Annotated in this window: 186 protein-coding genes and 2 pseudogenes (2 of these 188 only partly in view); 42 read left to right on the forward strand and 146 right to left on the reverse strand. The window is 44.9% G+C overall.

The window, feature by feature from the left end; genetic code table 11:
• From ACFQ0C_RS17230 to ACFQ0C_RS17255, 6 genes are all read right to left on the reverse strand, one after another.
• On the reverse strand, positions 1 to 2,065 hold the 5' portion of the coding sequence (locus ACFQ0C_RS17230; protein ID WP_379368300.1) for an ATP-binding protein. 1,049 nt of this gene lie to the left of the window's left edge; the window shows 2,065 of its 3,114 coding nt (coding positions 1–2,065); its start codon is at positions 2,063 to 2,065; the stop codon falls past the left edge of the window.
• Positions 2,066 to 2,315: 250 nt separating this feature from the next.
• Entirely contained in the window at positions 2,316 to 3,650 is a 1,335-nt protein-coding gene (locus ACFQ0C_RS17235; protein WP_379368301.1) for a sulfatase family protein, read from the reverse strand.
• Between the two features lie 15 nt (positions 3,651 to 3,665).
• Positions 3,666 to 5,048 carry a sulfatase family protein gene (locus tag ACFQ0C_RS17240; RefSeq protein ID WP_379368302.1) on the reverse strand — a complete coding sequence of 461 codons (1,383 nt, stop codon included), beginning with the start codon at positions 5,046 to 5,048 and terminating at the stop codon, positions 3,666 to 3,668.
• A 50-nt stretch (positions 5,049 to 5,098) separates the two neighbouring features.
• Positions 5,099 to 5,887: a carbohydrate ABC transporter permease gene (locus ACFQ0C_RS17245; RefSeq protein ID WP_379368303.1), complete on the reverse strand. Its 789-nt coding sequence runs from the start codon at positions 5,885 to 5,887 to the stop codon at positions 5,099 to 5,101.
• A 4-nt stretch (positions 5,888 to 5,891) separates the two neighbouring features.
• Entirely contained in the window at positions 5,892 to 6,800 is a 909-nt protein-coding gene (locus ACFQ0C_RS17250) for a carbohydrate ABC transporter permease (protein ID WP_379368304.1), read from the reverse strand.
• 143 nt (positions 6,801 to 6,943) lie between these two features.
• Entirely contained in the window at positions 6,944 to 8,287 is a 1,344-nt protein-coding gene (locus ACFQ0C_RS17255) for an ABC transporter substrate-binding protein (protein WP_379368305.1), read from the reverse strand.
• Positions 8,288 to 9,041: 754 nt separating this feature from the next.
• Here ACFQ0C_RS17255 and ACFQ0C_RS17260 point away from each other — a divergent pair.
• On the forward strand, positions 9,042 to 10,232 hold the full coding sequence (locus tag ACFQ0C_RS17260; protein ID WP_379368306.1) for an ROK family protein: 1,191 nt from the start codon (positions 9,042 to 9,044) through the stop codon (positions 10,230 to 10,232).
• A gap of 1,188 nt (positions 10,233 to 11,420) precedes the next feature.
• Here ACFQ0C_RS17260 and ACFQ0C_RS17265 read toward each other — a convergent pair.
• The 27 genes from ACFQ0C_RS17265 to ACFQ0C_RS17395 all read right to left on the reverse strand — a co-directional run bounded on the left by ACFQ0C_RS17265 (position 11,421) and on the right by ACFQ0C_RS17395 (position 45,206).
• Complete coding sequence (locus ACFQ0C_RS17265) at positions 11,421 to 11,579, reverse strand: hypothetical protein (protein ID WP_258217444.1); 159 nt, start codon at positions 11,577 to 11,579, stop codon at positions 11,421 to 11,423.
• Between the two features lie 244 nt (positions 11,580 to 11,823).
• Entirely contained in the window at positions 11,824 to 14,457 is a 2,634-nt protein-coding gene (locus tag ACFQ0C_RS17270; protein ID WP_379368307.1) for a discoidin domain-containing protein, read from the reverse strand.
• A 34-nt stretch (positions 14,458 to 14,491) separates the two neighbouring features.
• Entirely contained in the window at positions 14,492 to 15,952 is a 1,461-nt protein-coding gene (locus tag ACFQ0C_RS17275; RefSeq protein ID WP_379368308.1) for a glycosyl hydrolase, read from the reverse strand.
• 296 nt (positions 15,953 to 16,248) lie between these two features.
• Positions 16,249 to 17,619, reverse strand: coding sequence for a sugar phosphate nucleotidyltransferase (locus ACFQ0C_RS17280; protein WP_379368309.1), 1,371 nt, complete (start codon positions 17,617 to 17,619; stop codon positions 16,249 to 16,251).
• Between the two features lie 40 nt (positions 17,620 to 17,659).
• Positions 17,660 to 18,988 carry a UDP-glucose dehydrogenase family protein gene (locus ACFQ0C_RS17285; RefSeq protein ID WP_379368310.1) on the reverse strand — a complete coding sequence of 443 codons (1,329 nt, stop codon included), beginning with the start codon at positions 18,986 to 18,988 and terminating at the stop codon, positions 17,660 to 17,662.
• A 4-nt stretch (positions 18,989 to 18,992) separates the two neighbouring features.
• On the reverse strand, positions 18,993 to 20,093 hold the full coding sequence (locus tag ACFQ0C_RS17290) for a glycosyltransferase (protein ID WP_379368311.1): 1,101 nt from the start codon (positions 20,091 to 20,093) through the stop codon (positions 18,993 to 18,995).
• Between the two features lie 26 nt (positions 20,094 to 20,119).
• Complete coding sequence (locus ACFQ0C_RS17295; RefSeq protein ID WP_379368312.1) at positions 20,120 to 21,265, reverse strand: glycosyltransferase family 4 protein; 1,146 nt, start codon at positions 21,263 to 21,265, stop codon at positions 20,120 to 20,122.
• Positions 21,243 to 22,508 carry a glycosyltransferase family 4 protein gene (locus ACFQ0C_RS17300; protein ID WP_379368313.1) on the reverse strand — a complete coding sequence of 422 codons (1,266 nt, stop codon included), beginning with the start codon at positions 22,506 to 22,508 and terminating at the stop codon, positions 21,243 to 21,245. Before ACFQ0C_RS17300 ends, ACFQ0C_RS17295 begins: the two co-directional genes overlap by 23 nt.
• A complete protein-coding gene (locus ACFQ0C_RS17305; RefSeq protein ID WP_258217452.1) occupies positions 22,495 to 23,331 on the reverse strand; it encodes a glycosyltransferase family 2 protein in 837 nt (278 codons plus the stop codon). Before ACFQ0C_RS17305 ends, ACFQ0C_RS17300 begins: the two co-directional genes overlap by 14 nt.
• 16 nt (positions 23,332 to 23,347) lie before the next feature.
• Positions 23,348 to 24,736 (reverse strand): lipopolysaccharide biosynthesis protein, encoded by a 1,389-nt coding sequence (locus ACFQ0C_RS17310; RefSeq protein ID WP_379368314.1) that lies wholly within the window; start codon positions 24,734 to 24,736, stop codon positions 23,348 to 23,350.
• Positions 24,699 to 26,183 (reverse strand): O-antigen ligase family protein, encoded by a 1,485-nt coding sequence (locus ACFQ0C_RS17315; RefSeq protein ID WP_379368315.1) that lies wholly within the window; start codon positions 26,181 to 26,183, stop codon positions 24,699 to 24,701. The genes ACFQ0C_RS17310 and ACFQ0C_RS17315 overlap by 38 nt, the downstream gene beginning before the upstream one ends.
• A complete protein-coding gene (locus ACFQ0C_RS17320; RefSeq protein WP_379368316.1) occupies positions 26,180 to 26,728 on the reverse strand; it encodes a VanZ family protein in 549 nt (182 codons plus the stop codon). Before ACFQ0C_RS17320 ends, ACFQ0C_RS17315 begins: the two co-directional genes overlap by 4 nt.
• Positions 26,728 to 27,498 (reverse strand): WecB/TagA/CpsF family glycosyltransferase, encoded by a 771-nt coding sequence (locus tag ACFQ0C_RS17325; protein ID WP_258217456.1) that lies wholly within the window; start codon positions 27,496 to 27,498, stop codon positions 26,728 to 26,730. Before ACFQ0C_RS17325 ends, ACFQ0C_RS17320 begins: the two co-directional genes overlap by 1 nt.
• Positions 27,495 to 28,835, reverse strand: a complete 1,341-nt coding sequence (locus tag ACFQ0C_RS17330) for an O-antigen ligase family protein (RefSeq protein WP_379368317.1) — start codon at positions 28,833 to 28,835, stop codon at positions 27,495 to 27,497. The genes ACFQ0C_RS17325 and ACFQ0C_RS17330 overlap by 4 nt, the downstream gene beginning before the upstream one ends.
• Before the next feature lie 7 nt (positions 28,836 to 28,842).
• Complete coding sequence (locus ACFQ0C_RS17335) at positions 28,843 to 29,775, reverse strand: glycosyltransferase (protein WP_379368318.1); 933 nt, start codon at positions 29,773 to 29,775, stop codon at positions 28,843 to 28,845.
• A 26-nt stretch (positions 29,776 to 29,801) separates the two neighbouring features.
• Positions 29,802 to 30,503, reverse strand: coding sequence for a sugar transferase (locus tag ACFQ0C_RS17340; protein ID WP_379368319.1), 702 nt, complete (start codon positions 30,501 to 30,503; stop codon positions 29,802 to 29,804).
• Positions 30,472 to 31,410, reverse strand: a complete 939-nt coding sequence (galU, locus tag ACFQ0C_RS17345; protein WP_258217460.1) for a UTP--glucose-1-phosphate uridylyltransferase GalU — start codon at positions 31,408 to 31,410, stop codon at positions 30,472 to 30,474. Before galU ends, ACFQ0C_RS17340 begins: the two co-directional genes overlap by 32 nt.
• 37 nt (positions 31,411 to 31,447) lie before the next feature.
• Positions 31,448 to 32,098: a CpsD/CapB family tyrosine-protein kinase gene (locus ACFQ0C_RS17350; protein WP_379368320.1), complete on the reverse strand. Its 651-nt coding sequence runs from the start codon at positions 32,096 to 32,098 to the stop codon at positions 31,448 to 31,450.
• Positions 32,082 to 32,825: a YveK family protein gene (locus ACFQ0C_RS17355; RefSeq protein ID WP_258217462.1), complete on the reverse strand. Its 744-nt coding sequence runs from the start codon at positions 32,823 to 32,825 to the stop codon at positions 32,082 to 32,084. The genes ACFQ0C_RS17350 and ACFQ0C_RS17355 overlap by 17 nt, the downstream gene beginning before the upstream one ends.
• Before the next feature lie 1,083 nt (positions 32,826 to 33,908).
• Positions 33,909 to 34,562: a response regulator gene (locus tag ACFQ0C_RS17360; protein WP_379368321.1), complete on the reverse strand. Its 654-nt coding sequence runs from the start codon at positions 34,560 to 34,562 to the stop codon at positions 33,909 to 33,911.
• Between the two features lie 39 nt (positions 34,563 to 34,601).
• Positions 34,602 to 36,239: a sensor histidine kinase gene (locus ACFQ0C_RS17365; RefSeq protein WP_379368322.1), complete on the reverse strand. Its 1,638-nt coding sequence runs from the start codon at positions 36,237 to 36,239 to the stop codon at positions 34,602 to 34,604.
• A gap of 1,283 nt (positions 36,240 to 37,522) precedes the next feature.
• Positions 37,523 to 39,163, reverse strand: a complete 1,641-nt coding sequence (locus ACFQ0C_RS17370) for a sensor histidine kinase (RefSeq protein WP_379368323.1) — start codon at positions 39,161 to 39,163, stop codon at positions 37,523 to 37,525.
• On the reverse strand, positions 39,160 to 40,737 hold the full coding sequence (locus ACFQ0C_RS17375; RefSeq protein WP_379368324.1) for a response regulator: 1,578 nt from the start codon (positions 40,735 to 40,737) through the stop codon (positions 39,160 to 39,162). Before ACFQ0C_RS17375 ends, ACFQ0C_RS17370 begins: the two co-directional genes overlap by 4 nt.
• 130 nt (positions 40,738 to 40,867) lie before the next feature.
• On the reverse strand, positions 40,868 to 41,686 hold the full coding sequence (locus ACFQ0C_RS17380; RefSeq protein WP_379368325.1) for a carbohydrate ABC transporter permease: 819 nt from the start codon (positions 41,684 to 41,686) through the stop codon (positions 40,868 to 40,870).
• 43 nt (positions 41,687 to 41,729) lie between these two features.
• The gene (locus tag ACFQ0C_RS17385; protein ID WP_379368326.1) at positions 41,730 to 42,593 is read right to left on the reverse strand and encodes a carbohydrate ABC transporter permease; all 864 of its coding nucleotides are present in this window, start codon (positions 42,591 to 42,593) and stop codon (positions 41,730 to 41,732) included.
• 104 nt (positions 42,594 to 42,697) lie between these two features.
• Entirely contained in the window at positions 42,698 to 44,047 is a 1,350-nt protein-coding gene (locus tag ACFQ0C_RS17390) for an ABC transporter substrate-binding protein (RefSeq protein ID WP_379368327.1), read from the reverse strand.
• A gap of 211 nt (positions 44,048 to 44,258) precedes the next feature.
• Positions 44,259 to 45,206 carry an N-acetylneuraminate lyase gene (locus ACFQ0C_RS17395; protein WP_379368328.1) on the reverse strand — a complete coding sequence of 316 codons (948 nt, stop codon included), beginning with the start codon at positions 45,204 to 45,206 and terminating at the stop codon, positions 44,259 to 44,261.
• A 173-nt stretch (positions 45,207 to 45,379) separates the two neighbouring features.
• Here ACFQ0C_RS17395 and ACFQ0C_RS17400 point away from each other — a divergent pair, with 173 nt between their 5' ends.
• From ACFQ0C_RS17400 to ACFQ0C_RS17410, 3 genes are all read left to right on the forward strand, one after another.
• A complete protein-coding gene (locus ACFQ0C_RS17400) occupies positions 45,380 to 46,246 on the forward strand; it encodes a helix-turn-helix domain-containing protein (RefSeq protein ID WP_379368329.1) in 867 nt (288 codons plus the stop codon).
• A 211-nt stretch (positions 46,247 to 46,457) separates the two neighbouring features.
• Complete coding sequence (pdxR, locus tag ACFQ0C_RS17405) at positions 46,458 to 47,894, forward strand: MocR-like pyridoxine biosynthesis transcription factor PdxR (RefSeq protein ID WP_379368330.1); 1,437 nt, start codon at positions 46,458 to 46,460, stop codon at positions 47,892 to 47,894.
• A 130-nt stretch (positions 47,895 to 48,024) separates the two neighbouring features.
• Positions 48,025 to 48,462 (forward strand): GlcG/HbpS family heme-binding protein, encoded by a 438-nt coding sequence (locus ACFQ0C_RS17410; RefSeq protein ID WP_379368331.1) that lies wholly within the window; start codon positions 48,025 to 48,027, stop codon positions 48,460 to 48,462.
• 479 nt (positions 48,463 to 48,941) lie between these two features.
• Here ACFQ0C_RS17410 and ACFQ0C_RS17415 read toward each other — a convergent pair whose 3' ends face one another.
• The 5 genes from ACFQ0C_RS17415 to ACFQ0C_RS17435 all read right to left on the reverse strand — a co-directional run bounded on the left by ACFQ0C_RS17415 (position 48,942) and on the right by ACFQ0C_RS17435 (position 54,282).
• Complete coding sequence (locus ACFQ0C_RS17415; RefSeq protein ID WP_379368587.1) at positions 48,942 to 49,634, reverse strand: response regulator transcription factor; 693 nt, start codon at positions 49,632 to 49,634, stop codon at positions 48,942 to 48,944.
• Positions 49,635 to 49,650: 16 nt separating this feature from the next.
• Positions 49,651 to 51,084 (reverse strand): sensor histidine kinase, encoded by a 1,434-nt coding sequence (locus ACFQ0C_RS17420; RefSeq protein ID WP_379368332.1) that lies wholly within the window; start codon positions 51,082 to 51,084, stop codon positions 49,651 to 49,653.
• A gap of 12 nt (positions 51,085 to 51,096) precedes the next feature.
• A complete protein-coding gene (locus tag ACFQ0C_RS17425) occupies positions 51,097 to 51,849 on the reverse strand; it encodes an ABC transporter permease (protein ID WP_258217476.1) in 753 nt (250 codons plus the stop codon).
• Positions 51,836 to 52,564 carry an ABC transporter ATP-binding protein gene (locus ACFQ0C_RS17430; protein WP_379368333.1) on the reverse strand — a complete coding sequence of 243 codons (729 nt, stop codon included), beginning with the start codon at positions 52,562 to 52,564 and terminating at the stop codon, positions 51,836 to 51,838. Before ACFQ0C_RS17430 ends, ACFQ0C_RS17425 begins: the two co-directional genes overlap by 14 nt.
• A 449-nt stretch (positions 52,565 to 53,013) precedes the next feature.
• Entirely contained in the window at positions 53,014 to 54,282 is a 1,269-nt protein-coding gene (locus tag ACFQ0C_RS17435; protein WP_379368334.1) for a hypothetical protein, read from the reverse strand.
• 550 nt (positions 54,283 to 54,832) lie between these two features.
• Here ACFQ0C_RS17435 and ACFQ0C_RS17440 point away from each other — a divergent pair.
• From ACFQ0C_RS17440 to ACFQ0C_RS17460, 5 genes are all read left to right on the forward strand, one after another.
• Positions 54,833 to 54,976 (forward strand): hypothetical protein, encoded by a 144-nt coding sequence (locus tag ACFQ0C_RS17440; protein ID WP_379368335.1) that lies wholly within the window; start codon positions 54,833 to 54,835, stop codon positions 54,974 to 54,976.
• A gap of 17 nt (positions 54,977 to 54,993) precedes the next feature.
• Positions 54,994 to 55,434: an SRPBCC family protein gene (locus tag ACFQ0C_RS17445; protein WP_379368336.1), complete on the forward strand. Its 441-nt coding sequence runs from the start codon at positions 54,994 to 54,996 to the stop codon at positions 55,432 to 55,434.
• Positions 55,431 to 57,020 (forward strand): MFS transporter, encoded by a 1,590-nt coding sequence (locus ACFQ0C_RS17450; protein WP_379368337.1) that lies wholly within the window; start codon positions 55,431 to 55,433, stop codon positions 57,018 to 57,020. Before ACFQ0C_RS17445 ends, ACFQ0C_RS17450 begins: the two co-directional genes overlap by 4 nt.
• A 1,363-nt stretch (positions 57,021 to 58,383) precedes the next feature.
• Complete coding sequence (locus ACFQ0C_RS17455) at positions 58,384 to 58,722, forward strand: DUF4234 domain-containing protein (protein ID WP_379368338.1); 339 nt, start codon at positions 58,384 to 58,386, stop codon at positions 58,720 to 58,722.
• A complete protein-coding gene (locus ACFQ0C_RS17460) occupies positions 58,703 to 59,113 on the forward strand; it encodes a DUF2752 domain-containing protein (RefSeq protein WP_379368588.1) in 411 nt (136 codons plus the stop codon). Before ACFQ0C_RS17455 ends, ACFQ0C_RS17460 begins: the two co-directional genes overlap by 20 nt.
• Before the next feature lie 275 nt (positions 59,114 to 59,388).
• On the opposite strand, the gene ACFQ0C_RS17465 is transcribed toward ACFQ0C_RS17460, so the two are convergent.
• The gene (locus ACFQ0C_RS17465) at positions 59,389 to 59,751 is read right to left on the reverse strand and encodes a winged helix-turn-helix transcriptional regulator (protein WP_379368339.1); all 363 of its coding nucleotides are present in this window, start codon (positions 59,749 to 59,751) and stop codon (positions 59,389 to 59,391) included.
• Positions 59,752 to 59,885: 134 nt separating this feature from the next.
• Between ACFQ0C_RS17465 and ACFQ0C_RS17470 the strand changes: the two genes are divergently transcribed.
• The 4 genes from ACFQ0C_RS17470 (at position 59,886) to ACFQ0C_RS17485 (ending at position 63,802) form a co-directional block, all read left to right on the forward strand.
• Positions 59,886 to 60,776, forward strand: a complete 891-nt coding sequence (locus ACFQ0C_RS17470) for an alpha/beta fold hydrolase (RefSeq protein WP_379368340.1) — start codon at positions 59,886 to 59,888, stop codon at positions 60,774 to 60,776.
• A gap of 79 nt (positions 60,777 to 60,855) precedes the next feature.
• The gene (locus tag ACFQ0C_RS17475) at positions 60,856 to 61,365 is read left to right on the forward strand and encodes a dihydrofolate reductase family protein (RefSeq protein ID WP_379368341.1); all 510 of its coding nucleotides are present in this window, start codon (positions 60,856 to 60,858) and stop codon (positions 61,363 to 61,365) included.
• 391 nt (positions 61,366 to 61,756) lie between these two features.
• Complete coding sequence (locus tag ACFQ0C_RS17480; protein WP_379368342.1) at positions 61,757 to 63,097, forward strand: arsenic transporter; 1,341 nt, start codon at positions 61,757 to 61,759, stop codon at positions 63,095 to 63,097.
• 36 nt (positions 63,098 to 63,133) lie between these two features.
• The gene (locus ACFQ0C_RS17485) at positions 63,134 to 63,802 is read left to right on the forward strand and encodes a DUF2642 domain-containing protein (RefSeq protein WP_379368343.1); all 669 of its coding nucleotides are present in this window, start codon (positions 63,134 to 63,136) and stop codon (positions 63,800 to 63,802) included.
• 274 nt (positions 63,803 to 64,076) lie between these two features.
• Here the strand turns inward: ACFQ0C_RS17485 and ACFQ0C_RS17490 are convergent, their stop codons facing one another.
• The 7 genes from ACFQ0C_RS17490 to ACFQ0C_RS17520 form a co-directional block, all read right to left on the reverse strand.
• Complete coding sequence (locus ACFQ0C_RS17490; RefSeq protein ID WP_379368344.1) at positions 64,077 to 64,874, reverse strand: SDR family NAD(P)-dependent oxidoreductase; 798 nt, start codon at positions 64,872 to 64,874, stop codon at positions 64,077 to 64,079.
• 11 nt (positions 64,875 to 64,885) lie between these two features.
• Positions 64,886 to 66,343 (reverse strand): ABC transporter substrate-binding protein, encoded by a 1,458-nt coding sequence (locus ACFQ0C_RS17495; protein ID WP_379368345.1) that lies wholly within the window; start codon positions 66,341 to 66,343, stop codon positions 64,886 to 64,888.
• Between the two features lie 120 nt (positions 66,344 to 66,463).
• The gene (locus tag ACFQ0C_RS17500) at positions 66,464 to 67,285 is read right to left on the reverse strand and encodes a carbohydrate ABC transporter permease (protein WP_379368346.1); all 822 of its coding nucleotides are present in this window, start codon (positions 67,283 to 67,285) and stop codon (positions 66,464 to 66,466) included.
• Between the two features lie 10 nt (positions 67,286 to 67,295).
• The gene (locus ACFQ0C_RS17505; RefSeq protein WP_258215789.1) at positions 67,296 to 68,240 is read right to left on the reverse strand and encodes a carbohydrate ABC transporter permease; all 945 of its coding nucleotides are present in this window, start codon (positions 68,238 to 68,240) and stop codon (positions 67,296 to 67,298) included.
• Positions 68,241 to 68,368: 128 nt separating this feature from the next.
• On the reverse strand, positions 68,369 to 69,871 hold the full coding sequence (locus tag ACFQ0C_RS17510; RefSeq protein ID WP_379368347.1) for a sulfatase-like hydrolase/transferase: 1,503 nt from the start codon (positions 69,869 to 69,871) through the stop codon (positions 68,369 to 68,371).
• A gap of 16 nt (positions 69,872 to 69,887) precedes the next feature.
• Entirely contained in the window at positions 69,888 to 70,196 is a 309-nt protein-coding gene (locus ACFQ0C_RS17515) for an L-rhamnose mutarotase (protein ID WP_379368348.1), read from the reverse strand.
• Positions 70,197 to 70,327: 131 nt separating this feature from the next.
• Positions 70,328 to 71,380: a GntR family transcriptional regulator gene (locus ACFQ0C_RS17520; RefSeq protein WP_379368349.1), complete on the reverse strand. Its 1,053-nt coding sequence runs from the start codon at positions 71,378 to 71,380 to the stop codon at positions 70,328 to 70,330.
• Between the two features lie 1,232 nt (positions 71,381 to 72,612).
• On the opposite strand from ACFQ0C_RS17520, the gene ACFQ0C_RS17525 reads away from it, so the two are divergent.
• Positions 72,613 to 73,140, forward strand: coding sequence for a GNAT family N-acetyltransferase (locus ACFQ0C_RS17525; protein ID WP_379368350.1), 528 nt, complete (start codon positions 72,613 to 72,615; stop codon positions 73,138 to 73,140).
• 200 nt (positions 73,141 to 73,340) lie between these two features.
• Here the strand turns inward: ACFQ0C_RS17525 and ACFQ0C_RS17530 are convergent, their stop codons facing one another.
• Both ACFQ0C_RS17530 and ACFQ0C_RS17535 read right to left on the reverse strand, forming a co-directional pair.
• The gene (locus tag ACFQ0C_RS17530; RefSeq protein WP_379368351.1) at positions 73,341 to 74,090 is read right to left on the reverse strand and encodes a class I SAM-dependent methyltransferase; all 750 of its coding nucleotides are present in this window, start codon (positions 74,088 to 74,090) and stop codon (positions 73,341 to 73,343) included.
• 365 nt (positions 74,091 to 74,455) lie between these two features.
• Positions 74,456 to 75,208, reverse strand: coding sequence for a MerR family DNA-binding transcriptional regulator (locus tag ACFQ0C_RS17535; RefSeq protein ID WP_379368352.1), 753 nt, complete (start codon positions 75,206 to 75,208; stop codon positions 74,456 to 74,458).
• 155 nt (positions 75,209 to 75,363) lie between these two features.
• Here ACFQ0C_RS17535 and ACFQ0C_RS17540 point away from each other — a divergent pair, with 155 nt between their 5' ends.
• Positions 75,364 to 76,248, forward strand: coding sequence for an alpha/beta fold hydrolase (locus tag ACFQ0C_RS17540; protein WP_379368353.1), 885 nt, complete (start codon positions 75,364 to 75,366; stop codon positions 76,246 to 76,248).
• Between the two features lie 368 nt (positions 76,249 to 76,616).
• Positions 76,617 to 77,450 (forward strand): AraC family transcriptional regulator, encoded by an 834-nt coding sequence (locus ACFQ0C_RS17545; RefSeq protein ID WP_379368354.1) that lies wholly within the window; start codon positions 76,617 to 76,619, stop codon positions 77,448 to 77,450.
• Positions 77,451 to 77,731: 281 nt separating this feature from the next.
• Here the strand turns inward: ACFQ0C_RS17545 and ACFQ0C_RS17550 are convergent, their stop codons facing one another.
• The 11 genes from ACFQ0C_RS17550 to ACFQ0C_RS17600 all read right to left on the reverse strand — a co-directional run bounded on the left by ACFQ0C_RS17550 (position 77,732) and on the right by ACFQ0C_RS17600 (position 88,665).
• Entirely contained in the window at positions 77,732 to 78,841 is a 1,110-nt protein-coding gene (locus ACFQ0C_RS17550; RefSeq protein WP_379368355.1) for a Gfo/Idh/MocA family protein, read from the reverse strand.
• A gap of 67 nt (positions 78,842 to 78,908) precedes the next feature.
• Positions 78,909 to 79,283 carry a VOC family protein gene (locus ACFQ0C_RS17555; protein ID WP_379368356.1) on the reverse strand — a complete coding sequence of 125 codons (375 nt, stop codon included), beginning with the start codon at positions 79,281 to 79,283 and terminating at the stop codon, positions 78,909 to 78,911.
• A gap of 19 nt (positions 79,284 to 79,302) precedes the next feature.
• Positions 79,303 to 80,076 carry a sugar phosphate isomerase/epimerase family protein gene (locus ACFQ0C_RS17560; RefSeq protein WP_379368357.1) on the reverse strand — a complete coding sequence of 258 codons (774 nt, stop codon included), beginning with the start codon at positions 80,074 to 80,076 and terminating at the stop codon, positions 79,303 to 79,305.
• Positions 80,077 to 80,109: 33 nt separating this feature from the next.
• Positions 80,110 to 80,988, reverse strand: a complete 879-nt coding sequence (locus ACFQ0C_RS17565; RefSeq protein ID WP_379368358.1) for a carbohydrate ABC transporter permease — start codon at positions 80,986 to 80,988, stop codon at positions 80,110 to 80,112.
• Between the two features lie 14 nt (positions 80,989 to 81,002).
• The gene (locus ACFQ0C_RS17570) at positions 81,003 to 81,953 is read right to left on the reverse strand and encodes a carbohydrate ABC transporter permease (RefSeq protein WP_379368359.1); all 951 of its coding nucleotides are present in this window, start codon (positions 81,951 to 81,953) and stop codon (positions 81,003 to 81,005) included.
• A 92-nt stretch (positions 81,954 to 82,045) separates the two neighbouring features.
• Positions 82,046 to 83,419, reverse strand: coding sequence for an ABC transporter substrate-binding protein (locus tag ACFQ0C_RS17575; protein WP_379368360.1), 1,374 nt, complete (start codon positions 83,417 to 83,419; stop codon positions 82,046 to 82,048).
• Between the two features lie 17 nt (positions 83,420 to 83,436).
• Positions 83,437 to 84,171 (reverse strand): ThuA domain-containing protein, encoded by a 735-nt coding sequence (locus ACFQ0C_RS17580; RefSeq protein WP_379368361.1) that lies wholly within the window; start codon positions 84,169 to 84,171, stop codon positions 83,437 to 83,439.
• Between the two features lie 40 nt (positions 84,172 to 84,211).
• Positions 84,212 to 85,348 carry a Gfo/Idh/MocA family protein gene (locus ACFQ0C_RS17585; RefSeq protein WP_379368589.1) on the reverse strand — a complete coding sequence of 379 codons (1,137 nt, stop codon included), beginning with the start codon at positions 85,346 to 85,348 and terminating at the stop codon, positions 84,212 to 84,214.
• Between the two features lie 40 nt (positions 85,349 to 85,388).
• Positions 85,389 to 86,825: an NAD-dependent succinate-semialdehyde dehydrogenase gene (locus tag ACFQ0C_RS17590; RefSeq protein ID WP_379368362.1), complete on the reverse strand. Its 1,437-nt coding sequence runs from the start codon at positions 86,823 to 86,825 to the stop codon at positions 85,389 to 85,391.
• Positions 86,826 to 86,872: 47 nt separating this feature from the next.
• Complete coding sequence (locus ACFQ0C_RS17595) at positions 86,873 to 87,832, reverse strand: phosphoglycerate dehydrogenase (RefSeq protein ID WP_379368363.1); 960 nt, start codon at positions 87,830 to 87,832, stop codon at positions 86,873 to 86,875.
• A 23-nt stretch (positions 87,833 to 87,855) separates the two neighbouring features.
• Complete coding sequence (locus ACFQ0C_RS17600) at positions 87,856 to 88,665, reverse strand: HpcH/HpaI aldolase family protein (RefSeq protein ID WP_258215760.1); 810 nt, start codon at positions 88,663 to 88,665, stop codon at positions 87,856 to 87,858.
• Positions 88,666 to 89,054: 389 nt separating this feature from the next.
• On the opposite strand from ACFQ0C_RS17600, the gene ACFQ0C_RS17605 reads away from it, so the two are divergent.
• From ACFQ0C_RS17605 to ACFQ0C_RS17640, 8 genes are all read left to right on the forward strand, one after another.
• Positions 89,055 to 90,239: an ROK family protein gene (locus ACFQ0C_RS17605; protein ID WP_379368364.1), complete on the forward strand. Its 1,185-nt coding sequence runs from the start codon at positions 89,055 to 89,057 to the stop codon at positions 90,237 to 90,239.
• A gap of 51 nt (positions 90,240 to 90,290) precedes the next feature.
• Positions 90,291 to 91,346, forward strand: coding sequence for a zinc-dependent alcohol dehydrogenase (locus ACFQ0C_RS17610; protein WP_379368365.1), 1,056 nt, complete (start codon positions 90,291 to 90,293; stop codon positions 91,344 to 91,346).
• Positions 91,347 to 91,349: 3 nt separating this feature from the next.
• Positions 91,350 to 92,612, forward strand: coding sequence for a nickel pincer cofactor-dependent isomerase, group 22 (locus ACFQ0C_RS17615; RefSeq protein ID WP_379368366.1), 1,263 nt, complete (start codon positions 91,350 to 91,352; stop codon positions 92,610 to 92,612).
• Positions 92,613 to 92,623: 11 nt separating this feature from the next.
• Positions 92,624 to 92,938: a UxaA family hydrolase gene (locus ACFQ0C_RS17620; RefSeq protein ID WP_379368367.1), complete on the forward strand. Its 315-nt coding sequence runs from the start codon at positions 92,624 to 92,626 to the stop codon at positions 92,936 to 92,938.
• Positions 92,939 to 94,108 (forward strand): UxaA family hydrolase, encoded by a 1,170-nt coding sequence (locus ACFQ0C_RS17625; RefSeq protein WP_379368368.1) that lies wholly within the window; start codon positions 92,939 to 92,941, stop codon positions 94,106 to 94,108.
• A 50-nt stretch (positions 94,109 to 94,158) separates the two neighbouring features.
• On the forward strand, positions 94,159 to 95,853 hold the full coding sequence (locus tag ACFQ0C_RS17630) for an IlvD/Edd family dehydratase (protein ID WP_379368369.1): 1,695 nt from the start codon (positions 94,159 to 94,161) through the stop codon (positions 95,851 to 95,853).
• A gap of 133 nt (positions 95,854 to 95,986) precedes the next feature.
• Entirely contained in the window at positions 95,987 to 97,003 is a 1,017-nt protein-coding gene (locus ACFQ0C_RS17635; RefSeq protein WP_379368370.1) for a D-2-hydroxyacid dehydrogenase, read from the forward strand.
• A complete protein-coding gene (locus tag ACFQ0C_RS17640; protein ID WP_379368371.1) occupies positions 96,978 to 97,805 on the forward strand; it encodes an MBL fold metallo-hydrolase in 828 nt (275 codons plus the stop codon). The genes ACFQ0C_RS17635 and ACFQ0C_RS17640 overlap by 26 nt, the downstream gene beginning before the upstream one ends.
• 537 nt (positions 97,806 to 98,342) lie before the next feature.
• Here the strand turns inward: ACFQ0C_RS17640 and ACFQ0C_RS17645 are convergent.
• Together ACFQ0C_RS17645 and ACFQ0C_RS17650 are read right to left on the reverse strand one after the other, a co-directional pair.
• Positions 98,343 to 98,714 (reverse strand): Rieske (2Fe-2S) protein, encoded by a 372-nt coding sequence (locus ACFQ0C_RS17645; protein ID WP_379368372.1) that lies wholly within the window; start codon positions 98,712 to 98,714, stop codon positions 98,343 to 98,345.
• A gap of 2 nt (positions 98,715 to 98,716) precedes the next feature.
• Positions 98,717 to 99,841 (reverse strand): amidohydrolase family protein, encoded by a 1,125-nt coding sequence (locus ACFQ0C_RS17650; RefSeq protein WP_379368373.1) that lies wholly within the window; start codon positions 99,839 to 99,841, stop codon positions 98,717 to 98,719.
• A 182-nt stretch (positions 99,842 to 100,023) separates the two neighbouring features.
• On the opposite strand from ACFQ0C_RS17650, the gene ACFQ0C_RS17655 reads away from it, so the two are divergent.
• The gene (locus ACFQ0C_RS17655) at positions 100,024 to 100,881 is read left to right on the forward strand and encodes a helix-turn-helix transcriptional regulator (protein ID WP_379368374.1); all 858 of its coding nucleotides are present in this window, start codon (positions 100,024 to 100,026) and stop codon (positions 100,879 to 100,881) included.
• 220 nt (positions 100,882 to 101,101) lie between these two features.
• On the opposite strand, the gene ACFQ0C_RS17660 is transcribed toward ACFQ0C_RS17655, so the two are convergent.
• From ACFQ0C_RS17660 to ACFQ0C_RS17695, 8 genes and pseudogenes are all read right to left on the reverse strand, one after another.
• Positions 101,102 to 102,229 (reverse strand): glycoside hydrolase family 88 protein, encoded by a 1,128-nt coding sequence (locus ACFQ0C_RS17660; RefSeq protein WP_379368375.1) that lies wholly within the window; start codon positions 102,227 to 102,229, stop codon positions 101,102 to 101,104.
• A gap of 19 nt (positions 102,230 to 102,248) precedes the next feature.
• Positions 102,249 to 103,283 carry a zinc-dependent alcohol dehydrogenase gene (locus ACFQ0C_RS17665; protein WP_379368376.1) on the reverse strand — a complete coding sequence of 345 codons (1,035 nt, stop codon included), beginning with the start codon at positions 103,281 to 103,283 and terminating at the stop codon, positions 102,249 to 102,251.
• Between the two features lie 208 nt (positions 103,284 to 103,491).
• Positions 103,492 to 104,355 (reverse strand): AraC family transcriptional regulator, encoded by an 864-nt coding sequence (locus tag ACFQ0C_RS17670; protein WP_379368377.1) that lies wholly within the window; start codon positions 104,353 to 104,355, stop codon positions 103,492 to 103,494.
• A gap of 144 nt (positions 104,356 to 104,499) precedes the next feature.
• Complete coding sequence (locus ACFQ0C_RS17675) at positions 104,500 to 105,318, reverse strand: hypothetical protein (RefSeq protein WP_379368378.1); 819 nt, start codon at positions 105,316 to 105,318, stop codon at positions 104,500 to 104,502.
• A gap of 234 nt (positions 105,319 to 105,552) precedes the next feature.
• Positions 105,553 to 110,067 carry a chondroitinase-B domain-containing protein gene (locus ACFQ0C_RS17680; RefSeq protein ID WP_379368379.1) on the reverse strand — a complete coding sequence of 1,505 codons (4,515 nt, stop codon included), beginning with the start codon at positions 110,065 to 110,067 and terminating at the stop codon, positions 105,553 to 105,555.
• A gap of 341 nt (positions 110,068 to 110,408) precedes the next feature.
• Positions 110,409 to 110,705 carry a hypothetical protein gene (locus ACFQ0C_RS17685; protein ID WP_379368380.1) on the reverse strand — a complete coding sequence of 99 codons (297 nt, stop codon included), beginning with the start codon at positions 110,703 to 110,705 and terminating at the stop codon, positions 110,409 to 110,411.
• Between the two features lie 72 nt (positions 110,706 to 110,777).
• Positions 110,778 to 111,176: pseudogene (locus tag ACFQ0C_RS17690) on the reverse strand (sigma-70 family RNA polymerase sigma factor); the annotation flags it as partial.
• 132 nt (positions 111,177 to 111,308) lie between these two features.
• Positions 111,309 to 112,919, reverse strand: a complete 1,611-nt coding sequence (locus ACFQ0C_RS17695; protein WP_379368381.1) for a helix-turn-helix domain-containing protein — start codon at positions 112,917 to 112,919, stop codon at positions 111,309 to 111,311.
• Positions 112,920 to 113,143: 224 nt separating this feature from the next.
• On the opposite strand from ACFQ0C_RS17695, the gene nikA reads away from it, so the two are divergent.
• Genes nikA through cntE form a run of 6 tightly spaced genes read left to right on the forward strand, consistent with a single transcriptional unit; the run spans position 113,144 to position 119,419 of the window.
• Positions 113,144 to 114,760, forward strand: a complete 1,617-nt coding sequence (nikA, locus tag ACFQ0C_RS17700; protein ID WP_379368382.1) for a nickel ABC transporter substrate-binding protein — start codon at positions 113,144 to 113,146, stop codon at positions 114,758 to 114,760.
• Complete coding sequence (nikB, locus tag ACFQ0C_RS17705) at positions 114,753 to 115,697, forward strand: nickel ABC transporter permease subunit NikB (RefSeq protein ID WP_379368590.1); 945 nt, start codon at positions 114,753 to 114,755, stop codon at positions 115,695 to 115,697. Before nikA ends, nikB begins: the two co-directional genes overlap by 8 nt.
• Positions 115,694 to 116,527, forward strand: a complete 834-nt coding sequence (gene nikC, locus ACFQ0C_RS17710) for a nickel ABC transporter permease subunit NikC (RefSeq protein ID WP_379368383.1) — start codon at positions 115,694 to 115,696, stop codon at positions 116,525 to 116,527. Before nikB ends, nikC begins: the two co-directional genes overlap by 4 nt.
• Before the next feature lie 20 nt (positions 116,528 to 116,547).
• Positions 116,548 to 117,384, forward strand: coding sequence for an ABC transporter ATP-binding protein (locus tag ACFQ0C_RS17715; RefSeq protein WP_379368384.1), 837 nt, complete (start codon positions 116,548 to 116,550; stop codon positions 117,382 to 117,384).
• Between the two features lie 14 nt (positions 117,385 to 117,398).
• Positions 117,399 to 118,229 (forward strand): nickel import ATP-binding protein NikE, encoded by an 831-nt coding sequence (nikE, locus tag ACFQ0C_RS17720; RefSeq protein WP_379368385.1) that lies wholly within the window; start codon positions 117,399 to 117,401, stop codon positions 118,227 to 118,229.
• A complete protein-coding gene (cntE, locus tag ACFQ0C_RS17725; protein WP_379368386.1) occupies positions 118,226 to 119,419 on the forward strand; it encodes a staphylopine family metallophore export MFS transporter CntE in 1,194 nt (397 codons plus the stop codon). Before nikE ends, cntE begins: the two co-directional genes overlap by 4 nt.
• 66 nt (positions 119,420 to 119,485) lie before the next feature.
• Here the strand turns inward: cntE and ACFQ0C_RS39145 are convergent.
• The 15 genes and pseudogenes from ACFQ0C_RS39145 to ACFQ0C_RS17795 form a co-directional block, all read right to left on the reverse strand.
• Positions 119,486 to 119,675: pseudogene (locus ACFQ0C_RS39145) on the reverse strand (IS256 family transposase); the annotation flags it as partial.
• Positions 119,676 to 120,575: 900 nt separating this feature from the next.
• Positions 120,576 to 121,277: an RNA polymerase sporulation sigma factor SigK gene (gene sigK / locus ACFQ0C_RS17730; RefSeq protein ID WP_258215743.1), complete on the reverse strand. Its 702-nt coding sequence runs from the start codon at positions 121,275 to 121,277 to the stop codon at positions 120,576 to 120,578.
• A 487-nt stretch (positions 121,278 to 121,764) separates the two neighbouring features.
• Positions 121,765 to 122,352, reverse strand: a complete 588-nt coding sequence (locus ACFQ0C_RS17735; protein WP_379368387.1) for an ATPase — start codon at positions 122,350 to 122,352, stop codon at positions 121,765 to 121,767.
• A 3-nt stretch (positions 122,353 to 122,355) separates the two neighbouring features.
• Positions 122,356 to 122,520 carry a hypothetical protein gene (locus ACFQ0C_RS17740; protein WP_379368388.1) on the reverse strand — a complete coding sequence of 55 codons (165 nt, stop codon included), beginning with the start codon at positions 122,518 to 122,520 and terminating at the stop codon, positions 122,356 to 122,358.
• A 655-nt stretch (positions 122,521 to 123,175) separates the two neighbouring features.
• Positions 123,176 to 125,698 carry a fibronectin type III domain-containing protein gene (locus tag ACFQ0C_RS17745; RefSeq protein ID WP_379368389.1) on the reverse strand — a complete coding sequence of 841 codons (2,523 nt, stop codon included), beginning with the start codon at positions 125,696 to 125,698 and terminating at the stop codon, positions 123,176 to 123,178.
• Between the two features lie 355 nt (positions 125,699 to 126,053).
• Entirely contained in the window at positions 126,054 to 127,166 is a 1,113-nt protein-coding gene (locus ACFQ0C_RS17750; RefSeq protein ID WP_379368390.1) for a rhamnogalacturonan acetylesterase, read from the reverse strand.
• A gap of 91 nt (positions 127,167 to 127,257) precedes the next feature.
• Positions 127,258 to 128,283: a glycoside hydrolase family 88/105 protein gene (locus ACFQ0C_RS17755; RefSeq protein ID WP_379368391.1), complete on the reverse strand. Its 1,026-nt coding sequence runs from the start codon at positions 128,281 to 128,283 to the stop codon at positions 127,258 to 127,260.
• A 39-nt stretch (positions 128,284 to 128,322) separates the two neighbouring features.
• On the reverse strand, positions 128,323 to 129,168 hold the full coding sequence (locus ACFQ0C_RS17760) for a carbohydrate ABC transporter permease (RefSeq protein ID WP_258215739.1): 846 nt from the start codon (positions 129,166 to 129,168) through the stop codon (positions 128,323 to 128,325).
• A gap of 1 nt (position 129,169) precedes the next feature.
• Positions 129,170 to 130,069: a carbohydrate ABC transporter permease gene (locus ACFQ0C_RS17765; protein ID WP_258215738.1), complete on the reverse strand. Its 900-nt coding sequence runs from the start codon at positions 130,067 to 130,069 to the stop codon at positions 129,170 to 129,172.
• Positions 130,070 to 130,272: 203 nt separating this feature from the next.
• A complete protein-coding gene (locus ACFQ0C_RS17770; protein ID WP_379368392.1) occupies positions 130,273 to 131,604 on the reverse strand; it encodes an ABC transporter substrate-binding protein in 1,332 nt (443 codons plus the stop codon).
• 219 nt (positions 131,605 to 131,823) lie between these two features.
• Positions 131,824 to 133,137: an ABC transporter substrate-binding protein gene (locus tag ACFQ0C_RS17775; protein WP_258215736.1), complete on the reverse strand. Its 1,314-nt coding sequence runs from the start codon at positions 133,135 to 133,137 to the stop codon at positions 131,824 to 131,826.
• A 114-nt stretch (positions 133,138 to 133,251) separates the two neighbouring features.
• The gene (locus ACFQ0C_RS17780) at positions 133,252 to 134,802 is read right to left on the reverse strand and encodes a response regulator transcription factor (RefSeq protein ID WP_379368393.1); all 1,551 of its coding nucleotides are present in this window, start codon (positions 134,800 to 134,802) and stop codon (positions 133,252 to 133,254) included.
• A complete protein-coding gene (locus tag ACFQ0C_RS17785; protein ID WP_379368394.1) occupies positions 134,795 to 136,570 on the reverse strand; it encodes a sensor histidine kinase in 1,776 nt (591 codons plus the stop codon). Before ACFQ0C_RS17785 ends, ACFQ0C_RS17780 begins: the two co-directional genes overlap by 8 nt.
• A gap of 136 nt (positions 136,571 to 136,706) precedes the next feature.
• Positions 136,707 to 137,444, reverse strand: a complete 738-nt coding sequence (locus ACFQ0C_RS17790; protein ID WP_379368395.1) for a DUF429 domain-containing protein — start codon at positions 137,442 to 137,444, stop codon at positions 136,707 to 136,709.
• Positions 137,445 to 138,104: 660 nt separating this feature from the next.
• Positions 138,105 to 138,764, reverse strand: a complete 660-nt coding sequence (locus ACFQ0C_RS17795; RefSeq protein ID WP_379368396.1) for an HD domain-containing protein — start codon at positions 138,762 to 138,764, stop codon at positions 138,105 to 138,107.
• 225 nt (positions 138,765 to 138,989) lie between these two features.
• Here ACFQ0C_RS17795 and ACFQ0C_RS17800 point away from each other — a divergent pair, with 225 nt between their 5' ends.
• The gene (locus tag ACFQ0C_RS17800; RefSeq protein ID WP_379368397.1) at positions 138,990 to 139,841 is read left to right on the forward strand and encodes a hypothetical protein; all 852 of its coding nucleotides are present in this window, start codon (positions 138,990 to 138,992) and stop codon (positions 139,839 to 139,841) included.
• Between the two features lie 324 nt (positions 139,842 to 140,165).
• Positions 140,166 to 140,525, forward strand: a complete 360-nt coding sequence (locus ACFQ0C_RS17805) for an MmcQ/YjbR family DNA-binding protein (protein ID WP_379368398.1) — start codon at positions 140,166 to 140,168, stop codon at positions 140,523 to 140,525.
• A gap of 7 nt (positions 140,526 to 140,532) precedes the next feature.
• Here ACFQ0C_RS17805 and iolG read toward each other — a convergent pair whose 3' ends face one another.
• From iolG to ACFQ0C_RS17870, 13 genes are all read right to left on the reverse strand, one after another.
• A complete protein-coding gene (iolG, locus tag ACFQ0C_RS17810; protein WP_379368399.1) occupies positions 140,533 to 141,546 on the reverse strand; it encodes an inositol 2-dehydrogenase in 1,014 nt (337 codons plus the stop codon).
• 120 nt (positions 141,547 to 141,666) lie between these two features.
• Positions 141,667 to 142,311: a DUF2238 domain-containing protein gene (locus ACFQ0C_RS17815; protein WP_379368400.1), complete on the reverse strand. Its 645-nt coding sequence runs from the start codon at positions 142,309 to 142,311 to the stop codon at positions 141,667 to 141,669.
• Between the two features lie 177 nt (positions 142,312 to 142,488).
• Positions 142,489 to 143,208 (reverse strand): ThuA domain-containing protein, encoded by a 720-nt coding sequence (locus tag ACFQ0C_RS17820; RefSeq protein ID WP_379368401.1) that lies wholly within the window; start codon positions 143,206 to 143,208, stop codon positions 142,489 to 142,491.
• A gap of 41 nt (positions 143,209 to 143,249) precedes the next feature.
• Positions 143,250 to 144,311, reverse strand: a complete 1,062-nt coding sequence (locus ACFQ0C_RS17825) for a Gfo/Idh/MocA family protein (protein ID WP_379368402.1) — start codon at positions 144,309 to 144,311, stop codon at positions 143,250 to 143,252.
• Between the two features lie 56 nt (positions 144,312 to 144,367).
• Entirely contained in the window at positions 144,368 to 145,396 is a 1,029-nt protein-coding gene (locus tag ACFQ0C_RS17830) for a LacI family DNA-binding transcriptional regulator (protein ID WP_379368403.1), read from the reverse strand.
• 6 nt (positions 145,397 to 145,402) lie between these two features.
• Positions 145,403 to 145,972, reverse strand: a complete 570-nt coding sequence (locus ACFQ0C_RS17835; protein WP_379368404.1) for an HAD family hydrolase — start codon at positions 145,970 to 145,972, stop codon at positions 145,403 to 145,405.
• Positions 145,962 to 146,981 (reverse strand): ABC transporter ATP-binding protein, encoded by a 1,020-nt coding sequence (locus tag ACFQ0C_RS17840; RefSeq protein WP_379368405.1) that lies wholly within the window; start codon positions 146,979 to 146,981, stop codon positions 145,962 to 145,964. Before ACFQ0C_RS17840 ends, ACFQ0C_RS17835 begins: the two co-directional genes overlap by 11 nt.
• Positions 146,974 to 148,026 (reverse strand): ABC transporter ATP-binding protein, encoded by a 1,053-nt coding sequence (locus ACFQ0C_RS17845; protein ID WP_379368406.1) that lies wholly within the window; start codon positions 148,024 to 148,026, stop codon positions 146,974 to 146,976. The genes ACFQ0C_RS17840 and ACFQ0C_RS17845 overlap by 8 nt, the downstream gene beginning before the upstream one ends.
• A gap of 35 nt (positions 148,027 to 148,061) precedes the next feature.
• On the reverse strand, positions 148,062 to 149,207 hold the full coding sequence (locus tag ACFQ0C_RS17850; protein WP_258215719.1) for an ABC transporter permease: 1,146 nt from the start codon (positions 149,205 to 149,207) through the stop codon (positions 148,062 to 148,064).
• 3 nt (positions 149,208 to 149,210) lie between these two features.
• Positions 149,211 to 150,209, reverse strand: a complete 999-nt coding sequence (locus tag ACFQ0C_RS17855) for an ABC transporter permease (RefSeq protein WP_258215718.1) — start codon at positions 150,207 to 150,209, stop codon at positions 149,211 to 149,213.
• A gap of 90 nt (positions 150,210 to 150,299) precedes the next feature.
• Positions 150,300 to 152,255, reverse strand: coding sequence for an ABC transporter substrate-binding protein (locus ACFQ0C_RS17860; RefSeq protein ID WP_379368407.1), 1,956 nt, complete (start codon positions 152,253 to 152,255; stop codon positions 150,300 to 150,302).
• A 446-nt stretch (positions 152,256 to 152,701) separates the two neighbouring features.
• Positions 152,702 to 152,929, reverse strand: coding sequence for a DUF3951 domain-containing protein (locus tag ACFQ0C_RS17865; protein WP_379368408.1), 228 nt, complete (start codon positions 152,927 to 152,929; stop codon positions 152,702 to 152,704).
• Positions 152,930 to 153,148: 219 nt separating this feature from the next.
• A complete protein-coding gene (locus ACFQ0C_RS17870; protein ID WP_379368409.1) occupies positions 153,149 to 155,752 on the reverse strand; it encodes an S-layer homology domain-containing protein in 2,604 nt (867 codons plus the stop codon).
• A 237-nt stretch (positions 155,753 to 155,989) separates the two neighbouring features.
• Between ACFQ0C_RS17870 and trpB the strand changes: the two genes are divergently transcribed.
• Entirely contained in the window at positions 155,990 to 157,150 is a 1,161-nt protein-coding gene (gene trpB, locus ACFQ0C_RS17875; protein WP_379368410.1) for a tryptophan synthase subunit beta, read from the forward strand.
• An 87-nt stretch (positions 157,151 to 157,237) separates the two neighbouring features.
• Here the strand turns inward: trpB and ACFQ0C_RS17880 are convergent, their stop codons facing one another.
• On the reverse strand, positions 157,238 to 159,910 hold the full coding sequence (locus tag ACFQ0C_RS17880) for an S-layer homology domain-containing protein (protein ID WP_379368411.1): 2,673 nt from the start codon (positions 159,908 to 159,910) through the stop codon (positions 157,238 to 157,240).
• 140 nt (positions 159,911 to 160,050) lie between these two features.
• Here ACFQ0C_RS17880 and ACFQ0C_RS17885 point away from each other — a divergent pair, with 140 nt between their 5' ends.
• Entirely contained in the window at positions 160,051 to 160,194 is a 144-nt protein-coding gene (locus tag ACFQ0C_RS17885) for a hypothetical protein (protein WP_379368412.1), read from the forward strand.
• Between the two features lie 58 nt (positions 160,195 to 160,252).
• Here the strand turns inward: ACFQ0C_RS17885 and lpdA are convergent, their stop codons facing one another.
• The 4 genes from lpdA to pdhA form a co-directional block, all read right to left on the reverse strand.
• Entirely contained in the window at positions 160,253 to 161,671 is a 1,419-nt protein-coding gene (lpdA, locus tag ACFQ0C_RS17890) for a dihydrolipoyl dehydrogenase (RefSeq protein WP_379368413.1), read from the reverse strand.
• A gap of 3 nt (positions 161,672 to 161,674) precedes the next feature.
• Positions 161,675 to 163,030: a dihydrolipoamide acetyltransferase family protein gene (locus ACFQ0C_RS17895; protein ID WP_379368414.1), complete on the reverse strand. Its 1,356-nt coding sequence runs from the start codon at positions 163,028 to 163,030 to the stop codon at positions 161,675 to 161,677.
• Between the two features lie 551 nt (positions 163,031 to 163,581).
• On the reverse strand, positions 163,582 to 164,562 hold the full coding sequence (locus ACFQ0C_RS17900; RefSeq protein WP_379368415.1) for an alpha-ketoacid dehydrogenase subunit beta: 981 nt from the start codon (positions 164,560 to 164,562) through the stop codon (positions 163,582 to 163,584).
• A 17-nt stretch (positions 164,563 to 164,579) separates the two neighbouring features.
• Positions 164,580 to 165,653, reverse strand: a complete 1,074-nt coding sequence (gene pdhA / locus ACFQ0C_RS17905; RefSeq protein WP_258215708.1) for a pyruvate dehydrogenase (acetyl-transferring) E1 component subunit alpha — start codon at positions 165,651 to 165,653, stop codon at positions 164,580 to 164,582.
• Positions 165,654 to 165,862: 209 nt separating this feature from the next.
• On the opposite strand from pdhA, the gene ACFQ0C_RS17910 reads away from it, so the two are divergent.
• On the forward strand, positions 165,863 to 166,588 hold the full coding sequence (locus ACFQ0C_RS17910; protein WP_379368416.1) for an alpha/beta hydrolase: 726 nt from the start codon (positions 165,863 to 165,865) through the stop codon (positions 166,586 to 166,588).
• Between the two features lie 14 nt (positions 166,589 to 166,602).
• Here ACFQ0C_RS17910 and ACFQ0C_RS17915 read toward each other — a convergent pair whose 3' ends face one another.
• Positions 166,603 to 167,478 carry a LysR family transcriptional regulator gene (locus tag ACFQ0C_RS17915; protein ID WP_379368417.1) on the reverse strand — a complete coding sequence of 292 codons (876 nt, stop codon included), beginning with the start codon at positions 167,476 to 167,478 and terminating at the stop codon, positions 166,603 to 166,605.
• Between the two features lie 129 nt (positions 167,479 to 167,607).
• Between ACFQ0C_RS17915 and ACFQ0C_RS17920 the strand changes: the two genes are divergently transcribed.
• Both ACFQ0C_RS17920 and ACFQ0C_RS17925 read left to right on the forward strand, forming a co-directional pair.
• A complete protein-coding gene (locus ACFQ0C_RS17920; RefSeq protein WP_379368591.1) occupies positions 167,608 to 168,681 on the forward strand; it encodes a branched-chain amino acid aminotransferase in 1,074 nt (357 codons plus the stop codon).
• A 114-nt stretch (positions 168,682 to 168,795) separates the two neighbouring features.
• Positions 168,796 to 169,032 (forward strand): hypothetical protein, encoded by a 237-nt coding sequence (locus ACFQ0C_RS17925; RefSeq protein WP_379368418.1) that lies wholly within the window; start codon positions 168,796 to 168,798, stop codon positions 169,030 to 169,032.
• A gap of 92 nt (positions 169,033 to 169,124) precedes the next feature.
• Here the strand turns inward: ACFQ0C_RS17925 and ACFQ0C_RS17930 are convergent, their stop codons facing one another.
• From ACFQ0C_RS17930 to ACFQ0C_RS17990, 13 genes are all read right to left on the reverse strand, one after another.
• A complete protein-coding gene (locus ACFQ0C_RS17930; protein ID WP_379368419.1) occupies positions 169,125 to 169,949 on the reverse strand; it encodes a lipoate--protein ligase family protein in 825 nt (274 codons plus the stop codon).
• Between the two features lie 90 nt (positions 169,950 to 170,039).
• Positions 170,040 to 171,236, reverse strand: coding sequence for an MFS transporter (locus ACFQ0C_RS17935; protein WP_379368420.1), 1,197 nt, complete (start codon positions 171,234 to 171,236; stop codon positions 170,040 to 170,042).
• A gap of 510 nt (positions 171,237 to 171,746) precedes the next feature.
• Positions 171,747 to 172,274, reverse strand: a complete 528-nt coding sequence (locus ACFQ0C_RS17940; protein WP_258215702.1) for a GDYXXLXY domain-containing protein — start codon at positions 172,272 to 172,274, stop codon at positions 171,747 to 171,749.
• The gene (locus ACFQ0C_RS17945; protein WP_379368421.1) at positions 172,271 to 173,494 is read right to left on the reverse strand and encodes a DUF2157 domain-containing protein; all 1,224 of its coding nucleotides are present in this window, start codon (positions 173,492 to 173,494) and stop codon (positions 172,271 to 172,273) included. The genes ACFQ0C_RS17940 and ACFQ0C_RS17945 overlap by 4 nt, the downstream gene beginning before the upstream one ends.
• Positions 173,495 to 174,542: 1,048 nt before the next feature.
• On the reverse strand, positions 174,543 to 174,908 hold the full coding sequence (locus ACFQ0C_RS17950) for a response regulator (RefSeq protein WP_258215700.1): 366 nt from the start codon (positions 174,906 to 174,908) through the stop codon (positions 174,543 to 174,545).
• 24 nt (positions 174,909 to 174,932) lie between these two features.
• Complete coding sequence (locus tag ACFQ0C_RS17955; protein ID WP_379368422.1) at positions 174,933 to 175,433, reverse strand: chemotaxis protein CheX; 501 nt, start codon at positions 175,431 to 175,433, stop codon at positions 174,933 to 174,935.
• A gap of 7 nt (positions 175,434 to 175,440) precedes the next feature.
• Positions 175,441 to 178,038, reverse strand: coding sequence for an ATP-binding protein (locus ACFQ0C_RS17960; protein WP_379368423.1), 2,598 nt, complete (start codon positions 178,036 to 178,038; stop codon positions 175,441 to 175,443).
• A gap of 234 nt (positions 178,039 to 178,272) precedes the next feature.
• Positions 178,273 to 179,190, reverse strand: coding sequence for a dihydrodipicolinate synthase family protein (locus ACFQ0C_RS17965; protein WP_379368424.1), 918 nt, complete (start codon positions 179,188 to 179,190; stop codon positions 178,273 to 178,275).
• A 78-nt stretch (positions 179,191 to 179,268) separates the two neighbouring features.
• Positions 179,269 to 180,237 (reverse strand): ROK family protein, encoded by a 969-nt coding sequence (locus tag ACFQ0C_RS17970; protein ID WP_379368425.1) that lies wholly within the window; start codon positions 180,235 to 180,237, stop codon positions 179,269 to 179,271.
• Positions 180,234 to 180,869 (reverse strand): D-sedoheptulose-7-phosphate isomerase, encoded by a 636-nt coding sequence (locus tag ACFQ0C_RS17975; RefSeq protein ID WP_258215695.1) that lies wholly within the window; start codon positions 180,867 to 180,869, stop codon positions 180,234 to 180,236. The genes ACFQ0C_RS17970 and ACFQ0C_RS17975 overlap by 4 nt, the downstream gene beginning before the upstream one ends.
• A gap of 14 nt (positions 180,870 to 180,883) precedes the next feature.
• On the reverse strand, positions 180,884 to 183,355 hold the full coding sequence (locus tag ACFQ0C_RS17980) for an alpha-mannosidase (RefSeq protein WP_379368426.1): 2,472 nt from the start codon (positions 183,353 to 183,355) through the stop codon (positions 180,884 to 180,886).
• 49 nt (positions 183,356 to 183,404) lie between these two features.
• Positions 183,405 to 184,277, reverse strand: coding sequence for a carbohydrate ABC transporter permease (locus tag ACFQ0C_RS17985; protein ID WP_379368427.1), 873 nt, complete (start codon positions 184,275 to 184,277; stop codon positions 183,405 to 183,407).
• 101 nt (positions 184,278 to 184,378) lie between these two features.
• Positions 184,379 to 185,170, reverse strand: a complete 792-nt coding sequence (locus ACFQ0C_RS17990; protein ID WP_379368428.1) for an ABC transporter permease — start codon at positions 185,168 to 185,170, stop codon at positions 184,379 to 184,381.
• 31 nt (positions 185,171 to 185,201) lie between these two features.
• On the opposite strand from ACFQ0C_RS17990, the gene ACFQ0C_RS17995 reads away from it, so the two are divergent.
• Positions 185,202 to 185,354: a hypothetical protein gene (locus tag ACFQ0C_RS17995; protein ID WP_379368429.1), complete on the forward strand. Its 153-nt coding sequence runs from the start codon at positions 185,202 to 185,204 to the stop codon at positions 185,352 to 185,354.
• 58 nt (positions 185,355 to 185,412) lie between these two features.
• Here the strand turns inward: ACFQ0C_RS17995 and ACFQ0C_RS18000 are convergent, their stop codons facing one another.
• From ACFQ0C_RS18000 to ACFQ0C_RS18035, 8 genes are all read right to left on the reverse strand, one after another.
• Positions 185,413 to 187,032, reverse strand: a complete 1,620-nt coding sequence (locus ACFQ0C_RS18000; RefSeq protein WP_379368430.1) for an extracellular solute-binding protein — start codon at positions 187,030 to 187,032, stop codon at positions 185,413 to 185,415.
• A gap of 139 nt (positions 187,033 to 187,171) precedes the next feature.
• On the reverse strand, positions 187,172 to 189,526 hold the full coding sequence (locus ACFQ0C_RS18005) for a helix-turn-helix domain-containing protein (RefSeq protein WP_379368431.1): 2,355 nt from the start codon (positions 189,524 to 189,526) through the stop codon (positions 187,172 to 187,174).
• A gap of 142 nt (positions 189,527 to 189,668) precedes the next feature.
• Positions 189,669 to 190,736 carry a bifunctional heptose 7-phosphate kinase/heptose 1-phosphate adenyltransferase gene (locus ACFQ0C_RS18010; RefSeq protein WP_379368432.1) on the reverse strand — a complete coding sequence of 356 codons (1,068 nt, stop codon included), beginning with the start codon at positions 190,734 to 190,736 and terminating at the stop codon, positions 189,669 to 189,671.
• 37 nt (positions 190,737 to 190,773) lie between these two features.
• Positions 190,774 to 194,034 (reverse strand): alpha-mannosidase, encoded by a 3,261-nt coding sequence (locus tag ACFQ0C_RS18015; protein WP_379368433.1) that lies wholly within the window; start codon positions 194,032 to 194,034, stop codon positions 190,774 to 190,776.
• A 53-nt stretch (positions 194,035 to 194,087) separates the two neighbouring features.
• Positions 194,088 to 194,912 carry an HAD family hydrolase gene (locus ACFQ0C_RS18020; RefSeq protein WP_379368434.1) on the reverse strand — a complete coding sequence of 275 codons (825 nt, stop codon included), beginning with the start codon at positions 194,910 to 194,912 and terminating at the stop codon, positions 194,088 to 194,090.
• Positions 194,890 to 196,947 carry a GSU2086 family protein gene (locus tag ACFQ0C_RS18025; protein ID WP_379368435.1) on the reverse strand — a complete coding sequence of 686 codons (2,058 nt, stop codon included), beginning with the start codon at positions 196,945 to 196,947 and terminating at the stop codon, positions 194,890 to 194,892. Before ACFQ0C_RS18025 ends, ACFQ0C_RS18020 begins: the two co-directional genes overlap by 23 nt.
• The gene (locus ACFQ0C_RS18030; RefSeq protein WP_379368436.1) at positions 196,937 to 197,944 is read right to left on the reverse strand and encodes an aldose epimerase family protein; all 1,008 of its coding nucleotides are present in this window, start codon (positions 197,942 to 197,944) and stop codon (positions 196,937 to 196,939) included. Before ACFQ0C_RS18030 ends, ACFQ0C_RS18025 begins: the two co-directional genes overlap by 11 nt.
• A gap of 111 nt (positions 197,945 to 198,055) precedes the next feature.
• Positions 198,056 to 199,288 (reverse strand): ROK family protein, encoded by a 1,233-nt coding sequence (locus tag ACFQ0C_RS18035; protein ID WP_379368437.1) that lies wholly within the window; start codon positions 199,286 to 199,288, stop codon positions 198,056 to 198,058.
• Between the two features lie 187 nt (positions 199,289 to 199,475).
• Between ACFQ0C_RS18035 and ACFQ0C_RS18040 the strand changes: the two genes are divergently transcribed.
• Together ACFQ0C_RS18040 and ACFQ0C_RS18045 are read left to right on the forward strand one after the other, a co-directional pair.
• On the forward strand, positions 199,476 to 200,510 hold the full coding sequence (locus ACFQ0C_RS18040; RefSeq protein WP_379368438.1) for a metallophosphoesterase family protein: 1,035 nt from the start codon (positions 199,476 to 199,478) through the stop codon (positions 200,508 to 200,510).
• Positions 200,511 to 200,660: 150 nt separating this feature from the next.
• Positions 200,661 to 201,959 (forward strand): ATP-binding protein, encoded by a 1,299-nt coding sequence (locus tag ACFQ0C_RS18045; RefSeq protein WP_379368439.1) that lies wholly within the window; start codon positions 200,661 to 200,663, stop codon positions 201,957 to 201,959.
• Here ACFQ0C_RS18045 and ACFQ0C_RS18050 read toward each other — a convergent pair.
• From ACFQ0C_RS18050 to cymR, 16 genes are all read right to left on the reverse strand, one after another.
• The gene (locus tag ACFQ0C_RS18050; protein ID WP_379368440.1) at positions 201,953 to 203,752 is read right to left on the reverse strand and encodes a peptidoglycan D,D-transpeptidase FtsI family protein; all 1,800 of its coding nucleotides are present in this window, start codon (positions 203,750 to 203,752) and stop codon (positions 201,953 to 201,955) included. The two genes, ACFQ0C_RS18045 and ACFQ0C_RS18050, sit on opposite strands and share 7 nt — an antisense overlap.
• A gap of 149 nt (positions 203,753 to 203,901) precedes the next feature.
• Entirely contained in the window at positions 203,902 to 205,947 is a 2,046-nt protein-coding gene (locus ACFQ0C_RS18055) for a methyl-accepting chemotaxis protein (protein WP_445324358.1), read from the reverse strand.
• Between the two features lie 447 nt (positions 205,948 to 206,394).
• A complete protein-coding gene (locus tag ACFQ0C_RS18060) occupies positions 206,395 to 207,681 on the reverse strand; it encodes a peptidase U32 family protein (protein ID WP_379368441.1) in 1,287 nt (428 codons plus the stop codon).
• 20 nt (positions 207,682 to 207,701) lie between these two features.
• Positions 207,702 to 208,634: a peptidase U32 family protein gene (locus tag ACFQ0C_RS18065; RefSeq protein ID WP_379368442.1), complete on the reverse strand. Its 933-nt coding sequence runs from the start codon at positions 208,632 to 208,634 to the stop codon at positions 207,702 to 207,704.
• A gap of 18 nt (positions 208,635 to 208,652) precedes the next feature.
• Complete coding sequence (gene mltG / locus ACFQ0C_RS18070; protein WP_379368443.1) at positions 208,653 to 209,723, reverse strand: endolytic transglycosylase MltG; 1,071 nt, start codon at positions 209,721 to 209,723, stop codon at positions 208,653 to 208,655.
• 82 nt (positions 209,724 to 209,805) lie between these two features.
• Positions 209,806 to 210,111, reverse strand: coding sequence for a DUF1292 domain-containing protein (locus tag ACFQ0C_RS18075; RefSeq protein WP_171654302.1), 306 nt, complete (start codon positions 210,109 to 210,111; stop codon positions 209,806 to 209,808).
• A gap of 89 nt (positions 210,112 to 210,200) precedes the next feature.
• The gene (locus ACFQ0C_RS18080; protein ID WP_258215676.1) at positions 210,201 to 210,509 is read right to left on the reverse strand and encodes a DUF1292 domain-containing protein; all 309 of its coding nucleotides are present in this window, start codon (positions 210,507 to 210,509) and stop codon (positions 210,201 to 210,203) included.
• Between the two features lie 5 nt (positions 210,510 to 210,514).
• Positions 210,515 to 210,934: a Holliday junction resolvase RuvX gene (gene ruvX / locus ACFQ0C_RS18085; RefSeq protein ID WP_258215675.1), complete on the reverse strand. Its 420-nt coding sequence runs from the start codon at positions 210,932 to 210,934 to the stop codon at positions 210,515 to 210,517.
• 58 nt (positions 210,935 to 210,992) lie between these two features.
• Positions 210,993 to 211,256: an IreB family regulatory phosphoprotein gene (locus ACFQ0C_RS18090; protein ID WP_171654299.1), complete on the reverse strand. Its 264-nt coding sequence runs from the start codon at positions 211,254 to 211,256 to the stop codon at positions 210,993 to 210,995.
• Positions 211,257 to 211,356: 100 nt separating this feature from the next.
• Positions 211,357 to 213,990 carry an alanine--tRNA ligase gene (alaS, locus tag ACFQ0C_RS18095; RefSeq protein ID WP_379368444.1) on the reverse strand — a complete coding sequence of 878 codons (2,634 nt, stop codon included), beginning with the start codon at positions 213,988 to 213,990 and terminating at the stop codon, positions 211,357 to 211,359.
• A 683-nt stretch (positions 213,991 to 214,673) separates the two neighbouring features.
• Entirely contained in the window at positions 214,674 to 215,954 is a 1,281-nt protein-coding gene (locus ACFQ0C_RS18100; RefSeq protein ID WP_379368445.1) for an ArsB/NhaD family transporter, read from the reverse strand.
• A 204-nt stretch (positions 215,955 to 216,158) separates the two neighbouring features.
• A complete protein-coding gene (locus tag ACFQ0C_RS18105) occupies positions 216,159 to 217,229 on the reverse strand; it encodes an AI-2E family transporter (RefSeq protein WP_379368446.1) in 1,071 nt (356 codons plus the stop codon).
• 313 nt (positions 217,230 to 217,542) lie between these two features.
• Entirely contained in the window at positions 217,543 to 217,740 is a 198-nt protein-coding gene (locus ACFQ0C_RS18110) for a hypothetical protein (RefSeq protein WP_028549805.1), read from the reverse strand.
• Positions 217,741 to 217,750: 10 nt separating this feature from the next.
• The gene (locus tag ACFQ0C_RS18115) at positions 217,751 to 218,272 is read right to left on the reverse strand and encodes a PRC-barrel domain-containing protein (RefSeq protein WP_379368447.1); all 522 of its coding nucleotides are present in this window, start codon (positions 218,270 to 218,272) and stop codon (positions 217,751 to 217,753) included.
• Positions 218,273 to 218,319: 47 nt separating this feature from the next.
• Entirely contained in the window at positions 218,320 to 219,468 is a 1,149-nt protein-coding gene (locus ACFQ0C_RS18120; protein ID WP_379368448.1) for a cysteine desulfurase family protein, read from the reverse strand.
• A gap of 27 nt (positions 219,469 to 219,495) precedes the next feature.
• Positions 219,496 to 219,915, reverse strand: a complete 420-nt coding sequence (cymR, locus tag ACFQ0C_RS18125) for a cysteine metabolism transcriptional regulator CymR (RefSeq protein WP_258215669.1) — start codon at positions 219,913 to 219,915, stop codon at positions 219,496 to 219,498.
• A gap of 171 nt (positions 219,916 to 220,086) precedes the next feature.
• Between cymR and mnmA the strand changes: the two genes are divergently transcribed.
• Positions 220,087 to 221,175, forward strand: a complete 1,089-nt coding sequence (mnmA, locus tag ACFQ0C_RS18130) for a tRNA 2-thiouridine(34) synthase MnmA (RefSeq protein ID WP_258215668.1) — start codon at positions 220,087 to 220,089, stop codon at positions 221,173 to 221,175.
• 79 nt (positions 221,176 to 221,254) lie between these two features.
• Here mnmA and ACFQ0C_RS18135 read toward each other — a convergent pair whose 3' ends face one another.
• The 6 genes from ACFQ0C_RS18135 to ACFQ0C_RS18160 all read right to left on the reverse strand — a co-directional run.
• A complete protein-coding gene (locus ACFQ0C_RS18135; protein ID WP_258215667.1) occupies positions 221,255 to 222,598 on the reverse strand; it encodes a hemolysin family protein in 1,344 nt (447 codons plus the stop codon).
• A gap of 261 nt (positions 222,599 to 222,859) precedes the next feature.
• Positions 222,860 to 224,185 (reverse strand): replication-associated recombination protein A, encoded by a 1,326-nt coding sequence (locus tag ACFQ0C_RS18140; protein WP_379368449.1) that lies wholly within the window; start codon positions 224,183 to 224,185, stop codon positions 222,860 to 222,862.
• A 242-nt stretch (positions 224,186 to 224,427) separates the two neighbouring features.
• On the reverse strand, positions 224,428 to 225,177 hold the full coding sequence (locus ACFQ0C_RS18145) for a tRNA threonylcarbamoyladenosine dehydratase (protein ID WP_258215665.1): 750 nt from the start codon (positions 225,175 to 225,177) through the stop codon (positions 224,428 to 224,430).
• 75 nt (positions 225,178 to 225,252) lie between these two features.
• Complete coding sequence (aspS, locus tag ACFQ0C_RS18150; RefSeq protein ID WP_379368593.1) at positions 225,253 to 227,031, reverse strand: aspartate--tRNA ligase; 1,779 nt, start codon at positions 227,029 to 227,031, stop codon at positions 225,253 to 225,255.
• A gap of 43 nt (positions 227,032 to 227,074) precedes the next feature.
• Positions 227,075 to 228,331, reverse strand: coding sequence for a histidine--tRNA ligase (hisS, locus tag ACFQ0C_RS18155; protein WP_379368450.1), 1,257 nt, complete (start codon positions 228,329 to 228,331; stop codon positions 227,075 to 227,077).
• A gap of 460 nt (positions 228,332 to 228,791) precedes the next feature.
• A protein-coding gene (locus ACFQ0C_RS18160) for an FAD-dependent oxidoreductase (RefSeq protein WP_379368451.1) crosses the window boundary here: on the reverse strand, positions 228,792 to 230,686 show its 3' portion. The gene runs 52 nt beyond the window's last position; 1,895 of the gene's 1,947 nt are visible here — the last part of the coding sequence; its start codon lies beyond the right edge, outside the window — the gene reads right to left on this strand; it ends in the stop codon at positions 228,792 to 228,794.

Raw genomic sequence — 230,686 nt, forward strand, 5'->3', positions numbered from 1 at the left:
TATCCATGGGTTCAAGCTCCTCAGAAGCTCTTTCAGAATATAGATCGATCGAATAAAGATTATGTGGAACAGGCAATTGCTTGGCTATGTTCAGCAGTGTGAACGTCATGCGTGTCCCCTGTCCGACCTCCGTCCAATCGATCCCAATCTCGCCCCCCATACGTTCAACAAGCTTACGGCTTATATACAGACCGACACCCATTCCCGTATAACCGTCTTCCGGCAGCACTTCATCCAGCTGTTCAAAGTAATGAAATACTCTCGATTGCTTGTCTTCAGAAATCCCGGTTCCCGTATCAGCTACTGAGATATGAGCCATTCCATTGGAAACCTTTGAAGTTACTGTTATTTTTCCTTTTTCCGTATGCTTAATAGCATTGTGCACCAGATTGTACAAGATTTGCCGCAATCGGCTCTCATCCGCTTGTACCCAAATATCCACGGGAACCTGGTTATCCAGCTGTACCGTCTTACCCGCAAGTTCGAATTGCAAGACATCGAATACAATTTGAGTCACCGACCTCACCTCTACAACCGTCATCTGCAGTCTCAGCTCACCTTGCTTTAAGCGAGTAACATCAATCAAGTCCTGCATGAGCATAGAAAGCTTAACCGATGTATCCTTAACCAACCAAAGATTTTGCTTCTGTTTAGAGGTTAGATTATGTTCATCGTCATCCAGCAAATAAGAGGTTATATTCATAATTCCATGCAATGGGGTTTTAACCTCATGTGACGTATACATTAAAAACTGATCCTTAAGCTGATTGGTAACGGTAAGCTGATGCGTTAAAACTTCCGTTTTCTCATAGGCATTTGTAAAGCGGTAAGCAAGCATAACGTTCATAATGGTAATGAAACAGATAACGGCAACCTTGCCCCTTAAATTGGTTTGAACCACGTTCTCTGAATACAGTGACCCATCTACTAGATAGATTAGCAATGCTATAATAGCAACGATGAACAAGAAGAGCTCCTTACGTTCGGACGTTCCCCTGCCGCTAATGCTGAACAAGTATATCATTTTACCCAAAATATAAAGCGGAGCGATTGCCATGTATAAAAAGAACAAATACCTCACTTCATTATAAAGCGAATACGGCAGGATTATAATTGCAGCCAGATAACCTACAATAGGAGATAGCAGCCATATCCTATTTCTATATGATAAGAGACGGCTATCAATGGAACAGAAAAATAAAATGATAAATAATGAGCTAAGAAACTGACTTACATCCAATGCCTTGTAAACTATCTCAAAAGGAAAGTCCGGCTGCAGTCTCTGAAATATCTTTTCTCCGTACAATAGATGGATAGCAGATAAAGAGAATAAATACAGGCCGCTAAATAAATAAGTTTTCTCTCTGCTGCGCAGAAAGTAGAGATTAAGATGATAGGCGCCGAACATAACAAGAATCAGGATGATAGCTAGATCGCTGCCTAGCAATAAACCGTTCAGCATTGTGATATCCCCATTCCTGCCAAACTGGATTGAGTTCACAATACCCCCGGTAGCAAACATATAATTAGACACTTGTATAATGATATCAATTTCTTGGGCATTCGAATGAAAAAAAACACTGTACGGCGTATTCCCCGGCATATGTTCTTCCTTGACTGCTGCCGGGAATCCGCTGCTTCCCTCCAGCTTGCCATTGATATACAGCCGATGAGACATACGGATGCTGCTCAATTTCACTCCATATATGTCGTCAGCATCTTTAACAAGAACCTTGAGCCGATAAGTCCCGTAGCCTTTTCTGCTCATACCGACGTCTGCTTCATTTCCTCTCCAGGGGCCAGGAACAGATAGGTAAGAGACTTCGTTTCTTAAGCCTGCACGAAAATCTTTTGGCTCCAACAGCTCTCCCTTATAAAATTCCCATTGTCCATCCAGAGTCACCAGTCCTTGATTACTAAAATCCCAACCCCTTAAATCCAACACTCCTCGCTCCGCGGGTGGAATCTCCCGATTCGGGATCGTGAGCGAATAAATATGCTCAAACAATAGAGCAACTACAGTAAAGATCAGAACAATTCCAATGAGTTTGCCAAGGCTTTTCACCTGGACCCCCCTTCCCCACAAAATCACAAAAAAACTTTATAATCCATTCTATCATTTCAGACTCACAAAATACTCACAAACCTTTATTTATTTTATACGGCTGACACTATTACTAAATCTTCCAATAAAATTAATATTAACTACATAATTCCGATAGGCTCGCTTGCTTCATTTTCCTTATTCAATATAACTCAAATAGCCTGCCGCAAAGGGCAGGCTGTAATTATTCATCTCCAATGAACGCTCACGATTAATCCTGTTGCAGCGCTTCCTTAAGTCTGGCAACAATGTCCGGATGATCTTCTGCCCCATTTCTATTTTCCCATGGGTCGTTCTTCAGTTGGTACAGACGATCACATTCGTCTTTCTCAACGATAAGCTTCCATTCTCTGTCGGAAACCACTCTCCATTGGCTTGGATGCTGCGGACCTTCATCCAATCCCGAAATCTGTATATCGCGTAACTTGTAGGTTTCACCGTGCAGAACCGTTTTGAGGGATAACGAATCCTTTGCTTCCTCCATCGTTAAATCAGCCAAATCCACGATAGTGCTAGCCAGATCCTGCAGCTCTACAAGTGCATCGCTATATTGGTTCTGCAGGATGCCGGGGCCGCTAATGACTAACGGGATGTGCACAGATCCGCGTTCCGGTTTGCATTTACCGAATTTATCGAAATCTCCCAGCATATCTCCATGATCTGAAGAGTAAATGACCACCGTATTTTCCAGTTCTCCGCGTCTCTTTACTTCTTCAAGAAGAAGTCCTATATTGCGATCGATGTTCTCCAGCATAGCGGCGTAATTTTGCCTGATGCTATTCCATGTTTCTTCCGGCAGCGTGCAACGATTCGGCTTCGAAAGCTGGGCATTCTCCCACTCGGCCTTCATACGATGTGTAATATCCCATGGCTCATGCGGTCCCACAAAATTAACCATCAGAAACCAAGGCTGATCTTGAGGAAATTCCTTCAGCATTTGAATGCCATTGCGGGTCAGCCAATTGTCACAATACGCCTCATCCGGCAAATCCGTTGCATCCGTTCGTTGGTCCCGATCAGTCATATCCTGCAAATGGATGTCAGCCAATCCCTCATCGTATAAATATTTCATATAGGGATCACGCGGAGACTTTTTGCCGGAATGTATCGCATCAATCTTGCCAGCGTTATCGATTGCATCCGTGAATCCCAGCTGATTCAGATCGTCAATCCAGCCTTCCAGCCCCCACCAATGTGTAGGTTTATGAAGATCAAATTTACCCACACCACCGACACGGTAACCATTTTCCTTCAGTATGGAATAGAACGTTTTTCGAGACAATGAGTAATTCTCATGATTGCCGGCAACTTCCGCTTTGTTATATCGTAATCCGGAAGCAAGACAGGCTCTGGCCGGAGCACATAAAGGGGAGGGAGTGACCGCCCTTGTAAAGGTAACACCTTGCTTCATCAATGCTTCTATATTAGGCATGCGCAGCGGTAAAGCTTCCATACCTAAAGCGGATAAAATATCCGAATGGTACGGCATCCAATCTCCGCGATGTGTGTCCGGAAACAGGAACAAGAAGTTGGGACGACGTTTCATTTTCAGCTCACCTCTCTAAGAATGATGAAGAAGGGGATCGCGAACGCTCTGCTGCCACCGCAATAACTCCCCCTCCAAACGTTGGATATGGGTTTGCTGTAACGGGTCATCGGCCAAATTAGACATTTCCCATGGATCCGTATACAAATCAAACAATTGAATCCGATTAGAACCCTTATCCCCAGAACGATAGTAGCGAATGTATTTCCACCGCCCGTCGCTAATCATCCGCTGAACATTTTTATATGCTGAAAACACACTTTCTCTAAGCACTGTTTCCTGGCCGGATATTAGAGGCATCAGACTCCTGCCTTCCACCGTATCGGAAAGCCGCGTCCCCGTCAGCTCGCATAACGTCGGGAAAATATCGATTTGGCAGCCCAGCCCGCTGACTTCAACCCCTTGCGGTAAACCGGGTCCCTGCATAAGAAGCGGGATATGAATACTGTGCTCATACAAATTTTGTTTACCCAAAAGTCCATGCTGTCCCAAGGCAAGCCCATGGTCAGCTGTGTAGACGATAATCGTATCCTCAGCGTGCCCGCTTTGTTGCAGTGCTTGTATGATACGGCCAATTTGTACATCCAGATGAGTAATCATGCCGTAATAATCGGCCAGATGTTGACGAATTTCGCCTGGCTGCCGTGGAAGGGATGCCAATAGTTCGTCCCGCACATACAATTCACCATTATCGAAAGGATGCTCTGTCATATAATTATCAGGCAGCGGAATATTTTCTGCATGATATAAATCAGCATACTCTTGCGGCGGAGTCCTTGGATCATGGGGAGCTGTAAATGCCACATATAATAAGAAAGGATCGTCCTCTTGATGGCTGTGAATGAAATTGATAGCCTCATCTGCAAACAGCTCCGAAGAAAACGTATCGCTTAGGACTGCCGTCTCCTGCGGATAAATACCGTTCGGGTCAAAAGCATGCAGAGGCAGCCCGACATGATCCCCCATTCCCCCAAAGAAAATATTCGCTCCGCCTGCAAAACCTCTGGCAAAGCTCCCTTTTCCATTATGCCACTTACCGATACCGAAGGTTCGATATCCATCAGCCCGGAGCACCTCCGGCAAAGTGGCTAGTGCAGGATTCAGTGCCCACAGGTCCTGATTCTCCGTCTCTCCAAGCGTAACCTCTTTACAGGCAGCTGTTGTACTAAATACATTAGCCCCTGTTAAAAGACAAGCGCGACTAGGCACACAGAGCGCAGCTGTTTGTCCCCCCATCGTATACATGGATTTAAAAAGCACGCCATCAGCGGCCAATTGATCCAATACGGGTGTCTGTACAACCGGATTCCCATACGCTCCCAGGCCATCGAATCTATGATCATCTGCTATCAGAAACAGTATATTCGTTTTTTTTCTCACGGCTTGTTGTTCTCTCATCTTAACCTCCTAGCCAAATTCAATGATTGAACAAATTTTCGACCTGCCACTTATTTGATAGCTCCGCTTGTGAGGCCGCGCTGCATATACTTTTGACCGAAAATATATAAAATCACTATGGGAATTGTAATTAACACTAGCGCCGCAAATACTTTGTGATAGTCGGATGTATACTCTTTGATAAAAAAATTGGGTGCCATCGTCACCGTCAGCATCGTTTCCTTATTGATGAAAACAAGCGGGAATAAATACTGATTCCACGAGTTTAAAAACGCCAGGATGCCAATCGTCGTAAGCACAGGCACTGCCAAAGGCAATATAACATGAACAAATCTTCCCCATGCATTGGAACCGTCGATCTCCGCAGCCTCCAAAAGCTCATTGGGAATCTCATCAAACGAATTACGGGCGATTAACAGTGAAAAGGGAATACTCATAGCTACTTCCGGACCGATTAGCGACAAATAAGTATTCATCCAATGAAAAGCTTTGATCGTTTGAAACAAAGGTACGAGCATAGCGACAGGCGGAATCATAAGACCGATCAGGCAAATCGCAAATACCGAAGAATCTCCCGGGAACTTCAGCTTACTAAAGCCAAAAGCGGCCAATGAAACTGCCATGAGCAGTAGCAGCACAACCGAAGTTGACACAATAAAGCTGTTCAATAGAAAGCGTGGAAATAAATCAAGACTTAATACAGCTTCGTAATTCGCCCAATTGCCCCCTTCAAGCGAATACATAACAAGATAGACCATTGGAATTACCCAAATAGAAGCCATGATCAGGAGAAGGAGATTCATCGTAATCTTTTCAGCTAACTGCAGTCGAACGAACATACGCTTACCTCCTAATCTTGTTATAAACACGCAGCTGAAACGCCGTATAAATAAATGCGATGAGCAGTAGAACAACGGAAACCGCTGCGCTGTACCCCGTTTTATATTTCAGCAAGGATTCCCTGAACAAATAAGTGGAAATGAGCTCCGTCGCTCCTCCAGGCCCCCCCTCAGTCATAATCCAAACTAAGTCAAATACTTTAAGAGCAAATATAATGCCAAGAATCATAAGCGTAATATGCGTACCCATAAGCATTGGAAAAATAATATGGCGAAATTGCTTAACGACTCCAGCCCCATCTATTTTTGCCGCTTCGAATATTTCCTGATCCATATTTAACAGACTCGTATAGTAAATCAACATATAGAATCCGGTATTAGCGAATATGTAAACGGCCGCAATTGAATTTAAAGAAGTGGCCGGTTCGGACAACCAGGAATGAGTCCAGCTATTCCATCCCAAAAACTGAAGCATATGGTTCAGCAGCCCGAAGTTCGGCTCATATATGCCTGCAAAAGTGGTTCCAACGGTAACAACCGCAATAACATGTGGCAAAAAGAAAATCGATTTAAACAAACCGTCTGCAATCCAAACTCCATTTAATAACGTGGCAAGCAATAAGCCAAGGGCCATGGAGATAGGGATCGTAATGATCAGAAAATAGACCGTATTCCCCAGCGCCTGATAAAAGTTCGGATCGTAAAAAAGATTCACATAATTATCGAAACCAATAAAAGCTTTGCTGCCAATTCCCGACCATTCGAAAAAACCGATATAAATATTGTAGAAGATGCCGAAGAATGTAAACACAGACACAAAAATCAATAAGGGCAGAGCAAAGTATAAGCCGGTGAAGCGGCTTCGCTTCTTTTTTGCAGGAGACTTGTTCCATTTCATCAAAGCTGTTTCCACTTAGACCCTCCTCCTTGCATCTAAAGTAAAGAGTTGGACCTCCGCCAAAGACGCCAAAGCTTTTTCGATAGCCACAGCACCAGAAGACACTTTGAACAGAGGTCCATTCTGACAGAAAACTTCATCTTAATAATACGAGATGATTAGCGCTTCACTGCATCTGAAGCTTTTTGCACCTCAGCCATTGCTTGTTCAGGGGTAGCCGATCCTGCTGCAACCTTTTGCAAACCAGTAAACAGCGCTTGCTCGATAGTGGCATTGTCCAGGAAACGAATTCCGCCTACATCCTTCGTAAGAGCATTTAATATGACATCAACCGATTGCTTCTCAATATCTGTTTTTAAACCCGATTTATCCATCGACAGCCCCTCCTTGACAGGAAGGAATTGCAATGCCTTGCTCAATATCGTCTGGTATTCCCCAGTAGCCATGAACTCCACGAATTTCCAGGCAGCATCCTTATGCTTCGAATCCTTGCTGATCCCGAGCGGAACATCCCCGTTGATCAAAACACTTGCTTTGCCGCCAGCAATCGTCGGCATCGGTGCAAGACCAAAAGTGCGGTCGCCCATTTTCAATCCATCCTTATTCGCTACATCGTTCATAATCCAAGCGCCTACTAGGATCATCGGAAGCTGTCTCTTTTGCTCATACATATCTCTAAGATCCGGATCAAATTTAGTCGTCAGATTGCCATCCTGAAATAAATGATCTGTGTAAAATTGCTTGAAAGCATTAGTCGCTTGAATAAACGAAGGATCGGTAAATTTCACCTTCCCTGCATCCGCATCGTACAGCTTGCCTGGAGCAATTTGATTGACGAGGGTATAGAATACATCCGTAACGGTCGTGCTTTTACCTCCGGCAAAGCCCAGCCGCGGGATAATTCCGGGCAGCTTGGCATCTTCAAACTTTTTCACAACTTGCTTGAGTTCATCATAAGTCTTGGGCGGCTCCGCTCCAACCTTTTTGAATAAATCCACATCATAGGAAAGAAAGGGGGTGACTGCAACTCCCGTTGGGATGACCTTGTAGTCGTTCTTTTTGGCCGATTCCATTGGAGTAGCCTTGAACATCTTTTCCCAATCCTTGCCTAATGATTTCTCTGCCAAGGGAGCTAGTGGCTCGAGGACGGGGATATAATTTTTGATCATCGGTCCATTCGAAAAGGCCATGACGTCCGGAGCTTCTCCGCCTTGGATGGCGACCTGGATTTTCTTATCATAGTCAGCCGATGGAGTGCGAACATAATTCACTTTGATTTTCGGGTATTTGACGTTAAAGGCTTTGATCAATTCTTGCCACACGTTATCTTCCGGCGACCAGGACCAAAAAGAGATTTCTCCCGCTATCTCCTCCGGTTTTTGAGCAGTAGCTGCCTTCGTATCCTTAGCTGAGGTCGCGCTACCGTCTTTTATTTGCGATGAACATGCGGAAAGAAGCAGCAAGCTCGCAAGCAAAGCACTACCTATATTCCATTTTTTCATGAACAGAACACCCCTTAAACTAAAATGATAAAGCGTTTTCAGTCATTTATATTTAATATATAACTTATACTAATAAAATGAACCATATTTATTAATTAATAAAAAATACATGTATTTAAGCCGAAATTAACATTTATTTTGTATAATGAACATACTAAATAAACAAACTTACTCATACTCCCCCTTGTTTACCACCACCTTTTGCAAATTAAAAACCGGGAGGTGCATATGATACGATCCGAATCGAAATAATATGCAAAATTGCTTGACCTACTCCAGTCTCACTTGGAGTCTCCACCATTAAGAAAAGCTTCTGATCGAACCCTATTCGAGGAAGATACATTCGTGTCTTAGCGGTGGCTTTTCTTGCAATATCAGACTTCTGCAGCTCCGCTGAAAACTTATAAAGTCTGATATTATCAAAAATCCGAAGTGAAGCTTCGCCACTTTTGTACAGCTCAATTATGAGCCCTTATACAATTAACTGTTCCTTATTTAGTATATGTATTATACCAAGTAAGTTAATTGGATAACTAAATATTAATTTAATGATTTTTCTGTTATAAGTCAATAATTAGTTTTATAATCTAGGAAAATACTGAAAGTTAAAGGATGCAAACTTAAACAATGGTTGCGTGTTGAATACTAAATGCATCTGGAATTCTCAATTAGTTATCATTAATTTTTGACACATAACTTATTTTAATATATTATTTATACTTAATAACTGCGATAACCTAAGGTGGTGATAGCCATGCAACCTAAAGGTCTGATTGGTAATCATGATCTTGTCAAAAAAATAAATATGGAACATATAATCAATACGATTCTTCAATATCGTCCTGTATCCCGGGCCAAAATCGCTGCACTTATAGGCCTCAACAAGATGACCGTATCAAGCTGTATTGATTTATTCCTGCAAAAGGGAATTGTCGTGGAATTAGGTACAACGGGAACATCAAGAGGTCGCCCCCCCACACTGGTTGATATCAATGAATTAGCCGGAATTTGTGTGGGTATCGATATAGAAGTTAATCAATTTACCTTACTTATTACCGATCTATTGGGCAAAAAGCTGGAGAGTATGGTTTTCCCGATGAAAAGCAAAGATCCTATGTATTTCGTGGACTCGGTCTCGAGCATCTTGGCGGATTTAAAGAAAACCCACTCCCATCGTCAGCTAGGGGTTGTAGGCGTTGGACTTGTCATTCAAGGCTATTATAATATAAGCACCGATGTAGTGGATTACAGCGCCAACCTTCAAGAATGGAATGATTTCCCTCTGCGAAATGAGCTTGTTAAGCGAATTCCTGATCTTCCTATTTATATTAATCCTGCACCTTATGCGGGGGCTATAGGAGAAGTTCATTTCGGACATTCCAGGTCAGTTGATCATTTGGTCTACGTCACCAGTTCCTGGGGCTTATCTGTTGGCGTCTATAACAAGGGAGAGTTGTTTACTGGAACAACGGGTACTGCCGGAAGATTAGGACATTCCACAATCCACATGAACGGAAAAAAATGCTCATGCGGGAACAGAGGCTGCTGGGAGATGTATGCTTCGGTCAAGGCGCTATACGAATTGTTGGACACCACTCCCCAGCAGCTCCCCTTCGCAGAGATTGTTCGAAGCATGGATCAGGGAGATTCCAAAATAACTAGCGCAGTGCACCAGCTCGGCCATTATCAAGGGATCGGTCTGGCTAATGTCATCAACGCATATAACCCAAGGGTTATATGTATGGGGGGCCTTCTCGCTTTGCTTGGTCCTACGCTTATCAATTCCATATGGAATACACTCAATGAGATGATTCCCCGGCGATTCTTGCAGGATGTCAAAATTTATTGTTCGGATTTAGGAGAGCTGGGAGTCGCACATGGTGGGGCTTCGATGGTGATAAACCACCTGGCGAATACAATTATCCGCCACTCCCTGGAAGAGTAGAGAAGCAGAACCTGACTTCCAACACGTGTTAAAGATTAACCTAACACACTAGTAACCTCTCAGCCTGATAGCCACAAGTAAACTACTATATTCTTCGTAATGCGTCAAACTCCATTTCAACTTTTTATTAGAAGTAAGGCAGTCACCCTTAAAAGTAATATCTTTATTCATAAAATCTTGTAAAATCATAATTTCACATATATTTCCACTAACTTTTGAATTTCCTACAATCCAGTTTTATGTATGTATTCGCGAATTTCATGTTAATTCCTTTTTATGGATAAAGCTTATACTCCGTAATAGGTATTGGATCACGGGGCTGTCCCAAAAGTCTTTTTGGAGGAACATTTATGGCTTTGCATGGCAGCTTAGGGAGCCCTCTCAAATATCAGGAAAATGTCAGGTTAATTTCTCTGAAAAATAGGGCTCCTATCCCAATAACTGGAATTTCTCATGCTAATTCTAAGGATTTTGGCTGATTTCACCCATATCACCTATATTAGCGTGAGTTTTTCCAGTTATATTGGTTTCAAACGAAATCCTGGCTGGATTAACGGGAGGATTTCCATCTATTACCTTTCTTTCGGTAAGTAAGTATGGCCTCACCTGCACATGTCCCTAAACAGCCCGCCAGTACTAGAATCCACGGAAGTGAGCGGTAATGCGGAAGTAATTGTTCCTCTATCAGCTGGAAAGCTCAAAAAACAGAGGTATAACGGAAGTGCTAGTTTCCGTTATACCTCTATTTTCATGAACGAATGCCCAGTTCTTCAAACATAACGGAATTCCCACTTCCGCTATCTCCTTAGATTAGAACCGGCTGATGGAATAACTGAACTTTTAGTTCCGTACCAAATCCTCCAGGGCTCGTAGCAGCGCAGCTCTCCCTATGCATATAATAATTCCCATTGAATCATGGTGTGCGTTAAACACCTTAAGCTCTAATGTAACTCTACTCATTCTAATTAATGTAGAAAGATAGGTAGGCGGGTAGCAGATAGACAGGTAGAAGGTCCGCTCATTCTTCATTCCTTGAATAAGCTTCTGATTGAAGTCCTTTCACTGATGATACATTCGTATCATCAAGATAGTTTATATTACCAGATAACAAAGTTGAACCTTAGGAAACATACAAAGCCAGCTTTAGAGCTCAAGTACATCAAGTTCAATTATCCTGTCCAGCTTTCTTTACTTCGTAACCCCTCCGGCAACATTAGGCACTTCGCCAAGCGCCCAGCTAATCATAAAATAAATAAACGGCAAGAACGTAAGCAAACCACCTAGAAGAATAATAAGCCCAAGTCCACTAAATTGCTTTTTCGATTCGGTATTTTTTACTAGTTCCATAAAGCATACCCCCACTTTATAAGTTGATAACTTTAGTTGCTTATAGAAGTGATTATAGGTCGTTTAGTCAAAATAGTAAGTGATATAAATCACAAGTGTTAATGTTAAGAAAAGTAAAAAACTTGGATAGTCCCCCCAGAGAGCCTTCCAAGTTTATTGAGTCAATGATAAACCTTCATCTACCGTTCGCTGTCCAATCAGCCCCAGAATGACTTTTGATAAAAGCAGCGCTGGAACTCTCCATCTACTGCTCATTACCGTATATCTGCAGCTCATGAATAGACCAATAACTGCCGCTTTTGCCGGTCTGCACAATTTTCACATATTTAGCTTTTTGCGGGGCAAAATTAATTTCGGTAACCTTGCTTCCAAGACCTGATGCGATAGGTCCCGTCCAGGTCAAGCTATTGTTCGACACATAAACCTCATACTGGCGTGGGTAATCATTCGGCGAGCCTTCCGTCTGAAGCTCGATCCGATTGATCGTTAAGAGAGACTTCATATTAACTTCATAGTATTGCCCATACGTTTGGGCAGCATTTGTATCCCATCGACTATTGATATTATCATCAATCGCGTTTTGTGGCTTCCCTCCGGAGCTGCTGGAAGCTATCCAATCCTTACGGTCTAGAAGCACATAATCCGTAGCCACTGTCTCTACAGCTTCAGAAGGTTCGCTCGTCCCCGGCAGCCTTATTTGATACTTGTATGCCGATCCGGCTAACGTGCTGCTGTCAATATAATGAGTTTTCTGCACATTTGCAGCGATTAACTCATAATTTCCTCCCGAATTGGCACTGCGCCAAATATCATAACCCTTGGCCCCCTCCGATTCCAACCAGTTGAGCTCGATCGAATGATGGAGGAGAGGCTCTGCCTTTACCCAAGTCGGTGCTTTCGGCTTAACGTCTGCAGAGCGTGTCAGAATGTATTGAACCGCTTCGCCGGGACCAAGCGTTTCTATCAGCTCAAGATTAGGGGAAGCCTGTAATCCCGATATATAAGTTCGTGCCTCCTCATAGCTCTTTCCCGATCCGAATCTTTCCCCCTCATAGACCGCCTGCTCGGGCATGGTCACTTGGACAGCTATCTTTTGCACACTTTTCTCAAAATTTACGATGTTCAGCAATATTTTGTCAGAGGTTCCCTGAGATCCAGGCAAGGGTTTCAACGAAGAAGTGTCCACCCCGCGGAAATAAACCAGCTTGTCATATAAATCCTCTGCGTTCGTTATCCGGTATTCGAGCGGCTTGCCATGGGTTGCATAGGCCAGATTAAGCCGTCTCATTATCCCAGCGCGGGTATCTGTTTCCGACGGATTTCCGTATATTCTTGTTGTGGCGGGATTATGATTATTCAAATTAAAGCCTGTTTCAAACAATGAATAGTCAGGATAGAAGGCGGCGTGATGTGTGAACATGTCCGCATAACCGATATGGGCACGCATGATCCGGTCAAAAACCGCAGATTTCCGGTCTACAGCTCCGAATTGTTTGGCATCCATGTGGCTATCCGAAGTTCCATATTCGGTATTCAGCATCCGCTTCGGCAAGCCGTCTTCGACGCCTCCAAATGTTTTCAAATTTTCTACAAAGCTTCCACCCGGGCTATCTGCAAATGAGGACCCATATGAATGTCCATTGGTTAAGTCGGTCACATTCTCAAGCTCCTTGCGCTGGGCCGGATCGCTTTCCCACCCGTCAGGATCACCGCATTGGCGCTTTCCATTAGGCAGTTGGTTTTTGCAGGATTTCACCTCATAGGAAGGAGCATAAGCCCACCCTGGAGCCACCGTCTTCAAATGAGGGGCCAAAATAGGGATATTCTCATTTAACCATTTGGCGATAGCCAGATTAACTGCTTTGGAACGGTTAAATAATCCGGGTTCGTTATCGATCTCATAGTATTGAAAGAGCGAGCCATAATTTTTCACATAATTATACAACTTATCTTTGGCATCATTGGGAAGAGTCCCATCCATTTGCAGCTTGATATTGCCTGTGTGCAGATGAAACGATACGGCTTGTGTGTTGTAATCCCTCAATGTTTCGTAATAAGGCCCAATAGCCGAACAGGCATTTTTCACATCCGTAGCGCAGCCGGTCCGCATAACATTGCCGCTATAGGCGATGCCCATCCATTTCAAGACATAAGGGAGATGTCGGACGGCCCCTTCGTCATAATAGAAGGACATATTGTTGAGACTGGTGCCCGATGCGATATAGCTGCCTTGAATCGGTTCCTCCGCCGGTGCAGACAAAGCACTTAACCCGATATAATCCCACTTCCACCACAAATACTGATTCTCCGAAGACGAACAATAAATACAGCCTATAGCCCGCAGCTCCACGATATTGTCTCCTAGCTGCAACTGCTCCTTCGGAATATAAAGCTCGTATGTTTTCTTGAAGGGGTATCCACTTGTCGTTCCACCGACACCGGCGATTTGAACAATTCCTGATAACATGCGGTTAGTGAAAACGGCCATCTGAGGAATTGATTTATACGCATCAAGCACCTTAACCTGCAAGTTAACACCGTGTTCTGGAATAGCTTCCAACGTATAATGAATGCTGAACGATGGATTCACCGATCTATCAAGCCCACTGGGCAAGCTTTTCCAATCCATGCTTTTATAAGAATCAGAAGAGATGCTAAAGCTTTGGCTCTTGCTATCCGACCTGAATTCAAGAAAAGAGTCATCCGGTTTCCCTATCAGCCATATCCATCTGCCTTGTACCAGCTGCGCCGAAGCTTGCTTTATTTCAGGAGGCGCCAATTGATCCGCTGCCGTGTATTGGCAGCAGGACAATACAGATAAAATGAGCAACAGCATACCGACCGGCAAAACAAGCAACAAAACCACTTTTCTATTCATGATGTCTCTCCATTCCATTTTTTATAGGCATTCTTCATTTAGGAATGAATAACGCACTCTCCGGAATGATTTCTTTGGTATGAGAAGGGCTTGCCCACATAACTTTGGCTGCCGCCCCTGCAGTATCATTATAATATTCGACCTTAAATTCGACAGGCTTTCCAGCGGTAAGTGAAATCGTCCCGGTTCGTTCAACCCAGCTTTGGTTGAACCAGCTGTCTATAACCAGCTGCCCATCCACCCAAACCCTTATTCCATCATCGCTCAAGCTGGATATTGTATACGTCTCCGTGTAGCTGGGCCAAAGCCTGCCCGTCCACCTCACAGAGAATGCGCCTGCCTGGACAGCGGCCGTTGGAGCCGATTGACGCCAATTGAAGTCAATATTAGAATCTTCGCGTACTTCCTTGAGGTCTGTGAAGTCCTTGTTACCATAATATTCAGCTACCAAGCCATTTTTACCGGCAGCCTTGCCCGGCATTCGGAGAGTAAGAGGAACCGTCCCCCTCTTAATGGATCTTGGGCTTGTATAGAAAGAGTGGATCTTCTCCGCCGTGTTTTTTTCGTTCAGCATCTTGCCCCAGACCATCATATACGCCCATTTGGGCTGATTCTCAAGGACAGCCGCATCCGGGATTTCACCGTTTTCTCCAATAGCCACCGGTTTGCCATTGGCAAGCTCAACAATCTTGTCGTAATATTCCTGCCGGTAATCATTGCCATAGATGTCGACCGCAAGAACATCCACTTTGTCTGGGCTAGGGTAAGTTAATGTATAAGGATCGGCCCATTCCGTAGGCGCATTCGGACTCCATACCCACAGAAGATTATTCAGCTTATGAACCTCTACATACCGGTCGTACATGATATTCCAGAGAGCGGGGAAATTATTCTTCTTGCCCCACCAGAACCATCCGCCGTTCATCTCATGATACGGGCGCCATAATACGGGAACTCCAGCATCCTTGAGCTTGGTCAGGTACACGGCCACCTCATCCAGATCCGCAATCAATTTGTTATATTCCGCCGTTCCCGGCGTCACATATTTATCGAACTCCGATTGGCTCATCTCCTTTTGCACATTCGACCAGCACCGGCATTCGCCGGGAATACTTTCATGATAAGTGATCGTTACAAGGCCGCCTGCCTTATGCCACGCGATCGCGCTATTCACCACCTTCTGTCTTTGCGAGGCTACTTCCGAAGAGGATTGATTCATAATGGCGCCGAGCTCATAACCGTGAATTCCTGCGTGCTTCCCTGTCTGTTTCTTTAGCTTATTGTTCAGCTCATCCGGGCTTTCTAAATAATCATGCTGGCCGCTTATAATTTTTGTCCCCGATATCTCATACAGATTTTGCAAAACTGCTTTTGCTTCGGTTGATGCAACCGGGTTTACGGGAGCAGACGAAGCTGACGATATATTCGGAAACGCTGGAAAATGAGGGGCAACCAACGTAAATAACAGTAGAATAGAAATCACTTTACTAATCACACCTACCCTTCTGCTCTGCTGCAGCAACATCCTATAACCCCACTAGATTCAGTTTTTTTCAAACATTTACTTTCAAACTATGTTATAATTTCGACAAATCCTATGTTTTTTCGAGGAGGCACCAGAACATGAATAGAAATTCCAAGCTGTCCATGCCTAAAGGCTGTTTATGGGCTATTGTTATTACCGTCCCGATCTGGTTCATTATCTTATACCTGCTAATCAAATAAACAATCGCCTTCCATCCCCATAAAGAGAATAAAAGGCGGTTGCTCATTTATGAATCCCGCTCGCTTTCATATGAACTGATGAAGCGGTATGTCCTTCCATTCCATGCAAATTCGAACGATATCCTCCTCCACCAACTCTGAGCCGGTCTGCACCTCAATAAGCTCCATATCGGTTATAGCTAGGATGCTGTGCTTGGTCCCTTCTGGAATGCGGACGACATCCCCCGCCTTTACCTGGTACAAATTATCATTGATAACAATATCTGCAACTCCACTAATGATCGTCCATATTTCACTTCGTTTATAGTGAAGCTGGTAGCTTATATTTTTACCTGCACATACCAGGATGCGTTTGGTCAGAACTTCGTTACCTTCCTTATACTTAATGTAATCCACGACACGGTAACGCCCCCATCTCCGCTCCTCATACATCGGCCTTTGTTGAATATGATTCATCACTTCCTTGATTCTCGGACTTTCCGCTTTGGAAGTGACCAGTATACCGTCCGGGCTCGCAGCCACCACCACATCGTTCATGCCGATTACGGTTACCGGAATATCCAGCTCGTTGATCAGATGTGTATTGACGGAATCCTCCGTAATAATTCCCGTCCCGATTCTTGTGCAGCTCATCTCCTCCGTCAACGTATTCCAGGTACCCAGGTCCTTCCAGAATCCGTGATAGGGAAGTACTACCACATTATCTTCCTTCTCTACAACCTCGTAATCGAAGCTGATTTTGGGCAAATGTTTATACTGCTTGAGCATTTCCTCGTACTGGATCGGAAGTCCTTTCTCAACCAGCACATTAATCAAGTAATCGAGACGGAATCCGAATACCCCGCAATTCCATAGAGCATTGCGCTTGATTAGAGCTTCGGCTTGAACACGATCCGGCTTTTCTCTAAAATGGCTGACTCGAAGTAAATCAGAGTCCGCAGCATAAGGCTCAGAGGGAACGATATAGCCATATTTCTCGGAAGGGGCGCTCGGAACCACACCGATTAGCGCCAGATTCGCATCTGTTTCTTGAAGAACCTGTTCCAATTGCTGGATGGCTTCGAAGAAGGCTTCATCCACATATGGATCAACTGGCAGGATCGTGATAACGGTATTAAGCGGAACGCTCGACATCGAGTACAAATAAGTAGCCGTGAGTGCAATAGCTGCGAAAGTATCTCTTCTTTCGGGCTCGACAATAATGGGAACTTCATTCCCAAGCTGGCTAGTTATCATTTCCATCTGAGATCGGTTTGTAGCCACATAAGCGGAGCCTCCCAAACCAGCATTATTTAACTGCCTCCATACTCTTTGCACCATAGATTCCATTTCCTGGTTCGGATTTTGGAGTATTTTCAAAAATTGCTTGGATCTTGAATCGTTGGACAACGGCCACAGCCGCTTGCCTGAGCCTCCAGATAGTAGAACAAGCTTCATGAATATCACTCTCCCAATGGTTATGAATAGTTCATCCTTGTCAGACACTAACCTGCGAACGGAATGCCGCGATCGGTTCGGGTCTTCCCACCGAATAATAATGCAGCCCCGCTCCTTCGATCTGCTCTTTGGCATATACATTTCTACCATCTATAAGAATGGGCTGTGCCATCTGATAAATTAACTGTGACAATGAAATCTCCTTGAATTCCTGCCAATCGGTCAGCAAGCACACGGCATCAGCATTTATGGATGCATCCAGGGCATTAGCACACCATTGAATGGAAGGGTGATCGAAGCGCTCCCTGAACTTGCCCATGGCCACAGGATCGTATAGCTTCAGCTTCGCTCCCATGTTGATCAAGGCTTCAACAATTTCGAGCGAAGGGGCCTCGCGGATATCATCTGTGTTCGGTTTGAACGATAACCCCCATATCCCGATCACCGTGTTATGCAGCTGCCCAAGCGACTCCTTCAGCTTCTCAATTACTTTGTATCTTTGCGCCTTATTAACCTCCACAACCGACTTTAGAAGCTGGAACTCATAATTAACATTACCCGCAATCTGGATTAATGCTTTGGTGTCTTTAGGAAAACATGATCCCCCGTAACCGATTCCGGCATTCAAGAATGAGGGGCCGATTCTGGGGTCTTTCCCCATCCCTTGAGCGACCTCCGTCACATCAGCGCCTACTTTTTCGCAAATATTCGATATTTCATTAATAAACGATATTTTCGTTGCCAGGAATGCGTTGGAAGCATATTTAATCATTTCCGCACTGCGAATATCCGTAACGAAGATCTGGTCCGTGAAGCTGCTGTGCAGCTCGACCATGGCCGCTTCCAGCTCCCTGTTATCCAGCCCTATAACAATTCGGTCGGGATGAAGCGTGTCTTGAATGGCTGAGCCCTCCCGTAGAAACTCCGGAATGGAAACAATATCGAAAGGCACCTCCGTATGCTGCGCTATGATACGGCGTATTTTCTCGTTCGTTCCGACGGGAACGGTGCTTTTGGTGGCAACGATTTTTCGCCCGTTCATAGCTCTGCCTATTTCTGCTGCCGCTTGCTCAATATACTGCAAATCAGCTTCTCCACTTGGCAGAGAGGGCGTTCCGACCGCTATAATGATGAGCTCGGAATGCCGCACTGCCTGGATCAAGTCAGATGAGAATTCCAATCGTCCGGCTTGTACATTGCGCTCCATGAATGTTTCGATTCCTGGCTCATAGATGGGGGAAACCAGATTCTGTAAGGCGGCAATTTTATTTATATCCTGATCGACACAAATAACATGATTGCCCATTTCCGCAAAGCATATGCCCGAAACTAGACCGACATACCCGGTTCCGATTACAGCGATATCCATTCTGTCACCGTCCCTCTCTGAATTTTTCATAAGCTTTGCCAATATAATTTTTGAAATTTTCCATAAAAGCCTTCTCATCGAACTTTCGAGCATGGTTGACGATCTGCCGTACATCCCAATCGTGGATTTCGACTTCGTTGATAGCTGCATTCAGATCATGGATTTCCTGCCGTTTGAAGAAAATACCGTTCAGCCTCGGCCTGATCGTATCGAGTGCGCCTCCGGACTGATAAGCGATAACGGGTCTTCCGGCAGCGTTCGCTTCAAGCGGGGTAATGCCGAAATCCTCCTCACCGGGGAAAATCAACGCTCTGCATTGCGCCATCAGCTCTGTAACCGCTCTGTCCTCCAGCCTCCCGAGAAAGCTTACATTCGGTTTAGCCAGCTGCCGCAGCCGTTCAAGATCGGGCCCTTCTCCTACAATATATAGGGGAAGTCCATTGCGGCTGAATGCTTCCACAGCCAGATCAATCCGTTTATAGGATACGAGCCGGGAAACAATCAAGTAGTAGTTCCCAATCGTCGTGGAGCTATGAAACCGCGATGTATTGATTGGAGGAAAAATAACGTCGGAGTCTCGATGATAATAAGTTTGAATTCTGTTTTTCACAACGGATGAATTCGCCACGAATTGATTAACGTTCTTTGACGTCCTTTGATCCCAAGCTTTAAGCTGCCTCATATAAATCTTCAAAAGCTGCTTCAACACATTGGATTTGGACTGTCTTTGCATATAAGTGTCATAATCCCATGCAAATCGCATTGGCGTATGGCAATAGCAGAGATGGAATGTCTCCTTGGGCACTTGAATGCTCTTCATGAATGCGCTGCTGGAGCTAAGCACCATATCAAATTCACGGAAGTCAAAATCCCGAATCGCAAAGGGGTAAAGAGGAAGCATTCCCTTGAAGTTATTTATCCCCCCAGGCATTTTCTGAAGCCAGGATGCACGGATATCCGCATCCTTAAGTGCGTCAAGCAGCCGGTTGCTGCTAAAAACCGTGGTGAAAATAGGCGCCTGCGGAAACATATGATGAAAGACCTCAACGACTCTTTCGGCACCACCCATTTGAATCAAATAATCATGCGCTATTGCTATTTTCATTTGATCCATCCTTTTCTACCCAAGGTTTAGTTAATGTTGGAAATCAATCCTTCATAATAGCTTGTAATTTGTATTACGGTTCGCTCAATGACAAAGTGCTCCTGCACTCGTTTCATGCCATTCTCACTCATCCTGCGTCTCTCCCCGGGATTGGCCAGCAGCGTACGGATTGATCGGGCAAGCAGCGCCGGATCTCCAGGTGTAATAAGCAGCCCCGTTTCGCCATGTACGACTATTTCGGTTGGTCCGCCCTCATTCGAGGCAATTACCGGCAGTCCGGCTGCCATTCCTTCAACGATCACTTGCCCGAACGGCTCAGGTGTAATCGATGTATGGACGAGGAGATCCGCTTGCTGCATCAATTCCTGAATATTATCCACATGACCCAGCAAAGTTACATTCGTCAGCCCGTATACATCGATTTGCCGAAGCAGCTCCTCCTTATAAACATCCTCGCCAAAGAGTGCATCGCCAGCCAACCAGAACTGGACATGCTGGTCCGGCAAGAACGACTTGGCCGCTTCCAGCAAAATATGCTGGCCCTTCCATTCCGCAAGACGTCCGACCAACAAAACAGTGAACTTTTGCTTCAGTACCGTCACGTTGGATGCAGGGTTAATGGCGTTGGCGAAGGAAGAATATACGACCAATGTTTTCTTCGATTTCGGCAGCTTCAAGGCATTCAAGGTGGAATTGGAATTAGCAATGATTCCGTTAGGCAGTATGCGCGACATTAGTCTGATGGCCTTCGCTACAACCGGCTTCAAATAGGGTTCACCGATATAGTCCCTTATGTGCCAAATTAACGGAATTCTCGCTATTTTCGCGGCAACGGCACCGTAAATTGCTGACTTCAAAGAATTTGTATGAACGCAAACCACCTGCTCCTCCTTCAAAATCCGGGCAAGCCTTCTCCCGTAAGAAAGCAATTGAAAGGCTGCGGAGACAATCTGCATATTGACAACATTGCGGTTGCGGTTCCTGACTTTCTCATTCAATGTGATGACACGAACCTGGATTCCTTGTTCCCTCAGTCTGTCAGCCAGAACGCCTTCTTCCGCCAAAATGACCAGCGGGTCCACATTGCTGCCCAGATGAGTCAGAATATTATAAAGGGCAACCTCTCCACCGCTCCATCTTGCGGTATGATCAATGTACGCCACTCTTAACATCCGCATCATGCCTCCCTTTTCCTTGTGCTCGGTGACCATGGAATGTGATCCCGGCAGTGGATACTCCAATTTTTCGATACTTCTCAAGCACGGTTTCAAAAACAGCCTCCACCTGGTTTGTTGCAAGCTCCCAAGTGTAGTTTTCCAGAACGTGCCTCCTGCATTGTTCAGCGGTAGGCCACTGCTGCTTATGCTTCAGTAAATGGATGATCCCTGTTGCGATGTCACTGCTGCTCTTACTCTTGAACAGCAGATCCGGGCGAAACTTCTCTAATATTTCCCTGCTTCCCCCAACAGGTGTCGCAGACACGGGAAGTCCTGAGGCCATGGCTTCCACGGTGATCAATCCAAATCCCTCCAATGACTGGGTAGGAACTACGAACAAATCAGCAGCCTGATAATATCGGGGAAGATCGTCGTCAGAAACGTAGCCGAGTAATCTGACTTGGCCTTCAAGACCATACTCCGCAATCCGGCTTTCCAATTGTTCCTTTAGCGGTCCCCTCCCTCCTATCAAGAGTACGGCGTCAGGGGCCTGCTGAACGACCTCCTTCCACGCATCAAGCAGCTGCAGCAAGCCCATTCGGTTGACCAGCCTCCTTACCGTCAACACGGCAGTGCAATCTTCCGCTAATGACAGGCTTCTTCTTACTTCCATACGGTCTGCGGATGGTTGAAACCGCCGTATGTCAGCCGCACCTGCAATAATGTGAATCCTTTCCAGCGGAATTCCATATTGCTGATGCAAAACGTCGCGGAACGTTTCGCTTAAGACGATGAAAGCATCCGCATGCCTATAAGCTCTCATCTCCATCGATTTGGCGATCCATGCTTTTATGCGATGCGTAATCCTCCCCCCCTCCGCTCGAATTTCCTCGCTCCAGGGACCATGAAATGCTATGACTACCGGAATATTCCGCTTCCTGGCTTCCTCTGCTGCTCCCACTCCATAGGGAGCAAAATGCGAATAAACGATATCAACCTCTTGTTCCTCCATCAGCTTGGCCGCATAGTTGCGGAACATGTTTCGCCTCTTCCTCAACTTCATTCCGGGATCAGCGATGCTGGTAACGAGCATCCCCTCCTTAACCTCCGGTTGATCCACGCTGCATACGAGAGCTTCCAGAGTATTACGGTTAGAAAGGTTTTCACAGATGTTCTTAAAGTACGTATTCAGCCCACCAGCCTGGGAAGACGGCCAGCCCATCCCGGTAGACAGGATTCGCAGCTTATTGGATGGCATATTTCTTTCCCTCCTTTAACGGCTCTTCTTCATGACGATGTTTTACCTTGCTGTGAACAAGAACACTTTCATAGTGCTTCAAGCAAACCAGAAACTCGTACATCGCCCAGAAGACAGCAACGGCAAGACCAGGTATCCCTTTTCTGTACAAGCCCTGAATGATATATTTTTGCAAAAAACGTGCCGGGGGACGGTACAGCAATCGAATCCACCTGAACGGCTTGCCCGCTATAACCGCCTCCTCCGCTTCCAAATCGGTATATTTATTAAATCTGGCAACATGGTCGTTAATGCTACGGAAACCATAATGCCACAAGGTCCCTGTTAAATTCATAACCTGATTATTGGATACATCCGGTGTTTCATGAACCAGGCTATCTTTATATTGAACGTTATTTCGATTATATAAACGAACCAGCCGTTCTCCCTTCCCCATCCAGCGGCCTAGGAAATCTCCGATTCGAAAGACAGCGTACGCTTTCTTCCCATCCGATAAATCCTTCTTTCTCTCCAGTATGGACTTGGCTAAAAGCTCGCTCACCACCTCATCGGTATCGATGACGAATATCCAATCATGCGATGCCCGTTCGCTCCCGTAAATTCGCTGCTTGGCATAGCCGGGCCAAAGATTCTGATACACCTTGCAGCCTAATTGCTCGGAAACTCGGACCGTACCGTCTTTGCTCCCTCCGTCAACCACGACGATCTCATCGGCGAAAGCTTTGCAGGAAGCAATAGCGCCGGCAATCCTTGATTCATCATCCTGCGCAATAATGACCGCAGATATGAGATACTTCCCTGCAGAAGCACAATGATCGATCATCGGCCTTAATCCTCCTTTATTCCCTTGATTCAGCTGATTTGTTGGCTTTATATGAAGATAACGCCGATAATAACCAACGCACATCTTCCCTGGTAATGAGCAGCCTTGGAATCTTCATCTTCAAGGTGTATCGTACATTGATAAGTATGAACAGAAATCGGATAAGTACGGACGATAGCATCGCAATCCCTGCGCCGGTAAGACCAAGCTTGGGTACGAGCAGCAGCAGCATCGGAATGACTAGCAGCAATCCAAGACCCTGAAGAATCGTTACAACCTTCGGTTTACCAAGTGCCATGAAAGCCTGGGCCAGGACCATCGTTCCACCGGATATGGAAACCTCCAGCAGAAGGAGTCTGAACACGCCAAGCGCCTCCTTAAATTCGTTTCCGTACAGTAAGGTCAAGACAAAAGGCGCAATGACCATAATGGCTGCCGATACCATGATGGCAATGCAAGTACTGATTCGAAATACACGGAACGTCAGCATGACCACTTCATCCTTCGGCAAGCCCGAAGCTTTGGGGAACAGCACTGCAATTATCGAAGTCGAGAAGACGTTGACCACCCGCGAGAGACTGACAGCAACCGCGTAAAGTCCCAATTGTGCGGGGTTCAGTAACCCAACGATTACAATTTGGTCAATATAATAAGAGAGATTGCCCATCAAATCGTTACCATATGAGCCGATTCCGTAAGTGATTAACCGCTTGAAGGTTTGAAGAGCATCCTTCAAGATGATTTGATAAGCTTGAACCAAACGCATGGTCGTCCATATATAGAAAGGAACCGCCGGAGCCAAATAGGCGACTGCTGATGTGTAAGCATGCATCGTTCCCGACAAGATCAGAATACCTAGGCATGCCAGTGTGCTTAATGGAATCAGAAACCGCAGCCGGTTGTACAGCTTGTACTCCCCCCTCACCTGCATCATCGCATTGTTGATTTGCGATAATACGATTAAGGGAACAAAGAGCATTGACCATTGTGAGAACAACACCACATTAGGAGAGTAAGACTTGAGCCAATAGGGCAGAAACAGGATGCCCGCAGCCATCGCGACTGTCCCCGCAGCCAGTCCCATCCACAATGCAGTCGTATAAAGCTTGGCAGAATCCTGCATGTTCTTTTTGACGTTGTAAATTAATGCGGAAGGAATACCAAAAGTAAAGCTGAAGGCGAGAAACTGTGACCATAACACCATCGCCGTCTGCTCGCCTCGTCCAGAAGGTCCCAGAAAGCGTGCGGTTAATATGCCCGTAAGCATATTAACTCCCAATATTAAAATACTGAAAAGCATCGTTCTGATCGTATTAGCCATATTGCTCTTGCTGGATAATAAAGCTTTGACTAAACCAAATATCGGTCTAATCCGGACTAGCTTTAAGTTGATCGGCTGCTGCATCCGGGTTTCTCCTCCCTCCCTGTGTCATGGCTCTGTGCGCCACAATTCCTATACCCACCATTTTCCACAGCAGAAATCCCCTCAAGCCCGTATAGCCATTCTCGAACATCAAGCTCGCTATGCTGCCAATTATTGAAGCAACCGCCATACTTCTATAAGATAAGAATCCGGCAATTCCCTCTCTGTGTGAAATTAGAAATTTGACCAGAAGCGTCAGTGCCCGGAAGAATAAAAAACCTCCTATAATGCCAAATGTAAGAAAGACGGCGACGAACCCATTATCAAATATGCCAAATTCACCCAGCGCGCCCCCATTGTTCAATTTTGTGCCTACTCCTATACTTCCAAGCCCCAGTCCTTGCGGCTGGCTGAGCATCATAGGAAATACCGTATGAAAAAAGTCCAATCGCTCGTTGTAGGAATGGTCATCTTGGATGGCTGTCATGGTTTCCAGTCTAGCGATTAGAACCTGTGCACCCGGCAGCTTCGGGATGATCCAGTACATAGCTGTTGCAGCCACCCCAATTTGAGTCAGCAGCTTCCATTTATGCGTCCCCGATGAGAGCATCGTGTAGACCGCAATATCGATGAATAGCAGGAGCCATGCCGATCGAACAAGTGTAATGAGCAAACCTACAGCTACCAGCAGGATGCCTATCCATCCCAAGGGACCCCGCCATCTTTTCTCCAAAATCATCGGTGCAAGGGCAGTTCCGAGAAACATGCCGGCCGGCCCAGGTGAATTGAGCGTAGAAAACACACGTATTTCCAGCGGATAGGGCTTTCCTATCGAGCTCATTTCTACATGATTCATCCAAAAAGCATCCCAAGGCGGCACGATCATATATTGGACAATTCCATACACCGCAACCAAAATGGCTATATTGGAGAAAGTGATGAGCAGCCGATCCAGCTCTCTTCTCTCGAAGGGAGCTACGGCAAAATAAGGAATGAGCAGCATGGGAATTAGATAATTGACCAGATCATAAAAGGTACCCGTCCCATTCTTGGCCAGACCGATTATACAACCGTACACTAAAGCCATGAACAGAAAAAGGAGCACCTTACGAATCGTTGAATCGATCTTATGCACATTGGCGAGCACAGGAATAATAAGAACTGCACTTGTCAGCAGCGGCGCCAAACTGAGCATCGAGACGGAATGATACGAACCCCCAAGCCAATCCTCAATTCTTCTTATCTCAGGGCATATGGCCCAGACAAGCAATATATAAGGAACTATTCTGCGTGACTCCAGCAATGCCATGACGAAGGCAGGAAACAAAATCGCCGACAAGATAGCAATCTCTGTACTGATGTTATGGCTCATGTTCGCGCTGGAAAAGCCAATAATGATAGAAACAAGCAATGCAGCGCATACCCATAAGCCTGCGACTGCCGCATGATTCGTGAAGGGATATGAGTAAAGCCCTCTTATCGTTCTCATAAGCCCTCCGTCCTGTACGTATTGACAAGCCTTCGCTTCTTCCTTATTGCAACCAAGCCATATGCCAGGATTCCAATCAGCACACCTAACGAATCGATAACAATATCCTGCGGCCTTGACCCGCGGTCGATAGAGTACAGCTGGTGTAGTTCATCTGTTATAGCAAAGCTGACCGATATCAGGACCGTAATCATAATCGCATTGGAAAGACGAAGCTTTGTCGTGCACCGGATCCCCCTCAGCAAGGTGATGCTCAGCAGGAAATATTCGATGACATGGGCAAGCTTGCGCAGTATAAACTCAAGCACTCCACCCGGCCCATCTTTATAGCCGTCAATCGTTAGCGAGCCATAATGAATCTGGATGGAGGATAAATAATCGTTCAAAATAGTTCGATGCACAGCAAGCGTTAACTGCGTCTTGATCGACTGCTGCTCGTAGGATTGAGAGGAAAGGACGAATATGACAGCCATCACGATAAGGGTCGGAACCCAATGGGTGAGGGTCATCCTCCGGGTATTCCAGCCGAAATATCCATAGTTCATTACACTCTCCTCCGTTTCAGCTTGAATTGCTTTCTGAACTCCTTCCATACCATAACAATAAACATGGAATCATCGAGCAAATACCGTTTCCACAATCTTCTCGGCTCCTGTACAAGCCTCCAAAACCATTCAAAGCCAAACCTTTGCATAATATGCGGAGCTCTCTTGACAGACCCGGAAATGAAGTCGAAGGTAGCTCCAACGCCAATGGAAACCGGTACCCGGTAATTCAGGTAGTGCTGGTATATCCATTTCTCCTGCTTAGGTGCGCCGACGCCAACAAACACAATATCCGGTTTGGCATCAATCAGCATCTGCACAATATGCCGGTTCTCCTCCTCTTTATTCTCGAAGCCATACGAAGGCGAATAACAGCCGACTATATTCATGCCCGGAAATAAAGATTTGAGATTCCTCATCGCTTGTTCCGGAACTCCAGCTGCCGATCCCAGGAAAAACAAGCGGTATTGCCGGTCTTCAAATGCTTCTCCCAATTTATCGAACAGATCAGCGCCCGAAACTTTTTGTTTCAGCGGCTTCTTCAGCATCTTCGAGGCCCATATTATCGGCATTCCGTCTGCAACGATGGCCCCGGCGCTCGAATAAACCTTTTGAAATTCGGCATCCTTTCTAAGCTTGATCAAATGATCGACATTGCAGGTTAAAATGTAGGAATGTTTGTTTTGACGAATTACTTCATCAATGAATCCCAGCAGATCCATAAAATCATAATTGTCAAAATTGACATTGAACATATTCACTCTACTCATGGGATCACATCTTCTTCTTTTGATATTGTCCTGGATAATCGATACAAGCAATTTAAGTACCAGCAGAACGGAATAATGAATTGAACCGTAGACAAAGTATTATCCGAAAAGGAATATAAGAAGAAACCAAATATGAATGCCGCATAATAAACCTTGATGTGTGGCTCCAGAACTCTATAAATCAAAGCAAATACGATCAAGAGAGAAATAAAAAGCAGGCCGCATCCGATGTAACCCGCATCATAGTAAAAGCGGATATATTCGTTATGCGGAACGACAAAGCCTTTATATAAGCTTCCGTCATTCGCAACTGTCACGGAGCCAAGCCCTCTGCCTGTCATTGGAGAAGCTTCCGCTCCTTTCAAGAAGAATGCCCAAGCTTCGGTTCTGCCCGATAAGTCAATCCCCGTACCGGTTTGGCGTTCAAAGGAACGTTTCGTCATATTGTCCCACTGTACATAAACCGCTGCCGCAAGCAAGGCTACGGAACAAACGAGGGGAATGATCAGCATAACCTTGCCTTTGACATATTGCCTGACGATATCAAAGAAGTAATACGCTACCATAGCCAGCATAGCCAATATGGGGCCACGCGTTCCAGTTGCGATTAACACGGCAAAATTGGCGGCTAATGTTAAATAAAAGAACTTCGCCTTATCCGGATTACGTTTGGTCTCGATCAAAGCAATCGTAATCCCGAGAAATGCCAGCATCGCCAAGTGCGGTGCGATATTCGCTCCCTGTACGCGGACAGCCCCTGTGAATTCGATATCCAGAAAGGAGTAGAGGTGAGCGAGCTGGAGAAGAAGCCCTGCTGCAACACTAACCAGAGGAAGCAGACAGATGATCTGAATATGCCGCTGCGCCATCTCTTCTTTCCACTTGATCAACAGAAAAACGAACGGTAGAGCAAGTCCGATAAAAGCTTTCAGCGATAAGGATGCATTCAGTCTCGGGTGCCAATCCGAAAAGAAAAAGGTTAGAAACAGCATCGCCGCAAGCGCCAAAATCGGGTAGACAAGCGTCAGGCGTATACCATTTTTAAGCATGCAAGGGATAAGCAGCACCAAGATCCCAAGCTTATATAAGGAAATGATTTCAATGCCAAACACATCGGCATCGATGATATAGTTAACCGAAATTGCCGTGGACAGCAGCACCGGATAGCTGATTCTTGCCGGATTATGAACCGTAACGGCCAGCAGGAGCAGAACAGCTACTCCGATTACACTCAAGACCGGCTGGTAAACCGCTGCGATCCCGGTAATCCAGGCGGTGAATACATAGGCGGTAGAGAAATATACCGGCTTTTTCAGATGTGCATGCAGGTCCGTCATAGGCCCCTCACCTGGCCAGCGGCATATTTCCGCGTCTCCTTAGCATATCGAGCGAGCCCAGAATGCTTTCCAGCCTGCATTTGACCAGCAGCCTGCTGCCTTCACTACGGGCAAACAGGGATGCTATGATAACGTAGAGCAACTTGCCTGCAAGCATTCCGAGAAGACTGACCTTGCCTCTAATACCATTACCTATACATGCGTTTGAAATTCCCTGGTAATAGTACCGCTGTTGAATCCATTCCCAGGTCAATCGGCTGGCTGGGATAAAATGAACGACAGCCATTTCCGGATGATAAAGGATCGATTTGCCTTCCTTTCTCATCTTGTCGAATATCCATTGCTCCTCGCCTGACAGCAGCGAGCTTCCTTTTCTGCCAAGATTCGTTGGGAATGAATGGTTTTCAAAAAAAGAGCGTCGGATCGCCATATTGGCTCCACAAGGATGGAGCCTCGCCGGGTACTCCATTACTGTGCTGCCCATATCCACAATCGTATACGGGAGCTCAAACGATTTAATTAACCAGTCAGGGCGGCCACTTTCAAAATTAGGGCGGATAATGCCGCCCATCGCATATACATCCTGCCTGCTGTCGAAAGCAGCTGCAATCGTGCTGATCCATTCCGGGCAGGGGATGGCGTCATCATCCAGAAAGGCGATAATGGTTCCTTCAGCCGCCTGAATTCCCTTATTACGCGCTGTGGACAGCCCTTGACTTGGCTCGAAAAGATAGCGCGCCTTCACGCTCGTGTTGCGTCGGATATAAGCCTCCGCAACGCTGCGTGTATGGTCATTGGAATTATTGTCCACGATAATCACCTCGGCCTTGTCGATACTCGACAAGCCCTGCAGCGAGTCCAAGGTTGCCAGCAGCAAATCAGCCCGATTATATGTGCATATAACGATGGAGATATAAGGCTTTTGTATATTAGGCATCATTGAGTCGCTCCCCTGTCTTCTACAGATTAAAAGGCATTCTTAGAGCCAAATAATACAAATCCAGTTTTAATGATAATTTTCATATCGAAGCTAATGCTGCGGTTTTGGATATAGTTTAAATCGAGCTCGACCATTTGCTTGAAGCTTACGGTACTTCTTCCACTTATTTGCCAAAGTCCCGTGCAGCCCGGCGTTACAGCAAGCCTTTTTTTATCATAATTTGAATATTCCTTCACTTCACTCGGAAGAGCGGGGCGCGGTCCTACCAAGCTCATGTCGCCCTTTAGCACATTCCATAATTGAGGAAGCTCATCGATGCTCGTTTTGCGCAAAAACTTGCCTGCCCGTGTGACTCTCGGGTCGTTCCTCATCTTAAACATAGCACCGCTGACTTCATTCTGAGCCTTCAATTGCTCCTTCAATTGTTCAGCATTGGATACCATGGACCTGAATTTATACATCGGAAACTGTACCTCGTCCTTACCTACCCGGTTTTGCCTGAAGAAAACCTTCCCCTTCGGATCCTCTAATTTGATCCATGCTGCTACAAGGACAAATAAGGGGAGCAGAAACATAATTCCGAATAAGGACAAGCTTATATCAAGCACACGCTTCATAAACAGATAAGCATCGTAGCTCTTCTCCTTGTGGGCTACATTGCCATAGTATTTCTTATGCGGCACCGCATAATCATACTCATAGTCCTCCCGCAGTTCTCGCAAACTCATTATCCATACCTCCTTTAGGATCCAGGATAGACGAATACTTTTCCGAGATAAGCATAGAAGCCATAGCATCCAGCACCGGATGGCGCAGATCCTTGCTCTGAAGCGCAAAGCTTAATGTGGTGAGAATGTAACCAAGGCGTTCACCTACATCATAGCGAATACCGTCAAATTGATAAGCGAGCACCTGCTCGATTTGATTCAGCTTCTGAATAGCGTCTGTCAACTGAATTTCTCCGCCCGCCCCTTTCTCTTGAAGCTCCAAAAACTCAAATATTTTGGGAGAGAACACATAACGTCCCATAATCGCCAAATTAGAAGGAGCTGTTCCAGGTTCAGGCTTTTCCACAAAATCATTGACATGATACAACCGATTCTGTTGTACACCGGGGTCAATAATACCGTATCGATGCGTCATATTGGACGGCACCTTTTGAACGCCGATAACCGAATTTCCAGAACATTCGTATTGTTCAATAAGCTGTTTCAAGCATGGAACCTTGCTTGCGACAATATCATCGCCCAACAATACACCAAACGGCTCATTGCCTATGAATCTCCTGGCGCACCAGACGGCATGTCCCAACCCCTTAGGCTCCTTCTGCCGGATATAATGGATTTCTACTTTGGCGGAACGCTGTATTTCCCTTAGCATTTCCAGCTTGCCGGTTTCGAGCAGCTTGTTTTCCAATTCAAACGCGTTGTCGAAATGATCTTCAATTGCCCGCTTCCCTTTACCTGTTACGATAATAATATCTTCGATCCCGGCTTCGACTGCTTCTTCCACGATGTACTGGATAGTTGGCTTGTTGATGATCGGAAGCATTTCTTTGGGCATTGCCTTAGTTGCAGGCAAGAATCGAGTTCCTAAACCTGCGGCAGGAATAATCGCTTTCTTCACTTTTTTCATCTCTCTTATCCTCCTATCAATTTGTGGAAGCTCACTTCTATTTATTTATAATCATACCTAGCAGCCTGGCTCCTGATTGTTCTAGCCGTTCCTTCGCTTGCTTAGCCCACTCGCGTTTAGTTCTGCCATACTTGGCAACAAGGATGATGCCGTCACTGTATTCTGCCAGCAGCCCTGCATCCGTGAAATCCAATATGGAAGGCGAGTCTAGAAGAACCACATCGTACTGCTGCTTTAACTGATCCAGCAGCTCCGCCATCCTCGGAGAACCGAGCAGCTCCGAAGGGTTCGGAGGTTGGCCGCCTGCTGTTATCAAATGCAGATTGGGAAGAACGGCCTTGGATGTAATACCCTGAGAGGTAGAATCCGATTTCAGATACTGGGTCAGTCCGTCATGGGCAAGTCCGTCATCATTCGGCATACCGTATACGGCATGTAGAGTAGGCTGGCGCAAATTGCAGTCGATGACGATAACCTTCTGACCATCCTGGGAAAAGGTGACGGCCAGATTCGATACTGTAGTCGTCTTGCCTTCCTGAGCCTTAGGAGAGGCAATCATGAGGGCAATTCCTTTGCCCGGCTTCCCTAGCCGCTTATGTCTTATAGAGGTACGTAGGGATCGGTAGGATTCAGCAACAGCAGAGTTTGGATCGGTCTCGATGACAAGTACATTACTTAACTGTGACATAAGTTTGATCACTCACCTCTTCGTTCATATTTTTCGATCGTTTTCGTATGTTCGTTTTCTTAATCGTTCCAATCGTTGCAAGTACCGGCAAACCTACATAATGCTCGGCTTCTTTTTCAGAACGAAGGGTGTCATTTATATTTTCCAGGAAGAACACCACACCGAGAGCCGCCATCGCAGAAAGAATAAAACTGACAGCGAGATTCATCGCAATACTGGCATTTTCCGGAGCAGGCAGTTTACCCGGATTGGCGGGAGATAAAATTCTGACATTGTTCACATTCATTAAGCTTGGTATTTCGCTCATGAAGGTTTGCGCAATTTCATTGGCTATCAGAACAGCCTTGCCATAATTACTGTCTTCCACCTCAATTTTGATGAGGTTCGTTTTATCGACGGAGCTCACTTTCAATTTCTTGTCCAATTGCTCTCTTGTCAGCTTGAACTCGGGATGGTTGGCAACCACCGTTTCAGTAATTGTGTTGGACTTGATGATCTCCTTGTAGCTTTCGATCAAGTTCAGGTTCATGTTTACATCGTTGAGGTTGATCGATTCAGATTCCTTCAGGATACTGCTGACCAACAGCTGGTTAGTTGCGAGATACACTGGCTGGACGAACGTCTTACTGACGTAGTAAGTCATTACACAAGAGAGCAGAATAAACAGCGCAATCAGCCATAGTTTTTTTCGAACTATGATGAAGTAATCCAGTATCGTTTTCTCCATGTCGTCCTCCCAAGTCATAGCTAATAATTTTTTTCAAATTGCTCCACCTATGCCAATCATTCTCCTTGTACCTAAATCTTATAACGACTCTCTGATTTAGGATATTACCCAATGTTATGATTTTTGCAGTCTATTTCCAGCATAGTACTCCCCCTCCATTAACTAACTGAAGAGTATACTTTGGTACCAGAACACCTCTTATTGCATTCCCAAAAAACACAATCGCATTCACTCACTAGGTTTTATCCTTTTGAGACAGCCCTTCTTGGGTATTCCCAGCGATTAGCAGAGATGAGGTCGCTTTCCAACGCGTGCTAATCGCCGGGTTTGGAGTTCGCTTACAGCATAGCATCGCAGCATACAGAACCCCGTGCAATTATCAGGAAAAAGTCACGTTATTTTCTCCCAAACATAGCGTTCCAAGCACTATAACTGGAATTTCTCATGCTAATTCTAAGGATTTTGGCTGATCTCATCCCTATCACCTAGATTAGCAGGAGTTTTTCCAGTTAGCTTGCTTTCAAGCGATACCTAGGCTGGATTAACGGGAGAATTTCCATCTAACGTGTTTCTTTCGATAGCCGTAAGAGTATCCCCATCTCCTTTACAATGAAAGCAATCCTTTCTTTGCTGCTCCTAACCTATCGGTCAGGCGGCATTCATGGACGCGGGTAGATCGGATACTTTCTGGAGGCTCTTGGACCTCGTGCATTAGCCTTATCCACCTCGTCCTGTAAATGCGAATTGTAAGTTAGCGTATATTCTGCACTCAGCCAGATTGCATCGCAGGATTGAAAAACGGGAGCTATTTCCTTTCAAGTTCGAGAAAGTCCGGTTCCATCCATCGCTTCTCCGTCAGTCGCTATCTTTTTAAAATTTTATTGAGTTAGGTGTGTTCGGGTTACCCAAAAGTCAGGGTAATTGATTTGACATAGTACGCTTATATGTTAAGAAAAACTTCGGATCGAAGCCCTTTCGATGAAGATACATTCGTGTCTAAAAGGTACCTTTTCTTGAAACAAAAAAAACGAAAAAACCTCCCATCAGGCCTAAGCCCGCAGGAGGTAATCTATTGTTGCAGCTTTACTGGAGATTTGGATGCTTAAAACCTGGATTATCCATTGTGAAGTTGACCAGTCCTTTGGAATGCGCGAACAAGGCCGCCTGGGTCCGGTCGTTCAGGTTCAACTTACTTAGAATTTGGCTCACATGCTTTTTAATCGTAAACTCAGTAACTATCAGCTTATCCGCTATGCCTTGATTGGATAACCCTTCTCCGAGGCCAATGAGAACTTCCCGTTCTTTGGGAGTCAGCTTGCTCAAGTCATCGTCGTCATCCCTTTTGAACAAAATCTCCATCAAACCTGGATCATAGTATTTCTTCCCTTTAAAAATAAGCTTGATAGCCAATAACAATTCTTCAGGAAGCGCCTCTTTCAACACATACCCCTCCGCACCTGCAGCTTCAGCTCTTCTAACGTCCATTTCTTTCATCGATGAAGTCAGGATCATGCACCGGCAGGCGGAATTCTTCAGCTGCTCAACAACTTCAAAACCTGATCGGTCGCCAAGCTTAATATCCACAATAGCCAAATCAGGCTTCGTTTCCTCAATGAGCTCTATCGCTTCCTCGACCATTTCCGATTCTCCCATAATTTCAATGTCGTGTTCAAGTGTCAGTACGGCCGACAATCCTCTTCTAACTAACGGATGATCATCTACAATAACAACCTTCATACTCAAGCACCTTCTTTCATTTATTGGGAAATCTAACCTTCAATTTCTTTTTTCTTTATAATCGATAGGCATAACGGCCATAATTTGAGTGCCCGCTCCTTCGCTGCTGCAGATTTCAATAGTCCCGCCCAGCGACTCTACAAGAAACTTCATGTTACTGACACCAAGGCCGGTGTGATTAGGATCGGATAGTCGCGCATTCACATCAAAGCCAGCTCCGTTATCGAGCACAGCCAACTTAGCCTCGCCTGTCTCAAGATTCAACTCTATTTCAATGGAGCTGCTGCATCCGTGGCGAATTGCATTGCCGGCCGCTTCGGAAATAATTCGGAATAAGGCCTTCTGATGATTGACAGGCAGACGGTGGTCATCCCCTGTTACCTTCACATGGATGTCTACCGCATGCAGCTTGGACAAGCTATCCAGATGGGATGTGACCGTGCTGATCCAAAAGGAGCTGCCATTTTTTCTTGAGCTGAGACTATAAATGGACGAGCGAAGTTCCTGTGAAGCGATATTGGATGATTCCAGTATGAGCTGAAGCTGATCCTTCAATTGCTTCTCCGGGATATTCGGCCATTGTCGAATTAAAGAATGCAGGGCATACACAATACCGAACATATGCTGTGATACGCTGTCATGCATTTCAGCAGCGATCCGATTCTGCTCCTCAATTATGATTAATTGATTCTCAATACGCTCAAGCTGATGCCTTTCAAGAATAATGGCAAACAGCTCGGATAAAAAGTAAAGCTGCTGCACGAACCAGCGTCTTCCTTCATCCTGAGAAGAAGTCTCAATCTTGATGCCCAGCACTCCCCAGAATCTAATCGTTGATTTGACTGGCATGATTAGAAATTCACCGTAAATATACAGGTTTATTAATGAGGGGCTTTCCTGGCTTCGAAACTCCTTCAATCTCGATTCCATTTCCAAGCATAATGTGGCCTCGACTTCACTGTGCCTGATTCCATGGACAATTAATCTCTCACCCTCCTCATTGGCACTAACATCCCAGAAAAAAGACGTTTTCTGCTCAGTAAGTCTTAGCGCAAACTCGGTAAATATTTTTCGCAGGTTGCCTGATTCGCTATGGGCCGCTGCTTCCACGATTTGATACAGTGACTTGATATGCCATAATGTTTCCTTGGTACGTTTATTCGCCCTCTCCAGCTTGTTCTTAACATCGGCTAACACTTGGATGAAAAAGGCCATGTACAAGAGCATCAGGTAAAAGTCGCTGTTGTTCAATACAAAGACACCGATTGATTCATTATGACTGTCAGCCATGAAGTAAGAGAAAGACGTTACCAGCAAAATGTACCCCAGCAGCATTAACCAGCAGTAAACAGCAGATAAAGAGCTGGCAACGATTAATGCAGGATTCATGACACACCATAAGAACGGGCTGTCAATTCCCCCTGTAAAAATAGTTTGGACAACCATCCCCGCCATTTCCAGACCGATTATATACTTGAATTTCCTTGAGAACTTGCTGCTGCATTGGTAAGCATAAGTAATCCCTTTTGCAAAAATAACCAATGCCATAACAATACCCAGCTTAAACATGAATGGCGGATCTTTGCCCCCTAATAAAAAAACCAGAGAGGTAAGTGCAAGCGAACAATACCGATATAAATAAATCATCCGGTCCTCTTTGGCCACAACTGCCTTCAATAGCGCCACCATCCCTTATTGTCCCGTTTGCTGAGGCATTTTCTTTGTATACAGTCCTACAACCAGAAAGAACAATAGGTGATCTGATTAATTCTTTACATTTCCTCCTCCTGAAAAATAGTTGCAACGCTTATGTAAAGACTTCTATGTTAGTTACCCAAAAAACCATTTTGAACCACGATAGAATGATACATACTGAACAAATGATTTTTAAGTATATACTCTTATATAATACGAATTTTTGATAAGTTTTGTGTCTTTTCACACAAAAATGAGTCTTTATTAGGTGAATCGATCTATATTTCCTTAAAAAGGTATACCTACTATTTACCATTAGTCGCAAGCCTTTCACTCTTTTATTAGGATCATTGCAGTCTCTTTGCATTCCATACAGTACTATTTACCCCAATCCAAAGTCCGGTTATTTTTTCCAGTTTCGAGGAAAACAGGAAGTCCGCTGCACTTAACTTATCATGCTGTCGAATGCTTGATGGAGGAATTCTGATCCTAATCGGGCTATCTTCTCCTGATAAAAAAACAAACAAGAGGTTGTCCCAAAAGGGTATCAGTGAATGAATCAGTCCCAAAGTATGTACAAAAACGCCTCCAAAACCACCATGTAAGCGGAAATGGAAGCGTCTTTTTTGTAGGGAAATTCCCATCAGAGTGGGGGTTCGAAAATCGAAAAATGAGTCCGGCCGCTTTTTGGATGTTACTTAAGTGATGGGGCGAGAAGCGATGTTCAAAGGCTGCTTTCAATCTAGAGGAGACCAGGATTTGTCGGGGCCGCTGTGGAAATAAAAGGAAATAGATGGAAATCCTCACGCTAATCCAGCGTAGATATCACCTTAAATCAATCTAACTGGAAAAACTAACTCTAATAGAGGTGAAATGGTGGATATCAGCCAAAATGCGTAGAATTAGCAGGAGGAATTCCAGCTATAAGACTTGGAACGCTATTTTCGGAGTAACTAACGTGACATTTTCCTGATAATTGCACGGAATGCGCCAGACTGCCATGCAATGCCATAACCGAACCACGAACCACGAACTCGATACCCGCGATGAGTACGCGCTGGAAAGCGACCTCATCTTATTCATCACTAAGAATGCACAAGAATATGCAAAAAAACCTTCAACTATTAAAGTGGAATTGAGGGCTCTTTTGCTACCATATATTCAGGATAAAATGGTGGAGGGGTTGTCTCAAAATGACTTTTGGGACAGCCCCTTGGCAAATGAATAATGACCCTAAGCTTGCTCATCGTTTCCCTCCTCAGCTTTTACATTAGCGGATGGCGGATCGTCGCTTTGCATCCCCCGCTTGCTCTGCTGGTCAGCGACACGTTATAATTCGCGCCAAAGCGGATATGCAGCCTGCGGTTGACATTAAACAAGCCGACACCCCCAATCTGTTCAGGGGGCAGACTTTGACGGCTTATTTGGGCCTGCGCCTTGTCCGAGATGCCGGGACCGTTATCCTCGACCGTGCATACCAGCTCCTCACCTTCGATGTACACACGAATGAGGATCTTGCCTTGTCCGGACGGAAGCTTGCTCAAGCCGTGCCTGACCGAATTCTCAACAAGCGGCTGAATAATTAATTTGAGAATCGGCATATTCAAAGCGCGCGGCTGCACATTCGTAATGACCTGAAATGTATCGTGATTGCGAAGCGATTCGATGCTCAGATAGCTTTTGACATGCTCAATCTCACGCTCGACAGTTGTAAATTCTTCACCGTTATTGATGCTGTAACGTATTAAATTGCTTAACGAGGTGACCATTTCGGTAATGGTCGCTTCCTTTACGTGATCGGCTCTCCATTTGATGGCATCGAGCGTGTTATAAAGAAAATGCGGATTGATCTGATGGATCAGCATTTGCATTTCTGTTTGCGACTTCTCGGATGCCATTTGCTTCGTCGTGGCGAGCAGCTCCTGCATACCAAAAATCAAAGAATTGTATCCTCTAGCCAACTGACCGATCTCATCGCCCCGTTCCCCGTATTTTTCACTCGGTACAAGCTGCCCGAATTGAACCTTTTTCATATGGCCTACCATATATTTAATCGGAGAAATAAAGCTGTTCGTAATCAATACAAGCAGGATAGAAATCAAGCCGATGCTTGCCAGAATCAGCAGTACCGAGAAGCGCTTAATAATTTCCACCGGACCAATCAGATCTTTTTCAGGAATACTTGCGACTATCTTCCATGGCAAATTATCGAGTGGAATATCGGACATGAAAACATCCTTTTTCTGGGATTTCATATTATCATGACTCGCGAACAATACGGCTTCACTCTCATTCTCAACGATATAATGCCGGAAGTTTGGATATTCAGCCGGAGAAAGGAGCTGCTGATTGAATAGCGTCGCCGGAAAGCTCAGCTGAATAATCGCCAAAGGCCGCAGATCGGACATCGACCGGATCATTCTTGTATAAATGAATCGATTGCTCTCGAAATACCAAAGTCCCTTGCCCTTGAGCTGTATGGCCTTATGAAGCCAATTCGAGCTGTCCGAATTCATGCCTGATTGGATAAGCAGCGTATAAGCCGAATATCTCGACTCGTCCGCAGGATATATCGTCATCTCGTAGCTTCCCCTTAGCTCATTCATCAGCGTAATGGATCTGCTTAGAAATAACCGATCCTCAAGCCGATTATCAAGCATCTCAAGCTTCCCCGAAGCAATAATGGAATCCGAATGAAGCTCGGTCTGGATGAATAACTGCTCGATACGCAGACGATTTTGTTGCAAATTTTCCATAAGCAAGGCGGAGGTGACATGTTTAATTTGCTCGCTTGATTTGTTAAAATACCACATTCCGAGAATCGTAACCGTTACTGAGACTGACATGAACAAGAGGATGAACATTTTGACGAACAAAGTTAGGTTGCTGATTTTGAATGCTTTCATTTGCCGTATCTGAACTCCTTTGGAGTCATATTCGTTCTTTTCTTGAACAGCTTTCCGAAGTATTGAATTTCCTGATATCCGATTTTCTCGGCGATTTCATAAATTTTTAAATTCGTGCTGCGCAGCAGCTGCTTGGCCTGTTCAATACGAATTTCGGTCAAATAATCCAAAAAGTTCTGCCCCGTCTCTTTCTTGAAAAGCCGGCTTAACCAAACCGGATGAATGCTAAGCTCATCAGCTACAGTCTGCAGGGTAACCTCTTCCCCATATTTCATCTCAATGATGCGTTTAACTTTATCGATCAAGTAATGGGGATGGGGAGGCTGCTGCGGATCGACGGCAAGCTTCATTAATTCGCAGAGATGCCCGAGCAGCAAATCCGTCAGATCGTCCATAGTCGGGCAGCGTTCGGCCTTTTCCCAAAGTTCCATAGGAAAATGGCTGATTTCCATATCCACCTTTTCAGCAAGGATAGAGTGAACCTCCAGTATCCATTCGAAGCATTTGATCGACAAATCGCCTGTTTTACTCACATCCCTGTCCAGTATAAAGCGCTCAATTACTTTATCCAGCCCCTGCTTGACAGCTGACTCATCCCCATTCAATACCGCCTCAGCCACCCGCTGACCGATCCGTACGTCATCCTGCTCATCTATCCGATCGGCAATTTCCACATAGCTTACAATTCGTTTGCTGTTATTCAATAGAGCGATCTTGAGTGCCTTGCGAGCCTGCTCGTAGGCTTCGGATATGGCTTGAAAGGAATATTTCCGCTCACTGATGCCGATAGCGGGCCTTATTTTCTGATAGGTCAGCGCTCTTTCATAAATATCTTGAGCAATGCTCCACTCCTCTTCCCATGCCGTAAGGATGACCCAATCATTGTAAATACTGCGGATCATGACAGATGGCTGATAGTTCTTCATAATATCCTCAGCAATATTTCCGATGGCAAACAGGTCCAGATTGATATCCTTATCTTCTTTGCCACGAAATTCGTCTTTGTTAATACTTAACGAGATCACGACATAAGACTGCGTTTCCAGCCATTGCAGGTCCCATACTTGTAGACGGTGATGAATATGCTCCTGGAGTGCCGTTTTGTGCATACATAACCCTTGAACGAACTTTTCCCTCAGCGCCTCCGTCCCCAGACGGGCATAGGCCATTTGATTTCTGATTTGATCCTGACTCGTTCGTTCGCGCTGAACCATGTCATAGACCGAGCGAATTTTATCGATCAATTCCTCTTTATGGGTAGGCTTAAGAATATAATCGACGGCTCCTAATTGAATGCTTCGCTGAGCGTATGTAAAATTGCTGTAGCTGCTGATTACGATGACTTTAGGTTGGTAACCCATCGCTTTCACAGACTCCAACATATCCAAACCGCTCATCTCCGGCAGCAATATATCCGTTAAAATAATTTCAGGGCGATATCGCTCAATAATTGTAAGCGCTTCCTCTCCGGAGTGCTCTGCAAATACTTGCTCGAATGACAGCCCGCTTTGCTCTATGACCTCTTGAATGCCCAATAAGATGTCGACTTCGTCTTCGATGACAATGATTTTCACGTAATCACCTCACAACCATTATAACCCGACATGCGATAAACCCATATAGAGGTTGTTCAAAAAGTCCCTTTTGATTCTCAATAATAATGTGAAATGCAAGAAAACCCGTGCAATACGGGGTTCCCTGTGCCTATCCCTTTACCGATCCTAATGTAATTCCTTTAATAAAGCTTCGCTGCAGCAGCAGGAAAAAGACGATCATAGGCACAGCCGCCAGGGAGGCTCCAGCCATCGCATAACCATAGTTGACGTTATTTTCAGAATAGGTGATGGTCGAGATACCTAATGGAAGCGTCAGCTTCTCCTTTGATTGCAATATAATAAGCTGCCATAAATAGTCGTTCCAGGTATGCATAAAAGCAAAAATGGACAACGCACCAAGCGCAGGCAACAATAGCGGCAAAATGATCCTAACAAACAATCGAATTTCCCCCGCTCCATCGATCCTCGCTGATTCCACTATTTCATCGGGTATCGATTTGGCGAACTGCCGTACAATGAACACCCCGAACGGGAAAGCGATTGCCGGGAGGATGACACCCAGATAGCTGTCAATTAATCCTAGCTCTCTGCAAAGTATGTATAAGGGAACGAGAGTAACTTGAGTCGGCATCATCATAGTAGCTATAACAACAAAGAACAGCATGGTATTGCCAGGAAACTTTTTCTTCGCATATGCATATCCCGCCATCGCCGAAAAAATAACGATGAAAATTACAGTGACCAAGCTTGTAAACACACTGTTAAACATCCAGAGCGGCGCTGGAGTTGTGGAAAAAATATGCTCATAATTGAAAAGCCTGAACTTGGATGGAAACCATTCCGGAGGAATGGCCCAGATGGATACTTGCGATTTGAATGAGCCTGTGAGCATCCAATACAACGGAAATATAAAAGCGATGGCTACTAGTAAAAGAAACACGTACCTAAAGACAACATGTGATTTCATCCGTTTCCATTCTCCTCTAACGAATCGAATCTGAGCTGTTCGTTTAATCTGTTTTGGATTTCATGAACCGGAACTGTAGCAGCGAGATGATTAAAATAATAACGAACAGGATAACACTTTGAGCTGAAGCTTTACCAAATTCGAGAGAAACGAACGCAGTTTGGTAAATGGTATACACAAGTGATTCGGTTCCATGAAAAGGACCGCCTCCGGTTAATAAATGGATGACCACAAAAATTTGAAACACGCTAATGGTCGAGGTGATCACGATTAATATCGTTGTGTGGGAGATTAAGGGTAGAGTAATGCTGAAAAATGTTCGAATCGGACTTGCTCCATCGATCTCAGCAGCTTCGTATAATTCTTTGGACACACCGTCCATCCCGGACAAATACAAGATAATCGGTTGACCGACCATCCAGGTAACGACAACGCCGGATAATGCCATGATCGCGCTCAGTTGACCAGAGAATACATCAACGCTCCCAAAGCCGAGCAGCTCAGAGAAGTACTTGATGATTCCGAAGCTCGGATTATACATCCAGCCCCAAACCAAGGAAAGGACGACTGGCGTACTGACGACCGGCAAATAAAATACGAGCCGAAAAAAGCTTTTGGATATTTTATGGAATCCCTGCATGAATGCTGCGATAACCAGCGACATAATGACAACACAAGGGACAATGATTAAAACAAAATAAAACGTGTTGACGAATGATTTGCGAAACAGATCTTCCCCGAACAAGCTTCGGTAATTATCGAATCCTACAAAAGCGGATGTATAAATATCAGCTTTAAATAGACTCAAATAAAATGTATACAGCAGCGGAAACACGAGAAACACGGTTAAAAACAACAAATTGGGTCCGATAAAAAAATAACTCCACATCGATTGGCGAAGCTTCATCTGCATGCACCTCAGCAATTTCTCATCATCTCGTTAGCAATCCATACACCTTCGTCCCAGTGCTGTGAGACAGTCCAGGACGAAGTTAATCTCACTGATTTATCTCACTTCTTGGCAGCCAGCTCGTTCGCATTTTTTACGAAATCGTCAAGCGCTTGCTTCGGACTTTTTGCTTTCAGGAACGCCGCTTGCATTTCTGGATAAAACGCTTTTCTTAAGGAAGAGAAGTAAGCTTTATTTTTTCCCAAGTCGACGATTTCCAGCTTGTTTAACAGCTCGAACACCTCGGAGGCGTCTTTATTATTAATCTCATACGTCCCCGATTTACGTGCTGATATCCCATAAGTCGCCTTGTTGATCGCTTTAATATTGTCAGGCTGCGTCAAAAATTTCACGAACTCAACTGCCGCTTTTTTCTTCTCCGTATCGGTCTGTTTGAAAATCGCATATCCATTCTCGCCAGTTACTGTGATTTGCGGCTTCACCCCTTCTTTCATGACAGGAATGATTCCATACGCCTCAACAGAAGGCTCCACCGCACCGTTCTTCTTCCCTGCCTCCAAATCCCCATAAACCGGCGAGGTGTGATTCAAGATGGCCAGCTTGCCCTGCTTGAACAGCTCGAAGTTCGCTGTAACGTCCATCGTCACTGTTCCTGGAGCGACCAATCCTTCCTCCTGAAGGCTAAGCATAAAGTTGAGCGCTTCAACACCTTCAGGACCGTTCACTGTGTATTGAGTAAAATCTTGATTGGCCCATTTAGCCCCGGCAGCAAGCAGGTTGTTAACCATCAGCTGATCCGCTTGCTCGTTTTTGGCAAAATAAGCGATACCATATGTATTTTTATCTGCGACTTTCTTCAAGGCATCTTTCATTTCATTCCAGGTCCAGGAGCGATTCTTCGGCATCGCAACCCCTTTTTTCTCGAATATGGTTTTGTTCAGGAAAACTACCTGAGGCACGCTGCCTAACGGAAGCGCATACAGCTTTCCATTGATCGTTCCCATGTTGAGAAATGCTTCCTTCCAATCCGCTTTATCGTCCTTTACCACATCATCAAGTTCCTCCAGGACGCTATTGCGGGCATGCTTGCTAATTCGAATCGGGATGTTATCGTATAAAATGTCCGGAGGATTATTGCCTGCGACTGCTACGTTCACTTTCTGCTCGATATCCGAGAAAGGCACGGATTCTACTTTAACGGTTACATTCGGATGAAGCTTTTGAAATTCTGCTGCCTTCTGCTTCTCCCAATCCCCGTAATTTTTGCTGTCATAGCCCTCGATATCCTTAAATCCCGTACCCGCCCACATCGTTAATGTAATCGGCTTGGCGCTGCCAGCCCCAGCAGCTTGACTGCTGTCTTGCGGCTTCTGCCCCGAATTGGACGCACAGCCTGCTGCTACTCCTGTAATTAATAAAGCTGCTACTCCTGTTTTTAATAACTTCTTCATAGTCCCACCCCTTTGTCATGGCTCAACAATCACGCTTAGTTGATTTGTTATCCTGATTATACTGAAAGCAGCGGGCCATTTTAACATGCATAAATTAGTATTTAACAATACAAAATTAACTTCCTTACTAACAGGTTCACTAGCCTTACAAAAAAACAGAGAACCCAGTCTACCATAAACCGGGTTGCTCTGCTTCGTTAGAACAAATTCATTAGCCTTGGCTGTTGGCCGTATAACTGAATCGACCCAGCACTTCACTCTGTGCAAAGTAAGCTTCAATTCTCTCGCATTCTTCCTCAGTGAATTGCTTCAACGGCTGCCGAACTGTAGGTGTTGACAAAACGCCCTGAAGATAGAGAATATGTTTCTCATAAGCAATAACATCAAATTGAATCATATGCGCAATCACCTTATTGGCCTCTGCTTGCAGCATCTGCAAAGATTCCTTGGATGGCTGTTCCTCTGAATGGATAAGCTCGTACATCGCGGTGAACAAACCAGGCATCATATTAAACGTACTGCCAATGGCGCCATCTGCCCCTACGAATGCCCCAGCCGTATATACTTCATCATGTCCGTTATAGATAAGGAAATCTTCCCTGCATCTCATGCGAATTTGCTGCATTTCAAATAGATTAAGCGAAGTGAATTTGACCCCGATACACTGTGGATTGCGGCTCATCTGCTCATAAAACTCCAGAGACAGGCTCACTCCTGTCGCGCCAGGATAATGATAGACGATCATGGGAAGTGAAACCGCTGCCATAATGGCTTCATAATGCTCACGAATTTCTTTCATCGTTACCTTATAATAAAATGGCACAACCGCTGAAATCGCGTCAACTCCCTGAAGCTCAGCATGCTTAGCCAGCTTAATGGACTCCCTCGTACTGATATTGCCTACATGTGCGATGATGATAACTCGCCCGGCTGCTGCCTTGACGACTGCTTCCAAAACCTGCTGGCGCTCCTCATTTGTCAATATAAACCCTTCACCTGTACTTCCGCCTACATAAAATCCATGAATACCTTGTTCAATCTGGTGATCAACCAGTCGTGCCAAAGAAGTATAGTCAATATCACCATTCTCGTGCATTGGGGTCAGCAGAGCTGTAAAGATGCCGCCAAACGTTTTGCGGTTATCCATCCTCTTGTTCATAAAGTTCGATCTCTCCCTTGCGCTATAAGCGTATAATATAGTTCGTAATGATTGTATTGTAGCTCGCGAAATGGATACTCACTTATCATTTTTTTATAATACCTATCATTTCTTTACAGAAAATAACCCCGTATAATAAAGAAACAAATAATTAGAATACGAAGGTGAGCGTCATGTACCCTCAATATCTTTTTGAGTACCCGAATATCGACACCGACTTTCCTTTTCATATGAAGAAAAAGAGATACACCTCCGTCCCCTCCCATCGCCACGATTTTATCGAGCTATCTTTTGTGTTGAAAGGGAAAGGAACCGAATGGATTAACGGTACCGCTCATGACATGCTCCCTGGAACCATCGTTCTCCTGCTGCCTTATCAAATTCACAAGTATCATGCAGCTGAGGACGAGCCGCTACTTATGTATATTTGCAATTTCGATATGAAGCTTGTCACAGCAGGACCGGAATCGGCCTGGGGCTTACACGAGCTATTGCTGGGCCGGGATGAGACTCAGCCGGCTTATATTCAACTGCAAGGAAAAGCTTATGAGGATGGAGTGCAGCTGTGGGATAGACTCTATCAGGAGTACGAATCCTCGCTCGCCTGGAGACCTATCATGCTAAGAGCGCTGCTGCTGGAAGCATTGTCGCAGTTTATCCGCAACATGGCGAAGCAGGATAAGACACCGGCCAGGACGCAGCATCCTGCTTCCACGAAAGGTATATGGCCTGTCGTACAGTATGTATACGATCACTACCTGGAGCCTCTATCCTTAAACACTTTATCCGAGCAGTTTCATATTCACCCCGCACAGCTGAGCACTCAATTCGGTGAGGCATTCGGTATTTATTTTGTTGATTTCCTTCATGAGCTTCGAATTCGGCATGCTTGCAGCCTGCTGATTTCTTCCGATCTGCCTATCTCTCAAGTCGCTTTTGAGTCAGGATTTTCCTCTTATCCCACGTTTTCACGTACATTTCATCGAATTAAAGGGATAACACCGAGCCAGTACAGACAAAAGAAAGGGCTTCTGAGATAAATCAATTAACCATTAAAGAAGCCAACCACACAGACACAATCCAGGACCATCCGATCTTGGATGTTTGAGCTCTACAAGCTATGACGATACTTTTGATACAAGTTCGTCATTATTTGGGTGAAAAGAAATGAACCTGACTGCAGATCAAATGTTATGATGAAACCCACAGTAGTTATTTATTATAGAACCTAAGTCGGTAGAGGTGAAAATCATGTGGAAACCTGATCGTCTAAGCGATCAACCTCTGTATCAACAAATTGCAGATGATATCGAACGAAGAATTTCATACGGTGAATTTCCACCGGGCAGCTTGCTTCCATCCGAACGAAAGCTGGCCGAACAATTGGAAGTGAACCGCAGCACGATCATTCTTGCCTTTGGAGAGCTGCGTGCGCTTGGAATCATAGAAAGTCGATCAGGCAGCGGAACGCGGGTAAGCAAATTTAAATGGGGCGCTACGCCGAAGCATACTCCGAACTGGCATCGTTATGCAGAAGGCGGGAGCTTCCTGCCTAACTTGCCCTTTTTGCGACGTATCCGCGAAGCCCTTCAACAAGATAAATCATTGATTGATTTTGCCAGCGGCGAACTCGCGCCGGACCTAGCTCCAATCGAAGAGATCAATATTCTCATGAGCGAAAATAATTACACTTCTTATTTGGGCTACGACAATCCGCAAGGGTATTTAATGCTAAGACAGCAGCTAGTATCGTATCTAAGTCAATATCGGGATATTCAAACGACCGAATCGTCGATTCTCATCACCTCCGGTTCCCAGCAATCTTTATATTTAATTACACAATGTTTACTCTCTCCTGGTGATGCAGTTGCTATTGAGGATCCATCTTATTGTTATTCTTTGCCCATGTTTCAATCGGCCGGGCTTCGGTTGTTCCGTCTTCCTGTCGATCATAAGGGAGTTCGTCCCGAGGAAATTCGTTCGCTGTATAAAAAGCACCGTATCAAGATGGTGTTTCTAAATCCGAATTTCCAGAATCCGACAGGCGCTTTGCTTGATGCTAAACGTCGTATCGAACTGCTTGATGTTGCAAGCGAATTGGGGCTTCCCATTGTAGAGGACGATCCTTTTAGCCTCACTGCCTATGATGGTTCAGCTCCGCAGCCACTTAAAGCTATTGATCCGATCGGCTCGGTGCTTTACATTGGCTCTTTCTCCAAAATCGCAGCGTCCGGGTTACGGGTTGGATGGATGGTCGCTCCCCATTCCGTAGTCGATCGACTGGCTGATGCCAGACAGCAGATGGATTTCGGGCTAAGCGTCGTTCCGCAAAAAGTCGCAGCGCAGTTTATAAGCTCCCCATATTTCCAGCCTCATTTGGACCGACTGCGTATGCATCTGCTCTATAAACGCGATTTGCTAATCGAGGCTCTTCAAAGCGAACTGGCTGAACTGGTCAGATTCACGGTTCCACAAGGAGGCTTGCATCTGTGGTGCAAAATAATTCCTGATGTAAATGACAACAAGCTGCTGGAAGAAGCAATCCGAAGGGGAGTTATCTTCGTACCTGGAAGTGTTTATGGTTCGGATTCCGGTTATGTACGATTTACGTTTGCTAGAGCCAAAGCAGATGAGATCGGTCCAGGCATAGCGAAGTTCGCGGCGGCACTTAAAGCTATTCTTAGTTAACAACTTCATACAGGTGCATAAGAAGTGTGGATTAGACTGAACAAGCTTCTTATGTACTGAACCCTCCATTCACTAATCTGGGTAGATGACCATACAATATAAAAAACTCAGATTAAGGAGTGGATACGTTTTGCATAAAATTACATCGGAAGTTGCCAAGGCGTTACTCGTTGCTGCCGAACGGAAGTCAAGAGAACTGGGTCTTTCCGAAAATATCGCTATTGTCGATGACGGGGGTAACCTTGTCGCTTTTCTCCGCATGGATAATGCCCGTATAGCTGGGATCGACATTGCTCAGAACAAAGCATGGACAAGTGTCGCCATGAAAATGCCTACAGCAAATTTGGCTCAAGCAGCTCTCCCAGGTGGACCATCGTTCGGAATAAATATGACAAATAATGGAAAAATCGTTATTTTAGGAGGAGGAATCCCGCTCGTCAGAGAGGGCATGATCGTTGGAGGTATAGGTGTCAGCGGAGGTACAAGCGCTCAAGACATCGATGTGGCCAATGCCGCCATTCGGGTATTCGAGAGCATAGGCGGTTCACATAGTGGAGTTAACCGATAGGGCAGTAATGGTTCTGCATGGACGGGTAAACACATTTTATTCGTCCCTCGTGTTTTTTTATCCGCCGCTCGTACATGAACGTGATTTTTTAATTGATAATACACATTATTGCCAATCAAATCTTGAACGTTCCATTCTAATGTCTGTAATGAGTTTCCATCTGTAACAATTAGAACACAAAATCAGTGCTTGATCCCTCTCCGAACATCAATTTTCAAAAATTCCTGTAAACATGCAGTTATTTTCAAACAAAATTGCTGTTGAGAGAACATACCTGCAAAAATACATCAATTTTCATGAAAAACTCTTCGTTCCAGCTAAGAATGAAAAAATAACTGCACATTCGCATGAATTCAAGAAGACAGCCGATATGCAAGTCAAAAGGATGTATAAAAGCAGGTTTTTAGGAAGAGGCAATGGCTTCGAATCGAATAACTATTAATTTCAGTTAGATCCTTCCCCTTCCAGCCTGGTTGCATTCAAACCATAAACCTGTACCCTGATCCCCAAACTGTACCGATATACTGAGGCTTGGACGGGTTTTCCTCGATCTTTTCCCTGATTCTGGCGATATGTACGGTTACTGTAGAAGCGTCGCTCAGCGCATCCATTCCCCAGATCCGCTCAAATAGCTCTTCCTTGCCGATTACCCGGTTAGCATGCTGCAAAAGAAAGACAAGCAGGTCGAATTCTTTTTGCGCCAGCATAACTTCATTTCCATTCACAAAAGCTCTTCTGGAATCCTTATGAATCTCAAGACCCCTAACCTGGATCTTGCTGCCCTCTCCTTGTCCGAACCGTTCTTTCATGCGCTGAAATTTCTTCAGATGTGCATTGACCCGGGCTACCAGCTCCCCTGAGCTGAATGGCTTTGTGATGTAATCATCCGCACCGAGCCCCAAGCCATTAATTTTATATATTTCCTCTGCCCTGGCGGATACCAGAAGAACAGGGATGTCGTCCTTCTCGCGGATCACTTTCAGTACTTCAAATCCGTCCATATCCGGCAGCATAATGTCCAAGATAACAAGCTCAATCTCTTCTTGCTCAAGAGTTTTCAAGCCTTCTGATCCGCTATTCACAATTTTAACCGAATAGTTGCTCAGCTCCAGGTAATCCTTCTGCAGATTTGCAATACTTTGGTCGTCCTCAACAATAAGTATCCTTTTCATCATAACCTCCAAACGGCTAAAGCTTTTTCAGAGATATCATTATCCGGGTCCCTTCCCCTACAACGCTTCTAGCCCATATTTTCCCCTCATGCCCTTCCACAATTTGCTTGGCAATAGCGAGCCCAAGTCCGCTGCCATCTGCATTTTTTCTTGAAGGGTCCACCCGATAGAAACGTTCAAAAATATGGGGGAGGTTCGCCTCGGGAATTCCTTTTCCATTGTCTTTGATTTCTATAATGGCAGATGTCCGGGTCTCTCTGAGTATAATAGCAACCCTTCCATCAGGCTTGTCTATATACATAACCGCATTGTCCAAAATATTTTGAATGACTCTCCTTAACCTTTCACGATCGATTAACACAAGAACAGGCTCATTTAATTCGTTTATAAATTCTAAGGATAGCTTGGCCTTTTCATATTCATATTTATGATCCCCAACACAGTCCTGTAAATAATTGACCAGATCGCTTTTCTCAAAGTGATAAGGGAGCTGGTTCAAATCCAGTTTGGAATATAAAAGAAGATCATCAATCATGGCATTTACCAGAATTCCCTTAGAGCGAGCGGTTTCCAAATATTCTTCCATTTTCTCAGGAGTCTTCGCAACCCCGTCGATAATACCTTGGATATAACCAATAATGGAAGTCACAGGCGTCTTTAGATCATGCGAAATGCTGGATACCAAAAACTTCCTGTTTTCATCATATTTTTGCTGCAGATAAATAGATTCCTTCAGTTTGATCCTCATGAGCTCCAGCGTTCTGCCCAGCTCCCGGACCTCCCCTTCACCCTCCTCTGCAATTTCGCAGCTTAGATCACCTTCACTGATTTTAACCGCCGCGTCCTTTAACCTGGAAACCGGAGAAATGATACCCTTCGAGAAGGTATAAGAAACCCAAAAGTTCATCAGTAAAAAAAACAGGATAAACACGCTGACCGTAAAAATGCCAAGCAGCGTATAAAAGCTCGTTTTCAGCTTTATTGGCGCAAGCAGCAGCAAAACTCCAAGATCGCCAGATGGAAGCTTGTAGTCAACACGGGCAAAGAAAAAGGTTTTTCCATCAAGCTCCAGCGTATCCTGATTAGGCATATCACCGGATAATACCAGGCTTTTTTCTATATCAATCAGATCAAACTTTCTAGTAGAAAATAAAACCTCTCTATTGAATAACAGGATGGCATTCGCACCCAAAGCCTTAACGCGATCAGACAGCTCTTGCTGATTTTTTTTATCCAAAAGCTGCGCGAACTCCAAGGTCTGTGCATTCCTCTTGATCTCACTGATCCCCGTTCTAAGCTCGAAGACATTTTTCAATTCGTTGATATCCGCCTTATGACCAAAAATTTTCGTATAAGCGGCAACAAAAATAATGACAGCCAAAACTGTCAAACCAATGGAAAACAGCACAGCCAGTGCATTCATCGTGAAAAAGCGTTTGGTTAAATGCATGTAGGTTCCTTTCTAGATATCCTTGCTGTCAAAAAGGTAGTAACCAGCGGTAAATAACATTATACCACAGCCCGACATGATTAAGACCTGACGGAATATTTTAAACACATTAATCGATTCCGAGATCCACAGCGTATACCAGTCAAACATCGACGTAATAAAAAAGCTGGAATAAGAAGAAAACACAATGCCCAGAAAGTTGAAGCTGATAAATACAATAATCGAGAGAAAAAATACGGCCAGTCCTCCCTGAAATATATTGGACAGCAGCACAACTAAAAGCGCAAAAACAAATACAGGAAAAAACGTAGAGGTATAGGATAAAAACACCCTTATGATCCCCATCCAGCTAGCGGACGCAGGATTAAACAGGAACCCGGCCAGCAAGGAAAGAACCATGACGAACATCAGGTTTGCCAATATAAACAATGCTATATTCAAAACCTTGGCGCTGAAAACACCTAATCGGGATACGGGTCTTAAGAGCGTTATTTTCATCGTATTCGACGAAAATTCACCGTTAAACATGTCAATGGCAACAAAGGTTGCAAACAGCGGTAAAATCGTATAAGTAAAAATCGAGAGAACCACTATTGGAAACTCCGTACTGCCTACCACTCTTAATCCAAGGCCATGCTTAATCGCTGTAACGGCAATTTGTCCGATTAATACCGCAAGGATGGACAAAATAGCGGCCACTATAATTTTTTTCTTTTTCAACAGCTTCACGGCTTCATTTATAAATGCAGCATTAAACCCTACCATTCCTGTCCACCTCACTAACAAAATAATTTTCAAGCGAAGAATAATTGGATAGAATGCTTTGAGTATAATCTACATTGACAAGCTTTCCTCCGTACACGACACCAATTCTTGTGCAGGTAAGCTCTACATCATGAATCAGATGGCTGGAAATCAAAAAGGTTGTGCCTTCTTCCTCGGCAAGCTGTTTAATCAGCTTTCGCATATCCAGCATTCCTTCTACATCCAGTCCGTTCAAAGGCTCGTCCAAAATCAGAACCTTCGGATTGGATAGAATCGCAGCCGCTACACCCAGCCTTTGCTTCATCCCAAGCGAAAACTTTTTAGATTTTTCATTTTTATATTTTAGCATACCGGTAATTTCAAGACATTCGTCGATTCTTTGCTGGTCAACCTGCGGATAAAATCGGGCAAATAGCTTCAGGTTTTCATTGGCCGTCAAATAAGGATACGACTCCGCCGTCTCGATAATACAGCCGACATGCTTCATCGCATTGACATAGTTGTCTAAAATGCTGGCGCCAAAAATCTTCACATCGCCACTATCCGGTTTCATGAGTCCCGCCATCATTTTCATGGCTGTCGTCTTCCCTGCGCCATTGGGCCCCAAAAGGCCGAATATATCGCCTTGGTCAACCTCTAAATTCAAATCATTGATTCCCCGGCCATTTTTATACACTTTGGTTAAGCCGTTTATTTCAATCGCTTTATTTGCCAATGACAACATCTCCCTAAAATAACCCCACCGAGTGGGGCCGAAACTTTGATGCGGGTTACCCTTTTGAAATAGCCCTTCTTGGGTATTCTCAGCCAACAGCAGAGATGAGATCACTTTCCCACGCGTGCTAATGGCAGAATTCGGGGTTCGTTTACAGCATGACATGGCAGCCCAGCGAACCCCGCGCATTTATCAGGAAAATGTGATGTTATTTTCTCCCAAAATAGCACTCCAAGCCCTATAACTGGAATTACTCCTGCTAATTCTATGGATTTTGGCTGATTTCAGCCCTATCACCTCTATTAGCAGGAGTTTTTCCAGTTAGATTGCTTTCAAACGATATTCAGGCTGGATTAACGGGAGGATTTCCATCTATCTCTTTCTTCCGGCAGCCGTAAGAGTATCCTAATATCAGGAAGCCGCACTGGCGGCTTCCTTCGACCTGCTTATTACTCAAATATACGGTTAAACTCTCCATCGTAATAAGGTCCGGAGTTGCTTCTGTAAGAGTCCTTACCCATGATCTCCAGATGAAGGTCAAGATAAATTTTTGCGGAGCCGCTAGGATTAATTCGTCCGTTTTCCTGCTCTCCTTTGGCATTCGAATAAGTGAAGGTTGACATCGGTTTCGTATCGTTAGGATTGTATTCGAAATTAAAATTATACTTGTCTGGATAATCGGACTCGAAACCAGGATTAACCGTTTCGCTATACTTGCCTGTTACTTTATCGTTTGCAACATTTGTAATTTCCAGTGTTCTCTCGCCTATTTTCACGAATTTCCCGTTTTTCTCAATGATAATGTTATTTCTATATTTCCCTACATATTTGCTGCTTAAGCCTCCGGATTGACTTACCTTCTCGACGTTAGTGCCTGTCAGGTCTGGAATGGTAATTTTCGTAGCTCCGATGTCGGAAAGCTTGAAAACTGCATTCAGAGTCAAATCGTGTTGAACTCCGTTTTTGTCTTTCCCGGACAAAGTCACATCACCCGTGACATTTTCCACAATGCCGGCTTTGTTTTCAACGGCCGTCCCCAAAACCTTTTTAACGAAAATATCGCTCTCGATTTCCGGCAGACTCGCATCCTTTTCCATGCGGCCATGATCGCTAATCATCCGTTTAAAGCCGAAGGAGGATACAGCATTAACTACGGCAGGCACCTGTGCCTCGGACAAGCTTCCCGAGTATACTTTTGCGCCATCCGCTCTTTCCTCTATCTGCACATAATCCTTCAGATTGCCGACCAAAGCATCAAACAGCTTTTCAATCTCTGGCGCTCCCTTGTCATTAAACGGACTTGTGAATCGGTTTCGCTCTGCTCTATTCGCATCATTGGAAAATTCCGTTACGTAATATTTATTATCCGTTCCATTTTTCCAAACCGAAAGCTTTTTGTCCGTATACGAGTAGTTGGATGTCGTTTTTCCATCTGGCCCCTGATTCACCGTCGAATTTTCAGATGCCTGCTTTTCCGTATCGATTTTGTTGATAGTGGTCGCTTGGAGTACGGTTTTACCGTTATCCTTAAATGTAAACAGCGCTTCGACTGTGTAGTTGTTCAATCCTTTCTCCATCTTTGCGGCGGTATTTTTTGCAGAGCCCTTCAGCCGGTCGTAACCTGAGCCAAGCAGCGTATCGGCAAAAGCGGTGGATACAAATAAACATGCGCCTATTGTGAATGAAAGTACGGTTATTGATTTTTTAGTAAGTTTCATTTCCTATCTCCTTTATTTCTTTTTGGGGGACGTCTCCTTACCTTTTATTATAAACGAAGCTTATTGAATCCTTCTAAATGAACTATTAACAAAATATTAACTCTAGTAACGGACAACGAAACCTACAACCCGCCTGGTTATTGCTACAGTAAGAGCTCTTCATAATACCAGAAAATACTAAACGTATAGCGTTACTAAGCCTGATAATCGCTGTAGACCAGTCGCTAAAGTGCCGATAGTCGATTCGCCCCAGCTCCCTGAAGGACTATACCTCTTATTCATGCCAATATTCAAAAAATTTCATTTTACCCTTGAAACTTACGTAACGTAATGAATTATGATGTGAATACCGGTAAAAACCTCGCGCGCAAAAAAAGGGGATGATCATGAAACTAGAGTGGAAGGTTGGGGAATGTGCAAAATTAGCAGGATTAACGGTTCTTACATTGCGACAGTACGACCAGATCGGCTAAAAGAAAATATAAGCGTCCTACAGAAGCTTTTACAGGAATTAGAGCGTTTAACAAGCCTTATGTAGAGTAAAGAACCTTTGACAATTCTAGATTATACCAAAATATTGAACGCCATAAGGATGAATCATGAGAAATATTTCGCCGAGCGGAAAGCGATCCGGGATTTACACCTCGACCGGCTTGGCGATTATCTTGAAGAGCATCCGGATGAGCCGACCTAAGGAGGACTAGATAAACTATGAACGAACGATCCGTAAAACACTCTACCTTTGTTATCGAGCGTAATTATAACGCATCACCCGAACGAGTATTTACCGCTTGGTCAGACGCGTCGACCAAAGCCCAATGGTTCCCTAAAGCCAACGAGTTCGATTTCCAAATCGGTGGACGGGAGATTAGCCGCGGAGGCCCGCCGGGAGGGTCGATCTACACTTTCGACGCCTGCTACCAAGAGATCGTGCAGAACAATCGCATCGTTTATACCTACATCATGGACCTGGGAGAAACACGGATATCAGTCTCCGTGACGACTGTGGAAATCAGGCCGGCGGACAGCGGTACACAGCTTATTTACACTGAACAAGGCACCTTCCTTGATGGTCATGATGCGCCGGAACAGCGCGAGCACGGGACGAAATATATGTTGGACAAGCTGGACGATTTTTTGAAGACCGAATGACGAACGCAATGAACGGGACTGAGATGCAAGCCGGCATGCGTGAATGGGTAGGGCTCGCGATTCTTGCCCTGCCCGCCCTTCTTGTCTCAATCGATCTCTCCGTAATGATTCTCGCACTGCCGCACATTGGCGCCGACCTCGGGGCCGACAGCGCCCAGCAGTTGTGGATCATCGACATCTACGGCTTCATGCTCGCCGGGTTCTTGATCACCATGGGGACGCTGGGAGATCGGATCGGCCGCCGCAAGCTGCTGTTGATCGGCGGGTCCTTATTCGTAATAGCCTCGATAATGGCAGCATTCTCCCGAAGCGCTGAAATGCTCATTGCGGCCCGCGCACTACTCGGCATTGCCGGGGCGACTGTATCGCCTTCTACTCTAGCCTTAATAAGCAACATGTTTCGTTCCCATAAGCAGCGCTCCCTCGCCATCGGCATATGGTTAACGTGCTCCATGGGCGGCATGGCCCTTGGGCCGGTGGTTGGAGGTATCATGTTGGGTCACTTCTGGTGGGGTTCGGTGTTCCTTCTGGGCGTGCCAGTCATGTTGCTTTTACTTATAACCGGACCCCTGTTGCTGCCCGAATACCGGCATCCCGAATCCGGCCGGCTTGATTTGGCCAGTGTCGCGTTGTCGCTGGGCGCCATCCTGCCGGTCATATACGGCCTCAAGGAAATCGCCAAGTACGGTCTGCAGATGATGCCTGCGCTGTTAATACTTGCGGGGATCGTCCTAGGCACGGTGTTCGTATCGCGGCAGCGCAGGCTGACGAGTCCCCTGCTGGACCTGCGCCTGTTCGCGAGTCCCGGATTCAGTGCTGCACTGGGGGGCATGTTCGGTATTACACTGACAGGTGCGACCATGCTCTTCATCGCGCAGTACCTTCAATTCGTGCAAGGACTGTCGCCGCTTCAGGCAGGGTTGTATATGCTCCCCGGAGTAATTGCCTCGATGGCCGGTATGCTTCTCTCGCCGCTTATCGCACGCCGGATCCGACCGGCCCTTCTTATCGGAACCGGTCTATTGGTATCGACCGCGGGCTGTTTTCTGCTGACCCAGGTGGGGGTTGAGACAGGTCTCACATTTCTGGTGCTCGGGTACATCTGCTTCAGTATAGGTGCAGCTCCGCTCCCGAGCTTGTCCAGCGACCTTGTCATCGGCTCAGCCCCGCCGGAGAAGGCGGGATCGGCGGCCTCCATGCTGCAAACCAGCGGCGAATTCGCCTTCGCGCTGGGCATCGCAGTCTTCGGCAGCATCGGCACCGTCGTTTACCGCAATCAGGTGGCGAACTCTATTCCCGCCGACTTGCCGGCATCCGCAGTACAAGCTTCCCGCGACAGCTTAGCCGGTGCCACGGCTATAGCGAAAGGCCTCTCCGAACAAGTCGGCAAGGCACTGCTCACCGACGCACGTGAAGCCTTCACCGGCGGGATGCACGCCGTAGCGGCAGCCAGCGGCGCTATCATGTTCGCTATCATCGTCCTTGTCGTTATGTGGCTTCGGCACATACGACCAATCGGAGAGACTACATCTAACCAAACCGACAGTATTCCAGAAGCAGTACTCAGTGCTGCTAAAGAATCGTGATAGTTGCACTGCTTAGTAATGCTGAAGTAAGAAATCAACCGGTACAAGTACATTTCTTTGGTTCGGGGAGGGATTCGAACCGCCGGAAGGGGCTAAGCCGCTCACATATGCGGCAGGACGGGGCTTATTAGCCCCCTCTTCAACTTCATCCAAATCGATGCGATGTGATTTGGTTTTTGTGATCAAATGAACAACGGGTATTGTCCTTGTCCATAACCAATCCATTCATTAAATGATTAGACTGTAAACATACCAACGCTGGTACTGCCACTTTATAAAAACCTCTCTGGTGGGGAGGTTTTTATAAAAATTATATCCATACGTTTGCACCTGGTGACAGTTACGCTGGTATGACCCTCCATAAGTGAATACTTGTTGCCTCACCATCTACTCGTATAAAGAAAAGGCTGTATCGGATCCTCAAACCAGTTCTTACACTTATTGGTTTTTAAATATACTCCGTTCTCATTAACATTTGTCCCTTAAATTCAGATAAATCATACGCTGCAAGTTCAAATAACTTGCCGAGAGCGGCCAGCCCACCTTGCGTAACTTTGTCTATTAATACAACCACACTGAATCACCTCTAAAGTTAATGAAATATGGCTCAACCTCAAAATTAGTGCTTGACCCTCCTTCGATCACCACCATTTCTCACAAAATCCTGCAAACATGCAGTTATTTTCTACCGAAATTGCTGTAGAGAGAACAAACCTGCAAAAGTACATCCATTTTCATGGAAAACGCTCCGGTTCAGCTAAAAATGAAAAAAAAGATGCACATTTACATGAATTCAAAAAAATTCGGATATACCGGCCCAAAGGCTGTACAAATGCAGGTTTTTGGGAGCAGGCACTAGCTTCGAGTCGAATAAATTCGAATAAAGCCGTGCTCGCTGTCATTACCGTTCTTATGTTTTTGTCTAGGGCTGCCTCCCTTATTTTATAAATCAACGTTTTTTCTTAGCCTATCATTCTTCAATAATCCGGGCTCCCTTGTTGTCATTACAAAGATAGTGACAGTCATACATCAGCGTCAAGCCGTGTTATTACAAGTAGTGTAGAGCTCCCTTTCATCAAAACGGACATGAGTCCTCGCCCAGCTTCCGAGGCTCTTCTTTCCTCCGCGATCGAATCTCTTCAACGAATCGTTCTTCCCTATGCTTGTCACTCAATCTAGAAAATTACCATTTTATCTTGTATTTATATGTATAATTTCATATAATCAAATAGTTGTTTTTTGTCATTTTTTGCCGAAATTTACCTGATCGAGTAGGTTCACTGGGCATATGACACGTTAAAAGTGAATTCGATTTCGCGGCAAGAATTATTGCCTGAAATAAATATGACCTGGATGGTGTGTAATGGTTTATCAGAGAAGTGTTGGGTTGGCAATTGTTCTTTCATTAATTACATTCGGTATCTACGGTATTTACTGGTTTATTGTTATGACCAATGATGTCGGTAAACTGAGTGGTGACTCCACGTTTACAGGGGTTAAGCATTTTCTGCTGACATTGGTCACTTGCGGTATTTGGGGCTATGTCTGGTCCTATCAGGTGGGTAAGCAAGTCGGTGAAGCACAGCGACAACGCGGCCAAATGGTATCTGATAATTCGGTTCTTTACCTTGTACTTACATTCTTCGGCTTGGGAATCGTAACGTATGCTTTGGTTCAATCTGATGTCAATAAACTGGCATAAGTTTGGGCTTAATCCAAAGAGGAACCCTAAACTTGTCTGGGGTTCCTCCCTTGGTATTGGAGGGTTGTTGTACCTAAAAATATGGATACCGGTGACAGGAATCGAGATTCCTTGTGTATTTCACGAGTTGACTGGGTTTTATTGTCCGGGATGTGGAATGACGAGGGCTGTTCTTTCTTTGCTGACATTGGATTTTTATCAGGCTTTTAGATATAACCCTTTGTTGTTTTTAATTCTTCCTATGTATATAACTTACACAATAGCAAATAAGAAACAAATGCCGCGAATAAGTAATGTGATTATGTCTGTAATGTTGATAGTGACCCTTGCATCAGGACTATTGAGGAATATTCCGGCTTTCGTTTGGCTGGCTCCAACAGCAATTCGTTAAAAAACGTAATGACCGAATTTGCCGCTATGGCATATTCGGTCATTGTTTTGTTTATTCAATAGGTTAATATCCATCCAAGCGTTTTAATCCTTCCATTATTCAGGTAACTTCACACCTAAAGCGGCAAGCATACCACCGTCAATTTATTTTCAGCTCCAGTAATAAAACTTGCTCGTTCACTGCACAAAAACGCGATCAGCTCTCCTACTTCTTCTATGGTGCCGCTTTAAGCTTTCCGAAACCTCCAGCATACTTAACAGCTCATATCAACACAATCACATCACAACCTCAGAGTCTTGACCCCTATCGTCCATCTCTTTCCGGGGGCATTCGCCATTCTCCTGAACCCACATCCACATGGCAGCAAAAATAGGCTGCAGACGCTGCCCGCGTTCGGTAAGCTCGTATTCGACATGCAAAGGCACCCCAGGGTATAGAGTACGTGTCACGATTTCTTGTTCCTCCAACATGCGCAGCCGGTCTGTCAAAGTTTTCGGGCTGATCGGCTGCAGCGAACGCCGCAATTCCCCGAAACGCTTGGTGCCGTTAAACAATTCACGCAATAGAAGCAGATTCCACTTGCCGTCTAAAATCGTCAAGATCGGTTCAATAGCCCCAGGACATCCTGGACTGATCATCGATGACCCCTCCATAGTTCATTTTTTGAAACTACTGCACTTTAATGTAACTACTTTTCAAATGTATCACAGTTCGCTACTATTGTGAATAAGGAAGGAAAATAATTGAAGCAAAGAAAGGAGGGGAGACAGAAATGAAAAGACAATTTGAAGTAGATTCGATGGAATATCCATTCAAGGACCACTGGATGCCCTATCGTGACGGACACATTCATTACATTGACGAAGGACAAGGACCGACGATTCTGCTCCTTCATGGGAATCCCACATGGTCATACCTCTATCGAAATGTCATTAAGGAGCTTCAAAACGAATATCGTCTTATCGCATTGGATTATCCTGGAATGGGCATGTCAAAGGAGCCATCGCAGTATGGATTTACACCACAAGAACATTCAGATGCAGTCATGGAATTTATCCGTCGCATGGATCTCAAAAATTTTGTTCTAGTCGTCCAGGATTGGGGAGGACCAATCGGATTAAATTACGCGGTTCGGCACCGGGAAAACCTGCGCGGCATCGTCGTGATGAATACCTGGGCCTGGCCAGCGACTCTTCCAGCAATGAAGATTTTTTCTATGGTCATGGGGGGATGGCCCCTTGGATACTGGCTTCAGACACGACGGAACTTCTTCGCCAAAAACATTGTCCCCCACGGGATTTTCCAAACGGAGAAAATCACGGAAAAGTTGAGAAAAGCCTATACAGACCCTTTCCCAACTCCAATATCAAGGAAACCGACTTGGATTTTCCCAAGGCAGATTCGGAAGGCACGAAAGTGGCTTGCGGAAATTGAATCGAAACTACCCGTGTTATCTGATTTACCCGCGCACATTCTGTGGGGCACGAAAGATAGCGCCGGCTTTCCGCCTTCAGAGATGGAAAAATGGCAGCGATACCTTAAAAAGAACGAAACTGAAGCTCTTGATGATGCTTCACACTACGTGCAAGAGGATCGGCCTGATCGAGTTGCAGCCTCTATCCGAAAAGTCATTGAAAGAACATCGCAGCAATTGATAAGATGAGCGGAATACACAGCTTTCTCTGTAAGGTACCTACCCTTGTAAGCTATTTTAACCACATATAAATTTGGGAGGGATATATATGAAAACAATTCTTTGGGCAACATTGACTGCTAATGGTAACTATGCACAATCCAGTGCCGAAAATCCGCCAAAAAAAGAAGCATTAGATAATTTTATGGAGCATGCAAAAACAGTCGGTAACTTCATCGTCGGGCGTCGAACGTTCGAGGGCATGCGGGGAAGCGGCGGTGGAGGTACTTTTGCCGATATTGACATCGTCGTGGTTTCTAAGAGTGTCAAAAATATCCCCGGCATAAAGATTGTAGAATCACCACAAGAAGCTCTGAATTACCTGCACGAAAAAGGACATCAAACAGCCCTTATTGCGGGCGGTGCTGATCTGCACAATGCATTTATAGGTCAAGGAGTTGTCGACGAGTTGATATTCAATGTTGCACCTGTGCTCGAGGGTAAAGGGCTCAACCTGTTGCTAAATACAAAACACTACCAATACAAGGATGTGGAGTTATTGGATTTCAAGTCCCTTGGCAGTGGAGTCGTTCAGTTGCACTACACGATAAGCCATTAATAAGTCATCCCGCAACAACCCGCCAATTAACGCAATTGGTGGGTTTATACTAGTAATTAAGGAACAACTGCAGTGCGGATGTGTATGTGACGATAGTATTTGAGGCGAGTTCTCCAGAATTAGGAGACTCGCCTTTTTTCTTTGAATGGTAGACCAGAAGAAAGGATAGGTCTTTATACCAGGCTATTAGTGGAAAATTATAGAATTGGATAATCGGCTAGTCCCCCCTATGTTAGTTGAACATATTATGCAAATGACACTATAAGACATCTATAAGGGGAGGAAAAACAACCATGGAACCTTAACTCCTAAGCAGTTCGTGCAGTTCACTAGAGAGCTGGTAGAGATGATATCAAAGATCTTACTTTATCGAAAAGAGGTTGAAACTATAATGCTGCAAGATTACATGATTCCTATCACCATCCTGTCGTTCCTATGTACCATTACTTTTATTTTCTTGCATCCGAATGTCAATGAATCTATTCCAGCAACCGTTGGTGCCATACTAGTCCTCCTCAGCGGGAGTGTTACCTTATCTGATTTGGGTAATATAACTGAAACCATAGGCGGAGCAGCCGTAACCATTATGGCAACGATTGTTATGGCCATCGTTTTGGAAAGCTTTGGATTCTTTGCCTGGTCTGCTGAGAAGCTTCTGGAACGGGCAAGAGGATCAGGGATACGCCTTTTCTGGTACACAAACTTGTTTTGTTTTCTGATGACCCTTTTCGTTAACAACGACGGCAGTATATTAATTACAACACCAATCTTACTCATGCTGCTTCATAAATTAGGCCTTAAAAACCATCAAAAAATTCCTTATCTGCTTTCCGGAGCTTTAATTGCAACAGCTTCTAGCGCACCTATCGGCGTAAGTAATATTGTAAATTTGATTGCATTAAAAATTGTTCATATGGACCTCTATATGCACACGGCGATGATGTTTGTTCCTGCTTCACTGGGTCTTGTACTCCTTACATTCCTATTATTTATTAGTTTTTATCGTGTATTGCCTCGCAAACTACCAACAATTCATGTCGAATTCTTAAATCAAACACATCCGCTGAAAGAAGTTTCGTCTCCGATTTCAAAAGAGAATCAAACTAAATTCATGCGGAATATTTTAATTTTTGTATTCAGCGTTCGTATAAGTCTATTTGTTGCCTCTTTCATTCATTTTCCTGTTCCATTGATGGCCGTTATCGGTTCTGCATTCCTGCTTGGATGGCGTTGGTATCATTTGAAAATTACACCTGCCGACATGATCAGAAAAACGCCTTGGTATATACTCATCTTTGCCTTCAGTATGTATGTGATTATTTATGGTTTGCATAATATAGGATTAACCCAGATGCTTGTTCACCTTATGAAGCCGCTCATTTCCGGCAGTTTACTTCATGCAAGTGTAATGATGGGAATTCTGCTTTCCATCTTATCCAATTTGTTTAACAATCATCCTGCATTGATGGTAGGAACGTTAACCTTGACGAGCATGGATCTTGATCCTCTTACCTTAAAAATTTCTTATCTGGCAAGTGTAATCGGCAGTGACATCGGCTCTCTTCTTTTACCAATTGGAACACTTGCGACCTTAATGTGGATGCATATTATCAAAAAAGGAAAAGTAAATCTAAGCTGGGCCCAATACTTGAAGGTTACGGCTACGGTCATCCCAATCACAGTTATTTTCACGTTAGTCATTTTAGCATTTTGGGTATCCTGGATATTTTAATTCGACAGATAAGATCATTTATTGGAGGTTATTTGTATGCGTGTGATTCAACAATTTGTGGGTCAACAAGTGATTGTGGATATTTCAGGAAATAATATTTGTAAAGGTACATTAATCGATTTAGGGTTGGATATTATGGTCATAGTCCATGAGCAACAGTTCTATTATATCCCCCTAGTCAACGTTCAGAATGTAAAATTGAATTCGGAATCCAGTACGGAACCTGATAATAAATCGGAGGATACGCCAATCGATTATCAAGCGGATAGCCTCTCCTACAGGAAAATATTAAATGCTGCAAAAGGACATTTTTTAGAAATTTATGTAACTGGAAACAAAACGATCCATGGTTATTTAACGAGTATTATGAATGATTATTTCGTCTTCTATTCACCTGTCTATAAAGCCATGTTTATATCTATGAACCACTTAAAATGGTTAATTCCTTATCGCTCTAATCACACACCCTATTCGCTTGATAACCAGTCGCTTCCATTGAGTCCCGTCAATATTACTTTATCTAGAACCTTTGAAGAACAGTGTAAAAAGCTCGAGGGAAAACTGGTTGTTTTTGATCTTGGAGATAACACAAAAAAAATAGGCTTGCTCCAGAAAGCGGATAGTGATTTCATAGAGCTTATAAATGCCAATGGTGATAAAATAGTTTGGAATCTGCAGCATTTAAAAACAGTATATACAACATGATTGTTGTAGTATCTTTCTTCGCAATAAAAAAACGACCTTCTATGGGAAGGTCGATCGAAAAAAGGTTGATCAATGCATTAAGCACACCTCATAATATGAGAATATGGTCTTAAAAGTTTGGGTTTTTAACTAGACGTAAAAAGGTGGCTATGTCTCCTTTTACGTCTAGTTAGATATTGTTATTACTACATATCACTCTCCACTAGAATGCTACCCGTTATCTGAGTCAAGCTGCCGTTCCATGCGGCAGGCTGTTTACCCTCATCTACTTCCATTATTCAGGTAACTTCACACCTAAAGCGGCAAGCATACCACCGTCAATTTTATATTCAGCCCCAGTAATAAAGCTTGCTCGTTCACTGCACAAAAACGCGATCAGCTCTCCTACTTCTTCTATGGTGCCGATACGTCCAACTGGATGCATGTTCCCCCAAGCAGCAAGAATGGACTCACTGCTCTGCTCCCCCTTATACATATCCGCAGACATGCGCAGCATAGGCGTGTCGATGGAGGCAGGACAGACCGCGTTCACACGGATTTGCTCATGAGCATGATCATGAGCCATTGCGCGAGTCATAGCATTAATGCCTCCCTTGCTTGCTGAGTAAGCGACGACCGATTTCTGCGAGGCCAAAGCTTGGACGGAGGAAATATTCACGATGGCGCCCTTACCCGCTTTGCGCATTTCAGGAATAGCATATTTACATGCAAGAAACATGCCTTTCAGATTGATATCTATCACTTCATCCCATACCTCCTCAGAGGTCTGCACAGTATCACCATACCGCTGGATACCTGCACTGTTAACGAGAATATCCAACCGCCCGCAAGTTTCAACGGCAAATTGAATCACGGACTCAACTTCCGCTGAATATCGTATATCGGCTTTTTTGAAAAAAGCATCAATCCCCATATTCCGCATTTCATCCACAGCTTTGACCCCATCAGATTCATTGACACCGGAGATAACGACCTTCGCGCCGCCTTGTGCCAATCTCCTTGCAGCACCTAAGCCTATTCCAGAGGTACCTCCTATTACGACAGCTGCTTTACCGGCAAAATCATTGTACATGGTTCCACCCCTTATTTGATTCCGTAATTATTTTCGGCATTCCAATTGTTTTCATCCTTCTTTTGCTTTACGAAGTCCAACATAATCTTCTTCAGATCGCTTAAATACTTGTCAGCCTGCAGAGAGCCTTCCAAATAAAGCTGGCCCATCTTTTGATTGTTTTCCGTCACATTTTTGTCGACCTCTCCACCGTAAATATTCAGCTTCATCGGATCGCCTACAAAGGCGAAGCCCTTCAATTTCTCGGGAAGGTCTGCGTTCGCTATCGCAGGAGTTCTATAAAGCTTCTCGGCATGCATACCTTGAACTTTGGACGAGGTTATAAATGCCATAAAATCAACGGCAGCATCAAGCTTCTCCGGCTTGATTGTTTTGGGGATCGCCATATTGCCCGCGGGAACTCCACCAATTTCCATCAGCTTTCCTACAGCATCAGGGTGGTTTTCTTTTGTCAAATAGGGCAGAGGGAACGCCGCTATTTCGAACTTCCGTGCGCTGGATTCATAAATGACCTTGCTCTGCCCTGAAGTTCTCATAATCATCGCCACTTCACCGCGCAGGAACATATCGGATGATGTATTAAAGTCAATTCCGTTATAGCCTTTGGGCCAATACTGGCTCCAGTTTTTGATGATCGGGAATACGTCCTTGTAAGGGGACTGGGTAATATCTACAATGCCTTGATCCACGGCGCGCGTATATTCATTCAACTCGATAAAGCCGCTTTTGTTCACATCCATCTTTTCATACTGCCCGGCGATCAGTTCTTCCGTCAAAATACGAGTTGTCCAGCTGTAGTTATAATCCCCCGGTTTCGTATTTGGAAAACCAAAAGGCGTCACACCTGACTTTTTAAGCTTCTCCTGTGCATCCAGAAACTCGTTCCACGTTTTGGGGACGTTCGTGACACCGGCTTTAGCAAACAGGTCCTTATTGTAAAGAACACGAACCGAGTCGATGTTCGTAGGCACGCTGGCATACGTTTTATTTTCGCCTTGAAGCCGCTGCAGTACGGATTTCGGGAAAACTTCCTCCCATGTTTTATCACCAAGATTAGCATTCTTTTTGCTGTAATACGGGGTCAGGTCTACGAGCAGCCCTTTTTTCAGATCCTCCTGATCCCATATATAGCGGGTTGTGAAGATGTCCGGTGCATTGCCCCCGATCAACTGGGTAGTAACCCAAGTCCTATGCTGCTCCACGCCTCCAAAACTTTGCAGTTGCAGGTTGATCTTCACATTAGGGTTTTTCTCCGCATACATTTTGACAGTGTCTTCCCAAATAGTTTGCTCCGCTTGATCTCCGGTTGCTTCCGTCATGACCATAACATTCAGCTCCGTCTTAGCGCTGGAGCCCGGTTGATTGCCGGAACCTGTTTCACCCGAAGGCGTACTGCTGCAGCCCGCGACAGTAACCGCCAAAACCGCTCCTATCGTTAGACGAGATAGCGAACTCTTTGCTCTTTTCATTTTTATCTACACCCTCTCTATTCATCATCCAAAGCAAAAATACTTCGAACCTTACAACTGAGTTTGTGAAAAGCGCCTTTCCTTGTCTTATCAAATCTGCTGAACGGATGAAGCAAGGAATCAGCCCTTTACCGCACCTGCGGTGATTCCGCTGATAAAGGACTTTGTGGCAAACATAAACAGGATCAGCAGCGGCAAAGAGGCGATGACGTAACCGGCAAACTGCAAGCCTTGTGCTTGCTCCAGCGGTCCCTTGATATTGCTTAACGCGAGTATGATTGGGCGGACTTTATCCCCGGAGGTGACAACCAACGGCCAAATGTAATTGTTCCAGCCGGTCAATGCATTAATAATGGCCACAGTTGCAATAACGGGCTGCGACAACGGCAGTACAATTTGCCCGAAAATCCTCAGCTCCCCTGCTCCTTCTACCTCCGCCGCTTCAAAGAGACTTGAGGACAGTCCCTCGAAGAAAGTGCGCATCAGCATTGTCGCCAAAGCAGAAGCACCTGCCATCGGACCGAAAATTTGCGCCCAATGCGTGTTGAGCAATCCCAATTGCTTGAACAAAATAAACTGTGGAATCAGCAGCAGAAATCCGGGCACCATCATCAGAATGATAACAAGGGAATATAAAATTCCTTTACCAAAAAAGCTGAAGCGTGCGAACGAGTAACCGGCAAAGGTAGAATTAATTAACACGCATGCAATAATTCCCGCCGTTATCAAAATGGAGTTTAAGATAAAAGGCCAGATTTGTTTGAAAGCGCCTGCATAATTCTCCAAATGAATCGGAAAAACCGGTGTCCAGAAATGGAGAAGAATCTGATCCTGAAACTTCAAGGAGCTGATCAGCAGCATATAAAAAGGAAACAACGTCAGCAGCACCAGCAGCAGTAAAAAAAATTGATTGACAGCAGACCCATAAGTAAATTTACTCATCCTTCTCCTCCTAGTCCAGTTTCTCCGTCGGTTTAATGAGTTTGTTTGCGGCTAATGTGAACAGCACCAGAATAGCAAAGATCAATACGCCAATAGCAGAGGCATAACCTAATTCATTGTATTCAAAGCCTTTCTTATACAAATAAAGAGCCGGTGTCAGTGTCGTAAAGCCGGGACCCCCGTTCGTAAGCACCAAAATATTTTCGAAGCTTTGATATTGATGAATGAATGCGAGAATAACAACCAGCCGAATTTGATTTCTGATGAGAGGCAGTTCAATGTGCAGAAAACGCTGCCAAGCATTCATGCCGTCCATTCTGCCGACCTCGAACAGCTCCGGGGAGATTGTAATTAAGCCCGCCAAATAAATGAGGAAATAAATGCCGCCAATCCAAGGGAAGTTGACGAATAATATCGATCCCAAGGCTGTCGCGCTTTCTCCAAGCCATGCATGGGTCCAGGATTCTAAGCCGATGCTTTTAAGCAGCACATTTAACATGCCGTTACTCATATATATCCATCTCCACAGTAAAAAGATGATAATATAAGGAACGACCATGGGAACGAGAAACAGCACGCGGTATCCATTCTGGAGTTTTTTATTAGAATGAAATACTCCGACTGCTGCGTATAACGGAAGTGTTAATTGGATGAGTACAAAGCTGATCGTTAATATCGTTACATTTTTGAGAGAAACGTAGAAGGTCGGGTCGCTTAATAGCTGGACGAAGTTATTCAATCCGATAAATTTGTTAATATTCGCCCCGTTCCATTGGTAAAACGACTTTAAGATGGCCGTATAAAACGGATAGTACTTAAATAGACCCATTGAAACAAATATAGGTATGAGGAAGGAATAGGCAATCAAATGCTTATTCAGCTTTCTCCTTCGTTGTGATGCCTTAGCCGTCTTGGGTTGGGTGGAAACCACCGCACCGGATTGGGATTCTGCCATTATCCCTTCTCCTTTCTCATGTAGCCGCTCACGAATTTCGCGCGACTGATACAACCATTTTAGCTTGCAGCTGCCTGGCTGTCGTGGTCGATCCTGCCATTCTAGAGGCCGATATGAACACAGTTCATCTAAGCTTTATCCTCCCATGGATCCCTTAGGTAAGAGGCAAAGGTCAAATCGACCTCAGGGACCGGATCTTCCGTTCTTAACCGCCAATTGAGAATTCTACTGCGCATCGCCTCGATTCTTTCCTTATATTGCGGCTGTTCAGCCAAATTACAAAATTCGTCGGGATCGGCCGTCAGATCGTACAGCTCACAAGGCTGATTGCTGTAATGCACATACTTCCAATTGTCATCGCGAATCATCGTCGCCTTGCATTGATGAGGTGCCAAACCCAACTGCTTGCGGCAGTGATAATACTGGAAGTCCCACTCGGCGAATACTTCACGCTTCCAATCACGAGCAGTACCATTTACTAATGGCAGCAAACTCGTACCCTGGACCGCATTAGGTAGAGGTATACCCGCTAATTCCAGCAACGTTGGCAGTAAATCAACCGCTTCGGCAAATTCGGAAATGGCTCGATTTTGCGGGATGGTGCCCGGCAGCTTGAGGATGAGCGGCACATGCACCGCTTGCTCGTAGAACAGCTCTTTCTCTATCATATGATGATCGCCCAAATATTCACCATGATCCGAAGTAAATACGATCAAGGTGTTTTCCAATACCCCCATTCGCCGCATCTCTTCAAACAAGCGGCCCAGATGATCGTCCAGCTGTGTAATCATTCCGTAATACGCAGCGCGTACACGTCGGAGCCGGTCTTCATCTTCGAGAAAATTTCCCCTGCGCTCATTGCGAAACAGCTCTTGTATCGGTGGCTTATGCTCCAGTTCTCTCTCCTTCAGCTTAGGCATCGGTACTTCCTTCGGGTCGTACATACTAAAATAAGGCTCGGATACGCTAAACGGCAGATGAGGCTTCCAATAGGACAGATGCAGCATCCATGGACGTTCCGTCGTTTCCTTCATAAACCGAATTGCTTCACTCGTCATGTAAGCGGTATCAGAATGCTCCTCGCGAATTCGGCACGGATAATCGGCCTCTGCAAAATCCTCTGGATAAGCTTCATGTCCGGGCTGAGGTATAAGCTCTCTGGGCCAGTAACGAAATCGGATGTCTTCTTCGCTGTATCCGCATTGCCGCAAATATTGCGGGTAAGACGAATATCCGTCCTTCGCGGGTAAACCGTCATAATAGGCATAATATTCGAATCCGTAGGTTTCCGTAATAGGAGTAAAATGCGTGCGTCCAATCAGAGCTGAACGATAACCGGCCGCGTTGAAATAATCGGCAATCGTTTGTTCACCGGCTCCGAACGGCACCTCATTGAACCTGACACGATGGGCATGGACATAACGTCCCGTATAGATGGAAGCCCGGGATGGCGCGCAAACAGCGGACTGCACATACGTTTTCTCGAACCGGATGCCTTCAGCAGCAAGCTTATCAATGTTGGGTGTCTTTACCATCGGATGGCCCGTGTGTCCCAGACTATCGTACCGAAGCTGATCAGCCATGACAAAAAGAATATTGATTGGCTTAGCGTTATGGTTCAATTTTGTCATACTTTCGCTCCTTTTGTTAATCTAAATGAAATACTTCATCCAGCAATGTCATGCTCTTATCCCCATCCCGAATGAGAATCGCAGACATATAATCGTACCATTTTCGCTGAATGGGGTGAGCGTCTAGTCGGATTAAAGCTTCATCGATGTTATTGACGCTTTCCATATAACCAAACAAGCTTTGACCTTGACGAAAAATCGAATAATTTCGGATACCGCAATCCTTTAACAGCACCAAAAGCTCCGGCCAAACCTCCCGGTGCCTTCGATCATATTCATTCTCCATACCAGATCGGATTGTTAAACAAAAAGCGTGTCTGTGCATTCTGTCCCTCCTATCCTTTGTAACCTTTATATATATGTATAATAGTAAAGCATCAACCCATTTATTGTCAACAAAAAGCCGTATTCCGATCATGCTCATTCGGAATACGGCTTTAAATTAGAAGACCAATATTAGATAGCGACAACAGAGTCGCCTATTTTCAATTCACATGGAAGCAATTCCGTTCCCGAATCAAGCTGCCTCTCCAGGAGTCGGCTTACCGCCAATCGCCCCATTTCGTGAAAGGGCTGTACTATGGCACTTATTGATCCGTTCTGCACAAAAGCATGCTGTGGGGTGCCTACGATAAACAAGGACAACTCCGCTGGAATCGTTATCCCCTTTTCCTGCAGAAGTTCTAACAATATTAAGGTTGTCGTATAATCCGCAGCAAATAGCGCAGTCACCTCCGGATTACGATCCAACCAATTTGAATATAAGACTTTAGCCTCTGTCCTGTCCTCCGGACGTCCAACAATCCACTGATTCTCCAAGGGAACACCATATTGTTTAAAGGCGTCCCGGAACGAATCAACCCTCCGCTCATAGTTGGTAAATCCGTCCCGGATGCCAAGTAAACCGATCCGCTGATGGCCCTGCTTCAGCAGATAGCCAACAGCCTCAAATACTGCGCCATATATATCCGAATCCACACAGGGAAAAGGAGCTTGTTCCCAGCTAGAGTTCAATACAACGAATCTCTCTCCTTTATTCCGAGCATCAACCAATACATTCCATTGGTCATTGGATGGGGTAACAATGATATATTCATCTAGTCCAGGGGGGATCGATTGCAGATCTGCCAGATCCAGGAATCTTATAGAAACACCTCGTCTATGTGCTTCATCCCGCATGCCGTCCATCATTTCCGACAAGGTGGCATATACACTGCGGTGCTTGTTGCACAGCCAAACATTCAATGTATCCGCTGCCTGGTGGGGATTGCTCTCCCGGGGGGGCTCTTGATTGGACACATATGTCCCTTTGCCTTTTCTCGCCGTCAATAAACCTTCGAGTATAAGCTCCGTAATAGCCCTATTCAAGGTTCCCCAGCTGCAATCATACAGCTCACACATGACATTTCTGCTTGGCAACAGCTCGCCTGGACTGTATATACCTCCGGCTATTTTATCTCTGATATCCTGTTTAATAGAGTAATAGGTTGGGGTAAAATCCTTGTTCATACCTTCCTCCGTCGCTTTTCTTATCAAATATATACATTTATATATAAGTTACACCATATCCTTTAGGGTGGCAAGCGACCCGATACTTGATTGTTGAAAAAGCAGGCCTTTACCCTCATCAGTTGTTATCGATGTAAAAACTCCTGCCAAATGTCACCTATTTCTTTTTTGCAGAGGCTTTAATAAACGCTTGCGCCACATCCTCCGCATGGACTTGGTGTATGGTTTCCATACCCAAATTCGGAATTACGACTTCCTCCCCTTTTCGTGCGAAAACCTCCGGATTGAAATGAGACCGGCCGGATTCAGGGGCGCCCAACCGGTTCCAACAATATGCCCGGGATGCAAAATGGTAGCCGGAAGCCTGATCTTCTCGACATATCGAGCAGGCAGCTTTCAATTTGCGCTTTGAGAATTCAGTATTGCCCGAAAGGCTTGCGTGGCTCTTCTTCCGTAGTCGGCACCGACACGCTCGGACCATGAACCCAAATCGTGCCACAGTTAATATAATGCTGTATGTATTTTAGTCCTTCTTCAATCCCGTCAATTTCCGTTTTAAGTCCACCTTTTTTGAAAATACCGAATCCATGCCATTATTACAACTCAAAACCGAAAAACAGCGCTTGACGAAGTCATTCGATTTCGTCTCCGTGTCCAGCCTAGCACTAGACAAAAACATAAGAACGGTAATGACAGTGCACAAGACTTTATTCGAATTTATTTCGATTCGAAGCCATTGCCTGCTCCCAAAAACCTGCATTTATACATCCTTTGGCCGGTAAATCCGAAGTCTCATAGAATTCATGCAAAAGTGCATTTATTTTTTCAATCTTAGCTGAACCGGAGCATTTTCCATGGAAATGGATGTACTTTTGCAGGTTTTTTCTCTCTAAAGCAATTCCTCTAGGAAAATAACTGCATGTTTGCAGTTATTTGTGAGGACTACTGGTCGGGCGAGGGTCAAGTACTGATTTTGAGGTTGAGCTATTATTACCACTTCATTAATTTTGTGTTCAGGTGAAAATTCGACATCAATTTCCATTTTCCTTTTTATGGATATTAATAATGATAATTGATACATTTCTCGGTTATATGTTTTAAGACTTTTACCCGATTCCCCGCGACTATTGTATTTGCAGGCACATCCTTCTATGCGCCTTCTGAACATTTGCAAACGGACTTTCTTAACCGTAACTTCAAACAAGACAAGCCGCTCACATGATAAGATATATATGAATCTTAAAGATAGGGAGCGATTGTTTTTGGTCATACTGCAGCCTTCAGATTTGCCAAAAGTTCTTGATCTTCTTGATTTTGTTTACTGGAGACTTGAACATAAAGACTGGTTTTTCAAAGACGATGAGGACTTTCTATCTCGACATTTTGAGGCAAGAGGCAGAATATTTGGCATATTTAATGAGGATAGGCTGACCGCTTATGCTGTGCTATCCTTTCCTGGTAGTGACCACGATAATATTGCCCAACATTATGATATTTCGCATGAGGAGTACCATGAAGTTGCAATGCTTGATTCGTGCATCGTACACCCGGATTACCGCGGAAGATCGTTTCAGTATCATCTTTCGTTGCAGCGTGAATTATGTGCGAAGGAATTTGGGTATACGCATTTATTATCCACAGCTCATCCGGATAATGCAGCAAGCGTCAACAATTTAAGTAAGATCGGAATGAAGATTTACCGGACCGGTATTAAAAAGGATAATAAAATTAGACATTTTATGTATAAATCATTGAAATGAAAAATTATCCCGGACAATTTTCGCCCAATGAAAAATAGAAATATTTGGTAAATATAGTCTGATGATTCCGTAAGAAAAGCTGTGCAAGATCAATGAGTAGTCTGGACACAATTGGACGGAGCGAAGGGGCTGCCAAGTGGCAGCCCCTTTGTTGTTAAATTATTGTTTTTCGTTAGTGAGATGCCCTTTATTCTTTCCCCTTATTTTTTTGCAATAATCATAAAACGTTTGGAATTGGTCATTATTCCCTTACTTGTTTGATTTTCCTCAATGAATTTTTTTAGCACAGTAAAGTCATTCTCAACTTTTCCAAAGTTCGAGATGATTGGTGTATGTTTTAACAGGAACACTAGATCCTCGTATGTTTTGTAATACTCCCTTGCATCAAATTCAAAAGACTGGATATCAGCAAATCCTGCTTCATTTAATTCTGATATATATCTATTTTTTAGTGTCCCGTCTTGGTTACTGAACGACTGCCCTCTCCCAAAAGCCTGCTTAATATTGAGTTTATCATCTTCACTTACTTGCTGCGTAAGAAATATGCCACCATTCATCAATACATTGGCTACTTCTTTTGAACAGAAGGGCGAGTGCCGACAAGATACCACGTTAAAAAAGTTCTTAGGAAAATCTATTTTGTCAGCATCCATTTGCGAAATACGTACATTTGATTTTCGAGATAACTTCAGATTAGCATTTGCGGCCTCAATCATTCCTGCTGAATTGTCAATTCCGACTAGTAATAAAGCAAACTCAGCAATAGATAGCAGAGCTTCCCCTCCACCAGTGCCGATATCAAGCAATAGGTCTGATTTCTTGCATCTTTGGGAAACTTCATTGTAGAAATTCCAATTTACTCCTTCAGATATACATCTAACTTTACTAAAATCCCAACCATTTGTTTTTCCAACTCTATCGTAAAAATTCTTATACTCTAATTCGTTCATTTTTTTCAATCCTCTCAATGAGATAATAAAAGCCAAAGGATTTTAGAATTTACTGAATAGGAGGCAAGATGATAGCTCATCAGCCCGCTTATTCAGACAACTCCTGGTATCCTTTGGCTTTAACGTAAATGATGATAGCCGACACCATCCAAAGTTTTAATTTTCATGTGTCAAAAGGGTATAGAACCCCCTTGATGGCTGGTACGCGTTTTTTCCAGCCCGAAAACTAAATACCTCGAACGTTACGGATTGACATCCACTTCACCTCATTAGAACAGATTATTTTATTATAAATTCAGGGAGCATGATTTTACAAGCAATTCTTTATGATGCGTACTTGCACGTATCGCAGTGTGTCAGCCAGATCAGTTGACCCCCGCATTATGATGTATTGGTATTATGCTTGTATCCCCGCACATGTTTATTTTTTGTATATAGCTCATCAATTCGGCGATTCCTTTATATTGTAGTGTTAACTGATCATTCAGTTTTTTCAGAGCTAGTTGAAAGGATCTTTCTATCGAAGCCATCGTTTGTGTTTCTAAGTCATCAAGCAACTGCTTCATGCTCTCTATGAAGTAGACTGTTTTTCTTAAGCTGCTGATCACGATAATTTTTCTTAATTCAAGCGATGTAAATACTCTGTACCCATTTTCTTCATTTCTCCTCGAACGTATCAGCCCCTCTTTTTCCCAATGTCTAATAGCTGAGGGGTTGACCCCGGCAATTGCAGAAACTTCACCGATCGTCATTGCATCACTTACCTTCACATCTCTGAATCCAGAGAAGTCGGTTTGTTTGATCATTGTCAAAACTTCTTCAACTCGCTGTTTTTCCATTTGAATTTTATGTTGTTGAGCATTAATTAGCCAAAGGGATTCTACTGTATGCCCACGCTTTATTTTTCTCATTGCCTCATAGATGACAGGAATATCATGTCCTTTCAACAAGGCTCGAATGGTAACAAAAGCTTGAAGATGAGTAGAAGTATAGCATCTACGGTTGCTGACTGTTCTAGGCACTTCCGGTATCAAGCCTTGTTCTTCATACCTTCTTAGGGTGGTCGTACTGACATTTAGTATCTTGGCAATACGTTTTGGCGTATAGGTAACTTCCAATATGATCACTCCAATATTTAAAGTGAAACCTTCAACTGCTACAACAAGATTTATACACATATTGTACGTCATATTAAGCCAAAAGATAGACCAAGCCGAAATCTTGCATGAATGTTATATGATCATTATATAAAACCAATTTAGGAGTGATCAGGTTGATAAAAATGGTGAAGCTGATGAATGGTTCAGAAATTGAGGTTCGATTGGCTGGAAATCCCGATTGCAAGACAATCATGCTGCCAAATGCTAAAAAAACGGTCTATGGCGAAGAAGCCGAAAATTTGAATATGTGGGGGGTAGATCCGGAACTAGGTGAACATTTTGTCGAAGGACTTGCGGATACTTTTCAGGTTCTCTATTTCGATTATGAAGGACATTTATTGGCTTATCCGAACCCGGATCACCTGACGCCGGAACAGATCGTGCAGGATTTGTTGCGGATCGCTGATGAGATGCAAATTCGATCTTTCAGCTACTATGGCTATTCCTGGCTGGCTTTGGTAGGATTGCAACTGGCCATCCGAACCGATCGACTGGAGAGCTTAATTATGGGTGGATACCCGCCATATAATGGACCCTACTTGGAAATGATGACGGTGACGAAAAAAGCCTACGAGCAGGCGCTGCAGAACGAACAAAACACCGTTACTCCCCATCAGCCATCCGAAAACCCTGAAGAAATTGATTGGAACAATATCACCGTGAAGATTGATCCCCGGGTTGCAAAGCAATTTATGACCCTGTATCAAAATTTAATGGGTTTTGATGACCGAAGCATACAAGACAGACTGCAGCTTCCGAAGCTTGCCTTTGCGGGAGAGAAGGATAGCATCGTCTATGGCAAAAACTTTGGGAGTGTGACGGTCGATATCGTCGGTTTACTGGAGAGAAATGAGAATCGACTAAACGAGCTCGATTGGGATGTTGAAATCCTAAAGGGAAACGACATGGATCATACGAAAGCCATGCAACCGGCAACGGTGTTACCTTTAATTAAACCTTGGTTAATAGAAAAGCTATTGCGTGACGATCGGGAATAGTGAGGGATATCTGAAGGAGAAATCCTTGGACATTCCGCGAAATTCTGAAAGCTGTAATAAAACACATTCGCCATCGGGCAAAACAAGAAACTAATAATGAGTAGAACGGCAGGTGCAATTAATATATAGGGCAACCAATTCGTTCGAGAGCGTTATATAAACCAACAAGTAAAGCAACTTCCCACCACAATCACGTACAATCGGTTCGTTTCAATAATGTAATGTTAGCTTATTTTTAAAATAAAAAGTTATATTCTTCTGTTACAAAATATCACTTAATAGTTATAATTGAATTAAAGTTTGCTTGAAGGAGACAATCGTTGGAACACTCGACCAATATTGAAAAAAGCATTAATGCACTTCATATTTTGAATAAAAGAGCATTAAATCTTCGTTATAGAATTGTATCCACAGAAAATGTCCCTATCTTTTATCATTACCACAAAGGGATCGAGGTACTAATTGTCCATCGAGGCAAAGGAACTCTGACCCTCAACCGCAAGATTTATAACCTGGAAGCAGGATGTGTAGTGATTTTACAACCATTCCAGCTGCACCGTGTTCAATTTGATACCAATAATCATTGCCCTTATGAGCGCACAACTTTGACCTTTGAACCTTCCACCTTTGCACCTTTTCTTAAAAATTTTCCTGTGCTGTCCCGTTTTTTCGAGCAGGTTTGGAAAGAACAACTATCCAATCAGGTATTCCGTATGGATCGCAACACGACTTACATCTCAGGTATTCTTGAACGTTTTCATGATATGGTTTCAGGGTGGGACGAGGATGAAGACCTCGAAGCTGCTTCTATTTTGATTCTCAATATTTTAGATTATCTAAAATCATTGCATAATGGTGGTTTTGGTGGGGTGTCACGTCCTGAGAGCCACACTGAAAAAATTATGAATTGGGTCGAGGAGCATTATAAAGAACCTTTTGCTCTGGACGACTTAGCCAAGGAGCTCCATCTTTCCAAGCATTATGTCTCACATCTATTCCAATCCGAAACAGGGGGCAGCATCACCGAATATGTGATCGCACGAAGAATAAGACAAGCTTGTTGGTTGTTGAAAACAGAATCGAAATCTGTAGAGCATATCGGCTCGTTAGTCGGAATACCTAATTCCCCCTACTTTTGCCGTATCTTTAAAAAGATAACGGGCTTAACTCCAATTCAGTACCGTAAAAGCCATTTAAACTAAATAGGATCTACTCTGTGTGCAGCATCTTAGTCAGCGCTGCAGATGACTTCATAATACATTGTCGAATTGCGATCACGTCTCAACCAGCCTAACAGTTGTAATTTAATCCATTATTTGGTCATTTCGGTATACTTAGCTGGATTGACAATGAGGCTTGTACTAAAAAAGCGGCTGAGCAAGGTGTTATTCCTGCCCAACCGCTTTTCACATTTTGGTTTGCTGCTGCGATATAATCCGATCAGCTGTTTCTTTGATTGCCTGATAAAGGGGCCCCAGGTGTATTATTCATCAAGCTGGTTGAATCTTAAACCAAGCGGTAACGGAACCGGACGATCGCACTTGTTCTTGATTGGTACATGCTGCTCCGTATCGGAAGATTCGAAAATGCCAAACATGACGTTGAGTACATGGGTCGCCAAGCTGCCGCTCGCCCGATGAGCTCTGCCGGATTGTATGGCATAGGCCATATCGGCTAAGCCGATGCCCCGGCTCTGCTCCGTGATGCCGTGGGATAATGGAAATGTTAAGACTTCCCCACTGCGTTGCTTCACTTGAATAGGACCCCCGAAGCCATTAGGGTCAGGCACATACAAGATGCCGTCCGTCCCGTAAATCTCCATGCGCGGCGTATAACCGAACCCTTCCTTAGCCCCAGTCAACGTAGCGATCGCACCGCATTCAAAATTGAGTACCGCCGATGTGTTCATAGGCGCTGCAACGGGAACGGTATCACCATATCGCGGGGACTTGGGATTCAGCAGCTTTAATTCCGTTCTGAGTTGGCTGGCAGAGCCGCTTACTTTGCGGACAGGACCCAGCATGGCGACAAATGCCGTGATATAATAAACGCCTACGTCGAACAGCGGGTCTCCTCCTAAGGAGAGAAAATTTTCAGGCGAGCGGTGTGTTCGGTCCGAGGCGTTGCCCGTTAAGATCAGCCCGCTGCCGCCGAATGGAGTGCCGATCCACCCGTCATCAATCAGCTTAATGCAAGACTGGATGCCTCCTCCCAAAAACGTATCCGGCGCACAACCGACACGAAGCCCTTTTGACTCCGCAACGGCGAGCACTTTTTCTGCATCCTCCTGAGTTAAGGCGAAAGGTTTTTCCGTGTACACATGTTTTCCCGCTTCAAGAGCCCTCAGGTTCAGCTCTGCATGGGCTTTCGGTACGGTCAAATTTAAAATAATTTCAATCTCAGGATCGGAGAGCATTTCCTCTACCGTATACACCTTAGGAATTTGGAACTGCTCCGCGCGCTGTTTCGCAAGCTCAGGAACAAGATCCGCACAAGCGGCAATTTCTAGAATATCTAATGATTCCGTGCAAACCTTCAAATAAGTTTCACTTATTACACCGCAACCGATCAAGCCGACTTTCATTTTTCTCATTGAACAGACACCGCCCATCTATTTTATATAAACGTTTTTTCTTAAAACTTGCTCATCCATTTCACAGTCAGGCTCTAGAGCCGTTAAACTCAATGACATTACCGTCTGGGTCCGTGACGTAAACCTGATGCCACTCCGTAAGATTATCCGGCCTATCTACATATGGAATCGAAGCCTCATGGAGCCTATCCAAAACATCCTGCATTCGATGCACACGGAGGGCGAAATGACCATCCTTGTCATCAATTACGGTTGTTCCTCTTAATGTTCTCGCTTGATTGACAATGAGATGAAGCTGTGTCGGCCCCACATCATACCAAGCCCCTTTCGATGGGAAAGGGGGTCTGACCGTCTCCTTCAAACCAAGCATTCCGCCATAAAAACGCTTCGCTTTTTCCAAATCGGTGACTGCGATAGAAACGTGATGAATTCCAGCATACATGGGATCATCTTCCTTTCACTTAGACGGCGCCAGCTTCGTATCGTTCTGCCATCTTGTTCAGATTGTGCAGACTGGTTCTAACGCTGTCCATCGGGTCGCCAACACAAACATCCTGCTCTACGACTAGCCACTCTACTTCTGATTTCATGCACCAATCAAGAATCGGTTCAAAGGCAATGGTGCCTGTGCCTATGGGGGCAAACGTTTTTCTTTCGTCATTCGTCATATCCTTCAAATGAATGATCGGTATGCGTCCGGTGTAAGGCTGAATGAATGCGAGTGGATCCTTACCGGCTTTTTTCACCCAATATACATCAATTTCAGCCAAGATCGGATTACCATCCGTCGGATCCAACATATATTCCAATGCACTACGACCATCCAGATTAGTTGCAAATTCAAAATCGTGGTTATGATAGCTGACCCGCAAACCGAGAGGAGACAGCTTATTCGCAGCATCCGTCAAAATCCGTTTCACTTTCCGGTATCCGTCTTCGTTTCTCCAGTCTTCGGTAAGATACGGACAAATAACATCCTTGGTTTGAAAAAGTCCGGCTTCCTTAACTACATTTTCTAAATCATGCTCAAACCGTTCGATCGGAAAATGCATGCCTGCTGTCACGATCCCGATTTCCTTCGCAATCTGCGCCGCTTCTTCTGCCCTATATTGGGAAGGAACCCGCATTTGTACACCGGCCCATCCCATTTGCTTAAGTTGTTTCAATACTCCTGGAAAATCCTGCTCGATTTCATTTCTTAACGTATATAGCTGTACAGCAAATTTGCTTCGCATACATGTATTCCCCCTTCATTAATTCGTTTTGAGTTAACCTTTGGATCCGGAAATGACGATGCCCCGGATGAAATATTTTTGCATGAAGAAGAAAAGCACCAATGGCGGTAACACCGCTATCAATGACGCAGCCATGAGCAAATGCCACGGCGTCTGTCCGTATGCAGCCGTAAAATTCGCTAACCCAAGCGACAGCGGATAATTATCACGTGTGTTCAAATAGATCAGCGGGCCCATCAAATCTTTCCAACGGTACATGAATTCCAATATGGCCGCTGTAATCATAGCAGGTAGAGACAAAGGGAGAATAATCCGGAAATACAAAATAAAATAGCCGCCACCGTCGATTTTTACAGCTTCGTCAAGCTCTCGCGAAATGCCCATATAAAACTGCCTAAGCAAAAAAATCAGAAACGCACTGCCTGCAATAGTCGGAATAATGAGCGGCAAATAAGAATCAAGTAATCCTAGTTTGTTGAAAATCAAATATTGCGGAATCATCACAACCTCATGGGGAATCATCATTGTACTAAGCACGACCGCAAATAATCCGGTTTTACCTCTGGCCCGTAAACGAGCGAAAGCAAACGCCACTAAGGAAGAGACAAAAACGGTAGTAAAGACAGTAACCAAAGTGTACCAGCAAGTATTCCATATGAACTTATCAAAGGGAGCGTCACGGAATACTTGCGCAAAGTTCCCCCATTGAGGCTGCCAAGGAATCCACGTTTGCGGAATTTGATGAATATCTCCCAGCGTCTTCAGGGACGTTGAAACCATCCAAACTAACGGAAAAGCAAACAAGCATAAAAATCCGATCAAAAATACGTAGGCAATCGCCTTCTCCAGCGGGCTCAGCTCGCCTACTCGATATATTCTTTTGTTCCATGATTTGCCGATGCCGTTGTTCAAAACCGATTCACCTCCTAATGCTTGTTATCGTTCTCGTAATGAACTACTTTACGGGAAATCCATAAGGACAGCATCGTAAAGAAAAAGATAATGATGAATAAAATCCAAGCCTGGGCTGATGCATAACCCATCCGGAATTGTGCAAACGCAGTATCAAACAAATATAAAATGTAGAAGAAGGAACCCCACTCCGGACCGCCTTTGGTGATCACGTACGCCTCGGTAAAAACTTGAAAAGAATGAATCAGCGTAACTATGCTGTTGAATAGAATAACCGGCGATATAAGGGGTACCGTGATTTTGAAAAACCGGGTCAACCTCCCCGCTCCATCTATTGATGCAGCCTCGTACAGCTCATCCGGCAAAGTCTGCAAGCTTGCCAAAAAAATAACGACCGTACTGCCGAGAGCCGTAAAACGCATCAAAACAAAAGATGGGACAACCCAGTCCGTACTTGTAAACCACCCCGGCCCCTTGACACCGAACAATTGGAAAATAATTGAGTTCACGACGCCAAAGTCCGGATTTAACAGCCACGACCAAAGAAACGCAATGGAAACTCCTGAAACGATAGTCGGCGCATAAAAGATCGTCCGGAAAAGAGACTGCCCTTTTACTTTAAAATTTAACAGCACCGCTAGCAGCAGGCTGACAACAATGGTGAATGGTACTGCCAGCAGTACATAATAAGCAGTGACCTTCAACGATTGAAAAAACAAATTGTCTTTAAACAAGTTGGTATAATTTTCAAGTCCGATCCATTGTGCGGATTCGATGACATTATATGAAGTAAAGCTGATGAACAGGGATGCAACCATCGGACCGCCTACAAAAAAAATGAACCCTATAACCCACGGGGACAGGAACAGCCAAAAGGCCCGCTCTTCCCTGCTCCGCTCGCTTCTTGCTTTTCCGGTTACTGAAATAACCTTGTGCTCGGATACCCGCTCTGTCTCTGTTATCAATGTAAGATCACCTCTTCCTAATGAGAAAAGCTGCAGGGAGGCGGCAAAAAGCATTTAATCGCAGCTCTTACCGCCTTTTTGCCGCTCACCGGTTATTTTAGACTACTTAAGTTTTGATCGATCGTTTTCAGCCCCTCTTCAACAGACACTTTACCATTGTAGATGGCGTCGAACGTTTGATTGCTTGTCGTTAAAATCGTGGAAAATTTGCTGATTTTGTGATTGTCGGACGGGCGGCCGAACGGAATCGATCCTTCGTACACCTTCTTAATGTCCTGCATGCTCATGGCCGATACGGATGTTGTCGCTTGGTACCAATCCTGCGCCAAATCCAGGTTTGCCGGATAAGACATGGCTGCTTTGACATATTCCTTAGCGCCATTAGTCGGGTCGGTTAAGAATTTAATAAATTCCCAAGCTTCGTTTGGATTTTTCGAGGTTTTGCTGATTGACCACGGGTCCACATAAAGCGGAATTTGCTTGCTTCCGTCCGGAGCGAACGGTACGGCCGCGGCCGCCCACTTGAACTTGGCGTCCCTATAGGTTCTGAAGCCCCATCCTCCTTGAATAACCATAGCAACGCGACCCGTCATAAACGGATCTCCAAGCTGAGAGGCTGCGCTAAGCTGCGCCGGATTAGGTGACACCTTGTGCTTGCTGATCAAATCCAAGTTGGCTTGGATGGCTTCGATATTTTTAGGATTTTTGGAAACCTGTGGATCCCCCATGTTTCCGGTATCATACGCTTCTTTCTTAAAGAAGTCGCCGCCGAACAACCACGCCGATTTATTAGCTGGCTGGGCGTTCCATACGCCGAATACCTGCTTGCTTGGATCGCCTATATCTTTGGTCAGCTTTTTAGCTGTTTCCACCATCGCATTCCAGTTCCACGATTTATCGTTCCAATCCAAGCTCGGATACGGTAGTCCCGCCGCGTCGAATAAATCTTTATTATAAAATAAGAAAGTCGATGTATTAGACATTGGGAATCCGTAATATTTGCCGTCTTTACTGTAAATGTTTAAAACTTCGTCCGGAATCCCTTTGTACAGCTCCCGGTCCTTCTTAATATACGAAGTTAAGTCAAGCAGGGCATCCATGTTTTTATAAGTAGGGTATCCCGAGTTGGCCCAGTTGGGAGACCATACGTCAGGCACGTTCTTGCCGGCAATCATAGTTGTTAACCGTTGATCCACTTCTGCCTGGGGGATGACTTGAAGCTCGATTTTAATGTTTGGATTTTTAGCCTCGAATCCTTTGACCATAGCGCTGTACCAAGGCTCTACAGAAGGTTCGCTGCGGACGAGCCATGTTAATTTCACCTGCTTTTTAGACTCATCTGCTTTTGGTGCCGTATCCGGCTTAGTTGAGTTTGCCGGTGCGGATGAGCTGCAGCCAGCTAAAACAAGAGCAAGCATTTGAGATACGACCAAAGCCTTTAACGATGCTTTTTTAAACGTTTTCAAAACTATCCCTCCATATTTTATAAGTTATATGTGCCCTGCCCCACAGCTCCTGCATGTCCAAATACGATAGGAGATATTTCAAGCGGCTTAGCCCACTTTACCCCGTTTTGAATCACTCTTAAAACTTTTTCATTGTAGAATGTAGGGTAAGTTTCATGACCGGGTCTGAAATAAAAGATTTTACCTTTCCCCCTGGTAAACGTACATCCACTGCGGAATACTTCACCGCTTGAAAACCAGCTGACAAAAACCAATTCGTCCGGATCGGGAATATCGAAAATTTCGCCGTACATTTCTTCGTGCTCCAATTCAATATAATCCCCAATGCCCTCGGCGATTGGATGTCCGGGCTTCACGACCCACAGCCGTTCCATATCACCGGATTCGCGCCATTTCAGTCTGCAGTCCGAGCCTAGCAGTTTTTTAAAGATTTTGGAATTGTGACCGGAATGAAGGACGATGAGTCCCATACCGGCGAGCACCTTCCTGCGTACTTTTTCCACGATCTCATCATCCACTTCATGATGGTGCATATGTCCCCACCAGATCAAAACGTCGGTGTTGTCTAATGTTTGCTCCGTCAAGCCGTGCTCGGGTTGGTCAAGCGTAGCCGTAACCGCTTCCATTCCAGCCTTGTTCAAATAACTCGCTATAACCGTGTGAATTCCTTGCGGGTATAAATTCTTGACCTCTTCCATCGTCCGTTCGTGTACAAACTCATTCCAGACCGTCACTTTTATCTTGTTGTTCAAACCCGGGTCATTCCTTTCTTACTGAAATAAATTTCGAACATTATTGCGGGCCAAGCAAATCGGATATGTTGACCCATCGGCCAAGCTCGGAGGATTTGGAAACCGCTTCCATAACCGCTTGGTTATACACGCCGTCCGCAAAATTAGGCTGCGGATTTAACCCGTTTGCAACTCCGTTGATCAATTCGTAAATCAAGCTGATAAACGTGTGCTCGTAGCCGAGAATATGACCCGGGGGCCAATAGTTGCCTGCGTAAGGATGCTTCATTTCAGTGCAATTGATCGTTCGAAATCCTCTTAGCAATTCGTCCTCATCTGTAAAATAAACCTGCAATTCGTTCATATGCTCAAAATCCCAGCGGATCGAACCCTTTTCCCCATTGATTTCAAAACGATTTCCGTTTTTATTGCCGCCCGCATAACGTGTTGCTTCAAATACGCCTACGGCACCGTTTTCAAATTTGGCTAAAAAGGCGGATGTATCATCTACGTCGACTTCGATCATCTTGTCGTAATTTGGCTGTCCATCCGGACCTGCATCAGGACGGCTTTTGACGAAGGTTTCCATCATCCCCGAAACTTTCTTAAAATCCCCTACAAGAAACGACGCCAAATCGATAATATGACTGCCGATATCGCCAAGTGCACCATAACCGGCAATTTCTTTGCTGAGCCGCCATCTAAACGGCCGGTTCGGATCTATCATGCTTTGGTTCAAATAAACGGCGCGGATATGACGGATTTCCCCCAATTTCCCTTCACAGATCAACTGTTTGGCAAACTGCACGGCAGGAGCAAAGCGATAATTATGCATCAGCATGTTCACTTTGCCGGAGCGATCGGCGGCCGCCTTCATTCGTTTGGCTTCTTCCAAAGTAATGGCAAGCGGTTTTTCACAAATGACATGCTTGCCTGCTTCCAAAGCGGCGATCGCCATTTCTACGTGGGTATGGTTGGGCGTTGCAATATCGACGACATCGATATCATCCCGTTCAATGAGCTTGCGCCAATCGGTTTCATACGAAGCCCAGCCCATTTTCCGGGACGCTTTCTGAACCTCTTCCTCGTTGCGTCCCGCTATGGCCTTCAACACAGGCACTGCAGACTTTTCGAAAAAAAACGGAAGCTGCCTGTATGCGTTGCTGTGGGCTTTTCCCATAAAGTTATAACCGATCATACCTATTCGAACTTCCTGCCTGAGCGTCACTGCTTTCCCCTCATTCGCTATAAATTTTCATTGAAATATATTTCGTTTCGAGGAAATCGTCAATCCCTTCTTTACCCCCTTCGCGCCCGATTCCGGACTCTTTCACACCGCCGAACGGAGCCTGCGCTACGGACGGGAACGGATCGTTCAAACCAACGATGCCGTACTGCAGCTTCTCAGCCACGCGGAATGCACGACTTAAATCCTTCGTATAGAAATACGATGCCAAGCCGTAAGGAACGTTGTTCGCACGCGCTATTACTTCCTCCTCCGAATCGAAAACCATAAGGGGGGCAACAGGACCGAAGGTTTCCTCTTTGCAGATTAACATATTTTCGTTAACGTCGCTAAGTATAGTAGGCTCGAAAAATTGTCCCTGCCGCTCTGCTCTCTTGCCGCCGGTCAACACTTTAGCCCCCTGAGACACCGCATCGTCCACATGTTCCTTGGATTTTTCAACCGCTCCTCCATCAATCAGAGGACCGATCGTTGTACCCGGGTCCAGTCCGTCACCCAATTTCAACTGGTTCACCTTTTCAACTAAAAGAGCTTCAAACGGTTCCTTGATGGAACGCTCAACAAACACTCTGTTGGCGCAAATGCAGGTTTGTCCGGCATTGCGGAATTTGCTGCCGATCACTCCATTAACCGCGTCTTCCAGATCCGCGTCGGCGAATACGATAAACGGTGCATGGCCACCCAGCTCCATGGATACTTTTTTCACCTGATCCGCTGAGCGCTTGATCAAATATTTGCCTACTTCCGTGGAGCCGGTAAACGTGATTTTACGGATAGCCGGATTCGTTAAAAATTCATCCCCCACCTCGCTGGACGTAGATGTCGTAATCAGGTTCAGTACACCTGGAGGAAATCCGACCTTCTCGAATATTTTGAATAAAGCAACGGCATTCAGCGGAGTATGCTTGGCTGGCTTAACGACGATCGTGCAGCCTGCCGCCAGCGCCGGTGCAATTTTCCGCGTCACCATAGCCTGCGGGAAATTCCAGGTAGAGATCGCCGCGACAACTCCGACCGGCTGCCTGATGACAAGCAATCTTTTATCCTTGCTGTTTGCAGGTACCGTATCTCCATAAATGCGGCGCGCCTCCTCGGCAAACCAGCGGAAAAAGCTGTTGGCGTAAACAAGCTCGTTTCTTGCTTCCTGCAGCGGCTTGCCCTGCTCCACTGTTAAAATTTCCGCCAGCTCCTCGAACTCCGCGTCAATACGGTGGTAGCAGTCCATCATCAGGTCAGCCCGTTCCAACGCCGTCATTTGTGACCATGCCGGAAACGCTTTGGATGCCGCTTCGACCGCGCGCTGTACATCTTCACGAGAACCGTCCGCAGCCTCCCCGACTTGTTCGCCTGTTGCGGGATTGTAGGAAGGAAAATAAACTCCCCGACTTGGCTCCTCCCATTTTCCATTGATATAAAGCAGTCCTCTCATCTTAATCAGTCCTTTCTAAGAATAAAAGAATTAAAGAAATAAAATAATTACAGCTTCTCCGGAATCGAATGCTGCGGAGGCTGGCCCTTGCCCATCCGGATAATTTCTTCGGAACACAGCAGGCTCATACGGCGCATTGCTTCAATCGTATGTGATGAAACATGGTGGGTAAGTACACAATTATCCAGCGAGTACAACGGGGAACCCTTGGACAACGGCTCTTTGTTGTAAACGTCCAAGCCTGCCCCGCCGATGGATTTACGCGCTAACGCCTCATAGAGTGCAGATTCGTCGACCAATTGCCCTCTAGCCGTGTTAATCAGGAAGGCAGTCGGTTTCATTTGCTCCAAAAACGAGGCGTCGACGATCCGATCCGTTTCCTTATTCAATGGCAGATGAAGCGATATATAATCCGACTCCGCAAGTAACCGCTCCTTGCTTACATAAGTAACCTCTGCCCGCTCCGCCCAAGAATAATCCGGGTAGGCGTCATAGGCCAAAATGGTTGCATCGAATCCGGCTACACGCTTGGCTACGGCTTTGCCAATTCTCCCGGTCCCCATGATACCAACGGTTTTCGACCACATCTCATGAGTCAATATTTGCGGCGTCCATTGGCCTTCCCGGATGGACCGGTCAAAATAAGGAATTTGCCTCGATACGCTGAGCATGAGTGCCAGCGCCATATCCGCGACAGATTGTTCATTAGCTCCAGCCGTAACCGTAACCGTAATTCCATTTTGCATCGCATACCGCCAGTCGATCGCATCATAACCGACCCCGAAGCGGGCGATGAGTTTCAGCTCTTTCCCCTCGCTTATCGTTTTTGCTGTTAACGGGTTGGATCCGACCACATAGGCCGCAGCGTCAATAATGTTTTCGCGGACCTCATCTTCAGTCACGTGGCGGGTCGGCTTTGTAAAGACTACTTCAAACCCCGACTCCTTTAACAAAGTCACGGCGTCCTGATGAAACATATCTGGAGTGACAAGCACTTTGTTAGTCATGAAAAGGACTCCTTTCGCATTCGTTAGTACCGCACTTCCTTTATAGCGCTCTTACTTTCGAGCGCCGAAGCATCCAATTGGGATATATCGGCCAAAGCTTTGCTGAGCATTCCGGCAATTTCGCTCGCAATCGCGATAAATTGAAAGCCTTCGGCAATGCGCTTGTTGGCCGCCTCTGGGCTAGCAACATGAATACCGGTGGGTACACCATTGCGACGAGCGGACTGTTTCACTTCCTCTATAGCGGCTGCAACCGCCGGATCGGTGCTCTCCAGCCCCGGCTTCAGTCCCATGGAAGACATCAAATCATTGGGTCCAATAAAACAAGCATCGATTCCAGGCACACTCAGTATGTCATCAATATTGCGCACAGCCTGGATATGTTCAATTTGAACAATCACTGCGATCTGTTCGTTGCCTTTCTCAAAATAAGTTGAGGTATCGGTTTCGAACCCAACCGCATGCCTTCGTCCGCCGACACTGCGGCTGCCGAGCGGATGATACTTGGCTTCGCGTACAGCGAGCTCTGCATCCTCCTTTGTATTGACCATCGGAACAACGATGCCCCATGCGCCCATATCGAGCACCCTTTTAATATTTTCCCCTGTGTTCCAAGGCACCCGTACAAGCGGTACAGTACTCGTATTAAACATTGAAGATACCATTAGTCCCGCCGTTTCAATGGAAATAGGATTATGCTCCATGTCAATGACCAGCCAATCGTATCCGGCTTGGGCCATCACCTCCGATGTATACGGGCTCGGAATGGACAGCCACGATCCTACGCTCGGTTTCCCTTCGCGCAGCCGCCGTTTAACTGTATTTTCTCTCATTGTCCTTTCGCTCCTGTCTTCGACAAGCAGCCGCCTAATTTAGGAAGCGCTTACCTTTATGATACGCCCTTTAAAACGAAAATCAGATTTGAGTTTATTTAGTTTAAGAGTTAAATTAAATAAATCCCACGAACACAGATTATCAAACATATTTTCCCAAGTCAATATAGCTATTTAATAATTTATAAATTTTATTTTTTATACACAAACACTTTTCAACGCTGATTTATTGGGTTATAATTACGTTGAACCAGCTGATTGCCCATCAGTTTGTTTGTTCATCAGATTTGTTTTGTATTTGTTTATTAGTTAAACTAGAAACAATAACTTGTTGCCCTATAGTTTATACGATAAACTTAATTCAACTAATATATCTATAGGGGGATCCCATGATAAAACGCGAAATGACCGGAGATGCGGACCTCATCAAGCAAATTAATATCATGCTTGTCATGAATCTTATCCGTGAAAAAGGACCGATTTCCAGAATCGAAATATCCAAAATATCGAAACTCAATAAAGCAACTGTTTCTTCCATGGTCGAAGAGCTTATTGCCAAAAGGTATGTAGTCGAAATCGGCGAAGTCAAATCGAAACGCGGCCGCAGGCCTACCCTTCTAAATTTTAACGGGGATGCCGGCTATGTGATTGGTATCGAGTTGAATGTCGGCTTCATGACGGTAATCGTAGTCAACCTGAATGCCGGCGTGCAATGGAAGAAATCGTATCTCATCTCTGACAACGAAAAAGAAATCGTTGATCAATTGTTCAAAGCGATCGATGAAGCTCGCAGTGCCGTTCCGCAGTCCGCTCTCGGCATCATCGGTATTGGCATCGGGGTCGTCGGCATCGTCAATCACGAGACAGGCACACTCGTAATTGCGCCTAACGCAGGCTTGCAAAACCTGCCGTTAAAGCATCTGGTGGAAAGCTACACGGGGATTCAAACTTTTGTCGATAACGATTGCAATACTTCAGTGATCGGGGAATCGACCTTCGGGGCCGGCAAAGGAAGAAATCATCAAATTTTACTCAGCGTCACCAATCGAGGTATTGGCGTTGGCATTTTTATAGACGGGAAAGTATTTCGGGGACAAGATGGGTTTGCTGGAGAGATGGGACATATGACCATCAATATGGAAGGCCCGCGCTGTAACTGCGGCAACCGGGGCTGCTGGGAAATGTACTCCTCGCCTCAAGCGCTTATACGCAATTTTATGAAAAACAAAAATATCGAAACTCCGCCTAAGGTGGATGAAATTATTGCGCTTGCCAATGCTGGCGATAATGGAGCGATTACAGCCTTGACGGAAACAGGCGAATTTCTGGGAATCGGACTCGCCAACGTCGTCAATACATTTAATCCGGAAGTCATTATAATCCGGGGCGACATGGCCAAAGCTGATAAATGGATACTTAATCCAATTCACCGTACATTGTCGGAACGATGCTACTTCTATGCTTCAACCCGAATAGACATTGTTCCGAGCCGTTTCGGCGAGCTTGCCGCCTCCATTGGCGCAGCCTGTGAAGTCATCCACTATTGGTTTTATTCCTACGAGCAAAAGCTGTAGAAGCTTGTACAGATCTCTGTAGGCTTTCGGGGGTGAAAGGATGAATGAAACATGTCAACTAATGAAATGCTGGCCGTCATGGTCGATAAAGAACGGGTCATGCATGTACGCCCCACCGAAAAGCCGGCATGCAGCCCATATGAGGTGTTGGTGCGCGTCCGCTGTATCGGCGTTTGCGGAACGGACCTTCATTTATACCAAGGCTTACAAAATCATCGTGTGACCTTTCCCATTATACCGGGCCATGAGTGGTCGGGAGAAGTTGAAGCTGTCGGGGAGAACGTCAGCGAATTTACCATCGGCCAGCGGGTAGTCGGCGAGGTGACCATTCCTTGCGGCAAATGCGTAAACTGCCGCAAAGGCAATTACAATATATGTCCGAAGCGCGTTGAAAACGGTGTCTTTGGCCGTAACGGTGCTGCTGCGGAATACATCGTCGTGCCAAGCTACGCGCTTCATCCATTCTCACCGAATTTGTCTTTCGAGGAAGCTTGTTTGATTGAGCCGACAGCTGTAGCTTACCGCAGTATTGAGAAGGTAAGAGTGACGCCGGCCGATCATGTGCTTGTCGTTGGCGCCGGACCGATCGGACTGCTTACTACCGCTATGGCAAAAGCTTTCGGCGCATCCTCCGTAACCTTGGTCGATTTGCGGCAAAACCGTCTGGACGTCGGCAAAAGGCTTGGTGCCGACCATACGATCAACCTATCCGCCGACAATTATACGGCCAAAGCGCTGGAAGTGACTGGCGGCGAGCTTTTTAATGTGATCATCGAAGCGTCTGGCAGTGCATCCGCCTTTGAAAGCTTGTTTGAAGTTACCGCACCGGGAGCAAGAGTTTGTCTGGTCGGCATTTTTGAGCGAAGAGCCGAGATTGACGCCAATATTATCGTCCGCAAAGATTTGGAGATTTACGGCTCAGTTTCAAGTCCAAACGTATGGAAACAGGCCATCCAAATGGTCGAGCAGCAAAAAATCCCCGTTCGTGAAATCATTACCCACGAATACGAGCTCAAAGATTTCGAAATCCCATTGCTACAAATGGAAACTCGAGATCCGCATATTATAAAAGCGATCGTCAGACCCCCCTCGACAAGCGGGGTGTAAGCTGTGGATTTATTTGAGGTTCGGTTATCATTTCCTTCTGAGCGGCTAAGCGAGATTGAGGATACAGTCCGGCGAATCGTGACAAATTCGCTTGGCATCCGCAGTTTGCCGGAAAACGCCACCGTAGCGATTACAGCGGGAAGCCGGGGCATCACCGACTTTCCGATAATAGTGCGAGCTATTGCATCCGCACTTCGCAATCTTTCGCTTCACCCTTTTGTCGTTCCGGCGATGGGCAGCCACGGAGGAGCTACCGCGGAAGGCCAAGTCGATGTGCTGCGCCATCTGGGCATTACCGAACAATCCGTGGGAGCTCCCATTCTCTCTTCTATGGACGTGAAGCTGCTCGGGTATACGCCTGGACCATCGCCGTTTCCGGTTTATATGGATCAGCATGCCTGTTCTGCCGACGGGATCATCGTGGTCAACCGGATTAAGGCTCACACAGCCTTCCGTGGAAGCATAGAAAGCGGGCTGAGCAAAATGATCGCAATCGGTCTCGGTAAAATCACCGGCGCCTCTTTTATCCACGGTGCGGGGGTTCAAGATATGGCTATAAACATCGAGGAGGTTTCCAAGTATGCGCTGGAGCATGCACATATTGCATTAGGCATAGCCATACTTGAAAACGGATATGACGAGACCGCCGATATCGTAGGTGTTGAACCGAACGAATGGCACAGTAAGGAAGCCAGACTGCTGCTCCGTTCTAAGGCGATGATGCTCCGGCTTCCTATTGACGATATCGATCTGCTGGTTGTTGAGCAGATGGGAAAAACATTCAGCGGTTCCGGCATGGATCCGAATATCATCGGCCGGTGGAGAATTGCCGGTATGCCGGAGCCTGCTGCACCCAAGGTCAAACGACTGGTCGTGCTTGATCTTGCAGATAGTTCCGGTGGCAATGCCCAAGGTATCGGCCTGGCCGATTTCACCACGAAAGCGCTAACACAGAAAATCAATACGACCGCTACGTACACTAGCACTATCACAAGCACCTTTCTGCAGCGAGCGATGCTGCCGATGACTTTTGACAATGAGAAAGAAGCCATAGAAGCTGCCCTGCGCAGTTTGGGACCTGAACGTGAGCCCACAAAAGTGAGCCTGGTGCAAATCCCAAACACGCTGCATCTGGAGAAAATGTTTGTATCCGCTTCCGTTCTGGAGACGATGAAGCGACAAAAAGTACCTTTCGAATTAATTGGAACCAGCAGCTTAACTTTTGATGCTTCAGGATGTATCGTTTCAAAAATAACCCGTTCTTGAAGGAGAACGTCATGATGAATAATAATGATTCCACAGTGAGAGGTTACGATAAAACCGCACTTGTTCTGGATCCGCTTGATAATGTCGCCGTGGCCTTGGTCCCGCTTCAAAAGGGCGACCGCTGCGTCATCAGGTTTCCAGACCGATTGGATGAACTGACAGCTGAAGAAGCGATTGAATTCGGACACAAAATCGCACTTAAAGATTTCGAAGCCAATGAGCCTGTTATGAAATACGGAGAGGAAATCGGCAAAATGTGCACAGCCATCCATAAAGGATGCTGGATTCATAACCATAATATGTACTGCGAAAGGGGTTTGAAATAAATGTCCGACTCCTTTTTGGGGTACTATCGTAAGGATGGCTCGGTCGGCGTGCGTAATCTGATTGCGGTCATACCCTCTGTATTCTGTTCTGCCAAGGTCGCTGAGCGAATTGCTTATCAGGTGCCGGGATCTATTTATTTCCGGCATCCTGTAGGCTGCAGCCAGGTGGGAGAAGATCTGGAAGTAACAGCCAGGACTTTGATCCAAATCGGCCGCAATCCTAACTTCGCCGGCGTTGTCGTGGTAGGACTCGGATGTGAACGGTTCTCTCCTTATGAGCTGGCGGATGGCATTGCGTCTACTCAGAAAATGCTATCCACTGTTGTTATTCAAAAAGAAGGGGATTCGCTAGCCGCCATCCAGCAGGGGACAAAATATGCGCGTGAAATGCAGCAAATCGCCTCACGCCAAACTCGTGAAGAAGCACCTGTCAGTCACCTGATGATCGGACTTAACTGCGGGGGATCCGATATGACCTCGGGCCTCATCGCCAACCCCGCCCTCGGCATAGCCTCGGATATGCTTGTAGCCCAAGGAGGCTCATCCATTCTAAGCGAGATCACGGAGTTGATCGGCACGGAGGAAATATTGGCACGACGTGCGGTCAACGAGAATATCGCTGCAGAAATCCGTGACATTGTAGCACGGACTGAGGAAAAGCTGCGGCGGCAAACGCAAAATTCAAGCAACGTCAACCGAACTCATCTCATTTCTAAAGGAAACTATGACGGCGGTTTATCAAGTGTGGTCGAAAAGTCACTTGGAAGTATGAAGAAATCCGGCAATGCGCAGTTTAGCGGAACTGTGCAGTATGGAAAAACGCCTGACTCAAAAGGTTTGCTGTTGCTGGATTCACCCGGGCACGATGGCGAGGTTTCCACCGGACAAGTCGCAGCCGGCGCCCAAATGATTCTGTTCCCTTCCGGAAGGGGCACGCCTACCGGGTTTCCGGGCGTACCCGTCATCAAGATTACCGGTAATCCCAAAACGTACCAAACCATGAGAGAAAATATCGATATCAATGCAGGCAGTGTACTGACAGGCGAAAAAACACTGAAGCAAATGGGAGAAGAAATATATCAGGAGATTCTCGATGTGGCCTCCGGCAAAATGACAAAAGCCGAGCTGCTCGGCCACGATGAGCAATTTTGCATCACCCGGCTCCCTTAACCTGTTCATACAAGATTATGAAATTGACATTTGAATGGAGGTTACCAACCATGAGCAAGTCCTACACATCCTATGGGGACCGGGGATTCAGCCAATTTTTGCGCAGAGCCTTTAATCGTCATCTAGGATATAGCGAAAAAGATTTCGATAAACCTGTTATTGGTATTTGTAACACATATAGCGAAATTAATCGTTGTCACTCCCATCTTGGCCCTTTGATCGAAGCGATTAAACGGGGTGTGATTATGGCGGGCGGTGTGCCCTTGGAGTTCCCCACCATTTCACTGGGTGAAATCAATACGAGCCCTACAACCATGCTTTACCGCAACCTTGCCGCTATGGATACGGAAGAGATGATTCGTGCGCAGCCGATTGATGGAGTGGTTCTCTTAGGCGGCTGTGATAAAGTAACCCCTGCCCAGTTGATGGGTGCTGTAAGCGCAGACATCCCGGCCATCATGTTTACAGGTGGCCCCATGGCCAACGGTGAATACGAAGGGCGTACCTTGGGCGCTTGCTCCGATTGCCGATATTTTTGGCAGGAATACCGCGGCGGCAAAGTTAGTGAGGAAGAGCTTGTTAAAATCAATACAGCGTTAGCCCCAACAGCTGGACATTGCATGGTTATGGGCAGCGCAAGTACAATGGCTGTCTGCTCCGAAGCTTTAGGTCTGATGCTTCCAGGTGCGGCTGCAATACCTGCAACACATAACCAAAGGTTAGCCGCTGCACAGGAGACAGGCAAGCAGATTGTTGAGGCAGTAAGACTGGAACTTAAGCCGTCAAGAATACTCACTCAGGGCAGCTTTGAGAACGCAATCAGGCTTCTTATGGCTGTTGGCGGTTCCTCCAACGCTGTCATCCATCTCATCGCCATAGCTGGGCGCATGGGAATCGAGCTACCGCTCAGCTTATTTGATGAATTAAGCCGAACAACTCCATTCCTCGCCAATTTAAGACCTGCGGGAAAATATCAAATGGAAGATCTGTTCCGGGCAGGGGGAGCTCCCGCTGTTCTTAAGGAACTCTCCCCTCTCCTGCATCTAAATGAAATGACTATCACCGGTCAACCTATTGGCGAGTGGTTGAAGGATATCACGATCTCCGAAACGTATCGCGATATTGTCCATCCTTACGATAAGCCGCTTCACCCTGAAGGCGGTATCGCTATTTTGCACGGCAATCTGGCTCCGAATGGTGCCGTCATTAAGACGAAGGCCGCTTCCAAATCTCTGCTTTCGCATTGCGGTAAAGCCATCGTCTTCACCTCGGTCGAAGACTTGGAAGCACGTGTAAACGACCCTGAGCTGGATGTAAGGGAAAACGATATTCTCGTACTCCAGTACGCTGGACCCATCGGTGCTCCGGGTATGCCGGAGGTGGGTATGCTGCCTATCCCGGATAAGCTGCTGAAGCAGGGCGTGCGTGATATGGTGCGCATTTCCGATGCACGTATGAGCGGTACCGCCTTCGGCACCGTCGTGCTGCATGTTACACCGGAAGCTGCGGTCGGTGGAGTGATCGCTCTTGTAAGAACGGGGGACGAAATTGAACTGGATGTAGAACGCCGCTCTCTGCAGTTGCTGGTGACTGAAGAAGAGCTGGCGAGACGTCGCAGTGAATGGACACCTCCAGAAATTACAGGACGAGGCTACACTAGGCTTTACCAGGAGCATGTGCTACAGGCAGATAAAGGCTGTGACTTCGATTTCCTTCTGCCTGAAAGTTCAAAGGAACATAAATAACCCCATAAACACGATAGTCTGAATACAAACAGACGCCCTTATACTAGTTAATACATATAAGGGCGTTCTTTGTTACGGACGCATAATTAATGTATTCGCTACGACAAATCAACTATCAAGGAGCTGTTCCTGCATGAATATCGTAGTATTGGACGGATTTACTTTGAATCCGGGAGATTTAGATTGGGGACGGCTCGAAGCCTTAGGCAATCTTACCGTATATGAAAGAACGCTGCCTGAACAGCTCATGCAGAGAGCCGCAGAGGCGAACTTGCTTCTAACTAATAAAACTCCCCTACTCAAAGAAACGTTGACCGAGCTTCCGCATCTCCGCTACATCGGTGTACTGGCAACAGGTTATAATGTTGTGGATGTTCAAGCTGCTGCAAGTCGCGGTATTCCCGTAACTAACGTTCCCACCTATGGCACTCATTCTGTCGCCCAATTCGTTTTTGCCCTGCTCTTGGAATTATGCCATCGGGTTCAAATGCATGGGAACGCTGTACGGGATGGAGAATGGGTTCGATCATCGGACTTTTGCTTCACTCGCTCCTCACAAGTTGAACTACAAGGACGTACGCTCGGATTAATAGGCCTCGGCAGAATCGGGAGTCAAACCGCACAAATAGCAGCTGCCTTTGGGATGAAAGTCATTGCCGTCGGCAGCGGACGTACCCAACCTGCACCTGTGGCAGGGGTCGAATGGGTTTCACTTAACGACCTTCTCCGGCTATCGGATGTAATAAGCCTGCACTGCCCGCTTACCCCTGAGACGACGGAATTGATAAACGCAGAACGCATTCGAATGATGAAGCCTTCGGCTTTCTTGATCAATACATCTCGCGGTCCTCTCATCCGTGAACAAGATCTTGCTGATGCTTTGTGTGAGGGACGTCTAGCCGGCGCCGGTCTGGATGTACTGTCCGTAGAACCGCCACTGCCAAGCAACCCGCTGCTTTCAGCTCCAAACTGCATTGTTACGCCACATATTGCTTGGGCAACCAAGGACGCACGAGGCCGATTGATGGATACCGCCGTGGATAATGTAAGAGCATTCCTAATAGGTGAGCCAATAAACGTAGTGAACAACGCATATCTGGAAATCCGAAAGGGGGAAGACACCAGTGGCTCGACAACGTTTCGGAGCTGATTTAATCCATGAAATGAACAATACGAGAGTCCCGTACGGCATGCTTGCCATTTGGTTTTTGGGACAGGAGAGCGTCGTTGTAAAGGGTGGTGACACGACCGTCTATATTGATCCTTATTTATCCGAGAACCCAAAAAGGGCGTTTTCGGCGCCAATCCAACCGGAACATATCACTAATGCGACATATTGTTTGATTACTCACGATCATCTCGACCATTTGGATCTTGCTACAGTGTCCGTGATGGGGCGCAATAATGCGGGGACCCTCTTTATGGCACCTGGTTATTGCCACGCTGAAATGCTGAATCGGGGCATTTCTCAAGAACAATTGCTACTAGCTCGAACCGGGGAGTGGTGGGAAGGATCTAATATTCATATTAAAGCAGTTCCCGCAGCTCACGAGGAACTTGAATACGATGCTGAACTTGGCCATCGGTATGTCGGATATATCATGAAGCTGAATGGGGTCACGCTATATCATGCCGGAGATACGATCATCTATCCAGGGCTGGTCGATTCATTGAAGGAAGAAGCCATCGATATTGGCATGCTGCCGATTAATGGGAGAGACGCCTTCAGATCTTTAAGATTGCAAGGAAATATGAACTATAGGGAGGCAGTCGAGCTTGCCGTTGCTGCGGATATGGACACCGTTGTTCCTTTGCATTACGATCTCTTCAAAGGCAACAGTGAAAAGCCGGGCTACTTCATCGATTATTTGCATGAGCACTACCCAGAGCAGAAGAGTCACGTGTTAGCCCGGTATGAGAAATTCATTTATGTATCAAAGGAGTTTCCCTAACTAGCTTTCTAATTCATCAACCTGCCATTCCAATTGCTTTATGTAATCTAAAAGCTGGACTTGTGTTATCTTGTTCTCAACAACACTGATAAGCTCGTCCACTTCAGTTATCTTCTTTTTTGTAGTATTCTAAGAAGCCTGCCATAAAAGCAGGCTTTTTAGACATTTATTCTGTCATCGCTTTACCTTATAAAACTCATGATACAGCATTTCTGTAAATTTAACTTTTCGGCTCCAGCGGAAGCTGGGGATTCAGTCCATAAATGATTCATGCTTCGATACTTCTCCCCCTGGGGAAAAAATAGCTCGATTTCAGTAATAGAGTTCATTAACACGGGTTCAATTCTTCGACTGTCACGAGGTTTTGTTTGTCATTTTGTAAGGGATTGCGATGAACCTGTTCATGAGTACCTTATCCAGACCCGGCACATTGGCTATTAGTTCTGCAAAGCGGTTCAAATTAATCCAAAAAAACTTATCCGAGCGCACAGCCTGGAAAATGTCTGCCCATCCTCGGATAAGATCTCATTGGTACTGCTACATCTCGATGTATACTTTTCCCTGCTCCACCGACAAATCAAACGTTTCTACTACAACCTCGTAGGTTTTTGTGCGGACTTTATTATCTACAACTAGACTGCCGGTTTTAATGTCAAATTCCCAATGGTGCCAGGGACAACGAACGATTTCCCCTTCTTGTTCGTAAACAAATTGCCCGGGCAGCGGCGATGTGACCCACGAAGTAACCGGCCCTTTGCAAAGATGCGCCCCCTGATGAGGACAATAATTAAGAATGGCATGAAGCTTTCCGGATAATTTATAAATGCCTACGCTCCGCCCTTTTACATCAACAATTTTCGGTTCGTCCTCTGTGAATTCATCAACTGTTCCTAAATAATGGTGCGCCATCGTTATTCCTCCGATTTGTCCGGCATAGGCAGGCCATAGTATTTGGCAGCGTTATAGTAAAACACATTATTTGTTGTTTCTTTGTCCATTTTTGGGAAAACTAGCTTTGGCGAGTCGAAATCCCAATGCGGGTAATCGCTGCAGAAGAGCAGCTTGTCCTTGGCGTGCATAGCCTCGAACAATGTATCGAACGCTTGTCGGTTCGGCGTTTCCTCAATCGGTTGGGAGCCGATGAACATGTTGGTAAGAAAATATTCGCTAGGCTTTTTCTTCACCCAAGGCGTCTGCTCGCGCAGTGCTTTCCAATCCTGGTCAAGACGCCACAAGTAAGGAGCGACCCAGAAGACGCCGCCTTCGATAAACGCCACTTGTAGCTCCGGAAATATTTCGAATACGCCTTCGAAGATAAAGCTGGCCATATGGGCCATGTAAGCTTGCGTACGGGCAGCGCGGTATTCAATATAGTAAGATGGATAGCCTACATTCGTAGCAGGTGCGTTCATCCCATCGCCGATAGCTCCTACATGCATGGTGAAATTGATTCCATGCTTCAAGCAAGCCTCATATATCGGATGAAACATTTTATTTCCGTAAGGATGATGCGAGCCCGACGGAACATAAGCCTGAACCATTCCGGGATGGGAGCCGAGCCGTTCGATTTCCCGAACCGATGCAGCTACATCGTGAATCGGCAGGTAGATGGAGCCTCTGAACCGGGGCTCCTTGTCGAGCCAATGCTCAATCGTATAATCGTTGAAAGCGGAACACAATGCGGCCGAGTAATATGTATCGGCAGTGTTCGTGCACGCTATAAATTCTCCTGTCAAAATTCCGTAGCGGATGTCGAAAGGATCCAAAAGCTGGTCGATCATGAAATCAAGATCCGAACCGGCAGGACCGCCTCCTGGAGGGAAAGAATCGGCTCTTTTTCCGATGCTGCCTCCGTTCATCGTACCCGGCCCCCCACCAAAATTCGGTCCCCACAGTTCAATACGCTCCCTGTATTTACGCGGCAAGTAAGGGAACAGCTGCTTGATGTCCTTATAAGTATGATGGATATCGCAATCAATAACTCCAACGCCTTTGCGTTCCTTTGTCTTCTTGGCCGTTGCTTCTATCAAGCTCATAATTTCATCTCCTCTTCTTTGTTTCGGCAAGATTTGCATTCGCATGTTTCACATATCTATCATAAAACCAGGACTGCTAGCCGCAAATGGTAATTCGTCATTATGGTTTGTCATTTTGTAAGGTCAATGCTATACTTTAGCCTACTGGCAACAGACCGAATTCAGGGGGTACGGACAGAATAATGGGCAAGCGGCAGAATTCTGATATGTATGAAGAATCACGCAATTATGTTGTTGACGAGTTGGCCTTGAACGGCGGCTTATGGCCGGTCCGGATGGGACGCATCAAATCAGGCCCGGAGCATCGCTTCCCGCAGCGGATGATCGATTATTACGCATTGCATTTTGTTATGAATGGAAAGATTCGTCATGTCTACGAAGAACAGCAGATTGAGCTAGCCAAGGGCGATGTATTTTGTGCATATCCGGGCGTCGTATACCGCCATTTCATTATTCCGTCCGACCAGCCCTTGGAAATGATTTGGGTTTCCATCGATGGCGGGCAAACTCCGCTGCTGCTCGGGAAAGCCGGCTTCCGTCCAACTGTCCCTTATGTCCGAGGTTTGATCGGTAAAGAACTCGAAACATCGCTTGTTCATTTGTTCAGTCAACAGGAAGATAACGGCAGCCGGAGACAAGTCGAATTGATTGCGGCAATCTACCGTATATTCGGACTTATGATTCCGCAAAAAAGCACCGACAAGTCCGATGCCGGACCCGCTGCTTGGATTCCCCGAAGCTTAGAGTACATGAATATGCATTACACCGAAAATATCAACGTGCAAGACGTTGCTGCGTATATATCGGTTCACCGGGCTTATTTCTCCAAAATATTCAGCGAGCAGACCGGAATGACGCCCATTCAATATTTGCAAAAGCTACGCATGGAGAGAGCACTTCAGCTTCTGCAGCAAACACGGCATACGGTCACGGAAATCGCAATTATGCTTGGTTATCCCGATTTATATTCCTTCACCCGGGCGTTCAGCAAGCATTACGCAGCATCTCCGAGTAAACTTCGCGAAAAAATGCGGCAATGACCGGTAGTCAATCCATAACTAATTATCGGCCTATCTTTTACATTCCATCTATCAACAGACTCGGATATGACAAAAGCCACCCTTTCCTTGATAAAAGGAAGGATGGCTTTGTTTTGGATACAACACTTTATTCTTCCATATAATAACCCCATGCAGCTAAAGATTGTTGCTGGCAATCACTGTATCATTTTTTGACCGTTTTGTGCCCACTCCTCATTCGTTAAAATATAAAATTATTCCAGCCAATTAGCTTAGCCATCGCTTCCACATAGTAATAATCACCGTAAATCAGCGATACGCTGACATACCTTTCGATCGGCTTGTTACCTGTAGCTTCAAGCAATATGCCCTCGAATTCAGGCCGATCCAGCGTGCTATAATGTTGCGACAAAGATTGCATGATCGATTCTGCAGCTTTACGGTATACTCTTCCTTCTTCAGCGGGCAGATGCTCTGCGATTTCCAGCAGACCGGATGCCCCGATGCTTGCTGCTGATGTGTCTCTTGGCTCACCGGTTAAATCAGGAACGCGGAAATCCCAATGGGCGACGTAGTCATCCGGAAGACAGCTAAGATAATAATTCGCGGTACGCTTTGCGGCGTCCAAATATTTTCTGTCCCCCGTATATTTGTACGTATTCGCCATTCCATACAGAGCCCAAGCCTGCCCCCGGCTCCAAGAGGAGGTCGGCGAATACCCTTGACCCCCCGCGTATTCCTTCACTTCACCCGTATCCGCATCGAACACGGTAATGTGATGCGATGACCCGTCTTCGCGGAGCGTATGCCGCAGTACCGTATCCGCGTGTGCACGCGCGATTTGGGCAAATCGCGGATCGCCCGACTCTTGCGATGCCCAAAACAAAATCGACAGGTTCATCATCGTATCGATGATCGAACCCCCGGGGCGGTCTTCCTGATTTTGTGCCCGCAAAAAGCCTCCGGCCAAGTTAAAACGGCCAGCTAATATGTTCGCAGCCTGTAACCCCCTGCGTCTGGCGTCAACGTCACCTGTCAATTTATATTTAATCACCGCTGTGCTTAGAAATTGAAAGCCTACGTCATGATGAAACCGATTCTCTCGCAAAAAGCACTGTTCGATCCGTTCATCCCAAGACCATGCACCCTGGCGATACTTTTCTTTGCCTGTCATATCGTATAAAATCCACATCATACCCGGCCAAAAGCCGGAAGTCCACCAATCCAGGATTACATCGTCATAAACACCAGACACAGATGCATGAGGACATTTTTCACCCATTTGCTCCATCATCCGATCCACTTTCGTTTGTATCTGGCTCCACCATCCAGACCACGATGCTTCCTGCATTCCTGTAAAGTTAGTCATCAATTCTCGTCTCCCCTCGTTATACGTTCGTTTCACAATCGATCATTACATGAATCGTGTCGCCTTTATGCTCATTGCGCAGCTTAAACGCTTCGGCAATATTACTTAAGTGGACTACATGCGTAATCATTTCCTCCGTATTGACCAGTCCATCTAGTACAAGCTGCAAGCCTTTATCAAAATAATAGCGATTATCGATATCCCGCTTTGGTTCCGTCGAATAGATATCGAGCCTCTTCTTATGAACTTTGAAGAAATCGACCGGCTTATGGCAAGTTCCAATGCACCCGTACATTACGATGCGCGCATTCTGGGAAGCCGCATTGATCGCATCGACCATTCCGTCCCCCTCCAGCAAGCAGGGAATGACCACATCGAAGCCATCGGGGAAATCTTTGCCCAAAATATCCATCGTATTCGCGTCCGGCGACGGAATCTTATAGGTATGGGTTGCCCCATACTTGCGGGCCAGTTCCAGCTTTTCATCGTACAAATCCGTTACCACAAGGTTTCGCGGACTGTATAAGCTAACTATCTGCGTCATCACCAAGCCACTGACGCCTTGTCCGGTAATCAGCACATTTTTATGAGGGGAAATATCGCCAAGCTCTGCGGCATGAATAATGCCGGGGAGCACTTCGATCAGCGAACCTTCAATGAGCGGAAGCTCCTTTGGAAGAACCTTTACAGAAAAAGGCGTACAACAAACATATTCAGCAAAGGCCCCCCAAATATAACGAAGTGCTACAGGATCCCCCACCTTGAGACCGATTACATTAAGCCCTACTTTATCAATAATGCCGGCCACTTCATGGCCAAGCCGTGTCGGATACGAGACAAATTCTGGCTCGCGAGCCCCGCGAAATACTTCCACATCACTGCCGCATATGCCAACCCATTTCACCTTTACCCTTACTTCCCCTTCAGCAGGCTCGGGAATAAGCGCTCTTTTTAACGTGATATTCCCAATCTCCTCCACAACGGCGCACAGCTGCGTACCTTCGCCATCATAATCGACCAACTGCATTGGCGGAACGGACATTTTTCTAACCATTCTCTTTAGCTCCTATCGCTATTGAATTACGTTACAGAAAATCTAAAAAAAATTTCTACTGAGGCCTTCGCGTCTAATCGGTTAAGCCCTATACTTTCTAATAATAAAGAAACACATAAACCCCGGATATGGTTAATACTCACTTGTTTTTGTCATTCCTCACCTTTTACGCAAAAAAAACTTCCTTCCGCATTTGCAGAAGGAAGCTCTATCTCACGATTCTCCACTCATTTAAAAAGTCATGCTCCAATATAATGTCCTTTCCAACCGCATTAAGTAGTGAATCTCGATACTGGGAAGGGGATAGACCTACTTGCTTTTTTAAAATTTTACTAAAGTACGGCAGCGTCCATCCTACCTTATCAGCTACTTCAGATATGGATAGTGATGTAAATTCAAGATATTCTTTGGACTTTTCCAGGCGGATGGCTTGTAGAAATTGGATGGGCGTAATACCCGTTTTATCGTAAAATATTTTGATCAAGTAGTTCCGATTAAAACCAAAATGCTTCGCTAGCAGATCAAGTGTAATTTTTTCGGCAAAGTTTGTTTTCAAATAGTGGACCAGTGGCTCATTATCATCTACCGAAGGCAAAGCAGCGTAAGGGCTCGCGTGAACGGCAGTCCCACCCAGCAGCAAGGATACCAATGTGCTCTTGAAGCCTGCTTCGATCCGTAAAGGGTGAACGGACACCGGATTTCTCATTTGCTGAAGCGACATTTTATACCACTGCTTGATCTCCGATAATTCCGTGCCCCTGCATATACAATACGGTTCAGCAGAGCCTAGGGCTTTCAAGATTCGGGAATCAGACAATCGAAATTTAAAATCCAGAGTTATCGTATCCTTCTTAAATTGAAAGCTGTGTGATACCCCACGCAATAATAAATACGCCGCGCCTTCCTTTACCGTGTATTTCTGCTCCCCAATGCATACCTCACCATCTCCAGACAAAATAACGAGCAACTGCTCATAATCATTATGCTGATGCGGCTCCACTCGACTGCTTGTTGAATAATCAATACGTGCAGTCCAAAGTAGTTGTAATTGAGAGTCTCTTAATTCATTCATATGCCCCGCTCCTAGGATCATCGTAAACTTGTTTCATAAATTATGTGAATCTATAATATACCACAAACATGTCTTAATCTAGGAAAAAAGCTGCTTGAACAAATTCACCCCTCTTCATTATGAACAGAAGAAGGGTGGAGCATCCTACTGCTTGGTGATGGAAAAATTCGCAAAATATACTTTTGCATCATTCAGATTTGTTATGTCTTCTAGGCTGCGATATATGCCCCATTTGGGGCGAATGAAGTTGCCGCTTCTCCACATATCCACTCCGCTGCTTTTGCTGTAAGATGCCAGTGTGGTTCCATCCAACTTCTTCAATGAAACGGATAAAGATCCGTTATCGCTCATTTTTGCCGTTACTGTAGCCTCGATCCAAGTCCCCTGCACGCTCGACCAGTCGATGCTTTTCAGAATCGTATCGCCACTGCTGCTCGAAGAGCTGTAACGAATCTGCAGCTCATCTCCAGAGCTTGTTTTAGCTCCGCTAAATGTTACGATCGGATGATCGTTGTCGCCACCCTCACTTTTCAGCTGAAAGATATGGGTGAACCGTTTCGACACAAGCATCGTGCTATCGACCTTGAACTTCCATTTGTAAGTTAGCGTTTCGCCCTGGAAACCTTTCAGATTATCATTGGAACCTGCATATACCTTGATCTCATTACGTTGATTTCCCGTTGTCGTTCCTGTAGGATCACCATCAGCATCACGGTGCAGATAAAAAATAAAGGCATTTCCTACGGGCGATTGTGTCGTCTCTTTAATATGCTGCAAATCATCAAAGCTATCTGGGGCTTCAATCGCATCTGGACCCAAAACGTTTTGAATCAGCTTATAGGTGGGAAGTCCATTATTCGGTCCGTCCGAATCCAAGTTCGTTGTAGTAGCTGCCGAAACGCTCGATTGAATCAAACACATCAACAGAGCCGTACACAGGGTCACCACTTTAGCTTTTTTCATCAAATCCACCTCTTTTTCAAATTTTTTAAGAAATCTACTTTCACTTTATAATGTTAGCGCTTTCAACCCCTTCTATTTTTATTATAGTTCTGTAAATATATGGAGTAAATGTCCTAGATATCCAAACATTTAACCAAAGTTCAGTTATTTCAAAAAAAAAGCCTCCATCAAAGTCGCTAATCACGGCTTTGATGAAGGCTAATTCGAATCAAGTAGCTAAAGGCTCAGAGCATTTTATTGTTGATTGTACAATCGGTATAGGACTACCGCCGCTTCCGCTCTTGTAACCTGATTTTGCGGATAAAGATAGGAACTATCTCCTTCAATTAACCCTGCTTTGAGCAAGCTGCCCACACTCTTCACAGCATAAGTCGATACAGAGGAAGCATCCTTATAGCTGTTTAAATCTCCAGAACCCGTTTGTTTTCGGTTGCTCGGTAATAAGCTTAGTGCTCTGTCCAACATCACCATCATGTCTTGCCTGGAAATGGTATCACGCGGATGGAATAAGTTATCATCTCTGCCATCTACGATTCCAAGCGCTTTTGCCGTTCCGACAGCATCATAATAATAATCGTCTTTGTTTACATCCTGGAACGAAGATGGGTTCACTCCCTTTAATCCCAAGGTACGGTGCAACAGCAGTACAAAGTCGGCTCGGGTCACTAGAGTACCTGGGCTGTAAGCATTACTTTGCGTACCTTCCACGATCGCTTTAGAAGCCAAGACTTCAATCGCTTTTTTCGCCCACATATAATTCGCTAAATCGGCGAATGTTTTGTACACCTCGGTTACCACGTACAAGCTGAAGTGATTCGTTTTAAACGTCACTACCCCTTGGATAGGATCATATTTTCCCGATGTAACGGTTTGTGCTTTGCCTTCCCGATTCACATACCATACGACTACATGCTCAGGGTCGGCATCTTTTGAGCTGAGCGTATAAGGCAGAGATACTTCTACCTGCGAATCCGCACTCTTCCAATCGATCAAGCTATCGCCGACCTTAAGCGCAAGGTCGATGAACGGTTTACCCGTCAACGTTTTTTGCAGCTCGGTGGGAAGTTGAGTGGTATCTGCCTTCGATATAAGCAACGAGGCCGTTGCAGACTTTTGCATATCCGCTGCTTTTAACATCGTCGTTGGTACGATAATGGAGCCGAATTCGGTTTTGAGCGCCAGCTTTTTGTTCCCATCATTTGCACTCAGGAAAGAAACCGGAATCGAAATTTCATAACCTTTGGAACCCTCTATTTTATTTACCAAAACCGATAGCGTCTTAATCCCGTCTGTCCCAGGTTTCGCTTTGTCAAAAAAGCTGCTTAGTGTATCCGTAGTAATGGATGCTTTGGAAATACCGCTTTTCACATCCAATGCTGCAGTCAATCCAACATCCTCTGGCTTCGATACGGATACGGACTCCGTACCTTGTGAGCCTGTAATGGCGACTCCGCCGCCGCCACCCTGCCCTGAAGACGACTTACTGGATGATTGATGATGTGGTTCTTTGTTCACAACGATAGTATAGCTTTTCGTTGATCCATCTGCCGCTGTCACCACATACGTCACCTGACTATTGAAATCGTTCACTGTCGTACCGCTCACCTGTGCCTTTGAACCAATCTTTACTATTGTGCCGGTAGTTGCAAAAATGGCTGTCAATGTGGACAAATCCGTCTGATAAGGCACCGTAACTGCAATATTAGTATTCACAATGACGCCGTTATAAGACGCCGGCAGGCCTTGAAAGCTGAACGACGTGATCTCCTTATCACTGCTTGGCGCGAGCGGTCCCACATCAGATGCCATTAACGGTTTGCGCGTTACTGCACCGGCTGCTCTTTGATCGGCTCCAATGTCTTTTAACTGGGAACGAATTTGTCCATCCATATCATCTGTAATGAAATTGAATGTCCCTTCTGCAGCGCCGATTACTGGGCTTGCTGCATCCGGTCTGTAAACCTCCTCATTGACTGATTTGGATAAGAGTGGGTTTACATTCGTGCGAATCCCTGTTGTCAATGATGTACTGATTGGTGATCCATAAACTATGTTTCCTTGAATCGTTGCAGTGGCTGCATTTAATGGTGCCTTATTATTTTCAAAAATTGCCTCTTTTACAGAGCTTCCCTTGATCAAATTATTGGCAAGTATCAGCCCGTCAGGACCAACAGTCTTGGCTGCATCGGCTGCTGCTCCTATGGTAATCCCATAATTGGAATCCACAATCGTATTAAAAGCAACGATCGCATTTTTCGCGGGCTGTGTATCCTGACCCGGCACACTGACTCCGGCCTGAAGTGCGATGCCAACCCGTTGATCGGTCGTACCTGCTACTCCGGAAAAGTAGTTGTTATATATCTTATGCCCGGAGCCATAGACACGAATTCCGCCTGAATCTTTCAAATTATTTTGCATAAAGAAGTTACCGTACATTTCAGAATTATCCGATATACGTAAAGCGACTGTGCCTCTGGATTCTCTTACGGTGTTATAACGGAAAATCGTATTATGTGCTTTAATCGATACAATTTCGATCTCACCCATCCAATGATAGAACAGATTATGCTCTATAGTAGAATAAGAAGGCTTGGTATCCCAATTGTTGGGTGACAAATACATTCCTACTTGAATGGCTTCCGTTCCATTAGCGTCGTCTAATAATCTTTCGGCAAAATAATTATGATCAATTGTCGAGTGATGCACGACGCCTCTCCATAATCTGAGGGTCTCACCTGTAAAGCCTTTTCGGATTATCGTATTGTGATCAATTCTATTGTAGGTTCCATAATTGTATATCCAAGTATGCTTAGGAAGCGACGCTCCTAACGGATTCATATCGTCCTTAATGAAATAGTCTTTATCCGTTGGGTTGAAGTCATCCATAGTCGTATTCGTTAGTCGGCAATTATTGGACAAATAGTCGAATTTCACCGCGCCATCCAGCTTATTAGCGCTTCTACCGATAAAGGAAAGGCCATCCACTATGAGATATGATCCGGAAACGGTAACCCTGGAAGCCCCTTGAAAAATAACCTGCCCCTGAGTTTCCGCTTTTAACGTGATCGGTTTGCCCTGAAGCCCATCACCGCTAAAATAAATATCGGCATCCGTCCATGTTCCGTTCTTCAATATGATGCTATCTCCCGGCTGCGCTTGCTTGCTGGCTTGAACGACGTCATCCGGTGTTGAAGCATAGAAGTTTCTGCTTGGCGAAACCGGCGCTCTCTGTTGAATGATAACTTTATAATCCGTTGAAACATTGGATAGACCATAAACCTTATAAGTCATCCCATTCGAGAAATCATTAACTGTCACATTACTCTGCTGAGGAATATTACCAATAAAAACACTTTTCCCTGGCGTTTCATACGAGGCCACAAGCTTCTTTAAATCTGTTCCGGCAGGTATCTTGACGGTAATGGTTTTATCCTTATGATCAATTGTCCCTCTGGCAATCGTCACGGTACCTCTCTCATCAGCCATAAGATTTGGATCGTTGGTATTGACAAAACCGAAAGATAATAGGGCTCTTGCTGTATCCGGTTCATCTATTACTTGGATCTGGCTGCTCGCAGAATATGAGCCCTGATCCACACTGACTGCCGTGATGGTCGTTGTTCCCTTCTTTATTGCCGTTGCCATACCTCTACTATCCAGACTAACAACGGATGTATCGCTAGATGACCATTGCACACTTGGATTAGACGCATTTGTCGGCGATACATCAGCCCCTAATAAGACGGACTGACCAGGTACTAAAGCTTTCGGAATACTCAAGGCTAGTCCACTTACCGGGACATAAACTTCCTGATCTAATACGGTCACAACGGATTCCCGATAAATTCCGGTGGCAATATTCGTTGCGCGAATGGTAACTGAACCCGGAGAAACCGGGGTTGCAGGAGTTACCAAACCAGTGATCATATCTACGGTTGCAATATTCTTGTTGTTTGATGTCCATTTTATGCTCAAACCTGTCGCATCCGTAGGCGTTACATTGGCAACAGATAACTGTAAGGTTTCGTTTCTTCCAATCTCTGCTGAACTTTTGTTTAGCTGCATAGCCGTTACCGGTTTGGTTGTCAAACGATCTCCGGAGATGGTCAAATCGTCGACGTTAAGATAAACTGAATTGGATCCATCGCTCCTGAATCGGAACATAAAATAAGCATTATCGTTGGCGCGAGTATCGTTAATCGTAAAGTAATAGTTGGTAAAAGAGGTGCTTGATACTGTTTGTGTATTTGCTTTTTCAATCCACGTCTTGCCACCGTCAGGAGACCATTCTGAATATAGTGTTCCTCCCGGTGAGCCTTGGGTTCGGGCATAGTAAGAAACAGTAATATTTTGATAGGTAGCCGTACTCACATTGATCGTAGCTACACTGCCGATATTAGCCTTAACCGGAAGCTTTAGAGATACGGGTCCAGATCTATAAAAGCCGGAGGAACCCGTTTTCACAAAAATCTTGGAATCAGCTTGTAATAGACCTTTTGAATATTCACCTTTGTACCATACTAGCGGTATGATATCGTTCGTAGATACAGGCAAAGGTTGAATAAGATCGTAATCCGACAGTCCTGCTGGAGTAGCCGCATTTATATATTCATTGGTATCAAAACCGGTTGAATAAATAGTGACTGGGGCCGCATGTGCGGCTGGCACTATACCTCCGAAGTTTATTGCCGTATAAATCATCACAAAAGTAAGTATGGAAGAAACCTTCCTAAGTATTTTCTTTCCCATTTCAATCCTCCCTCGTAGTAGTAAAACCTCGCGCTAACCAAAGCAAGCCGGATATTTTGTATTCACGGTTAGAATCTATTACCGCAAACTGACTAACTATATCGACCGGCTCTGCTGGGAACCGCTTTCAACCTGCTATAACAATATGAAAGACTCCTTCCCCTCGCAGTATATCGTACAAGATTCAATTCACCCTTGTATATGTCGATAATCTAGTTCTATTTAATCAAAATTCAGAAGTTGAGATTGTGGGACAGCAAAAAAACACCTAAAAAAACTTCCTTACTGTATATTTTCATTACAGAGCCAGATCCCTTCTAATTCTTCAACCTTCCATTATTCTAAAGCTGGGCTTGTGTTCTCATGGTAACAAACCTAGGTATACTTTCATTTTCTAACTTTATTACCTCTTCGAAAAAATCACTTTTTTTACTAATAGGCTTGCACCGAGAGTTTCTAAAAGATAGTAGAGTCTTTAAGAAAAGCTCCCAGTTTTCAAGTCTATTGTGTAAAAGCAATATTGTATAGTAGTGATCTCTGTTGTTAGTAAACGGAAAGTCAACATATTTTTTGTTATATTCTATTGAAGCTCTCATTGAAATTATCTTGTTCTCAGCAACTCCAATAAGCTCGTCCACTTCAGTTACCTTCCTTTTGTTGTATTCTAAAAAGCCTGCCGCTAAAAGCAGGCTAATTAGTCATTTATTTTATCATCGCTTTACCTTATAAAACTCATGATAAAGCTTCATCAACGCCCGCTTCTCAATCCGAGATACATAGCTGCGCGAGATACCTAGCTCCTTTGCAATCTCCCTCTGTGTCCTTTCCTCCCCACCTGCTTCAAGCCCGAGGCGCCCAACAACTACCTCTCGCTCACGCTCATCCAAAATATCCAGATTTCTGTAAATTTTCGATTTCTCGATTTTAAGCTGCACCTTATCCACGACATCATCGGCCTCTGTACCAAGAATGTCGATCAATGTAATCTCATTTCCCTCCTTATCAGTGCCGATAGGGTCGTGAAGGGAGACATCTTTCCGCGTTTTCTTTAATGACCTCAAATGCATAAGTATTTCATTCTCAATACGGCGGGCAGCGAACGTTGCCAGCTAGACTTTACCGCGGCTTTGGAAATAACCAATTACTTATGCAATCGGTTTGAGGAGTTGAGACATCGTTTTTTTCAGTTCGTTTAAACGAATTCTATTTCTCATCACGCCCTCTATTCAACTATTTACATGCTACATAGACCTAATAATGCGGGGTAATAAAGGGAGGAGTCGATCCATCGTAATCGGATCGTCAAAATTCCATTTCGCTTCCAGTACATGAACACGATCTTGGCCCAGTGATTTCCAATAAGGATGATTAGTTACACTCTGTGCCTCACGCTTGGAACGTTTACACTCATCCACGAGTAGAAACAGATGGTCAGCCTCGTAATCCTTGATCATCTCGTGTTCAATAGCGAAGAACGGAATTTTCCTGGCAATCAAATCCTTCACTTTGTCGGAAGGCTCGAAAGCTAATGGATGATATAGCGTAAATGCTACACCTCTCATTCCCAAGACATATATAACACCATCGTTCACGACGAAAATTGTAGCTTGCTTCCGTTTGTCCATAGGATGCATAAACAGCAGCTTCCATAGCTCTGTGGATCTCTGCTCATGGCTCTCCACCCAATTTCGCGCTTGGGTGGTTCTTCCGAATAGATCAGCTACTTTTAATAGCCGATCATACGTATGTTCAAACCGATCAATAGCTACGATCGGTGAAATATCGGACAGCTTATCTATCCAATCGAGTCGGAAACCACTGTATACGATGAGATCGGGATTCAACGCTTTCACCTTACCCGGTTCACCTAAGAGCCCGACATCTGCTATATTGTTCAGTTCCTCGCGATACACTACTTTTTTGCCAATTACAGTCATATCCGCTCCAATCGGCTTGATGCCAAGAGCCAACAAATCACCAAGTACAGCACCCACTGCCACAACTCTTGTGAAGGGACTTGTGCTACGATCATTTGTTATTAGTTTGTTGTTTTTTGTGCGGACATATTGTTTGGGCGTCATCCCCGTTTCATGCCGAAACTTGCGGGAAAAATAATATTCGTCCTTAAAGCCGACTCGGCGAGCAATTTCGCGTAAAGGATCATCCGTTTGGAGAAGAAGCTCCTTGGCCCTGTTAATGCGTACCTCTGTCAAATATTCAAGCGGTTTTTTGCCAATCAACGACTGAAACAAATCACTGTATTTCCAACGGCCAACACCCGACATTCGCGATAGCAGCTCAACCGTTATTTCTTCCCGATAGTTCTGATTGAGATAGTTGATCGTTTGTTGAACAGCAGATTTGGCATCGGTGAACGAGTGCGTGGTTTGGACATTTTCCATAAGCAATACAAGAAGCTCCTGAAGACGAATCTGCTGCTTACAACGTTCTACGTACTCATGTCTCAAGGCATCGCTAGCTGTATGAGCAAGCTGTTCTAGCAAATCGACAAGCCGCGACAATGGCATCACATCGATCTTCGTCTCATATGGAACACATGGCCCAATATCAATCGACGGTTCTTTTTCCCCCCTACCATAAGCATGGAAGCGAATCATATACACAGCACCCAGCAGATCACTTACGCCACTAATCTCTATTTCCGCCTTGTCCCCTGGGGCCAGAAGCATACAAGATCCTTGATCCGCATACAGGGTATGCCCCGCCAGATGAAGATTGCCTCCCATTCGGGCAAAGCAAATAATCCGATGGCCCGTCCTATCCGTAGGAACAAGCAGCTTGTTGGACAACAAGTCAATTATTTTCACTTCTAATATATCGTATATATGCAAGTACGGGGTCCCCTCCTTCTTCATCCAATCCTGATTGTCTCTAGGGATAGCTTCGATGCATCATGAATTCGTATCGTTAAGTCAAGGATACTTTTTATGTTAGAGGCAGCTTCTCTTTTTTGTCCAATAAAAAAACAGGTATTTCTCCATTGTTAAGTGTAACAAAAAAAAATATTATTAACGAGCATGATAATCATTATCACTACAAAAGGGGAATACAATCGATGATCCTTAAAAAATCAACTCGCTTCATACCAAAAATAGCGGTGTTATTAGCATTGCTTATCACTGTATTGGGTTGCACAAATCCAGAGCCGGCATCCAACGAAAAAACGGCCCCGGCACAGAAAAAAAAGGAACTCATCGTGTCATGGATGAGAGATCTTGGCCCTTCGAATCCGCATGCCTACTATCCTTCTCAATTATTTTCGCAGTCCATGCTTTACGAGCCGCTTATTAGTTATAACGAGGGTGGGAAGCTCAAGCCTTACCTGGCTGAGTCCTGGGACATTTCCCCCGATGGAAAAGAGTATACCTTCAAGCTTCGCAAAAATATTAAGTTCTCTGATGGTTCCTCATTTAACGCTGCAATCGTGAAGAAAAACTTCGATGCCATTATGAAAAACAAAAGTACGCACAGTTGGCTTGGAATCGCAAAGGTGCTTGAAAAAATGGAGGTTGTGGACGAGCAGACGATTAAATTAACGCTCTCTGAGCCGTATTATCCAACTTTACAGGATTTGGCGACAGTACGGCCTTTCCGCTTCCTTGGTGAAGCTGGTTTTCCAGACGGCGACGATACCTTAAAAAGCATTAAAGCACCGATTGGAACCGGACCGTGGATGATTACGGAGTACAAGCAAGATCAGTATACCGTTTTCACCAGAAACCCTAATTATTGGGGCGAGCAGCCAAAGCTGGATAAGGTAACTGTCAAGATCATTCCTGACAGCGAAACGCGCGTGCTTGCTTTTGAAAAAGGCGAGCTGGACATGATATTTGGCGAAGGAGCCATCAGCCTCGATACCTATAAACAGCTGCAAAACACAGGCAAATACGGCACGGCTCTCTCTGATCCGGTAGGTACCAGAAATCTGTTGTTGAACTCTTCCAACGAGAAGCTTGCAGATCTAAGAGTCCGTCTCGCCCTTCATCATGGCGTGAATAAAAAGAGTATAGTGGATGGCATCACAGCTGGTGTAGAGGAAAAAGCAGATTCCCTTTTATCGAACAATTATCCTTATGTGGATATGAAAGTTAACCCGATCGATTATAATGCAGCCAAAGCTACAGCATATTTAGATGAAGCCGGCTGGAAGCTGGCGCAGGGACAAACTGTTCGGGAGAAAGACGGAAAGAAATTGGAGCTAGAATTGGTTTACGACAAAACAGATCCGATTCAAAAAGTGATGGGAGAAGCCCTGCAAGCGGCGTGGGGAGAGATTGGCGTGAAGCTGAACATCACCGCTGTGGAATTAACTACGGCCACTAAGCTATTAAGAGAAGGAAAGTTCGATGTCCGTTTCTGGTTTAATTCCGGTGTTCCTTATGACCCCCATACACTTGTTAATGCAGTAAAAGAACCAAGCTTTGGTGTAGCTGAAGCCCATACACGAATTCCTATGAAGCAGGAGCTAGACCAGAAGATCCAGACCGTGCTTGCTTCCACGAACGAAGTTGAACGCAGAAAGCTGTACACGGATATTTTGACGACCTTGCATGAACAGTCCGTCATCGTACCTGTGTCTTATATTAAACAAACGGTTGTTTACAATAAAGCATTAAAAAATGTTACATTCCCGGCCAGCCGTTGGGATCACCCTTTCAATGGAATTGAGTAGCTATATTGGGAAGCGACTTCTCGCCATTATTCCGCTGGTTATCTTTGCTACACTCCTTACCTTTATCCTGATTCAACTTTCGCCGGTCGATCCGGCGGAAGCTTATTTCTCGGCTTCGCATATCCAACCAACGGAGGAGCTCCTGTCTCAGAAGAGACATGAATTAGGGTTGGATCAGCCGCTTTACGTTCAATATTGGCAAGCGTTAACCCATATCGCTCGACTTGATTTTGGAACATCGTATCTTTCCAATAAGCCCGTATGGGAAGAAGTGACGCTTCGGCTGCCTGCAACGTTACAGATCGCCTTGAGCAGTATTGGCCTAACGCTTGTAGTCAGCATTGCGCTTGGGTATTTGTCAGCTGTCCATATCCATAGCTGGGTTGATTATTTAAGCAAAGCACTTTCCTATTTCGGGGCTTCCATTCCACAATTTTGGCTTGGTTATTTATTAATCTTTTTCTTCGCTGTCCAATTGGATTGGTTGCCCGTAAATGGTATGGGGAGCTGGCATCACCTGGTCCTCCCTTCATTAACACTATCCTTTGCACTCATCGCTGTCTATACCCGACTATTGCGGGCAAGTGTATTGGAACAATTGCAAGAAGCTTATGTGCTGTACGCCAGAACACGTGGTATTGATGAGAAAATCATCATGCTGAAGCACGTAATGAAAATAGCTATTTCCCCTGTCATAACCGGCTTGGGCATGAATTTTGGCAAGCTGCTCACCGGTACTATTATCGTAGAGCAAGTGTTTTCATGGCCTGGGATTGGCCGATATTTTATAGAAGCTATCTTTAATCGAGATATACCAGTCATTCAATGTTATGTGCTTCTCGCTGCATGTGCATTCCTGCTATGCAACCTGATCGTTGATGTAGTGCAAAGGTATATGGACCCTCGAATTTCCCTGAAAGGAAGAACCGATCGGTGATTGCACCTATGAAAAATGTTCTCAGAGGCAGGAAAACTATTATCATGTGTTCTTGCTTCCTCCTGCTTTGTTTTTTGATCACGATTCTGGCACCTTTCATTGCACCACATGATCCGATCAAGGTCAATTTAGCACTCAAACTACAGCCTCCTTCGGCCGAGTATTTATTGGGAACAGATCATTTGGGACGTGACATGTTGTCCCGCCTGTTATACGGAGCTCGCATATCGTTAGGCTTAGTTTTTCTCGTGTTTATTTTATCATTGAGCATAGGGCTTATCGTTGGCACGGTTGCGGGTTACAAAGGCGATTGGATCGATACCCTCATCATGCGCTTCTGCGATGGAGTCATGGCCTTTCCGAATCTTGTACTTGTTCTGGGAATCGTAGCTATGCTGGGTCCAGGTATTATGCAGATAGTACTTGCCCTGCTGCTTGTTCAGTGGGTATATTACGCACGAATGTTTCGCGGCCTCGTTGTCAGTTTAAGGGAGCGCCAATTTATTACCGCAGCCATCATAAGCGGGTCCTCACCTTGGAAAATATTTAGACTACACATTATTCCTAATGTGCTACCCCCTATTGTCGTAATCGGGACACTTGAGATTGGCTGGGCAATTATGGATATATCTGCGTTGTCTTTCCTAGGATTAGGCATTCAGCCGCCAACCCCTGAGTGGGGTGCAATGATTCATGAGGGCAAAAGCTATATTCGGAGTCATCCAGAGCTGATGATATACCCAGGATTTTTTATTTTACTGGTGGTGATTAATTTCAATCTGCTGGGCGAAGCCCTATCGAATAAATTCGGGGTAAAAAAACGCTATTAAACAAGAAATGAGGCCCTTAGATGAAAACATCCCGCAAAGTATTGCAGGTAAGCGGCCTGAACGTCAATGTAAAGACAGATCAAGGCCTGCTTCCACTTCTTCACAACATTCATTTTGATTTAGTGGAGGGACAGGTTCTTGGTCTAGTAGGCGAAAGTGGCTGCGGCAAAACTGTTACGTGCAACTCCTTACTACAGTTAATGGATCAACATACGATTGTCGAAGGAAGTATTCAGTTGAACGGTCGTGAACTGAATGGTTTGGATCAGAAACAAATGCGTCAGGTTCGCGGCAAAGAAATTGGTTTTATTATGCAAAATCCGATGAATGCCTTTACACCTGTGTATACAATTGGAAATCAATTCATGGAGACGATCCGTGCACACAGCACGCTGAACAAAAAAGAAGCTTATGAGTTGGCTGCCGTTTCTTTAGAAAGAGTGAATTTACCCAATCCTTACGAGATCCTCAAGCTGTACCCTTATCAACTGAGTGGAGGCATGTTGCAGCGGGTGATGATTGCCATGTGCATGTCCATGAAGCCCTCTGTCGTCATTGCCGATGAACCAACGACAGCATTGGACGTGGTCAATCAATTGCAGGTGTTAAGGCAGTTGGAACTGCTGCGGTCCGAATGTGGTACAACGATTTTGCTGATTTCCCATGATTTAAGCGTCATTGCAGAAATGGCAGATGAAGTCATAGTTATGCAGTATGGGAAAATTGTTGAACAAGCGAATGTGTTTCAACTGTTCGATCATCCAGAGGATGCCTACACAAAAAAATTACTAAACGCGAGGTTGAGGCTGCCCGATCCTTCTAGCAAGCAGACGGTCGAGTACGCTGTAAACTTTTAAATGGGGTAACATATATGAGCTTGTTGCAAGTAAAGGAAGTCAGTCATACCTATAGAAAAAATAGATTATTCGGCTCATCGCGCCATCAAAATCCAATCCTTTCCAACGTTTCGCTCTCCATCGATGAAGGCGTTTGTCTAGGTCTATTAGGAAGCAGCGGCGCAGGGAAAAGCACACTTGGTAAAGTCATTCTAGGCTTAGAAAAACCGCAGCTAGGTCAGGTCATTTTTCAGGGACAAGATGTGTACAATATGCATGCAACGGTCCGCAAAAAGGTGCGTCGAGACTTGCAAGTTGTTTTTCAAGATTGCTATTCAGCTGTTAATCCACGTATGTGTGCCGAACAGATCATTGGAGAGCCGTTGAGTAACTACATGGCGATGACATTGCTTGAACAAAAACGCGCCGTCGGCGAGCTACTGGAAATGGTCGGCCTGCAATCGGTAGACATGGACAAATACCCCCATCAATTCAGTGGGGGCCAACTGCAAAGAATCAACATCGCACGGGCGATTGCACTGAAGCCGAAGCTCATTGTGCTGGATGAATCGGTCAGCAGCCTCGATATGGTGAATCAGACCCAAATATTAGCGTTGTTACGCGATTTAAAGCTGTCATTTGGACTTTCTTACCTGTTCATTACTCATGACATAAAAGCTGCTTACGCGATTTCAGATCGGTTAGCGGTCATGGAGCACGGAGAACTGGTTGGCTCATTCGAAAACAAGGATCTGATCTTCACATCGACACATCCCGCTGTAAAGCTTTTGTTGCAATCCGTTCTTACTGAGCATCCCCGGGATCGAAAAATCAAATCCGTTGCATTAGAAAAGCTGTCACCATGAACAAAAATTGCCCCTTATCCATACCTTTTCTCAAACTATATGTCATTACTTTCTTTTTTTTTAGCGCAAATCCGATCTTAAATATTATTGTCCCTCTGCGTGGTGAAGCTGAAGGCGCAAGCAACGCGGAGATTGGCGTCATGATGGGAGCTTATATGATAACTAGCATGCTCTTCCGTCCCTGGGCCGGCAGCATCGTTCACCGCTTCGGACCGCTGTCTGTTTTACGCGCTTTGTTACTTGCGAATGGCCTTATTCTCATTTTGTATACAACATCCGAGCTGGATTGGTATTTCGCACTTCGTGCCATGCAGGGTGTAACGACAGCATTTTTCTCCTTGTCGCTGCAAATAGGTATTGTTGATACGTTGCCTGACAATGAGCGCTCGCAGGGCATATCACTGTATTTGTTAGCGGGAATGCTGCCAGCGGTTGTAGGTCCTATAATGGCATTAACTTTGTGGGATTGGGGCGGAATGAACGCATTCTCGGCAACAATCATCATTATTGCCCTTGCCACGGGTATCATCGGCTATACGGCACCGCTGCCTTCCGGTTCGCAAGGACATCCGGACAAGCAGCAACTAGAAATGTCCATGCTCTCTCAGTTTCGCCAGCTATGGACTCATCGTGCATTTCTCGTAAGCAGTACGGCTATGCTTATTGCTTCAGTCACCTTCGGTGCCGTTACAACGTTCATTGCACTATATGCCAAACAAAGTGGTGTCGGTCATGCCGGCATATACTTGATGCTCCAAGCTGTCGTGATGGTTTTTTGCAGATTCGCATTGCGTAAACGAGTTCCTTCAGATGGCCAATGGCATCCCCGTTTTGTCATCGGTTTACTGCTGAGTATGGCTATTGGCTTGAAGCTATTGGCCTTAGCCGTTTATTGCGGAGCTTCTTTCATGTATGCTGGGTCCATATTGATCGGGTTAGGCATGGCACTGCTCTACCCTCATTTAGTGACGTATTTGACCTTTGTGTTGCCGATGTCATCCCGCAATACGTTAATCGGTCTGTTCATTGCTGTATCCGATCTCGGTCTTGTGCTTGGCAACATGGCGATGGGAACTATTGCTGATTATTTGTCCTACTCCTACATGTATGGCATATGCGCTGGCTTATTACTGATCTCTATTGCGATTATACTTATAAGCGGTCGCCGTTTAACAATCCGTTCTGAATAAATGTACGAAAAAAGCTGATTAGCCATTACTCTTATTCAAAGGATTCCCCAAGGGGTAAATCACCTCTTAACGTAGATGCTGTCCGACATGATCCGGGGAGTTGGAGAGGCATCTGACCCCAGTTCTGGACACGGCCAGTCCATTTGCGAATGACATTCACGGTGGAGAGATAGAGCATTTTGAGAAGAGCTTCATCGGATGGAAAAATGCTCTTGCCCTTCGTTACTTTACGAAACTGGTGATGGTAGCTCTTTACCTGACACCTACATTAATGACACAAATCTCCCTACATTGTATTATATACCCAGCAGGTAAAATAAAAAGCTTTTAAACGAGAGAGATTTTAGGTATACAACAATGTAATAACCAACAGTTCATATAAGACAAGGGTCAAAATAACTTCATCACTGCTCGGACCAATAAAGGCACGATGCACATCATGACGAGGAACCTTCAGATACAAAAATCCACCCTCACACTGAACGATAATCCCAGTGTACACTTGGCCATCTAATGTTTGTATCCTAACGAGTTGACTCACATGATGTCTGCAAATATGATGGATGCGGTCTCTTATCGATCTTAAACTCTGTGTTAGATGCGGGTCCGCTTGATATAGCGTTTGCTGGTGTTGCATAGCATGATGATAACTCAATACTTTCACCTCCAAAATTATGCGGTTTACTCCATCCTATGCAAATGCCTATCATAATGTACCTGGCACATCGGAAGGTAAGGCATCCATTTTTTAAGGTCAATTCTTCATATTTATTATCTACTAATTTTGAAACTTTTGTTACACCTGGTTCCATTCCCTTCGGATATTGGATAACCAAGCTTGAGTTATGTGATACAGTAACAGGAGGATAATCTGTAATTTTAATTAAGTCGGCGGGTGGGCCTAAATCGGCACAAGTCATCTTAAGAAAAGCTCCCAATTTTCAAATCTATTGTGTAAAAGTAAGATTGTATAGTAGTGATCTCAGTTGTTAGTAAACGGAAAGTCAACATATTTTTTGTTATATTCTATTGAAGCTCTCATTGAATTTATCTTGTTCTCAGCAACTTCAATAAGCTCGTCCACTTCAGTTATCTTCCTTTTGTTGTATTCTAAAAAGCCTGCCGCTAAAAGCAGGCTAATTAGTCATTTATTTTATCATCGCTTTACCTTATAAAACTCATGATAAAGCTTCATCAATGCCCGCTTCTCAATCCGAGATACATAGCTGCGCGAAATCCCCAGTTCCTTTGCAATCTCCCTCTGTGTCCTTTCTTCTCCACCAGCTTCAAGCCCGAAGCGCCCAACGACTACCTCTCGCTCACGCTCATCCAAAATATCCAGATTTCTGTAAATTTTCGATTTCTCGATCTTAAGCTGCACCTTATCTACAACATCATCGGCCTCTGTACCAAGAATGTCGATCAATGTAATCTCATTTCCCTCCTTGTCCGTGCCGATAGGGTCGTGAAGGGAGACATCTTTCCGCGTTTTCTTTAATGACCTCAAATGCATAAGTATTTCATTCTCAATACAGCGGGCAGCGAACGTTGCCAGCTTGGTTCCTTTATCCGGCGAAAACGATTCAATCGCTTTGATCAACCCAATCGTCCCTATACTTATTAGATCCTCCAGATCCTCACCTGTATTGTCGAATTTTTTGACGATATGAGCTACTAGTCTCAGATTATGCTCTATTAACAAGTTGCGCGAATGTTGGTTACCACTCGCCATTAAGCGAAGGTGTTTGTCTTCTTCCACTTCAGATAGTGGTTGGGGAAAAGCATTGTTTTTGACATACGAAACCAACAGCATTAATTCTTTAATAAATAAGGCAATTGCTGTGAAAAATCCAGGCACGTTGAGCCACCCCCTTGATGAGATTAGTACCATTTTATGTGGGCTAGGGCCTATACGTGCCTGTACTCATTAAATTTGATGTTGTTTACAAATCAGCAATGATTTTAGTTCCAATGTACTTAAACTTAAATTTCCGTTGCACACAAAGAGTAGTTCTATTTTTCTCTGGGCCAGTGAGATTACTAAGAAGTTCATCCGGCAAGCCTCAAATTGTAGTGTTAACAAAATTGGTTTTGCAAGTGATTATTACCTCATTAACTAACATTTCTATTATGTGTCTTTTCTCATTATTTCTAAAATTTGCCCTCCACCTAGCTTATTTCCAAAATTTTCATTAAAACAAAACCCGCCATTCAAGGTTGAATCCTTAAAGAGCGGGTTTGTTTGTTTACATCGGATTGTGTGCATATCGTGGTGTTTCCCCAGCCATTAATTGAAGGTGAAGATGAGACACCCACGTAGTTAATAATTCGGCAAATCCTCCATGTTAATCATTGAGAGCCTTTAAGATGTTCTCAACCCACGGTGGGATCACTTCACTATAGTATGTAATTTCTTGACTCTCTACTTCCAGCACTATTGCCCCGAAAGAATGACTATTATCGATCACCAATAAGTTATCTATCAGGCTCAAATGTTCAAGTAAGTTCTTCATTGATGTATGATGTCTCCTGATGATGTCCTCCGTTAGAATATTGTGGCCGCCATTCTGAACACGAACTGCTACGCGTTCAATGTTCAGACGATAGTCCCCAAGTCCAACAAAGAACATGGTGATATCGAAACCGTTTGTCTTGGCTTCCTTAATAAGTCTGATAACGTTGCCGCCGGCTAAAGTCGTTTCAACAGAAAAGTCACGCAAGTTACGGATACAATCCTTTGCTAGCTTAATGGCCTCTTTCCCTGCTGAAACACGAAAAAGCTCTGGATGCTCCGGGTTTATGGAGCGGGCAAGCGAGTCTGGATCAATATTCACACTTATCCCGAGCTGATCTACGATCAAATTTCGGATGGTACTCTTTCCACTGCCATTATTGCCTGCAAATACATACATTGTAGCCTTAGTTTCACTCATGAGTTACTCTTTGTCTGCAACAGAAACGATTTTGCCATCCGCATATTCTTTAATAATCTGTCCATTGTCAATTTTATAGACGATGTAGGTATCATTCGCTTTCGCATCCAATTTGGCCCGATCACCTGTCAGCTTAATTAATTTATGCAACTTCTGGGAATTTTTCATTTCACGTCACCCTCCGTCCGGCTACTTCTTACAAATATTATAGCATAACGAAGTCGGTTGAAAAAAGGAATCGTACACCCGCATTAACAACTTGTCCAACCACAAAATATGCCCTTGCATCGGCTATTATTGTCCTCCCTGATTACATCGTTTCGTCGCTCATATAGTTTGACTATATGAGCGACGAAACGTAAGTTATGTTCAATTAATAAGTTTCTTGAACGCCCCTGAGTTCTCCATCTCTAGCCACATGAGTAAGCCATTGAATTGCTCTGATGCAGTAAGAGGCAGCATGGATCACGCCCCGCTTGGCTGAACTCCCATAGCGGTGATCAACCGTTTTTCCGACAGGGAAGGGGCAAGGGAATCGATCCGTTCGGATCAGATAAATACAGGAAAACGCAGAACGAAAGGTGGGACTGAAAGGTCTTTCGTTACACATCGGGTACAGCACAATAAAAGCGGGCATAGAGAACATGAAAAAAAGACCAGAGCCCAGCCCTGATCTTCGCCCAACATTCCCTTATTTCCCCAAACTAAATGTTGATATCGACTCCACATGCGCGGAGTCGATAATGGTATATATTAACATAAATACCATATAAATCAAATTATTATGTACTCGCGTTCGGATTATTCATGCTACTATTGCAGTTTATGCTGCACTACTTTGTGTCCAAGCTTCAAGTTCAATAACCCGACTAAAGTTGCTTTTTGCGTTGGTTATAGTGAGTCTAATTTTATTTGTTACGACAGGTGAGAAGGTGAATTGCTTCCAGACGTTATTATTTTCAGTTACGTTACCATTTGTTAGAATAACCCAAGTCAAACCGTTCCAATACTGAACGGTATAGTCAGTAATTCCGAACTGACTAAAGGTCATTGTAGTTGTCGGTTCGCTAGGATTCCCAAAATTATCTTGGATTGTAAATACGTCTATTCCATAAATAGCCTGACTTCCATTAAAATCAATCTGCACCCAATCCGGGTAAACATCTGGAGTTCCATCGTTCCATCCGCCACCATTACCCCAGTTTAATCCCCGCCTATCTCCATTGTTTATACTTGATTCAGTAAAACTGCTACTTATTGTAGTTGAGGAGCTCGCAGTGCCTCCATTTAAAGCTAATGCTACATTAATACCTGATCTTTCCGTTGATAAATACGCTAATATCGCGACAGGAATGGAGCCCGTATTGGCTGTGGTGTTGTCGGATGTTCTTGTTACCGTGAACACTAGATTAACGCTAGTAGCAGCTGTTGGTGGTTTAATCGCACCGTTGGTTCCAACTACTTCTGTGTGGCTAGAAGTATGAATGGTTATGGTATATCCCGACGGGACGGTTGGCAACGCCAAGCTTGTCGCATCCGGAGCGGGTGTCGTTACGCTCGTAATCTCTGCGGCTACCTCTCCTGCCGTTAGTACATGCGCGGGTACCATGACAGCAATGGAGCCCGTATTGGCTGTGGTGTTGTCGGATGTTCTTGTTACCGTGAACACTAGATTAACGCTAGTAGCGGCTGTTGGTGGTTTAATCGCACCGTTGGTTCCAACTACTTCTGTGTTGCTAGAAGTATGAATGGCTATGGTATATGCCGGCGGGACGGTTGGCAATGACAAGCTTGTGGCATCTGCAGCGGGTGCCGTTACGCTCGTAATCTCTGCGGCTACCTCTCCTGCGGTTGCTGTTGTAATAATTTGATAGTAACAGGACTTGACAACGCCTCCTATCGGATCGCCAAACACATCATTGGTGCAAGGAGTATTCGTTGTGAAAGTTTTATAATTAAAATGGTCATTTGCTCCATAAGCTACACTCGCAGTCCCAGAAAAACTACACGTATCATTCTCATTCCCACAGAAGGTGTATCCCGCTGGACCCCCATTTGGCAGTACTGTACACGCGGGTACCATGACAGCAATGATGCCAGTATTGGCTATGGTGTTGTCGGATATTCTTGTTATCGTGAATACTAGATCGACAAGGGTAGGGCTTAATGGTGGCGCAATCGCACCGTTTATTCCAATTACTTCAGTGTTGCTAGAAGTATGAATGGCTATGGTATATCCCGGTGGAACGGTTGGCAATGACAAGCTTGTCGCATCTGCAACCGGTGCCGTTACGCTCGTAATCCCTGCAGCTATCTCTCCTGCCGTTAGTACATGCGCGGGTACCGCGACAGCAATGGTGCCCGTATTGGCTGTGGTGTTGTCGGATGTTCTTGTTACCGTGAACACTAGATTGACAAGAGTAGCGGCTGCTGGTGGCACAATCGCACCGTTTATTCCAACTACTTCAGTGTTGCTAGAAGTATGCATGGCTATGGTATATCCCGGCGGGACGGTCGGCAATGACAAGCTTATCGCATCTGCAACGGGTGCCGTTACACTCGTAATCCCTGCGGCTACCTCTCCTGCCGTAAGTACATGCGCGGGTACCACGACAGCAATGATTCCCGTATTGGCTGTGGTGTTGTCGGATGTTCTTGTTACCGTGAACACTAGATTGACAAAAGTAGCGTCTGCTGGTGGCGCAATCGCACCGTTTATTCCAACTACTTCTGTGTTGCTAGAAGTATGAATGGCTATGGTATATCCCGGAGGGACGGTCGGCAGTGACAAGCTTGTCGCATCTGCAGCGGGTGCCGTTACGCTCGTAATCCCTGCAGCAACGTCTACTGCCGTTAGTATTGTTCTCGGTGTTGCACCTACAACATTAGAATAAGCACTTTCTGCACCTGTTTTTGCAGCAGATGCTTTGAAATAATACAATATACCATTTGTTAGCCCAGTCACTTCATAAGTGGTTGAAGTTATTGTGCCAGGGGCGTTAATTAAACGATAAGTTGAATCATCAAGTGATTGATAAACATTATAATAAGTAGCTCCTGCAACCGACGACCAAGTTAAATTGATTTTTGAATCTCCCACAGTCGCAGCAAGGTTTGCTGGTGCTGCCAGCACCTTTAGTGTTGGCGTTATTGGATCAATTAGATTTAATAAATTAGTTAATTCCGAGTGTGACGATCCACCTGTTTGAGATAGGTAATAAACGATATCATCAATTTGAATACCATTTCCGTTACGGTCAATAGGAATAGCAGCAAAAATAAAATTAATTGGCAATAAAGAACAAAGAAATAAATAACATACGAGTAACCTTAATTTTTTTTTCACAGATTCCCCTCCATAGTTCTTAACTAGTAAAACTACGTGATTATGAACTTTGCTCAGAACGCAACATTATCAAATAGACTATCCTCATTATAAATGAATCTAATGACCTATCCCAGATGAAGAAATTCACTATAAGTTCCGTATTTCGGCAAAACTTGTCATTTTTTTCTAATTCACATGACTTAGGTCATGTTTTTTTTGAATCAAGGTAATAAAATATCTGCATTACCCAAGCTTCGAGCTTTTGTCTGCTTATGCAGCCAGGTCGAATCAAGTAATTTTCACGCATGACCCCAAAAAAAGACACCTCCGAGATTTCCGCTTGGAAGTGCCTGTATTTCATATCTTTTTAACTCTAATGTAAAAACAACATCAGCGGATTAAGCTGCTGCTCCCGGATACCTTCAACGACTAGCTTAGCGACTTGAATGGCCCCAGCCTCTTGAAAATGGGTGTTATCGCGTACTCCCACAGGATGATTCGGGAACTCTCCCGGCACCGCCCACATAAACAACGTCTTGGAACGTTCAATTCCATAAGATTCATACAGCTGACGGGTTTTCTCAGCCAAATCTATTACCGGTACATCCTCTGAATGCCCCAATTCCTTGACCGCTTGCAAATAATCTCCGTGTGTATTTTCCAGCTGCCCTTTGTCATCAAAAAATCTTCTATGGACCGGTGTAACCAGTACAGGTACAGCTCCACGTTCCCGTGCGCCGTCTATGTATTTTTTCAAATAATGCTTATATGTCGTATCAGGCTCAGTGCGCCGTTCTTCATCCGGCTTCTGGTCGTTATGTCCGAATTGGATAAATAAATAATCATTAGGCTGGATAACTTGAAAAATAGCATCAAGCCTTCCTTCTTCAATAAAGCTTTTAGAGCTCCGCCCAGACTTAGCATGATTGGAAACAGCCGCGCTCGCATTCAAATGATGCGGCAGCATCTGCCCCCAGCCCGCGTATGGATAACCTTCCGCTTCCTGATCCGTCACTGTGGAATCACCTGCCAAGAAGACCGTCACGATCTGAGCGCTTGCTTTGATCTCAAGCGAATTAATTCGCGGCGCGATGCCTGAGAATACAAGCTTCAGCCGTCCATCGGCTACATGAACGCCCATGCTTCTCTTTATGAACTGGCCCGCAGCCGTTTGGAGCTTATGCACAAGAAGGCGCCCTTCACCAGATTTAATAGTGGTTTCAGTGGCGATTAATGTATCCCCCATCATAACTGTCACGCTATAGTTGCCGTTAGGCACCTCTACAATAAACGCCGTTTCCAATGGAATGCAGAAGTCTCGTCGAAGCTCTCCTGCTTGAGACGCCTCGCGATCAATTGCATATACACGGCTTAGATCCTCAAATCCATAGCCCTTTTCTTCATCATATAACGATTGTTGTCCAATTTTAATATACCCTGACGCTGCTGTGCCAATGCCAAAATCAAACTTGAATTCCTTGTTCATCCCCATGTCCTCCCCTAAGTGTATCTGCCTGTTTCTTCTACTATACACAAAAACCGCCGTATAAAACTAACGGCGGTCAAATCTCTTACAATTAAAACTCCTTGCGGGATAACAGCGAGGATAAGAAGGTTAATGCCAAGCCTTGACCCCAGCCTTGAACCCGCTTATGAGGCACTCCCTTGTAGCCCTCCGCATCTCGCATGACAGCCGTTCCAGCAGATACGCCACCAACGGCCCCCTCTTCGGTGATCCGGTCCAAAATGCCTACAATGGACTTATTAACATATTTATTATACATTTTGCCGCTTGAAATGAGTGCTGCCGCGATTCCTGCCGACCCGGAGGTTTCCGTATAAGAGGTAGGATCATTCACAATCGTATGCCACAAGCCCGAATCTGCCTGAAGCCTGACCAACGCGCTCAGCTGATCACGCAAAGATCCTTCAATAATCATAAACGATGGATGAGTAACATGAATGTGCTTAAGCGCTCTCGCCATTGTGATTGCAGCCCAGGAATTGCCTCGTGCCCAGTAAATACCGGACATATGGCTTTGTGTCAGATTATCCCAACCGTGATAGTAAAGGTTAGTAGCAGGGTCTTGCAGGAACTCCTCATGACCATGATATTGCTTGATTCCATCCTCCAGATAATCCTCACGATTCAGCATGGTTCCGATTCGAACCAGGAAGTACCCGGCCATAAACATCGTATCTACCCAAGCCTGCTCCGGAAAATTGTAATCCTCCGAGTTAACCGTATGCTGGAATATGCCATCTGCAAACCGCTCTGCATCATTTTTCAGGAAATCTGCCATTTGAACGGCATAATCGATATATTTCTCTTCTCCAGTTGCTTTATATAAGCTTAGCAGTGAATGTCCGATGGATACTCCATTAACGGTCAGTTTAGGCAACCCATCCTCCAGCTGTTCATCGACCCAAGCTTTTAGCAGCTCCAAATATTCCTTTTTTCCCGTTGCTTCATAGGCTTCTGTAACTCCGTAGAAAGCTACGCCACCCGGCCAATCCCAGTTAAAGTCCATTTGAAAAGTTCGATGTACTACTTTATCAATAACTGCACGGATTTCATTTTCATCAAATTGTAGTGCTGGCATGTCTAACTCTCCCCCTAAAGTTTCCCTGTTCATCTATCATTAACCTTTCAAACCGCTGGTGCTAATGCCTTCCACAATAAACTTCTGAAAGATAAAGAATACGATGATAATCGGCAGCAGCGAAGCTGTTGACATAGCGAACATCCCGCCCCAGTTATTAAGTGAATCACCATCAAGAAATAATTTCAATGCAAGCGATACCGGATACAGCGATGGTTTGCTTAAGTAAAGCAGCGGATTGATGAAATCATCCCATTTCCAATAAAACGAGAAAATCGTAGATGTAACCAATGAAGGTACAATTAACGGAACGATGATTCTGAAAAAGATGGAGTACTTATTGCATCCGTCTATTTTAGCTGCCTCATCCATTTCATGTGGAATCGTTCGGATAAACTGCATAATCAGAAAGATAAAGAACGGATATCCGAAAAAGCTGGGAATAATAATGGGCTTAAACGATGACAACCAGCCAAGCTTGGCGAACATAACATACTGCGGAATGATTGTAACGTCATGCGGCAGCATCATCGTCATCATGACACAACCGAACCAAAAGCCCTTTCCTTTGAAAGGAATTCTCGCTAATCCGTACGCTACCAGAGCAGAAGAGGCAACTGCACCTATAGTGGATAAAATAACGATAATGAACGAGTTTTTGAAAAAGGTTCCGAATGTGTTGCCAGCAAAGCCTTTCCAACCCGTAACATAGTTATTAAATTCCAAACGACTTGGAATCAAGCTGTAGGCTGTAGAAAAAATCTCGCTATTAGGCTTCAAAGAGCTGGCAGCTAGCCATAAAATCGGGTAAAGCATCACGAGAGCTAAGCCGCCTACCATCAAGTGGTAAAGGAATGATTTGATTTGACGGTTACCGAATGTCATGCTACTTCGCCTCCTTAGACTCATAATGAACCCAATACGTAGATGTTTTGAAAATAACCAGAGCTATAACTCCAACGATGATCAACATGATCCAGGCCATCGCGGATGCGTATCCCATTTCGAAAAATACAAAGGCTCTGCGGTATAAGTAAAGAGAATATAATAATGTATTATCCAGCGGTCCGCCTTCGCCCCGGGAGATGATATAGGCCGGAGTAAAAGTCATAAAAGCCGAAATCGTTTGCATGATGAGATTAAACAAAATGATTGGGCTTAGCAAAGGCAATGTGATTTTGAAAAAACGCTGCCATGCATTGGCACCATCTACTCCTGCAGCTTCATAGTACGAGATTGGTATGTTTTTCAAGCCTGCCAGGAATATGAGCATGGACGAACCGAATTGCCATACAGATAACGCTATGAGAGTCCATAAAGCCGTACCAGGACTGCCTATCCATGAGGTATCCGTATGAATACCAATCAAGCTCAATGAAGAATTTAAAAGCCCTTTATCTCCAAAAATTTGCGTCCACATTATGGAAACCGCGACGCTGCCTCCAATTAGTGAGGGTAAGTAGTAAGCAGAGCGATAAACACCAATGCCGCTAATAGCTTTGTTAAGAAGCATCGCTACAATAAGAGCAAAACCCAAACGAAGTGGAACGCTTGCAAATACATAGGTGAAAGTCACCTCGAAGGACTTCCATATCTTTTCATCATCCAAAAATATTTTTTCATAATTAGACAACCCGACCCATCTCGGAGACTCCATCAAGTTGTATTCCGTAAATGAGTAAAATAAAGAGGACAAGATCGGATACAATGTGAAAATAAGAAAACCTAGTATAAATGGTGCGGCGAACACGTAACCTACCACATTATCGTTTTCCCGTAGCTTCATGACTTTCAACTCCTCATGCAAGTAGTGTACGATTAATATTCCTTACCTTATCTTCTTTTATTTATTATAAAGATTCCTGATAGTATAGGAAGGCAAAAAACCGTTCATTTTGTTCAAAAAACCGACTCTCACCTTTTCCTTTGTAATAGGATTAAAAAAGGGTTGGAAGCAACATATAAATGCTGTTCCAACCCTGTTAACGCTTACTTTTTGTTTTTAACAAGAATGGCGTTTGCTTCTTTCCTGAACTTAGCCGCACCGTCTTCTACTGAAATTTTCTTATAAAGAATTTGCTCACTTATATCCTGCAACGACTTCATAACCTCAACCGAACCTACAGGATATGGAGGATCGTTCGGACTGCTGTTCTTTTCCGCCCAAGCGACATAATCAAAGACTTTAGTTTCTTCCGGCTTCAGCAGAGGCTTAAGACCTTCCTGAATCTTAGAGTTGATCGGAACACCGCGCTCACCCTTCATAATCTTATGAGCTTCAATATCGTTGATGAAGAAGTTGACGAATTTAATCGCTTCTTCTTTATTTTTGGAGTTTTTGGTCACGGATAGACCCTGACTGGACTTCAAGAAAAGACCCTTATTGCCGTTCGGCCCTGGAGGTGGCACCATATCCGTCGGACGTTTGGCGGCTGCAGTCCAAGCAATATATTGATTGGACCATGAGAAGGTCGCAGCTGCATTTCCAAGTACCATTTCGTCATCTTCCGGTGTCAGCTTTTTCTGCGCCATTTTGTCTAACGTTAGCACATAACCGGCGTCGTACCATTTTTGGTATCGTTTAAAGTAATCAACAAATGCTTTGTCATCGGTATATCCGAGGCTTGCACCGTCGTCCGTGTACATTTTTGAACCCACTGTCCGCAAATAGTAAGGGAAGAAGGTTTTGACATCCAGTCGATCCCCCAGCAGCTTACCGTTTGCCTTCAGCTTGGCTGCCATAGCTTCCATGTCATCCCATGTCCAGTCTTTCGCGGGCATAGGGACACCGGCACTCTTCAACATTTCGGTATCTATAGTCGGACCCATCGCGTTTACACCTAAAGTAATTTGATACTGCTTGCCATCGTATTCTCCAATCTTCAGGAAGCCTGGAGCTATATTGGTCTTATCCAGAGAGCCTTTCTCCATATAAGGCCGCAAATCTTCCAGCTGGCCTCTACCGCCAAATTGGCTGATGTAAGCGTCATCCATTTGGATGATATCAGGCAAATCATTAGCTGCAGCTTGGGGTGCAAGTTTCTTCCAGTAGTCATCAAATGCAGCGTATTCGGCTTCGAACTTAACATTTGGATTTTTTTGCTGGTACAGCTCGAGAATTTTTAAAGTATAATCATGGCGGGCTTGACCGCCCCACCACGCGATACGCAATGTTACTGGTTTAGCTGCTGCTCCCGCCGTTTCTGGTTTTTTAGCGGTAGCATCTCCGCCTGCCGCTGGAGCTGGAGTAGACGCTCCACCGCAGCCTGCAGCGGTCAATAGCAAAGATGCCGATACCATTAATGTTAGCGCTTTCTTCATTTCTAACGCCTCCCCTTATTATCTGCAAATGAACTGGTTACTCTATTTATTATCCACTTCCCCAATTAAAAAAGAAGTTAAAAATCCGTCTTTTTTGTTCAAAAATCAGACTATTCACAATACACTGATTTTTCAAGCATTTATTGGAAATCTTCTAGTTGGAAGTGACGATTATAAAAAAGATCAGAGCACCCGCGAGGGCATTCTGATCTTCAGGACTTACTTTTTATTTTTCGCAAGAATGGCGTTGGCATCCTTACGGAACTTGACCGCAGCATCTTCAACTGTAATTTTTTTGTACAGAATCTGCTCACTTAAATCCTTCAGCAGCTTTTCAACTTCAACGGAACCAACAGGATTCGGAGGATCAGACGGGCTGCTGTTAGATTCTGCCCATGCTACATAATCAAATACTTTAGCTTCTTCAGGCTTAAGGGTCGGCTTCAAAGCTTCCTTAACTTTGGAAGAAATAGGCACACCGCGCTCGCCTTTAATAATTTGGTTAGCTTCGATATCATTAACGAAGAAATTAATAAATTTCGCCGCTTCTTCCTTTTGCTTGGAATTTTTGGTTACAGAGAAGCCCATACTCGCTTTCAAGAACAGACCCTTCTTAACATTCGGACCTGGAATCGGAATCAGCTCAGTTGGACGTTTGGCTGCTGCTGTCCAAGCAACATATTGATTGGACCATGAGAAGGAGCCGAATGAGTTGCCAAGCACCATCTCATCATCCTCCGGTGTAGATTTCTTCTGCGCCAGCTTATCGAGGGTCAGAAAATATCCGGCATCGTACATTCTTTGATAGCGCTTATAATAATCAATGAATGGTTTATCGTCGGTATAGCCCAAACTTGCTCCGTCGGCTGCATACAACTTCTGATCCACCGTGCGCAGATAGTAGTTGAAGAAAACTTCATAACGCAAGTAGTCAGCCAGCAGCTTGCCGCTTGATTTCAGCTGTTTACCCAATGCTTCCATATCATCCCAAGTCCAATCCTTGGAAGGCATAGTCGCACCGGCTTTTTTCACAAGCTCAGGGTCAACCGTTGTACTCAAAGCGTTAACACCTAAAGTAATCTGATACAGATTGCCATTCAACTCACCTGTGCTCAGAGTGTTAGGCGAAACTGCGCTTACATCAATCGTGTTATTTTTAGTATAAGGACGCAAATCTTCCAATTGATTTCTTCCGCCGTATTGACTCAAGTAAGAAAGGTCCATTTGGATAATATCCGGCATATCATTAGCAGCAGCTTGTGGTGCCAGCTTCTTCCAATAGTCATCAAATGCTGCATATTCAGCTTCAATCTTGACGTTTGGATTTTTCTGCTGGTACAACTCAATAACCTTCAAGGTGTAGTCATGTCTTGCTTGTCCGCCCCACCATGCAATGCGCAGTTTAACAGGCTCTTTACTTCCTCCCGCAACCGTATCAGCAGGTTTTTGTGCTGTATTGCCGCCGGTTCCACCACAGCCCGCTGCAGTTAAAAGCAACGAAGCCGATAACATTAATGTTAAACCTTTCTTCATGTCTCTGATCCTCCCCTAGTTGTGATCTTTCGCAACTTCTGTCCTTATTATCCCCCTATCCGGAAAGATTATAAATTGAAAAAACCGTCATTCTTGTTAAAAAAACAGAGGATATTAATTCGATTTCATAAATTCAGAAGGCGTACAGCCTGTATATTTCTTAAACACCTGACTAAAATATTGGGGGTTATCCCCAAAGCCCAACTGCTCCGCCAGCTCAAAAATTTTAATATCGGACTTTTGTCCAATCAGTTCCGTCGCCTTGTTAATTCTTGCTTTCATCACGTAGTTGGAAAACTTTTCACCGGTCTCCTTTTTAAACAGCTTGCCTAAATAATCGGGATTCATATATAAAATTTGCTGCGCTACCCCATTAAGTGACAGTTCAGGATTGCCGAGATGCCCATTGATAATATCCACTACCTTGTTTACGATAGCCGAGTGTTTATTTCGGGTCTGCTCGTAATGGCTTACCGTAATTTGATGGGCTACTTCTTTGAAAAATGATTGAATCGCCTGTAATGTTTCCAAATCCATCAATGCTACCAGCTTGTCCATATAGTGATGAATCGAATCGGAATCTCCTAGACGAATCATGGCCATGTAGAGCTGAATAACATAGGATTTGGCCGTAGGAATGTTAGAGCGCAAGCCTGCAACCTTCTGAAAAAAGAGGTCGATCTCCTGGGACGCTTCCTCCCAATAGCCTGTTTTGATTTGCAGCATCAGATTATCCTCGTCAAACACAAGCTCGCCTATTTCGGGCTGCTCTACTCCAACGATATCGCGCTTCGTAATTAAGCTGCCTTCTCCCAAATAAAACCGATAATTCAAACATTCTAAAGTTTGCTTATACAATACTCTTGCCCGTGTAATATCATCCGCTTCACTAAGGGCAATTGTAAGATCAATCTTGTAATACCGGAAAAAAGTTTCACGAATTAAGCTGATACAATCAAGTAATTCACTCACTGGCTCGGTATCCTCTACAACTATGAGCACTTGCTCCCCGACTGTGGAGCTTAACACCATTTTTTTCAATAAGTCCTCCGCAATATTTTTCACGGCAAACATATGCTCAAACTCAAAGTACCCTTCTAGCTGAAACAATATTAAACGAACCTTCCGGTTCTCAAGATCCATCTTAAATAGATTGCGATAATATTCCCAGTCCCGCTTGCCATACGTTTTATTCGTAACAAATTCCTTTAAGAACTGCTCCTTAACATGGGGAAGTATTTTCTCCAGCCCATATCTCATATTATCGACAAACTGCTCGCGCTGCTCCTCTTGCCCAAGCTCCTTGACAAGCTCTTGCAAAACCTCGACAATTTTATTTTCGTTGCAAGGCTTTAACAAATATTGTTTAACTCCATAACGGATGGCGGAACGGGCATACTCGAATTCCCCAAAGCCCGACAGCAGAACCATTTTAATATTAGGGTAGTTTTCCGCGATTTTGGCAGCCAGCTGCAGGCCATCCATCCCTGGCATTTTAATATCGCTAATGATAATGTCAGGCGGGTCCAGCTGTACTTTATCATAAGCTTCAATCCCATTTCGGGCCGTCCCGATGAGCCTTGTCCCTGCTTTTGCCCAATTCACCACATTGGAAATACCTTCCAATATTATTCGTTCATCATCCACCAGCAGCACTTTATACATGTTGACTCCTCGTTTCATCCGGTATAATGACAGAAACCTTCGTACTTTTGCCTGGTTCGCTGTCCAATTGTAATCCGTAGCCTTCTCCAAAAGCAATAATGATGCGCTCTTCAATATTTTTCAGGCCGATTCCGCTGCCCCTTGTTCTAGCTTCTCCTCTTCTCACCTGATTCAGCAGCTCTTCCTCCATACCCGGCCCATTATCTTCAACGACCAGTAGTACACGCCCCGGCTCTCTATAAGCCCAAATGCGGATGAAGCAAGGCTCGATCATGGATTCCAGTGCGTAATGTATGGAGTTTTCGAGCAGCGGCTGCAAGGTGAGCTTAGGAAGCAGCAGGCCCTTCACCTCATCGGAAATATCCATTTCAAAAATTAAACGTTCTTCAAAACGGAATTTTTGGATCGTAATATAGTTCATCACGATTTCCATCTCTTCCCCAACTGTAATAAGCGTTTCTTTCAAGCTGATAGAGCTCCTTAGTAAGAAACCAAGCGATTCTACCATCCGGGAAATTTGCGGCTGTCCATTTGCTTTAGCCATCCAATTAATCGATTCAAGCGTATTGTATAAAAAATGCGGATTAATTTGGGCTTGCAGCGCTTTAAACTGGGTTTCTTTGATCGTTAGCTGCTTGGCATAATTTTCGGTAATCAACTCATTAATTTGCTGTATCATGACACGGAAGGTACGCTGAAGCTGTCCTACCTCATCCATCTGTACGTTAATCCAACCGGCCGTCTCCGCCTCCGCCAAGCGAAAGTCGCCCTTCTGAACCTGGCGCATCTGCCCCATTAATTCTTCTATGGGCCTGGTCAGGCTTCTTGAGAAATTAATGGCCAACGCCATTACCACCAGCAAGCTGGCTATAAAACCGACAAGCAAAATATTTTTCATCAAAATGATTTTCATAAAAATCTTGTCAAACGGTATCAAACTAAGGTAGGTCCAGCCCAAATAACCCGATTTGATCTCTGTAAAAAAGTATTGCTTACCGTTAAACTCCTTAATCATATAACCTTGATGTGATGCGTTAAAACTCGTTACTGCAGTTTCGTCAGCTGTATTCGTATGGATTGGGAAAATGGTGTGACCGTTCGAAGTAATACGGATTTCCCCATTTTTGAGCTCCGTGCCAGATACGACATCCTCCACAATTTTATCGAATTTAATGCGCACTATGATCGTTCCGAGCCGATTCAGCTCCAAATTTTGATAAGACCGAATTTCCCGTGCTGCAATTACGTAGTTTTCATCCTGAACCGGCATGATCCACCGTGTTTCTCCCTGCCCGAGAGCCGATTCCTTGAGAATCATTTGTCTTTTGGAAGAATTGGAATTATTAATTTGACCTGCTTGAGACAATCCGTCCTGCGTATCCGTAACTTCTATGGAATTTATATATTTCTCATACCCAGCATACTGCACAAGCCTGTCCGTTATATAGGAGCGAATTCTGTATTTTTCAAATTCAGGCGTTGCCTGATTAATTTGCGGCAGTAGGTTCTGAACTTGCGCGTCAGTAACAATATTGAAGGTAAGCTTATCAATCTTCCTAAGCTCATTCTCAATCCCGCTGGACGATAAATTCAGCAGCTGCGATGATTTGGAATATAACTGCTCATCATAAATAGAGTAGGCATATTGAATGGAAAAATAAGTAGTTAAAAAGCATACTGCCATAATCAGCGAGATTAGTGCAAATACTCTATGTTTAATTCTCATGTTGTTATAGATCGATTTTAATGAAAAAGAAGCTCGTCTCATTATGCCGTAATCCCTCCACTATATGCTCAGATCGAGGATTAACGGCTAGGATAACCTCCAAGGAAGAGCATGTTTGTCTTTCTCCTCTATGTTACATGATCAGATCGTTTCAATCCAATAGCTGTCTGTCCCAGCTCTACCGCTCTCGCTTGGCATGCCAAATTGACATTGGTATGCCATATTCATCCTGCTCCGGCGGATCAGGAATAGAGTTCAAATCTCCCTTGCTTACAACTCCGCTTACTGCTAATACAAGCGCATCAACGAAGTCGTCCCGCGCCGCTGCGCTCCGGCGGAACTGAGTCATTGCCTGCTCAATGACTTTGTCTGCCGCCGGAAATAGTGTGAGCAAATAGTCCATTCGTTCGCGATAGCCTTCTTCTGTTTTTTTATTAAAGGTCATCGGGGCGCCGAATAACGTGGCAAAGCATACCTCGGGATGTGCCTCACGGAATTTACGGCATGCACCTTCCTCGGACCGAAGCAAGCTATCTGCCTCGCGGATTTTGGGTACCAAATGCCATGTTTGCTTCGAGAGCCCTCTCTCCCCCATTCGGCGATTGATCCCATTAGCTTCGGCATAGTCCGCGGCGTCCAATACCCCGCGAACCGGGGCGGGAAAAATACTGGACGTTCTAAGCGGTCTCAACAATTGCCGCGCCAGCAGATCACACCGCCGTTCTTCCCTTCCTTCCGACTTCAACCCCATTGGCATATCCAGCAGAAGCAGCTCTGCATCGCTAAGCTCCTCCCATAATGCGAAGAGAGAACTAAACAAATAGGTTTCGGCATGGCCGGACAAAGACGACAAAGTTATGGCAATCCAGCCTCCTCTGCATCCATCGATTCCCCCATAAGTTGATCCACTGGTCATTTCTCATAGCCCCTTTATTCCGCTTTTTTTCCACTGGTTTTGTGCATTGCCAGTATACAATGTGGAATTCACAGCCTGGTGGTGTTTGTCCGTTTCCCCGCGACTGCATCTAGCATCTACTATATCAGATTACAAGGAAAGGATGTGATAGTATGGCTCAAACAACTCGTATACAAACTGATTTGGTTACAATCAGATTTCGTAACGTTTCTGGTGCACGCTTCATCACAGGTTTCTGTGTCATAGGCAGCTCAAGCCCTTGTCAAGGCTTCCTAATCATTAACCGACGCGTAGGGCCTGCCGCAAACTGCTTGCTCCGCAACGGCTTCGTGTTGATCGGAAGTTCCCGTAATGCCGTAGTGTATCAACGAAATCGTATCGTTTAATTCAGAGACAAGCAGCTTCGCAGCTGTACGTAACAAGAGCTCTCAGTGGTTGACCACCGGTCAACCAACTCAAAGACCGGTCTCCCTAATGCAGGGACCGGTCTACTTTATAATATCAACTTTATAAGTTTTCAGCGGAGCTGAAGAAGTCTGATATTGCAAGAAAAGCTACAGCTTAGACACGAATGTATCTTCCTCGATGGGCTTCGAATAGAAGCTTTTCTTATTTAATTCCACTTTTGTGTAATGAACGGCTGTCCCGTTTGTTTTAGTTTTACCGATCAATTAAATCCCGGCCATCCCATTCCTCATAAAACTGCTCCAAAAACCTCTCCATATAACTATGTCTGCTCTCAGCCATCCGTCTGCCGCTTTCCGTGTTCATCAGATCCTTGAGCTTCAACAGCTTCTCGTAAAAATGATTCACTGCCGTCGATTTACCATGCCGATACTCCTCATTCGTTAGCGAGCTTCTCGATGGCTGCTCAGGATCATAGATCAAATCGCCTTTCCAGCCAGCATAAGCAAATGTTCTTGCAATTCCCATGGCTCCAAGCGCATCCAGCCGGTCTGCATCCTGAACTACCCGAGCCTCCTTCGTCGTAACAGGGGGATTATTTCCTCCCTTATACGACATTGTGCTTATGATCTGCATCACATGCTCTGCCGCTTCCTCATCTACGCCATGGCTGAATAGCCATTCCCGCACCTTGTTCAATCCAGCCTCCAACGAAGGATTAAGTTTTTCATCCGCTACATCATGCAGCAAGGCCGCCAGCTCACAGATGAATAAATCTGCCCCCTCCTCCTTCGCAAGTATAAGCGCTGTTCGGGTAACTCGTTCGATATGCCACCAATCATGGCCACTGGAATCGCTTTCCAGTTGTTTTTTTACAAATACTTTTGCCTCATCTATCAATGCGGATTTTTCCATGTTCACACTCCATTCTTTTACTTCAGCAGCTTTCTATTTAAATGATGTATTTAATAGTATACGTTGAACCCACGTTCACCACAATCGGAACTGAGCTTCTACAAGCGAAGTTACTTCATTTTATTCCGGTTAGGGTACAGTCATACAAGCAATGCACCATCCCTCTACATATCATAAGCCATGCATATCTTCACGGGAAAATTACAAGGATAGGAAGTGAAAGTCGTGGCACAAGGCGTCGTGGACGTATATGTCTCGAAAGATCAGAGCGAAAATTCATTAATGCTGATAGCCAATTGTGGAGGCGGGCTGCCAAACGACCTTCATCTTATTAGAGATGGAGCTAAGGTAACGCTTAAAAGAGGAGATATAGAGAAGAGTATCGTAGTAAATCATGAAATAGGCGCTGAATGTGCTTTTAACTATATAGAAATGGATACTAATACTGCGAAAACTTTCGGGCTTCAAGACGGCAACCGAGTATTGCTAAATTATGATTCGGAATCAAGGAATCTCCAGATTCAGCGATTGACGAAAAGTCGAGCCAACGGGCTTCTCCGGCCTGATCCTCGCAAAACCCGTACTGGAGCTATCATCATCGGGTATTCTCTCTTAAGCTTGTTAGGCATCCCGCATAAACCCGGTACCTCCATAACACTTCGGTTAAATTCGGTCAGCCAAAAAATGAAAGTCCTCATTCCATCCAATGAATTGGATAGCGACCTGCGTTTAGCCCCAAGTACGCTGCGTAAATTCGGACTTGTCCCCGGGAAATTTCTCACGCTGGAATATGACCAAATCTCCAAAACATTATCGGTCTTAAACACTTCAGCAATAGCTTCCAAACAGAGAAAATCCACTAGAATTAAACCCATGAAAGCGATAAAACCGGCAATGATGGAAAAACCAGTAAAAGCATCGGGAGCTCCTATGAAAATGAAGAACGTGGGAAAAAGCATCGCACAAAAAATTTCAAAGAAATCAAACAGCGTAAAAATACCGGGAGCGTTGGCGATACTAGCTAAAAAAAATCGTATGGGCACATTAAAAACATTGACAAAAAACAGAAAACGATAAGTATGAACCCCTTGTCCATTACGAAATATCTCTCAGAGTCAAGATGCACAAGAAAAGACACCGTAAACAGAAAATTCTGTAACGGTGTCTTTATTATTTGGAAGCTCGATATTCCCAAAGCTGCAATGCCGCTCCGATCATCCCGCCCCAATTGCCCTTGTACATATTAGAGTGAGTGACAATGGGGTTGGCATGGATGAGGAACAGCTTCAGCGGCTGAAGGATCGTCTTGCATAGTCAAATCAGCTTATCCAAATAAATGCTGCTTACAGGCTGTCTAAGTTGTAAAATGGTATTAAAAATCTTTTCTGGAGGCACTTAGTCATGGACATCAAAACGTTAACCCGTTACAGTTTGTCAAAAAAAGGATCATTTGAAGAATACCCTTTCGGTCCTGATGTATTAGTAATCAAAGTGGCTTCAAAAATATATGCGCTGCTTACCGTACGAAATAATCAACAAAATATCAGCTTGAAATGTGATCCTTTTATAGCGGAAAGCTTAAGACAGCAGTACCCATCTATTACTCCCGGCTATCACTTAAACAAAAGTCATTGGAATACAATTATTTTGGATGGTTCTGTTTCAGAGGCAGAATTATTCAAAATGATTGATCATTCCTACGAACTGGTTTTTAAAGGATTAAAAAAGTCAGAGAAGGAAGCCATTCTTCAGCAATTGTAGACTAAACTTATCTATAATCTTTGAGCTTGGCTTCAACGCCGGTTTTGAATGATTGTGTGGCCGCTTCAGCGATCTGCTGTGCCGCTTTGCCGTCTTCTGCCGTAACAGACGGCGATTCACCATGCAGGATGCAATCGATAAAATGCTTCATTTCAAGCTGATAAGCATCCTTGAAGCGCTCAGGAAAAGAAGGGATAATATCGTGGGTACTGCCTTTTAGCGTCAATATACGTAAATCATGATGCTGAAGCGAACCAATCTGTATAGTCCCTTCCGTTCCCACAACCTCACTGCGAATATCATACCCGTATAAGGCATTGCGGCTCGCCTCCACATCCCCCGCCGCGCCCGAAGCAAACCGCAAATATGTAAGCGACTGATCCGAATCATGGAGCTCCTCCATGAAGGAATGCACCAGAACAGCACCATGAGCGGTAACAGAGTCCACCTCAGAGTTCATCAGGAACCTGGCAAGGTCATAATCGTGAATAGCCATATCGAGAAAAATCCCGCCGCTACTGCGGATAAACTCGGCTGGAGGAGATGACGGGTCACGTGATAGCGCTTTAAAATATATCGGCCTGCCGATATCCCCTGCAGCAATTCGTTTCTTTGCTGCGGCATAAGCCGGGTCGAAACGGCGCATAAACCCGACCTGGCATTTAACATTATACTTCGCAACGGTGAGAATCACATCATCGGCTTCATCCAAATGCAGGGTCACCGGCTTTTCTACAAAAATCGATTTTCCGCATTGGGCTGCCTTTTTGATCAACTCTGCATGTGTGCCTGTCGGGGTAGCAATCACTACAGCATCAATATCCGTGCTTTCTAACACCTCATTGGGATTACCCGACCACCTCCCAACACCCAGCTCCAGAGCTACTTGCTCCGCCCGCTGCGGATTAGCATCCACAACACATACAAGCTCCGCGCTGTTGATCCGTCCTGCCACGTTTTCTGCATGCCAGTAGCCTAACCTCCCTAAACCAATCACCGCAACACGAACATTACCTTTCATCTTAACATCTCCTCTCTAATAGAATAGACTGCCTAATTACTCATAGAAAGCGCTATCATCCTAATCAGATTATCATAATCCTTAAGGGTTGGATACACATCCTGTTCCTTATTATCACTTCTACCTGGGCCTATGGCTTCGTTCAGCCTTAGCCGCGGCGGCTGTAAACAACATGGTAAGGATCGCCCCATACATCGCTAACTCCATGTCATGCTGAGTGTCCCAGGGGTCTCCCTGCGTTCCAAGAAATAACGTGCCGATCTCGGGCGCAACCAGTAGAGCAACCCACATTTCAATCAGCTCATAAAAAGCTCCACTCGCAAGCACCAGCACAACAGGCAGGGCAAAATCCCATAAACCTCTTGGTCCCATCGTTCTCACAATGAACTCTCTGATAGGATAAGCTAAGAGCAAGCCGTATGAAAAATGAACAACCCTATCGTATCCATCACGTTCGGTATGAAACAGCTCCCGAATCCACGAGTCCAATGGTGTAGTATGATACGAATAGTTAGCGCCAAAAGTATGCAATATAAGGAATACGACAATAAGAAGATAAGACATATTCGTAAAAGCAAACCGCCGATAGGTCCCCACCAATCCTGTAATCGTTGCTAAAATCAATAAATTTTCCAAAAACCAATTAAATCGGCTGTACGGCTCAATAGCCATTAATACCCAAAATAGTAAGTAAATCGCCAACAAAACTTGCAGCATACGGTTGCTTCTAAACGGGCGTGTGAAATCGAATAGATCAGCTATCATTGTTGGTACCCCCTTTTTTAAATCAGTGTACCAACACGCCCCATTTTCCATAAGTACTAAATTTGTATAGAACCAAACACATGTTCTTATTCGCTGATTACATAGCAGAGAAAAGGAAAAACGGAGACGCGAAAAACGCGTAACTCCGTTGGTTTGGGTTCTATCAATATTGATCGTTTATTTACTAATTACTTCAAGGGGCTGATGATGTCCATAAAAAGTTTTTTCTCTTTTTACGGGGGCTGTCCATTTCACAGCATTGGAGATGACACGATGGATATCTTTGTTGTGATATGTAGGATAAGTCTCATGACCCGGCCGGAAATAAAAGATTTTACCTTGACCTCGACGATACGTGCAGCCACTGCGGAATATTTCACCTCCCTCAAACCAGCTAACGAAAATCAATTCATCAGGCACAGGGATGTCAAAATGCTCCCCATACATTTCCTCCTCCGGCAAATCTATGAAGGGTCCGATTCCCTCAACAATCGGGTGAGAGGGGTCAACTACCCAAAGCCGCTCCTTCTCATCCGCCTCTCTCCATAGAAGGTCGCAGGATGTACCCATCAGCTTGCGGAATAATTTCGAATGATGCCCTGAATGCAGCACGATTAAGCCCATTCCTTCATGAACTCTTTTGCAAATACGATCGACAACGTTATCTTGAAACCCCTTATGATCAACATGCCCCCAATAAATGAGTACATCCGTTTCATTCAGCACTTCTTCAGTCAATCCATGCTCAGGCTCGTTAAATGTGGCCGTTCTAAGCACAAGCCCCTTCTGCTCTATCCCGTCGGCAATTGCTCCATGTATTCCTTTTGGATATATTTCGGCTACCTCCGGTTTCCTCTGCTCTTGCAGAAATTCATTCCAAATCGTTACTTTAATCATGTAATCAGCTCCTTTTTAAATTAATAATGGATACCGTTCCGTCAATTGCTCCTTGCCACGCCATCTCTCGATGAATCAATTATCATTTGCATCACTTGTTGATTGCGGTAACCATCCATAAATGTTGGGAATAGAGGGGAATTGGATTGATTTTCTAAAGTGTCCACAAAGTCCTGGAGCATCAGTTTCATATTCCCTGCATCCAGGTGAACGATTTTATCTATCCGCGCCAGATTCTCTCCTTCTCTAACACTCAAATGAACTTCATTTGGTTTTTCAACGGAAATTCTAACGGTTCCCAAATCACCAAACAAAGTTATATTGAACTGATTATCCGTTCCAATTGCATTCTTATGTGTATAAAATGTGCCCATTACACCTCCAGCAAGCACACACTGGAATCCAGCAAAATCATCAACATCTACTTTAACGAGCTGATTAGTTCTTGGATCCACACGATGATCGATAAAGGTACTCATCATGCCACTCACCCTGGTAAACTCTCCTACAAAAAAACGGGCCGCATCCACCATATGAGATCCAATATCAGCTAGAATACCTGTACCCGCGACTTCATTGCTAAATCTCCAAGTATATTCATGGTTAAACATGGGGGCATTTTCCTCTTGTAAATAGTGGGCTGCAATATGCCGTATTTGACCTAGCGCCCCTTGCTCCACAAGCTCTTTAACATATTGAAAGCAGGGTCTGTAGCGATATGAAAAACCAATCATACAAGGAATCGGATTTTTCTCATATAAGGCTAACAACTCATCCGCCTCCTCCATCGTTCGCGTGAAGGGCTTTTCCGAAACTATTGGTTTACTGAATTCAATAGCGCATTTTAATATGTCAGCATGATATTTATTGGAAACACCTGATATTACAAAATCGATATCAGGATCAGCGATAAGCTCCTTGAAATCGCTGTACCTTTTGTCGGAAGCCAAACTTAAACGGTCACCCACTTGTTGAACTGCTTGCGTACTCACATCACAAATGGCGGCAACCCTTGTATTTGCGAGCTTCGACAGATTGTTCATATGATAATCGCCGATTCCTCCAAGCCCAATAATGCCAACTTTCCATATTTTTTTACTCATTTTATCCTCCTTTAAGTGAGATTCGCTATAGTGAAACTTTCTTCGTAAGCATTTGCTCAGGAAATGGATGAACAAGAATCTCTTTCTATTATTTTGCTTTCTACCAATATATTTTCCGGGAAATATCCTGGTAACACATCTAATTTATGCATTAACATTTTGACAGCTTGAACCCCCAGCTCCGAGGGCTGTAAATCCATGCTTGTCAAAGAAGGGTTCGATTGATACATCATGGATAGATCTCCGCATATTACAAATAAAGACACATCTTCTGGCACCCTAAGCTCCAGATCCTTGATAGCATTCATTACGCTAAATGCAGTGCGGTCATCATCTGCGATAATAGCAGTTACTTTTTTCTCAAGCTTGCCTAGTGTTCGTATTGTCTCTTCATATCCGTAATCCATATATTCACTCGAAAGTATAGCAGGCTTATGATGAATCATGTGTTCTTCCAACTCGATATGATAATCTTCCATTGCCTTTATGAAACCTGCTTTTCTATCAATGGATACGGTCATAAGCTCGTTTGCATTTAAAAACATAATGTTCCTATGACCTTTGTCTATTAAATATTTGCATATGGAATAAATAATCATCAAATTATCACTATCCACACTAGATGTATGATTTACATTGGAATTCATTACCCGACCGACTGTGACAAATGGGATTTGTCCATGATGCATAAGGTTGATACGCTCATCATCAGTGGCAGGGCTCATTACAATTGCACCATCAATGGGATAACTTGACAAAAAAGGTGTTTTTACTTTTTGCACAGGAATCATATCAAGCAAAACCCTATATCCATAATAGGAAGCTTCTAATATAACCCCGTTAATAAATTGATTGTGAAATGCGCTGAAAAAGAAGTTCCCATGCGGGATTGTCAACCCGATAGCCATTGTTTTCTTGGTCACTAAGCTGCGCGCAATATGATTAGGCACGTAATTTAATTGTCTGGAAACCTTCATAACTCTGTCTGTTACTTCTTTACTTGTAGGTCTTTTTTGACTAAACACATTTGATACGGTCCCTTTTGAAACTTTCGCCAATCTGGCAACATCATCAATTTTGGCCATTCCTTGTTAAGCTTCCTTTCGGTTCTCCAATTGTTGATTAAGCTTTTCCGCTAAATCAATCAATTCCAGCGGTTCGCTGATCGTATAATCCGGTATCTCGCTATCGTCTGCATGCAGCTTAGGATATCTTGGCGTCCAGCTCAGGAAGACACTTCTAATCCCCATTTGATTGGCTCCCTTTACATCCCGGCTCAAATTGTTGCCAACCATGATAATTCGGGAGCAGTCCTGTTCGCTAAGATCTAAAGCTCCAATTGCTGCTTTGAACATACGGGGACTTGGCTTATAAGCCTTAACCGTCTCCGAGTAGACCATTGTGGTAAAATAATCGTACAAGCCGTTTTGCGTCAAAATATTTTTGAATGATTGCGCATAACCATCCGCTACAATAGCAAGTGTGTAGCCACGCTCGGCCAGTGTCCTAACCATCACATCTGCTCCTGGAATTACATTAGCTTGAATGACGATATCGTGCTCATCCCGTATCTCCGTTCCCTCGTCAATAATCGTATCCCCACAATCCAGAAAAATAATTAGCTTCTTAGGTTCGGTAACATCCACTGTATTAGGATTCATTTTTTACACCCCTCAATTTCAATTCGTCTGCATAGTGGCATGAAACATAATGGTTTTCACTTACTGCGCGAAGCTCTGGCTCCTCCTGGGTACACTTATCAGTCCTGTAAGCGCATCTGGGATGAAAATGACAACCGCTAGGTGGATTCGCCGGATTGGGGACCTCTCCTTCAAGTATAATTCTATCCTTTTTATAATTCGGGTCAGGCTCGGGTACAGCCGACAAGAGCGCTTCCGTATATGGATGCTTAGGGTGAGCAAAAAGTGAATCAACAGGTGCTAATTCCACAATTTTACCCAAGTGCATAACAGCTACCCTATCCGATATGTTCTGGACGATAGATAGATCATGCGAGATGAAAATATACGTGATCTGCAGCTGCTCCTGCAGGTCCTTCAGCAGATTTATAATTTGAGCTTTAATGGAAACATCAAGAGCTGAAACAGCTTCATCGCATACGATTAATCTGGGCTCGGAAATTAGTGCTCTGGCGATAGCTATACGTTGTCGTTGCCCACCGGAAAAAGCGTGGGGATATCGTTTGAGATAGCTGACATTTAATCCTGTTTTTTGTGCGATTTGGGTAACCTTGTCATCAACTTCCGATTTGGTCAGCTTAAAGTTGGCAATCAACGGCTCGGAAATAATATCATACACACTCATTCTAGGACTTAAAGATGAATAAGGATCTTGAAAAATCATTTGAATATCTTTTCTGTATGTTTTGAATTCTTTACCGCGAAGCCCTAGAAAATCAACCTTTTCTCCGCCATCCGTATGATAGATCACTTGTCCTGACGATGCATTCATTCCCCTTACGATACATCTGCCTAAAGTCGTTTTTCCACAGCCAGACTCTCCGACGATGCTCAAGGTTTCACCCTCTAATAGCTCAAAAGATACATTGTCCAGCACACGAATGGAGGAAGGCTTACTAAATAATTTGTTTTTGGATTTCACTTGGAAATCTTTATTTAGATTGTTTACAGCTAATATGGGTTTAGACATATTGATCACCTTCATCCTCTTCCTTATATAGAAAGCATCTAACCATATGATTGTCGGAGATCCGAGTTTTGGGTACGGCTTGCCTATCGCATACACCCTCAATCCTATCGCTGCAGCGATCATAAAAGCCGCACATGGGAGGCATATTTATAGCCATTGGAACTGTACCCTCGATAGATTCCAAACGCTTATTTTTGTCCCCACCTAATCTTGGCATCGATCTGAGCAGCCCTTTCGTATAAGGGTGTTTAGGATTATTGAAAATCTCCTCTACTGTCGATTGCTCCACAATTTTCCCCAAATACATAACAGCCACTTCATCGCACATTTCTGCGATTATGCCAAGATCATGTGTCACTAAGAGAATGGCCATACCGAATTCCTTTTGCAGCCCTTTCATTAATTCCAGCACTTGTGCCTGAATCGTTACATCCAGTGCCGTTGTTGGCTCATCAGCGATCAACAATTCCGGATTGCAGGACAAGGCCATAGAGATCATCGCTCGCTGCCGCATTCCACCGGAAAACTCATGCGGATATTGATCGAATCGCTTCTCTTGATCGGATATGCCAACCTTACTCAGCATTTCAAGCGCAATTTGCTTAGCTTCTTTTTTATTTTTGGTGCGATGGATTAAAATCGATTCCATGATCTGATTTCCGATTGTGTACATGGGTGAAAATGCAGTCATCGGCTCTTGAAAAATCATCGAGATTTTTCTGCCTCGAATAGAACGAATCTGTGGGCCACGCGGATCCAAAGATAGCAAGTTCAATTGATTTAACGTCTTCTCAGAGGTGGAATGATAAACAATTTTGCCTGAGGTTTCACACTCTTTGGGATTGATGCTAATAATAGCTCTGCTGGTTAGGCTCTTGCCACAGCCTGACTCCCCAACAAGACCTAAAGTTTTACCTTTCTTTATTTCGAAGTCCACTCCATCTACGGCGTTCATTTCCCCGTTATCCATTTGAATTCGAATTTTCAGGTCCTGAACGGAAAGAAGGGGCTGTTCAGATTCAATTGGCGATGCTTGAGCTGTCATAATATCCCCTCACCCTACGCTAATATGGAATTCAATTATTTCTTATATGGATCCGCCGCATCACGTAATCCATCGCCTAGAAAGTTAAAAGTTAATACAGTAATGATTACAAAGCCTAATGGGATCAGCTTCCACGGGTATAACGCAATATTCTCAATCTGCTGAGCCTCCTGAAGCAATACTCCCCAGCTGGTAGCCGGTGAACGGATACCAAGTCCAAGAAAGCTCATTGCCGTCTCACCTAGAATCATACTCGGTATGGCTAATGTGGTTGCTACAACCAGATAACTAATAAAACCGGGTAAAAGATGCTTAATAATAATTTTCGTATCGCTTACACCTGCAATTTTGGCTGCTAATACATATTCTTCATTTTTTAAAGAGATAAACTTCCCTCTTGCAACCCTTGCCAGCTCCGTCCACCCAATAAATGCGAATATAATTACGATGTAAATGTACATCGTCACGACAGGTATGCGTGCCGGTATTGCTGCCGATAATGCCATCCATAAAGGAAGTGTAGGAAATGAACGAATAATTTCAATGATCCGCTGAATCACAGAATCTATCCAGCCCCCAAAATACCCTGATACTCCACCGATAATAAGCCCCAAGACAAAACTAATAGCAACTCCTAATAGAGGAATACTTAATGAAATTTGACTGCCCAGAACAATGCGTGATAATAAATCTCTCCCCATCCCATCCGTACCGAATAAAAACAGGCGCCCTGGCTCATCCACCCCAAATAAATGTTTATTGGTTGAAAATAAGCCTAGAAACGTATAGCTTTCACCCTCGACAAAAAAGCGGACAGAATAGCGGATCTTCTCGTCTTGCACAAACACTTTTCGTAGCGTAACCGGGTCTCTCGCTGATTTTAGTTCATTAACAGCAGGTCTAAGCTGAAACTTACCGTCTGCATCTTTAAAGCTCACCTTTGTCGGAGGGGCATTTACATATTTGCTGTCATAGCTCTGTAGACCATAAGGCGCTATAAACTGTGCAAATATGGCGGTAATATAGAACAGCGATAAAATAAATAAGCTGATACGAGCCAATTTATGCTTCTTCAGCCTTACATACATAAGACGCCATTGCGAGCTGTAATAAGCATCATTGGATTTGGCTGGTTTACTAATATTTGTTCTTTGTTTTCCAATTATCGGTATCGTTTTCATAGATCACATTCCTCTGAACTCTGTACGAATTTTTGGATCCAGCCATGCCAGTAAAATATCCGAAATCAATGTCCCGAGAACGGTTAATATAGCCATAAACAATAACCATGTACCAGCCAAGTACATGTCTTGACCTAATAAAGCGTTATACATCACGGGTCCCTGAATCGGTAAATTCAAGACAATCGCCGTAATGGTCGAGCCAGTGAAGATCGATGTTAGTGACCACCCAATTGTACTTACGATAGGATTCATAGCCGCACGTGTTGGATATTTAAGCAATATTTTCGTTTCGGACAAGCCCTTGGATCTTGCCGTTACCACATTCGGCTTATTTAATTCGTCTAACATTTGTCCCCTCATAACCCGAATAAGCTCAGCTGTATTGGCCAGACCGATAACAATCACTGGGATAATCATATGCTTCAATAAGTCAAGGACTTTGTCCAGAGACCAGCCTGCATTCACATATTCACTTGAGAAGAGACCCAACAGAGGATTGCCAAAATACACATAAGAAAGATACATCAATATGATCGCCAATAAAAAATGCGGTGTAGCCATACCAAGAAAGCCAATTGCAGAATACAAATAATCGCCTATTGAATATTGCCTTACCGCACAGTAAATGCCTATAGGAATCGCCACTGCATAAGTAAAAGCCATAGTTACTAAGGAGACGATTATCGTTAACCCCATATATTGCTCAATGACGACCATCACAGGCTTGTTATAGGTGAAGGAATAGCCAAAATCGAAATGAATAATAATATTTTTCATCCAAACCAAATATTGGATATACCAGGGTTGATCTAATTTAAGACTTGCTCTCATTTCATCCATGTCCTGCTGTGTCATGACATCGCCCGCAATAGACATCTTAGCCGCGTAATTAGATACATAATCGCCGGGAGGAAGCTGAATGATGTAAAAGACGATTACGGAAATAAAAATAACGACGGGTATTACCAAGATGATTCTTCTCAAAATATATTGGAGCATCTTGTATCCTATCCTCTCCGGTTAATTCGAAGATGCAGCTTAACCCCATAGAGGGGAATTTAAATTCCCCTCATTATGATTCAAAACTACTTACGGCTTGATAAAAAATTGTGAAGGATGCCCATGTCCAAGGCTGCGGAATTCATCCGCATACACCAAATCCTTAGGCACATTGCCCACCTTGTTTGATGCAATTACAAGACGAGGTGTCGGGCCTGCATAACCAATAATCCACTGATTTTTTTGATGAAGCTTAATAATCTCATTGCTCCATTTATTTATTTCTTCTTTACTTGCAGAAGCTTTTACTTTATTCCAGTAGTCAAGGATCAAGGCTACATCCCCTTCGGGTTTAACCCCTTCTTTGCCATTTGAAGACGAATACAATCCATAATGTCCATACCATGGGGTAATGACTCTTAAAGGAACAAGCGTATCAGGGCGGAAGGCAACATTGACTACAGAAATATTCTCGGTAGTTGCCGGGATTTTATTCGAGTATTTTAACTCTTGGTGGGTACCTTGATCCACAACCTTCAGGTCAACTTTAATACCGACGCCCTCATAGTACTTTTTAATTAATTCCAAGAAAGCTGCGGTGCTGGTGCTGCCTTCAATAATGGTAATGGTTAAATCCGAACCGTCTGCGTTTAAACGGAAATTATTTTTATCGCGTTTGGTCAAACCCAGCTCATCCAAAAGCTGATTCGCACGGTTTTTATCGAATTTACTCCACTGATCTGCCCAGCCTTTTTGATATCCAACCAAGCCTTCAGGTACAGAAGCCTGCTGGGGAGCACCTAATCCGTTCGTCGCAATCTCCGAAATTTCTTTACGGTCTACAGCAACCGACAATGCTTCTCTAAATTTAATATCCTGAAACAGCTTGCGCAGATTAGGATCCGGAATGGTCTGATTGAATTGCAGACCCGCGCTTGACCAGGTTGGAGTAGTCCAAGGGAGTACCCGGAAATTCGCTTTTTTCTCATTTTCCTTCAGTACTGTGAAATCTTTAAAGTCAAAATCCAGCAAGTTATAATCTCCCGCTAATGTGCCAAGAATTCTTTGTGCAGGATCTTGAACCTTGGTAGCTACTATACGATCCATGTAAGGAAGCTGATTTCCTTCAGCATCGACTTTCCAGAAATAAGGATTGCGCTCCATAATAAATTGGTCGCTATTAGGGTCGTTTTTAGCTACCCAAGCTCTTACAGTTGGAATTTGCGGATATACCCAATAGTAATAGCCTGTTGCAACCAAGAAAGATTTCACATCTTCAAAGCCCCATTTTTTAGCAACCTCAAGAGCTTTATCATTACCTATAAACTCAGGCAGAATCGTTTTTTGGAAATGCGCAGGCGCATGGAACCACTTGTTGTCAATGGCGACACGCTCCAAAAACTGCACGCTTGGATATTTATGTACGACCTTAAAGCTATAATCATCAATTTTAGTAACCGTAGCTAAAGCTTTTTCTCCAGTCACAGGATCAATGGAGTAGTAGGCATCATAGATTTTTTTGCCGAAGGTTTCTTTCGTAAGCATATACTCCCAATAAAAAAGAACATCATCGGCTGTGAAAGGCATCCCATCTGACCATTTCATGCCTTTCCTTAAGTAAATGGTGAATTCAGTTGAATCTTTATTAACGTCATAGCCTTTCGCTACATTCGGTTCAATTGTACTTCCATCCTTGTTGAATCGGAAAAGCGCTTCCTCTGTTGGTTGGCCAACAGCCCAACGGTCATTAGGACCTCCCCACGGCATTTTCCAATCACCGCCGAATTTGCCTATCTCCTCTACAACCTTTTCGACCATGATATCTTCCTTAACTGGCATACGTTCAGTCACAGCTTTTAAAGTTCCTGCACTGACAAGCTTTGTTAACATTGGAGCTTCTTTAAAAGCTTCAATTTTTTGTGGAACAACAGGTGTGGGAGTCGGCTTCACTTCTACAGTTGTTTTTGCCGTTGGATCACTTTCACATGCTGACAAGATTATGACTAGGATCAGAATCATCAAACAAAGCAACCCATTTTTTTTCAAACTAATCCCCTCCATATAGATATAACATGCTTCAATTCTTATTCGGAAAATACTTATAAAAATTTACTGTTACCTCACCTCCTAACGCAACGCATTAAACCGGTTTAATAAACTTCAATATTTATTGCTTCTGCCTTTTTTGTTGGCTGAAATCACATTTTATTAAACCGGTTTAATAAAATTGATAAAAGAAAAGTTTACTCTTAATCTTTCTCTAAAGAAAGAACATTTGGTGTAGACTTACAGTGCAACTCATCTTCTTTTAAACCGGTTTAATAAGTAATAAATGGAATTGTAAGCGTTTTATTATTTGTATCGTACATCTTAATAAATTATATTGCAATAGTTTTTTTACAATATTCAAGGAAATATTTGTTAAACATTCATTAATAAGGATGGCTCCAGGTAAAATAAAAAAGCCTAGCACTCCGTGAGGGGCTATAGGCTTATGCTTTCTTAACGTTCTTATCTTTGTCATCGCCATGCTCGTCTTCTTCTTCTTTTTCTTCCTTTTGCTCCTGAAATTGAACATTTGTTTGCCCTGTTATGTAATCAAACGGGTTATATCGACTGTCCGGAATTTTGTTCTTTATAATTGTTTTAGTCATAATATAAATGATCAAAATGAACACCGGAGCAATTAAAGATAATAAGACAATCGAAGTAAAATCCATCTTGATCCTCCTTTAACCTTAGCATTCGAAATTCAACAGGCATTATACAAGCACATGAGCCTGAAGGAAGTCATTTAAAAAGGTACCCTTAGAGAATTTTCCCTGAGGATACCTTTATCTTATACTATCTGGAGCCGAACCAGCAAACTTTGGAAGTTTCCTTGAAGTGTTCTCGGTAAGCTTAGACCCGCGTAAAGAAGCTCATCTCCTCCAGATATTTCATTTCCCGTAAAATTGAATTCTTTGAATAGCTCCATCCTTGTCTATAACGACCAGACGACCGTTGGATTCCATGCTCATTTTGACGATTCGTGTCTTATCCTTTATATGCATAAACAGATCTTCTTTCAATAAAATGTTTCCATTAACATCAATGTGGTATAATGTCTTTCCCGAAATCACATAAAACTTCTCGCCATACGCACAAATTGAATCAATTGCATCAGGGATTGACAACGCCTTTACAGAGGACTTGTATTGGGTTGAATTCAACTCCACTTGAGTTAACTGCTTGCTGCCTACATCAAGGATGGTCAGTTTGTTGGAGTCCCATATAGCAGCAGTCGCTCCGCCTGAGAAGCGGATATGGTTCCCAACCTCTGACGGAGAAGCCAGTACACCCTGCCTATCCCGACCGATGATCCAGAGATTGCCTTGCTTAACATCACTTACCGCCATATGTCCTCTTCCATCGGAAACAACGAAGTCATGCTCGGTCAGCGCCTCTCGATCCTTCATAAAGCCTACAGCCAATATATCAGGTACGATTTGATTAATTATGGCTAATCTTATATCCTTGCTCCAGCTAGAAGTCAATACATAATTATTTCTCTCGTCAAAATAAATTCCATCTGGATTATCTGCGGTTTTCACTAGGGTCGGGGGTTGTTTCTCATCCTCATACACGAATGTCGGGTAAGGACTCAAGTCCTTCCATGCTTTTGTGTCGTAACTCCATATCTTAATCATTTGATCTTCCGTTTTAATCCATATATTTCCATGTTCATCCGTTATGAGTTGTTGAATTCGGCCACTAGTCTTTTCATTGTAAAGTCCATGCTTGATTAATATTTCCGCTTCCGGAACCTTTAGTTTGGGACCAACAGGAATAATGCTTGGGAGCGGTACGTACTTGAAGTCTTCATTCGTTATAAACCTCAATCTGCGAATATTTCTCAGTTCTTCATCATAAAAGATCAAGTTCCCTGAAGAATCGAAAGTAAAAGAAGTGAACTCCTTTATGCTATATAATGACACTGGGTCAAGGGCTACTGGATACATTAGTTTTAATCCGTTATAGACAAACTGATTCCCATCATCAATAAATGGCTCCAGCTTTCCTTCCTGATCTAACGTCGAAATGCTTTTTCCTTGAGAAATATAAAATCTATCCTCTCTAACCGTTGCAAATTTAATATTGTCCGCTTTTACAAAAACTTTGGAAATTATTTGTTTTGTATTCATATCAATTTTCATAAGAACCATAGTGCCTTGGTCCAGAATATAAAGTCCTGAATCTTTCACAAGAGCAGTTAGCGGCTTTCCACTGAAAGCAATATTTATTGTCCAATCCACTTTGGGTCCATTAGAACCAAATCTACCTATGTAGCCTTTCTTGCTGTTACTGAAGATATAATCCCCATCTTGAAGTTGAATGATAAAATCTTGCGCTGCAATCGAACTTCCTTTATCCGCTTGCGCCACCAGCTTGCCAGTTGAACCAGTAAGAGATTGAATGGATACAAAATCAGGAACATTCCAGTTAGCTGCAAGCTGCAAATCCTTTTGATTAGATGATAGCAATAGCTTGACAGGAACCATACCATCCACAAACGGTTTCTGTTCCTTCGTATTAGCATTGACCTTGTCAGTACCAGAAATATTAAATGTGTCCGAAAACTTAAAAGTGCTTATGGCCCCCCCATTTTTGTCCAGACTGCGAACGGTGGGCATCGGAGTCCCTCTGTAATATTCAGTTTGGATAAAATAGATGTTATTCTGAGCATCTAGTTTCAGATCATTAAATTCATGATTGATTCTTGTCCCTTTTGAGTTAGATGACCCACTATCTTTACTATAAGTAACGGCTATATCATCTGCAAGCGTATCAACGATTGCATAGAGAGGCTTTATAGCTCCCTTATGAGTCAAAGTATCTGCTGCAGACTGCGCTTGAGAATCCGTCTTCGACGGAGCATCTGCTGCCGGTAGTGGAGCATCCTGAGGGAAAGCTTTTGCCAGCATTACCGCCGCTTCAGCTCTCGTGAGAGCAGATTTGGCGCGTACTGTGCCATCCTCGAAGCCCGAAAGGATTCCTTTTTCAACGGCGATTTCCAAATCTCGAAAAGCGCTGGGTGCAACTGAATCAACATCCTTAAACCGATCTTTCAATTGCATCTGTTCGCTACTGCTCCACTTCTTGATGCGTACAATAGCTGCTGCTACATCTTCGCGCAATGCGGGTGAGTCTGGAGCAAACAAACCCGGTTCTGACTGCGCTTGATTCTGTACAAATACATTTTTAAGAGCTTCTGCAAAAGGCTTGTACCAGGCAGCTTTATCTACATCACGAAATACAGAGACAGATGATGCACTCGAATCTGTTCCACTTAATTGAGCCGCTTTGTACAGCAGCGAAGCAAATTCAGCTCTTGTTAAGGTCCGTGAAGGCTGAAAGGTTCCATCCTGATAGCCTTCGATAATTTGTTTGGCAGCCATTTTTTGAACGGCTTCATAGCTCCAATGCGATTCCGTAAGATCCGGAAACGATCTTTTTTCTACAGCGGCTGTTTCTGCACTAGCTGTTCCACACCATGCTACCAAAAGCAATCCACTTACTAAAACAGTCCTCAACCGACTTGATTTGCTCAACGACCCCACCGACCCATAAATGTATTTTTATGCATTTTCAGCTATTTATTCTATTACAACCTTATTATAGAATATAACGAATCCTTCTACTCTGTCTAAAGAAATTTTGACAATTCACACCATTTTTTTTGCTATAATAGCTATTAGATAGTGCATACTTCACAAATTTAAGATGGAGGTTGAATCAATTTGAGTAAAGAATTGTCTCAGGAAGGATATTTCGGAGAGTTTGGCGGCAGCTTTGTTCCTCCGGAACTGCAAGAGGTGCTAGACTATTTAGCTGCACAATTCAATAAATATAAAGATGACCCTGAATTTAATGAAGAATATCGATATTATTTAAAGGAATATGTGGGTCGTGAAAATCCGTTAACCTATGCCCAGCAATTGACGGCCAAATGGGATGGGGCTAAAATTTATTTAAAGCGTGAGGATCTCAATCATACTGGAGCACACAAGATCAATAATGTCGTAGGCCAGATTCTGCTTGCCAAACGTATGGGAGCCAAGAGAGTCATCGCAGAAACAGGCGCGGGACAGCATGGTGTAGCTACTGCAACTGCATGCGCTATGTTCGATATGGAATGTGTCATTTATATGGGGGCGGAGGATACACGTCGTCAGGCATTGAATGTATTCCGTATGGAGCTGCTCGGGGCTACCGTAATTCCTGTCACCAAAGGACAAGCCCGATTAAAAGACGCAGTTGACGAAGCTCTCAACGATCTTATTCAAAATTATAAAAGCACCTTTTACTTATTAGGCTCTGCTGTGGGACCTCACCCATTCCCAACCATGGTCAAGCATTTCCAATCCATCGTAAGTGAAGAGTCCAAACGTCAAATATTGGAGAAGGAAGGACGTCTCCCCGATGCTGTGTTAGCATGCGTAGGCGGCGGAAGCAACGCAATAGGCTCATTTGCTCACTACATCGAAGAACCTTCCGTTCGACTGATTGGGGTTGAACCCGACCAGGCTCCCACATTAAATGAAGGTGTACCTGGTATCATTCATGGATTCAAATGTTTGGTATTGCTTGATGAGAACGGAAATCCAAAGCCTACCTATTCGATAGCTGCAGGCTTGGATTATCCCGGTATTGGCCCAGAGCACAGCTTCTTAAAAGTATCCGGCCGCGCCGAATACGTAACCGTTACAAATCAAGAGGTTTTGGAAGCATTCCAGGAGCTATCCCGTGTTGAAGGAATTATACCTGCCCTTGAAAGTGCTCATGCCGTGGCCCACGCTAAGAAGCTCGCTCCGACAATGAGTAAGGATCAGATTATTATCATCAATTTATCCGGACGTGGGGACAAGGATGTTGAGCAAGTATTTCAAATGCTTAAATAATTGCTTTTCCGGCTCATAAAGTTATACACTTGGTATAATCACATAGAAAAAGGAAGCTTACGGATTTCCGCAGGCTTCCTTTTTGTTTTATTTTTTGGCTTCATAGAGCTGTACTCTTTGTAAATTGCCTCTTTCATCGAGCAGCATCAGCCGTCCATTCGAATCCATACTCATCTTGTGAATGGGCTTACGCTCCCTCAGATAACCCGCTAAGTCTTCTGTCCAACTAATGCTCCCATTGGTTTCAATACAATAAAGCACAGTCCCCGACATCACATAAAATTTATCTTCATGGGTGCTGACCGCATCAATCGTGCCTTCGATTTTTAAATCTGCTGTTTGTGCAGCATACTGGTGATCATTTATTTTCACTTGCGTTAATGTTTTATTGCCTGTATCCAATACACTTAACTTTTGATCATACCAGAGAGCCGCTGTAGATTTCCCTGAATAGCGTATTTCTAGACCTACCTCAGACGGTAAAAGCTTATAACCCTTGCGATCCCGATCAATAAACCACAGCTCTCCCTGGGTTACATCACTCACAACCATTTGACCTGTGCCATTAAAAGCAATGAAATCTTTTTCAGTAATTGGGCCTTTATCTGCCATATAACCAACGGTTATTGCTTCTGGAGAAATTAAGTTTATGGAAGCAATATTCAGATCCTGACTCCATGCCGTTCTGTATATCCCCTTGCCTCTCCCATCAAAATGCAGCCCTCCAGTGTAGGTGATCATTCTAGGTTTAAGCTGCTTCTGATGGTCATCATAATAGTCAAATCTCATACCAAAAAAGGAATTCAAATCTGATGCCCATGTAGACGACTCTTGATACCACAGTAGCAGATGATTAACCGGTAGTTTTTTTTCTATAGCATATAGATTACCTTGATCATTCGATACCATGCTTAATATCATATTTCCTTGCTCATCTTTTTGAATTCCGATATCTTGGTTAATGAAATCCACTTTGGGTTTAGCTAATTTAGAACCTGTTTGAAGTACAGGAAGAGGCTTGGGTTCAATCGTTTGATTCTTAACAAGTTTTAGTCTACGCATAAAGTTCGACGATTGCTTATCCAGAAAAACAATATTACCTGTTGGTTCAAAGGCAAATTCACTGATCTCCAAAATTTCCCGTTGTTCATTATGATTCCTGTAATAAATATTATTTAAACTTAAATCATTATAAACTAACTGCCTTTCCTCCAAAAATGGCTCGATTCGACCGGTTAATTCAACCGAAAACAGACTTTTACCTGTAGAAATATAAAATTGGTTATCTTTAGTAGTAGCAGAAACGATGTTATCTGTTTGAACACCTATCTTTTCGACTAATTTTCTTGATTGAAGATCTACTTTAATGATGGATTTTAAACCTGGATCCAATATGTATAACAGTTCTCCTTGTACAAGTGCAGTCAAGGGCTTCCCGCTAAAGGCAAACGCTGCTATCTGCTCATTTTCACCATCTCCAGGTTTTATTCGTTGTATATTTCTATTCGTTATATCACTAAAGAGATAGTCTCCATTCGGGTGCTGAATAATAAAATCTTGCGTTGTCATCGTGGTGCCTTTTACCGTGTTCACAAGAGGGATCTTCTTGTCTGAAAAAGAAAATAAAGACCAAAAATTCCCGTTAATCCAGTTCACTATGAATTGCTTATCCGAGCTGTTGACTGAATCGAGTATCTTTATTGGGGTAAGATCATATTTAGTAATGTTCTTTTGCCCTCTAATCTTATCAAATATGGGACCTGATAATGAGGCTATCATAGAATCATTCACAGTCTCTACGGTTGAGGCAAGCTGTGCATCATCGTTTTGCCGTTTTATAGCAAAATGACTTACTGAAAAACGATTAGTCGTTTCTACAAAATAAATTTTCCCTTCAGAATCGACTGTCAAATTGCTTATGGGGAGTTTATCCAGTACACTGCGACCTGAAGTATAGGAACCCGTATACGTTATACCCACATCTTCAGCCAGCAAATCAACAATTGCATATATCGGTTTTGGATTCAGCGGTTGGGTCTTGATTGGAGCCTCAGGGATTTGGGCTGCGGCCTCCGATTTCTTAGCCGGCTCCTGTTCCGTCGATGAAGACATCTCTTCTGAAAATGCCTTTGTTAATACGACAGTTGCTTCCGCTCTTGTCAAAGCGGCTTTACCGCGGATTGTTCCATCCTCGTAACCAGAGATAATGCCCCGCTCAACCGCGGTAGCCAGATCTTGCACCGCGCCTTCCGATATACTGTTAAAATCATTGAATTTGGACTGCAAATCTGCCGGCTTTCCTCCAGCCCAACCTCGTAATCGTACAATGGCAGCCGCCACATCCTCCCGCAAAGCAGGTGCATCAGGATTAAAGACGTCCGTTTCGCTCTTTAACGAATTTTGTACAAACATCCCTTTCAACGCATCTGCATAGGGCTTGTACCAGGCAGAGGAATCCACATCTTTAAACACTGCTGCGGAGTCCACCTTCTTTTCGTTCAGTTGGGCTGTTTTATACAACAACGCTGCAAATTCCGCTCGAGTCAGCGTCTGATTGGGACGAAAGGTTCCATCCGGATAACCGTCTACAATCTTTTTCCCATACATTTCTTGAACAGCCTTGAAGCTCCAATGGCTCTCCGGTAAATCGGTGAAAGAGCTCTTATCAAGCGCAGCCACCCTTGGTTCATCGATATGGCTTAATGCTGATAGCAAAATAACAGCCATCATAAGCTTTGGCATAATTTTATAAACTTTCAAATTTGCACCCATCCTTTTACCTATATGAAATCTTCTCAAATACTTATTTTAGCATATTAAGGAATAAATTGGTCAAAATAATCATAGGACAAATTCACTGGAGCATACAATTATAAATAACTAATTAAGAGGTGAACCCGATGACTAAAAAATCAGTGACTTCCATGACGTTGGGACAGTTCATGGACAGACCGCAGAAAAAAAACCGTCACCGTTCTGTATTGTTTATGAGACTGCCTGGCGGGAAAAATACAGTAAAGCTTTTCCGCTATATATTCAGTTAACTAAAAAAAGCTTGAGACACAATCATGTGTCCCAAGCTTTTTTTTGATTTTGCTACTATTATTTGCGGCCCAACACATGAATCGGATGGCCCAATGCCACTTCAGCAGCATCCATAGTAATTTCACCTAATGTAGGATGTGCGTGAATCGTTAATGCAATATCCTCAACAGTTGCGCCTAATTCGATAGCCAGTGCCATCTCAGCGATCAGGTTCGATGCTTCCGCTCCAACAACCTGTGCACCAAGCAGCAATCCGGAATCTTTATCGCCAATCAGCTTCACGAAGCCTTCAGAAAGGTTCATCGTCAAAGCGCGGCCATTAACGCCATAAGGGAATTTACCGACAGAAAGGTTGATTCCCTTCTCTTTGGCTTCGGTTTCGTTCAAGCCTACGCTTGCAATCTCCGGATCGGAGAAAACAACGGCAGGGATGCATTTGTAGTCTACTACGCTTGGAAGTCCAGCAATGGCTTCTGCCGCGATCTTGCCTTCGTAGCTGGCTTTATGAGCCAATGCCAAGCCTGCAACGATATCACCAATTGCATAAATATGCGGCACGTTCGTTTGGCACTGCTCATTTACCTTGATAAACCCACGCTCACCGATTTCAACACCTGCTAATTCAAGCGACAGATCTCCATCTGTATTAGGACGACGTCCAACTGTTACCAGTACATATTGAGCGGTAACTTTTTGTTCTTCGCCTTTTACTGTGAAGGTTACGGTAACATCTTTATCCGTTTGTTCACAGCCTTGAGCCAGCGCTTCGGTGAATACTTCAACGCCGCCTTTTTTCAAGTTGCGTCCTACCAAGGTTGACAGCTCTTTCTCAAAGCCAGGAAGTACAGAATCAGAGCCTTCCAGCACCGTTACTTTCGTACCCAGCTTGGAATAAGTTTGCCCCAGCTCGATACCAATATAACCGCCGCCGATGACAACCATGCTCTCAGGAATTTCCTTAAGATCAAGAGCTTCCGTAGAGGACAAAATACGGCCTCCGAACGGGAAGGTTTTTAACTCAATTGGACGAGAGCCCGTAGCGATAATGCAATGGTTGAAACGGTACCGAGCTGTTTCATTATCGTTAAATACTCTTGCTTCATGATCATTGATGAACAAAGCTTCACCATTAAACACTTGAATTTTATTGCCTTTAAGCAGTTGACCGACACCGCCGGTCATCTTCTTTACAATACCTGATTTCCATTCTTGGACCTTGTTAAAATCAACCTTCACGTTCTCAGCTGTGATCCCAATGGAATTATTATGGGTAGCAGCTTCATACTGATGGGCTGCGTTGATTAATGCCTTGGAAGGGATGCAGCCACGGTTCAAGCATACGCCCCCAACCTCGGATTTATCGATAACCAGTACGCTTTTGCCTAGCTGTGAAGCACGAATAGCCGCCACATAACCGCCAGGACCCGCACCGATGACTAATACGTCTATTTCAACGGAAGCATCTCCTACTACCATATCTTACACCTCCATAATTAGAAGCTCTGGATCAGCCAACAGCTGCTTAATGTAGTTCAAGAAGTTTTGAGCTGTTGCGCCGTCAATAATACGGTGATCAAAGCTTAAGGACAATGCCATAACTGGAGCGATAACGATCTCACCATTTTTCACAACCGGCTTTTCAGTGATACGGCCTGTTCCCAGGATCGATACTTCAGGGAAGTTAATAACCGGTGTAAAGAACATACCGCCAGCGGAACCAATGTTAGTGATTGACAGTGTGCCGCCTTTCATTTCCGCAGGAGCCAGCTTACCGTCGCGACCGCGTGTTGCCAAATCTTTGATGGATTCAGCGATAGACCAAATATTTTTGCGGTCCGCGTCATGGATAACCGGAACGATCAAGCCGTTATCCGTGTCCGTAGCGATTCCGATGTTGTAATATTTTTTGTAGACGATCTCGTTTTTCTCTTCATCGATCATTGCATTCATTGCCGGGAATTGACGCGCTGCGGCAACCAATGCCTTAACAATAAATGGCAAGTAAGTCAGCTTGACGCCTTTCTTTTCTGCCGCTGCTTTCGCTCTTCCGCGCAAGGCGACGAGCTGTGTGACGTCGACTTCGTCCATCAATGTCACGTGCGGAGCCGTGTACACGGATTTGACCATTGCATTCGCGATTGCTTTGCGAATGCCTTTCAATGGAACGCGTTCTTCGACGCGTTCGCCTTGCACTGCTGCTGCCGGTGCTGCAGCAGCCGCTCCAGCTGCTGGCGCTTCGCTTGCAGCTGCAGGTGCCGCCGCAGGCACGCCGCCGCCTGCCGCAAAAGCAAGAACATCTTCCTTCGTCACGCGGCCATTAGGCCCGCTAGGTGTGACTTGTGCGATGTTCAAGCCTTTCTCGCGCGCGAGCTTGCGCACGCTTGGCGTAGCCAAAGCCTTGCCAGCGGATGCTCCCGCTGTTGGTGCTGCCGCAGGGGCTGCGCTAGCCAGCGGTGTGTCCAGCTGCGAGTTCGCGACGTTCGCCGCGATAGCTCCGCCAACCGCACACTCAGCTTCCGGCTCAGCAGCAGGAGCAGCTGGTGCCGAAGGGGCACTTTCGCTGTGTCCGTGGCTCGCTTGCTGAGGCATTTCGCCTTCAACTTCGATTGTGGCGATTAAATCGCCGATCGTACAAACTGTGCCTTCGCCAACTTTGATATCGACGATTTTGCCAGCTACCGGGGATGGCACTTCTACTGTGGACTTGTCATTCTGCACTTCCATGATGATCGTCTCATCATTGACCACGTCTCCCGGCTTTACAAGCCACTTGACGATCTCACCTTCGTGAATTCCTTCGCCAAGCTCAGGGAATTTATATTCGAATACCGCCACGATTTGCAACCTCCTAAGTATGGCGTACGCGGGAGTTGTTGGTTTGGGTCAATAGATAGGACAGTCGCAAAAGCAACCGTTCCGGTTCCGACAAATACAACCGCCTCCGGCCGCTCTTGAAACCAGGTTTCCTTATTCTTTAAGACATCTCAATGAAGAAACCTGTTTTCAAAGGCGGCGCGTTAACTCTCCGGTCGGTCGTATTTGCCTCCACCTGCACTAACTATGCGGTGACCATACCTACAATCTCCAAAAATCACAATCCCGATACGCTTGGGATATATAGAGCAGGCTTGCATGTGTATCTGCAAGCCTATTAGTATTTATTAACCATGCAAGGTGCCATGTACCTCAGCACCTCTTTATTACTACCTCACCTAGAAGTTCGGTGATTAAAAAGCGGAGAGGGTGGAATCATTCTGGAGAAGCGTCAGCGTTCCCCTTTGTCCCCGGATTTTTTACCGCTAAACGGTAATTATTCAGAAAAATCGGGGGGCAAGAGGGATCGGAAGAATGATCCGCACTCGCAGCTACAGTTGATCATCGAACTTCTAGAAATCCAAAACTTTATTTAAACCAGCTACGATACGAGCCGGGTTAGGCAGCCATTGGTCTTCAATTTGAGCAAAAGCATATACAGTGTCCGGCGGTGTTACACGAAGCACTGGAGCTTCCAGGTGAAGGATCGCTTTCTCATTAATTTGAGCGATAACTTCAGCAGCGATACCTGAAGATTTTTGCGCTTCTTGTACAACAATTGCACGGTTCGTTTTCTTAATGGATTCAACGATAGTGTCGATATCAAGCGGCATCAAGGTACGAAGATCGATAACTTCGACTTTGGCTCCGCGAGCTTTTTCGATTTCTTCAGCAGCCTTTAAGGACGTATGAACCATAGCACCGTAAGTAATAATGGTAACGTCTGAGCCTTCGCGAACTACGTTCGCTTTGCCGATAGGCACGGTGTATTCGCCTTCCGGCACTTCGGCGCGGAAAGAACGGTACAAATTCAAATGCTCCATGAAAAATACAGGATCGTTATCACGGATTGCAGAAATCAACAAGCCTTTTGCATCATAAGGATTGGAAGGAACAACTACCTTGATACCAGGCGTTTGTGTAAGCAAGCCTTCCAACGGATCTGTGTGAAGCTCAGCTGCTTTTACACCGCCGCCAAAAGGTGTTCTGAATGTAATTGGCGCATTGTAGCGGCCGCCGGAACGGTAGCGCATACGTGCTGCCTGGATGGCAATTTGATCCAAAGCCTCATAGATAAAACCAACGAATTGAATCTCGGCAATCGGACGAAAGCCTTGAATCCCCATACCTACTGCCAAACCGCCGATTGCGGATTCTGCCAGAGGCGTATCAAATACGCGATCTTCTCCGAACTCAGCTTGCAGTCCTTCCGTTGCACGGAATACACCGCCGACTTTACCTACATCTTCCCCGAATATTACAACGTTAGGATCGCGCTGCAGCTCTACGCGCATTGCGTCCTTAATCGCTTGAATCATTGTCATTTGTGCCATGGTCTGCTTCCTCCTCTTTAACCGATATAATCCGCTTTTTGCTCTTCCAAATGATGCGGTGTAGTTTCAAACATGCTATCAATCAAGCCTGGAATCGTCATTTTTTCCGTTTGCTCTGCTTTTTTAATTTCTTCGGCAACTGTATTTTTTGCGTCTTCCACAGCTTTATTTTCATCTTCTTCAGTCCAAAGACCTTTAGCTGTCAAGTAAATACGGAAACGGTTCAAAGGATCTCTTGTTGATTCCCAATCAGCCGTTTCTTCCTTAGTACGATATTTGGACGGATCATCACCGGACATGGAGTGAGGCAGGAAGCGGTAAGTGATAGCTTCGATCAGCGTTGCACCTTCACCGTTACGGCCGCGTTCAGCAGCATCTTGAACAGCTTTCACTACAGCAAGCACGTCCATTCCATCTACTTGAACACCTTTAATACCAGCAGCTACTGCTTTGTGAGCTACCGATGCTGCCGCAGTTTGCTTGGAGAAAGGAGTTGTGATCGCATAACCGTTATTTTGAACGACAAAAATCGTTGGCAGCTTGAACGCTCCCGCAAAGTTCATGCCTTCATAGAAATCGCCCTCAGAGGAGCCTCCGTCACCCGTGTACGTAATCGCCACACGCTTTTCGCCGCGTTTTTTAAATGCCATGGAAACGCCCATCGCGTGTAAAATTTGTGCTCCAATAATGATTTGCGGCATAAGAACATGCGCATCGGCCGGAATTTGTCCGCCATGCTGATGGCCGCGTGAATATAGGAAAGCTTGATACATCGGAAGACCATGCCATACGATTTGCGGCATATCCCGATAGCCTGGACAGATAAAATCATCTTTATTTAAAGCGAACTCGCTGCCGATCATTGTCGCTTCTTGTCCGGAAACCGGAGCATAGAAACCAAGACGTCCTTGACGGGTCAAGTTAACAGCACGTTGATCCCATGTGCGCGTAAATACCATGCGTCTCATCAATTCTTTCAATTGATCGTCAGTCAATTTCGGCATTTCATTTTCATTTACAATGGTACCATCAGGTGCTAAAACGGATAAAGGAAGCACCTCAGATACGGCCACTTCGTATGGCTTACTCATGTACATTCACCTCAACGATAGATTTTCGTGCCTTGAAACTGGAGTTTCTGTTATAGTAGTATTATAAACCTGTTTTCCGTAATAAAACAACTACCCTCCTGAATTATATGATCTTTTTCAAGAATACGCTATATAACAGTTTCAAAAAACATATAATACAGATGATTAAATTTCAGCAAACTATTATAATACAACAGGAGGACAACCCTATGGATGACTCGTTCTATTACAAACGAAACATTGTCAAGGAGCTCGTTCCGTCCAGCATTTTAAGTGAACACCGCACAGTACGTATCTCATTACCGCCGGGCTATCAGGAACTTATCTCCTACCCTGTTATTTATTGTCAGGACGGAGAGCAGTTCATAAATTTCGGCAGAATCGCCACTCATATGAACCGTTTGGTTTACGATGAAGGCGTTGAGCCCGCAATTATTGTTTGCGTCGATACGATAACAGACGTTCGTACATCCGAATATGCCCCTGAAGGTGCGCTTTTTGACGATTATTGTCGATTTTTCACTCAGGAGCTACTGCCGTTCGTCGAGCAAAAATACCCGGTACGTACTTCCCAATCGGAGCGCATTTTGGCGGGGGATTCATTGGGAGGTACCCTATCCTTACATCTCGCCTTAGATTATCGTGACCTATTTGGCAAAGTTATATCCTTATCAGGGGCATTTTTACAATCAACACAGGAACGGATTGCGAGGGAAGCCGATTTATCTTGGCTGGAGCTGTATATGCTGATTGGCTTGGACGAGCAGGAGGTAATAACGGAGCGTGGAACGTTCGATTTTCTTGAGGCAAATCGGCTTACCCGGGAGCTCCTCGAAGCAAGAAACTGTCAGTTAACATACTTCGAGAAGCCAGGCAAGCATTTATGGGGCTTCTGGCAAAACGAGCTGCCCGCCGCGATGAAGCTTTTTTTGTAAATCTAACTTATCGTCTATACTTCGAAGCTGCTCATCAATTCGCGGATGAAGGTTTGGATCGAAGCACACATGTACGTCTCTTTTCGATAAACAATTCCGACGGATTTTTGAGGCACCGGGTCTTGGATGGGGATAGCCCGGATGCCCAAGCTCTCGATATTTTTTAAATAAGACCGCGGCAGGACGGCTCCTCCAATGTTGCTTTTAGCCATCTGAAGTAATGAATCCAGGGTGGACAACTCGAGAATTGGTTTTACGACAAATCCATACTGTGCACAGTAGTTGTCCATCATTTGACGAACCAGGAACTTTTTCTGAAGCATCATGATCGGGTAGCTCTGGAGATCCTTCATTTCAATGAAACGAGCCTCTGCCAAGCTGCTGCTATCTGAAACTACCAACTGTAATTCTTCGTTATATAAAGGAATACTTTCAAGCAGATCGTCCTCGAGCGGCAAAAATATAACGCCAATGTCCAGTTGATTCGTCAATAACCCTTCCTTAGTTTCGTCCGTAGCCAGCTCTGTCACAGAAAGCTCAACGCCTGGAAATTGCTTGTAAAATGAGATCATCGCCGATGTAAGCAGATGGTTGCCAGAACAGCCGATACGCAATCTTCCCCGCTGCATGCTGCTTAATTCATTTATAGCGGCCTTGGCTTGGTCTAGCTCGTGAAATAAATTCAGGCTGTGTTTTAAAAGAATTTCTCCCGCTTCCGACCTATAAGTTTTTTTACCTATTCTCGTAAATAAAGGCGCCCCTACCCGATGCTCCAGCAGCTGGATTTGATGACTTAGCGTGGATTGACTGATCCCAAGCTTTTCAGCCGCCCTCGTAAAATGCAATTCCTCACATACCGCAATAAAATATTCCAAAAGCCGATGCTCCATACCCGTTCACCTCGCCCTATAATAATCGATGTTATCTATAATAATAAGAACTAATTCATAATTGATCAATGATATGTGATCTCTTATAGTTGGAAGTAGAGATGTATTTATTGCCAATTGAGGGGGAACCTGATCATGAATCCAATACGTATTGAACTAAGCAACCAGCTCAAATCGAAGCCAGACCAACAATCATTGGGCTTTGGCAAGCATTTTACCGACCATATGTTTTTGATGGATTATTCCGCAGCTGAAGGCTGGCATGAACCTCGTATTGTGCCTTATGGCCCATTTGTACTTGATCCTGCATCTATGGTGTTTCATTATGGCCAAGCTGTTTTCGAGGGATTAAAGGCTTATCGTTCAAATGATGATCAAATTCTGTTGTTTCGTCCTGACAAAAACGCGCAGCGAATCAACCTCTCAAGCGAAAGAATAAGTATACCGCCCATTGATGAAGCTTTTTTCGTGGAAGCTCTGCAAACCCTTATCCGCATTGAAGCGGACTGGATCCCCTCTACAGAAGGAACCTCTCTATATATCCGCCCCTTTATAATTGCCACTGAAGCGGCTCTAGGCGTACGCTCATCCGATCATTATTTGTTTGCTATCATTCTTTCTCCGGGGGGTGCCTACTATGAGGAAGGCTTGAAGCCTATACGCATCTTCGTTGATAATCATTATGTAAGAGCCGTTCAAGGCGGCACCGGTCATGCCAAAACACCCGGCAATTATGCATCCAGCTTAAAAGCACAAATGGAAGCAAAGGAACAGCATAACTGTTCTCAAGTACTGTGGCTTGACGGTATCCAGAGATCCTATATCGAAGAAGTAGGGAGTATGAATGTTTTTTTCAAAATAAACGGCGAAGTGATTACCCCTGAATTAAACGGCAGCATTCTGGAGGGGATTACCCGCAATAGTGTCATCCACTTGCTAAGGCAATGGGGCATCCCGGTAACGGAACGAAAAATATCTATAGATGAAATCATGCGCGCATCCGATAATGGATTATTGGAAGAGGTATTCGGCACTGGAACGGCAGCCGTCATTTCACCGGTTGGCGGGCTGTATTGGAACAGCCGCGATATTGTAATTAATCAGGGCATAACAGGGGCTTGCTCGCAAAAGCTGTACGATACTTTAACGGGGATACAATGCGGTAAAGTGCAAGATGAGTGGGGATGGACAGTAAAATGCTAAGCTGCTTATATAGCAGCTTTTTTGCTGTCTGAAATTAAGACTTTCAAGGAATTCTGAACATTTCTGGTTGAGGGAATAATAGAGTATACTTTTGATAGAATACGTACTGGAGGAGTGAAAAACGATTTTATGGAGCAATATAGCACTTTAATTGGCGTTGTTTTGGAAAAGCTTGATCAAACCTATAAGGATTTGAAGTTCAATTATAACGGCCTGGATTCTATTCTTAAGGGACATTCTGCCGAAGAAGCAGCTAATACCCCTGAACTGATAACTATAAAAGACCTGCGCGATACTTATGGCGAGCTTATTGAGCGACTGGAAAGTCGTCTCCCCGGCATAAAGGAATGAATACTCATTCCTTCACGACTGGCAGGTATACGTTGTGATGACGACACTGCTCTGCTTCCAACCGCCCATTTCGCTGCAGCTTGCCCTCTTGCTCATGCTATCCCATAGCGTGCCTTCAGCATGAGCACTGTCTCCGCAATTTGCTGCTCATCAGGCAGTTGAAGCGGAGCTTCAACTGCGGCCGCTGCCAGCTTGCGCTCTCGTACCGTTTGCTTCACGGAATCAACGAACCGCTGCTCATCGCACAGTCCGATCAGCTCCTCCAGGCTCGCCATGCTGTGCTCGTCCACCTCTGGAAAGGACTGCTCATCAGCTCCCTCAGCCGCTATGCGGTAAAACTCGCGGGCCAGCGCTGCTTTGCTTTCGCCGTCGCCGCGAACGACTACGAATGCCTGCACAACGATAGCTTTTGCCTGCCGCCGCTGTGCAATGCCACAAAACTTGCGCCCTCCGATGCTGAGATCATAATCTCCCGGGCAATAGGAGCCCTTGATCTCCCCCTTTTCCACATCAGGAGATAAGGTTTGCAGCGTGTCCTTGATTAAATGATACATCGTCTCGAAATCATGCCGATAATCGATCTGTCCTTGACGCTTGGGCATCACGAGTGAAATATTAACGACCCCAAGATCAAGCGGGACCGCAGCTCCACCGGAGTTGCGTACGGCAACCGAATACCCTTGAGATTCCAGCCACTGCTTAGCTTTCACAGCTTGCGGCAGACGGCTGTCTCTAAGTCCCATAACCAGCGCTCTCGGATGCCGCCACATATGTACAATCGGCGTTCCTCCTTCTCCGACTTGCCTGCATAACAGCTCTTCCATCGCAAACGGAATAAGCACTTCGTCATGTGCAGTATGCTGTGTACGGTCCCAAATCAACATACCACCAGGTAAAGACCATTGCTTTGCTTCCATCGTACACACCTCTTTTTTCTACCAAATTTAGTTTCTCAACATAGGCTCGTATTGCCTGAATGCTGCCCCTAGCAAACCGCTGCTATGCCATCAAGTTGCAACCGAATCTTGTGAGGAAGGCTTTTTATCCAACAAGTAAGCAAGCCCCATAGTCGAAATTAGCAATAAGCCCGTAACCCAAAATACACTGTGGATCGAAAACACACCGCTTATTACACCTCCTACTAAAGGTCCAAGCATCCCTCCCAATTGATTAGCTGTCTGGTTGAGTCCAAAAGCCTGCCCACGGAAATCGCTTGGAGTTGTTCGAACAATAAGCGCATTCAAGGCCGGAAACACCGCACAAAAGAAAGCCCCATAAATAAACCTGACAATAGAAAATCCCCATATATCATGAAACGGAATTTGCGCAAGATTGCCAAGCCCGCCCACTAATAATCCCACTAGCAATATTTTCTGAAATCCGATCTTATCTCCCAATCTCCCCCACCGTGGCGCAAAAATAAGACTGGCAACTCCAACTACTGAAAACACTATACCCGCCAACAGCGAGGCATCTTTGACTGAGCCGCCAATTTCAACAATGTACAAAGGCAATACCGGTTCGATAGTCATTACGGATAACTGGGTGAGAAGGGTTAACAGCAGCACGGTCATGAGTGCACGATTTCGCGCCAACAGCTTAAGTGATCCGAAAAAAGGAGGGCGCTGCTTGCCTGCAACAATTTTTTCCTCCTTCACCCAAATCAGAATTAATAGTGTCGCCATTAAAACTAATACTCCCGCACTGGCAAAAGCAACCCGGTTGTCCAATAATTTGGAAATAATTCCTCCAAGCAGCGGTCCCATAATACCGCCGGTTGCTGTAGCTGTAGACATCATAGAAAGCGCATAGCCTACTTTATTCTCAGGTGTGTTCGTACCGACTAACGCAATCGATCCTGGAATAAACCCGGTCAGCAATCCTTGCGCGATACGCAAAGCAAGCAATTGATAGGGACTTGTAACAAATGCGGTAAGTATGTAGATCGCACATATGACAAGACCTGCCCGCACAATCATAGGCTTTCGCCCATATTTGTCACCCATTGCCCCCCAGAATGGTGCTGAAATGGCACCTGCCAAAAAAGACGAGCTGAACAATAAGCCTGACCACATTTCCAAATTTTCATTTACCCCAATATGAATTAGAAATAATGGCAAAAAAGGAACAACCATAGTAAAACTAGCCGAGGTAACAAAGCACCCGACCCATAACAACCATAAATTTCGTTTCCATGTTTCCATTCCGAACTTTTCCCCCTCTTGCTGCGTTCGACCTAGTCCTCAACTATATTCGGCAATTATTAATATTACACGTAATGGTATCACCGTTGCATTTTTCTGTAAACCTTGCACCTTTCCATTAAAAGCTTTTGGTGAAAAAAAATGCCTTGCAGCATCCTTGCTGTTAACCAATACGTTTTTCGTGGGGAGGGAATGGGTGTGGGATTCCGGCCGCTGTTGAAGTCGTGTTCCTTTGATTTTATGGCTTGTACCTTAGGAACACGAGCTTCAAAGGTAGGTTGCATAGCCGAGTAGTCACCGAGGGCGACGACCAAGGCGGAGGCTATCCTACACCCATTCCCTTTTCTGTTCTACTTTACTGCCTTCTGCTACTTTTCCTTTTCTCCTAGCAACATGTGAAAAATTTAGAGAGGGTACCCCTGCTTCATATTTTGGTGCTGTAAAGGAACTTAAATGCAAAAAAAGACAGTCAGGGCTCCCGTTTCTCCCCAACCGTCCAACTGATCTGGATCAATATTCCAAGCCGGCAATTTTAGCTTGCCCCCAAGAGGCAATTTTTACAGCGACAATCATATTTCTTGCTTTCTCCTCCAGCTCTTTACCCGTACCTTCTGGAACATAGTATTGTTCTATCCCATATTCCACACGGATCATTTCATTCCAGCTGTAGCTGACCCGCCCTTTCAAAACAGCTTCTCCCGGGATGGCCGCCGGCTTGTCGGAGTAAATACCTGAAGCAACATACAGGCCATTCTCCGGCTTCAATTGAACGAACACCCGGCTGCCTTGTTTAGGCAGTTCGCCTTCGCCCTTCCACAAGGCTGGGCTCAACTGACTAACCTCATAGCTCAAAGTCACGTAATCACCATATAGCATATCGCGGGGATCAACCGGTACCGTTTTCAGCTTAATCTCTTCACCAAACCAATCGACTGCATAATACGAACCAGCTATTCCGCCTAAGAAAAGCACCTGAAGCAGTACGATCCAGAGCAGCCATATAGCGCGGCGTGGGCGCTGTTGTGTTTGTTCGCTCATGACGGATCCCCTCCCTTGCCTTCCTCAAAAAATCTCTTTTTCCTCCGGTTCAAGAACCAGCTCAGCACAAGCAATAGTAGCCCTCCGATTATAAAAAACAGCGACTTATCCATAAAAGCCCAAGTCAACTTGCCGTAAGCGACCATTGTTGTACATATAAACAGAACGGTACCGAAATTGATTTTAAAACGCCACTCTTCGATATAACCTCTCCAAAGTACATAGAAGGAGAAGAAGAACAAAGCGAGCAAATATAGCAGGGCAGCCCCGGATGGCAGGTAGGCGAAGGGCACTACCAGAATCCATTCGAACGAGCTGGAGAACCGTTTGTTTTTAAGCTTGCCTAAGACGGAAACCGCTAACAGCACCAGCATGCTTACGATGAAATAATAATTGTCAGGGAGCAGCTCCTTAAGATCGGAAACTCTCGAATGGTCATAGAACAGTACGACAATTACATTAAACACAAAAGCCGCTATAAGCGGAACTGCCTGCAGAGCGTACCCGGAGCTCCGATCCTTAAGATAATCCCCCCATGCGTACAAAGCCATGATCGGTACGAAAAACCAGAAAAACTTCCAATCCATAACAGCTACCAGCATTAGCGATTGTACGACATAGCTTAAACTAAAGCACCAGGCCAAAAGCGCATTTTGTTTCCTCCAGCTGTAATAGCCGAGACCGATAACCATAATAGCAAAAGCAATGAAACTGAAATGATCCATTTCAACGGTGCTGTACCATTGAGTTAATGTTAAAATCAGCAAGCTGATTAAATACAGAAAACGGCTGCGATACAAGTAAGTCAATAATATGCCAGCTATCCCCCACACGATAAAAGAAGTGCTGTCGTATGCCATCAAATGGAACATTTGCCCTGTAAGAATGATCCCGCTGCCAAATGTAATCAATCCTAAGGCTATTAATGCGATACCAAGCTTTTCGTTGCCTTTCTTCAAAAACGTTTCCCCGCCCGCATAGAAAGCAATCATGAAGATAGCAATCATGAATAACCTGGCTAATTGTGGAATATCCTGCCAGTTGGCCGCGACAAAGCTTAAAATTCCTAAGCCGACTAAAATACTTCCCAACAGCGGAAGCACACCTACAGCATGTTTTTTATCATCATACAAGCTTACAATTTGATTATATTGCTCACGGGTTACTATATCGTTTTCCACCCAACGCAAGCCTTCTTTTTCAACCCATTTTCTGCTCATTTATCGCACCTACTTTCTCCAATTACCTTAAACTGCATCTTTAATTATAAGTATAGCCATCCCTGTGAATAAATTAAGTACTATTTTTATCTAGTACCCTCTAACTGCCCGCCAGACGCAGTAAAAACAAATCTAAGCGTAATGCTGACGGTCCTTTTTTTGTGTAGACTCATACATGCGTGGGGAGGGATGGATGTGGGATTCCGGCCGCTGTTGAAGTCATGTTCCTTTGAATGAAAGGCTTGCAGCGGTAGGAACACGATCTTCAAAGATAGGCTGCATACCTGATCAGTCACGGGAGGTGACGGACAGTGCGAACGCTATCACTCCTCAGACCGTACCTATGCCCTCTTGCTGTTCTACTCTCTGGTTTGCTTTACTTCCTCAGTTCCTATCCAGTCTTCGATCCGGTAAATCATAGTCATGCTCCACCTTGTAGTTTTCCATGTATTTTCAGCTTCCATATCCATTTAGAGCTCATATCCCCTACTATATAATCCTAAACAGCTCTCTACTACTGAACCCACCGTAGTGAAGAGAGCAATAGAGGAAGTACTTGTTCCGCTACCACTTGGAAAAACCAAAAAACAGAGTGATAAGGGAACGGCTGCTTCCGCTATCTCTCTGATTTTGTGCATAATTCTCGTATCCACCCAACATAACGGAATTTCTACTTCCGTTATCGTCTTAGATAAGAGGCGGAAGATGGAATAACGGAACTTTCTGTTCCGTTATTCCAATTTTCCAGGGATCGTAGCAGCGTAGCTTCGCCGCTATCCATATCAAACTCCTTCGCCCATGGCATTTTAAAAGATCTCAAGCTCTAATGTAACTCTAGTCCAAATAAGGTGGCTGCTCGCTCATTCTTCATTCCTTGGAAAAGCTTCTGATCGGAGCCCATTGGGTGATTCATTTGTATCTTTTAGGCATATTTTTCTTATACCCCTTAAATAACCATTTCTTAATAAAAAAACAATCTCTCGCCATAGGCAGCCGCCTTATAACGAAGGATTGTTCGAATTTAAAATAATGATAAGTTCAGGCACAATCAGGGTGCCAATAAAACTTTTCCAATGATTTGAAGCATTTTCTCCGCTTCGAACGGCTTTACGATGTAGGATTTAGCACCGCTTTTGATAGCCTCCAAAACTTGCTGCTTTTGACCCAAAGCGCTAATCATTACAACCTTGGCAGTAGGGAACGAACGAATTAACGTTTGCAGCGCCTCAATTCCATCTACATTCACCATACTGATATCCATCGTTACCAAATCTGGCCTATGGTTAATATAACGGGTCAATACTTCCCTGCCATCGGATGCTTCCGCAACAATCTCATGTCCGCCCCGCTCCAAGATGACCTTTATATTTTTGCGCATAACTGCTGAATCGTCCACTATCATTATTGTTGCCACAACTGTTTAACCTCCAGACATTAATTAGGTACCGGCGAAAATGCTCGCTAATTCCGACTTATTTTCAGTGGGTATGTAAATGCACTTAAATGTGCCGGCTTCCGTAGTAAAGGGCTGAACAAGCAGTCGATTGCATTTGGACCGCATCTCCGCGCGTTTGGTAACAATCATCAAGGGTGTTCCTAAAAAAATATCACGATCCGGGCGCTCTGTCAAAGCATTGCCGGTGATAACATTAGCAATTTCAGCGACAACCTCAACTGCACATTGGGAAGCTTCCTCATCCGTGATTTCCTCCAGCATGTAATGGTGGGCTAGCACCAATGACAAGCTGTCATCTACCGTTACGAGCAAGCCGCCCTCTACAACACCGCTAATTTGGATAAATGCCGTTATATCCTCTAAACATAAGCGGTCGCTGTCATGGAGATCCTCTGCCCGCTCAACAGCTTGAATCCCCAACTTGCTAAAATAGCAGACAGCATTATCAACGATAGCTTGGAAGTATTCTTTATCGGGATGCATAGTTAACCTACCTCTCCGCAGCCGCCTCATGGTAAGGCAGTTTAATAATGAAGGATGTCCCAACCCCAGGGGTTGTGTCTACCCTAATGGTACCCCCGAGCTTTTCTGTTTCCGCCTTAACGGCAGATAATCCGATACCACGCCCCGACCACTCCGTCACCTCATGTGTAGTGGACACTTGCTCCATGAAAATCAGCTGTGCGATCTCATCTTCCGTCATTGCATCGGCGGCCTTAGCTGTACCTCCAGACGCACTTGCCGGCCATAGTCCTTGACGCTCCGCTTTTGACCGAACCGCTTCCAGATTAATACCTCTTCCATCATCAGCTATGGTCACTACCAACTCATCCTTACTGCTCTCAACAGAAAAAGAAACCGTTGCATATTCATCCTTGCCTTGCTCAATCCGCTCCTCTGGTGGTTCAATTCCGTGTACAACGATATTGCGGATAATATGTATCAGTGATTGCGCCCATCCGCTTAACCGTTCCGGGTCAACAGGATTGTCGCCTCCCTTCAACTCAACAGGCTGAAGCAGCAGCCCATTTCTGTCTGCCAGCTCTGCTAAGTATACAGGATAGTGCTTTATGTAAGCTTTGATCGGTTTGTACCGCCATTGTTTAAGCTCGGCAAGCCACTTCCTGTCTTCCGGATCCGTCAGCTTCGATTCCAGCACCTGCTCCAGAATACGCCATTGCACTTTAGTCAGCTTCACTTCATATTCCTTCCCCATGTCAGTGAAGGTTGCCCCTAGTACTTGCCGGAGCATCGCTTGATCCTGCTCAAGCCACGCAGCCAAACCCAGCGAGCCGACAAAGTCTGCGAACTCCTTGGAAGTAGGCTTTTCTTCTTGTTCCAGCAGCTCCATCAGTTGATTCTCCAGTTCATGAAATAGCGGCACTATATGAATAAATTGCAGCAATGCAAAGCTTCCCTTCATCGTATGTACGGATTTGTACATCGACAGCAGCTTCTCTTCAACCGGCTGGGCTCCTATTGCCAGCTCTGCAAGCTCAGTAGTATGGAAAGCTTCAAAGCTGTGCATGATCTGGGCATAGTCCTCCGGATGGGTGACCGTATGGACGACCATCTTCAGCATCTTACGCTCACGACTCATTTGGTACTCAAGCTGGCGTGTACTCGTAATATCAGTCAGCATTACCATAATAACTTCATTAGATGGCCCACTAAAATGCAGCTTTCCTGAATCTGTATCCGGTAAATACTTGTATTCAACCTTTACAATCATCCCGTTTATCTGGATTTCCTCCGGGAGTAAGGAGAAAAACAATTCCTTCTTCCAATCCTCCTGCTCCTGGAAAAATTCACTCAAGACCGAATCGAGCAGCTCCCTTTCCTGTCCATCTTCAGGATAAAACAACTCCGACAGCCGAATACCAGCAATATCACGAGCGAATATACGTGTGCATTCCACACTGTATTCCCCTAGCACTGACTTGTTGGTGCTTATTGACATAAACCCTTGCCCTGCATTATCAAGCAAATGGCGAATTGCCGAGGTACGCTGCTCCACGGTGCGCTCCAGCACTTGATTCCATTCCCTGATCTGGTGAATAGCGCTCACAATTTGCGCCTCGGCTTGCATCACATGCTTAGGTATAGCGTGAACCTGCTTGCCCGCTGCTACTTCTTCCAACGTTGCTGTAAAATGACGAAGCGGAAGTATAATCCTGTGCCGGATTAGCGTAACAACAAGTACGAATAACAGCAGCATAATGCCAAGCGCATAAAATCCCAACGTCCGCAAACCATCTGCGGCCTCGGTAGTCGAACGAGTCGGCATCTCCGTATAAATAACGCCGATCGCTTCGCCTGACATATCAAGTAGCGGTGCTGCTGCTTCCGCAACAAAGACCTGATTACGGCGCTCCAGCTTGAATGGCTTCGCGTCCTCTCCCGAGCTTGCGTTCAGAAAAGGCTTAAGCTGATCAGCCTTTAGCGCCTCGCTAGATGATAAAAATTGGCCGGACCCAAGCAATAAACCGATGTCCGTTTGCAAGGTATCCTTCAATCCTTGAATAATCTCGTTAGTAAGCAGCCTGCCGGTGATCAATAATCCCACTGGAGCTTCCTTCCCCAAATCACCCGTAACTTGAGATACAGCTATTACGGCAATACCTTTGGAAGTATTAACGAGACCCGTAAATTTACGCTGCTTATGAAATTGCTCGAGTATAAAAGGAAGCCTGATATAGTCTTGAAACTCTGCTACATCCCCAGATTGGACAAGTACTTTGCCTGAAAGATCCGTTTCGGCAACAAAATCAACATCAGGCACCACTCCAGGCATGTCCTTAATATTTTTATCAAGCCAAGCTTGGTCGGAGTCTAGAACCGCCTGCCGGTTATCACCCCAGTATCCATTCGTGATCGTTACACCCAGGATCGTATCCCCTAGCCTTGCCACTGATTTTTGCGCAGCCTCATTGGTTAATGCTGATTTCTCCTGCTCAATCTGCCTCCAGCCCGACATCTCATGCTCATAGAAATAAAAAGATATAGCGACCAACGGCACTACAATAAGCAGAATAGTCCAGATGAGCAGCTCTTTTGTAAAAGAACGCTGTTTGCGGGTTCGGTCCATAGGATGCCTCCTTGGCAAAATCTTGATTATCGCTTGCAAGCTCAAAGCGATTTATATGTAGAAATAACTCGAAAATTCAAACAGATATTTCCATGTTACAGCATAAGATTGCAGCTGAATAGCTGCAAGATATTAATTATTAGTCAAATCTTTAATCAATAAAGAAGCCCCCACGTCCACTGTTTAGTGGAATGGAGGCTGCCATGGTTACATTTATAAAGATGCTACATTTTTCTACAACAATTCTTTAAGAAGCTCATCCGAGTATTTCTTTAATTGTTCCACTATTATTCGTTGATGAGGCTGAAATCCTGCTGCGTCTTTAACACGGGTAGTCAATGTCAGAGGAAGCCCGGCAAGCTGCATGCTGTATTTCGCATCTACAGGGTAATAGAGTCCCTCCATGCCTGATGCTATACCCAGGAAGTTTTGTACCCTCTCTGCTGCTTCCGGCCGCGCCCGCCAATTTTCTAATAACCATACATACAAGGCTGGATGATGATTGGACATTATGCCGCTGAAGCCTGCCGCTCCGAGCTTAAGAGATTCAAGGAGCATGGCCGCATTGGCGTTAAATAGCTGCAGACCGGTTCCTCTCAAAGCATCCAGTCTCGCCCCTATTTCATCCAAATTGCAGCATGTATCCTTTAGAAACAGAAACCGTCCTGTAGATTCGCACCATTGCAATAACGCGGGATTCATCAGCCTTTTATACGGAACCGGACATTCATACAGACCAAAAGGCACATCAGGGACAGCCTCTAGTAATCGTTCTACATTGCCTTTCCAAATATCCTCTGACTCATTCTCAGCTGCAGGACGGTTGCTCAAAAGGACGAATGCATCGATCCCTGTCGCAGATATGCGGGTGATTTCTTCAATTTGATCCTCCATATGCTCCGAGATATGGCCGGATGCGATAACAGGTACACGTCCGTCAGCCCTCCGAACTGTAATTTCAGCTACTCTTACCCGCTCTTCTAAGCTTAGCTTAAACATTTCACTTGAGTTGCACACGGCAAACAGACCATGAACGCCTTGATCTATATACCAGTCAACAACCTGCTCCAAGCTATGTTCATCCAATGCGCCTGTTTCCGTGAATGGCGTCAGCATGGTCGGCCATACGCCGCCAACAATTGTTTTTCCCATCGTAAATGCCCCTTACTCACATTATTTTTTGTTGTGGAAAATAACTCCTCGATTCATCGATCATGTTTGAGCCCCTTATTAAATCAGCTGATGCATCGCTACAGACAACCCGGCGTAATCCCCAACATTGTCTTTCAGCCCGGAAGGCAGCACCTTGCAGACAGCCAAGGAATGAGGCAGTGCTTCACAGTGCAGCTCCTCCAATAGGATAGGCTCGATAATAGCCTGCTGTTTTCCATATATGCTGCCGATTACGATACAATCAGGGTTTAAAATATCGATCAATATGGCGAGCCCTCTGCCTAAATTATAGGCAACCTCCTGGAAAATAAGCAGCGCATCCGTCTCCCCCCTCTGTGCTGCCTCACCGATTGCTTCAGCAGAAATAGCGTCAATATCATCAGGCGTGTGACAAAAGGACGGGGCCTTCCCTTCATCAAACATCTTCTCCGCCATCATCTTTCCAAGCTCGGCAATACCTCCCCCACTGCAAAAGCCTTCAAAAGAGCCGAGCTTGCCATATCCCATTGGTCCTGCCGGCTCCAGCCGGATGTGGCCTACTTCTCCAGCCATATCGGAAGCTCCTGAATACAGCCTGCCATCCAGTATTAATCCGGCGCCCATCCCTGTACCGAAGGTCAGAAAGATCATATTGCGGCTGCCGCGGCCTGCTCCCCACTGCCATTCCGCCAGAGCGCATGCGTTGGCATCATTTTGCAGCGCAACGGGAACTCTGAACCGTTCACGAAAAGGTCGAACGATATCAACCCGCGACCACCCAGGCAAATTGGGAGGTGATAAAATTAATCCGGCTTTGCTGTTAAGCGGCCCGCCGCAGCTAATTCCTATTGCCGCGAGCGGACCTACTGTCACATGCTCCTGCACCAGCTCTTCCAGATCATTCAACAGCCTCTCTATTGTAGAAACCGGAGAACCTAAGGTGAGAAATCTGCGTTTGGCTATGATCTGTACCTGATCGCCATCCTGAATTCCCAAGCTTACAGCGCATTTGGTGCCCCCTATATCGATTCCCGCTAGAAGTGTCATGAAGGGAAGAACTCCTCCTCCAGCACGATGCACAAAGCATGATATATGGGCAGATGACGCTCTTGTATATCCGGGGTTAAATCCCATGGTACACGGATAGTTACATCGCATAATGCTGCCATTCGGCCTCCGCTTCTGCCGGTAAGTCCAATGGTTTGCAGCCCGCGCACCTTGGCCACCTGCACAGCCCTTATTACGTTGAGTGAATTGCCCGATGTGCTGATTCCGAGCAATATATCATTCGTCCTTCCGTAACCGTACACTTGTTGGGCAAACACCATTTCAGAGGAAACATCATTGGCATACGCGTTAGCAAGAGCTGTGTGGCTTACTAAGGATATCGCAGGAAGAGCCCCTTGCAGATGGCCTGCGAGAAAGTTACCTTCCTCCGGGAACTGCTGAAGGAACGGCTCCCTATCTTCATCGTTCAACAGCCTTGGAGATCGAAAGCCTTTCATCAGCTCTCCTACAATATGCTCGCTGTCGGAAGCGCTTCCTCCATTGCCGCACAGAAGCAGCTTCCCATCTGAGTGAAAGGCGCTCTTCAACAGGGTAATAGCCTTTTCCATATCGGGAATGCATACCGTTAGTTCAGGGTATTTATCACACATAGCGCTGAGAGTTGGGTTCATAGCTTTAAGCTCCTTTATTCAATTTCGATAAAATTGACCTCTTTAACAGCAGCTTCCGGATCGGAGGAAATTAGAAAAGTTTTGATTTCACATTTTCCAAATTTACAGCTCCACTCCCGCTTCAGGGCAGGTAATGCAATAACGGCCTCTGTCTCCCTCCCCGCTGTTTCATAGCAGCGGACAATCCAGCCATCCCCCGATTCTGCCGGTTTAAAAGCAGAAGCCACAACATGGTTCGAGGAAATAATGATCCCCTCGGCAGCCTGAGGAAGTATCCCTTTGTGATAAGTCTCCCAAATTTGCAGGAGCGGAACATTAAGCTCATAAGCCTTCCGTACTATCCCGCTATCTCTCCAATCACCTGTATGAGGCGATAATGTGTAAGCAAATTCCTGGACCCCTTGATCCATATATTCAACCTGATCATCACGTTCACCGAAATGATCCGCAAATATCGGACTGCGCACTACGGTCATTCTTAGCTCATTGCCAAGTACGTCGTAGCTGTATTTGGAATCGTTAAGCAGCGCCATTCCATATGTAGATTGATCTTCTATACCGGATATATCCACCCACTGCTGCCCCGGAACCTCATCTCCGACTGCCGATCGCTCGATAAAGCCATATGGGATCTCCGAAACTGCACGAGGCTGCTCGACATTTACCGGAAAAGCAAGCTTCAGCATGGCATGCTGTTCTCTCCAATCCAGCTTTACCCTTACTTGAATATCTGAAGAATCGTGAGACAGGCTTATATCCTGGCGTAATACGGAACCCTTGTAGCGGCTGGTCACACGAATCGTGCCTCTGAGCGGTCCTGTTTCCAGAACCTTCACTTCAGCATCTGCGAATCGGCCGATTTCATCGCGATACTGTGAAAGGCCATGGCCCCATGTATCGCTGTGCAGCTCGTTGATTACGACCGGTACTGCCCCAGAGCCGTTAAATACATCCCTGTTGGCGTTTTTGTCAAATAGACGCTGAATATAACCAGTTTCCGGGTCCAGCTCCATTCTGATTTTATTATTCTCCAAGGCGTAAGCTTCAGCTTGAACCGCTCCGATTAGTGCAGGCGGCTGCGCTTCTTCTTTATCGCGATAAACCCAATAAACACGGTAGCCAAAAGCAGGAATACGAGCAGTAATCAATGAATCCCACTTGTCTTTGGCATTCGTCCGGGATGCCCGCACCTCCTGAATGGACAAAGGCTCGCCGGATTCGTCCGTTACGCTTGCAAGCTTTCTATTGATATGAAGCGGTGCCACAACTTCCCAGGATAATGGATTGAATACGACGAGTGGAGTCCCCAAGTCATCCTGCTCCCAGAGCTGCCAATCCTTGTCCTTGCTGAGCGATTTAACCTCGGGCTTCATCGTATCAATCGACCAAGAGAGCTTTTGCAGCGCAGCATTTAATGATTTAGCCCCCAAACTCAACGCCTCGCCGTAAAATTCACGGACATCCTCGAAGGCTTCCTTTATACTGCAGCCACCCATAATATCGTGGAACTGGTTGAACATGACGTTTTCCCATGCCTGCTTTATCGACTCTGTTGGATAAGGCAGCCCAAGCAGCAGGTTGGCATAGGAAGAGAACTTCTCAGCGCTCAGAAGCCGATGCTCCGCCCTGCGGTTGCTAGCCTTTGATTCTGAATGAGTAGAGTAGCAGCCTACCGCATGCCTCTGCATTTCATCCTTAATGACCGGAACCGGAGGATTGAACCGGACCATTTCCTCAAAATAACGATTGGGGGAGCTAAGCTGAATAGCCTCCAGCCCGTGCTGTTCTCTTATTTCCTTGATCAAACGAAGATTCGCAACAGTTGGTCCTCCACCATGATTGCCCACACCGTAAAAAGACATATACGCATGTCCGTCCGCCTCCGCCCGCTCTTTGTGCCTGGTGATTTTACCTTCCAAGCCGTTCTCCGCCCAATTGCCATAGCTGTCAGACAGGCGGAACGTCATAACACGGCTGCCATCCTCTGATTCCCACCAGAACAAATCGCTCGGCAGTTGCTTTTCATGCGCTTCCGGTCGCATAAACAGGTAATAATCCATCCCGCACTGTTTCAATAGCTGGGGCATCATGCCGTGATGGCCAAACGAATCCACGTTATAGCCTACCCGAGCCATAACGCCGAACTTCTCCAGAAAGTACCTTTGACCGTATAATCCGTGCCGGGCAAATGACTCCCCGGAGGGTAGATTGCAGTCAGGCTGAATCCACCAGCCTCCTGTAATAACCCAACGTCCCTCTGCAACACGCTGCCGGATTTCAGCGAACATTTCGGGAGCATTTTCCTCTACCCATTTGTAATAAGCCGCGCATGCGCATGTAAATACAAAATCCGGAAACTCCTCCAATCGGTCCAGCGCAGATCGAAAAGTTGCTTTAATTTCCGCATAACCCTCCTGCCAACGCCAAAGCCATACCGGATCCAAATGGGCATTACCAATCAGATGAACCTTGCTTTCTTCACTCATCACACTTTCACCCTCCATTTCCTTCATTCCTATTTGTATTTCATTCCTGCTATCCTTTGACCGCTCCTAGCATCGCTCCCTGAACAAAATATTTTTGCACAAACGGGTATATGGCAAGGATGGGAAGGATCGCAATGAAAACTACGGCATATTTCACATTTTGGGCCATCAGAGACGTTCCTTCATTCGAACCCATCTCTGTAATTTGCGACGAAAGCTCACCCTGGATGACGATATTGCGGACCAAAATTTGCAGCGGAAACATGGATTTATCATTCAAATAAATTAATGCCGGGAAAAAGCTGTTCCAATGTGACACTGCGTAGAAAATAAACATGGTTGCCATAACAGGCATACATAAAGGCAATATGATTTGCAGCAAAATCCTTCCTTCACCCGCCCCGTCGATAGTAGCCGATTCATTCAGCACCTCGGGAATCTGCTCGAAGAAAGTTCGCATCAGCAGCATATTAAATACATTGATCGCCGTAGGAATTAAGATCGCCCATATCGTGTTAACCATCCCGAGAGAATTGACAACCATATATCTAGGAATTAATCCCCCGTCAAAAAACATCGTAAAAACAACGAAAAAGGCAAACAGTGATTTTCCGTATAAATAGGTCCTGGATAATGGATAGGCGCATAACGTGGTCATAATTAAGTTGACCGTGACACCTAGAGCCGTATATAACAACGTATTTCCATAGGAACGGAGGATGGCAGGATCGTCCAGCACAACGCTGTATGCTTTTAATGAAAGCTCAACTGGATATAGAAATACATCTCCCCGCTGGACAGCGAGACCGGAGCTGATGGAAACAATCCCCATATAATATAAAGGGTAAAAGGTAACAGCGATTAACAGCAGCATACCCATTATATTGAGCGTATCGAAAAAACTTATTTTTTTCAGATTCATGATGGCTCTGTCTCCTCAGAGTTTTGCGAATGCAAAACTTTCATCGTAAGCATTTGCTGAGTTTTTCTCAAGAAAGCTTTTTGCTTAGGCATAGGCATTGCTTAGAACAAACCGGTTCCATTAAATCTTTTGGCAAACTGGTTCGCGAAAACAATCAAGACCAGCGAAATGACGGATTGAAAAATTCCTACGGCAGCGGCAAAGCTGAAATCAGCATCGATCAGACCTCTTCGGTAAACATAAGTTTGAATGACATCCGCCGTTTCGTAAGTAGGACCGCTGTATAGCAAAATGATTTTCTCGAAGCCAACGGACAGCATATGACCTATTGAAAGAAGCAGTAGTATCGTAATGACGGTAGAAATACCCGGAAGAGTAACATGGCGGATTTTATGCCAACGGTTAGCTCCATCGATGGTTGCAGCCTCATACAAGCCTGGATCTATGGATGATAAAGCCGCCAAATAAATAATCGAATTCCAGCCAATACCTTGCCAAATTTCTGAGCTGACGAAGATAGCACGAAACCATTCAGGGAAAGCCATAAACGTTCTGGGCTCCAAGCCCAAGAGCACAAGGAGTTGATTGACCAAACCGGAGATGGACAGAAAATTTATAATAATCCCCGCGATGACAACCGTCGACAGAAAATGAGGTACATAAGTTACCGTTTGAATAAACCGTTTGAATTTATTGCTTCTAAGCTCATTTAACAATATGGCAAAAATAATCGGAGCCGGAAAATAGAAGATCAAAGAATAAAAATTAAGCAGCAAGGTGTTGCGAACTACTTTCCAGAAGTACGGATCGGTTAAAAATTGCTTGAAGTACTTTATTCCCGCCCATGGACTGTCGAAATATCCCTTAATTATGGAGTACTCTTGAAAAGCCATAATATTACCTATCATAGGAGCATAGTGAAAAATGGCAAAATATATAAAGGGCAGTACGAACAAGGCATATAAAAACTTGCTTTTATTCAGCTTTCTTTTCACTTCCGACCATTTGTCCGCTTTGTCGACCGCTCCAGAAGCTAATGATTCCTCTATGAACGCAGCTATGTTGAGCACCTCCTAAAAGGATATTTGGGGGCAGCCCTGCCTTCTTAGCAGGACCTGCCCTCATTCCTTTATCCTTATTTCACCCTCGCCAATGCGGTGTTAAATATTTTTTCAATCTCGTCAGCGCCTTTTTCTTTGGCTTGCTTTATAAATCCGTCCCATTCCTTGTCGATGGCTCCCTCGGTCATAATGAACTTATCCATCGTTTGCGTTAAATAGGCGTCCAGCTGCGTTCTTAGCTGCTTCAATTTTTCACGTTCGTCTTTGGTGAACGGTGGATCATAAGCCATTCTGAACGCCGAACCTTCTTTTATAAATTGATAGTTTTTCTCAGTCCACTCCAGCATTTCTTTGGCTTGGGAAGCAACATTCGGCGAATCATCGGTATGAAGCGCTAATCCGAGATATCCCGTTCCAAGCACGGATTTCATAGCTGTGTATGGATCCGGTTTTTCTTTGAACTGACTAAAGAACTGCTCATTGATTTTGTATTTGCCGTTATCCATCGTATAGTGATCGTTCTCAAGACCCCAAGAGGTCAAGCGGACTCCTTCATCAGAGTACAGCCAATCCATATACTGGATGACCCTCTCAGGATCCTTCACCTTGGCGCTGATCGCATATGACTCCTGCAAATGGTCAAGCTGATAAAGCTGTACCCGCTTCACACCTTTGGGACTTGCCAGAATCGGCAACATATCGAATTGCGCCTCCGGATCCTTTTTCTTCAATGCAGCATTGAAGTTAGCCCCGAACCCAGTGTTATCCATATAATAGAGCGATTTGCCCGAGCTCAGCTTCTCCTGCCAAATTTGCGAGGTAGCCGACGCATAGTCCGGGTCAAGCAGCTTATCCTTATAAAGCTTCCGCAGGTAGCTTATCGCTTCTTTGAACTCCGGCGAAGACGGGCCGAATTTATACTGCTTCAGAGTGGGATCATAATATACCTTTGCCCCAGTCGTATTCGTGTATCCGCTTCCGAATGCAAAAGCAATAGGATTAATCAAGTTTTCAGTCCCAGTCAAGCCATTGGCTGCACGGCTAGTGAACGGGAATGTTTCCGGATACGCTTCCTTCAGCTTTTTAAACGCTTGATACAATTCTTCATAAGTAGTTGGTGTCGGCACATTTAATTTCTTGAGTAAATCGACTCGAATGACAGGAACCTGCCCAGACTGTGATGCGGCAAATTTCTGAGTCAGTGGAAATCCATATAGCTTCCCGTCAATTTTATTTTTGTTAATCTCAGGAAATTCCTGCATAATCTTTTTGAAGTTAGGCATTTTGTCGAGATAAGGAGTTAAATCCAGAAAAATTCCAGTGTCCGAAAAGTTGGAAAGATCATCCTGCTTAACTAGCAGCACATCCGGAATCGAATTGGTAGCGATCAGCGTCTTTTTCTTATCGTCATAATTGCTCTGAGGTGTACTTTGAACATCCAGCTTCACATTTTTCTTCTTCAATATTTCCGGAAAAATTTTGGAGTTTGGGTCCAGCGGCTGTGTCGGATGCTCATATCTCATCCAGGTCAGCGCCAAGGGCTTATCGGATTGAGCAGCCGCCCCTGCCGGTTTCGCCGTTTCCTTCCCTGTACCGTTCGCCTGTTTCGAATCTCCTCCGCAGCCGGATAACACACCAAGCAGTAATACGGATGAGCAGCCTGCAGCAACATACCCCTTTTTTGTTAATCGCATGTTTTGCCTCCTAATAAATCGTTATTTGTAACCTGCTGCCTCAGTGTAATTGCTTGGGAAGAGGTTGAACATTGTCAAAACAGCGCAAATGGTTCCGTTTTGACACATCAAAGGAATGCTCCGTTTCTTCGCATAGGATTCATAATTCCGCATCACTAACATCACGCTCATGAATATGGGCATTGCGGTAATCTACAGGCGATATGCCTTCAGATTTTTTGAATACACGCAAGAAAGTTGTCCGGCTGCCAATGCCAACACGCTCGGCAATCTCGTTTATTTTGTAATTGGAGTGGATTAACAGCTCTTTGGCTTTTGTCATACGAATAAAGCTGATATAATCCGTAATGCTCGTTCCCGTTCCTTCTTTAAAGGTCCGGGAAACATGCTTGGCGGATAAACCAATTTCAGTCGATATGCTTTCCAAATAAATGTCTTTGTGATAGTTTTTCTCAATATATCCGGTGATTAATGAAATAACGGTCTCAGCTCGCGTTTCTCCCTTGGCCGCTGTCTCCTGAATAATACGCTGGTAAAAATCGAGCAGACGTTGCACACGATCATAAAATTCATTAGGAGCCATATTTTTATTGAGCAGCACCTTATACTCTTCCTCCGCAAGCAATTGATTTAAGCTAAGCTGCTTTTCATGGATATACCGAATACCCGTGTTCCACAGCTCCACAACCAATGCCCCAAGGTATGAATACGAAACGCCACGGTTTTTATTCAGTCGTATCAGCTCTTCCACATCTGCCTTTAACCCTTCGATATTTCCTGCTCTCAAACCGTTAACCAATTTATTCTCATCCAAAAAGGAATAGTAATACGTTTGCTCGATCGTCAAATCGGCCGCATCCGCTATCAGATTATCCGAACCGTTCAGCTTCTGGTCCATTGCAGTCATCGCATCGCTGTAAGACATAGCAATCTCTTCTACCTTCGGATACATTTTGCCCAAGCCGATCATCAGCTCACAATAAACCGTATCGTACTCGAAGGTTTGCTTCATTGTCTCTAGCGCCAAGTTAAGCAGCGAGCGATCCTCCTCCCGCTTCATACATACCAGGCATACATAGAAATTCGGCTCATACTCCAACAAATAGCAATCTACATTCTGCTGCATGATGCCCCAAACGACTTTTTTCATTTTTTCCTGAATGAGCAATCGGTCAGTTTCCTGAATTTCATGATAAAACCTTTCCTTATAACGGAACATGAAATTGCAGCATAAGTAGCGCTCGGCCTTAAAGCTGATATCCTCTAAAATTTGGCTTAATGTCTCCTGTTGAACCCAATGGTTTCCTCTGAGTAAATTCATAAAAAACTGATCGAGCAGCTCGCTCGAATATTTATTTATTTTAAGGGACGCATCCTGGTGCTGTTGAACCAATTGATGGACTCGATTCCCAATCATTTTCAATTCGTCATTACTTCTAAACTCATTGCCAAAATTAATTTGCTTCTCGCTTTGAATGAGAATATCCCGGATATTTTTAATAGGATTGTACAGATTCATGCTGAATACGAAGGAGAATAGCACTCCAACAACTATCAACGTAATGCAAATCCAGAACACCAGGCTAAGAATGCTCGAGGATTCATTGCTGAACGACGACACGGGAGTTATTGAAAAATAATTCCAACCAAAATTTTCGGAGGAAATCCTTACGACCAATGATTCAGAATCATCGACCTTCATATATTCGGTTCGCCCTTCTTCAGGGAACTGTTCAGCAATGCTGCGAATTATTTCAGGGCTAAGACCGCTGTTATTGATAATAAGATTTTGCTTTTTATCTACGATGAAATAAGACGTTGTTGGAAAAATGGAGTTGTTTTTAAAAGCAGCCGTTATAGCTGGAACGGAAATACTGGTGACCATCGTGACTAGCCTTCCATTGACGTACTGAGTTGTTACGCTTGGAATGGACTGTTTCAAATGAATTCCGTTATAGTCCCCGACAATGCTGGGAGGAAGCAGCTCAAAGAAACTGCTTTTCAGCAGCTTTTGCTTCCAATACGATTTGGAATACCGCTCCATTTGATAAAACTCATCAAAAAAAGTGTTGAAATCAGCCAGTTCTTGACTTGTATAAATTTTATCCGTATCGGTATACATAAAAATATGATCGACAAAGGAGCTCAGCAGGTTAAGATTTTCCGCTATGGCTCTTATGATTAACGGTACATTCACTTTGTCCGAATCAGACAATTGCCGATAAGGCTGCAGATACCTCTGGAACGTATCGCTCATTATCAGGTTGTTGTTAGCCGTTTGTGCCATTCCCAAGTACCCGTCAACCGTTCTGGATGAGAAAATGAGATTATCCGTCAGCTTCTGGGAAACATCCTTTTTGACCAAATGATCCACATTCAAATAGACAATTAAGCCAATGATTACAATAGGGATTAATAAGGATAAGAAATACAAAAGAATTTTATTAAAAAGCTTATTTTCCGGTAAAAGCAAAGCAAGCTGCCGCCATCCCATTTTCAAACCCCCAATCTTTGTGCAACCCCTTACAATATGTTTTTGGGGAAGGATTTCATATGGGGCTCCTACGTTATAGAAAATCATAACTTCGTGTCGCCCCACACTTATTCCCTTTCATTTTAGCGGAAAATTCCCGCCTCTACCTTACTTTCTCCCAGCGGCTCATTATCTCTTGCGGAGAAGCTGTTCCCGTCTCTCCTATTTTACCAACGGATACTGCGGCAGCCAGATGGGCAAAGGCCGCTGCTTCAGAACCCGCGCATCCCGCTCCCCACGCCGATAGAAAGGCCGCCGTAAAGGAATCTCCGGCTCCAACAATATCAATAGGCGGCGGAACAGGCTTCGTTGGCACCAGAGTCGCTTGGCCATCCTCGAACCACACCGCTCCCTTCTCTCCGACTGTGATGCAGCAAGGAGCGCCGGAGCTTCTGCTAAGCTGAAGCCCCGCTTTCAATATTTCCCCCTCTGTCGGCTGCAGCTGCAGCTTCACGCTTCCGTGGTACCAGCGAAGCGCCTCAAGCTCATTGGGCTTGAGCACAACTCCGCTGTAAGCACCGATCCGGTCCCGGCTGTCCACGATCACCTTTTTCCCGTTCAAAGACCAATATTGCAGCCGCTCTCTTAAGGCAGCCCCCATGATACCATGGGGCAATTGATCGGTTACACTTATTACGTCAACCTTCATAGCCATAAGGTCCAGCTGTGCTACAACACGCTGCTGAGCCGCTTCGGATAAAGGCTCCCTGTTAATGAAATCGATGCGGGGCGCCTCCTGCCTCACGCCTTGTATTCCCTGCATGATTACCTTGCAGTAAGCCGGAGTTACCCGGCCTGCCTCAACAAGTACAAACGAATCATCGATCCCTCGAGTAGTTAAAGCTTCCTTGAGCAAAGCCCCCCGCCAATCTGCTCCTGCAACGGAGCAAAAGCTTACTTCCGCAGCGCCAAGACTTTTGAAATTGACAGCGACATTGCCGGCGGCACCTGGTGCAAAGCGCTCTTTGACAGCGGGAAGATTATAATGCGGCGTCTCCCTCGACAATTCGCTTAAGATCATATCAGCCTCCCAATACATATCAAGGCAGCCATCACCGATCACACCGACTCTCAGAGTTGAAATACGCTGTAAAATATGCTCTATTCTCTCCCTTGTCAATCCTGTGAATTGTAAAATGTCAGAAAGACTATGCAATTCCTCTGTACTCATTAGCTTCTCCCCCCTTAGCGCCCTTCAAAGGCTATTTTCATGAAATTCCGTGTGCCTCTGAAAGAGTGAGCCGGAATGTTTTCAGCTCGAAAGGGTTGAAATAAGCTCCAATTTCATTTGCTTCATGGTTCATAGCCTCAGCTTCAAGCTCGGCAAGATTAACTTCAGCCGCCTCCACAATGGAATAATGGGTATGGAACATGACATGTCCACGCTTGCCTGCATATTCATAGCAGCGCACAATCCAGCTATCGGAGTCTTCCGCTTTCTTGATCGAATCGATCATCACGTGATCCCCGGCTACACTAATGAAGCTAAGCTCAGCAGGCAGCACATTGGCGGTCGTTCCAGCTGAAGAAGCATGGTTTGCCACGGTCGAACTATCGGCAATTTCCATAACCGTTACCGGCACATTTAACCTGTGCGCCTGCTCTGCTGTACCCGCCGTGAACCAATCCCCTTCATGCGGAAGCAGGGAATAAGTAAAGGTATGCTCGCCTTTATCGCATTGCGGATCGGGCTTGTTGGATGATTTAATCAAAGTAAGCCTCATTACATGATCCTTGATATCGTGGCCGTACTTGCAATCATTTAACAAGCTGACGCCAAATCCCCGCTCCGATAAATCAACCCATTTGTGAGCGCATGTTTCAAACCTCGCATAATCCCAGCTTGTATTCCAATGTGTCGGACGCTGCACATGCCCGAACTGAATTTCATAGGTCGCTGCCGCCGCTCGAACGCACACCGGGAATGCCACCTTTAACAACGTTTCCCTTTCATGCCAGTCAACCCATGTGGAGAAGTCGATTCTCGGATGATCCGCATACAAAATCATATCCTGCTCGATCCTTGTCGGGCCATACTCCCATTTGAAACGGATGACTGCGCGGAGCGGCCCCTCTTCTACAACAGCTGCACTCCGCAGGTCAGTTACATGACGCACTTTCTCCGTATAAAAAATATCGATTTCCCAGTTATCGTGGAAAGCCGGTTTATCCTCATGAACATCAAATCGGTTGGCGGTCTCTCCTGCTGCAATGACCTCACGACCGGTACGTTTATCGAATAATCTGTTGAGCTGTCCAGCTTCATTCCATTCGAGCTCATAATAAGGCGTGGACACGCGCTGCTCTCCAAAAGTAAATGACGAGGCCCGCTGCGTTGTACTCGCTTCTGTCACTTCTAACGGCGCTGCTGTTTGCATACGCAAGGTCGTATATCCCATTGCCGGTATGTTCCCCACAAGGAGCTGGAGCTGACCTTCCCCAGCATCAGGTCCACTGATGCGGCTCGCCGCCAATATTGCGCCCGATGCGTCTGTCCATTGCCCGCCCTCATAGCTAGGCTTCCAGGGAAGATGCACAATCTCGCTGCGCTTCCATGGCAATGAGTTAAACACAAGCCATTCTCCTGCTTTTACTGCTGCACATGACGCCAATAGCTCTAATCCGTTCGAAAAAGCATCTTCAGCCAAATGTTCAGCTTCCGCATATTCGACACGGCAATCCTCGTACACTTCAGTTATCGATGAGCCTGGCAAAATATCATGGAATTGATTGCGAAGTACGATTTTCCAGCTGTCATATAACTGCTTCTGTGGGTAAGACGCATAACCTACAAGCGGACTGCTGAAAACCGAAGCCATCTCCGCATCCCGCAGCAAAAATTCCATACGTCTGTTCATCTTTTTCACATAACCCTGAGAGGTGTAGGTGCCCCTGTGCAGCTCCAAATACAGCTCCCCATCCCAATGGTGGACATAGCGGTCTGATTGCTCGACAGTCTGCTCCAGCTTATTGAAAAACTCATCAGCGCGCCCCGTAGTTGCTTTCGGCATTCCAGGCATGTTTTCCAGCCTTCTGCGCATTTCAAGCATCGTGCGGGTAGGGCCACCGCCGCCATCACCCCAGCCGTAGGATAAGAGCAGCTCGGAGTCGTTAACCTCCTTATCCCGATAATTATTCCATATCCCGTTTAAAGTCGCTGGCAGCACCTGACCGTTATACGTATAGAACCGGGTGAACGTGCTTTCCTTAATGTCCGGGTCGGGCGTTGTAATGTAATGCGTTAATATTTCTGTACCGTCGATGCCTTTCCAATAAAAGGTATCGTGAGGAAACCGGTTATATACATTCCAGCTGATTTTAGTTGTCATGAAGTGACGCAGACCGCTTTTTTGCAATATTTGCGGTAATGCCCAGCTGTAGCCAAAAACATCAGGGAGCCATAAATATTCACATTTAACTCCGAAGGTACGTTCAAAATAGCGCATCCCATATAATAACTGGCGCACAAGAGACTCACCGGAAGGAATGTTGCAATCCGATTCCAGCCACATAGCGCCACCAGCTTCCCATCGGCCTTCTTGAATGCGTTCTTTGATTTTGGCGAAAATTTCCGGATAATCCTGCTCTATATATTCATACAGCTGTGGCTGCGTCTGTAGAAAGACGTACTCCGGGAACTGCTCCATCAACCTCAGTACGGTAGAAAAAGACCGAGCCGCTTTCTCACGAGTGTGCTTCAACCTCCACAACCACGCCACATCTATATGCGTATGACCAATGCAGCGTACTGTCAGGGGCTGGAAGGCAGGCAAGCTCGCCAGCTCCTCCTTTAATTTCCGGTTGGCCGCGTGAACGCTTTCGTAGAAAGCATCGTCACCCGGTACCCGCCAATTCAACAGCAGCAGAGCACGATCAAGCGCTTTGACCAGCGCCTGCCTTTCCCAGCGATTCTCATCCAGCACTTGAATCGTATGCCAGACAGCGAACGCCGTATGATAGAGATCATCCGTCTGCGTTTCAAGCACAGCCAGCGCCGACATACGCAGCTGATGCTCCTGCACTGTTTTGGTTCCATCAGCGCCACTTAAGCCGCTCCAGACCTTGAACAAGAGCTCAATCCTTTGTCCCAGGAATGACTCTGGAAACCACACCTCAGTATGATTGCTGCCCACACCTTGATAGGGCTCCCCATTTACATAGAGCAGCGATTCAAAGCCCCAATTATGCCCTGAGCCGGTTTTGCCGAAATCGAATAGGCCTACAATTTGTTTGCCTGACCATTCTGCCGGAATTACAGCATCCGTCTTCAACCAAGCGGTCAAATCCCAGCCTTGCCAGCGATCGCCGACTGCCATTTTTCCCCACTCTGCATCTTCGGGCGGCTTCTGTGCAATCTCAGCCTCCTGATCGATCCAGAAGTCGTAAGAGGGAAGCTCGCGATGATCGACATAACGATGACTCTTCAATTCCTCAATTCGTTTCCACAATTTATCCATTGTTAAAAACATGCCTAATCCTCCTCAGGTAATAAGTCTTGTACTTGCTTCAACCTGCTTGTTCATCAGCTCTGCTGCTCTGTCCTTTTATCAATTCCCAGCCACTCAAGCCATTGTGCAGTATCCGTGAAATCACCGGCAATAAAGTCGGCTCCTGCCGCCTTCAACCGCTGCTGCTTTACAGGATTTATCCCTTCCCGTTTGATTTCATCGCTTGCAAGCCCGAGGGCTACTGCACCATTCTCCTTGGCCAGCTTGATTTCCACCTTACCGTCCCCTATTACCGCTAGCCCAACTTCTCGAAATTCCTGCTGTGCCAAGAGCTCCTGAATTACTTTTTCCTTGGAGCAATCCGCACGCCCCACCGGAGCACCAGCGATTTCCTTGAAATAATGCTTGACCCCAAGCACTTCAGCCTCGTTCACTACATCCGGATGATCCGTTCCGCTTGCTATGTACATGGGAATGCCTTCCTTATTCAGCTGCTCAAGCAGTGCTTCCGAGCCTTTGATCAAAAAATCTGTCGGATTGTATAACCCTTCACGCAAACCTTTCACACGATCCTCCACCTTAATCAGCAGCCGGCGGTTATATTCTGCTTTGTAATCCCATTCCCCCAGAAGCTCACTATTCCAGCCCTTCTCCTTAACCTTCTCTACCAGCCATCTCATCTGGAAGATCGTTTGAATACCTGTCGATTGATCTATATAAGCTTCAATTTCCTTCACAAGCAAAGCGGATTCCTCCGGTGTCAGCTTATAGCTTCCAGAAATTGCTTCTTTGAAAAATGGAGCCATCGTTTCTTCCCAGCCTGCTCTTAGTGTCGACAGTGTTCCGTCAAAATCAAAGAGTATGGCTTTAACTCTCTCAGTCTGCTTCGTGCTGCTCATGTGTCTCACTCTCCTTTATGTGATTGCATCTCATGCCTTCAGCTTGCTTCTCCATAGAAGCGAGCGCTTTCCATACGGCGGGAACCGTATCTGAGTGCAAGCCCTCGCAATGAAAACCTTTCCCGCCCAGGCTCGTAGGTCGATGAATAATATTTTTACGCGGCCGGTAATAATAGTCCCAATCCTCGTATCCAACTTTTTTCGAGTAATCACCCAGCTTAACGATATCGAAGTTCGCAGTTGTAATATGGTGTACCTGATGCTGCAAGTTTCTCGAGATGGACAATGCTTTAAGAAAAACCTCCGGCCCCGTCACCGCTGAGCCAAAATTGATAAACACCCCACCTTCCAAATTCGCCACTGAATGACAGTAGGACTGGAAGTCATATCCGCTTGCTTTCGCTTGCTCGGCAAAATTGGAATCCGGATGAAGCTGAATATCATCGGTCCCGATTGTAATATGACAAGTATAAGGTATGCCATATCGCGCACACGCTCCTAGCAGACTCTCTTCCAAATATGGAAAGCTTTGCGGATGCTTGCCGGCGTAAGCCATTAAGCTTTGCCCATATCCTCTTCCTTCAGCAAGACCCTCCGATAATGCCCGATGTATGATACCTCCAGCTTCCTTCCACATGCCCAGCTTGCCGGCTTGCAAATATCCTTCCTCAAGCTCTTCTGCCCGACCACATACAGCCAACTCTATATCCTGACTGCAGGCGGCGCCAGTAACGGCAAGATGAGTTATATAACCGCGTTTTATCAAATCGGCCAAATACCGGTTCACTCCGCTTCCTATCATATTGCTTCCGACCGATACCAGGACGCGGCAATCATTATTCCGAGCAGTCCATAATCGCTTAATAAAATCATCGAACTCAGGGCCATTCAAGCTTTCCATACCCGGAGTGCCTGCACTCTCCTTACCATATCCCAGCTCTGATAACGCTTCCACATGCAATCTGCTATTTCTCGTGCTTACCGGAAACAGTGTAACCTGATTGTCTCCTGCAATTGGAGTATTTTTGATAGTCGATATTTCAGGAAACTCAACTCCCAGCTTTTCCTTCTTCAGCATCAATGCGTGAAATAATGCCGGTATCGTCTGCTGGTGCAGACCAGGAAACAGACAACCCTTTCCGCCAACTTCGTTCAATCTATCGATAAAAACACGCCGTGGTCTATAATGGTAGGACGGGTCCGTATCTCGAAGCTTTGCCCCGGCAGGCACGGAAACGATATCGAAATTGGCAGCTGTAATTCCGCTCATCGGCAAGCCTCTGTTTCGAGCGAGCGCTAAACATTTCAAGAAAATTTCCGGACCCGAAATAGCTGAGCCAAAGTTTAAAAACACCCCTCCGGCTTGCATCCCCTCTACAGAACGGCTCATAAGACGGAAATCTTCACCGGAGGCTGCTCCAAGAGCCGCAAACTCAACCGTTGGATGCTGATGAATAATATCCGTACCAATCGAGATATGGCATGTATAAGGAACCCCATATTTCTGGCACTGTACAAAAACACAATCATCATAATAAGGAAATTTTTCCGGATGATCCGATAAATATTTATAAAGACTCGCACCGTAGCCCAATCCAAGCTGGACTCCCTGTTGTACCGCTTCGTTCATATAGCTTCCGGTTTCCTCCCACATACCAAACGATCCGTCCTCTATCGAACGTGCCACATCCTCTGAGGTCTCGCCAAGAAAAGCCAGTTCAAAATCATGAATGCTTGTAGCTCCGTTGCCTGAAACATGAGTTAGAAATCCGTGTCTAACCAATTCAATGATATATCGTGAAAGTCCATTTTTGATTACATGAGCTCCCATGGACCATATGACAGGCAATCCAGCCAGACGTGCTGCTATTATACGCTCAACCAATTGCTGAAACTCGAGCGAATTCGAGCCAGACCACTCCTCAAGAATATCTTCGTAGGGTCGAGCCATATTTTTTATTGTGACGAGATTGGTCCGGTCAAAAACAGAGTTTGTTTTAATGCCTTGAAACGATAGTCGATTTTCAACAGCCATGGGCCGCCTCCTTTCTTAAATCAACAGCCTCAATTTCCAGCCATGAAGATATATTCCCTCCAGCAGGAACTTTTAAAGCTAACCCCAGTTCAGCTGCCTCGCTCAACGTCAGTTTGGGCGGGACATTGAACATTTCCAAGCCGATATTGTACTCGCAGCCATAGAAGGGAGCGTCACAGTCTGCCTTGAAATTTTGCCAATACCATAAATAGGGCCAAACCGATCCATCCCATCGAACCTCCAAAGCAACCTGCTTGCGCGGATTGGTCAGACGATATCTGTGCTCTGGCATTCTAATATAAAGCAGCTCGCGTTCAGTCCCCTCAGCAGGCATAAGCGACAGGTCGGTTCCGTCATTTTGCACGAGTTTAGGCCAATCCCAGCTCTCTCCAGTACCGGGGTGAACTATCTTTGCTTCATCGCCCAATGTAATGAATGATTCTTGATCAAGGAATGGGAATCCGTAAGCCAAATGATGCCCCCAATTAACTTCCAGCTCCGTTGAGTCAGATCTATTATGAAGAGTTTCTTTAATAACCACAGTCCCGCTGCCAGACTTTAGAGTCATTATTTTTTCCGTAACTATCGGCATAGAGCGAATGCGGTTGATGAGCCGTACTTGAATTTCATCCCTTTCATCCTTAATAATTTGATACTCCCAAGGAGTGACAGCGGATTCTCCCCGATGCACCGTTGCTCCGCGATATTGGGAGGTATAGCTCACTTCAGGAAGCATTTCCTGCCAGCCGCCTATGTAATTGTCTTGATAGTCTGCATACAAGGGCTGCGCTCGGCTCAAGCCTTGCTCAGTAAACCAGATAAAATCGGTATCCGTCTCCTTATGCAGCCAACGAACGGGCTCCCCACCCTTATCCAGGAGTAAATGAATGAGCAGCTTCTCATTTTCCAGCAATAGGGAACGATAGCCTTTAAAAACAATATCATCTATAATTCTACAGCCGGAGTTCCGGAGAGGACGATACAGCGAGCCTTCCAAGGCTAACACACCTCCAAAATGTATTTTCTTAATAATTAAGTTAATTCATTAAAAAAATTTGGTCCATCTTCTCTCTATTTTTAAAAACAAGCTGACCCTGCCTGGTGCTAGTTAATCCGATGTTTCACGATCAGCTTCAGTTAACGACAGCAGCCTGACCGGTTCCGATAGAAGAAAATTCAGCAGTAAAGCGGCTGCTCCTACCGCGCTTTGAGAGGTTCCAAAAGTAGAGGATTCGATTCTCAATCTGTCTTTGGCGAAGGCGTATAATCTTGACCGGAAGCGCGGCTTCAGTTTATCCATGCTATTTGATAATAAAGGATACAGTCGGCCGCCAAGCACGATCAGCTCGGGATCATACAGGTTCTGAATATTAACCAAAGCAGTTTCCATATAGCTAATGGTTTTATCTAAACATTGAAGCGCCTCAGGATCTCTATTCTGTACAGCTGCTTGAAATTCTTCTATAGTACGGCCTTGAGGCCATCTGCTTAAAATGCCAGGAATTGATCCTACCGTTTCCCAACAGCCACGGTTTCCGCAATCGCACATTTTACCATCCTGTACAATCGTCATGTGCCCTACTTGGCCGCTAAGCCCATTAGCTCCCCTGACAATCACCCCTCCGGATACCACTCCGCCGCCAATACCGACTCCCATAGTAACGAACACAAGATTTTGAATGCTTTTACCTAATCCATACCAGCGCTCAGCCATAGCAGAAGTCCGTGCATCATCATCGATAAGCGTAACAAGGCCGCATTGCTCTTCTAATACACGCTGCACAGGGTAACGCTCCCAGCCTGGAAAGTTAGGCGGGGAAAGCAATGTGCCTTGATCATAATCAATTGGACCCGGTATTCCTGCACCCAAACCAAGAATTTTGCAGCCCTCTGCTTCGAGACCTTTTTTAACTTCAATCACTAGAGGGGTAATGATACGGAAATAGTCATCAGGTCCCTTACAACCGCTCATATCCCTTTCGATTGATTGCAATATTTCTCCATTAAGATCCATGACTACGATCTCCAGAGCAGTCCGACCTATATCCAGGCCAATGATCCGGTAAACACGGGGGTCAAATCCGAGCATAACTCTTCTTCTTCCCACGCTTCCCGAGATCGACTCATTCTCACGCAATATGTTCATCTCAATCAATTCATGTGTAAGATTAGTTAGCGTTCCTGAGGTTAATCCCGTTTGTTCAACCAATTCAACACGGGAAGCTTGCCTGTATTGCCATAGGCGTCCCAGCACTTCTGACATATTATTTTGTTTAACTTGCTGTAAATAAATCATTTTATTGGAAACGATTGTTCTCTCATCCTTTATTTTCTTAATCATTTAGTTAATTAATTATACTTGATGTTTTCGCTTTTTGTAAACCCCTAATATCCTCCATCAGATCGACTCATTCGACATATCCTGACATCATTTTTACCAAGTATTGAGATTGCCTAATTGTAAAGGTATAATTAAGATGGCTTTATATAGAGCATTTTAATGGATAAGTGATGGTGATGATAGCGAGATGAACCGTAGAAGTTTTGTTAAGAAATTGCTGATGTCCCTAGCCTTTTTGTCAGCAGGAGCAACTGCCTCGATTCCCTTTGTCCGTCGTTGGATGGTAAATGCCGAATCGGCAAACGTGAAATTTGGTCAACCCAGTTCCTCTGCACAAGAGCCTTCCAATACTCCGCTGGCTTCCTTTTTTTTACTGAGCGATCTTCATATATCGGTTAGTGAATCAAGTATGACGGATAGACTTCACATGGCACTTAAAGACATTGCCGCATGGGAAACACCTCTTGACGCTGTTGTTTTTGGAGGAGATTTGACGGATTTCGGAAGAGCCAGCGACTATAAGCTGCTGAAAGATATTTTAAGCGGTTACACGCTTCCTCAGCTTTATGCCAACATGGGCAACCACGATTATTATGACATCTGGCTGACATCCAAAGGCGGCTTCTCCACGGAAACAATGCCAAACGGCAAAACGGATGCCATGGCCCGCGAACGCTTTATCAATTTCATGGCCTATTATACAAAAAAGCCGTATATCGACGCCTGGGTGAATGATGTCCATCTAATTATGATGTCACAGGAGGTATACGTTCAGGAGAAGCCTGAGGTCGGTGAGGGCGCTTGGTATTCGGATGAACAAATGGAATGGCTCCGCAGCATTATGAAGGCTCATAAAGATGGACGTCCAGCAATCGTCTTTATTCATCAGCCATTGCCGGATCCCGGAACGGACGGAGGGTCGCACCGTTTAATTAGAGCCAAAGAATTCAGAGCTATTCTTGCACCTTACAAAAATGTGTTTGTCTTATCCGGGCATACCCATCGTAATTTCGTTGGTGAAGAGCATTATAATTGGCAAAATTCATTCCATTGGTTCAATAATGCTTCTGTCGGCCGTTCAAGAGGTGTTGAGGGTGGAGAGCCAAATCCTGCACAGGGATTGTATGTGGAGGTTTATCCGCATCAGGTAATATTGAAGGCAAGAGAATTCAGCAATCGCACTTGGATAGAATCCTCACAATGGAAAATACCTTTGTGGTAGACTCCTGCTAATACGAAATAATTAGGACCTTTTACTTAATGAATTTTCATGAGGTAGAAGGTTATTTTGTTATTCCAGTAGGAAATTTGAAAATTATGTCGAATATCGTAGGAGTCCTAATCTGAACGATCACATCCTATTAAACGTAAGGTGGTCCCATTGAATATAATCCATGAGCTGCTCTTAAACATGCTTATTATCATTGCCCCGGTCATGATGTACCATCTGTTTTGGGTGGATCGGATCGATAAGTACCAAAAGATCGTTAACCGCGGCATCATTACGTTCCTATGTACTTGCACAGCTGTACTCTCCTTGATTATAAGCTTGGAGCTGCTTCCAGGATATTTATACGATCTACGCGCTATTCCGTTAGCAATCTGTCTGTTATATGCCGGCTTGCGGTCTGCTTTAATTGTTTCCGCTGCAATAATTGCATTTCGCTTATATATAGGTGGAAGCGCTTATGCCTATGTATTAGCTATTATTATTATCGTTTTAACACTGGCACTTTTGTCATACTGTAAGCCATTTGTCGTTAGCCAAGACAGAACAAGGAATATCGCTTATGCTGCATTAGCAGGGTTTATTATAGGTTTGCTAGCATCGGTCGCTGCAGTGGGCACATTGCTATGGGAAGGCTTCGCTATAACACGGGAAACAGCAGCCTATCTTGGATTATATTGTATTATTCATAGTATTACCCTGGGATTGGTTGTCTATATTATAGAACAATTCAAGATTAACTTAAATTTACGTAAGCAGCTTCAACATACAGATAAAATGAATACATTAAGCGAGCTGGCCGCTTCATTCGCACATGAAATCAGAAATCCTATGACTGTAGCCCGCGGTTTCATGCAATTCCTTAAACAACCAGGCACTAGTGAGGAAAAAAGACAAATTTATACGCAGATGGTTCTGGATGAAATTGATAAAGCCCAATCTATTATTTCTAATTATTTGGTTTTTGCCAAGCCTCATTTGGAGTCTATTGAGCTGGTAGACGCTAAGCTTCTCATCCAGCAAGCCCTTGATTCCGTTAAATCCTATGCTGTACGCTGCCAAGTGGATATGGAAACACAGCTCGATGATAAGCTGTTTATCAGTACTAACAAAGATAAATTCGTCCAATGTATCACACAACTGTGCAAAAATGGGATCGAAGCTATGCCTGCTGGCGGGAAGCTGAAGGTGATTGGATGCTTGCAAGCTAATCAGGTAAGCATCAACATTATTGATCATGGCATCGGGATGACTAATGAGGAAATCCGCAGACTAGGAACACCCTTTTATTCCACACGAGATAAAGGCACAGGTCTCGGTATGATGATTACATACAAAGCCATTCAAACCATGCAGGGCAAAATTGATGTAACAAGCGAAGTAGGCAAAGGGACCTGTTTCTCCCTCCTTATTCCATCGCTCTCCCCTTCATCCTTTCATTGAGCGGTCGCTAATATATCCATAACTTCTTTAAACAGGGGCAGAGACTTGCTAGCAGACGTTTCTGGCATATTCTGAACCATAACAGCCGCTGCATACCGTGGCTGCTTCACAGGTCCATAGCCGATAAACCATTGATTAACTTGCGGTACCCCCTCTTTATCTGCTGTCTGAGCTGTCCCAGACTTGCCGGCAAGCGGCCATTTGGCAGAGCGAAGGGCTGTCCCTGTACCATGGTCAACAACATCGTTCATCCAAGACAATAATTTTGCAGCGGTCCCCGAAGAAATGCTATTGGATAGACCCTTCACACTTTTTTCATCGAACGCCTCCATCAATCTGCCATTTTGAAACCGGACCTCTTTTACAATACGTGGTGAAAGGACTTTCCCTTTCTGCAGTAAAGTTACAACCATATTAGCAGCCTGAAGCGGAGTTATCATCACATCTCGTTGACCAATCGCCGACTGCGCCCTCACTCCCCCGTCTTCCATTGGGGTTGAATCGGCAAATATTTGCCCTTTCTCCTCACCGTCGAGCTCTTTAAAATGGGCGTCCTGCATAAATTCACCTTGCCATCCTACCTCTACATTTAAGCCTAATCGATTTGCGTAATTATCCAAAGAAACCCCTTTTAGCCTCTCTGCAATTTTCGCAAAAACAATATTACATGATTCTGCATACCCCTCACGAAAGCTGATTCTCCCATGCCCTTGTTTGTTCCAGCAAGTCAATCCGTATTTCCCCAGCACACCATTGCATTCAAACATTTCATCCGGCTTTGCAACATGCTCCTCCAAAGCAGCTGCTGCAGTAACCGTTTTAAAGATAGACCCCGGTGCTGTTGCCTTTAAAGCCCGATTTGCCCAAGCTCCATTCTGCAAATCAATATGCTGCGGGTTAAACTCAGGCCGGCTGGCTATCGCAATAACATCTGCGTTGGCTGCATCTAGAACAACCACTGCTCCTTCCTTGATTTGCAGCTTGGCCATCGCTTGTTCGATTTTCAGCTGAATGGCAGCATCTAAGGTTGTCATCACCTTAACAGGGTAATAATCGTTACGAGGTGAAACAATTCTTGCGTCAAGCCCTGGCAGCGGTCTTTTGAGAGCATCCGTAAACAAGGATACTGAAGTAGCTCCTATACCTTGCAGCCATGGATCAAATGTTCTTTCCAATCCCGCTCCTCCTATCCGGCTTGTAAGCTGAAGCTCCCCTTGATGAATCTGGTTCGTATACTGCCGCGATATTCGTTCCGGGTCTTGACTTATAAAGCCAATTACATGACTTGCAGTCTGTACGTTATCATATCTCTCCTTCAAACGTGAAACCGTCAATTGAGGCAGCCCAAGTGCTGTAATTTGGGCGATTTGTTCGTCGTTAAGTGAAATATGCCTTCCTTCAACTGCCCACACCTGAGGGGCCTTCAGAGACTCTACGAAGCTTGTCCATACAGGCTCCGCTACTTGCAGAATACGGGCAATTGTGGCATTGATCTCTCCGTCCTTTAATGAGGTTTCTTTTCGAACGGGAAATACGGTCAAAACCTGGGTTTCACGGCCTGTTAATGCTTTCCCGCTACGGTCATAGAAGTCCCCCCTACCGCTATCCAGCACAATGCCTTTTTCACGTTGGATAACCGAATTTTCCACCAAATCAATTCCATGCTCGGTCCAGTTGCGGCTAGCCGCTACTTGGATCCAAAACAAGCGGATGTTCAAAACCGCCAATAACCCAATAACCACGATAAGTATATAAAAAAGCCGATGCTTTTTTAGTGCTTCTCCATCCTTCATCCTGAGCATCCTTTCGCTGACTCGATATACTGAATATTACTACCAGTATGATCGACTCCTCGTATGCTCAAACAAAAAAAAGAATCTTTTTAACAGTGGGGTACACCGTTAAAAAGATTCTTTCATACGAATTATGTAGCTAGCGAGAATTAAACTTCGAATTTGGATAACGAGTCTTTTAATGAATTAGACAATTGATCCAGCTTATCGGAAAGACGAACCAGTCCATTACTAATGTTCATTTGCTCTGCACTTAAGGATGCAACCTCCTGAGAAGTCGCTGATGACTCTTCAGCTACAGCACTTACATTAGACATTGCATCGGAAAGTACGATCTGAGATGCGTCCAGATTGCTGATAGACTCGGTAACCTCCGACAACTGACCAATAAAGCCGCCCATATGGGTTTGAACTTGTTTAAATATAGTGTCGGCTTCTTTTACCGATGAAATCTGCTCTTGAAAGATCGGATAAGCCGCTGATAGTACATTGACGGTCTCATCAATTTCTCTTTGAATGGTTTCCGTAATCGTACCTACAATGGCAATGGATTGGCGAGATTGATCCGCAAGCTTACGTATCTCATCAGCGACAACCATAAACCCTTTGCCGGCAGCTCCCGCACGTGCAGCTTCAATTGTAGCGTTAAGAGATAATATGTTCGTTTGTTTAGACACATTGCTCAATACTTCAAGAATTTTGCGGATCGAGCGTGTGCTTTCTTTCAGATTATCAACCTTTTCCACCATATTACGTGTCATCGCTTCGGTGGCATTCGTTTTGTTGATCAGCTCGGACATGTACTGAATCCCTTGCTCACTGGATTTCTGAACATCGGAAGCAGCTGTTCCCATCACGATATTCCCATCAACGACCGCTTTCATCTGTACGCCGATGTTGTAGGTCAACTCATTGCCTCGTTCGGATTCAACAGCTAAGCTGGACGCGCCTCCAGCAATTTCTTCCGTTGCAACTGCAATCTCTCTGGCTGAAGTTGCTGTTTTCTTCGAAGCATCTGATAGTTCAGTTGCAGTGTCGAGTACTTCCTGCGCGGAAATGTTCGTTTGCTGCACCAATACCGTAATTTTCTGCATCATTTCGTTGAAGCTGTTCCCCAGCTGTCCAATTTCATCCTGTGAACTTACGGACATACGTACAGTCAGATTCCCCTGTTCGCCTTCTTTCATCAAGTTGCGAAGTGTAATAACGGGACGTCCAACCATTCTCGCTACGAGGAAGCCAATACCTCCAGCTATTAGTGCAGCAACCGCAGCCATAATCCAGGTCATGTCAGAAATAGTTCTGGCATCTCTAACCAGCTCGGCGACAGGCATTGCACCCATTAGATACCAACCCGATTTTGTAGATTTGAAATAAACGAGCTGCAAGTCTTTCTTAAGATTCATGATACTGTGGTTCTCACCCTCGAGACTCTCTACTGCCACATCAATTGTGCTCTTCTGCCCTAATGTTGCAGCATCCGGGGAATAAACCACTTTAAAGTCAGGTGCAAGCACTAAAGTCTGGCCGCCTTCACCCATTTTAATCTCGGCAAGCTCCTTGCTGATTACATCGATATTAACCTCAATCACTAATATGTTTTGCTGACTGTTGTTTGTCGTATTTTTAAGCACGCGCCCAATGGCAAATGACGGGGCATTGCTCGTACTGGCGTCGCCATAACCCTTGCTCTTGGTTTCCAACCAAGTGGCTTTGCCGCTGTTTTCAACTATTCTTTTAAACCAATCCTCTTTGGAAGGATTTTCTTTCATCCCTGAAGCTCCTGCCGCGCTGATTATATCACCTGACAATGTAAATAATTGAAGTGACTTGATCGTTTTGTTTGCGTAGGCATAAACATTCAACTTATCGCCAAGCTTTTGGCGCAATTGCAAATAATCAAAGGTAGCTTTGTCAAAGGTCGTAATATCCGAAAGCATCCTCTTCATTTCTTCGTCCAAAAGAATTTGCATCGTTACATCTTCATATGTTCCATATAGCAAGTCAAGCTTTTGCCCCGCTTGTATAATGGTTTGTTCCGACGCGTCAGCAACCTTTTTCTGTATAACCCCTTTTGAAATATTATAGGAAGTAAACCCTACGGTTAAAACAAAAAATAAAATGCTCACAAGGAAAATTAAAAATAATTTCATCCCAATTGATTTAATCGGATTCTCCAACCGCATACCTTTCATTGACTGTGGCATACCTTGCAGAATTGTTGTCCCCTTGTTACCTGTGCTGCTTGCCGCTGTCTGTGTCGTGAACTGTTTACCGATCTTAGCTGTCCATTGCTTTAGTATAGACAGTATTCCCTTCAAAGGAACCACCACCCTGGTCTGAAATAGTTGTTTTATTTTGTTAAATGTTTCTTCGTTTCCCAAGTATTAATTCGACATCCTTTGGCATATTCCTTTTAATAAATCGCTTTCATTGCAAATAAATAGTTCCACCGCCTTAAAATCGCAATAAAATGCTATGTATTTGAATCCTTTTCGACACGTTGGATGATATTCCTTTTCAACATGTTTGTCTATGGGTCCATCGTCCCATCGGTAATTAATTCCCCTATATCGCATGAAAGTTACAAAAAAAAAGAACCCCTTCCAAGAAGAGATTCTCCCGAATTTTATAAGATTCATTTAAGCCTTTTTCATCTTTTTACGCATCATATCAAAAGGCTTCACAGGCTGTTCGACCTTCATTTGAATCAATTGCAGCGGGTGACGTGCCGCATCGAGCTCTTGACCCGACTCATCTTGAATCGATGGAACCAATTGTTTGAAAAACGTACCCTGAGGACCAAAAAATTCAATTTCTTGACCAGGCTTGAAATGATTGCGCTGCTGGATCGTAGCTATTCCGGACAACTCGTCGTAAGCCATAACCACTCCGACAAAATCAAAAGGAGCTGCTTTGTCCTCCGGTTCAAAGATATGATCCTCATGATCAGGATGCTCATAGAAGAAACCTGTATTGAGTGGGCGGTTCGCAGCCTTTTGGATCTCGTACTGCCATTCCGGTTTCATCTCATAGTTCTCCGGGTCAGCAAAATAGGCATCAATCGCCTGGCGGTAAGCATTAACAACAGTTGCTACATAGTGGACACTTTTCATCCGACCCTCAATTTTGAAGCTATCTACTCCGGATCGAATAAGCTCAGGAATATGCTCAATCATACATAAATCCTTGGAGCTCATTGAAAATGCATCATCCGTTTCGCTAAACAATGGAAGCTCTTTAATGCCGATCTGTTGATTTTGATCCTCTTCTGTAGTAAAAAGATCATACTTCCAACGACAGGACTGTGAGCATCCGCCACGATTGGAGTCTCTATCTGTAAAATGGTTCGAAAGCACACAGCGTCCTGAATAGGAGCTGCACATAGCGCCATGAATGAACACTTCGATTTCTACGTCCACATTTTCCTTAATGTCGACAATCTCCTGCATGCTTGCTTCACGTGCCAATACAACCCGCTCTGCGCCTTCTTCCTTCCAGAATTGCACTGCTTGCCAGTTCATCGTTGACTGCTGTGTGCTCAAATGGATTTCAAGCTTGGGCGCAACTCTCTTACAAGTTTCTATTATAATTGGATCCGCTACGATGATAGCAGCTACACCCGCGTCTTGAATGCCTTTCAAATAAGCTTCCAAGCCATCGATATCTTCGTTATGCGCAAAAATGTTAGTAGCCACAAATACTTTGGCCCCATAGCGGTTAGCAAATTCTACCCCTTCGCGCATTTCGTCGAACGTAAAATTATCGGCATTAGATCTAAGCCCATACTGCTGCCCGCCAATATATACAGCATCAGCGCCATAGTGAACGGCAAACTTAAGCTTCTCTAAGCTGCCGGCAGGAGCGAGCAGTTCCGGCTTCTCCAGACGGACGCGTTTGCCTAATAGTTGTTGGTTGATCAAAGTCATGGTTTCCACCCCTTTTGAACTTAGTATACTTGCTCTTTATAAAAGAATCCGTAAGACAGCTCGCGCCGCGGGTCCTGAATTTCCTTGATTGCATCAAGCCATTCCTCTTGAAACACATAATTCTGAGGATCAGCCAAATAGGCGTTAATTGCTTTCCGGTAGCTTTTGACAACCGTCTCGTTGTATTCGACGCTTTTCAGCAGCGCTTCAATCTTCAAGCTGTCAATCTGTCCATCGATAAGCTCATTAAGATTTTCCAGCATGCACACATCGTCAGAGCTCATAATATGGGTACCATTCTCATCCTCATACACTGGGTAACGCTCATCCTTACGCTCCTGCTCGATCAAGAACAAGCCGTCACCAGGCCCCTTGCTCGCTTCCTGCCCACTGCGTCCCTGATGGGCCTCATAATTAGTTACTAAGCTGCGTTTGGAATGATAGATATTGGTAATTCCATGTACTTGTACCTGAACCTCCATGGTTGGCAGCTTACTTTTAATATCCAAAGTTTCATCCATGTTCAACTCGCGAGCCAGCACTACACGTACAGCGCCTTTCGATCCCCAATAGCTTGCCGTCTCCGAATTGGTGGACGTCATCTCGGCATTCCAATGCAGCTTCATTCCGGGCGCTGCTTGTCGGATTGATATCAACACCGCTGGATCACCGAATACGACGGCATCCGCTCCAAGCTGCTGTACACTCTGCAAATAACCAGGTAAAGCTTGCAGCAATTCATTATCCATTATCTTATTAACGACCACAAATACCTTTGCACCGTGTTCATGCGCCCATGGAATTAATCTTCCTAACTCTTCCAAAGAGACATTACCCGGCAGCCTCATGCCGAATTGATGCTCTCCGACTGCAACAGCGTCCGCCCCCGCTTCAATGTACCGCTGAGCCTCTGTTATAGAACCGGCCGATATATACAGCTCCGGTTTTTTCATTCTGAAATTCTCCTCTCTCTATCCGCTGTTCTTTTTACTGGCTGTAATATTTTGTTGATGCTGTTCGTAGGTTTCTGCAAATAAATGCTCTTTGCTTCCATCTTTTTTGGTTACATAAAACATATATTTGGTATCTGACGGGTATATCGCCGCTTTGATAGAAGCCAAGCTAGGACTCGCAATCGGCCCCGGCGGCAAGCCGGTATGAAGATACGTATTGTAGGGACTCTCCAGCTGTAAGTCCTTCTCAAACAGGCGGTCTTTCGGCTTATCGAACATATACTGTATGGTTGCATCAATCTGCAGAGGCATCCCTTTCTTAAGCCTGTTATGGATGACTCCGCTCACCAGCAGCCGCTCTTCGTCCACCGCTACTTCTCTTTCAATCAACGAGGCGATTGTCATCATCTGATGAAAGCTATGCCCATGAGTTGCCATTGTCTGCTGCCAATCATCCGGGAGCATAGCCAGCTTTTTATCCAGCTCCAGCATCATATTGTCAATCAATTCCTCGAGCTTGATATCCTTCTTCCACTCGTAGGTCTCAGGAAATAGATAGCCCTCCAGCCTGTTTCGAAGCTTCGAATCATTAGGGATCTGTTGAAAAGCTTTGGCCGTGAAGCCTGAATATTGCTGGACAGTCTGCATAAACAAGGCTGGATCCAGCCCAAATTGCTGGCTTGCTTTATCAGCAATTTGTCTAACTGTATATCCTTCAGGTACCGTAAGTTTAATTCCCTGCTCCTTAACGACCAATCCTTTATTAAGTATATCAATAATAGCATCTAACGTAATGCCTGGAGCCATTTCGTATTCGCCGGCCTGGAATTTAGAACCCTGCTCCTTGTATTTCAAATAATAAGAAAACATTTGGGCATCACGGATTATACCCTGTTGCTCCAATATTTTGGCTATTTGTGCGGACCCGCTTCCTGATGGAATCAGCACGTGTACCGTTTGCTCTGAAGCCGGCATAGGCTGTGTCAGTTCCTTAACATACAACGCCAGACCGATAACACCGACTATCGCAATAATCAAGACCGTTAAGCCGATCCATGCTACTAACGACAATCTTTTTGCGGAAGCCACCTGAACTCCTTTCGGCTACGTGAGCTCAAACAACGAAAAGAGCGGATCGTCTCCGCTCGCCCGTTTTCAAACAAGTTGTAGTCTACTTTGTATCATTATCCGAGAATGTCATCTCATCGTACAATTCTGAGACGTTCTCCCATTCATCATCATCGTCTATCGTTTCCAGCTCCGGCTCCCCTTCTGCATCGAAGGTCACCTTGTAAATTTCAGGCTCTCCATCCTTGGAGTTCTCCTGTTGGAGTGCTGCATAGATTTGGTCGCCCAGCTGAAATTCAGAAAGAAGTTTATATACAACGGACTGATCACGGTCATCATACAAAATAATATCATCTCCGTATGCGCTGCGCAACCGATTCGTTTCCTTCAAATCTTTTAATTCATACAAAAGTTGGTCCTCCCAAGAGCTTTCCGAAGGAAAGCTTCCTTCATTAGCATAATCTGGAATTGGCTTCAGCTAAATTCACGAGCCTACTATCATTTGGAGCTTTCTTCTTCATCCTCTGAGAATTCATCCATCAGTGTGTTGAAGGTTTCCTCAACGATATTCCATTCTTCCTCATCATCAATCGTGTACAGCTGTAAGTCATCTCCGTCCTCTTCGTAACGGAATGCATACACTTCATCGGATTCCTCATCGGCATCGACTGGAACAACCATCATATACTTCTTATCCGATCCGTCGACTTCGAATTTCATGATGACTTCGAATTCTTCTTCATTACCTTCTTCATCCGGGATAAAAATAATTTCCGGCTCTTCTTGTACTTGTTCCTCTTTGGACATGCCAATCACCTCTTCGTTTTGGAATCCATATAGTTTTGCAAAATGAGTCCAGCTGCCATCTTGTCTATAACAAGCTTGCGTTTCTTGCGACTAACATCAGCTTCTATCAGTGTACGCTGTGCAGATACTGTCGTCAACCGCTCATCCCATAAATGCACGGGCATACTTAGTGTTTCTTGTAGAGATTGGGCAAATTCTATACAAATTTCCCCACGCGGACCAATTGTATTATTCATATTCTTCGGTAATCCGACAACCAATTCTCCTACATTGTACTGATCGATCAATTCACGTAATCTCGCAAGATCCCGTTCAACTGTCGTGCGTCGAATGACTTCAAGACCTTGCGCAGTCCAACCGAGTTCATCGCTGACCGCGATGCCAATCGTTTTATCCCCGTAATCCAAACCCATTAATCGTTTCATTGTTCTTTAAACTCCTAAGGGGCGGGAAGACATATTCCGTTCCCCCGCCCCGCATTACTTATGATTTATGCTGCTGCAAATAGGAACGAACCAGTTCTTCTATCAGCTCATCGCGCTCCCGTTTACGGATCATACTTCTTGCATTGTTGTGACGAGGAATATAAGCCGGATCTCCAGATAATAGATAGCCGACAATCTGATTAATCGGATTGTAGCCTTTCTCCTGGAGCGCGTCATATACCGTCAGCATGACATCCTTGGGTGATGTTTCGATCTCTTCTGCTTTTACATTAAACTTCATCGTTTTATCCATCGAACTCATCCCAACACCCCCTTAACACAAAAGTGTAAACCTCTATGATTAAAGCTGATATCTTCTTATATTCGTGATTTGTCGAATAATTCCTGTTGACAAACCAAATTTATTTTACTGCGACCTGTTGAGCCACCCATTGTTCCGCTTGCTTCAAGGCATCCTGCAGCTTGGCAGCATCCTTGCCCCCTGCCTGAGCCATGTCAGGACGACCGCCACCGCTGCCTCCTACGACCGCCGCTGTCTCCTTGATCAGTTTGCCGGCATGATAGCCTTTCGCTACCCAATCCGGGGTAACAGCAGCAACAAGGTTAACCTTATCGTCTGCTACTGCCCCAAGCACGATAACGGCTGAGCCAAGCTTCGTTTTCATTTGATCAACGATACTGCGGAGCGACTCCATGTCTCCGGCGCTTACTTGAGCCATAAGAACTGGAACCCCATCGATATGTTTCAATTGATCCGATAAAGAGCCTGCCTCAATTTTACCCAGCTTGGCTTTGAGGGATTCATTCTCTCGGGAAATCTCCTTCATTTGGGCGAACAATGAATCGATCCGTTTGGGAACATCCTGGATATTGGACTTCAATAATGCGGCAGCATCGTTAAGCAGCTCCAGCTGCTGATCCAGATATTGATAAGCATTGCGGCCTGTAACAGCTTCAATACGGCGTACGCCGGATCCAATACCGGATTCGCTCACCAGCTTGAAAAGACCAATTTGACTCGTGTTGCTTACATGACAGCCGCCGCACAGCTCAAGACTGTAATCGCCAACTTGTACAACCCTTACCACATCGCCATATTTTTCTCCGAATAATGCCATTGCCCCCATAGCTTTCGCCTCGGCAATCGGCTTCAAAGAGATAGTCAGCGGTGTACTTTTCCATATTTGTTGATTAACACGCTGCTCAATATCACGCAGCTCCTCTGCAGTAATACTGCCGAAATGCGAAAAGTCAAATCGCAGCCGTTCCGGAGCTACTAACGACCCGGCTTGGTTAACATGCTCGCCGAGCACTTCTTTCAATGCTTTATGAAGCAAGTGTGTCGCCGTATGATTTTTGATAATATCATCCCGTACCGCAGCACTGACTGAAGCCTGTACAGTATCGTCTTTACGCAATACACCAGACTCTACAACAACTGTATGCACATGCTGTCCATGAGGCGCTTTACTTACATCCTCGACCTTAAGACGAAGATCGCCAGCCGTAATATACCCGTGATCACTTACTTGACCGCCGCTTTCCGAATAGAAGGGAGTACGGTCCAGAACAACCTGGCATGTTTCGCCAACGCCAACCAAATCGACGAATTGGTTCTCATGAACAAGAGCGATAACTTTAGCAGTAGTTACCAATTCATTATAACCAACAAATTCGCTTTTAACCGTCAGATCAGCAAGCGGGCCGCCTTGTACCTTCATGCTGTCGGAATCTTGACGGGCCGCTCTAGCACGGTCACGCTGCTCCTGCATCGAACGGTCGAAGCCTTCACGGTCAACAGCCATCCCTTTTTCGGAAGCAAAATCCTCTGTCAAATCAAATGGAAATCCGTACGTATCGTAAAGCTTAAAAGCATCAGGTCCGCTAATTTCATTGCGGTTTTCTTTGCGTGCTTTCTCGGTCATTTCAGCTAAAATAGCCAAACCGTCCGAAAGAGTCTCATGGAAACGCTCTTCCTCGGTACGAATTACCTTCTCTATAAACTCGCGCTTCTCTACCACTTCCGGGTAATACACGCCCATAATTTCGCCAACGATCGGAGTCAATGAGTATAGGAACGGCTTATCCATACCAATCACTTTACCGTAACGAACCGCACGGCGCAGCAAGCGGCGTATTACATACCCGCGGCCTTCATTTGAAGGCAGCACGCCATCGCCTACAGAGAATGCCACTGTACGTACATGATCGGCTATAACCTTCAAGGCAACATCATGCTCGTTGTTCACGTGGTATTTCACGCCTGCGAGCTCGCATGTCTTTTGAATAATCGGCTGGAACAAATCGGTGTCGAAGTTGGAATCAACGTTTTGCAATATCGAAGCAAACCTCTCAAGTCCCGCACCCGTATCTATATTTTTATTAGGAAGCGGCGTGTAGCTGCCATCTTTATTATGGTTGAATTGGGAGAACACGAGGTTCCATACTTCCAGGAAACGTTCATTTTCTCCACCTGGCCAGCATTCAGGATCATTAAGGTCGCCATACGCATCGCCGCGGTCATAGAAAATTTCTGTACATGGTCCGCAAGGGCCTTCACCAATATCCCAGAAGTTTTCTTCCAGCTTATAAATACGCTCGACAGGCAGCCCTATTTTCTTATTCCAAAACTCGAACGCTTCAGTATCTTCAGGATACACAGTTACCGACAAACGCTCCGGATCAAATCCGATCCATTGCGGGCTTGTAAGAAACTCCCATGCCCAAGTAATAACTTCTTCTTTAAAATAGTCCCCAATCGAGAAATTGCCCAGCATCTCAAAAAAAGTATGGTGACGACGGGTTTTGCCCACATTCTCAATATCGTTGGTTCTAATGCACTTCTGCGAGTTGGCAATGCGTGGATTATCCGGTACCACCCGTCCATCAAAGTATTGCTTCAACGGCGCCATACCAGCGTTAATCCATAGCAGCGATGGATCATTATGCGGCACCAACGGTGCGCTTGGCTCGATCTTATGCCCCTTCTCTTCAAAAAAAGCTAACCATTTAGCGCGTATTTCACTTGCCTTCATTTCCCTGGCCTCCTTTTAATCTTTACAGTTATATTCCCGCTTCTTCTCACTAGCTCACCCATACTTTTGGGCTTCGCCGCCTGCTACTGTTACTAAGATCTAATATCTTAGACTTTTTACAAAGGGTCCCCCGGAGGGCAAGGGAATGCCTCGAAGAGTTTACGTGCCGCCTTTGAAAATGGGATATAACCTTCTAAACTAATAATCGATATCCCATTTTCAACAGCGGCCGCAGGGGCATCCCTTGACCCGCAGGGGAGGTTTCTTTGTAACAAGTCCGTGCTCTTGACCTTAGTCACAGCCTCAGGCGAAGCCTCAAAAAACACTCTCTTAACAACAAAAAAACGCCCCTCCAAACAGGGACGAATTCATCGCGGTACCACCCTGGTTACTGTACAGCCGTGCCTGCTAAGACACTGTGGTATCTGTACAATCTCCTTCAATAAGACAATAACGAGTCCAACCGGCGGATTTGTTCCGCACTCCGAAATGAGCTTTCAGCCATCCTTCATTAATAAGGTTCTCACAGCTAGACCTCGTAATAACAAGATCTAGAACCTATTCTCTGGATAATGGACTATGGCTTACTTGATTTCATCAACGTTTTAATTCATATACTTACAGGAAATTATATACGTTTGACAATAGCATTGTCAACTGAGCTGCTGCCTTAAGGCAGCCTCTTATAATAAATATCTAATATAAATATATAAGTTCGCTATTACAATAGACAGGAGCATCAACGGAAAAGCGACTTTCAAAAAGGTCATGAATGAAATAGGATGCCCCTCTCTTGCCGAAATACCTGCGACGATCAGATTAGCGCTCGCTCCTATCAATGTTCCGTTGCCTCCCAGGCAAGCCCCCAAGGCAAGGCTCCACCAAAGCGGTTCCAAATTGTCCACCCCCATAGCCCCCATTTCCTGAATCATTGGAATCATGGTAGCCACGAAAGGAATATTGTCCAGAAAAGCAGAAGCTATAGCACTCAGCCAAAGAATTAGCACCGATGATTTCGCAACATCTCCCCCGGTAATACTCATTGCATGTTTAGCCAGAGCAGCTATTACCCCTGTATCCACCAATCCAGCAACAAGCACAAAAAGGCCTACAAAGAAAAAAATCGTGGTCCATTCCACCTTTTGAAAGGCTTCCTCCAGATAGTGTTCTCCCGTCATAAGAAGCAATAGGAACGCGCCAGCCAAAGCTACCGTAGCTGATTCAAGATGCAAAAGCTGGTGGATAAAAAATCCGAAGATTGTTATCCCGAGCACGGCCAAACATTTTTTCATTAATAGCGGATTTGTTATTTCCACCTTCTCGTTCAATTCCATAACGCTAAGCCGAAGCTCCTCTGTTGTCTGAATTTGCTTGCGGTACAACAGCACGAAAAAAGGCAGTGTCGCAAATAAAATAATGAATGAGATCAGGCTCAGATTGTTGATAAAGGCCATAAAGGTTAGCTCTTTTACTGCGCTGCCAATCATTATATTCGGGGGATCGCCAATGAGAGTTGCCGTTCCGCCAATATTGGAAGCCATAATTTGCGAAATTAAGAATGGAATCGGCGTTACACGAAGCTGCCTCGTAATACTGAATGTTACAGGAGCCATAAGCAGCACCGTCGTCACATTATCCAGAAAGGCTGAGCTTATCGCTGTAACTATGCTGAGCACTACAAGAATACGTACCGGATGGCCCCCAACCTTCTTGGCCGACCAAATAGCTACATACTTGAACACTCCCGTCTCCGCTGTAATACCTACAATAATCATCATCCCGATAAGCAAACCTAACGTATTGAAATCAATATGATGGAGAGCCGATTCCTGACTGACCACCCCTAAGGCAACCATCAGTAGCCCGCCAATCATAGCGACAATCGTACGGTGAATTTTTTCAGTAATAATTAATCCATAAATAACCAGAAAAATACCTATTGCAAGCCAAGCTTGATGTTCCAAAAAATCCTCCCCTTTTCCAATAAGAACCCATGAGTTAGCATGGACGATTCGATTCTGGAGTATCCCCAAAAATGCAAAAAGAGCCCTTGGTGACAGGCTCCTCCAAAAATCGTTTTATATTCTGTTTTGTAATAACACCTCCATAATTATAGGTCTTGAATGAAAAAGTTTCAATAACTTTCGGAATTTTTACTATTTATTCAATCAAGCTGTTCTGCGATGAATGTAATACATAAATACATGTTGAAGAATGACCTTCATCACTGCAAAAAAGGGTACTGCCAAAATCAGCCCAACCACCCCTGCAAACTCCCCTCCTACAAGCAAAGCAAAAATAATGAGCAGAGGATGCATCTTTAACGATTTGCCCACAACCTGCGGCGAAATTACGTTCCCCTCAAGAATTTGACATACGGTATTAACTATGGCAACCATCAGCACCATTTTCAAGGAAATAGTAGATGCTAAAATTAACGCAGGCGCCGCCCCGAAAAAGGGACCGAGATATGGAATGATGTTGAACACTGCAACCAGACAAGCCAGCAGCAGAGCATACGGCATCCCAATCATCCAATAGCCCGCATAAGATAGCAATCCAATAATCATACATACTAACATCTGACCCCGAATATAGTTGCCGAGTGCTGTATCGATATCAACCAGAAGCTTGATGACTTGTTTGCGTTTCGCTTTGGGAACGATCGCCAGAACCGTTTTTTCAATCAACTGAAAATCCTTTAATATGTAAAAAGCGAGAAAAGGTATGATAAACGCAATGAAGAGCATGTTGATCGTGCTCCCGATGCCATCAATGTAGTTGGAAATGGTTCCTGATATCCCGCTCTCCAGTTTTGCCAATGATTGATTAATTCCGACACGTACGCTGTCCGGCACAAACTTCAAACTGTTTAAATTATCCACAAAACCTTGAGCTTTTATAGCCAATTGAGGAATATGCTCATTAAATTCACCCAGCTGCCGAATGAAGATGGGAATGATATTCATAAGTACTACTGTCACCGACATTATAAAGACGGCATAAATAAGAAGCACAGCTACGGTTCTCGGCACCTTGCGCCCGTTCAACAGCGAAACGACTGGATTTAGTAAATAAGAAATAATCATCGCTACAATAAAAGGCGTCAAAATTTCTGCTAGAAATTTATAAATACATATCAGCATGGGACGTATTTGCAGCAGCATAAACAATATCAAAAGGCTTAATAAAATATAAACCATAATAATAAATAGCTGATTTTTAGAAAATCGGTCCAATCTGTATCACCCACCTAACTTTCACCAACTATGACTGTGCTGCTTACTGTTTGCTAACCCATGTCTCTACTAACAGTATATGTACAACCTTGAAGTCTTAATCGTTCACCCGACATTCACGACAAAGAAAGCATAACCTTAGCTCCGCAGAATAAAATGATATAGAGCAGGCAGCTTGGTTAGTAAGACAGCTCCGCTGAAAACCTATAAAGGCTGATATTAAAAACAAAAAAATCGTACCTGCTCCATCCGTTTACCTTAAGTAAGGCTTCAGGAGCTGATACGATTAGTGTTTATATTATTTGTTAATCCATTAGTTGGCATGTACTTGAGGCATTTCTTCCTCAAAAAACAAATCGTCTAAAGAACTCAATGTTCCATCTTCTTCTACTTGATAGACGGACATCTTTTCTCCATTTACTGTTAATTCAATAAAGCAGCCCCAGCAATAAAACTGGTGCGAACCAATTTTTCCAATATCTTTGGAATTACAATTTGGACAACGTAACATAAATATCACCCTATTCTTCTTTTGATATGAAGATTTCTTCTAATAACTCATTACAATGAACGGGTACAATTATCGCGTCCTCACCCAAAGTTACGGATTCCGGCAAGGGCAACCATTTACGCCCTTCCTTCAAATCAGAAATGAAACCCTCGGTCAATTCATATCCTACTACAGTATTACCCAGTTCTTGGTCTAAATAAACATCATCTACGACGCCCAATTGCTGGCCGTTTACCGTTAAGACCGGCATCCCCTTCACTTTTCGATCACCATTAATCAAAGAAGTATAGGCCATGCTCTCATCCAAACGGCTGATTGCCTCTTCGTTATTAATGGTAATAGCGTCCTCACCCAAAGAAATGACATCTTTCCACAGGATACAGCTTGTAGCGGAGAACCAATGTTTGGTTTCCAGGAGCACTGCTTCAATCTGCCACTCATCACCCATTAGAAGGTCCTTAGCAGTACCCACTTGTTTACCCGATTGCACACAAATTATCGGCAATCCGATTACATTACGCGCTTTTTTCAATGAAGACTTCCTCCAGAAACAGCAGCTAATAATTAGTGATTAGCTTACTAATTATTACGGATACGGTTCACGATGGTTGCAATTTTGTGAGCAGCAATTTCGATCTCTTTGGAAGTAGTTCCTGATCCAAAGCTAAAGCGCACGGCCGACTTCATAATCGCTTCAGAAAGCTGCATAGCATTCAGTACATGCGATACTTCCAAGGAGCCGGAGGTACAGGCTGAGCCGCTGGCAGCAGCAATTCCTTCAAGATCCAGATTCATAAGCATGGATTCTGTAGAAACCGCTGGAAAGCTGATATTTAAAATATGCGGAAGCCGTTCGACAGGATGACCATTAATTACAAACTGTTCATTACCCAACAGCTGATCAAGCCTTGTTACCATTTCTAAACGTAGCTTTTCCATCTTTTGTTGCATTTCATACATGTTGCTATCTATAATTTTTACGGCTTTTGAAAATCCAGCAATGGCTGCAGTATTTTCAGTTCCGGCCCGGCGTTTTCTCTCTTGATTGCCGCCATACATGAACGGCTCCAGCTTAGCATGCTTTGCTATATAAAGTGCCCCGATTCCTTTAGGACCGTGAAGCTTATGAGCACTAAAGCTCATTAAATCAACCGGCAGCCGGTTCAAGTCAATCGGAATATGTCCTAAAGCTTGCACAGCGTCTACATGAAAAATGATTCCTTTAGATCTAGCGAGCTCTCCTATTTGCTGTAGAGGCTGCATAGTACCCACTTCATTATTTACGTACATAATACTGATTAATATCGTATCTGGACGTATAGCTTGCTGCAAATCATCCAGCCGGATCCGGCCTGTCGTGTCTACTGGCAAATAGGTAACTTCGTACCCTAGCCTCTCCAGCTGTTCACAAGTATGAAGAACAGCATGATGTTCGGTTTGTGCAGTAATGATATGCTTACCCTTGCCCGCTTGAGCTGCTGCTGCACCAAAGAGAGCCATATTGTTGCTCTCCGTCCCACCGCTCGTAAAAACGAGCTGCGAGGAGGTGCAGCCTATAAAAGAAGCTATTGTATCTCTTGCTTGATGTACAGCAGCACGCGCTTCTCTTCCTGCACGGTGTGTGCTCGATGCATTCCCATAGAAACTTGTGAAATAAGGAAGCATCGCATCTACTACCTCTGGAAGGACCGGTGTTGTAGCTGCGTAATCCAAATAAATAATTGTCATAAAGACTCCGTCTGCTTGAAGTTTCCCTTAAATATAGAACATGTAGTTATCGTTTACGCCTTGATCCTTGAAGCTGATGAGATCCTCCAATGTCGTAGAGTCCAGAACCCCGGCAATGCTATCACGAATACGTACCCATAAATCACGTTTTGCTGGATCGTCTTCCTCTGTGAAATCAACCGGGCTGATTGGCCCCTCTAATACACGAATCACATCGCCGGCAGAAATCTGATCCGATGTTTTCGATAGAATATACCCACCGTAAGCGCCTCGAATACTTTTGACCAAACCTGCATTTCGCAATGGAGCAACCAATTGCTCTAAATAATGCTCAGAAAGCTGATGCTTCTCGGCAATGCTTTTCAAAGAGGTGGGGCCTTCTCCAAATCTGGTTGCAAGTTCCATCATGATGGTTAGTCCATAACGGCCTTTAGTAGAAATCTTCAAATAGTACACCTCATTTACATTTCATACATATATGTATCTTTTATATGGTATCACATATCCCTGTATATTGGGAGAAAAACCTTGACATATTGATGAAATATTTTATTTATATAGAAAACCTATGTTAATATAAGTAGGGTAACGTAATGCTCTAGAAAGAGGTATAGCAAAATGAATAAACAAACACGCGTTGTACTCGGTATGTCTGGTGGAGTTGACTCCTCCGTTTCAGCATTGCTGCTGAAGCAGCAAGGATACGAGGTTATCGGCGTTTTTATGAAAAACTGGGATGATACCGATGAATTCGGCAATTGCACCGCTGAAGAGGATGCAGAGGATGTTCGCAGAGTATGTGATCAAATCGGTATTCCCTATTATACGGTAAATTTTGAAAAACAATACATGGATAAGGTGTTTCAATACTTTTTGGATGAATACCGCAAGGGACGAACACCGAATCCGGATGTGATGTGCAACCGTGAAATCAAATTCGGAGAATTTCTGAATAAAGCCCTTGAGTTGGGCGCCGACTATATCGCAACCGGTCACTATGCTCAAGTTGACCAATTGGATGGGAAATTCCGGTTGCGTCGCGGCGTTGATAATAACAAGGATCAAACCTATTTCCTCAATGCTCTTAATCAATACCAGCTGTCCAAGGCCATGTTTCCTATCGGCCACTTACCCAAGCCGGAGGTTCGGGCAATCGCTGAGGCTGCTGGTCTTGCTACCGCCAAGAAGAAAGACAGCACAGGTGTATGCTTTATAGGCGAACGAAATTTCAAGGAATTTTTGAGCGGCTATTTGCCGGCCAAGTCCGGTGAAATGAGAACGGCCGCCGGTGAAGTGAAAGGACATCACGATGGACTCATGTACTACACGCTTGGTCAACGACAAGGGCTTGGCATCGGCGGCTCCGGAAACGGGGAGCCTTGGTTCGTCTCAGGCAAGGACTTGGAAAACAACATTCTGTATGTTGTTCAGGGAGAGAAAGATCCCAGCCTTTATTCCAGAGGTCTCCGTGCCACCGACCTGAATTGGATCAGCGGTTCTTTGCCGCATGGCGCATACTCCTGTACAGCCAAATTCCGTTACCGCCAACCCGATCAAGGAGTTACGATCGTCTGCAATCAAGAAGATGGCAGCTGTGAAGTTACTTTCACAAATCCTCAAAAAGCCATTACGCCGGGACAAGCCGTTGTATTCTATGATGGGGATGTTTGCTTAGGCGGAGGAACCATCGATACAATAATTAACTGAGTGTACCGAACTATTAAATAAAAAAACCATTCCCGCCACACATCTTGAATGTGATCGGGGATGGTTTTTTTATATCTATCTATACGCTTATGGGTTCAGGTTCAGATTCGGCTTGTTCCTCCTGCCCTCGCTTCTTAACAAGGACACGAGAAATACGCAGTTGGTCCGTCTCGTCTATAATAAATTCATACGAATCATTATAGCCAATCCGTTGATCTCTCTTAGGTGGAATTTCCACTTGAGAATAGATCCAACCTCCGATTGTATCGTAATCATCCGATTCAATTTCGATACCGAAGTAGCTGTTCACTTCTTCGATCAACATGCGTCCATCTATCGAATGTGTATGGTCATCCTTTTTTTCAATTTGCGGTCGTTCTTCGTCAAATTCATCCTGGACTTCGCCGACAATTTCCTCAATGATATCCTCGAAGGTAACCAATCCGGAAGTGCCTCCGTATTCATCGATCAGCAAGGCCATTTGAGTTTTCTTTTTTTGCATCAACTTAAGCAATGCACTGATTTGCATCGATTCAGGCACTTTGGTTATAGGTCTAATAATACTTTTAATATTTTCTATTCCACGGTCGGATTTCAACAAATCCTTGATGTGGACGAACCCGATAATATTGTCCTTGTCTGGATCACAAACTGGGTAACGCGTATGCATTTCTGTAACGGCGATGAGACGGTTTTCCTCGTAGGATAAATTTGAATATAAACAAACCATTTCCATTCTGGGAATCATAATCTCCCGCGCATTCGTTTCAGCAAAATCAAAAATATTGTCCATCAATGTTAATTCCGTATTATCAATAAGTCCGCTTTTATTACTTTCCTTCATCAACACACGGATTTCTTCTTCCGTATGCGCCGTATCGTGCTCATCCGTAGGTTCAATTCCTGCTCTGCGCAGCATCCAATTGGAAATGCCATTAAGAAACCAAATAAAAGGATACATCAGTTTATAAAGGAATATTAAAGGTCCCGCAGATAATAAAGTTACTTTCTCAGACATACGAATCGCGTATGTTTTGGGAAACTGCTCGCCTAACGTTATATGAAAGGCCGTAATAATTGTAAAAGCGATCACGAAGGATATCGTATGAACAATCGCTTCAGGGAATTGTAGCGGAAGCAGCACCGGCTTGAGCAGATCAGCAATTGCAGGTTCGCCAATCCAGCCTAACGCAAGGGACGCTAATGTGATCCCAAGTTGGCAGGCTGATAAGTAAGCATTCATGTTGCCCATTACTATTTTGGCAAATTTGGCATTTCGGTTTCCTTCCTGCGCCAGCGTGTCGATCCTGCTGTTGCGGACTTTGACCATAGCAAACTCGGCTGCTACGAAAAAACCGTTAACAAATACCAAAAGCAATACTAAACCTAAATTCAAGAGTATCGGTAAAGGGTCACTACTCAATGAATTTCCTATTCCCCTCCTTCGAAGTGAATAGGTACACCTCCCTTAAGTTCACAATTTTTTTGCGACTTTTAAAATAAGCTTATAAAGTCGATTAAACAAAATACAGTACAGTATATATAAATTATATATTATTAAGCTATACAGTCAAACCGCAAGGTATGCTCAAAACTAACGAAATTGGGCCGTAATAGCTTGAACTAATTAAACTTAAGGGCGAAAATGGCCTAAAATAGGCGAAAAATGAGCCTGCTTGACCAATTATGGCTGTTTCTGCTGCTGTTGCTTTTTCCTTCGCTCTTGATTGTGCCCTATTTTCTCCTCCATCCCCTGTTGGGAGGCTTCATAAAAATAACGCCCTTTTATGCGTTCCGGTACATAATTTTGCTCCACATAATGTCCCGGATAGTCATGCGGATACTTATATCCTACATGACCCAGCTTCTCTGCTCCCTTGTAGTGAGTGTCGCGCAAGTGCATTGGAACCTCTGCTGCGCCAAGTGCTTCGAAAGCATTCATCACCTTGGCAATCGCTAAAGGAATTGCGTTGGATTTGGGGCTTTCGACGGCAAACAGAATGGCCTGGGCGATGACATACTTGGACTCGGGCCAACCAATCTTGTGATAGGCATCCATTGCCGTCACTGCTTGCACCATTGCCTGAGGATTCGCAAGGCCGATATCTTCGCTGCACGCGACGATCAGACGGCGCAGAAAGGTCATTGGATCCATGCCGAGCTTCTCGACGGCATAGAGGAACCAGAACAGCGCGGCATCGCTGGAGCCGCGTACGCTCTTGTGAAAGGCCGACAAGACGTCGTACTGCGTCGACTCGTCGGCTTTCACAGTCGGTCGCCGGATGGATTCCTCGGCGACCTCCAGTGTTACGTTGATGACGCCGCTGGCATCAGGCGGCGTCGTCAACGCGGCGAGCTCGAGCGCATTGAGCGCACGGCGGATATCTCCGCCGGCCATGCGCGCCATATGCGCGAGCGCCTCGTCCGCGGCCTGGAGCGGCAGCGACCCGAGACCGCGCTCGCGGTCGGTGAGCGCACGGCGCAGAGCCGCAAGCGAATGCTCATGCGTCAGCGCATGCAGCTCGAAGAGCGTGGAGCGCGACAGCAGAGCCCCGTTCACATGGTGAAAGGGGTTCTCTGTCGTTGCTCCGATGAAGATAATGATCCCCTGCTCTACGGCAGGAAGCAAGGCATCCTGACGGGACGTATTAAAGCGATGGACCTCATCCAGGAATAAAATTGTTTTGCGTCCATAGAGGTCCTTATTATTTTTAGCCTGCTCAATCACATCGCGAACTTCTTTTACAGTAGCATCAACAGCATTAAGCTTAACAAAAGAACCCTTAGTTGCATGGGAAATGATGTTAGCCAGTGTAGTTTTACCTGTTCCGGGTGGTCCATATAATAGGATCGAGGTAACCTGATCAGCTTCAATCGCCCGCCTCAGCAGCTTCCCGCGTCCAACAATATGCTCTTGCCCAATATATTCATCCAGCGTAACCGGCCTCATCCGGTCCGCCAGCAGCTTGCCCATAGGACTCTCTTCAGCCGCCAATGAAAACAAATCCATTCTATACTCACAACCTTGTTTGAAATGGTAAGGCTATTAATTGTCTACTCTATTATAAATGACATTAATAAATAAACAAAGTCTACTCGAATTGTTTAGCAATCTCCCACCATACTGCTCCCGTTTTCAAAGAGATACATGTTCATGAGTCACGCATTTAACAAGAAAAAAACATGCCCCACAGAACAAGCAGCTCTGTGAAGCATGTTTTTGATATTCGCTTCTCTATTCAACTAAATTCGTTAAAGATCCGCTTTGTCCAGCAAATCCTTCACTACCACGCTAACAGCAATTAGTCCGGCAACTGGCGGTACAAATGCATTGCTTGCCGGCGGCTGCTTAGCCTTACGGATTTCAGGGGCATTTTGCGGCACGATCCGTTGAGTAACGTCCTCACGTGGCTTGATTGGCTGCTCGGTCGAGAAAACTACCTTTACGCCCTTCTTAATACCCTCTCTGCGCAGCTTATGTCGAATGACACGAGCTAATGGGTCCATTGTGGTTTTGGAAATATCCGCCACCTGGAATTTCGTAGGATCCATCTTGTTAGCAGCACCCATGCTGGAAATGATCGGAATTTTCCGCTCCAGACACTGCTTGATCAAATGGATTTTGTAACTTATCGTATCTGAAGCGTCAATTACATAATCAAGCGGATAAGCAAACAGTTGCTCATAGGTCTCCTCTGTGTAGAACATACGCAGCGATGTAACATCACACTCTGGATTAATCTGCAAAATCCGATCGCGCATTAAATCCGCTTTGGGCTGTCCAATCGTTGACACAAGGGCATGAACCTGACGATTGATATTCGTAATGTCTACGACATCCTTGTCGATCAGGATCAAACGTCCGACACCTGTGCGGGCCAATGCTTCGGCAGCAATAGCGCCGACTCCGCCAATGCCAAGAACGGCTACACAGCTGTTACGCATTACCTCCAAGCCTTCGGGCCCGATAGCGAGCTCTGTTCTCGAAAATTGGTGCAGCATAGGGCTGCCCTCCTTATTTTAAAATCTTAGCATTTTAACTCATTTACATGGAACTTCATTTCTGGCTAAAATAACCTAGGCTTTGGATGCAGGCTGCTTCAACGCTACGCGAATGGACAATTGCTCCAGCTGCTTATCGTCAACCGTTCCCGGCGCATCTGTCAGAAGATCTGTTGCACTTGCTGTTTTTGGGAAAGCGATAGTTTCACGCAGGTTGGTACGCTTGGTAATTAACATCACTAACCGGTCAAAACCAAAAGCAATACCACCATGCGGAGGCGTACCGTACTCAAAAGCTTCCAGCAAGAAGCCGAATTTCTCCTGAGCTTCTTCCTTGGAGAAGCCAAGCGCACCAAACATCTGCTCTTGTACTTCACGCTTGTAAATTCTCATTGAGCCGCCGCCCACTTCATAGCCGTTTAATACAAGGTCATAGGCTTGCGCGCGAATTTGTCCTGGATCTGTGTCGAAGAAATGCAGATCTTCTTCTTTAGGACGAGTGAACGGATGATGCTCAGCCACATAACGTTTGGCTTCTTCATCGTAGCCAAGCAGCGGGAAGTCAACAACCCATGCGAACTTGAATTCGTTCTCGTCAATAAGACCAAGCTCACGTCCGATTTTCAAACGAAGGTTTCCGAGCACATCCGCTACCACTTTTTTGGTATCAGCAGAGAACAGCAGCAAATCTCCTTCTTCGGCGCCAAGTCGTTCTTTCAAAGCTTCCAGCTCCTGCTCTGAGAAGAACTTCACGATAGGTCCCTTCATCTCGCCTTCCTTCAGAACAACCCATGCCAAGCCTTTTGCCCCGTAACGAGAAGCATACACGCCCAGATCATCGATCTCCTTGCGGCTCCAGGCACCGCAGCCTTTCGCGTTCAGCGCTTTAACCTGACCGCCTTTTTCCACGACACTGGCAAATACTTTAACGCCTGAACTCACAACAATATCCGATACATCTTGAAGCTCAAGACCAAACCGCAGATCCGGCTTGTCAGAACCGTATTTGCCCATCGCATCCGCATAGCTGATACGTTGGAAAGGACGAGGGATATCCGTTCCAGTCGTTTCCTTGAACAGTTTTACCGTCAGCTCTTCCATTAAGTTCAGAAGTTGATCCTGCGACATAAAGGAAGTCTCAATGTCGACCTGCGTAAATTCAGGTTGACGGTCAGCACGCAAATCCTCATCGCGGAAGCAGCGAGCAATCTGATAGTAACGCTCAAGGCCGCTCACCATCAAAAGCTGCTTGAAAATTTGTGGTGATTGTGGAAGGGCAAAAAACTCACCAGGATGCACACGGCTTGGAACTAAATAATCACGGGCACCTTCCGGTGTGCTTTTGGTTAAAATTGGCGTTTCAACTTCAAGGAAGCTGTTTTCATCAAGGAAATCACGGAACACTTTTGCCGCTTTTGAACGAAGCGCCAAAGTACGCTGCATTTCAGGACGACGCAGATCCAAATAACGATACTTTAAGCGCAATGACTCGTCGATCTCAATGCCATCCTCAATAAAGAATGGAGGATTTTTAGCACCGTTCAATATTTCAATCTCCGTGACTTGAATTTCAATCTCACCTGTTGCCAGGTTCGAATTGACGGTTGTCGCGTCACGCTCTACCACTTTGCCGCTGACAGCAAGCACGTATTCGTTACGGGCACGGTCCGCTGTTGTTAACGCCTCGCCTGAGAAATCCGGGTTAAATACGATTTGTACCAGTCCGCTCCGGTCGCGCAGATCAATAAACAATACGCCTCCCAAGTCGCGTCTTCTTTGTACCCAACCGTTTAATATAACGGTTTCTCCCACGTTCGCTTTCGTAAGCGCTCCGCAATGGTGTGTTTTTAACATCATGATTCCATCAGCCTCCAGATTATATTTAACCCTAATAAAATTATAAAGTTTTCTCTTGCAATACTTGTGTCACTTGATCAAGCTGCACCGTCTGCTGTTCCCCGGTGGCCATTGCTTTAATCGTAATTTCACCCCGGGCCAGCTCATCCTCGCCAAGTATGGCAACAAATGATGCTTTAAAACGGTCAGCGGATTTCATCTGAGCTTTAATTTTGCGGCCGAGATAATCCTTCTCCGCCCTCAAGCCTGCCAGCCGAAGCTGCTGCAGAAGCTTGGTGACTTCCTTCTCCGCTGCTTCACCCAACCCAATCAAGTACACATCAAGCGGCTTCACCTGGGGAAGCTTGGCACCCTGTGCCTGCAATATAAGCAGCGTCCGCTCCAGGCCAAGACCCAGTCCGACACCTGGTTGATCATTGCCGCCGATTTGACCGACAAGACCATTGTAACGGCCTCCGCCGCCTATCGTATCAATGGCGCCAATACCTGCTGCTTTGTATTCAAAAGCAGTGTGAGTGTAGTAATCAAGCCCCCGAACCAATCTTGGATTGATACGGAATGGAATATCCATTGCGGACAAATGGTTTTGTACGCTTTGAAAATGAACGGTGCACTCTTCATCCAGATATTCCAAAATGGTTGGAGCGCCTTCACCGTACTTTTGATCTATTTTACAATCCAGAATACGCATTGGATTACGCTCATAACGGGACTGGCAATCCTTGCACAGCTTATCCTTGACCGGAGCAAAAAACTCCTGGAGCTTCTCCTTGTACACGCCCCGACAGGAAGGATTCCCGACCGAGTTGATCTCAACCGTTACATCCTTGATGCCAACCTCGTCATAGAAGGTATAGCCCAAAGCGATAACTTCCGCATCGATGCTCGGATCGACAGACCCGAACGCCTCGACGCCGAATTGATGCAGCTGGCGGTATCGTCCTGCCTGTGGCTGCTCATAGCGGAACATCGGACCGATATAATACAGCTTGCTGACATCCGGCTCCCCATACAGCTTGTTTTCTACATAAGCGCGAACTACGCCTGCAGTTCCCTCTGGTCGCAAGGAAATGCTGCGATCTCCTTTGTCCAAGAAGGTGTACATCTCCTTCTCGACGATATCAGTCGTTTCTCCAACACCGCGTTGAAACAGCTCTGTATGCTCGAAGATCGGGGTGCGAATTTCCCGGTAATTAAACCTTTCACACAGCTCCCGTGCTTTTGCTTCGATATACTGCCATTTCTCAATTTCACCAGGCAGTAAATCCTGCGTACCTTTTGGCTTTTGAATGCTCATGTCAAGTACTCCTTTCTCTCTGTCTGAAAATGCCATACAATGAAAAAAATCCCTCGCCCCTGACGATGAAGTCAGGGACGAGAGATTGTTCATTCTTATTCTCCCGCGGTACCACCCACGATTCGTGCCTTAAGCCATATAGCGACATAACAAAATGTCGAATAGCATTAAGATACACACTCAAAGCGGTTAACGCCCGCGTTACGCAAAGCAGCTACTACACAGCAATCATTCCTGTGGTTCCCCGCTTGTCCTCCGGGAGGTCTGTTCGTCCGTTTCGCATAAAGAAGCTTTCAGCTAAGGCTTCTCTCTCTGGATATGCAAGATTCGAAGTACTTGTTCCCTTCAACAGATCATTGTTCATTTTCAATAACCATAATTGTAATATCGAAATTTGGCAAAGTCAAGCAAATTGCATAGTTAAGGCTTATTAATTCCGCTTCTTAGTCATCAAGCATCTTTATTTTGCCGTTTTCAGCTGCTTATATACATCATTAATCAACATATAAGCATCTCCGTTGGTAAGCTCTTGTTTGTTGGAAATCGAATCCACTGTAGCTTTGCTAATGAAACCATTTGCCTGCAATCCCTCCACAAATTTGCCTTGCGGGATATTCTGCTTAAGCAAGCTGGCAATCATTTGCGCTGCAGAATCCAAGGATACCGGCTGCTTCTGAGGCTCCTTTACCCCCGTAATGACCGCCGCGGCACTCCCCGCCATAGCGGCAGGATTAAATTTGCGCATTCCCTCCAGCACATTTACCATTCTTTGCTGATTGGAAGGCTTGTCCAGTTCAAATTCATTTTTGTAGCCGCCGGTCGAAAGCCCTAAGGTAATAGCTGTTTTCAAACCTGCATAAGATTTATGCTCCATATACGGAGCCGCTTTAATGGCAAATGGCTTCAGATCCATTCCTTGCTTATTCAATATATCCTGGAGCTTGGCGATTGTTTCCTTGGATGCTGACATTTGCCTGAATGTGGCATTTTGCTCTTGTGCCAGCTTAGCTGCCGCACCTGCGGCTTCTCCTTCAGCCATACCGACAGGAACGACTCGTGCGCTTCCATGTGGCAACGTATCATAACTGGCTGCCCTGCCGACTACAAGCAGTCCGTCTACTTTAAGCGGAACCAGGCTGCGGAAAGGCACCGCATATTTATCAGGATCTATAACAACAGCACCGTTATCCTTAGGGCTTGTCCGCTGAATATCGACCGGATAACCGCCAAATGCGATTCTATCCCACTGATCCCGGTTTTCAAGCAAATCTATTATCGAAAGCCTGTATTCACCTTGCATATGCCGTGATTCACGTACATACAGCTCCGGAGCAATCCCGGCTAATTCAACACCTTCAAACTCAGCATACTGCTGCTTCAAGTAGGCAAGCACATGCGGCAGTTCATCCTCGGCGATTTTCCGCGCTTCCTCTCTGGATTTAGGGTCAAACGGATCGATATTAAAAATTTGCAGAGCATTTACAAGCATCGTATTATCATTTTGCAAACCGCCATTTAACCCGCGCATACGAACACGCTCTTTATTGACAGCAGGATATTCCTGCATTTTATCAAAACCCCACAGGCTCTTTTCATTGATGCCGTATTTCCCCTGCCCTTTGTCCTCGGCAGCAATGGTTTTGCCAAACTGCTTCCACCGTTCCGGTGTTATATTGTTCAATCGGAATACCGCTGTAACAGCCATTCTGCTTTTCGGATCGGCAAGATCCTCGCGGCCTGTTGTGAAAGGAACTCCGGCTGCAGCAGCAATATCACCATCTTGTGTTGCATCGATAACGGAATTGGCTTGTATAGCCTGTTTACTGCCGTCTCCCTTAGTAACTGTAACCCCGCTAACTTTTGCAGCACCTCCTGCAGCAGCAGTTATTGGATCAACGGCTTTTGCTTTCATTAACAAATCGATATTTTTCTCTTTTGACACTAATTCATAGAATGCGTTGGCCGCAGTAGTCACATCGAAGGAATCGCCTTCAATTTTGCCATACCATTCACTAAAAATCCCTTTATTCATAATATCGTGCTTGGAGATCAAATTTTTCGTTGGCTCATAGTTCATATCGATACTGTTTAACCAGCCCTCGGTAAGAAGCCCTCCCAGAACATCACGATTTCTAGTTTCAACCAGCAGCGTTTTTAACCCATTCCGTGCTGCGGATACAGCAGCTGCAACCCCTTCAGGATCTGTCCCTACCACAATAACATCGTAACTGTTTTTGATATCCTTTGAAGATTTCACTTCTACTAATGCCTGTCGATGGCCGCCGGCTCCCCCTTTTTTAGCAACAAGTGAATAGACTGCAGCACCAGCAGCAGCCACCAGCAAAACTGCAATTA

It is taken from the genome of Paenibacillus sp. GCM10027630 (genome assembly GCF_042676305.1).
GTDB lineage: Bacteria > Bacillota > Bacilli > Paenibacillales > NBRC-103111 > Paenibacillus_S.

Coding starts and splice junctions, on each gene's coding strand:
- ACFQ0C_RS17235 (WP_379368301.1), bottom strand. CDS start 3,650: ATGAAACGTCGTCCCAACTTCTTGTTCCTGTTTCCGGACACACATCGC.
- ACFQ0C_RS17240 (WP_379368302.1), bottom strand. CDS start 5,048: ATGAGAGAACAACAAGCCGTGAGAAAAAAAACGAATATACTGTTTCTG.
- ACFQ0C_RS17245 (WP_379368303.1), bottom strand. CDS start 5,887: ATGTTCGTTCGACTGCAGTTAGCTGAAAAGATTACGATGAATCTCCTT.
- ACFQ0C_RS17255 (WP_379368305.1), bottom strand. CDS start 8,287: ATGAAAAAATGGAATATAGGTAGTGCTTTGCTTGCGAGCTTGCTGCTT.
- ACFQ0C_RS17260 (WP_379368306.1), top strand. CDS start 9,042: ATGCAACCTAAAGGTCTGATTGGTAATCATGATCTTGTCAAAAAAATA.
- ACFQ0C_RS17265 (WP_258217444.1), bottom strand. CDS start 11,579: ATGGAACTAGTAAAAAATACCGAATCGAAAAAGCAATTTAGTGGACTT.
- ACFQ0C_RS17270 (WP_379368307.1), bottom strand. CDS start 14,457: ATGAATAGAAAAGTGGTTTTGTTGCTTGTTTTGCCGGTCGGTATGCTG.
- ACFQ0C_RS17280 (WP_379368309.1), bottom strand. CDS start 17,619: ATGAAGCTTGTTCTACTATCTGGAGGCTCAGGCAAGCGGCTGTGGCCG.
- ACFQ0C_RS17285 (WP_379368310.1), bottom strand. CDS start 18,988: ATGGATATCGCTGTAATCGGAACCGGGTATGTCGGTCTAGTTTCGGGC.
- ACFQ0C_RS17290 (WP_379368311.1), bottom strand. CDS start 20,093: ATGAAAATAGCAATAGCGCATGATTATTTGATTCAAATGGGTGGTGCC.
- ACFQ0C_RS17295 (WP_379368312.1), bottom strand. CDS start 21,265: ATGTTAAGAGTGGCGTACATTGATCATACCGCAAGATGGAGCGGTGGA.
- ACFQ0C_RS17300 (WP_379368313.1), bottom strand. CDS start 22,508: ATGCCATCCAATAAGCTGCGAATCCTGTCTACCGGGATGGGCTGGCCG.
- ACFQ0C_RS17305 (WP_258217452.1), bottom strand. CDS start 23,331: ATGATCGATCATTGTGCTTCTGCAGGGAAGTATCTCATATCTGCGGTC.
- ACFQ0C_RS17310 (WP_379368314.1), bottom strand. CDS start 24,736: ATGCAGCAGCCGATCAACTTAAAGCTAGTCCGGATTAGACCGATATTT.
- ACFQ0C_RS17315 (WP_379368315.1), bottom strand. CDS start 26,183: ATGAGAACGATAAGAGGGCTTTACTCATATCCCTTCACGAATCATGCG.
- ACFQ0C_RS17320 (WP_379368316.1), bottom strand. CDS start 26,728: ATGAACTATGGATATTTCGGCTGGAATACCCGGAGGATGACCCTCACC.
- ACFQ0C_RS17325 (WP_258217456.1), bottom strand. CDS start 27,498: ATGAGTAGAGTGAATATGTTCAATGTCAATTTTGACAATTATGATTTT.
- ACFQ0C_RS17330 (WP_379368317.1), bottom strand. CDS start 28,835: ATGACGGACCTGCATGCACATCTGAAAAAGCCGGTATATTTCTCTACC.
- ACFQ0C_RS17335 (WP_379368318.1), bottom strand. CDS start 29,775: ATGATGCCTAATATACAAAAGCCTTATATCTCCATCGTTATATGCACA.
- ACFQ0C_RS17340 (WP_379368319.1), bottom strand. CDS start 30,503: ATGAGTTTGCGAGAACTGCGGGAGGACTATGAGTATGATTATGCGGTG.
- galU (WP_258217460.1), bottom strand. CDS start 31,410: ATGAAAAAAGTGAAGAAAGCGATTATTCCTGCCGCAGGTTTAGGAACT.
- ACFQ0C_RS17350 (WP_379368320.1), bottom strand. CDS start 32,098: ATGTCACAGTTAAGTAATGTACTTGTCATCGAGACCGATCCAAACTCT.
- ACFQ0C_RS17355 (WP_258217462.1), bottom strand. CDS start 32,825: ATGGAGAAAACGATACTGGATTACTTCATCATAGTTCGAAAAAAACTA.
- ACFQ0C_RS17360 (WP_379368321.1), bottom strand. CDS start 34,562: ATGAAGGTTGTTATTGTAGATGATCATCCGTTAGTTAGAAGAGGATTG.
- ACFQ0C_RS17370 (WP_379368323.1), bottom strand. CDS start 39,163: ATGAAAGCATTCAAAATCAGCAACCTAACTTTGTTCGTCAAAATGTTC.
- ACFQ0C_RS17380 (WP_379368325.1), bottom strand. CDS start 41,686: ATGAAATCACATGTTGTCTTTAGGTACGTGTTTCTTTTACTAGTAGCC.
- ACFQ0C_RS17385 (WP_379368326.1), bottom strand. CDS start 42,593: ATGAAGCTTCGCCAATCGATGTGGAGTTATTTTTTTATCGGACCCAAT.
- ACFQ0C_RS17390 (WP_379368327.1), bottom strand. CDS start 44,047: ATGAAGAAGTTATTAAAAACAGGAGTAGCAGCTTTATTAATTACAGGA.
- ACFQ0C_RS17395 (WP_379368328.1), bottom strand. CDS start 45,206: ATGAACAAGAGGATGGATAACCGCAAAACGTTTGGCGGCATCTTTACA.
- ACFQ0C_RS17400 (WP_379368329.1), top strand. CDS start 45,380: ATGTACCCTCAATATCTTTTTGAGTACCCGAATATCGACACCGACTTT.
- pdxR (WP_379368330.1), top strand. CDS start 46,458: ATGTGGAAACCTGATCGTCTAAGCGATCAACCTCTGTATCAACAAATT.
- ACFQ0C_RS17415 (WP_379368587.1), bottom strand. CDS start 49,634: ATGAAAAGGATACTTATTGTTGAGGACGACCAAAGTATTGCAAATCTG.
- ACFQ0C_RS17420 (WP_379368332.1), bottom strand. CDS start 51,084: ATGCATTTAACCAAACGCTTTTTCACGATGAATGCACTGGCTGTGCTG.
- ACFQ0C_RS17425 (WP_258217476.1), bottom strand. CDS start 51,849: ATGGTAGGGTTTAATGCTGCATTTATAAATGAAGCCGTGAAGCTGTTG.
- ACFQ0C_RS17435 (WP_379368334.1), bottom strand. CDS start 54,282: ATGAAACTTACTAAAAAATCAATAACCGTACTTTCATTCACAATAGGC.
- ACFQ0C_RS17445 (WP_379368336.1), top strand. CDS start 54,994: ATGAACGAACGATCCGTAAAACACTCTACCTTTGTTATCGAGCGTAAT.
- ACFQ0C_RS17450 (WP_379368337.1), top strand. CDS start 55,431: ATGACGAACGCAATGAACGGGACTGAGATGCAAGCCGGCATGCGTGAA.
- ACFQ0C_RS17455 (WP_379368338.1), top strand. CDS start 58,384: ATGGTTTATCAGAGAAGTGTTGGGTTGGCAATTGTTCTTTCATTAATT.
- ACFQ0C_RS17460 (WP_379368588.1), top strand. CDS start 58,703: ATGTCAATAAACTGGCATAAGTTTGGGCTTAATCCAAAGAGGAACCCT.
- ACFQ0C_RS17465 (WP_379368339.1), bottom strand. CDS start 59,751: ATGATCAGTCCAGGATGTCCTGGGGCTATTGAACCGATCTTGACGATT.
- ACFQ0C_RS17470 (WP_379368340.1), top strand. CDS start 59,886: ATGAAAAGACAATTTGAAGTAGATTCGATGGAATATCCATTCAAGGAC.
- ACFQ0C_RS17475 (WP_379368341.1), top strand. CDS start 60,856: ATGAAAACAATTCTTTGGGCAACATTGACTGCTAATGGTAACTATGCA.
- ACFQ0C_RS17480 (WP_379368342.1), top strand. CDS start 61,757: ATGCTGCAAGATTACATGATTCCTATCACCATCCTGTCGTTCCTATGT.
- ACFQ0C_RS17485 (WP_379368343.1), top strand. CDS start 63,134: ATGCGTGTGATTCAACAATTTGTGGGTCAACAAGTGATTGTGGATATT.
- ACFQ0C_RS17490 (WP_379368344.1), bottom strand. CDS start 64,874: ATGTACAATGATTTTGCCGGTAAAGCAGCTGTCGTAATAGGAGGTACC.
- ACFQ0C_RS17495 (WP_379368345.1), bottom strand. CDS start 66,343: ATGAAAAGAGCAAAGAGTTCGCTATCTCGTCTAACGATAGGAGCGGTT.
- ACFQ0C_RS17500 (WP_379368346.1), bottom strand. CDS start 67,285: ATGAGTAAATTTACTTATGGGTCTGCTGTCAATCAATTTTTTTTACTG.
- ACFQ0C_RS17505 (WP_258215789.1), bottom strand. CDS start 68,240: ATGGCAGAATCCCAATCCGGTGCGGTGGTTTCCACCCAACCCAAGACG.
- ACFQ0C_RS17510 (WP_379368347.1), bottom strand. CDS start 69,871: ATGACAAAATTGAACCATAACGCTAAGCCAATCAATATTCTTTTTGTC.
- ACFQ0C_RS17515 (WP_379368348.1), bottom strand. CDS start 70,196: ATGCACAGACACGCTTTTTGTTTAACAATCCGATCTGGTATGGAGAAT.
- ACFQ0C_RS17520 (WP_379368349.1), bottom strand. CDS start 71,380: ATGAACAAGGATTTTACCCCAACCTATTACTCTATTAAACAGGATATC.
- ACFQ0C_RS17525 (WP_379368350.1), top strand. CDS start 72,613: ATGAATCTTAAAGATAGGGAGCGATTGTTTTTGGTCATACTGCAGCCT.
- ACFQ0C_RS17530 (WP_379368351.1), bottom strand. CDS start 74,090: ATGAACGAATTAGAGTATAAGAATTTTTACGATAGAGTTGGAAAAACA.
- ACFQ0C_RS17550 (WP_379368355.1), bottom strand. CDS start 78,841: ATGAGAAAAATGAAAGTCGGCTTGATCGGTTGCGGTGTAATAAGTGAA.
- ACFQ0C_RS17555 (WP_379368356.1), bottom strand. CDS start 79,283: ATGTATGCTGGAATTCATCACGTTTCTATCGCAGTCACCGATTTGGAA.
- ACFQ0C_RS17560 (WP_379368357.1), bottom strand. CDS start 80,076: ATGCGAAGCAAATTTGCTGTACAGCTATATACGTTAAGAAATGAAATC.
- ACFQ0C_RS17585 (WP_379368589.1), bottom strand. CDS start 85,348: ATGATCGGTTATAACTTTATGGGAAAAGCCCACAGCAACGCATACAGG.
- ACFQ0C_RS17590 (WP_379368362.1), bottom strand. CDS start 86,825: ATGAGAGGACTGCTTTATATCAATGGAAAATGGGAGGAGCCAAGTCGG.
- ACFQ0C_RS17595 (WP_379368363.1), bottom strand. CDS start 87,832: ATGACTAACAAAGTGCTTGTCACTCCAGATATGTTTCATCAGGACGCC.
- ACFQ0C_RS17600 (WP_258215760.1), bottom strand. CDS start 88,665: ATGAGAGAAAATACAGTTAAACGGCGGCTGCGCGAAGGGAAACCGAGC.
- ACFQ0C_RS17605 (WP_379368364.1), top strand. CDS start 89,055: ATGATAAAACGCGAAATGACCGGAGATGCGGACCTCATCAAGCAAATT.
- ACFQ0C_RS17610 (WP_379368365.1), top strand. CDS start 90,291: ATGTCAACTAATGAAATGCTGGCCGTCATGGTCGATAAAGAACGGGTC.
- ACFQ0C_RS17620 (WP_379368367.1), top strand. CDS start 92,624: ATGATGAATAATAATGATTCCACAGTGAGAGGTTACGATAAAACCGCA.
- ACFQ0C_RS17625 (WP_379368368.1), top strand. CDS start 92,939: ATGTCCGACTCCTTTTTGGGGTACTATCGTAAGGATGGCTCGGTCGGC.
- ACFQ0C_RS17630 (WP_379368369.1), top strand. CDS start 94,159: ATGAGCAAGTCCTACACATCCTATGGGGACCGGGGATTCAGCCAATTT.
- ACFQ0C_RS17635 (WP_379368370.1), top strand. CDS start 95,987: ATGAATATCGTAGTATTGGACGGATTTACTTTGAATCCGGGAGATTTA.
- ACFQ0C_RS17645 (WP_379368372.1), bottom strand. CDS start 98,714: ATGGCGCACCATTATTTAGGAACAGTTGATGAATTCACAGAGGACGAA.
- ACFQ0C_RS17650 (WP_379368373.1), bottom strand. CDS start 99,841: ATGAGCTTGATAGAAGCAACGGCCAAGAAGACAAAGGAACGCAAAGGC.
- ACFQ0C_RS17655 (WP_379368374.1), top strand. CDS start 100,024: ATGGGCAAGCGGCAGAATTCTGATATGTATGAAGAATCACGCAATTAT.
- ACFQ0C_RS17660 (WP_379368375.1), bottom strand. CDS start 102,229: ATGACTAACTTTACAGGAATGCAGGAAGCATCGTGGTCTGGATGGTGG.
- ACFQ0C_RS17665 (WP_379368376.1), bottom strand. CDS start 103,283: ATGGTTAGAAAAATGTCCGTTCCGCCAATGCAGTTGGTCGATTATGAT.
- ACFQ0C_RS17670 (WP_379368377.1), bottom strand. CDS start 104,355: ATGAATGAATTAAGAGACTCTCAATTACAACTACTTTGGACTGCACGT.
- ACFQ0C_RS17675 (WP_379368378.1), bottom strand. CDS start 105,318: ATGAAAAAAGCTAAAGTGGTGACCCTGTGTACGGCTCTGTTGATGTGT.
- ACFQ0C_RS17680 (WP_379368379.1), bottom strand. CDS start 110,067: ATGGGAAAGAAAATACTTAGGAAGGTTTCTTCCATACTTACTTTTGTG.
- nikA (WP_379368382.1), top strand. CDS start 113,144: ATGATCCTTAAAAAATCAACTCGCTTCATACCAAAAATAGCGGTGTTA.
- ACFQ0C_RS17715 (WP_379368384.1), top strand. CDS start 116,548: ATGAAAACATCCCGCAAAGTATTGCAGGTAAGCGGCCTGAACGTCAAT.
- nikE (WP_379368385.1), top strand. CDS start 117,399: ATGAGCTTGTTGCAAGTAAAGGAAGTCAGTCATACCTATAGAAAAAAT.
- cntE (WP_379368386.1), top strand. CDS start 118,226: ATGAACAAAAATTGCCCCTTATCCATACCTTTTCTCAAACTATATGTC.
- ACFQ0C_RS17735 (WP_379368387.1), bottom strand. CDS start 122,352: ATGAGTGAAACTAAGGCTACAATGTATGTATTTGCAGGCAATAATGGC.
- ACFQ0C_RS17740 (WP_379368388.1), bottom strand. CDS start 122,520: ATGAAAAATTCCCAGAAGTTGCATAAATTAATTAAGCTGACAGGTGAT.
- ACFQ0C_RS17750 (WP_379368390.1), bottom strand. CDS start 127,166: ATGAACAAGGAATTCAAGTTTGATTTTGGCATTGGCACAGCAGCGTCA.
- ACFQ0C_RS17755 (WP_379368391.1), bottom strand. CDS start 128,283: ATGCCAGCACTACAATTTGATGAAAATGAAATCCGTGCAGTTATTGAT.
- ACFQ0C_RS17760 (WP_258215739.1), bottom strand. CDS start 129,168: ATGACATTCGGTAACCGTCAAATCAAATCATTCCTTTACCACTTGATG.
- ACFQ0C_RS17765 (WP_258215738.1), bottom strand. CDS start 130,069: ATGAAGCTACGGGAAAACGATAATGTGGTAGGTTACGTGTTCGCCGCA.
- ACFQ0C_RS17770 (WP_379368392.1), bottom strand. CDS start 131,604: ATGAAGAAAGCGCTAACATTAATGGTATCGGCATCTTTGCTATTGACC.
- ACFQ0C_RS17775 (WP_258215736.1), bottom strand. CDS start 133,137: ATGAAGAAAGGTTTAACATTAATGTTATCGGCTTCGTTGCTTTTAACT.
- ACFQ0C_RS17780 (WP_379368393.1), bottom strand. CDS start 134,802: ATGTATAAAGTGCTGCTGGTGGATGATGAACGAATAATATTGGAAGGT.
- ACFQ0C_RS17785 (WP_379368394.1), bottom strand. CDS start 136,570: ATGAGACGAGCTTCTTTTTCATTAAAATCGATCTATAACAACATGAGA.
- ACFQ0C_RS17790 (WP_379368395.1), bottom strand. CDS start 137,444: ATGACCAGTGGATCAACTTATGGGGGAATCGATGGATGCAGAGGAGGC.
- ACFQ0C_RS17795 (WP_379368396.1), bottom strand. CDS start 138,764: ATGGAAAAATCCGCATTGATAGATGAGGCAAAAGTATTTGTAAAAAAA.
- ACFQ0C_RS17805 (WP_379368398.1), top strand. CDS start 140,166: ATGGACATCAAAACGTTAACCCGTTACAGTTTGTCAAAAAAAGGATCA.
- iolG (WP_379368399.1), bottom strand. CDS start 141,546: ATGAAAGGTAATGTTCGTGTTGCGGTGATTGGTTTAGGGAGGTTAGGC.
- ACFQ0C_RS17815 (WP_379368400.1), bottom strand. CDS start 142,311: ATGATAGCTGATCTATTCGATTTCACACGCCCGTTTAGAAGCAACCGT.
- ACFQ0C_RS17820 (WP_379368401.1), bottom strand. CDS start 143,208: ATGATTAAAGTAACGATTTGGAATGAATTTCTGCAAGAGCAGAGGAAA.
- ACFQ0C_RS17825 (WP_379368402.1), bottom strand. CDS start 144,311: ATGAGTAAAAAAATATGGAAAGTTGGCATTATTGGGCTTGGAGGAATC.
- ACFQ0C_RS17830 (WP_379368403.1), bottom strand. CDS start 145,396: ATGGCCAAAATTGATGATGTTGCCAGATTGGCGAAAGTTTCAAAAGGG.
- ACFQ0C_RS17835 (WP_379368404.1), bottom strand. CDS start 145,972: ATGAATCCTAATACAGTGGATGTTACCGAACCTAAGAAGCTAATTATT.
- ACFQ0C_RS17840 (WP_379368405.1), bottom strand. CDS start 146,981: ATGTCTAAACCCATATTAGCTGTAAACAATCTAAATAAAGATTTCCAA.
- ACFQ0C_RS17845 (WP_379368406.1), bottom strand. CDS start 148,026: ATGACAGCTCAAGCATCGCCAATTGAATCTGAACAGCCCCTTCTTTCC.
- ACFQ0C_RS17850 (WP_258215719.1), bottom strand. CDS start 149,207: ATGAAAACGATACCGATAATTGGAAAACAAAGAACAAATATTAGTAAA.
- ACFQ0C_RS17855 (WP_258215718.1), bottom strand. CDS start 150,209: ATGCTCCAATATATTTTGAGAAGAATCATCTTGGTAATACCCGTCGTT.
- ACFQ0C_RS17865 (WP_379368408.1), bottom strand. CDS start 152,929: ATGGATTTTACTTCGATTGTCTTATTATCTTTAATTGCTCCGGTGTTC.
- ACFQ0C_RS17885 (WP_379368412.1), top strand. CDS start 160,051: ATGACTAAAAAATCAGTGACTTCCATGACGTTGGGACAGTTCATGGAC.
- lpdA (WP_379368413.1), bottom strand. CDS start 161,671: ATGGTAGTAGGAGATGCTTCCGTTGAAATAGACGTATTAGTCATCGGT.
- ACFQ0C_RS17900 (WP_379368415.1), bottom strand. CDS start 164,562: ATGGCACAAATGACAATGATTCAAGCGATTAAGGACGCAATGCGCGTA.
- pdhA (WP_258215708.1), bottom strand. CDS start 165,653: ATGAGTAAGCCATACGAAGTGGCCGTATCTGAGGTGCTTCCTTTATCC.
- ACFQ0C_RS17910 (WP_379368416.1), top strand. CDS start 165,863: ATGGATGACTCGTTCTATTACAAACGAAACATTGTCAAGGAGCTCGTT.
- ACFQ0C_RS17915 (WP_379368417.1), bottom strand. CDS start 167,478: ATGGAGCATCGGCTTTTGGAATATTTTATTGCGGTATGTGAGGAATTG.
- ACFQ0C_RS17930 (WP_379368419.1), bottom strand. CDS start 169,949: ATGGAAGCAAAGCAATGGTCTTTACCTGGTGGTATGTTGATTTGGGAC.
- ACFQ0C_RS17935 (WP_379368420.1), bottom strand. CDS start 171,236: ATGGAAACATGGAAACGAAATTTATGGTTGTTATGGGTCGGGTGCTTT.
- ACFQ0C_RS17940 (WP_258215702.1), bottom strand. CDS start 172,274: ATGAGCGAACAAACACAACAGCGCCCACGCCGCGCTATATGGCTGCTC.
- ACFQ0C_RS17945 (WP_379368421.1), bottom strand. CDS start 173,494: ATGAGCAGAAAATGGGTTGAAAAAGAAGGCTTGCGTTGGGTGGAAAAC.
- ACFQ0C_RS17955 (WP_379368422.1), bottom strand. CDS start 175,433: ATGCATCCCGATAAAGAATACTTCCAAGCTATCGTTGATAATGCTGTC.
- ACFQ0C_RS17960 (WP_379368423.1), bottom strand. CDS start 178,038: ATGGACCGAACCCGCAAACAGCGTTCTTTTACAAAAGAGCTGCTCATC.
- ACFQ0C_RS17965 (WP_379368424.1), bottom strand. CDS start 179,190: ATGGGAAAAACAATTGTTGGCGGCGTATGGCCGACCATGCTGACGCCA.
- ACFQ0C_RS17970 (WP_379368425.1), bottom strand. CDS start 180,237: ATGACACTTCTAGCGGGAATCGATATAGGGGGCACCAAATGCGCTGTA.
- ACFQ0C_RS17975 (WP_258215695.1), bottom strand. CDS start 180,869: ATGAACCCAACTCTCAGCGCTATGTGTGATAAATACCCTGAACTAACG.
- ACFQ0C_RS17980 (WP_379368426.1), bottom strand. CDS start 183,355: ATGAGTGAAGAAAGCAAGGTTCATCTGATTGGTAATGCCCATTTGGAT.
- ACFQ0C_RS17985 (WP_379368427.1), bottom strand. CDS start 184,277: ATGAATCTGAAAAAAATAAGTTTTTTCGATACGCTCAATATAATGGGT.
- ACFQ0C_RS17990 (WP_379368428.1), bottom strand. CDS start 185,170: ATGGCTTTTCAAGAGTACTCCATAATTAAGGGATATTTCGACAGTCCA.
- ACFQ0C_RS17995 (WP_379368429.1), top strand. CDS start 185,202: ATGGCAAAATATATAAAGGGCAGTACGAACAAGGCATATAAAAACTTG.
- ACFQ0C_RS18000 (WP_379368430.1), bottom strand. CDS start 187,032: ATGCGATTAACAAAAAAGGGGTATGTTGCTGCAGGCTGCTCATCCGTA.
- ACFQ0C_RS18005 (WP_379368431.1), bottom strand. CDS start 189,526: ATGGGATGGCGGCAGCTTGCTTTGCTTTTACCGGAAAATAAGCTTTTT.
- ACFQ0C_RS18010 (WP_379368432.1), bottom strand. CDS start 190,736: ATGAGTACAGAGGAATTGCATAGTCTTTCTGACATTTTACAATTCACA.
- ACFQ0C_RS18015 (WP_379368433.1), bottom strand. CDS start 194,034: ATGTTTTTAACAATGGATAAATTGTGGAAACGAATTGAGGAATTGAAG.
- ACFQ0C_RS18020 (WP_379368434.1), bottom strand. CDS start 194,912: ATGAGCAGCACGAAGCAGACTGAGAGAGTTAAAGCCATACTCTTTGAT.
- ACFQ0C_RS18025 (WP_379368435.1), bottom strand. CDS start 196,947: ATGGCTGTTGAAAATCGACTATCGTTTCAAGGCATTAAAACAAACTCT.
- ACFQ0C_RS18035 (WP_379368437.1), bottom strand. CDS start 199,288: ATGATTAAGAAAATAAAGGATGAGAGAACAATCGTTTCCAATAAAATG.
- ACFQ0C_RS18040 (WP_379368438.1), top strand. CDS start 199,476: ATGAACCGTAGAAGTTTTGTTAAGAAATTGCTGATGTCCCTAGCCTTT.
- ACFQ0C_RS18050 (WP_379368440.1), bottom strand. CDS start 203,752: ATGAAGGATGGAGAAGCACTAAAAAAGCATCGGCTTTTTTATATACTT.
- ACFQ0C_RS18055 (WP_445324358.1), bottom strand. CDS start 205,947: ATGAAAGGTATGCGGTTGGAGAATCCGATTAAATCAATTGGGATGAAA.
- ACFQ0C_RS18060 (WP_379368441.1), bottom strand. CDS start 207,681: ATGACTTTGATCAACCAACAACTATTAGGCAAACGCGTCCGTCTGGAG.
- ACFQ0C_RS18065 (WP_379368442.1), bottom strand. CDS start 208,634: ATGAAAAAACCGGAGCTGTATATATCGGCCGGTTCTATAACAGAGGCT.
- ACFQ0C_RS18080 (WP_258215676.1), bottom strand. CDS start 210,509: ATGTCCAAAGAGGAACAAGTACAAGAAGAGCCGGAAATTATTTTTATC.
- ruvX (WP_258215675.1), bottom strand. CDS start 210,934: ATGAAACGATTAATGGGTTTGGATTACGGGGATAAAACGATTGGCATC.
- ACFQ0C_RS18090 (WP_171654299.1), bottom strand. CDS start 211,256: ATGAGTTCGATGGATAAAACGATGAAGTTTAATGTAAAAGCAGAAGAG.
- alaS (WP_379368444.1), bottom strand. CDS start 213,990: ATGAAGGCAAGTGAAATACGCGCTAAATGGTTAGCTTTTTTTGAAGAG.
- ACFQ0C_RS18110 (WP_028549805.1), bottom strand. CDS start 217,740: ATGTTACGTTGTCCAAATTGTAATTCCAAAGATATTGGAAAAATTGGT.
- ACFQ0C_RS18120 (WP_379368448.1), bottom strand. CDS start 219,468: ATGACAATTATTTATTTGGATTACGCAGCTACAACACCGGTCCTTCCA.
- mnmA (WP_258215668.1), top strand. CDS start 220,087: ATGAATAAACAAACACGCGTTGTACTCGGTATGTCTGGTGGAGTTGAC.
- ACFQ0C_RS18140 (WP_379368449.1), bottom strand. CDS start 224,185: ATGGATTTGTTTTCATTGGCGGCTGAAGAGAGTCCTATGGGCAAGCTG.
- ACFQ0C_RS18145 (WP_258215665.1), bottom strand. CDS start 225,177: ATGCTGCACCAATTTTCGAGAACAGAGCTCGCTATCGGGCCCGAAGGC.
- aspS (WP_379368593.1), bottom strand. CDS start 227,031: ATGTTAAAAACACACCATTGCGGAGCGCTTACGAAAGCGAACGTGGGA.
- hisS (WP_379368450.1), bottom strand. CDS start 228,331: ATGAGCATTCAAAAGCCAAAAGGTACGCAGGATTTACTGCCTGGTGAA.